Annotated in this window: 225 protein-coding genes, 2 tRNA genes and 1 other RNA gene (2 of these 228 only partly in view); 105 read left to right on the forward strand and 123 right to left on the reverse strand. The window is 65.4% G+C overall.

Annotation, left to right across the window (positions count from 1 at the left end):
• The 4 genes from B9Z03_RS19235 to B9Z03_RS19250 form a co-directional block, all read right to left on the reverse strand.
• Positions 1-277, reverse strand: partial view of a GNAT family N-acetyltransferase gene (locus B9Z03_RS19235; RefSeq protein ID WP_085465679.1) — the 5' end (the start) only. It extends 290 nt beyond the left edge of the window; the window shows 277 of its 567 coding nt (coding positions 1-277); it begins with the start codon at positions 275-277; the stop codon falls past the left edge of the window.
• Positions 274-1,134 carry a 3-mercaptopyruvate sulfurtransferase gene (gene sseA / locus B9Z03_RS19240; protein WP_085465680.1) on the reverse strand — a complete coding sequence of 287 codons (861 nt, stop codon included), beginning with the start codon at positions 1,132-1,134 and terminating at the stop codon, positions 274-276. Before sseA ends, B9Z03_RS19235 begins: the two co-directional genes overlap by 4 nt.
• Positions 1,135-1,209: 75 nt before the next feature.
• Complete coding sequence (locus B9Z03_RS19245) at positions 1,210-1,953, reverse strand: alanyl-tRNA editing protein (RefSeq protein ID WP_085465681.1); 744 nt, start codon at positions 1,951-1,953, stop codon at positions 1,210-1,212.
• The gene (locus tag B9Z03_RS19250) at positions 1,953-2,987 is read right to left on the reverse strand and encodes a cysteine synthase A (protein WP_085465682.1); all 1,035 of its coding nucleotides are present in this window, start codon (positions 2,985-2,987) and stop codon (positions 1,953-1,955) included. The genes B9Z03_RS19245 and B9Z03_RS19250 overlap by 1 nt, the downstream gene beginning before the upstream one ends.
• Before the next feature lie 260 nt (positions 2,988-3,247).
• Between B9Z03_RS19250 and B9Z03_RS19255 the strand changes: the two genes are divergently transcribed.
• A complete protein-coding gene (locus B9Z03_RS19255; protein WP_085465683.1) occupies positions 3,248-4,228 on the forward strand; it encodes an alpha/beta hydrolase in 981 nt (326 codons plus the stop codon).
• Positions 4,229-4,237: 9 nt separating this feature from the next.
• Here B9Z03_RS19255 and B9Z03_RS19260 read toward each other — a convergent pair whose 3' ends face one another.
• Complete coding sequence (locus B9Z03_RS19260; RefSeq protein WP_085465684.1) at positions 4,238-5,428, reverse strand: MFS transporter; 1,191 nt, start codon at positions 5,426-5,428, stop codon at positions 4,238-4,240.
• A gap of 148 nt (positions 5,429-5,576) precedes the next feature.
• Positions 5,577-6,968 carry a DEAD/DEAH box helicase gene (locus B9Z03_RS19265; RefSeq protein WP_244561785.1) on the reverse strand — a complete coding sequence of 464 codons (1,392 nt, stop codon included), beginning with the start codon at positions 6,966-6,968 and terminating at the stop codon, positions 5,577-5,579.
• Between the two features lie 369 nt (positions 6,969-7,337).
• On the opposite strand from B9Z03_RS19265, the gene B9Z03_RS19270 reads away from it, so the two are divergent.
• Complete coding sequence (locus tag B9Z03_RS19270) at positions 7,338-7,991, forward strand: TrmH family RNA methyltransferase (RefSeq protein WP_085465685.1); 654 nt, start codon at positions 7,338-7,340, stop codon at positions 7,989-7,991.
• 12 nt (positions 7,992-8,003) lie between these two features.
• Here B9Z03_RS19270 and B9Z03_RS19275 read toward each other — a convergent pair whose 3' ends face one another.
• A complete protein-coding gene (locus B9Z03_RS19275; RefSeq protein WP_085465686.1) occupies positions 8,004-8,540 on the reverse strand; it encodes a DUF1697 domain-containing protein in 537 nt (178 codons plus the stop codon).
• On the reverse strand, positions 8,537-9,796 hold the full coding sequence (gene ilvA, locus B9Z03_RS19280; protein ID WP_085465687.1) for a threonine ammonia-lyase IlvA: 1,260 nt from the start codon (positions 9,794-9,796) through the stop codon (positions 8,537-8,539). Before ilvA ends, B9Z03_RS19275 begins: the two co-directional genes overlap by 4 nt.
• A gap of 180 nt (positions 9,797-9,976) precedes the next feature.
• On the opposite strand from ilvA, the gene B9Z03_RS19285 reads away from it, so the two are divergent.
• Together B9Z03_RS19285 and B9Z03_RS19290 are read left to right on the forward strand one after the other, a co-directional pair.
• Complete coding sequence (locus tag B9Z03_RS19285; protein ID WP_085467762.1) at positions 9,977-11,368, forward strand: TrkH family potassium uptake protein; 1,392 nt, start codon at positions 9,977-9,979, stop codon at positions 11,366-11,368.
• An 86-nt stretch (positions 11,369-11,454) separates the two neighbouring features.
• Positions 11,455-12,612 carry an alpha/beta hydrolase gene (locus B9Z03_RS19290; protein WP_085465688.1) on the forward strand — a complete coding sequence of 386 codons (1,158 nt, stop codon included), beginning with the start codon at positions 11,455-11,457 and terminating at the stop codon, positions 12,610-12,612.
• Between the two features lie 25 nt (positions 12,613-12,637).
• Here the strand turns inward: B9Z03_RS19290 and ade are convergent, their stop codons facing one another.
• The gene (ade, locus tag B9Z03_RS19295; protein ID WP_085465689.1) at positions 12,638-14,443 is read right to left on the reverse strand and encodes an adenine deaminase; all 1,806 of its coding nucleotides are present in this window, start codon (positions 14,441-14,443) and stop codon (positions 12,638-12,640) included.
• A gap of 170 nt (positions 14,444-14,613) precedes the next feature.
• Between ade and B9Z03_RS19300 the strand changes: the two genes are divergently transcribed.
• The 8 genes from B9Z03_RS19300 (at position 14,614) to B9Z03_RS19335 (ending at position 22,656) form a co-directional block, all read left to right on the forward strand.
• Positions 14,614-16,413: a sensor histidine kinase gene (locus tag B9Z03_RS19300; protein WP_085465690.1), complete on the forward strand. Its 1,800-nt coding sequence runs from the start codon at positions 14,614-14,616 to the stop codon at positions 16,411-16,413.
• On the forward strand, positions 16,410-17,744 hold the full coding sequence (locus B9Z03_RS19305; RefSeq protein ID WP_085465691.1) for a sigma-54-dependent transcriptional regulator: 1,335 nt from the start codon (positions 16,410-16,412) through the stop codon (positions 17,742-17,744). Before B9Z03_RS19300 ends, B9Z03_RS19305 begins: the two co-directional genes overlap by 4 nt.
• 234 nt (positions 17,745-17,978) lie before the next feature.
• Positions 17,979-18,953, forward strand: coding sequence for a tripartite tricarboxylate transporter substrate-binding protein (locus tag B9Z03_RS19310; protein ID WP_085465692.1), 975 nt, complete (start codon positions 17,979-17,981; stop codon positions 18,951-18,953).
• An 81-nt stretch (positions 18,954-19,034) separates the two neighbouring features.
• Entirely contained in the window at positions 19,035-19,496 is a 462-nt protein-coding gene (locus tag B9Z03_RS19315) for a tripartite tricarboxylate transporter TctB family protein (RefSeq protein WP_085465693.1), read from the forward strand.
• 11 nt (positions 19,497-19,507) lie between these two features.
• Positions 19,508-21,016, forward strand: a complete 1,509-nt coding sequence (locus tag B9Z03_RS19320; RefSeq protein WP_085465694.1) for a tripartite tricarboxylate transporter permease — start codon at positions 19,508-19,510, stop codon at positions 21,014-21,016.
• A complete protein-coding gene (locus B9Z03_RS19325; protein WP_085465695.1) occupies positions 21,013-21,609 on the forward strand; it encodes a hypothetical protein in 597 nt (198 codons plus the stop codon). Before B9Z03_RS19320 ends, B9Z03_RS19325 begins: the two co-directional genes overlap by 4 nt.
• A gap of 55 nt (positions 21,610-21,664) precedes the next feature.
• Positions 21,665-22,441: an exodeoxyribonuclease III gene (gene xth, locus B9Z03_RS19330; protein WP_085465696.1), complete on the forward strand. Its 777-nt coding sequence runs from the start codon at positions 21,665-21,667 to the stop codon at positions 22,439-22,441.
• Between the two features lie 129 nt (positions 22,442-22,570).
• Positions 22,571-22,656: transfer RNA gene (locus tag B9Z03_RS19335), tRNA-Leu, on the forward strand.
• Position 22,657: 1 nt separating this feature from the next.
• Here the strand turns inward: B9Z03_RS19335 and B9Z03_RS19340 are convergent.
• Both B9Z03_RS19340 and wrbA read right to left on the reverse strand, forming a co-directional pair.
• The gene (locus B9Z03_RS19340) at positions 22,658-23,623 is read right to left on the reverse strand and encodes an alpha/beta fold hydrolase (RefSeq protein ID WP_348529043.1); all 966 of its coding nucleotides are present in this window, start codon (positions 23,621-23,623) and stop codon (positions 22,658-22,660) included.
• Between the two features lie 293 nt (positions 23,624-23,916).
• Positions 23,917-24,516 (reverse strand): NAD(P)H:quinone oxidoreductase, encoded by a 600-nt coding sequence (gene wrbA, locus B9Z03_RS19345; protein WP_085465698.1) that lies wholly within the window; start codon positions 24,514-24,516, stop codon positions 23,917-23,919.
• Positions 24,517-24,691: 175 nt separating this feature from the next.
• Here wrbA and B9Z03_RS19350 point away from each other — a divergent pair, with 175 nt between their 5' ends.
• The 8 genes from B9Z03_RS19350 (at position 24,692) to B9Z03_RS19380 (ending at position 35,378) form a co-directional block, all read left to right on the forward strand.
• Positions 24,692-25,432 (forward strand): competence/damage-inducible protein A, encoded by a 741-nt coding sequence (locus tag B9Z03_RS19350; protein ID WP_085467763.1) that lies wholly within the window; start codon positions 24,692-24,694, stop codon positions 25,430-25,432.
• 105 nt (positions 25,433-25,537) lie between these two features.
• Positions 25,538-26,038 carry a xanthine phosphoribosyltransferase gene (gene gpt / locus B9Z03_RS19355; protein ID WP_085465699.1) on the forward strand — a complete coding sequence of 167 codons (501 nt, stop codon included), beginning with the start codon at positions 25,538-25,540 and terminating at the stop codon, positions 26,036-26,038.
• Positions 26,039-26,154: 116 nt separating this feature from the next.
• A complete protein-coding gene (locus B9Z03_RS19360) occupies positions 26,155-26,646 on the forward strand; it encodes an NUDIX hydrolase (RefSeq protein ID WP_085465700.1) in 492 nt (163 codons plus the stop codon).
• Positions 26,647-26,763: 117 nt separating this feature from the next.
• The gene (locus B9Z03_RS19365; RefSeq protein WP_085467764.1) at positions 26,764-28,329 is read left to right on the forward strand and encodes an inorganic phosphate transporter; all 1,566 of its coding nucleotides are present in this window, start codon (positions 26,764-26,766) and stop codon (positions 28,327-28,329) included.
• A gap of 583 nt (positions 28,330-28,912) precedes the next feature.
• Positions 28,913-32,761: a vitamin B12-dependent ribonucleotide reductase gene (locus B9Z03_RS19370; RefSeq protein WP_085465701.1), complete on the forward strand. Its 3,849-nt coding sequence runs from the start codon at positions 28,913-28,915 to the stop codon at positions 32,759-32,761.
• 101 nt (positions 32,762-32,862) lie between these two features.
• Complete coding sequence (locus B9Z03_RS29485; RefSeq protein WP_139832333.1) at positions 32,863-33,507, forward strand: hypothetical protein; 645 nt, start codon at positions 32,863-32,865, stop codon at positions 33,505-33,507.
• 330 nt (positions 33,508-33,837) lie between these two features.
• Positions 33,838-34,278, forward strand: coding sequence for a cupin domain-containing protein (locus tag B9Z03_RS19375; RefSeq protein WP_085465702.1), 441 nt, complete (start codon positions 33,838-33,840; stop codon positions 34,276-34,278).
• Between the two features lie 305 nt (positions 34,279-34,583).
• Entirely contained in the window at positions 34,584-35,378 is a 795-nt protein-coding gene (locus tag B9Z03_RS19380; protein ID WP_244561786.1) for a thermonuclease family protein, read from the forward strand.
• A gap of 147 nt (positions 35,379-35,525) precedes the next feature.
• On the opposite strand, the gene B9Z03_RS19385 is transcribed toward B9Z03_RS19380, so the two are convergent.
• The gene (locus B9Z03_RS19385) at positions 35,526-35,987 is read right to left on the reverse strand and encodes a GFA family protein (RefSeq protein ID WP_085465703.1); all 462 of its coding nucleotides are present in this window, start codon (positions 35,985-35,987) and stop codon (positions 35,526-35,528) included.
• A 433-nt stretch (positions 35,988-36,420) separates the two neighbouring features.
• Here B9Z03_RS19385 and B9Z03_RS19390 point away from each other — a divergent pair, with 433 nt between their 5' ends.
• A complete protein-coding gene (locus tag B9Z03_RS19390; RefSeq protein WP_139832335.1) occupies positions 36,421-36,870 on the forward strand; it encodes a hypothetical protein in 450 nt (149 codons plus the stop codon).
• A 138-nt stretch (positions 36,871-37,008) separates the two neighbouring features.
• On the opposite strand, the gene yghU is transcribed toward B9Z03_RS19390, so the two are convergent.
• A complete protein-coding gene (gene yghU, locus B9Z03_RS19395) occupies positions 37,009-37,875 on the reverse strand; it encodes a glutathione-dependent disulfide-bond oxidoreductase (protein WP_085467766.1) in 867 nt (288 codons plus the stop codon).
• 102 nt (positions 37,876-37,977) lie between these two features.
• Positions 37,978-38,517 carry a putative glycolipid-binding domain-containing protein gene (locus B9Z03_RS19400; protein WP_176247561.1) on the reverse strand — a complete coding sequence of 180 codons (540 nt, stop codon included), beginning with the start codon at positions 38,515-38,517 and terminating at the stop codon, positions 37,978-37,980.
• A 102-nt stretch (positions 38,518-38,619) separates the two neighbouring features.
• On the opposite strand from B9Z03_RS19400, the gene B9Z03_RS19405 reads away from it, so the two are divergent.
• Positions 38,620-39,126, forward strand: coding sequence for a DUF992 domain-containing protein (locus B9Z03_RS19405; RefSeq protein ID WP_085465706.1), 507 nt, complete (start codon positions 38,620-38,622; stop codon positions 39,124-39,126).
• On the opposite strand, the gene B9Z03_RS19410 is transcribed toward B9Z03_RS19405, so the two are convergent.
• The 6 genes from B9Z03_RS19410 to B9Z03_RS19435 form a co-directional block, all read right to left on the reverse strand.
• Positions 39,127-39,633, reverse strand: a complete 507-nt coding sequence (locus tag B9Z03_RS19410; RefSeq protein ID WP_085465707.1) for a GNAT family N-acetyltransferase — start codon at positions 39,631-39,633, stop codon at positions 39,127-39,129. It abuts the gene before it with no gap.
• A gap of 43 nt (positions 39,634-39,676) precedes the next feature.
• Entirely contained in the window at positions 39,677-40,162 is a 486-nt protein-coding gene (locus B9Z03_RS19415) for a GNAT family N-acetyltransferase (protein WP_085465708.1), read from the reverse strand.
• Between the two features lie 3 nt (positions 40,163-40,165).
• Positions 40,166-41,665: an Asp-tRNA(Asn)/Glu-tRNA(Gln) amidotransferase subunit GatB gene (gene gatB / locus B9Z03_RS19420; RefSeq protein WP_085465709.1), complete on the reverse strand. Its 1,500-nt coding sequence runs from the start codon at positions 41,663-41,665 to the stop codon at positions 40,166-40,168.
• Between the two features lie 66 nt (positions 41,666-41,731).
• Positions 41,732-42,589 carry a hypothetical protein gene (locus tag B9Z03_RS19425; protein ID WP_085465710.1) on the reverse strand — a complete coding sequence of 286 codons (858 nt, stop codon included), beginning with the start codon at positions 42,587-42,589 and terminating at the stop codon, positions 41,732-41,734.
• A gap of 157 nt (positions 42,590-42,746) precedes the next feature.
• Positions 42,747-43,178 carry a CBS domain-containing protein gene (locus B9Z03_RS19430; protein ID WP_085465711.1) on the reverse strand — a complete coding sequence of 144 codons (432 nt, stop codon included), beginning with the start codon at positions 43,176-43,178 and terminating at the stop codon, positions 42,747-42,749.
• Positions 43,179-43,264: 86 nt separating this feature from the next.
• Complete coding sequence (locus B9Z03_RS19435) at positions 43,265-44,026, reverse strand: rhomboid family intramembrane serine protease (RefSeq protein ID WP_085465712.1); 762 nt, start codon at positions 44,024-44,026, stop codon at positions 43,265-43,267.
• Between the two features lie 370 nt (positions 44,027-44,396).
• Here B9Z03_RS19435 and B9Z03_RS19440 point away from each other — a divergent pair, with 370 nt between their 5' ends.
• The 3 genes from B9Z03_RS19440 to B9Z03_RS19450 all read left to right on the forward strand — a co-directional run bounded on the left by B9Z03_RS19440 (position 44,397) and on the right by B9Z03_RS19450 (position 46,643).
• A complete protein-coding gene (locus tag B9Z03_RS19440; RefSeq protein ID WP_085465713.1) occupies positions 44,397-45,038 on the forward strand; it encodes a PAS domain-containing protein in 642 nt (213 codons plus the stop codon).
• A gap of 128 nt (positions 45,039-45,166) precedes the next feature.
• Positions 45,167-45,787: a PilZ domain-containing protein gene (locus tag B9Z03_RS19445; RefSeq protein ID WP_085465714.1), complete on the forward strand. Its 621-nt coding sequence runs from the start codon at positions 45,167-45,169 to the stop codon at positions 45,785-45,787.
• Between the two features lie 250 nt (positions 45,788-46,037).
• The gene (locus B9Z03_RS19450; RefSeq protein WP_085465715.1) at positions 46,038-46,643 is read left to right on the forward strand and encodes a transglutaminase-like cysteine peptidase; all 606 of its coding nucleotides are present in this window, start codon (positions 46,038-46,040) and stop codon (positions 46,641-46,643) included.
• A 141-nt stretch (positions 46,644-46,784) separates the two neighbouring features.
• Here the strand turns inward: B9Z03_RS19450 and B9Z03_RS19455 are convergent, their stop codons facing one another.
• Positions 46,785-47,315, reverse strand: coding sequence for a gamma carbonic anhydrase family protein (locus tag B9Z03_RS19455; protein ID WP_085465716.1), 531 nt, complete (start codon positions 47,313-47,315; stop codon positions 46,785-46,787).
• Positions 47,316-47,345: 30 nt separating this feature from the next.
• Positions 47,346-47,666, reverse strand: coding sequence for a DUF6949 family protein (locus B9Z03_RS19460; RefSeq protein ID WP_085465717.1), 321 nt, complete (start codon positions 47,664-47,666; stop codon positions 47,346-47,348).
• A gap of 107 nt (positions 47,667-47,773) precedes the next feature.
• Between B9Z03_RS19460 and B9Z03_RS19465 the strand changes: the two genes are divergently transcribed.
• Positions 47,774-48,505: a hypothetical protein gene (locus B9Z03_RS19465; protein WP_348529044.1), complete on the forward strand. Its 732-nt coding sequence runs from the start codon at positions 47,774-47,776 to the stop codon at positions 48,503-48,505.
• 24 nt (positions 48,506-48,529) lie between these two features.
• On the opposite strand, the gene B9Z03_RS19470 is transcribed toward B9Z03_RS19465, so the two are convergent.
• The 4 genes from B9Z03_RS19470 to B9Z03_RS19485 all read right to left on the reverse strand — a co-directional run bounded on the left by B9Z03_RS19470 (position 48,530) and on the right by B9Z03_RS19485 (position 51,647).
• Entirely contained in the window at positions 48,530-48,919 is a 390-nt protein-coding gene (locus B9Z03_RS19470; RefSeq protein WP_085465718.1) for a MerR family transcriptional regulator, read from the reverse strand.
• Positions 48,920-48,997: 78 nt separating this feature from the next.
• Positions 48,998-50,410 (reverse strand): magnesium transporter, encoded by a 1,413-nt coding sequence (gene mgtE, locus B9Z03_RS19475; RefSeq protein WP_085465719.1) that lies wholly within the window; start codon positions 50,408-50,410, stop codon positions 48,998-49,000.
• Between the two features lie 136 nt (positions 50,411-50,546).
• Positions 50,547-50,951: a GtrA family protein gene (locus B9Z03_RS19480; RefSeq protein ID WP_085465720.1), complete on the reverse strand. Its 405-nt coding sequence runs from the start codon at positions 50,949-50,951 to the stop codon at positions 50,547-50,549.
• On the reverse strand, positions 50,952-51,647 hold the full coding sequence (locus B9Z03_RS19485) for a class I SAM-dependent methyltransferase (RefSeq protein WP_244561787.1): 696 nt from the start codon (positions 51,645-51,647) through the stop codon (positions 50,952-50,954).
• 210 nt (positions 51,648-51,857) lie between these two features.
• On the opposite strand from B9Z03_RS19485, the gene B9Z03_RS19490 reads away from it, so the two are divergent.
• On the forward strand, positions 51,858-52,841 hold the full coding sequence (locus B9Z03_RS19490) for a glycosyltransferase family 2 protein (protein ID WP_244561788.1): 984 nt from the start codon (positions 51,858-51,860) through the stop codon (positions 52,839-52,841).
• An 85-nt stretch (positions 52,842-52,926) separates the two neighbouring features.
• On the opposite strand, the gene B9Z03_RS19495 is transcribed toward B9Z03_RS19490, so the two are convergent.
• Positions 52,927-53,011: transfer RNA gene (locus B9Z03_RS19495), tRNA-Leu, on the reverse strand.
• A gap of 186 nt (positions 53,012-53,197) precedes the next feature.
• On the opposite strand from B9Z03_RS19495, the gene lipB reads away from it, so the two are divergent.
• Both lipB and ggt read left to right on the forward strand, forming a co-directional pair.
• On the forward strand, positions 53,198-53,905 hold the full coding sequence (lipB, locus tag B9Z03_RS19500; RefSeq protein ID WP_085465722.1) for a lipoyl(octanoyl) transferase LipB: 708 nt from the start codon (positions 53,198-53,200) through the stop codon (positions 53,903-53,905).
• Positions 53,906-53,933: 28 nt separating this feature from the next.
• The gene (ggt, locus tag B9Z03_RS19505; protein WP_085465723.1) at positions 53,934-55,694 is read left to right on the forward strand and encodes a gamma-glutamyltransferase; all 1,761 of its coding nucleotides are present in this window, start codon (positions 53,934-53,936) and stop codon (positions 55,692-55,694) included.
• Positions 55,695-55,697: 3 nt separating this feature from the next.
• Here the strand turns inward: ggt and B9Z03_RS19510 are convergent, their stop codons facing one another.
• Positions 55,698-56,945, reverse strand: coding sequence for a cytochrome-c peroxidase (locus tag B9Z03_RS19510; protein WP_085465724.1), 1,248 nt, complete (start codon positions 56,943-56,945; stop codon positions 55,698-55,700).
• The gene (locus B9Z03_RS19515; protein WP_085465725.1) at positions 56,920-57,360 is read right to left on the reverse strand and encodes a FixH family protein; all 441 of its coding nucleotides are present in this window, start codon (positions 57,358-57,360) and stop codon (positions 56,920-56,922) included. The genes B9Z03_RS19510 and B9Z03_RS19515 overlap by 26 nt, the downstream gene beginning before the upstream one ends.
• 132 nt (positions 57,361-57,492) lie before the next feature.
• Between B9Z03_RS19515 and B9Z03_RS19520 the strand changes: the two genes are divergently transcribed.
• Positions 57,493-58,413 (forward strand): sugar kinase, encoded by a 921-nt coding sequence (locus tag B9Z03_RS19520; protein WP_085465726.1) that lies wholly within the window; start codon positions 57,493-57,495, stop codon positions 58,411-58,413.
• 338 nt (positions 58,414-58,751) lie between these two features.
• Here B9Z03_RS19520 and B9Z03_RS19530 read toward each other — a convergent pair whose 3' ends face one another.
• From B9Z03_RS19530 to B9Z03_RS19545, 4 genes are read right to left on the reverse strand one after another with little or no spacing between them, the layout of a single operon-like run.
• Complete coding sequence (locus tag B9Z03_RS19530; RefSeq protein WP_085465728.1) at positions 58,752-59,768, reverse strand: aldose epimerase family protein; 1,017 nt, start codon at positions 59,766-59,768, stop codon at positions 58,752-58,754.
• Between the two features lie 11 nt (positions 59,769-59,779).
• Positions 59,780-61,234 carry an NAD-dependent succinate-semialdehyde dehydrogenase gene (locus B9Z03_RS19535; RefSeq protein WP_085465729.1) on the reverse strand — a complete coding sequence of 485 codons (1,455 nt, stop codon included), beginning with the start codon at positions 61,232-61,234 and terminating at the stop codon, positions 59,780-59,782.
• A 21-nt stretch (positions 61,235-61,255) separates the two neighbouring features.
• Positions 61,256-62,263: an Ldh family oxidoreductase gene (locus B9Z03_RS19540; protein ID WP_085465730.1), complete on the reverse strand. Its 1,008-nt coding sequence runs from the start codon at positions 62,261-62,263 to the stop codon at positions 61,256-61,258.
• 38 nt (positions 62,264-62,301) lie between these two features.
• Positions 62,302-63,252 (reverse strand): AEC family transporter, encoded by a 951-nt coding sequence (locus B9Z03_RS19545; protein WP_085465731.1) that lies wholly within the window; start codon positions 63,250-63,252, stop codon positions 62,302-62,304.
• Between the two features lie 153 nt (positions 63,253-63,405).
• Between B9Z03_RS19545 and B9Z03_RS19550 the strand changes: the two genes are divergently transcribed.
• Positions 63,406-63,957 carry a histidine phosphatase family protein gene (locus B9Z03_RS19550; protein ID WP_085465732.1) on the forward strand — a complete coding sequence of 184 codons (552 nt, stop codon included), beginning with the start codon at positions 63,406-63,408 and terminating at the stop codon, positions 63,955-63,957.
• Positions 63,958-63,966: 9 nt separating this feature from the next.
• Here B9Z03_RS19550 and B9Z03_RS19555 read toward each other — a convergent pair whose 3' ends face one another.
• Positions 63,967-64,857: a PfkB family carbohydrate kinase gene (locus B9Z03_RS19555; protein ID WP_085465733.1), complete on the reverse strand. Its 891-nt coding sequence runs from the start codon at positions 64,855-64,857 to the stop codon at positions 63,967-63,969.
• Positions 64,858-65,019: 162 nt separating this feature from the next.
• On the opposite strand from B9Z03_RS19555, the gene B9Z03_RS19560 reads away from it, so the two are divergent.
• The 6 genes from B9Z03_RS19560 to B9Z03_RS19585 all read left to right on the forward strand — a co-directional run bounded on the left by B9Z03_RS19560 (position 65,020) and on the right by B9Z03_RS19585 (position 70,842).
• Positions 65,020-65,853: a phosphodiesterase gene (locus B9Z03_RS19560; RefSeq protein ID WP_085465734.1), complete on the forward strand. Its 834-nt coding sequence runs from the start codon at positions 65,020-65,022 to the stop codon at positions 65,851-65,853.
• A gap of 196 nt (positions 65,854-66,049) precedes the next feature.
• Positions 66,050-66,334, forward strand: coding sequence for an acyl carrier protein (locus B9Z03_RS19565; RefSeq protein WP_085465735.1), 285 nt, complete (start codon positions 66,050-66,052; stop codon positions 66,332-66,334).
• Positions 66,335-66,383: 49 nt separating this feature from the next.
• On the forward strand, positions 66,384-67,553 hold the full coding sequence (locus tag B9Z03_RS19570; protein WP_085465736.1) for a beta-ketoacyl-ACP synthase: 1,170 nt from the start codon (positions 66,384-66,386) through the stop codon (positions 67,551-67,553).
• 8 nt (positions 67,554-67,561) lie between these two features.
• Positions 67,562-68,830 carry a beta-ketoacyl-ACP synthase gene (locus tag B9Z03_RS19575; RefSeq protein ID WP_085465737.1) on the forward strand — a complete coding sequence of 423 codons (1,269 nt, stop codon included), beginning with the start codon at positions 67,562-67,564 and terminating at the stop codon, positions 68,828-68,830.
• A 46-nt stretch (positions 68,831-68,876) separates the two neighbouring features.
• Positions 68,877-69,905, forward strand: a complete 1,029-nt coding sequence (locus B9Z03_RS19580) for a zinc-binding dehydrogenase (protein WP_085465738.1) — start codon at positions 68,877-68,879, stop codon at positions 69,903-69,905.
• A 4-nt stretch (positions 69,906-69,909) separates the two neighbouring features.
• Complete coding sequence (locus B9Z03_RS19585; RefSeq protein WP_085465739.1) at positions 69,910-70,842, forward strand: lipid A biosynthesis lauroyl acyltransferase; 933 nt, start codon at positions 69,910-69,912, stop codon at positions 70,840-70,842.
• A gap of 22 nt (positions 70,843-70,864) precedes the next feature.
• Here the strand turns inward: B9Z03_RS19585 and B9Z03_RS19590 are convergent, their stop codons facing one another.
• From B9Z03_RS19590 to B9Z03_RS19605, 4 genes are all read right to left on the reverse strand, one after another.
• Complete coding sequence (locus tag B9Z03_RS19590) at positions 70,865-71,788, reverse strand: dimethyl sulfoxide reductase anchor subunit family protein (RefSeq protein ID WP_085465740.1); 924 nt, start codon at positions 71,786-71,788, stop codon at positions 70,865-70,867.
• Positions 71,789-71,790: 2 nt separating this feature from the next.
• Positions 71,791-72,549, reverse strand: coding sequence for a 4Fe-4S dicluster domain-containing protein (locus B9Z03_RS19595; protein ID WP_085465741.1), 759 nt, complete (start codon positions 72,547-72,549; stop codon positions 71,791-71,793).
• Complete coding sequence (locus B9Z03_RS19600; RefSeq protein ID WP_085465742.1) at positions 72,549-75,395, reverse strand: molybdopterin oxidoreductase family protein; 2,847 nt, start codon at positions 75,393-75,395, stop codon at positions 72,549-72,551. Before B9Z03_RS19600 ends, B9Z03_RS19595 begins: the two co-directional genes overlap by 1 nt.
• 92 nt (positions 75,396-75,487) lie before the next feature.
• Entirely contained in the window at positions 75,488-75,922 is a 435-nt protein-coding gene (locus tag B9Z03_RS19605; RefSeq protein ID WP_139832494.1) for a L,D-transpeptidase, read from the reverse strand.
• A 194-nt stretch (positions 75,923-76,116) separates the two neighbouring features.
• Here B9Z03_RS19605 and B9Z03_RS19610 point away from each other — a divergent pair, with 194 nt between their 5' ends.
• From B9Z03_RS19610 to B9Z03_RS19640, 7 genes are all read left to right on the forward strand, one after another.
• The gene (locus B9Z03_RS19610; protein ID WP_085465743.1) at positions 76,117-77,397 is read left to right on the forward strand and encodes an acetylornithine deacetylase/succinyl-diaminopimelate desuccinylase family protein; all 1,281 of its coding nucleotides are present in this window, start codon (positions 76,117-76,119) and stop codon (positions 77,395-77,397) included.
• Positions 77,398-77,527: 130 nt separating this feature from the next.
• Entirely contained in the window at positions 77,528-77,962 is a 435-nt protein-coding gene (locus tag B9Z03_RS19615; protein WP_085465744.1) for a L,D-transpeptidase, read from the forward strand.
• A 181-nt stretch (positions 77,963-78,143) separates the two neighbouring features.
• Positions 78,144-79,625 carry an ABC transporter substrate-binding protein gene (locus tag B9Z03_RS19620; RefSeq protein ID WP_085465745.1) on the forward strand — a complete coding sequence of 494 codons (1,482 nt, stop codon included), beginning with the start codon at positions 78,144-78,146 and terminating at the stop codon, positions 79,623-79,625.
• 150 nt (positions 79,626-79,775) lie between these two features.
• Positions 79,776-80,723, forward strand: a complete 948-nt coding sequence (locus B9Z03_RS19625; RefSeq protein ID WP_085465746.1) for an ABC transporter permease — start codon at positions 79,776-79,778, stop codon at positions 80,721-80,723.
• Complete coding sequence (locus B9Z03_RS19630) at positions 80,720-81,586, forward strand: ABC transporter permease (protein WP_085465747.1); 867 nt, start codon at positions 80,720-80,722, stop codon at positions 81,584-81,586. The genes B9Z03_RS19625 and B9Z03_RS19630 overlap by 4 nt, the downstream gene beginning before the upstream one ends.
• Entirely contained in the window at positions 81,583-83,208 is a 1,626-nt protein-coding gene (locus tag B9Z03_RS19635) for an ABC transporter ATP-binding protein (RefSeq protein ID WP_085465748.1), read from the forward strand. Before B9Z03_RS19630 ends, B9Z03_RS19635 begins: the two co-directional genes overlap by 4 nt.
• Before the next feature lie 319 nt (positions 83,209-83,527).
• A complete protein-coding gene (locus B9Z03_RS19640; protein ID WP_085465749.1) occupies positions 83,528-84,328 on the forward strand; it encodes a sulfotransferase family 2 domain-containing protein in 801 nt (266 codons plus the stop codon).
• A gap of 24 nt (positions 84,329-84,352) precedes the next feature.
• On the opposite strand, the gene B9Z03_RS19645 is transcribed toward B9Z03_RS19640, so the two are convergent.
• Entirely contained in the window at positions 84,353-84,787 is a 435-nt protein-coding gene (locus B9Z03_RS19645; RefSeq protein ID WP_348529045.1) for a TerB family tellurite resistance protein, read from the reverse strand.
• Between the two features lie 159 nt (positions 84,788-84,946).
• On the opposite strand from B9Z03_RS19645, the gene B9Z03_RS29890 reads away from it, so the two are divergent.
• The 4 genes from B9Z03_RS29890 to B9Z03_RS19660 all read left to right on the forward strand — a co-directional run bounded on the left by B9Z03_RS29890 (position 84,947) and on the right by B9Z03_RS19660 (position 86,907).
• The gene (locus tag B9Z03_RS29890) at positions 84,947-85,117 is read left to right on the forward strand and encodes a hypothetical protein (protein WP_176247562.1); all 171 of its coding nucleotides are present in this window, start codon (positions 84,947-84,949) and stop codon (positions 85,115-85,117) included.
• 86 nt (positions 85,118-85,203) lie between these two features.
• The gene (locus B9Z03_RS19650) at positions 85,204-86,031 is read left to right on the forward strand and encodes a helix-turn-helix domain-containing protein (RefSeq protein WP_244561789.1); all 828 of its coding nucleotides are present in this window, start codon (positions 85,204-85,206) and stop codon (positions 86,029-86,031) included.
• A 73-nt stretch (positions 86,032-86,104) separates the two neighbouring features.
• A complete protein-coding gene (locus B9Z03_RS19655; protein WP_085465750.1) occupies positions 86,105-86,521 on the forward strand; it encodes a VOC family protein in 417 nt (138 codons plus the stop codon).
• On the forward strand, positions 86,518-86,907 hold the full coding sequence (locus B9Z03_RS19660) for a cupin domain-containing protein (RefSeq protein ID WP_244561790.1): 390 nt from the start codon (positions 86,518-86,520) through the stop codon (positions 86,905-86,907). Before B9Z03_RS19655 ends, B9Z03_RS19660 begins: the two co-directional genes overlap by 4 nt.
• A gap of 4 nt (positions 86,908-86,911) precedes the next feature.
• Here the strand turns inward: B9Z03_RS19660 and B9Z03_RS19665 are convergent, their stop codons facing one another.
• Together B9Z03_RS19665 and B9Z03_RS19670 are read right to left on the reverse strand one after the other, a co-directional pair.
• Complete coding sequence (locus B9Z03_RS19665; protein WP_085467773.1) at positions 86,912-88,378, reverse strand: cobyric acid synthase; 1,467 nt, start codon at positions 88,376-88,378, stop codon at positions 86,912-86,914.
• On the reverse strand, positions 88,378-88,980 hold the full coding sequence (locus B9Z03_RS19670) for a dimethylsulfonioproprionate lyase family protein (protein ID WP_085465751.1): 603 nt from the start codon (positions 88,978-88,980) through the stop codon (positions 88,378-88,380). The genes B9Z03_RS19665 and B9Z03_RS19670 overlap by 1 nt, the downstream gene beginning before the upstream one ends.
• A gap of 129 nt (positions 88,981-89,109) precedes the next feature.
• On the opposite strand from B9Z03_RS19670, the gene B9Z03_RS19675 reads away from it, so the two are divergent.
• Positions 89,110-90,285, forward strand: coding sequence for an acyl-CoA dehydrogenase family protein (locus B9Z03_RS19675; protein WP_085465752.1), 1,176 nt, complete (start codon positions 89,110-89,112; stop codon positions 90,283-90,285).
• Positions 90,286-90,413: 128 nt separating this feature from the next.
• A complete protein-coding gene (mmsB, locus tag B9Z03_RS19680) occupies positions 90,414-91,292 on the forward strand; it encodes a 3-hydroxyisobutyrate dehydrogenase (RefSeq protein ID WP_085465753.1) in 879 nt (292 codons plus the stop codon).
• 301 nt (positions 91,293-91,593) lie between these two features.
• On the opposite strand, the gene B9Z03_RS19685 is transcribed toward mmsB, so the two are convergent.
• Positions 91,594-92,238: a cytochrome c oxidase assembly factor Coa1 family protein gene (locus B9Z03_RS19685; protein ID WP_085465754.1), complete on the reverse strand. Its 645-nt coding sequence runs from the start codon at positions 92,236-92,238 to the stop codon at positions 91,594-91,596.
• Between the two features lie 714 nt (positions 92,239-92,952).
• Here B9Z03_RS19685 and B9Z03_RS19690 point away from each other — a divergent pair.
• From B9Z03_RS19690 to B9Z03_RS19700, 3 genes are read left to right on the forward strand one after another with little or no spacing between them, the layout of a single operon-like run.
• Complete coding sequence (locus B9Z03_RS19690; protein WP_085465755.1) at positions 92,953-93,372, forward strand: TadE/TadG family type IV pilus assembly protein; 420 nt, start codon at positions 92,953-92,955, stop codon at positions 93,370-93,372.
• A 2-nt stretch (positions 93,373-93,374) separates the two neighbouring features.
• On the forward strand, positions 93,375-93,644 hold the full coding sequence (locus B9Z03_RS19695; protein ID WP_139832336.1) for a pilus assembly protein TadG-related protein: 270 nt from the start codon (positions 93,375-93,377) through the stop codon (positions 93,642-93,644).
• 27 nt (positions 93,645-93,671) lie between these two features.
• On the forward strand, positions 93,672-95,120 hold the full coding sequence (locus tag B9Z03_RS19700; protein WP_085465757.1) for a TadG family pilus assembly protein: 1,449 nt from the start codon (positions 93,672-93,674) through the stop codon (positions 95,118-95,120).
• Between the two features lie 40 nt (positions 95,121-95,160).
• Here B9Z03_RS19700 and B9Z03_RS19705 read toward each other — a convergent pair whose 3' ends face one another.
• The 3 genes from B9Z03_RS19705 to B9Z03_RS19715 form a co-directional block, all read right to left on the reverse strand.
• Positions 95,161-95,571 carry a carboxymuconolactone decarboxylase family protein gene (locus B9Z03_RS19705; protein ID WP_085465758.1) on the reverse strand — a complete coding sequence of 137 codons (411 nt, stop codon included), beginning with the start codon at positions 95,569-95,571 and terminating at the stop codon, positions 95,161-95,163.
• Positions 95,571-96,950, reverse strand: coding sequence for an aspartate aminotransferase family protein (locus tag B9Z03_RS19710; protein WP_085465759.1), 1,380 nt, complete (start codon positions 96,948-96,950; stop codon positions 95,571-95,573). Before B9Z03_RS19710 ends, B9Z03_RS19705 begins: the two co-directional genes overlap by 1 nt.
• Positions 96,951-97,144: 194 nt before the next feature.
• Positions 97,145-98,329, reverse strand: a complete 1,185-nt coding sequence (locus tag B9Z03_RS19715; RefSeq protein ID WP_244561791.1) for an MFS transporter — start codon at positions 98,327-98,329, stop codon at positions 97,145-97,147.
• 163 nt (positions 98,330-98,492) lie between these two features.
• Here B9Z03_RS19715 and B9Z03_RS19720 point away from each other — a divergent pair, with 163 nt between their 5' ends.
• The 5 genes from B9Z03_RS19720 to B9Z03_RS19740 all read left to right on the forward strand — a co-directional run bounded on the left by B9Z03_RS19720 (position 98,493) and on the right by B9Z03_RS19740 (position 105,187).
• Positions 98,493-98,693, forward strand: coding sequence for a hypothetical protein (locus B9Z03_RS19720; protein WP_085465761.1), 201 nt, complete (start codon positions 98,493-98,495; stop codon positions 98,691-98,693).
• A 159-nt stretch (positions 98,694-98,852) separates the two neighbouring features.
• Positions 98,853-100,421: a trimethylamine methyltransferase family protein gene (locus B9Z03_RS19725; protein WP_085467774.1), complete on the forward strand. Its 1,569-nt coding sequence runs from the start codon at positions 98,853-98,855 to the stop codon at positions 100,419-100,421.
• 30 nt (positions 100,422-100,451) lie between these two features.
• Positions 100,452-103,019 carry a GcvT family protein gene (locus B9Z03_RS19730; RefSeq protein ID WP_085465762.1) on the forward strand — a complete coding sequence of 856 codons (2,568 nt, stop codon included), beginning with the start codon at positions 100,452-100,454 and terminating at the stop codon, positions 103,017-103,019.
• 78 nt (positions 103,020-103,097) lie between these two features.
• Positions 103,098-103,850 carry an NYN domain-containing protein gene (locus B9Z03_RS19735; RefSeq protein ID WP_085465763.1) on the forward strand — a complete coding sequence of 251 codons (753 nt, stop codon included), beginning with the start codon at positions 103,098-103,100 and terminating at the stop codon, positions 103,848-103,850.
• On the forward strand, positions 103,847-105,187 hold the full coding sequence (locus B9Z03_RS19740; RefSeq protein ID WP_085465764.1) for a M24 family metallopeptidase: 1,341 nt from the start codon (positions 103,847-103,849) through the stop codon (positions 105,185-105,187). Before B9Z03_RS19735 ends, B9Z03_RS19740 begins: the two co-directional genes overlap by 4 nt.
• 2 nt (positions 105,188-105,189) lie before the next feature.
• Here B9Z03_RS19740 and B9Z03_RS19745 read toward each other — a convergent pair whose 3' ends face one another.
• Both B9Z03_RS19745 and B9Z03_RS19750 read right to left on the reverse strand, forming a co-directional pair.
• Positions 105,190-106,005, reverse strand: a complete 816-nt coding sequence (locus B9Z03_RS19745; protein ID WP_085465765.1) for a phosphate/phosphite/phosphonate ABC transporter substrate-binding protein — start codon at positions 106,003-106,005, stop codon at positions 105,190-105,192.
• 49 nt (positions 106,006-106,054) lie between these two features.
• On the reverse strand, positions 106,055-107,068 hold the full coding sequence (locus B9Z03_RS19750) for a fatty acid desaturase (protein ID WP_085467775.1): 1,014 nt from the start codon (positions 107,066-107,068) through the stop codon (positions 106,055-106,057).
• 159 nt (positions 107,069-107,227) lie between these two features.
• Between B9Z03_RS19750 and B9Z03_RS19755 the strand changes: the two genes are divergently transcribed.
• Both B9Z03_RS19755 and bmt read left to right on the forward strand, forming a co-directional pair.
• Entirely contained in the window at positions 107,228-108,079 is an 852-nt protein-coding gene (locus B9Z03_RS19755; RefSeq protein WP_085465766.1) for a helix-turn-helix domain-containing protein, read from the forward strand.
• 47 nt (positions 108,080-108,126) lie between these two features.
• Positions 108,127-109,137, forward strand: coding sequence for a betaine--homocysteine S-methyltransferase (gene bmt, locus B9Z03_RS19760; protein WP_085465767.1), 1,011 nt, complete (start codon positions 108,127-108,129; stop codon positions 109,135-109,137).
• A 6-nt stretch (positions 109,138-109,143) separates the two neighbouring features.
• On the opposite strand, the gene B9Z03_RS19765 is transcribed toward bmt, so the two are convergent.
• From B9Z03_RS19765 to B9Z03_RS19780, 4 genes are all read right to left on the reverse strand, one after another.
• The gene (locus tag B9Z03_RS19765) at positions 109,144-109,602 is read right to left on the reverse strand and encodes a hypothetical protein (RefSeq protein WP_085465768.1); all 459 of its coding nucleotides are present in this window, start codon (positions 109,600-109,602) and stop codon (positions 109,144-109,146) included.
• Positions 109,603-109,692: 90 nt separating this feature from the next.
• Positions 109,693-110,277, reverse strand: coding sequence for a PadR family transcriptional regulator (locus B9Z03_RS19770; protein ID WP_085465769.1), 585 nt, complete (start codon positions 110,275-110,277; stop codon positions 109,693-109,695).
• 175 nt (positions 110,278-110,452) lie between these two features.
• Positions 110,453-112,477 carry a vWA domain-containing protein gene (locus B9Z03_RS19775; RefSeq protein ID WP_085465770.1) on the reverse strand — a complete coding sequence of 675 codons (2,025 nt, stop codon included), beginning with the start codon at positions 112,475-112,477 and terminating at the stop codon, positions 110,453-110,455.
• A gap of 2 nt (positions 112,478-112,479) precedes the next feature.
• On the reverse strand, positions 112,480-113,040 hold the full coding sequence (locus tag B9Z03_RS19780) for an RNA polymerase sigma factor (protein ID WP_085465771.1): 561 nt from the start codon (positions 113,038-113,040) through the stop codon (positions 112,480-112,482).
• A 148-nt stretch (positions 113,041-113,188) separates the two neighbouring features.
• On the opposite strand from B9Z03_RS19780, the gene B9Z03_RS19785 reads away from it, so the two are divergent.
• The gene (locus B9Z03_RS19785; RefSeq protein ID WP_432417008.1) at positions 113,189-114,154 is read left to right on the forward strand and encodes an SDR family oxidoreductase; all 966 of its coding nucleotides are present in this window, start codon (positions 113,189-113,191) and stop codon (positions 114,152-114,154) included.
• A 2-nt stretch (positions 114,155-114,156) separates the two neighbouring features.
• Here the strand turns inward: B9Z03_RS19785 and B9Z03_RS19790 are convergent, their stop codons facing one another.
• The 6 genes from B9Z03_RS19790 to B9Z03_RS19820 form a co-directional block, all read right to left on the reverse strand.
• Complete coding sequence (locus B9Z03_RS19790; RefSeq protein ID WP_085465773.1) at positions 114,157-114,843, reverse strand: 4Fe-4S dicluster domain-containing protein; 687 nt, start codon at positions 114,841-114,843, stop codon at positions 114,157-114,159.
• Positions 114,844-115,083: 240 nt separating this feature from the next.
• Complete coding sequence (locus B9Z03_RS19800; RefSeq protein ID WP_139832338.1) at positions 115,084-115,533, reverse strand: hypothetical protein; 450 nt, start codon at positions 115,531-115,533, stop codon at positions 115,084-115,086.
• Between the two features lie 176 nt (positions 115,534-115,709).
• A complete protein-coding gene (locus B9Z03_RS19805) occupies positions 115,710-116,447 on the reverse strand; it encodes a dienelactone hydrolase family protein (protein WP_085465776.1) in 738 nt (245 codons plus the stop codon).
• Positions 116,448-116,520: 73 nt separating this feature from the next.
• The gene (locus B9Z03_RS19810; RefSeq protein ID WP_085465777.1) at positions 116,521-116,874 is read right to left on the reverse strand and encodes a type II toxin-antitoxin system RelE/ParE family toxin; all 354 of its coding nucleotides are present in this window, start codon (positions 116,872-116,874) and stop codon (positions 116,521-116,523) included.
• Positions 116,871-117,140 carry a ribbon-helix-helix domain-containing protein gene (locus tag B9Z03_RS19815; RefSeq protein WP_085465778.1) on the reverse strand — a complete coding sequence of 90 codons (270 nt, stop codon included), beginning with the start codon at positions 117,138-117,140 and terminating at the stop codon, positions 116,871-116,873. The genes B9Z03_RS19810 and B9Z03_RS19815 overlap by 4 nt, the downstream gene beginning before the upstream one ends.
• A 162-nt stretch (positions 117,141-117,302) precedes the next feature.
• Positions 117,303-118,898 carry a trimethylamine methyltransferase family protein gene (locus B9Z03_RS19820; RefSeq protein WP_085465779.1) on the reverse strand — a complete coding sequence of 532 codons (1,596 nt, stop codon included), beginning with the start codon at positions 118,896-118,898 and terminating at the stop codon, positions 117,303-117,305.
• Positions 118,899-119,157: 259 nt separating this feature from the next.
• Between B9Z03_RS19820 and B9Z03_RS19825 the strand changes: the two genes are divergently transcribed.
• Positions 119,158-119,856, forward strand: a complete 699-nt coding sequence (locus tag B9Z03_RS19825) for a corrinoid protein (RefSeq protein WP_085465780.1) — start codon at positions 119,158-119,160, stop codon at positions 119,854-119,856.
• A 28-nt stretch (positions 119,857-119,884) separates the two neighbouring features.
• On the opposite strand, the gene B9Z03_RS19830 is transcribed toward B9Z03_RS19825, so the two are convergent.
• Together B9Z03_RS19830 and B9Z03_RS19835 are read right to left on the reverse strand one after the other, a co-directional pair.
• The gene (locus B9Z03_RS19830; protein WP_085465781.1) at positions 119,885-121,357 is read right to left on the reverse strand and encodes a GGDEF domain-containing protein; all 1,473 of its coding nucleotides are present in this window, start codon (positions 121,355-121,357) and stop codon (positions 119,885-119,887) included.
• Between the two features lie 120 nt (positions 121,358-121,477).
• Entirely contained in the window at positions 121,478-121,588 is a 111-nt protein-coding gene (locus B9Z03_RS19835; protein WP_244561792.1) for an EncA/B family entericidin, read from the reverse strand.
• Positions 121,589-121,737: 149 nt separating this feature from the next.
• Between B9Z03_RS19835 and B9Z03_RS19840 the strand changes: the two genes are divergently transcribed.
• From B9Z03_RS19840 to B9Z03_RS19885, 11 genes are all read left to right on the forward strand, one after another.
• Positions 121,738-122,304 carry a DUF1638 domain-containing protein gene (locus B9Z03_RS19840; protein WP_244561927.1) on the forward strand — a complete coding sequence of 189 codons (567 nt, stop codon included), beginning with the start codon at positions 121,738-121,740 and terminating at the stop codon, positions 122,302-122,304.
• 52 nt (positions 122,305-122,356) lie between these two features.
• Complete coding sequence (locus B9Z03_RS19845) at positions 122,357-122,935, forward strand: DUF4893 domain-containing protein (RefSeq protein WP_085465784.1); 579 nt, start codon at positions 122,357-122,359, stop codon at positions 122,933-122,935.
• A 100-nt stretch (positions 122,936-123,035) separates the two neighbouring features.
• Positions 123,036-123,692 carry an exopolysaccharide biosynthesis protein gene (locus B9Z03_RS19850; protein ID WP_085465785.1) on the forward strand — a complete coding sequence of 219 codons (657 nt, stop codon included), beginning with the start codon at positions 123,036-123,038 and terminating at the stop codon, positions 123,690-123,692.
• A 123-nt stretch (positions 123,693-123,815) separates the two neighbouring features.
• On the forward strand, positions 123,816-124,118 hold the full coding sequence (locus B9Z03_RS19855; RefSeq protein ID WP_085465786.1) for a virulence factor: 303 nt from the start codon (positions 123,816-123,818) through the stop codon (positions 124,116-124,118).
• Positions 124,111-124,749: a methylenetetrahydrofolate reductase C-terminal domain-containing protein gene (locus B9Z03_RS19860; protein ID WP_085465787.1), complete on the forward strand. Its 639-nt coding sequence runs from the start codon at positions 124,111-124,113 to the stop codon at positions 124,747-124,749. Before B9Z03_RS19855 ends, B9Z03_RS19860 begins: the two co-directional genes overlap by 8 nt.
• Positions 124,746-125,849 carry a methylenetetrahydrofolate reductase gene (locus B9Z03_RS19865; protein WP_176247563.1) on the forward strand — a complete coding sequence of 368 codons (1,104 nt, stop codon included), beginning with the start codon at positions 124,746-124,748 and terminating at the stop codon, positions 125,847-125,849. Before B9Z03_RS19860 ends, B9Z03_RS19865 begins: the two co-directional genes overlap by 4 nt.
• 60 nt (positions 125,850-125,909) lie before the next feature.
• Positions 125,910-126,977: a methyltetrahydrofolate cobalamin methyltransferase gene (locus tag B9Z03_RS19870; protein ID WP_085465788.1), complete on the forward strand. Its 1,068-nt coding sequence runs from the start codon at positions 125,910-125,912 to the stop codon at positions 126,975-126,977.
• A gap of 30 nt (positions 126,978-127,007) precedes the next feature.
• Positions 127,008-129,068: an ASKHA domain-containing protein gene (locus B9Z03_RS19875; RefSeq protein ID WP_085465789.1), complete on the forward strand. Its 2,061-nt coding sequence runs from the start codon at positions 127,008-127,010 to the stop codon at positions 129,066-129,068.
• 79 nt (positions 129,069-129,147) lie between these two features.
• Positions 129,148-129,321, forward strand: coding sequence for a hypothetical protein (locus tag B9Z03_RS29895; protein WP_176247564.1), 174 nt, complete (start codon positions 129,148-129,150; stop codon positions 129,319-129,321).
• 70 nt (positions 129,322-129,391) lie between these two features.
• Complete coding sequence (locus tag B9Z03_RS19880) at positions 129,392-130,339, forward strand: alpha/beta hydrolase (protein WP_085465790.1); 948 nt, start codon at positions 129,392-129,394, stop codon at positions 130,337-130,339.
• Positions 130,340-130,384: 45 nt separating this feature from the next.
• Positions 130,385-131,299: an alpha/beta hydrolase fold domain-containing protein gene (locus B9Z03_RS19885; RefSeq protein WP_085465791.1), complete on the forward strand. Its 915-nt coding sequence runs from the start codon at positions 130,385-130,387 to the stop codon at positions 131,297-131,299.
• Here B9Z03_RS19885 and B9Z03_RS19890 read toward each other — a convergent pair.
• From B9Z03_RS19890 to B9Z03_RS19900, 3 genes are all read right to left on the reverse strand, one after another.
• Positions 131,296-131,757, reverse strand: a complete 462-nt coding sequence (locus B9Z03_RS19890; protein WP_085465792.1) for a hypothetical protein — start codon at positions 131,755-131,757, stop codon at positions 131,296-131,298. The genes B9Z03_RS19885 and B9Z03_RS19890 overlap by 4 nt on opposite strands.
• A 26-nt stretch (positions 131,758-131,783) precedes the next feature.
• A complete protein-coding gene (gene ligD, locus B9Z03_RS19895) occupies positions 131,784-134,318 on the reverse strand; it encodes a DNA ligase D (RefSeq protein WP_085465793.1) in 2,535 nt (844 codons plus the stop codon).
• Positions 134,319-134,405: 87 nt separating this feature from the next.
• Positions 134,406-135,317 (reverse strand): LysR family transcriptional regulator, encoded by a 912-nt coding sequence (locus tag B9Z03_RS19900; protein ID WP_085465794.1) that lies wholly within the window; start codon positions 135,315-135,317, stop codon positions 134,406-134,408.
• Positions 135,318-135,443: 126 nt separating this feature from the next.
• Here B9Z03_RS19900 and B9Z03_RS29900 point away from each other — a divergent pair, with 126 nt between their 5' ends.
• The 6 genes from B9Z03_RS29900 (at position 135,444) to nhaA (ending at position 139,079) form a co-directional block, all read left to right on the forward strand.
• A complete protein-coding gene (locus B9Z03_RS29900; protein ID WP_176247565.1) occupies positions 135,444-135,608 on the forward strand; it encodes a hypothetical protein in 165 nt (54 codons plus the stop codon).
• A 223-nt stretch (positions 135,609-135,831) separates the two neighbouring features.
• Entirely contained in the window at positions 135,832-136,008 is a 177-nt protein-coding gene (locus B9Z03_RS29905; protein ID WP_176247566.1) for a hypothetical protein, read from the forward strand.
• A gap of 121 nt (positions 136,009-136,129) precedes the next feature.
• Complete coding sequence (locus B9Z03_RS29500) at positions 136,130-136,318, forward strand: hypothetical protein (RefSeq protein ID WP_139832340.1); 189 nt, start codon at positions 136,130-136,132, stop codon at positions 136,316-136,318.
• Positions 136,319-136,375: 57 nt separating this feature from the next.
• Positions 136,376-136,516, forward strand: a complete 141-nt coding sequence (locus B9Z03_RS29910; RefSeq protein WP_176247567.1) for a hypothetical protein — start codon at positions 136,376-136,378, stop codon at positions 136,514-136,516.
• A gap of 235 nt (positions 136,517-136,751) precedes the next feature.
• A complete protein-coding gene (locus B9Z03_RS19905; protein WP_085465795.1) occupies positions 136,752-137,750 on the forward strand; it encodes a GlxA family transcriptional regulator in 999 nt (332 codons plus the stop codon).
• A 141-nt stretch (positions 137,751-137,891) separates the two neighbouring features.
• Positions 137,892-139,079, forward strand: a complete 1,188-nt coding sequence (gene nhaA / locus B9Z03_RS19910) for a Na+/H+ antiporter NhaA (protein WP_085465796.1) — start codon at positions 137,892-137,894, stop codon at positions 139,077-139,079.
• Positions 139,080-139,086: 7 nt separating this feature from the next.
• On the opposite strand, the gene B9Z03_RS19915 is transcribed toward nhaA, so the two are convergent.
• A complete protein-coding gene (locus B9Z03_RS19915) occupies positions 139,087-139,884 on the reverse strand; it encodes a DUF1194 domain-containing protein (protein WP_244561793.1) in 798 nt (265 codons plus the stop codon).
• 238 nt (positions 139,885-140,122) lie between these two features.
• On the opposite strand from B9Z03_RS19915, the gene B9Z03_RS19920 reads away from it, so the two are divergent.
• Genes B9Z03_RS19920 through B9Z03_RS29915 form a run of 4 tightly spaced genes read left to right on the forward strand, consistent with a single transcriptional unit; the run spans position 140,123 to position 141,445 of the window.
• A complete protein-coding gene (locus tag B9Z03_RS19920; protein ID WP_085465798.1) occupies positions 140,123-140,758 on the forward strand; it encodes a DUF6766 family protein in 636 nt (211 codons plus the stop codon).
• A gap of 2 nt (positions 140,759-140,760) precedes the next feature.
• Positions 140,761-141,021 carry a KTSC domain-containing protein gene (locus tag B9Z03_RS19925; protein WP_085465799.1) on the forward strand — a complete coding sequence of 87 codons (261 nt, stop codon included), beginning with the start codon at positions 140,761-140,763 and terminating at the stop codon, positions 141,019-141,021.
• A complete protein-coding gene (locus tag B9Z03_RS19930) occupies positions 141,018-141,272 on the forward strand; it encodes a hypothetical protein (protein ID WP_085465800.1) in 255 nt (84 codons plus the stop codon). Before B9Z03_RS19925 ends, B9Z03_RS19930 begins: the two co-directional genes overlap by 4 nt.
• On the forward strand, positions 141,272-141,445 hold the full coding sequence (locus B9Z03_RS29915) for a hypothetical protein (protein ID WP_176247568.1): 174 nt from the start codon (positions 141,272-141,274) through the stop codon (positions 141,443-141,445). The genes B9Z03_RS19930 and B9Z03_RS29915 overlap by 1 nt, the downstream gene beginning before the upstream one ends.
• Here the strand turns inward: B9Z03_RS29915 and B9Z03_RS19935 are convergent.
• The 5 genes from B9Z03_RS19935 to B9Z03_RS19955 all read right to left on the reverse strand — a co-directional run bounded on the left by B9Z03_RS19935 (position 141,442) and on the right by B9Z03_RS19955 (position 144,637).
• Complete coding sequence (locus B9Z03_RS19935) at positions 141,442-141,996, reverse strand: DUF421 domain-containing protein (protein WP_176247569.1); 555 nt, start codon at positions 141,994-141,996, stop codon at positions 141,442-141,444. The two genes, B9Z03_RS29915 and B9Z03_RS19935, sit on opposite strands and share 4 nt — an antisense overlap.
• 58 nt (positions 141,997-142,054) lie before the next feature.
• Positions 142,055-142,876 (reverse strand): aldo/keto reductase, encoded by an 822-nt coding sequence (locus B9Z03_RS19940; RefSeq protein ID WP_085465802.1) that lies wholly within the window; start codon positions 142,874-142,876, stop codon positions 142,055-142,057.
• A 27-nt stretch (positions 142,877-142,903) separates the two neighbouring features.
• Positions 142,904-143,536: a DapH/DapD/GlmU-related protein gene (locus tag B9Z03_RS19945; protein WP_085465803.1), complete on the reverse strand. Its 633-nt coding sequence runs from the start codon at positions 143,534-143,536 to the stop codon at positions 142,904-142,906.
• Between the two features lie 37 nt (positions 143,537-143,573).
• Entirely contained in the window at positions 143,574-144,056 is a 483-nt protein-coding gene (locus B9Z03_RS19950; RefSeq protein WP_085465804.1) for a CreA family protein, read from the reverse strand.
• Between the two features lie 77 nt (positions 144,057-144,133).
• The gene (locus tag B9Z03_RS19955; protein ID WP_085465805.1) at positions 144,134-144,637 is read right to left on the reverse strand and encodes a cytochrome b; all 504 of its coding nucleotides are present in this window, start codon (positions 144,635-144,637) and stop codon (positions 144,134-144,136) included.
• Between the two features lie 69 nt (positions 144,638-144,706).
• Here B9Z03_RS19955 and B9Z03_RS19960 point away from each other — a divergent pair, with 69 nt between their 5' ends.
• The 3 genes from B9Z03_RS19960 to B9Z03_RS19970 are packed head-to-tail and all read left to right on the forward strand — an operon-like array spanning position 144,707 to position 146,398.
• On the forward strand, positions 144,707-144,910 hold the full coding sequence (locus tag B9Z03_RS19960; RefSeq protein WP_085465806.1) for a hypothetical protein: 204 nt from the start codon (positions 144,707-144,709) through the stop codon (positions 144,908-144,910).
• Between the two features lie 37 nt (positions 144,911-144,947).
• The gene (locus B9Z03_RS19965; protein WP_085465807.1) at positions 144,948-145,523 is read left to right on the forward strand and encodes an SCO family protein; all 576 of its coding nucleotides are present in this window, start codon (positions 144,948-144,950) and stop codon (positions 145,521-145,523) included.
• Between the two features lie 2 nt (positions 145,524-145,525).
• Positions 145,526-146,398: a 50S ribosomal protein L11 methyltransferase gene (locus tag B9Z03_RS19970; protein ID WP_085465808.1), complete on the forward strand. Its 873-nt coding sequence runs from the start codon at positions 145,526-145,528 to the stop codon at positions 146,396-146,398.
• Between the two features lie 83 nt (positions 146,399-146,481).
• Here B9Z03_RS19970 and B9Z03_RS19975 read toward each other — a convergent pair whose 3' ends face one another.
• Positions 146,482-146,667 (reverse strand): hypothetical protein, encoded by a 186-nt coding sequence (locus B9Z03_RS19975; RefSeq protein ID WP_085465809.1) that lies wholly within the window; start codon positions 146,665-146,667, stop codon positions 146,482-146,484.
• Between the two features lie 220 nt (positions 146,668-146,887).
• Here B9Z03_RS19975 and B9Z03_RS19980 point away from each other — a divergent pair, with 220 nt between their 5' ends.
• The gene (locus B9Z03_RS19980; protein WP_085465810.1) at positions 146,888-148,738 is read left to right on the forward strand and encodes an aminopeptidase P family protein; all 1,851 of its coding nucleotides are present in this window, start codon (positions 146,888-146,890) and stop codon (positions 148,736-148,738) included.
• On the opposite strand, the gene B9Z03_RS19985 is transcribed toward B9Z03_RS19980, so the two are convergent.
• The 23 genes from B9Z03_RS19985 to mraZ all read right to left on the reverse strand — a co-directional run bounded on the left by B9Z03_RS19985 (position 148,723) and on the right by mraZ (position 175,351).
• Positions 148,723-149,019, reverse strand: coding sequence for an AzlD family protein (locus B9Z03_RS19985; protein ID WP_085465811.1), 297 nt, complete (start codon positions 149,017-149,019; stop codon positions 148,723-148,725). The genes B9Z03_RS19980 and B9Z03_RS19985 overlap by 16 nt on opposite strands.
• Complete coding sequence (locus tag B9Z03_RS19990) at positions 149,016-149,711, reverse strand: AzlC family ABC transporter permease (protein WP_085465812.1); 696 nt, start codon at positions 149,709-149,711, stop codon at positions 149,016-149,018. Before B9Z03_RS19990 ends, B9Z03_RS19985 begins: the two co-directional genes overlap by 4 nt.
• Positions 149,712-149,850: 139 nt before the next feature.
• Positions 149,851-151,998: an NAD-dependent DNA ligase LigA gene (ligA, locus tag B9Z03_RS19995; protein WP_085467777.1), complete on the reverse strand. Its 2,148-nt coding sequence runs from the start codon at positions 151,996-151,998 to the stop codon at positions 149,851-149,853.
• A 108-nt stretch (positions 151,999-152,106) separates the two neighbouring features.
• Positions 152,107-153,771, reverse strand: a complete 1,665-nt coding sequence (gene recN, locus B9Z03_RS20000; protein WP_085465813.1) for a DNA repair protein RecN — start codon at positions 153,769-153,771, stop codon at positions 152,107-152,109.
• A 10-nt stretch (positions 153,772-153,781) separates the two neighbouring features.
• Positions 153,782-154,609, reverse strand: coding sequence for an outer membrane protein assembly factor BamD (locus B9Z03_RS20005; RefSeq protein ID WP_085467778.1), 828 nt, complete (start codon positions 154,607-154,609; stop codon positions 153,782-153,784).
• 183 nt (positions 154,610-154,792) lie between these two features.
• Positions 154,793-155,743, reverse strand: coding sequence for a UDP-3-O-acyl-N-acetylglucosamine deacetylase (gene lpxC, locus B9Z03_RS20010; RefSeq protein ID WP_085465814.1), 951 nt, complete (start codon positions 155,741-155,743; stop codon positions 154,793-154,795).
• A gap of 282 nt (positions 155,744-156,025) precedes the next feature.
• Positions 156,026-157,675 (reverse strand): cell division protein FtsZ, encoded by a 1,650-nt coding sequence (gene ftsZ / locus B9Z03_RS20015; RefSeq protein ID WP_085465815.1) that lies wholly within the window; start codon positions 157,673-157,675, stop codon positions 156,026-156,028.
• Between the two features lie 72 nt (positions 157,676-157,747).
• Positions 157,748-159,055: a cell division protein FtsA gene (gene ftsA / locus B9Z03_RS20020; RefSeq protein ID WP_085465816.1), complete on the reverse strand. Its 1,308-nt coding sequence runs from the start codon at positions 159,053-159,055 to the stop codon at positions 157,748-157,750.
• Positions 159,052-159,987, reverse strand: a complete 936-nt coding sequence (locus B9Z03_RS20025) for a cell division protein FtsQ/DivIB (RefSeq protein WP_085465817.1) — start codon at positions 159,985-159,987, stop codon at positions 159,052-159,054. Before B9Z03_RS20025 ends, ftsA begins: the two co-directional genes overlap by 4 nt.
• Entirely contained in the window at positions 159,975-160,901 is a 927-nt protein-coding gene (locus B9Z03_RS20030) for a D-alanine--D-alanine ligase (protein ID WP_085465818.1), read from the reverse strand. The genes B9Z03_RS20025 and B9Z03_RS20030 overlap by 13 nt, the downstream gene beginning before the upstream one ends.
• Positions 160,902-161,135: 234 nt before the next feature.
• Positions 161,136-161,492, reverse strand: coding sequence for a hypothetical protein (locus B9Z03_RS29505; RefSeq protein ID WP_139832341.1), 357 nt, complete (start codon positions 161,490-161,492; stop codon positions 161,136-161,138).
• A 200-nt stretch (positions 161,493-161,692) separates the two neighbouring features.
• The gene (gene murB / locus B9Z03_RS20040) at positions 161,693-162,655 is read right to left on the reverse strand and encodes a UDP-N-acetylmuramate dehydrogenase (protein ID WP_085465820.1); all 963 of its coding nucleotides are present in this window, start codon (positions 162,653-162,655) and stop codon (positions 161,693-161,695) included.
• Positions 162,652-164,070 carry a UDP-N-acetylmuramate--L-alanine ligase gene (gene murC, locus B9Z03_RS20045; protein ID WP_085465821.1) on the reverse strand — a complete coding sequence of 473 codons (1,419 nt, stop codon included), beginning with the start codon at positions 164,068-164,070 and terminating at the stop codon, positions 162,652-162,654. Before murC ends, murB begins: the two co-directional genes overlap by 4 nt.
• Positions 164,067-165,191, reverse strand: a complete 1,125-nt coding sequence (murG, locus tag B9Z03_RS20050) for an undecaprenyldiphospho-muramoylpentapeptide beta-N-acetylglucosaminyltransferase (protein ID WP_085465822.1) — start codon at positions 165,189-165,191, stop codon at positions 164,067-164,069. The genes murC and murG overlap by 4 nt, the downstream gene beginning before the upstream one ends.
• Positions 165,192-165,194: 3 nt before the next feature.
• Positions 165,195-166,346, reverse strand: a complete 1,152-nt coding sequence (ftsW, locus tag B9Z03_RS20055) for a putative lipid II flippase FtsW (RefSeq protein ID WP_085465823.1) — start codon at positions 166,344-166,346, stop codon at positions 165,195-165,197.
• Entirely contained in the window at positions 166,346-167,746 is a 1,401-nt protein-coding gene (gene murD, locus B9Z03_RS20060) for a UDP-N-acetylmuramoyl-L-alanine--D-glutamate ligase (RefSeq protein ID WP_085465824.1), read from the reverse strand. The genes ftsW and murD overlap by 1 nt, the downstream gene beginning before the upstream one ends.
• On the reverse strand, positions 167,746-168,828 hold the full coding sequence (mraY, locus tag B9Z03_RS20065; RefSeq protein ID WP_085465825.1) for a phospho-N-acetylmuramoyl-pentapeptide-transferase: 1,083 nt from the start codon (positions 168,826-168,828) through the stop codon (positions 167,746-167,748). Before mraY ends, murD begins: the two co-directional genes overlap by 1 nt.
• A gap of 26 nt (positions 168,829-168,854) precedes the next feature.
• Positions 168,855-170,279, reverse strand: coding sequence for a UDP-N-acetylmuramoylalanyl-D-glutamyl-2,6-diaminopimelate--D-alanyl-D-alanine ligase (locus B9Z03_RS20070; RefSeq protein WP_085465826.1), 1,425 nt, complete (start codon positions 170,277-170,279; stop codon positions 168,855-168,857).
• Positions 170,276-171,730 (reverse strand): UDP-N-acetylmuramoyl-L-alanyl-D-glutamate--2,6-diaminopimelate ligase, encoded by a 1,455-nt coding sequence (locus B9Z03_RS20075; protein WP_085465827.1) that lies wholly within the window; start codon positions 171,728-171,730, stop codon positions 170,276-170,278. Before B9Z03_RS20075 ends, B9Z03_RS20070 begins: the two co-directional genes overlap by 4 nt.
• Positions 171,731-171,772: 42 nt before the next feature.
• Entirely contained in the window at positions 171,773-173,494 is a 1,722-nt protein-coding gene (locus B9Z03_RS20080) for a peptidoglycan D,D-transpeptidase FtsI family protein (RefSeq protein ID WP_085465828.1), read from the reverse strand.
• Positions 173,494-173,868, reverse strand: coding sequence for a cell division protein FtsL (gene ftsL / locus B9Z03_RS20085; protein WP_085465829.1), 375 nt, complete (start codon positions 173,866-173,868; stop codon positions 173,494-173,496). The genes B9Z03_RS20080 and ftsL overlap by 1 nt, the downstream gene beginning before the upstream one ends.
• Positions 173,869-173,873: 5 nt before the next feature.
• Complete coding sequence (rsmH, locus tag B9Z03_RS20090) at positions 173,874-174,890, reverse strand: 16S rRNA (cytosine(1402)-N(4))-methyltransferase RsmH (protein WP_085465830.1); 1,017 nt, start codon at positions 174,888-174,890, stop codon at positions 173,874-173,876.
• On the reverse strand, positions 174,887-175,351 hold the full coding sequence (gene mraZ / locus B9Z03_RS30045) for a division/cell wall cluster transcriptional repressor MraZ (RefSeq protein WP_085465831.1): 465 nt from the start codon (positions 175,349-175,351) through the stop codon (positions 174,887-174,889). Before mraZ ends, rsmH begins: the two co-directional genes overlap by 4 nt.
• A 632-nt stretch (positions 175,352-175,983) precedes the next feature.
• Between mraZ and B9Z03_RS20100 the strand changes: the two genes are divergently transcribed.
• Positions 175,984-176,436, forward strand: a complete 453-nt coding sequence (locus tag B9Z03_RS20100; protein WP_085465832.1) for a hypothetical protein — start codon at positions 175,984-175,986, stop codon at positions 176,434-176,436.
• 147 nt (positions 176,437-176,583) lie between these two features.
• Here the strand turns inward: B9Z03_RS20100 and rnpB are convergent.
• Positions 176,584-176,985, reverse strand: an RNA gene (gene rnpB / locus B9Z03_RS20105) — RNase P RNA component class A.
• Between the two features lie 74 nt (positions 176,986-177,059).
• The gene (locus B9Z03_RS29510) at positions 177,060-177,821 is read right to left on the reverse strand and encodes a lytic transglycosylase domain-containing protein (protein ID WP_139832342.1); all 762 of its coding nucleotides are present in this window, start codon (positions 177,819-177,821) and stop codon (positions 177,060-177,062) included.
• On the opposite strand from B9Z03_RS29510, the gene B9Z03_RS29920 reads away from it, so the two are divergent.
• Positions 177,781-178,014, forward strand: a complete 234-nt coding sequence (locus B9Z03_RS29920) for a hypothetical protein (protein ID WP_176247407.1) — start codon at positions 177,781-177,783, stop codon at positions 178,012-178,014. The genes B9Z03_RS29510 and B9Z03_RS29920 overlap by 41 nt on opposite strands.
• On the opposite strand, the gene B9Z03_RS20115 is transcribed toward B9Z03_RS29920, so the two are convergent.
• From B9Z03_RS20115 to B9Z03_RS20130, 4 genes are all read right to left on the reverse strand, one after another.
• A complete protein-coding gene (locus B9Z03_RS20115; protein WP_085465833.1) occupies positions 178,011-178,778 on the reverse strand; it encodes an N-acetylmuramoyl-L-alanine amidase in 768 nt (255 codons plus the stop codon). The genes B9Z03_RS29920 and B9Z03_RS20115 overlap by 4 nt on opposite strands.
• Positions 178,775-179,485, reverse strand: a complete 711-nt coding sequence (locus B9Z03_RS20120) for a J domain-containing protein (protein WP_085465834.1) — start codon at positions 179,483-179,485, stop codon at positions 178,775-178,777. The genes B9Z03_RS20115 and B9Z03_RS20120 overlap by 4 nt, the downstream gene beginning before the upstream one ends.
• 132 nt (positions 179,486-179,617) lie before the next feature.
• Positions 179,618-179,833 carry a hypothetical protein gene (locus B9Z03_RS20125; RefSeq protein WP_085465835.1) on the reverse strand — a complete coding sequence of 72 codons (216 nt, stop codon included), beginning with the start codon at positions 179,831-179,833 and terminating at the stop codon, positions 179,618-179,620.
• A 122-nt stretch (positions 179,834-179,955) separates the two neighbouring features.
• The gene (locus B9Z03_RS20130; RefSeq protein WP_085465836.1) at positions 179,956-180,477 is read right to left on the reverse strand and encodes a winged helix DNA-binding protein; all 522 of its coding nucleotides are present in this window, start codon (positions 180,475-180,477) and stop codon (positions 179,956-179,958) included.
• Between the two features lie 98 nt (positions 180,478-180,575).
• On the opposite strand from B9Z03_RS20130, the gene B9Z03_RS20135 reads away from it, so the two are divergent.
• The 3 genes from B9Z03_RS20135 to B9Z03_RS20145 are packed head-to-tail and all read left to right on the forward strand — an operon-like array spanning position 180,576 to position 184,946.
• Positions 180,576-184,223, forward strand: coding sequence for a hydantoinase B/oxoprolinase family protein (locus tag B9Z03_RS20135; protein WP_085465837.1), 3,648 nt, complete (start codon positions 180,576-180,578; stop codon positions 184,221-184,223).
• 55 nt (positions 184,224-184,278) lie between these two features.
• Positions 184,279-184,515, forward strand: a complete 237-nt coding sequence (locus tag B9Z03_RS20140; protein ID WP_210191379.1) for a CopG family transcriptional regulator — start codon at positions 184,279-184,281, stop codon at positions 184,513-184,515.
• Positions 184,515-184,946 carry a TA system VapC family ribonuclease toxin gene (locus B9Z03_RS20145; protein WP_085465839.1) on the forward strand — a complete coding sequence of 144 codons (432 nt, stop codon included), beginning with the start codon at positions 184,515-184,517 and terminating at the stop codon, positions 184,944-184,946. The genes B9Z03_RS20140 and B9Z03_RS20145 overlap by 1 nt, the downstream gene beginning before the upstream one ends.
• 8 nt (positions 184,947-184,954) lie before the next feature.
• Here the strand turns inward: B9Z03_RS20145 and B9Z03_RS20150 are convergent, their stop codons facing one another.
• The 3 genes from B9Z03_RS20150 to B9Z03_RS20160 all read right to left on the reverse strand — a co-directional run bounded on the left by B9Z03_RS20150 (position 184,955) and on the right by B9Z03_RS20160 (position 186,214).
• Complete coding sequence (locus B9Z03_RS20150) at positions 184,955-185,344, reverse strand: cupin domain-containing protein (protein WP_085465840.1); 390 nt, start codon at positions 185,342-185,344, stop codon at positions 184,955-184,957.
• A 61-nt stretch (positions 185,345-185,405) separates the two neighbouring features.
• Complete coding sequence (locus B9Z03_RS20155; RefSeq protein WP_085465841.1) at positions 185,406-185,885, reverse strand: SRPBCC domain-containing protein; 480 nt, start codon at positions 185,883-185,885, stop codon at positions 185,406-185,408.
• Complete coding sequence (locus B9Z03_RS20160; RefSeq protein ID WP_085465842.1) at positions 185,882-186,214, reverse strand: ArsR/SmtB family transcription factor; 333 nt, start codon at positions 186,212-186,214, stop codon at positions 185,882-185,884. The genes B9Z03_RS20155 and B9Z03_RS20160 overlap by 4 nt, the downstream gene beginning before the upstream one ends.
• Positions 186,215-186,373: 159 nt before the next feature.
• On the opposite strand from B9Z03_RS20160, the gene B9Z03_RS20165 reads away from it, so the two are divergent.
• Together B9Z03_RS20165 and B9Z03_RS20170 are read left to right on the forward strand one after the other, a co-directional pair.
• Positions 186,374-187,615, forward strand: a complete 1,242-nt coding sequence (locus tag B9Z03_RS20165; RefSeq protein ID WP_085465843.1) for a BtaA family protein — start codon at positions 186,374-186,376, stop codon at positions 187,613-187,615.
• 1 nt (position 187,616) lies between these two features.
• Positions 187,617-188,273: a class I SAM-dependent methyltransferase gene (locus B9Z03_RS20170; RefSeq protein ID WP_244561795.1), complete on the forward strand. Its 657-nt coding sequence runs from the start codon at positions 187,617-187,619 to the stop codon at positions 188,271-188,273.
• Positions 188,274-188,281: 8 nt separating this feature from the next.
• On the opposite strand, the gene B9Z03_RS20175 is transcribed toward B9Z03_RS20170, so the two are convergent.
• On the reverse strand, positions 188,282-189,661 hold the full coding sequence (locus tag B9Z03_RS20175; RefSeq protein ID WP_085465845.1) for a serine hydrolase domain-containing protein: 1,380 nt from the start codon (positions 189,659-189,661) through the stop codon (positions 188,282-188,284).
• Positions 189,662-189,859: 198 nt separating this feature from the next.
• Here B9Z03_RS20175 and B9Z03_RS20180 point away from each other — a divergent pair, with 198 nt between their 5' ends.
• The 4 genes from B9Z03_RS20180 to B9Z03_RS20195 all read left to right on the forward strand — a co-directional run bounded on the left by B9Z03_RS20180 (position 189,860) and on the right by B9Z03_RS20195 (position 193,038).
• Positions 189,860-190,651: a glycoside hydrolase family 25 protein gene (locus B9Z03_RS20180; protein ID WP_085465846.1), complete on the forward strand. Its 792-nt coding sequence runs from the start codon at positions 189,860-189,862 to the stop codon at positions 190,649-190,651.
• 71 nt (positions 190,652-190,722) lie between these two features.
• Positions 190,723-191,895 (forward strand): lytic murein transglycosylase, encoded by a 1,173-nt coding sequence (locus B9Z03_RS20185; RefSeq protein ID WP_085465847.1) that lies wholly within the window; start codon positions 190,723-190,725, stop codon positions 191,893-191,895.
• Positions 191,896-191,905: 10 nt separating this feature from the next.
• A complete protein-coding gene (locus tag B9Z03_RS20190) occupies positions 191,906-192,322 on the forward strand; it encodes a CidA/LrgA family protein (protein ID WP_085465848.1) in 417 nt (138 codons plus the stop codon).
• On the forward strand, positions 192,319-193,038 hold the full coding sequence (locus B9Z03_RS20195; protein ID WP_085465849.1) for an LrgB family protein: 720 nt from the start codon (positions 192,319-192,321) through the stop codon (positions 193,036-193,038). Before B9Z03_RS20190 ends, B9Z03_RS20195 begins: the two co-directional genes overlap by 4 nt.
• Positions 193,039-193,041: 3 nt before the next feature.
• Here the strand turns inward: B9Z03_RS20195 and B9Z03_RS20200 are convergent, their stop codons facing one another.
• From B9Z03_RS20200 to B9Z03_RS20220, 6 genes are all read right to left on the reverse strand, one after another.
• On the reverse strand, positions 193,042-193,338 hold the full coding sequence (locus B9Z03_RS20200) for a hypothetical protein (protein ID WP_085465850.1): 297 nt from the start codon (positions 193,336-193,338) through the stop codon (positions 193,042-193,044).
• 83 nt (positions 193,339-193,421) lie between these two features.
• Positions 193,422-194,015, reverse strand: a complete 594-nt coding sequence (locus B9Z03_RS20205) for a DUF6969 family protein (protein ID WP_085467780.1) — start codon at positions 194,013-194,015, stop codon at positions 193,422-193,424.
• On the reverse strand, positions 194,012-194,356 hold the full coding sequence (locus B9Z03_RS29925) for a hypothetical protein (protein ID WP_176247572.1): 345 nt from the start codon (positions 194,354-194,356) through the stop codon (positions 194,012-194,014). Before B9Z03_RS29925 ends, B9Z03_RS20205 begins: the two co-directional genes overlap by 4 nt.
• Entirely contained in the window at positions 194,353-195,564 is a 1,212-nt protein-coding gene (locus tag B9Z03_RS20210) for a YeeE/YedE family protein (protein ID WP_085465851.1), read from the reverse strand. Before B9Z03_RS20210 ends, B9Z03_RS29925 begins: the two co-directional genes overlap by 4 nt.
• Before the next feature lie 86 nt (positions 195,565-195,650).
• Positions 195,651-196,571: a sulfurtransferase gene (locus tag B9Z03_RS20215; protein ID WP_085465852.1), complete on the reverse strand. Its 921-nt coding sequence runs from the start codon at positions 196,569-196,571 to the stop codon at positions 195,651-195,653.
• Between the two features lie 178 nt (positions 196,572-196,749).
• Positions 196,750-197,973: an alanine racemase gene (locus B9Z03_RS20220; RefSeq protein WP_085465853.1), complete on the reverse strand. Its 1,224-nt coding sequence runs from the start codon at positions 197,971-197,973 to the stop codon at positions 196,750-196,752.
• 138 nt (positions 197,974-198,111) lie between these two features.
• Between B9Z03_RS20220 and B9Z03_RS20225 the strand changes: the two genes are divergently transcribed.
• Positions 198,112-199,050 (forward strand): DMT family transporter, encoded by a 939-nt coding sequence (locus B9Z03_RS20225; RefSeq protein ID WP_085467781.1) that lies wholly within the window; start codon positions 198,112-198,114, stop codon positions 199,048-199,050.
• Between the two features lie 376 nt (positions 199,051-199,426).
• Here B9Z03_RS20225 and metF read toward each other — a convergent pair whose 3' ends face one another.
• Positions 199,427-200,347 (reverse strand): methylenetetrahydrofolate reductase [NAD(P)H], encoded by a 921-nt coding sequence (metF, locus tag B9Z03_RS20230; RefSeq protein ID WP_085465854.1) that lies wholly within the window; start codon positions 200,345-200,347, stop codon positions 199,427-199,429.
• A complete protein-coding gene (locus tag B9Z03_RS20235) occupies positions 200,347-201,327 on the reverse strand; it encodes an ArsR/SmtB family transcription factor (protein ID WP_085465855.1) in 981 nt (326 codons plus the stop codon). Before B9Z03_RS20235 ends, metF begins: the two co-directional genes overlap by 1 nt.
• Before the next feature lie 112 nt (positions 201,328-201,439).
• On the opposite strand from B9Z03_RS20235, the gene tsaA reads away from it, so the two are divergent.
• A complete protein-coding gene (tsaA, locus tag B9Z03_RS20240; protein ID WP_244561796.1) occupies positions 201,440-201,967 on the forward strand; it encodes a tRNA (N6-threonylcarbamoyladenosine(37)-N6)-methyltransferase TrmO in 528 nt (175 codons plus the stop codon).
• Positions 201,967-202,290, forward strand: a complete 324-nt coding sequence (locus tag B9Z03_RS20245; RefSeq protein WP_139832344.1) for a DUF2293 domain-containing protein — start codon at positions 201,967-201,969, stop codon at positions 202,288-202,290. Before tsaA ends, B9Z03_RS20245 begins: the two co-directional genes overlap by 1 nt.
• Positions 202,291-202,320: 30 nt before the next feature.
• Here the strand turns inward: B9Z03_RS20245 and B9Z03_RS20250 are convergent, their stop codons facing one another.
• The 6 genes from B9Z03_RS20250 to ettA all read right to left on the reverse strand — a co-directional run bounded on the left by B9Z03_RS20250 (position 202,321) and on the right by ettA (position 207,355).
• The gene (locus B9Z03_RS20250) at positions 202,321-202,950 is read right to left on the reverse strand and encodes an MOSC domain-containing protein (protein WP_085465858.1); all 630 of its coding nucleotides are present in this window, start codon (positions 202,948-202,950) and stop codon (positions 202,321-202,323) included.
• A 46-nt stretch (positions 202,951-202,996) separates the two neighbouring features.
• Entirely contained in the window at positions 202,997-204,121 is a 1,125-nt protein-coding gene (locus B9Z03_RS20255) for a beta-ketoacyl-ACP synthase III (RefSeq protein ID WP_085465859.1), read from the reverse strand.
• 230 nt (positions 204,122-204,351) lie between these two features.
• Positions 204,352-205,128, reverse strand: a complete 777-nt coding sequence (gene tam / locus B9Z03_RS20260) for a trans-aconitate 2-methyltransferase (protein WP_085465860.1) — start codon at positions 205,126-205,128, stop codon at positions 204,352-204,354.
• A 15-nt stretch (positions 205,129-205,143) separates the two neighbouring features.
• Positions 205,144-205,410 (reverse strand): type II toxin-antitoxin system RelE family toxin, encoded by a 267-nt coding sequence (locus tag B9Z03_RS20265; RefSeq protein WP_085465861.1) that lies wholly within the window; start codon positions 205,408-205,410, stop codon positions 205,144-205,146.
• 2 nt (positions 205,411-205,412) lie between these two features.
• On the reverse strand, positions 205,413-205,643 hold the full coding sequence (gene relB / locus B9Z03_RS20270; protein WP_085465862.1) for a type II toxin-antitoxin system RelB family antitoxin: 231 nt from the start codon (positions 205,641-205,643) through the stop codon (positions 205,413-205,415).
• A 62-nt stretch (positions 205,644-205,705) separates the two neighbouring features.
• Positions 205,706-207,355 (reverse strand): energy-dependent translational throttle protein EttA, encoded by a 1,650-nt coding sequence (gene ettA, locus B9Z03_RS20275; protein WP_085465863.1) that lies wholly within the window; start codon positions 207,353-207,355, stop codon positions 205,706-205,708.
• Positions 207,356-207,543: 188 nt separating this feature from the next.
• On the opposite strand from ettA, the gene B9Z03_RS20280 reads away from it, so the two are divergent.
• Positions 207,544-208,764 carry an MFS transporter gene (locus B9Z03_RS20280; protein ID WP_085465864.1) on the forward strand — a complete coding sequence of 407 codons (1,221 nt, stop codon included), beginning with the start codon at positions 207,544-207,546 and terminating at the stop codon, positions 208,762-208,764.
• Positions 208,765-208,776: 12 nt separating this feature from the next.
• On the opposite strand, the gene B9Z03_RS20285 is transcribed toward B9Z03_RS20280, so the two are convergent.
• Genes B9Z03_RS20285 through B9Z03_RS20295 form a run of 3 tightly spaced genes read right to left on the reverse strand, consistent with a single transcriptional unit; the run spans position 208,777 to position 212,327 of the window.
• Positions 208,777-210,315 carry an AMP-binding protein gene (locus tag B9Z03_RS20285; RefSeq protein WP_085465865.1) on the reverse strand — a complete coding sequence of 513 codons (1,539 nt, stop codon included), beginning with the start codon at positions 210,313-210,315 and terminating at the stop codon, positions 208,777-208,779.
• 52 nt (positions 210,316-210,367) lie between these two features.
• Positions 210,368-211,489, reverse strand: coding sequence for a DUF5938 domain-containing protein (locus tag B9Z03_RS20290; RefSeq protein ID WP_085465866.1), 1,122 nt, complete (start codon positions 211,487-211,489; stop codon positions 210,368-210,370).
• A gap of 34 nt (positions 211,490-211,523) precedes the next feature.
• Positions 211,524-212,327 (reverse strand): SDR family NAD(P)-dependent oxidoreductase, encoded by an 804-nt coding sequence (locus B9Z03_RS20295; RefSeq protein WP_085465867.1) that lies wholly within the window; start codon positions 212,325-212,327, stop codon positions 211,524-211,526.
• A gap of 309 nt (positions 212,328-212,636) precedes the next feature.
• Here B9Z03_RS20295 and B9Z03_RS20300 point away from each other — a divergent pair, with 309 nt between their 5' ends.
• Entirely contained in the window at positions 212,637-213,290 is a 654-nt protein-coding gene (locus tag B9Z03_RS20300) for a TetR/AcrR family transcriptional regulator (RefSeq protein ID WP_085467782.1), read from the forward strand.
• Between the two features lie 50 nt (positions 213,291-213,340).
• On the opposite strand, the gene B9Z03_RS20305 is transcribed toward B9Z03_RS20300, so the two are convergent.
• The gene (locus B9Z03_RS20305) at positions 213,341-214,519 is read right to left on the reverse strand and encodes an HD-GYP domain-containing protein (protein WP_176247573.1); all 1,179 of its coding nucleotides are present in this window, start codon (positions 214,517-214,519) and stop codon (positions 213,341-213,343) included.
• Positions 214,520-214,760: 241 nt separating this feature from the next.
• Between B9Z03_RS20305 and B9Z03_RS20310 the strand changes: the two genes are divergently transcribed.
• Positions 214,761-216,032, forward strand: a complete 1,272-nt coding sequence (locus B9Z03_RS20310) for a GGDEF domain-containing protein (protein ID WP_244561797.1) — start codon at positions 214,761-214,763, stop codon at positions 216,030-216,032.
• A 7-nt stretch (positions 216,033-216,039) separates the two neighbouring features.
• Here B9Z03_RS20310 and B9Z03_RS20315 read toward each other — a convergent pair whose 3' ends face one another.
• The 3 genes from B9Z03_RS20315 to B9Z03_RS20325 all read right to left on the reverse strand — a co-directional run bounded on the left by B9Z03_RS20315 (position 216,040) and on the right by B9Z03_RS20325 (position 218,835).
• On the reverse strand, positions 216,040-216,822 hold the full coding sequence (locus B9Z03_RS20315) for an ABC transporter permease (RefSeq protein ID WP_085465868.1): 783 nt from the start codon (positions 216,820-216,822) through the stop codon (positions 216,040-216,042).
• A complete protein-coding gene (locus B9Z03_RS20320) occupies positions 216,819-217,607 on the reverse strand; it encodes an ABC transporter ATP-binding protein (RefSeq protein ID WP_085465869.1) in 789 nt (262 codons plus the stop codon). The genes B9Z03_RS20315 and B9Z03_RS20320 overlap by 4 nt, the downstream gene beginning before the upstream one ends.
• Positions 217,608-217,809: 202 nt before the next feature.
• Positions 217,810-218,835, reverse strand: a complete 1,026-nt coding sequence (locus tag B9Z03_RS20325; RefSeq protein ID WP_085465870.1) for an ABC transporter substrate-binding protein — start codon at positions 218,833-218,835, stop codon at positions 217,810-217,812.
• A 205-nt stretch (positions 218,836-219,040) separates the two neighbouring features.
• Between B9Z03_RS20325 and B9Z03_RS20330 the strand changes: the two genes are divergently transcribed.
• Positions 219,041-219,856, forward strand: partial view of an alpha/beta fold hydrolase gene (locus tag B9Z03_RS20330; protein WP_085465871.1) — the 5' portion only. 120 nt of this gene lie beyond the right edge of the window; only the first 816 of its 936 coding nucleotides appear in the window; it begins with the start codon at positions 219,041-219,043; its stop codon lies off the right edge, out of view.

Raw genomic sequence — 219,856 nt, forward strand, 5'->3', positions numbered from 1 at the left:
CGGGCACGCCGTCGAGATGCAGCACGCGCACGTCGCGCTCGGGCTCGGCGAGTTTCTGCGCCAGCGCCTCGTCGGAGAGCCGCAGCGCATTCACCCAATGCCATTTCCGCCCGACGCGATCGATCAGGTAGCGGTAGAAATGGTTCGGCATGCTGCGCGCCTTGAGCAGCGCGATCGGCCGGTTGTAGGGCACCGGCGGATAATGCGCCGGAGGCGCGACCATTTCGAGAAACGTGACCGTAACGTCGATCGGAGCGGGCTTCTTCTGCGCGGTCATGCTTCGTCCTTCACCACCGGCGTGTCGGCACGGCCGCCCCACTCGGTCCATGACCCGTCGTAGAGCTTGACGTCGCGGTGCCCGAGCGTCTCCAGCGCCAGCGCCACCACGGCCGCGGTGACCCCTGATCCGCAGGAGGTGACCACCGGTTCGTTCAGGTCCACCCCGGCGGCGTCGAACGCCTGCTTCAGCTCTTCCACCGGCAACAGCTTGCCGTCCTTCGACAGCGCCAGCGCCGGCACGTTGTGCGCACCCGGCATGTGTCCGCCGCGGACGCCAGGCCGCGGCTCCGGATCCTTGCCGGCGAAGCGGCCGGGCGGCCTCGCGTCGGCGATCTGTCGACCGCCCTTCTCGACGATCTCGCGCATCTCCGCCAGCGAGGCGACCCGCCTCGGATCGAACCGGACGTCGAACAGGCACGACGCGATCTTGGTCGGCTGGTCGGTGACGAAGCGGCCTTCCTTCTTCCAGCCGTCGATGCCGCCCTCGAGCACATAGACCTTCTCCGCGCCCATCGTGCGGAACATCCACCAGGCGCGCGGCGCGGAGAAGAAGCCGGGGCCGTCATAGACCACGATCGTGTCGTCGCGCGAAATCCCCATCGATGCCGCAAAGGTCGCGAACACCTGTGGCGAAGGCATGGTGTGCGGCAGGTTCGAACCCGGCTCGACGACAAGGTCATGGTCGAAGAAGATCGCGCGCGGGATATGGCCGGCATCGTACTCGGCCCGCGCGTCGCGCCCCTGCGCCGGCAGATACCAGGACGCGTCGACCACGGACATGCCGGGATCGTTCAGGTGCTCGGCCAGCCAGGCCGACGAAACGGTGAAGCCGGTAGGTGCAGCGCTCTTGCTCATGGGCCGGTCATACACCACCGCGGGGGCGCATGCCTATCCGGCTCTTGATCGACATCGCGCGCCACTTGCGACGCCCTACCCCGCCACCACCGGCCCGAACCGCAGCCGGTAGCGCCGGTTCTCGCGCCCCTTCTTCTCGATCTTGCCGATGTGGATCTCGCCGATCTCTCCCGTGCGGGCGACATGGGTGCCGCCGCAGGGTTGGCTGTCCACCACGGCGTTCTCGCCGATGCAGACCAGTCGTATGCGCCCGGTGCCGCTCGGCGGGCGCACGTTCTTCGACTTCACCAGCCCCGGATTGGCCGCGAGTTCCTCGTCGGTGATCCAGCGGGTGAAAACCGGATGGTCGCCCCGCACGAGGTCCATCAGCCGCTCGCTGACGAGTTCCTTGGTGTAGCTCGTGTCCGGAATGTCGAGGTCGATGCGGCTGTCGTCCTCGGCCACCGATGCGCCGGTGATCGGAAACGGACAGATCACCGAGACGAGGTGGCAAGCCGTGTGCATGCGCATCAGGTTGAAGCGACGCGGCCAGTCGATCGCGAGTTTCACGCGCGAACCGACGAGCGGAACCGCCGCGCCTTCAGCCGGAACATGGATGATCTCGTCTTTCGTCTCGCCCGTCACCGTGGCCGCGATCGGAACCACGGTCCCGTCCGCAAACACCATCGTCCCCGTATCGCCCGGCTGGCCGCCCGACGTGGCGTAGAAGATGGTGCGGTCGAGGATCACGCCGCCGCGCTCGCTGACGGCCAGCACCTCGGCCTCCGCCTCCCTCAGATAGGAATCCTCGCGAAAAAGGGCGTCGGTCCTCAGCGCCATCAGTCGACCTTCTCGTAGGGCACGTCGATCTCAGGCGTCCTGTCCATCCATTGCGGGATCGGCAGGTTCTTGGTGCGCAGGAAGTCCGGGTTGAACAGCTTCGACTGGTAGCGCGTGCCGTAGTCGCAGAGGATCGTCACGATCGTGTGGCCGGGGCCGAGGTCCTTCGCCAGCCGGATCGCGCCGGCGATGTTGATGCCGGTCGACCCACCGAGGCAGAGCCCTTCCTCCTGCACCAGGTCGAAGATGATCGGCAGCGCCTCCTCGTCCGGCACCTGATAGGCGAATTCGGGTGTGAAACCCTCCAGGTTCGCAGTGATGCGCCCCTGGCCGATGCCTTCGGTGATCGAGCTTCCCTCGGACTTCAGCACGCCGTCGGTGTAGAAGCTGAACAGCGCCGCGCCCAGCGGGTCGGCGATCGCAATCTTGACGTCCTTGCTCTTGCCCTTCAGTCCCGCCGCTACGCCCGCCAGCGTGCCGCCGGTGCCGACGGCCGAGACGAAGCCGTGCACCTTGCCGCCGGTCTGGTCCCAGATCTCCTGCGCCGTCGTGACGATGTGGCCGTCGCGGTTGGCGACATTGTCGAACTGGTTGGCCCAGATCGCGCCCGCGGGCTCGGTCTTCGCAAGTTGCTCCGCCAGCCGGCCCGACACCTTCACATAGTTGTTCGGGTTCTTGTAGGGCACCGCCGGAACCTCGATCAGCTCGGCGCCGAGCAGCCTCAGCGCGTCCTTCTTCTCCTGGCTCTGCGTGTCGGGGATCACGATCACGGTGCGGTAGCCCAGCGCCTTGGCGACCACGGTCAGCCCGATGCCGGTATTGCCGGCCGTCCCCTCGACGATCACGCCGCCGGGCCGCAGAAGGCCGCGCTTCTCCGCGTCGCGGATGATGAACAGGCCGGCGCGGTCCTTCACCGACTGGCCGGGATTCATGAACTCGGCCTTGCCAAGGATCTCGCAGCCGGTTTCCTCCGACGCCCGCCTCAGGCGGATCAGGGGCGTGTTTCCGATGGCGTCGATGACGGAATTGAACATGATCGATCCTTGCCTGCTCGCCCGCTTCGGGGCTGGAGGGTGAGCAGCCCGGTTTAGAAACCAAGCCGCTTCCCCGCAAGGGAGCATTTTTCTCCGAAGCCGCCAATCGACGGCAAAATGCACCGTCGAAAGCAGCCAGCCGGAAACGAACATTCAGACTGCGATTGGCGCAGGCCACGCGGCGTTCTCGCCCCGGCACGGCTCCTTGCCTCGACCCTGCCCGCGCGATACCGATACGCCGAATGATCTGGGAGGACCCGATGGGGAGGATCGTCGCCATCTTGCTTCTGCTACTGGTCGCCGCGCTCGGCGCGCTCTATCTCCTCGGCCCGCGCGTCGCGACCGACACGACGCTGACCTTCCGCGACGCATCCATCGGCGCCGACCCCGACGCCTATCTCGCCGCCTCCGAGGCGAAGGTCGCGAACATCCGGCCGGGGCTCGCCAAGGAGATTGTCTGGGCCTATCCCGCCTCACGCGCGAAGACGCCGCTGTCGATCGTCTACATCCACGGCTTCTCGGCCTCGAAGGGCGAAGTCCGCCCTTTACCCGACAAGGTCGCCGCCGCCCTCGGCGCCAATCTCTTCTTCACCCGCCTCGCCGGCCACGGCCAGGACAACGCCGCCATGGGCGAGGCAAGCCTCAACGCCTGGGTCAACGATACGGCCGAAGCCCTCGCGATCGGCCATGCCATCGGCGAGAAGGTGATCGTCGTCGCCACCTCCACCGGCGGCAGCCTCGCCGCCTGGGCGCTCGCTCAGCCAGAGCTTGCGAAGGATGTCGTGGCGGTCGTGCTGATCTCGCCCAACTTCGGCGTCCAGGCTTCGGGCGCCGGCCTGCTCACCGGCCCTTGGGGCCTGCAGCTCGCGGAGCTTCTCATCGGCAAGGAACGCGGGTTCGAGCCGGCCAACGACTTGCAGCGGCAGCTGTGGACCTGGCGCTATCCGACCCGCGCGACATTGCCGATGGCCGCGATCGTGAAGCTCGCCCGCGCGCAATCCTATGACAAGGTAACGATCCCCGCCCTCTTCGTCGTCTCCGACGGCGACAAGGTGATCAGGCCGGACGAGGCCAAGGCCGTCGCGGCCGCCTGGGGCGGTCCGCACGAGCTCGTCGCCGTCGACGATCCGGGCGATCCATCCAGCCACGTCCTCGCCGGGGACGCCTTCTCGCCGAAGATGACCGATCCGCTCGCAGCCCGGATTGTCGAATGGATCAAATCGCTTGGGCTTGGAACCTGACTCTGCGCCTCAGTCTGCGGGCCTCGCGTCACGCGCCGGCAGATAGGCGATGAGGGCGACGGCGAGCATCGCGGCATAGAAGACGAACAGCGTGCGGTAGGCCGCCAGCGGATCGCCCGGCACTGTCGACGCTGTCACCACCGCGCCGGTGACGAACTGCATCACGCCCACCCCGCCAATCGAGAAGAAGTTCATCAGCGTGACGCCCCTGCCCGTCAGGTGCATCGGCAGGAAGGCGCGCGCATGCGCCATCAACAGCCCGTAGCTCGCTCCGGTCACGCCGATCAGCACCAGCACGACCGCATCCGCGAAGATGCCCTCGCCCGCATGCAGCGCCAGCCACAGGATGGCGCAGAGGCTCAGGCTGTTGCCGACCACCGCGACCCATTTGCGGGTCCGGAAGAACTGATCAAGCGGCCCGTAGAGGAAATTGCCCGCAACCATGGCGAGCGCCATGAACAGCGTCACCTGGCCGATGACGATCGCGGTGGCGCCATAGACGTCCGCGAGATAGGGCCCGGCCCAGAGCCCGCGTATGCCCACGGCCGGCGCATAGTTGATCGCCGTCAGCGGAATGATCGGCCACAGCACCCTCAGCCGCAGCAGGTCGAGATAGCCGGAGAAGCCGGTGTCTGCATGCTCGGTCTCGAGCTTTTCCGGATCGCGCACGAAGGCGGCAATCGCCAGCGCGACGGCCACGGTCACCACGACCAGCCCGAGCATCACCCAGCGCCAGCCGAATGCCTCGGCCGCGTTGGCAAGTGGCGACGAACCGAACACGTTGCCCGCCGAACCGACGCCGATCAGCGTCGAGGTCAGCACCGCGAACCGCGCCGGCGGAAATTCGCGTGCGAAGATGAACACCGAAGCCATCAGCACCGGCGCGCAGCCCATGCCGATCAGCACCATGGCAAGCGTGATCATCCAGGGCGCGGTGGCCGAGGCGAAGATCAGCCCCCCAGCGCCGCCGCACACTCCGAGCAGGATCGCCGCGGTGCGCTTCGGGCCGAACCTGTCGAGCGACACGCCGACGACGAACTGCATCAGCGCGAAGGCGATGAACCACGCGCCCGACGCCATCGACAGCTCGGCCTTCGTCGCCCCGAGCTCAGAGATCAGCGCTGGTGTCAGCACCGCGAGAAAGGAGCGGAAGAATTGCGACAGCACATAGGCCGCCGTCAGCGCAGCGATGCCCGCCATGGATGCGTTTCCCGGTTCGTATCGACGGCTCTGCGGCCGCCTGTGTGCCTTCCGGGGTAAACGATGACCGTGCGGGCATCAATGTGCCAACGGCCCCGCAAGGGGGCCGTCGGTTGGGTCAGCAGGCTGGACCGGAACGGGTCCGGGATCAGGCCGCGCGGGTGGCGGGCTTCGACCCGAACCCGCGGCGCTTGCCGCGGAACGGCTTGCGCTCGCCGGCGGGTGCGCCGCCGCCGGGCTTGCCCTGGGCGTTGCGATTGCCGCCGCCCTTGTGGTTGCGATTGCCCCCGTTTCCGTTGTCCTGGCGCGGCTTTGCACGCGGGTCGCGATACGGCGCCTCGCGCGGCTCGTTCTTGTTGACGGCCGGGTCCGGCTGGTCGGTGTGATCGGCGATGACGGCGATCTTCATGCGGGTGATCCGCTCGACCGCGCGCAGCTTGGCGAACTCGGCCGGATCGCACAGCGTGATCGCCACGCCGTCGGCGCCGTTACGGCCCGTGCGGCCGATACGGTGGACATAGCTCTCCGGCTCGTCCGGCAGATCGAAGTTCACGACATGCGAGATGCCGGGCACGTCGATGCCGCGCGCGGCGATGTCGGTCGCCACCAGGATGCGAACGGAACCGTCGCGGAAGTCGTTCAACGCCCTCTGGCGGGCATTCTGCGACTTGTTGCCGTGGATCACGGCGGCGTTGAAGCCGTCGCGCTCGAGGTCGCGGGTCACGCGGTCGGCGCCGTGCTTGGTGCGGGCAAAGACGATGACCGACTTCATCTTCTCGTCGGCCAGCATGGCGGACAGCACCTGCCGCTTCTGCTTGAGCCGCGCGATGACAAGGCCCTGCTTGATCTCGGTCGCCGTGGTCGACGGCGGAGCCGCCTCGACGCGGACCGGGTTCTTCAGCAGCGACTTCGCCAGTTCGGCGATCTCGTCCGGCATGGTCGCCGAATAGAGTGCCGTCTGCCGTTCGGGATGCGTTGCCTTCGACAGGCGGCGCACGTCGTTGATGAAGCCCATGTCGAGCATCCGGTCGGCCTCGTCGAGCACCAGCCAGCGCGTCTCGTTGAGCTTCACCTCGCCCTCGCGGACGAGGTCGGTCAGCCGGCCGGGCGTGGCGATCAGGATGTCGACGCCGCCCTGCATCTTCTTGACTTGGCTGTTGCGCGACACGCCGCCCAGCACCAGCGCGGTCGAAATGTGCAGGCCCTTGGCCAGCACCTTGATCGTGTCCTCGATCTGCACCGCGAGTTCGCGGGTCGGCGCGAGGATCAGCGCGCGCGCCGTCTTCGGCAGCCGTTTGGCGCCGATGGCGATGATCTTGGTCAGGATCGGAAGCGAAAACGCCGCCGTCTTGCCCGAGCCCGTCTGCGCGATCGCGATGATGTCGCGACCGGCCAGATGCGGCGGGATCGCCTTGATCTGGATCGGCTTCGGCTCGGTAAAGCCCGACGCGACGGTCGACTTCAGCAGATTGCCGGTGATGCCGAGCGCGGCGAATCCGGTCTCGGCGATATTGGTTTCAATGGTGGTTTCGGTGTTCAAAATACTCTTCTTTCGGCGGCCGTCATCGGCCGCGCGCAGAGACGGACCCGGGGCGCAACCCGACCGTCAGGGATCTGTGTGAAACGACAAGGCGGCGGAAAACCCGCTCGTTTGCGCTGTCGCGCCCGCATGCATCATGCCGCGGGGCTTGTCCGCCGGCCGTCCGAGGACAGGGCGAAACAGACGCGACGAAGTCTCATTGGAGAAAGCCGGATCACCCGGCCCAAGCGCCTATGAGGCCGCATATGGGGGATTTGCGGGGAAATAGCAATGGGGACGGTGCAAGCGAATTTGAGGTTCTAGCATCCGGCCGTAGGATAAGCTTAGAACGGCTTCAGGACAGCACGAGCGGGCTACGGGAGAACACCGATGGAAGATGTTGAGGAAAAAGCTGCTCCGCGAGCATCCGTTCGCAAACGCGCCAACGAGATCAAGGCATTCCGCTGCAAGAACCTGATCGCCGTGCTCGAAAATCCGACCGACGTGAAGAACATCGGCTCGGTGATCCGTAATGTGAACGCCCTCGGCGTCGAGAAGGTCTACATCGTCGATCCCGGCCGTTCCCTGCCCGACGATTGGCAGGAACTGCGCGAGCGGCGATCGGTGTCGAAGATATCGGTTTCCGCTGTAAAGTGGACCTTCGTGAAGCGTTTCGACAGCACGGACGAGTGCTTCGACTATCTTGAGAAGAAGAACTTCCACTCGATCGTCACCTCGCCCCACGTGAAAGGCAAGACCAGCATCTTCCTGCATGAGGGCGACTATACAGTTCATTCCAAACTGGCGGTATGGTTCGGCAGCGAATCCATGGGCATCAGCGACCGTGCCGTCGAGCGCAGCGACATGTGCGTCTCTATTCCGATGTTCGGCATGATCGAGAGCCTGAACCTCGGCACGAGTTCCGGGATCGTCCTCTACGAGGTCGCCAAGCAGCGGCGAGAGTACCAGAGTAAGTTCAGGTGGCGCAACCAGAGAGGCGAACGCGCGGTGCCGCTGCCGACTGTAATTGCGCCGGAGGAATAGCAGGCCTCCCCCTCACATCCCCTCCGCCATCTCCATCAGCTTCGCCACCGTGTTCCAGTTGCGCGCTGTGTTCGCCACGCCGATGCCCTTGTCGAACTTCTCCGCCAGCTTCGACGTGCCGAAGCCGTGCGGCGTGTGGAGATAGGCGACGCGGTCCACCACCTCGATCCGCTCGCCTTCCTTCGCCACCTCGCGCAGCTTCTCCACAGCGCCCTTGGGCGGGTCGCCCGCCAGCACCGCCGCGTGCAGGAACTTCGGCACCTCCGCCGCGCCGGGGAATGGGTTCTTCGCGATGAGTTCCGCCCACTCCTCCCGCGTTACAACATGGATGTCCTTGTCGAAGCCGAATTCCGCCTTGCAGATCGCCGCGACCTCCTTGCGCACCGTCTCGCGGCCCTTGCCGCTCGCCAGCAGCGCATTGCCGCTGTTGATATAGGTCGCGACCTTCTTGAACCCCGCCTCGGTCAGCTTCTCCCGCAACGGCTTTACCGGCAGCTGCGTCGCCCCGCCCACGCCGCGGAACAGCAGGATGTAGACCGTCTTCGTCATATCAGCAGGCCCGCCAGTGTCTCGTTCTCGGTGATATCCTGATAGGCCCAGCCGGCCGCGTCGAAGCGATGCCGCAACAGGTCGAAATTCTTGCGGTCCTTGGTCTCGATGCCGATCAGCACCGAGCCGAAATTGCGCGCCGACTTCTTCAGATACTCGAACCGCGCGATATCGTCCTCGGGGCCGAGCAGGTCGAGGAACGCGCGCAGCGCGCCTGGCCGCTGCGGGAAGCGGAAGACGAAATACTTCTTCAGTCCCTCGTAGCGCAGCGACCGCTCCTTCACGTCCGGCAGCCGCTCGAAGTCGAAATTGCCGCCCGAAACGATGCAAACCACCGTCTTGCCCTTCAGCTCCTTGCGCGAAAAATCCTTCAGCGTGTCGATCGCCAGCGCGCCTGCCGGCTCCAGCACCACGCCCTCGATGTTGAGCATTTCGAGGATGGTGGAGCAGAGCCGGTTCTCCGGCACCAGCTTCACGGCGTCTGCCGGAAAGTCCTTCAGGTGTTTCAGCGGCTCCCGGCCGATCTCGGCCACCGCGGCGCCGTCGACGAAATTGTCGACCGTCTCCAGCTTCGTCCGCCGGCCATGCGCCAGCGTCTCGCGCAGGCTGGGCGCGCCGGCAGGCTCGGTGAAGACGAAGCGCGACGTCCAGCCCGCATCGCGAAAATAGCGCGTCAGCCCCGCCGAAAGCCCGCCGCCGCCGACCGGGATGATCACGATGTCGGGCTCCCTGCCCTTCGGCATCTGCGCGGCGATCTCCTGCGCCACCGTCGCCTGGCCCTCGATGATGTCGCGATGGTCGAACGGCGGCACCATCAGCCCCTTCTCGGCCTCGGCGAAGGCGATCGCGGCGCGGTAGCAGTCGTCGAAGAAGTCGCCCACCAGCCTGATCTCGACGAACTCGCCGCCAAAGATGCGGGTCTTGTCGATCTTCTGCTGCGGCGTCGTCACCGGCATGAACACCACGCCGCGCCTGCCGAAATGCCGGCAGACATAGGCGAAGCCCTGCGCGTGGTTGCCGGCCGAGGCACAGACGAACAGTTCCGCTTTCGAGCCGCCCGACAGCGCCTTGCGGAAGAAGTTGAACGCGCCGCGGATCTTGTAGGAGCGCACCGGCGACAGGTCCTCGCGCTTCAGCAGCACGCGGGCGCCGAACTTGCGCGAGAGGTGGTCGTTCTCCTGCAGCGGCGTCGGCGCGAACAGCGCCCTCACCTCGGCTGTGGCTCGCTCCACGCCCTCGATGAATGCCGTCGCCATCGCGCTTTCCCAAAACTGTTGGTTCAAGCCGCGCCCTATTGCATATTCGGGCTACGGAAGCCACCTTCCGCGCCGCCGCCCGCCCGGCGGCGGATTTCGCAAGGCCACACGGTGCACTCTCTTTCCATCCGCGCTGCCATCCACATCTCCGCCGTCTTCGCGATCTACCTGTCGCTGGCGATGCTGATCCCGGCCGCGGTCGATCTGTTCTACGGGAACGAGGACTGGAAGGTGTTTGCCTTCTGCGCCTTCTTCCTCGGCGGCCTGTCGCTCGCCGTCGCACTCGCCACGCAGGGGCGCCCGCCGCCGGCCAACACCCGCTTCGGCTTCCTTCTCGTCAACATGCTGTGGATCACCATGGCGGTGGCCGGCGCGATCCCGCTTCTGGCCACGCCGTCGATGGACCTGTCGCTGGCGGACGCCATTTTCGAATCGGTCTCCGGCATCACCACCACGGGTGGAACGGTCATCAACGGCCTCGACAATGCTCCGCCCGGCCTGCTGCTCTGGCGCTCGCTGCTCAACTACATGGGCGGCCTCGGCGTCATCGCGCTCGGCCTGTTCCTGCTGCCCTTCCTCAATATCGGCGGCATAACCTATTTCCGCATCGAATCGTCCGACATCGCGGATCGGCCCTTCGAGCGGCTCGCGACCTTCACGATGAGCCTGATCGTGATCTACACGGTGCTCGTGGCCGCCTGCGCACTGATCTACGTCGCCTTTGGCATGCAGATCTTCGACGCGATCAACCATGCGATGTCGACGCTCGCCACCGGAGGTTTCTCCACGCACGACACATCCTTCGCACGCTACGGTGACAACCCTGCCATCCTGTGGACCGGCTCGGCCTTCATGTTCATCGGCGGCCTGCCGTTCTCGATCATGATCCTGTTCGCCGTCCGCGGCCGTGTCGATGCGCTCGGCGACCCGCAGATCAAGGTCTTTCTCGGCTATTGCGTCGTGTTTGCGGTCGCCGTGGCGATCTATCTGCGCGTCTCGACCGGCGTCCCCTTCTTCTACGCGCTGACACACTCGACTTTCAATTTCATGTCGATCATCACCACGACGGGCTTCGCCAGCGACGACTACACCAAATGGGGTCCGTTCGCCGTCGCCTGCATCTTCGTTGCCACCTTCCTCGGCGCCTGCTCGGGGTCCACCTCGGGCGGCATCAAGGCCTACCGGTTCCTGATCCTGTTCGAGCTTCTCGCCAATGGCGTGCGCCGTCTCGTCTATCCCAACACCATCCATCCGGTCCGCTACGGCGACCGCAGCGTGCCGGACGGCATGCAACGCGCAGTCGTGCTCTTCATCGCCTCTTTCTTCATGATCTGGATGATCGGCACGCTGCTTCTCTCTGCCACCGGGCTCGATCTCGTCACGGCGCTCACCGGCGCGCTGGCCTGCATCACCAATGTCGGCCCCGGACTTGGCGACATCGTCGGGCCGGCCGGCAACTATTCCAGCCTGCCCGACACGGCGAAATGGATCCTCTCTGTGCTGATGCTTCTCGGGCGCCTCGAAATCCTCGTTGTGCTCGTCATCTTCTCACCCGCCTTCTGGAGCAGGTGAGCAGCGCCAGTCCCGGCTGGACGGCAGGGGCTCGTACCGCTATCCAACCCCTGGGCATAGGGGAAGCGTCTGGGTGTGGTACAGTGATGGCGTCTGTCGGCTCGCGTTCCTGGCGGTTCACCGCCGCCGTCCTGGCGGCGGCGCTCCTCGCGTCCGGTTGCAACACAGCCCCTGAGCGCCCGCTGTTCTTCGATCCTCCCGTCGTTTCCCAGAAGGGCGTGGCGGCGACGCACGAGATCTATATCGCCACCACCCGTCGCAAGGCAGACAACCCGAAGGCCGTGTTCGACGGCCGGCGTTCCCAGGAGCATGCCTTCGCGCGCATCGATGTCTCGGTGCCGGCAATCCATAAGGTCGGCGGGCTGGAAAAGCCGAAAGGCAAGAGTCCCGACCCCTCCCGCTACTTCACCGCCCGATCGATCACTGCCTATGACGGGATTTCCACCTTTTCCAGTCATGTGAACGATGCGGCGCGGCGCGACGGCGGCCGGGTCCTCGTCTTCGTCCACGGCTACAAGACCCCCTTCGATGCCGCCGTCTACCGCGCAACGCAGATCGTGCACGATTCCGGCTACGACGGCGCGCCGATCCTGTTCACCTGGGCCTCCGCCGGCCGCGCGGTCGATTACGTCTACGACCGCGACAGCGCCAACGCCGCCCGCGACGCGCTGGAGGAACTGCTGCGCTCGCTGGCGAAGTCGGGCGTCAAGCGCATCGACATCGTGGCGCACTCCATGGGCACGTGGCTGACGATGGAAACGCTGCGCAGCCTCGCCATTGCCGGCGATCGCGACATAGGCGGCCGGCTCGGCGATGTCATTCTCGCCTCTCCCGACATCGACGTCGACGTGTTCAAGAGCCAGATGCGGCGCTACGGCGTGCCGGACAGGCCGTTCTTCGTGCTGCTGTCGGACGACGACAAGGCGCTGCGCGTCTCCAGCCTGATCGCCGGCCAGCAGCCGCGACTCGGCGAGTATCGCGACGCGAAGGAAATCGCCGAACTCGGTCTGGTCGTGGTCGACCTCACCCAGGTGAAAGCCGGCGACAGCTACAACCACACCAAGTTTGCCGACAATCCCACGCTCGTCACCATGCTCGGCGAGCGGCTGCGCAACGGCGATAAGTTCGACGGTGACACCGAAATAACCGAGGCGCCCGCCTTGCTGGCGCGCGGCGTCGGCACGGCGGCGGAGGTGATCATCACCACGCCGTTCAAGGTCTTCAACATGGTGCTGAACCAGTAGCGGCGGCCTTCCGTCCGCGCCGCTTTCACACGAACAGGTCGACCTTCTCGAAGGTTCGCACGTCGACCAGCCCGACGTCGGAGATCCTCAGTTCCGGGATCACCACCAGCGCCAGCAGCGAGTGCTGCATGAAGGCGTTGTTGAGCGTGCAGCCGCAGTCGATCATCGCCTGCTTCAGCCGTTCCGCCTTCTCCGCCACGATTTCCGCCCGTTCGTCCGACATCAGCCCGGCGATCGGCAGTTCGACGGTCGCCAGTTCCTTGCCGCCGGAATAGACCGTCGCGCCGCCGCCGATCTCCGACAGCCGGTTCACGGCGGCGGCCATGTCGGCCTTGTTGGTGCCCACCACGATGATCTGGTGGCTGTCATGCGCCACGCTCGATGCCACCGCGCAGTCCTTCGCATAGCGGAATCCGGAAACGAAGGCGTTCACCACCTGCCCGGTTGCGCGATGCCGCTCCACCACCGCGATCTGGCATATGTCGGCCTTGCGGTCCATCGCCACCAGCCCGTTCTCGACCGGCAGGTCGACCTCCAGCGCCCTCGTCGGCGCCTGGTTCTCGACCACACCGATTGCCCGCACCCTGACCGAATTCGCTCCCTTGGGTGCCGCGATATCGAACTCCGCCGCGACCTTCTTGCCGCCGACCTTCACCGTCTGCTTGGCCTTTTGCGGATAGTCGTAGGGCGGGATCTCGACCACCAGCTTTCCTGCCTCCGCGAGCTTCACGCCCCGCCCCCACACCTCGTCGATGGCGAGCTGTGCGAGGTCCGACACGATGAGGAAATCGGCGATCCGCCCCGGCGCGATGGAGCCAAGGTCGCGGTCGACACGGAAATGCTGCGCCGTGTTGAGGCTCGCCATCTGGATCGCCGTCACCGGCTTCAGCCCTTGCGCGATCGCATGCCGCACCACGCGGTTCATGTGGCCGTCATTCACCAGCGTACCGGCATTGCAGTCGTCGGTGCACAGGATGAAGTTGCGCGGGTCGATGCCCTCTTCCGTCACAGCCTTCACCTGCGCGGCGACATCGTACCAGGCCGAGCCCAGCCTGAGCATCGCCTTCATGCCCTGCCGCACGCGCGCGATGGCATCCTCGGCCCGCGTGCCCTCATGATCGTCCTCCGGCCCGCCGGCGACATAGCCGTGGAAGGCGAGGCCCAGATCGGGGGAGGCATAGTGCCCGCCGACCACCTTGCCGGCCTTCACCGTCTCGGCGATCTCCGCCACCATCAGTCGGTCGTTGTTCGAGACGCCCGGAAAGTTCATCACCTCGCCGAGCCCGATGATGTTCGGCCAGGTCATCGCCTCGGCCACGTCCTTCTCGTCCAGCGTCGCGCCGTTGTTCTCCAGCCCCGGCGCCGACGGCACGCAGGACGGCATCTGCACATGCACGTTGACGGGCATCGCCACCGCCTCGTCATGCATCAGCCTGACCCCTTCCAGTCCCAGCACGTTGGCGATCTCGTGCGGGTCGATGAACATCGAGGTCGTGCCATGCGGAATCACCGCGCGGCAGAACTCGGTCACCGTCACCATGCCGCTCTCGACATGCATGTGCCCGTCGCACAGGCCGGGCACCAGATAGCGGCCGGCGGCGTCGACGACGATGGTCTTCGGCCCGATCGCGTGGCTCGCATCCGGCCCGCAATAGGCGAAGCGCCCACCGATGATGGCGATGTCCGTCCCGGGGATGATCTCGCCCGAATGAACATTCACCCACCGCCCGTCCCGCACCACCACATCGGCATGGCTGCGCCCGGTCGCGACGTCGACCAGCAGCGGCGCCGTCAGCGCGCGCGGCTTGGGCGGATGGAAAGACGTTGTCATGACGCGACTCCTGTTTGCGCGAGCTTGCCAAGCCGTGCGGCGCGGCGCCAGAGGGGAAGACGCCGACGTCGATTGTCAGCTGCATGCCGCGCGATATATTCGCACTTCCTCCATGTCGAGGCGACAGCGTGACGACGCAGGGTACAGGCACAAGATGGCTTCTGGCGACGATGGCCGCCCTGCTGATGGCGGGCGTCGTCGTGCTCGTCGGCAGCGGCGTCGCCATCCGCTTCTATCTCGACGACGCGGCCACGCGCGGCCAGACCACGCTCCGGCTCGCCGTCGCGGCCCTCGACGGCCACATGCGGCGCTTCGAGGCGCTGCCGCCGCTCATCGCAGACCAGGACGACATCAAGTCACTGGTCGCCGACCCGACCAACGAGGCGCTGCGCACCGAGGCGAACCGCTATCTGAAGGAGATCAACGCCCTCCTGCAGTCGTCCGACATCTATGTCATGGTGCCCGGCGGCGACACGGTGGCGGCCAGCAACTATGACGGGCCGCTGTCCTTCGTCGGCGAGAACTTCTCCTACCGTCCCTATTTCCAGGATGCGATCGCTGGCCGCGCCGGGCGGTTCTTCGCCCTCGGCACGACGTCGCTCAAGCGCGGCTACTATTTCTCCGCCCCCATTCGAGTCGACGGCGAGGTCCTGGGCGTGGTCGTCTTCAAGGTCGACCTCGACGCCATCGAGGCGTCCTGGAAGGGCGGCGACCACGAGATCATCGTCACCGATCCTGAAGGCATCATCTTCATGTCCGGCCGCCCGGACTGGCTGTATGCCGGGCTGCTGCCGATCACGCCCGACCGCTTGGCGCGCACGACGGAATCGCGCCGCTACGCCAACGCGACGCTGCGCGAGCTGCCGGTACGCCGCGGCAACCTCGACGAGCACGTGCTGATGAACGTCGACATGAACGGCAAGGGCACGGAATATCTCGTCCTCTCCGCCGCCATGCAGAATGCGGGCTGGACCGTGAGCGTGCTGACGGACACCGCCTCCGCCTATGCGCAGACCTATGTCAGCATCACCGTCGCCGTTCTCGTGCTCGGCCTCGCCGCCCTCCTCGCCGCGATCGTGCTGCAACGGCGTGCGCGGCTTGCCGAGCGCATGGAGTTGCAGCGCACCGCGCAGGCCGAGCTCGAACGGCGCGTCGCCGAAAGGACCGCCGATCTCGCCCAGGTCAACCGCCAGCTCGAGACCGAGGTCGCCGAGCGCCGCGCCACCGAACAGCAGTTGCGCAAGACGCAGTCGGACCTGGTGCAGGCAGGCAAGCTCGCCGCGCTCGGGCAGATGTCGGCCGCCCTCAGCCACGAGTTCAATCAACCGCTGGCGGCGGTGAAGACCTATGCCGACAACGCCGCCATCCTGATCGAGCGCGACCGCATCGCCGAGGCACGGGACAATGTCACGCGCATCTCGGCCCTGACCGACCGGATGGCGTCGATCAGCCGCCACCTGCGCAACTTCGCCCGCAAGCCGAACGAGAAGCTCGGCTCGGTCGATCTCGCCGAGGTGGTCGCCGACACGGCGGAAATCGTCGCCTGGCGCCTGAAAGCGGCTGACGCGACGCTGAAGGTCGATCTGGGCCCCGTGCCCCTGTCCGTCCGCGGCGGCGCCGTCAGGTTGCAGCAGGTGCTCGTCAACATCATCTCCAACGCCGCCGACGCGGTGGAAGGCCTGGACCAAAGGACGATCGAACTGACGGCGCGGAAGAAAGGCGGCCGGGTCACGATCAGCGTCCGGGATCACGGACCCGGCGTCGCGCCCGCCATCGCCGAGCGCATCTTCGACCCGTTCTTCACCACCAAGGGCGTCGGCAAGGGTCTCGGCCTCGGCCTGTCGATCTCCTACAACATCGTCAAGGATTTCGGCGGCGCGGTCTCCGCCTCCAACCATCCCGACGGTGGCGCGGTCTTCGCCATCGAGCTCGATGCGGCCAGGCCATCCGTACGCGAGGCGGCGGAATGAGCGCGCCGGTCGTCCTGCTTGTCGACGACGAGGAAGAACTGCGGCGCTCCACCGCCCAGTCGCTCGACCTGTCGGGATTCGTCGTCCGCGACTTCGCCTCGGCGGAACGGGCGCTGGATTTCGTCAGCCCGGGCTTCAACGGCGTGCTCGTCAGCGACATCCGAATGCCCGGTATGGACGGCATGACGCTGATGGCGCACGTCCGCGACATCGACCCCGACATTCCGGTCATCCTCGTCACCGGGCATGGCGACGTGCAGCTCGCGGTCAAGGCCATGCGCGAGGGCGCCTACGACTTCATGGAAAAGCCGTTCACAACCCAGCAGCTTGCCGATATGGCGGCCCGCGCCACCGACCGCCGCCGGCTGGTGCTGGAAAACCGGCTCCTGCGCGCGGCCGCCGGCAAGCGCGACGACCTGGAGGCGCGCCTGCCCGGGCGCACGCAGGCGATGATCGACCTGCGCTACCGGCTGCGCGCCGTGGCGGCGACGGATGCCGACGTGCTCATCATCGGCGACACCGGCACCGGCAAGGAAGTGGCGGCGCGCGCGCTGCACGATCTCAGCGGGCGCGCCAGCAGCCCCTTCGTGGCGATCAACTGCGCCGCCCTTCCCGACACGCTCATCGAGAGCGAACTGTTCGGGCACGAAGCAGGCGCCTTTCCCGGCGCGCTGCGCGCCCGCTTCGGCAAGTTCGAGCATGCGCGCGGTGGCACCGTGTTGCTCGACGAGATCGGCTCCATGCCCATCGACCTGCAGGCCAAGCTGCTGCGCGTCATCCAGGACCGCGCCGTCACCCGCCTCGGCTCCAACGACGCCGTCCAGCTCGACGTGCGTTTCGTGGCCACCAGCAAGGCCGACCTGGAGGCCGAGGTCGCGGCCGGCCGCTTCCGCGCTGACCTGTTCTACCGTCTCAACGTCGTGACGCTGCGCATGCCCTCGCTGGCCGCGCGGCGGGACGACGTGCCGCTCCTCTTCCTCCAGCTCGTCACCGAGGCCGCGGGACGCTATCGCCGCGAGGCTGTCGAGGTGCCGCCGTCGGTCGTCGCCGCTCTTGCCCGGCGCGACTGGCCCGGCAATGTGCGGGAATTGCGCAACGCAGCCGACCGCTACGTGCTCGGTCTGGGCGCGACGCCGGCGGGCGAAGCGATCGTCGGCCAGGGCGAGGAAAAGCTCGCCGAGCGGGTGGCGGAGTTTGAGCGCGGCGTGATCGCGAGCGCACTGCGCGCCCATCGCGGCAGTCTCAAGCCGGTCTATGAGTCGCTCGGCATCTCGCGCAAGACGCTCTACGAGAAGATGCAGAAATACGGGCTGGACAAGGCTGACCTGTAGGCGCCCCGACATCGATCAATCCTGCTGACTCATCGTCTTGGGTGGTGATTCACCCACGAGGTAGCCGCGATGTTACGATATCCACCCATCGTCGGCCGAAAATATGCGGAAACGTCGATCGCCGCCGACATGGGGTTGTTTCTTGGCCCGATCCGTCAGCTATTGCACTATTCATAGTCGGTGCCGGGAGGATCTGTGCACCGGAGGGCTTTCAGCACAATCGGGAGGAAATCCATGCAGAAGATTCTTACCGCGCTCGGCGCGGCCGCCATGTTGTCGGTGTCGACGCTCTCGGCGCTCGCCGACTACCCCGAGCGCCCGATCACGATCGTGGTTCCGTTCGCGGCCGGCGGGCCGACCGACACCGTGACGCGTCTCGTCGCCGAATCGATGTCGAAGGATCTCGGCCAGCAGGTCGTGGTCGAGAACGTCGGCGGCGCCGGCGGCACGCTGGGTGCCGGCCGCGTCGCGCAGTCCGATCCGGACGGCTACACGCTGCTGCTCCACCACATCGGCATGGCGACCAGCGCCACGCTCTATCGCAAGCTCGCCTACGATACGCTGGGCGCCTTCGAATATGTCGGCCTCGTCACCGAAGTGCCGATGACCATCGTTGCCCGCAAGGACCTCGAGCCCGCCGATCTCAAGGGCCTGGTGGACTACGCCAAGGCGAACAAGGACACGGTGACGGTGGCGAATGCCGGCATCGGTGCGGCCTCGCATCTCTGCGGCATGCTGTTCATGACCGCGATCGGCACTCCGCTGGTCACCGTCCCCTACAAGGGCACCGGTCCTGCCATGACCGATCTGCTCGGCGGCCAGGTCGACATCATGTGCGACCAGACCACCAACACGACCAAGCAGATCCAGGGCGGCACCATCAAGGCCTATGCGGTGACGACCGCCAAGCGCCTCGACGTGCTTCCCGATCTTCCGACCACCGACGAGGCCGGCCTGCCCGGCATGCAGGTCGGCATCTGGCACGGCATCTACGCGCCGAAGGGCACCCCCGCCGACGTCACCGAGAAGCTGTCGAAGGCGCTTCAGGTCGCGCTCAAGGACGAAAACGTCGTCGCCCGCTTCGCCGAGCTCGGCACCACGCCATCGCCCGAGGCCGACGCCACGCCGGCCGCGCTCAAGGCCAAGCTCGAAAGCGAGATCGCCCGCTGGAAGCCGATCATCGAGGCCGCCGGCCAGTACGCCGACTGACGCTTCGCAGGGGCGGCTCCAGCCGCCCCTCCTCCACCTTCCTTCCATCCGGGGCGGCAATGACCGCCGGGGACAACAGCGATGGACACTCGTGGTATCGACCGCACGAACGTCGTCTGCGGCGCGTTCTTCATCCTTGCGGGCCTCGTTTTCGGCTACCAGTCGCTCGAGGTCGATCTCGGCACCTGGCTGAGGATCGGCCCCGGCGGCCTGCCGCTGGTGCTCTCCGCCTTGCTGATCCTGCTCGGCGCCATCATCCTCGCGCAGGCCCTGCGCGTTGAGGGCGAGCCGGTCGGCAGGATCGCCTGGCGCGGCATGGTCTTCATCCTGCTCGCGCCGCTGATCTTCGGCCTCACCGTGCGCGGCCTCGGCTTCGTGCCCGCCGTCTTCGTGACGTCGCTCTTCGCCTCCTTCGCCTCCTACCGGATGAACTGGTGGATGGCGCTCCTTCTCTCCTTCGCGCTGGCGGTCTTCTCGATGATCGTCTTCAGCTACGGGCTCGGCCTGCCCTTCCAGCGTTTCGGCCCCTGGCTGCGGTTCTAGGAGGCGCAAAGATGGATCTCTTCTCCAACCTCGCGCTCGGCTTCGCCACCGCCTCCACCCTTTACAACATCGGCTTCTGCCTGATCGGCGTGCTTCTCGGCACCCTGATCGGCGTGCTGCCCGGCATCGGTGCCACGGCCACCATCGCCATGCTTCTGCCGATCACCTTCCAGATCGGCGACCCGGTCTCCTCGCTCATCATGCTCGCCGGCATCTACTACGGCGCCCAGTACGGCGGCTCGACCACGGCGATCCTCATCAACATGCCGGGTGAATCCTCCTCCGCCGTCACGGCCATCGACGGCTACCAGATGGCGCGCAAGGGCCGCGCCGGCGTGGCGCTCGCCACGGCTGCCATCGGCTCCTTCGTCGCCGGCACGATCGCCACCGTGCTGATCGCCCTGTTCGCCCCGCCGCTCACCACGATCGCGCTCAAGTTCGGCGCGGCCGAGTACTGCTCGCTGATGATCGTCGGCCTGATCATGTCCGTCGCGCTTGCCCACGGCTCGGTCGTCAAGGCGATCGCCATGGTGGTGCTCGGCCTGCTGCTGGGCCTGGTCGGCCAGGACGTCATCTCCGGCGCGCCGCGGCTCAACTTCGGCCTCACCCAGCTCGGCGACCAGCTGAACTTCGTGGCCATCGCCGTCGGCCTGTTCGGCATCGCCGAGATCCTGCGCAACCTGGAAGACGAGCGCACCCGCGAGGTGCTGATGGCCAAGGTCACCGGCCTGATGCCGACGCGTGAGGATTTCCGCCGCATGGTGGCACCCATCCTGCGCGGCACGGCGCTCGGCTCCGCGCTCGGCATCCTGCCCGGCAACGGCGCGGTGCTGGCGGCCTTCGCTTCCTACACGATCGAGAAGCGCGCCTCCGACCGCCCGGAGGAGTTCGGCAAGGGCGCGCTCGCCGGCGTCGCCGGACCCGAATCGGCCAACAATGCCGGCGCGCAGACCTCCTTCATCCCGATGCTGACGCTGGGCATCCCCGCCAACCCGGTCATGGCGCTGATGATCGGCGCGATGATCATCCAGGGCATCGTGCCCGGTCCGAACGTCGCCGCTGAAAGGCCCGAGCTGTTCTGGGGCCTGATAGCCTCGATGTGGATCGGCAACCTTCTGCTCGTCATCCTCAACCTGCCGCTCATCGGCCTGTGGGTGAAGCTGCTGAAAGTTCCCTATTTCGTGCTGTTCCCGACGATCATGGCCTTCTGCTCGATCGGCGTCTATTCGGTGAACTCCAACGTCTGGGACCTCTACGTCGTCGCCTTCTTCGGCCTGCTCGGCTATTTCCTGCTCAAGCTGCGCTGCGAGCCAGCGCCCCTCCTGCTCGGCTTCGTCCTTGGCCCGCTGCTTGAGGAGAACCTCCGCCGCGCCATGATTCTCTCGCGCGGCGACGTCTCCACCTTCGTCACCCGCCCGATCAGTGCCGGCCTGCTTCTGCTCGCCGCCCTCGTCCTCGTTGTCGTCTTCCTGCCCTCCGTGCGCAAGAAGCGCGAAGAGGTCTTCGTCGAGGAAGAATGAGCGACACCCCGCCAGCCTGGCCGCCCTTCTATTTCTCAGGCGGCTGGTTCCGCATGGGCTCTGACGAACCGCAGTTCAAGCTGAAGGGCAAGTTCGAGTTCGAGTTCCTGAACTCCGACGAGGGCGACGACCCGGCCCTCGCCGCCGCCTTCTATGCCGCGGATTTCCCGACCCGCGTCGCCGGGGAACCCCGGTGGCTGGCGACCGGAGGCTGGGAGATCGTCCCCGGCGAAACCTCATCGAAGGGCAGGATCCACTCCGCGGCCTTCACCGCCCGCCGCGCCGACACCGAGGTGGCCGGCCGCGTCGTCTTCTCGCCCGATCCGTCGCACTGGGTGAAGGTCGAGGTCTTCCTCGGCGCCTTCCGCGTCCTCGTCGCTCACATGGACAAGGTCTGGGAGGAGTTCGAGCTCTGGCCGTCGGGCGCGACCGAGAAGACCATCGACCCGCCCGGCCGCATTGGAAAGCGGCTCGACTGGATCAACCTCGCGCCGTCCGCCTGGCCGGCGCTGGCCCGACTCGCCGGAGACCATACATTCTCCATTGAACTGCCCGGCCGCAACGTGGTCGAGATCTCTGCCCCAGGCGACTAGCCACGGTTTAAAGACGGATCGCGGAACACTTGCGGCGCCGGCGTGTTTCGTCCTCGTGCTCATCGCGACCTTCAACATTAACAACGTCAACCGCCGTCTGCCTAATCTACTTGCCTGGCTGGCGAAACGGCAGCCCGACGTAGTGGCGCTGCAGGAGCTGAAAGCGACGCAGGCGGACTTTCCAGCCAATGCGTTGCGGGACGCCGGCTACCGCGCGGTCTGGCGCGGGCAGAAGACGTGGAACGGCGTTGCCATGCTTGCCCGCGGCCGCGAGCCGGTGCTGACCCGCGATGCCCTGCCAGGCGACTCATCCGACAGCCAGGCCCGCTACATCGAGGCGGCGTTCAACGGCGTTGTCGTCGCCTCGATTTACGCGCCCAACGGCAATCCCCAGCCCGGGCCGAAGTTCGACTACAAGCTCGCCTGGCTGGCGCGCCTGCACCGGCATGCCACCGCACTCCGCAAATCCGGCGCGCCGTTGGTGCTTGCCGGAGACTTCAACGTCGCGCCGACTGACATCGACATCTATCCGACGAGATCCTGGGACGACGACGCCCTGATCCAGCCCGAAAGCCGGGCCGCCTTCCGCAAGCTGCTGGGCCGTAGCTGGACCGACGCGGTGCGCACGATCCATCCGGGCGAGCGCATCTACTCCTTCTGGGACTATAAGCGGAACCGCTGGCCGCGCGACGCGGGCCTCCGGCTCGACCACCTTCTGCTCAGCCCCAACCTGCGCGACCGCCTCCTCGATGCCAATGTGGACCGTAACACCCGCGGGGAAGACGGTGCGAGCGACCATGCGCCGGCATGGATGAAGCTGCGCGATGAGTAACAGCCCGTAGCGCCTGAGGCCGGCAAGCGACGTCGGCCCTTAAATCCGCGCGCCGGATGCGGCCAGACGCTCGCAAACCTGCGCAACGCGGCTTGCAATCCACTCAAACAACGACGAAAACCGCGCCATGCGGGCGTGGCGGAACTGGTAGACGCAAGGGACTTAAAATCCCTCAGCCTCTGGCTATGCGGGTTCGATCCCCGCCGCCCGCACCACTCACACCGCGAACGCCTTCTCCGCCACGCGCCTGATCAGCGCTATGACCTGTTCGCGCGCCCAGTATTGCGGGTGGTGGCCGATGCCCTCGACCGTCTCGAAATCGAGCCCCTTGATGCACGGCGCGAATGTCTCGCCGTGCTCGCGCCAATCCAGCACCTTGTCCGCCGTGCCGAACACCATGCCCGCCGGCATGTCGATCTCCTCGAAGCGCTTCGCCAGCGCCGGCATGTCGTCGCCCACCGAGACGAGGTCGGCGACCATGTTGTAGAAGTGGCCGGGCCTCAGCCCCAGTTCCCCGCCGCCCTCCGTCATGTAGTCCTGCGGCGTCTCCTGCGGCCCGAAGACGTAGGCGAGTGTCTGCGGCGCGACCTTCAGCGCGGCGGGGATCGCCACCGTATTGGCGACGAGCCAGCGCTTCAGCGGCGAGGTGATGTAGATCGGTGCCATTTCCGGCGGAATGCCCTCGCGCGGCCTGGTCAGCGCCGAGATCAGCACGATGCCGCAGATTTTCTCCGGATGGTTCAGCGCCACCGTCAGCGTGATCATGCCGCCCAGCGAATGACCGACCACCAGCGGCCTTTCCAGCCCGAGCTTGTCGATGAACTTGGCAATCAGCGCCGCCTGCGCCGGCAGGCCGGCACTCGCGCCGGGCGCGCGCGTCGAATAGCCCGCGCCGGGCCGGTCGATCGCGATCAGCCGGTAGCCGGGGATGCGGCCGCCGAACAGCGGATGACGGAAATGGTGCAGCGTGCCGCCGAAGCCATGCACGAACAGGATCGGCCTGCCCTCGCCTTCCTCGACATAATGGATTCGGTTGCCGTCGATCTCGACGAATTTGCCCTGTGCCGGCACCAGCCGCTCGGCCCGCCGCGCGATCGCCTGGGTCCGCCACACATACCAGCCCGCCACCGCCAGCACCGCGATCAGCACGAGAACGACAAGCCAGAGGAGTATGGAGGTCAAGATGCCGCTCCGCGGATGGGACGCGGCATTGGTAATTCATCTTTCGCAGCTGCGAAACAGGCGCCGGAAACGAAAACGGGCGGCCGGAGCCGCCCGTTCCTCAAGCCCGCATGTGATGCAAGGCATGACCCCCGCCCGCCTGCTAGGCCTCGAAGACTGTTTCGAAATTCGCTCTGGCGAGTCAGCTGGTGGTGGTTTCGAGAACCGGAGCGGAGCGGACATTGGGGTCCGTGAGCACCGGAAGCGCAGAAAACGCCATCAGATGGCCGCTAGAGTAGAATTTCTAAACAGTCTCAGCCGTGCAGCTTGATCGCGATCTCGGCCAGCCGCTTGCCCTGGAACTTCGCGCCTTCCAGTTCCTGCGCCGAAGGCTGCCGCGAGCCGTCCGTGTCGGAAGTGGTGGTCATGCCGTAGGGCGAGCCGCCGCGCACGACATCGTTGCCCGACTGGCCCTGATAGGCATAGCTCAGCGGCACGATGATCATGCCGTGGTGCTGCAGCGACCACTGCGCCTGGACCAGCGACAGCTCGGCGCCGCCATGCTGCGTCGCGGTCGAGGCCATCACGGTCGCGACCTTGTTGAGCAGCGCGCCCTTGGCCCACAGCGGGCCGGTCTGGTCGAGGAAGTTCTTCATCTGCGCGGCCATCGCGCCGTAGCGGGTGGCAAACGCCAGCACGATGCCGTCGTACTGGTCGAGCTCCAGCGGCTCGGCGACCGGCGCCTCCTGGTCGAGCTTGTAGTAGGCGGCCTTCGCCACCGCTTCCGGAACCAGTTCCGGCACGCGCTTGATCGTCACAGTGGCGCCTGCTTCCTTCGCGCCCTCGGCGGCGGCCTTCGCCATCGCTTCCGTGTGGCCCCAGCTCGAATAGTAGAGCACCAGTACCTTAGCCATCGTCATCTCCTGTGTGTCGTCGTCGCCGCTTGGGATCGGCGGTTCGGTGTGACTTAGCCCCTCGGCGCCTCTTGCGTAACAACGGTGTCGCCGACAGATCGTTCACCGTTTGCGACCCATTGCCGGCCGCGCGCATCGGCGCTACGAGACGCTGGCCGAGCGAAAGGATGCGACGTTGAGCGAAATCGTGACTGCCGCGATGATGGTGATCGGGGACGAGATCCTCTCCGGCCGCACCAAGGACAAGAACATCGGCCACCTCGCCGACGTGATGACCGCCATCGGCATCGACCTCAAGGAAGTCCGCATCGTCCCGGACGAGGAGGACGAGATCGTCGCCGCGGTCAACGCGCTGAGGACAAAATACACCTACGTCTTCACCACCGGCGGCATCGGCCCGACGCATGACGACATCACAGCCGATTCGATCGCCAAAGCCTTCGGCGTCCCCTGCGACTATGACGCGAAGGCGTATAAGATGCTCGAGGAAAGCTATGCCGCCCGCGGCCTCGAATACACCGAGGCGCGCAAGCGCATGGCGCGCATGCCCGTCGGCGCCGACCACATCGACAATCCCGTCTCGCTGGCGCCCGGCTTCCGCATTGGCAACGTGCATGTCATGGCCGGGGTGCCGGCGATCTTCCAGGCCATGCTCGACAACGTCGTCCCGACGCTGCATGGCGGCGCGGTGATGCTGTCCGAGACGGTCCACTGCCCCTATGGCGAGGGCACGATCGGCACCCAGCTCGGCGAGATCCAGAAGGCCAATCCGGACACGATCATCGGCTCCTATCCGAAATATCTCGACGGCAAGTTCTGGACCGAACTCGTCGTTCGCTCGCGCTCGGCGGAAAGCCTTGCAAAGGCCAAAGGCGAGGTCGAGGCCATGCTGGCAGCGATCGCCACACCCGCCTGATCGCATTTCGCCCCGATTCTCGTTGGATATGGCGCGCAAACCCTTGCGAATCTCGGAAAGTTGCCGCTAATCCCGGCTGCATTCCAGCCAAGCGGAGTGCGTCCCATGTCCCTGCCAGAAAAAGCCTTCCCGGTCTCGTGGGACCAGTTCCATCGCGACGCACGCGCGCTTGCCTGGCGGCTCGCCGGCCTCAATGGTGGCCAGTGGAAGGCGATCGTCTGCATCACGCGCGGCGGCCTGGTGCCCGCCGCCATCATCTCGCGCGAGCTGGGCATCCGCGTCATCGAGACCGTCTCGGTGGCCTCGTACCACGACTACACCTCGCAGGGAGAACTGAACGTTCTGAAGGAGGTTACGCCTTCGCTCACCGAGAACGACGGCGAGAACGTCTTGATCGTCGACGACCTGACCGACACCGGCAAGACGGCCGCCGTCGTGCGCGCGATGCTGCCAAAGGCGCATTTCGCCGCCGTCTATGCCAAGCCGAAGGGAAAACCGATGGTCGATACCTATATAACGGAGGTCAGCCAGGACACCTGGATCTACTTCCCCTGGGATATGGGCTTCACATACCAGAAGCCGATTTCGGAGGATCATCGCGGTTGAACCCCGGCCGCGACGCGAAAACCGTAAGGTTCGCGCAGGGTTTGCGCTTTATTATCAGCGCACTATCTGTATGTTTCGTGAGCTGGCAAACGAGAAGGCACCATCGAAGCACCGGAATGTTGATCTCTTATTCGACCCGCAGGAGACTTTTGGAACGCGCCCGCCAGTTCTTTGGCGGCATGCCGTGCCGGGTCCAGGTCGCCGCTCTTCCCTGGCGGCTGTCCGGCGGCGAGGTCGAGATCCTGCTGGTCACGAGCCGGGGCACCGGCCGCTGGGTCCTGCCGAAGGGCTGGCCCGAAGCCTCCGAGAAGCTGTGCGAGGCGGCGGCGCGCGAGGCGGCCGAGGAAGCTGGTCTGTCCGGCGGCGTGTCGGAGCGCGAGGCCGGCACGTTTTACTACGACAAGGTACTGAATTCGGGCCTCGAATGGCATTGCGAGGTGCATGTCTTCCCGCTTGAGGTCGACGCGCTTGCCGACAGGTGGCCCGAGATGAAGAAACGCAAGCGCCGGTGGTTTCGCGCCGCGGATGCCGCAAGGCTTGTCGCCGAACCGGATCTCGGCGAGCTGATCCAGCGCTTCGGCGCCAATCCACGGCAAATCGCAGCCTGACGCCGTGAGACGGAACGGCAGAGGTTGCCCCTCGGGGTGATCTGCCCTATCGCGCTTCCTGTCGCCGGCCGGATCCTCGACATCCGGTCCGAAGTCCGCTCTTCGATGGATCAGCCCATGGCGCTTCCCGCCGAACTTACCCGTAAGGACACGCTCGACAAGGATCTCGACAAGATCGCCTCCGTCGAGGAAGCCGCGAGCCTGCTGTCGCGCGGGCTGGTGGCGCCCGGCCTTGCGCTTCTGTTCATCGTGTTCGCGGCGGTCGCCGCGTCGATCTACGTGATGGGTCAGCCCGGTGCGGTGGTCATCGTCGCGGCGGCGGCGATTGGCGGTTACATGGCGCTGAACATCGGCGCCAACGACGTCGCCAACAATGTGAGCGCGGCGGTGGGCGCCCGTGCGCTGACGCTGGGCAGCGCCCTCGTCATGGCGGCGATCTTCGAGACCGCCGGCGCCCTGATTGCCGGCGGCGACGTGGTCGAGACGATCTCCAAGGGAATCATCGATCCCCGCCTCGTGAGCGAGCCCAATGTCTTCATCAGGCTGATGCTCGCAGCGCTCGTCTCCTCGGCCCTTTGGGTCAATCTGGCCACCTGGATCGGAGCGCCGGTTTCGACCACGCATGCCGTCGTGGGCGGCGTTGTCGGCGCGGGCATCGCGGCTGTCGGCATGGGAGCGGTCGACTGGAGCATCATGGGCGCGATCGCCGCGTCCTGGGTTGTCTCGCCGCTCGCGGGTGGCGTCGTCGCGGCGCTGTTCCTGTTCTTCATCAAGTCGACCATCATCTACCAGGACGACAAGCTGACCGCCGCGCGGCGCTGGGTGCCGGTGCTCATCGCCGTCATGGCCGGCGCCTTTACCACCTATCTCTCCAGCAAGGGTCTCAATCACGTCGTGACCTTCGACGGCTGGACCCTGACGGCTCTCGGTGTGGGCTCCACGGCGATCTTCTGGGTGTTGTCCAGCAAGTTCGTGGCGTTCCAGTCGCGCGGCATGGAGAATCGAAACCAGTCGCTGCGCAAACTGTTCCGGCTGCCGCTGGTCATCTCGGCAGCCCTGCTCTCCTTCGCCCACGGCGCCAACGACGTGGCAAACGCCGTCGGCCCGCTGGCGGCGATCGTCTCGGCAGCCCAGGGCGGCGGCGTCGAGGCAAGGGTCGGAATTCCCTTCTGGGTCATGCTGATCGGCGCGGCGGGCATCTCGATCGGTCTGCTGCTGTTCGGGCCCAAGCTCGTGCGTATGGTCGGCGAGCAGATCACCAAGCTCAACCCGATGCGCGCCTTCTGCGTCGCGCTGTCGGCCGCGCTCACCGTCATCATCGCCTCGGCGATGGGCATGCCGGTCAGTTCCACGCATATCGCGGTGGGCGCCGTTTTCGGCGTCGGCTTCTTCCGCGAATGGTACACCGCCAATTCGCCGCGACGCCGGGCCTATCTCGAGCGCAAGATGGCGCGCCGGCGCGCCGAGCGCGAGGCCTCGGCGGAAACGATCGCGGAGGTGCTGGCCGATGAGGCCGATCTCGACAACCGCGGCGCCCCGCCGGTCTCCCGCGAAGAGATCTCCCGCCGCAATCTGGTTCGCCGCGCCCATGTCCGCACGATCGTCACCGCTTGGGTGACCACCGTGCCCGCCTCGGCTCTTCTGGCAATGGGCGCTTTCCACCTCATCGGTCTGGCGTTCTAGAGCCGCTTCATCCCAACATCGGCCGGCTGACCTTCCCCATTATCCACACGCATCCCCCACAAGATGTTGTGGTCATAAATCTCGTACAAACGAATCGTTGACCTCCCCTCGCGAGTCGTTTCATATCGGTTATGCGCTCGTGTTGAGGGCGCGGCGCGGGCTCCGGTCCAAGCCAGTTCTTCCCCGATTTGATGCGTTTCCCGACGATCGAAGCCGCTTTGCCGCGGTGCGCTCGGCTGGGGATTCATGTGCCTTCCGGGCTCGGGAAAATGGACGAAATTGGTTGGCGTAAAGAGGTTGTTAACACTATATTTAGTGTTTGCGGGGGATAGTCGACACCAGATAAGGGATAAGTCTCGCAAGGCGAGACTCGCCTGAATCGGTGACGGAAGAGGGCCGCAAGAAGGTTTCGACCGCCGCGCAGCCGCCTCGTGAAGGTGGAGAGCGACGGGGCGGAACAGGACGGCGGAGAGGGCGTTGCGGACCTTCGGGAACGTGACGGATGCAGCCAGGGCGGCATCGCGGAATCGTGAGGACGAATTCTGTGGATGACGCTATATTTGGGGACTGAAGGACGAAGACGATGCGGATCGAACGGCGCTTCACCAAGGACGGACAGTCTGCCTATGCGGAGATCGAATTCCGCAAGGCTCTTTCCGAGATCAAGAACCCCGACGGCTCGGTGGTCTTCCGCCTTGCCGACATCGACGTGCCGGCGCAGTTCAGCCAGGTCGCGACCGATGTTCTCGCCCAGAAGTATTTCCGCAAGGCGGGCGTCCCCGCGCGTCTGAAGAAGGTCGAGGAGAACGACGTTCCCTCCTTCCTGTGGCGTTCCGTGCCGGACGAAGCCGAGCTCGCCAAGCTGCCCGAGAACGAGCGCTACGGCTCCGAGACCGACGCCCGCCAGGTCTTCGATCGCCTCGCCGGCACCTGGACCTACTGGGGCTGGAAGGGCGGCTACTTCGCCTCCGAGGCCGATGCCGCCGCCTTCCGCGACGAGCTCGCCTACATGCTCGCCACCCAGCGCGTCGCCCCCAATTCGCCGCAGTGGTTCAACACCGGTCTGCACTGGGCCTATGGCATCGACGGCCCCGGCCAGGGCCATTTCTACGTCGACCCGTTCACCGGCAAGCTGACCAAGTCCAAGTCGGCCTATGAGCATCCGCAGCCGCATGCCTGCTTCATCCAGTCCGTCGCCGACGACCTCGTCAACGAGGGCGGCATCATGGACCTGTGGGTGCGCGAGGCGCGCCTGTTCAAGTATGGTTCCGGCACCGGCTCCAACTTCTCCTTCCTGCGCGGCGAGGGCGAAAAGCTCTCCGGCGGCGGCCGCTCGTCCGGCCTGATGTCCTTCCTCAAGATCGGCGACCGCGCGGCCGGCGCCATCAAGTCGGGCGGCACCACCCGCCGCGCCGCCAAGATGGTTGTCGTCGACATCGACCATCCCGACATCGAGGACTACATCGACTGGAAGGTGAAGGAGGAGCAGAAGGTCGCTTCCCTCGTCACCGGCTCCAAGATCGTCAAGAAGCACATGACCGCCGTCATGAAGGCCTGCGTCAACTGCGACGGCCCCGACGGCGACTGCTACGACCCGAACAGGAACCCCGCCCTCAAGCGCGCCATCAAGGACGCCAAGAAGGACGGCGTGCCGGAGAACTACGTCCAGCGCGTCATCCAGTTCGCCAGACAGGGCTACACCTCGATCGAGTTCAAGACCTACGACACCGACTGGGATTCGGAGGCCTATCTCACGGTCTCGGGCCAGAACTCCAACAACTCCGTCTCGCTGAAGGACGACTTCCTGCGCGCCGTCGAGACCGACGGATCGTGGAACCTCACCGCCCGTAAGGACGGCAAGGTGGTCAAGACGCTGAAGGCCCGCGACCTGTGGGAGAAGATCGGCTACGCCGCCTGGGCGTCCGCCGATCCGGGCCTCCACTTCAACACGACGATGAACGACTGGCACACCTGCGCCTCGGCCGGCGCGATCCGGGCGTCCAACCCGTGCTCGGAATACATGTTCCTCGACGACACGGCCTGCAACCTCGCCTCGATCAACCTCCTGCCCTACCGGCAGAAGAACGGCGACATCGATATCGCCGCCTACGAGCACACCGTCCGTCTGTGGACGATCGTGCTCGAGATCTCGGTGATGATGGCGCAGTTCCCGTCGAAGGAGATCGCAAAACTCTCCTACGAATACCGCACGCTCGGCCTCGGCTACGCCAATATCGGCGGCCTGCTGATGACCTCCGGCATCCCCTACGATTCCGCCGAGGGCCGCGCCATCTGCGCCGGCCTCACCTCGATCATGACCGGCGTCGCCTACGCCACCTCGGCCGAGATGGCCGGCGAGCTCGGCCCCTTCCCGGACTATGAGCGCAACGCCGCCAACATGCTGCGCGTCATGCGCAACCATCGCCGCGCCGCCTATGGCGAGGCCGCCGGCTACGAGGCGCTCTCGGTCAATCCGGTGCCGCTGGTCCATGCCGACCTGAAGCAGGCCGCACTCGGCGAGCACGCCAGGACCGCCTGGGACCGGGCGATTTCGCTCGGCGAGAAGAACGGCTACCGCAACGCCCAGGCCACCGTGATTGCGCCCACCGGCACGATCGGCCTCGTCATGGACTGCGACACCACCGGCATCGAACCCGACTTCGCGCTGGTGAAGTTCAAGAAGCTCGCCGGCGGCGGCTACTTCAAGATCATCAACCGCGCCGTTCCCGAAGCGCTGCGCACCCTCGGCTATTCCGAGGCCCAGATCGCCGAGATCGAGGCCTATGCCGTCGGCCACGGCAACCTGAACCAGGCGCCCGGCGTCAACCCGTCGTCGCTGCGCGCCAAGGGCTTCACCGAGGAGAAGATCGCCGCGGTCAACGCTGCGCTGGGCTCCGCCTTCGACATCAAGTTCGTCTTCAACAAGTGGACGCTCGGCGAGGACTTCTGCAAGTCCGTGCTCAAGCTCACCGACGAGCAGCTCGACGACTTCTCCTTCGAGATGCTGCCGGCGCTCGGCTTCACCAGGAAGGAGATCGAGGCCGCCAATATCCACGTCTGCGGCGCGATGACCCTGGAAGGCGCCCCTTTCCTGAAGAACGAGCACCTGCCGGTGTTCGATTGCGCCAATCCCTGCGGCAAGATCGGCAAGCGCTATCTCTCCGTCGAGAGCCACATCCGCATGATGGCAGCCGCGCAGCCCTTCATCTCGGGCGCCATCTCCAAGACGATCAACATGCCGAACGAGGCGAGCGTCGAGGACTGCAAGAACGCCTACATGCTGTCCTGGAAGCTGGCGCTGAAGGCCAACGCGCTTTACCGCGACGGCTCGAAGCTCTCCCAGCCGCTCAACGCCTCGCTGATCTCCGACGACAGCGATGACGAGGACGATGCGGTCGAGGCTCTCGTCGCCGCCCCGGCGGCCGCGCGTGCGACGCAGATCACCGAACGCATCGTCGAGCGCGTGGTCGAGCGGCTCTACCGCGACCGCGAGAAGCTGCCGAACCGCCGCCAGGGCTACACCCAGAAGGCCGTCGTCGGCGGCCACAAGGTCTACCTGCGCACCGGCGAGTTCGGCGACGGCCGCCTCGGCGAGATCTTCATCGACATGCACAAGGAAGGTGCCGCCTTCCGCGCGATGATGAACAACTTCGCCATCGCCATCTCGCTCGGCCTGCAATACGGCGTGCCGCTCGAGGAATATGTCGAGGCGTTCACCTTCACCAAGTTCGAGCCGGCCGGCATGGTCGTCGGCAACGACGCGATCAAGAACGCCACCTCGATCCTCGACTACGTCTTCCGCGAGCTCGCCGTCTCCTATCTCGGCCGCCACGACCTTGCCCATGTCGACCAGTCCGACTTCGGCAACACCTCGCTCGGCCGCGGCATCCAGGAGGGCAAGACCAACCTCGTCTCCACCGGCTGGACGCGCGGCTACAAGCCGACGCTGGTGTCGAAGTCGGCCGAACCGAAGGGCTTCGCCGACGGCGCCGCCTCGTCCTCGCCGGCCCCCTCGCCCGCCTCGTCTCCGGCCCGCGCCGCGACGACCGCGCTCGGCGGCTCAAACGTCCGCGCCTTCTCCGCCACCACGGTGACCGCGCTCAAGACCGTCTCGTCGGAGCGCATCGAGGAGACCGTGGCCTTCAAGCGCGACTACGAGGAGCGCGCGAAAGAACTTGCCGAGGAGATCGCGGAGGAAAACCACCCCGACCTGTTCGAGGACGACGCCCCGGCCGCGACCACCGCGCTGTTCTCCGACAAGGCCCAGGCCGACGCCGCCAGCGCCAAGGCGCTCGCCAACGACCGCCGCGTCAAATCGATGATGCAAGGCTACACCGGCAACTCCTGCTCCGAATGCCAGAACTTCACCATGGTGCGGAACGGCACCTGCGAGAAGTGCGACACGTGTGGCGCGACGTCAGGGTGTAGCTGAGGAAAAGTCTGGTTAATTGTCTAGCCGGCTGCAAAGGTGACTATCCTGCGAGTGATAGGAACGAGTTTTCTGTCTCGCGACATTTGACGCAAATAAAGGCGATGATGAAGCGGGTTGAGCGCAGGCAGAGTCATCTAGAACGTAACGTAGGTTCTGTTTCTATAGAGGCCGAGCGCCTGCTAGATCTTATTGAGAGAGTATTTCCGGATATGCCGGTCCAAGCAGAATCCGGGGACTATTCGTTCGAGAGTGGAAGAGATATAAGAAATAATATCGCAACCTTTGCGGGAAATCCCACTGTTAGGTGCGGCGCTGTTCAGATAATATTTAAAGACGGAAAGTGCAAAATAACCAACAATTGGCGAGGAACCGAAGGGCAGGCGGAGATTGATACAATATACAATGAGCTACAAAGCCACAAGTCACTCATCGACCACTTAAGGGATTGGCGAAGAATATTCACAACGATTGCCGGAATAGTTGTTGGATTAATAGTATTTGCTAAATTTCCATCTTATTTTTCCTTAACTCAATATGATATTGTCAATATACTTCTCGTTTTAATTGTTGCACAAGCTTCATTTTCAGTTTTCCAAGATATAGTATATTTAAGAAAGCGTCGCGCTGTGTATTATTTGCCATCGCAGCCCTTTTGGTCAAGGCACTTCGAGACTATTATAGTTGGAATCGTGGGTCCGATCCTTGGGGCATTCATAACTTATCTTCTCACCAGAAGCGGCTCCTAAAGACAAACTAGATCTCCTTGAATGCGCGCTGTTTGGGACATCGGTATATCCTGGTAGGCTGCCTTGACCTCCGCAGGTAGGTCCACCCACCAGGCAGCGATGCGGGGTGCTGGACGGAGTCAGCCGGCGCAGATATGCGCGGCAAGCGCATCCTGCACACGCGAGTTCCATCCAACACCCTCGACCGCCCCTTCGGGGCGCCTTCTCCCACAAGGGGAGAAGGACCAGCACTCCTCACCCTAAACCAATCCCCAACCACGTCCCGAGCCGCCGCTTGCCACGCCGCCGCTGCGCGGGCATGCAGGTTCCGCATCGTCACCGGGGGAAATCATGACACGTCACACACCGCGCGCCGCATGCCGCGCCTTCGTCCTGCTTCTGGCCGCCACGGCGCCCGCCGCAGCACTTGACCCCGCGCCGCAGGCGGCGGTCGTCACGCCGCTCGCCTCGACGGACAAGACCGATGCCGGCCAGCCGCTCGTCCTGCCGCGCGACAAGCCGCGTGTCATCGCCTCGATCTTCGAGATCCCGCCGGGCGCGACACTGCCGGTGCACAAGCCCCCCTCCGCCCGCTACGCCTACGTGCTCGCCGGCAACCTGCGCGTCACCAATGCCGACAGCGGCCAGACCACCGACTACAAGACCGGCGACTTCATCGTCGAGATGATCGACACCTGGCACCAGGGCGCCAACACCGGCCCGGACACCGTCCGCCTCCTCGTCATCGACCAGGTCGAAGGCGACGCCCCGCACACGGTGCTGAAGCAGTAGTCATCCGCTTCGCCGCGGGCGAATTGGAAGGACCGGCGGACCTTTCAAAGGGATGCGAACGCCCGCAGCCACAGCGCAGGGCCGGGAGAACAGGCTTCTGAAGACCGGCACCCTCGCGCTCCTCCACCGCCTTCGGCGTCCCCCTCCCGCGCCAAAGCCAACGAGACCGAGATACTGCCTACTGCCTACTGCCTACTGCCTACTGCCTACTGCCTACTGCCTACTGCCCTACTCCCCTACTCCCTCCCCACGCACCGTCCCTTAACCGTTCATGCCTCATCCTGCGGGCCACGATGGAGGCGCGGATGGCGGCGAATCGCAAGCGCTCGGGCGCGAAACCGGCACGACGGAAGAATTCGGGGCGCAGCGGCGGTCGCGCCGCAACCTCGCTCGGTCTCGTGGCGCTGGGGGCCGTGCTGGCCTTCGCCGCCACGGCCTGGTTCGGCATGCCCGACCTCGACCGGCTGAAGCGCAGCATCGCCGGCGTCGCCCCGCCGGCCAAGGTCGAGCGCACGGCCAAGCCCGAGCGCGCACGCCTGCCCGCCCAAAAACCCGACCGGTCGATCGAGACCGCCGCCCTGCCCGTCCCGCGCCCGTCGAAGCCGGTGCCGCAGACGAAGCGCGATACCAGCCCCCTGCCCGTTGTTGCCCGCCCGCCGGCCGAGGTCGCGCCGACGCCGAAGGCGGACGTTCCCAACGCGCCAGTAAAGGCTGCCCTGCCCACGGCGCCGAAAAGCGCCACGCGCCTCGCCGGCCTCGCCTTCCCGATCTGCGGCGAGCGCGCCGCGCGCGGCTGCGTCGTCGACGGCGACACCTTCGTCCTCGACGGCAAGGCGATCCGCGTCGCCGACATCGAGGTGCCGGCCGCCGGCGACCCGAAATGCCGGCGCGAGGCGATGCTGGCGGCTAAGGCCAAGAGCCGCTTGCGCGAGCTCCTGAGCGCCGGCCCCCTGGAGCTGGTCGCCGCCTCGGACGACAAGGACATCTACGGCCGCAAGCTGCGCACCGTCATGCGCGACGGCCGCTCGATCGGCGATGCGATGATCGCCGAAGGCCTCGCCCGCCGCCCGACCGGATCGCGGCAGACCTGGTGCGGGTGATATCTAAGAGCCTGTTTGAAAATGCGTCAGGGCGAGGCGAAAACGGTGATTTCGAGAACCGGAGCGCAGCGAACATTCAGGCTCGTGAGCACCGGAAGCGGAGAAATCGCCGTCTGCAGCCCACCATCACGCATTTGGAAACAGGCTCTAGCGCCCCTGCCAGGCGGCGAAGTCCCTGACCAGCCCTTCCATCGCCTCCATAGGCGGAAAGCGCTCGAACGAATGCACCGCCCCCGTCTCGGCGAAGTGCAGTTTTTCCGACGTATAGGTCTCGATGAAGGGGGCGATGCCGCTCGTGTCGTCCAGCATGGTCGGGCGCAGGTTGACGAACCAGTCCATGCCCCGCGGCCTGGTGAACATCCAGCTCATGCACCAGCCGCAGAAATGATGATGGCTGTCGGCTCCGTGCAGGCCGCCGATCACCGTCTCGCCCTCGGTCACCTCGAAACCGTCGGCGGGGATCGCGGCGGAGAGCGAAAAGGCCGACGAGCTCATCCTCTGGCAGCCGGTGCAATGGCAGGCCATCGTCACCAGCGGCGCCTTCGTCACCTTCAGCCGCACGCGCCCGCAACGGCATCCGCCCTCGCGCGGCAAAGTCCAGTCCGTCATCTCGCCACCTCCTTGATGCGCAAACCATTGCCCCGCCCGGCGCGTCACGGCAAGCACCAGGATCGCTCCCGCCTGCCAACCCCTTGCGCTGACCGCTTCATGCCACCCCGCGCCCCCGTCATCCCGGGCACCGGAGGCGACCCATTCCTCTCTCCGGTTACACGCTGAAAGTGTCCCACGGTCGCAGAAAGGGTCAGCGCCAACCCGCCAAGGCCAATCGATCCCGGCTGACCTCCGGTCGCCGGGATGACGATCGCGGACAGTGTGCGCTGTATTGAGAAGAGCCCGAGCGATCAGTTCTGGCCCATCCATCCGATGGATCGTTTTCCATCCGTTTTCTGCTAACTCCTTGTTCCTGTTGGCGCCCGAAATATTTCCATCCCCACCCCTGCCGGCATGCCCGAAACTATGTCCGGTCAAACGGGAGCCGGAGATGGGCTGGAGGGCAAAGGCGGGGAGGGAACAGGCGGAGATGGCGAGGATCGTCATGCGCCTGTTCTCGATCGCCGATATGGCCGAACAGGCCGCCGGCCGCTCGTTCTGGGTCCGCTGGTGCGTGCTGTGGGCAGCGTGGCAGGCGAATGCGCTGCTGAGCGCCTACGTCGAAGGCACGCTCCGGAGCTTCGCACGCAGACCCTGGACGCCGGTCCCGATGCCGGCCGGCTTCGGCAGCAGTCCTTTCGATGCGGAGGACATCGCCGATTCGCTCAGGGCATTCGGGCTCTACATGCAGGCCATCGCGGCGCATCTGTGCCGTCTGTCGTTCCTGCATCGTGGCCAGGCGTCCGACGAGGCCGGGAATGAGGGCGGGCTACACTGCGCCGGCCTTCAGCGCTTGGCCGATACGATCGCCTCGGCGGTCGAGCTGCGCGATACGTCCTGAAAGGCGCTTGTCCTGCCCTCATGCAGGACAAGTGAATGCTCCAGAACGATACTGCTTGCTTCCGCAAAAAATCCGCTGCGGTTGACGATCCCGCGCGGGCACCCTTCTCCCCGTGAACGGGGAGAAGGAGAAAACACCCTACTTCGCCAATTTGTCCTGCGTCTTCGTGTCGAAATCGGACGCATCGTGGCGCTCGTGCAGCTGGCCGGAGAGGTCTCCCGAGACGCGGTTGACCATGCGCCCGCGCACCACCGCGGGGCGCGCCAGGATCTGGTCGGCCCAGCGGATGACGTTCGTGTATTCGTGCACCGACAAAAACTCGCCGGCATTGTAGTTCCAGCCCTTCGCCATGCCGCCATACCAGGGCCAGATCGCCATGTCGGCGATCGTGTATTCGCTGCCGGCAATGTATTCGACCTCGGCCAGCCGCCGGTCCAGCACGTCGAGCTGGCGCTTGGTCTCCATCGCGTAGCGGTCGATGGCGTATTTGATCTTTTCCGGCGCGTAGGCATAGAAATGCCCGAAGCCGCCGCCGAGGAACGGCGCCGAGCCCATCTGCCAGAACAGCCACGACAGCGTCTCCGCGCGCGCCGCCGCCTCCGTCGGCAGGAAGGCGCCGAACTTCTCGGCGAGATAGACGAGGATCGCGCCGGATTCGAACACGCGGATCGGCTTGGGACCCGACCGGTCCATCAGCGCCGGAATCTTGGAGTTCGGATTGACCTCGACGAAGCCGGAGCCAAACTGGTCGCCCTCGTTGATCTTGATCAGCCAGGCGTCATACTCCGCGCCCGTATGGCCGGCCGCCAGCAGTTCCTCCAGCATGATCGTCACCTTCACGCCGTTGGGCGTGGCGAGCGAATAGAGCTGCAGCGGGTGCTTTCCCACCGGCAGCTCCTTGTCATGCGTCGGCCCGGCGATCGGACGGTTGATCGAGGCAAACGCCCCGCCATTCCCCTTTTCCCAGGTCCAGACCTTCGGCGGCGTATAGGGCGTATCGGACATCTGCGTCTCCGGCATATGAAGGATGAGAACGGACGGACGTCCGCGTCTTCGAAAGATAGGTCCAGCCCGCCCTTTGCGCCAGAGCCGGCCGATTGGTCCAGTTCATTCCATTTCCCACAGCTCCGGATAGAGCCGCACGAAGCCGGACGCCGCCATCTCCAGCGTCGCCGCATAGGAGAACCCCCGATAGGCGTAGCGGCTTTCGTCCAGCCGGCGATAGGATTGCGGCAGCTCGACCAGCCGCTCCGCGCCGACATCGAACCAGGCGACCCGGATCTCCGCCGCCTCGCCGACCCCGATCCGCACCCGGCGCAGCTGCTGCAGGTTGGTCGCCGGCGTAAAGCCGAGGTCGAGGTCCACGAGATGCGCCAGCTCCGGCTGTGCCACGCCGTCGAGCGCCCAGCCGTCGGCATCGCGGACGATCTCGTGGTCGAAGGATTTCTCTCCGGCGAAGCCGCGCACCCGCCCGCGCCGCGTCGACCAGTCCGGCGCGATATCGAGCTGGTAGGACACGCAGGCCGGCCCGTCCTCGTGGCGGAAGACCGCCGTGCCGTGGAGAAGATGGCCGCCCGGCACCGTCTCGATCCGCGCCGCGTCGTGGCCCGCCACGTCGAGCCGTTTCCACAAGGCGGTTTCGATCATTGCCGTACTCCTGTTTGCCGCCACCATCCCGCCACGCTTGCGCCTTGATACCGGTTCATCAGCATCGCGGGACGGAGCTGCACTATCGAACGGAGACCTCGCATGAACAAGTTCCTCGCCTTCGCGTTTGCGGCCCCGGTGGCAGTCGCCGCCACGATGGCCGTCGCGGCCGACCGGCAGAGCTATCAGGAGGACGACCGCTATGGCGGCGTCAAGATCGGCACGCTCTCCTGCGATGTCGGCGGCGGCATCGGCTACGTGCTGGGCTCGGCCAAGACGCTCGACTGCAGCTTCCGCCCGACCGGCGGCCGGCGCGGCGAGGATTATTCCGGCGCGATCCGCAAGCTCGGCGTCGACGTCGGCTTCACGACGCGCGGCAAGCTCGTCTGGGCGGTGTTTGCGCCGACGGCCGGCTATCATCGCGGCTCGCTCGGCGGCGTCTATGAAGGTGCCTCGGTCGAGGCGACCTTGGGTGCGGGCATCGGCGCCAACGTCCTCGTCGGCGGCACCTCCGGCTCGATCAGCCTGCAGCTCCTCAGCGTCACCGGCCAGATCGGCCTCAACGTTGCGGCCACCGGCACCTCGATGACGCTGAACCCAGTGAACTGATCAGGCGCGCGAGATCGCCTTGCGCATGACCAGCGTCGGCACCCCGCCGATGCCGCCGCAAGCGTCGCGCTCCTCGGTCGTCACGAAACCCTCGCGCTCGTAGAAGCGGATCGCGCGGTCGTTGCCCTTGATGACTTCGATCGAGATCGAGGGCTCGCCGACATAGTTGACGATCACGGCATGCAGCAGGCCGGCGGCGAGCCCGCTGCCCTGCTCGGCCGGCGCGACATGCAGCCGGTCGAGCCACAGCACGCCCTTCTCCACCTTGGCATAGGCATAGCCGACGATCCGCCCGTCCGGCGCTGCGCCGACGAAGCTCTCCGAATGCATCCGCTTCAGGTCGGCGGCAATCATCGCCGGCTGGTGCTTCATCGCCGATTCCTGCTCGGCCTTCGCCTCGCCCATCAGCGGCCCGTAGGTCCTGACCCAGGAGGCGTGGATCAGCGCCGAAACCTGCTCCGTGTCGGCCTCGGTCATGTGACGGATGCGTGCTGCTGTGTCCGGCATGTCTTGTCTCCTCCCGCTGCTACTCTAGGCGGCAGGGTCGAAATCACACCAGCGATTTGTCGAGCGTGACGAGCGTCGCCTGCAGCACCTCCTCGCGCCGCTCTCCCTTCCGCTCGTATCCCTCGCCTTCGAGGAACCCCAGCGCCCGCAGATTGCGTGCGTCGACCTCCAGCCGGATGCGCTCGGTCTCGAAGAACGACTCCTCCAACTCCTGCAGCAGCATCCCGCCGATCCCGCGCCCCTGAAGCGCCGGCAGGACATAAAGACCGAGCACGTCGACCACCCGGTCATTGTCGTCCGGGGCGGCTGCGAAGGCGACGCCAGCGATCGCCACGCCGTCATCCGCGACCAGAAATTCCGACAGCGGTCGGCCTATCGCGGTCTTCAGCGCCGCGCGGGAATAGAGTGCCCGAGCGATGCCGTCGACCATGTCCGCGCCGTAGATCGCATCGTAGGCGGCATGCAGGCTCTCGCCGATCAGCCGGCTGGCCTCCGGCAGGTCGCGCTCGCTGGCGGTGCGGACGAACAAGGCCTACTCAATCCCGAGCTTCGCCTTGACGAGGTCGTTGACCGCCTGCGGGTTGGCCTTGCCGCCGGTCGCCTTCATCACCTGGCCGACGAACCAGCCGGCGAGCGTCGGCTTGGCCTTGGCCTGCTCGACCTTGTCGGGGTTTGCCGCGATGATCTCGTCCACCGCCTTCTCGATCGCGCCGGTGTCGGTCACCTGCTTCATGCCGCGGGCCTCGACGATCTGCTTCGGATCGCCGCCCTCGTTCCAGACGATCTCGAACAGATCCTTGGCGATCTTGCCCGAGATCGTGCCTTCCTTGATCAGGTCGATGATGCCGCCAAGCTGGGCGGGCGACACCGGCGTCTCCTCGATACCCTTGCCGTTCTTGTTCAACAGGCCGAGCAGGTCGTTGATCACCCAGTTCGCCGCCGTCTTGCCATCACGGCCTTCGGCAACCTGCTCGAAATAGTCGGCGATCGCCTTTTCGGAGACGAGGATCGACGCGTCGTAGACCGACAGGCCAAGCTTGGAGACCAGCCGGTCGCGCTTGGCGTCGGGCAGTTCGGGCAGGTCGACGGCGAGCGCGTCGACATAGGCCTGGTCGAATTCGAGCGGCAGGAGATCCGGATCGGGGAAGTAGCGGTAGTCGTGCGCCTCTTCCTTCGACCGCATCGAGCGCGTCTCGCCCTTGCCGGGATCGAACAGCCGCGTCTCCTGATCGATCGAGCCGCCGTCCTCCAGGATCGCGATCTGGCGCCGCGCCTCGGAGTCGATCGCCTGGCCGATGAAGCGGATCGAATTGACGTTCTTGATCTCGCAGCGCGTGCCGAATTCGCCGCCGGGCTTGCGCACAGAGACGTTGACGTCGGCGCGCAACGATCCCTCGTCCATGTTGCCGTCGCAGGTGCCGAGATAGCGCAGGATGGTGCGCAGCTTGGTGACATAGGCCTTCGCCTCGTCGGCCGAGCGCATGTCGGGCTTCGAGACGATCTCCATCAGCGCCACGCCCGAGCGGTTGAGGTCGACATAGGACATCGTCGGATGCTGGTCATGCATCGACTTGCCGGCGTCCTGCTCCAGATGCAGCCGCTCGATGCCGACCTCGATGTCCTCGAACTTGCCCTCGCGATCCGGGCCGACCGAGATCATGATCTTGCCCTCGCCGACGATCGGCTGCTTGTACTGCGAGATCTGGTAGCCCTGCGGCAGGTCGGGATAGAAGTAGTTCTTCCGGTCGAAGACCGATTTCAGGTTGATCTGCGCCTTGAGGCCGAGGCCCGATCGGATCGCCTGCTTGACGCATTCCTCATTGATCACCGGCAGCATGCCCGGCATGGCCGCATCGACCAAGCTGACATTGGCGTTGGGGGCGGCGCCGAACGCCGTCGAAGCGCCGGAAAAGAGCTTCGAGTTGGACAGGACCTGGGCGTGCACTTCGAGGCCGATGATCACCTCCCAGTCGCCGGTGGCGCCGGGGATCAGCCGCTTGGCGTCGGGAGTGCGTGTATCGATGATGGACATTTGCGTCTTGCGATCCGGGTGGCGGGAGCCCGCTTCCTAGACCGGGAAAGGCGCGGATGGAAGCCTCTACGACGTCGGGCGGAACATCACGTCGAGTGGATCGAACTTCAGCCCGACCTCGCGGCCGTTGACGAAGACGAGGTCGGACAGTTTCTGGAAGCGCTGCCCGGTCGAGATCACCGTGAACGGGTCGCGCTTGCCGGTCAGCCACTGCCCGAGATTGGCGATGTCGTCGCTCTCCTCGCAGAAATTGACCAGCCGCCGGAACAGTTTCGGCAGGATCACCGCTTCCTCTAGGATCGTGCGCGGTCCCCAGAACTGGAAGCCGGGACTGCGGTCGAAGGCCCAGATGCCGCGCTTGTCCTGGATCGCGGCCGCCGCGGCCCGCGAGATCGCGGCGAGACCGGTCTCGTTGGTGGTCGTGTAGAAGGTCGGATAGACGAGCCCTTCCGCGGCGAGCTTGTAGTTGATGGTCATCTCGACGATCGCGTCTGTCAGCGCCGGCAGTTCCGCGCCGTCAGCCAGCCCGTGGTCGCCCAGCAGTGCATAGGCGATCGGGCGGTCGTAGCCGTCGACATCCGCCGCGACGATCGCGCCCTCGACCGAATCCCCCGCCGTAACGATCTTGGTGAAGTTGAGATTGTAGGTCAGCACCGGAATCCCGAAGGCCCGCAGCAGTGCATCCGTGGCGGACTTCGCGATGGCAAGCGGCTGGGCGAAGCCCTCGTAGTGCGTCTCGAGTGAATCTATCCCCTCGATGCGCAGCTGTATCGGTCGATTCTTCTCCGGCGTCGGCTTGCGGAAGTCGCGGCTCCAGTCGAAGAAATCCCAGTTCGCCGTGTTATTCGCCTGGAAGGCGATCGAATCGCCGTCGGGCGAGCGGTTCTTGACGTGGTACGTCCCCTTGATCACCTTGCTCGGCATCGGCCCTCTCCCGTCCACGCACCCTGCGCCAGCCTGCTTAAGGCTGGCCCCGGATCATGACGGGAGAACTACATCTCGCCAGCGGCGCGCGGTCTGTCGGAGATTTCACTTTCGGGGCGAGTTTTCCGCTGAACCGCAGGCACGGTGCTGAGGGGGTTCAGACCGTCGCGATATACTGCTTGATCTCCTCGGCTTCCCTTTCGATATCCTGGATGCGCCGCTTGACCACGTCGCCGATCGAGATGATGCCCGCCAGAACGCCATTCTTCTCCACCGGCAGGTGGCGGAACCGGCTGCGCGTCATGATCTCCATCACCTCGTTGACGGTCGCGGATTCGCTGCAGGTCTTTACCTTGGCGGTCATGGCGGTCGACAGAGGTTTCTTCAGCGCCGCGGCGCCGTGCTCCGCAATAACGCGGACGATGTCGCGCTCGGACAGGATGCCCTCGATCCGGCCGTTGCCGGATGTGACGACGAGCGCACCGATCCTGTACTGGGCAAGCGTATTCACGGCGCTTTCGATCGTCTCGGCCGAAGTGAGCGTCACCACGTTGCGGCCCTTTTCCTCGAGAATAGCCTTCACCGTCATCGTCTTCCTCCTTCAACGACGGCCGACACCATTCCCCCAACTTGATAGGCGCTGGCCGGATGATGGATGGTGCGCCCGGATTCGGGTCAATGCAAGGCCGTTGAGCCCGAGGCGTGCGACGGCGACCTGTCGAACAGGCCGATGCCGAAGAGCCCGGCCAGCATGCCGCCGATATGTGCCTCCCAGGCGATGGATCCCTCGCTGCCGGAGAGGTCGAGGCCGGCGCCCGCCGCGAAGTTGATGACCAGCCAGACGCCGAGGAAGATGAGCACCGCCCGCGATCGCAAAGTCTCGCCGAGGCTGAGCCGCGGCCCGGCGAAGATCGGCAGCCTATGCGAGCGGTCGGCACGGAAGCCGAACCGCGCCGCCGCTCCCATCATGCCGGAAATCGCGCCCGACGCGCCGATGACCGAGATCATGTCGTCCGGCCGCGCGACGAAATGGAGAAGCAGCGAACCGGCAGTGGCAAAGCACCAGAACAATACGAAACGCACCACGCCGATGCGGGTCGCCAACGGCGAGGCGAAAGCGGCCATCCAGACCATGTTCAGGATGAGGTGCATCCAACCGGCATGGAGCAGCGACGAGGTGAGCGGACTGGTGAAGGCGTAGATGTCGAGGTCATAGCCGCCCGTGTAGCGGGCCGGGAAGAAGGCGCCGTTCAGGATCAGTTCGTAATCCTGCTGCGGCGTCAGCACATAGACCCGAGCCAGATGGATGCCGACGCAGAGGACGATGAAGACGGTCACGATACCCGGCAGGTTGAACAATGGCTCCCTGCCGCCGCGACCGTGTGGCATCGCGTCGGGCGTCTCGCCAGGCTGTTCGGTGCGGTCGGAATCGGTCATCGGAGGTGAGTCGCCTCGTTGCGGCGACTCATATAGCAATGGTGCCAGCCGATTGCTCTGGATGGTTAAAGAAAAAGCCGTCCGAGGTCGCCCTCGAACGGCTTGGTCGAGCCCCCAGCCCACCCAAACGATTGCGGCCATCGCCGCGAAAAGTGCTGCAAAGCCAATGGCTTCGTGAAGTGGTCATTGTTTCGCAGCTTTTGCGGCCGCTGGCAATGGTAACCCAAAATTAACCTTAACGGCCCGGCGCTGTTAACAATCTTGCCCCTGTGCTGGCACGGAACCTGCAACGTCCGGCATGAAGGTCACCGGTGGGCGCGACGCTGTTCCCCGTTGGCACATTCGGGAACTGTCCGAGCGGAGCAGGTGCATGAGACTCAAGGGATCGATCGAGCTGTTCCAGTATTGGGACAGACTCCGCGGTGGGCGCCCTGCCCCCACGCGCACCGAGATCGAGCCGGCCGACATCAAGTCGCTGCTCGCCGACACGTTCATCTTGGAGAAGGACGCGCGTGGCGAGGCCGTGTTCCGTCTTGCCGGCACCCGACTGTGCGCCACCTTCGGACGCGAGCTGAAGGGATTCACATTCTCCTCGCTCTGGCTGCAGAAGGACGAGCGCGTGGTCGCTCGCCTCGCGCATGGCGCGTTCCTGGCCAAATCCGTGGTGGTGATCAGCTTCGACGGCGTCAGCCGGAACGGGCGCTCCAACAGCTTCGAGCTCCTTCTCCTTCCGCTCGACGGCGGTGTGCAGCATCCCCGTTCGCTCGGCGCGATCACGCCCGTCGAAAGGCCTTACTGGCTGGGAACGGATCCCGTCGTCGAATGCCGGATCACCTCGCTGCGCGTTGTCGACCCTGAGCGCGAGCCGCTCTTCCTGGCCAACCGGCCGGCGGTTCCGGTTCCCTCGCTGTCTCCTTCGCTGGAAGCGGCCGATACCGGTATCCGGCCCGGCGCGCGAGGCCGCAGAATCCGGCATCTTCTGGTGCTCGACGGCGGCCGCGAGGGACACTGAACACGCCTCATTTGCCGGGCATTCGGGGCTTCCGACTTACGCGCTATTAACCTATTTCGACCTAAAGTCTTGGCAGAAAGTGCGCGCGGGCGCACCGTCTCCCAACGTGGTCGAGGCCAGTGACAGCAATGACGTCTGCCGCCATGGATTTTTCCCAAGCCAAGGCTGAAAGGCGGAACTTCCAGCGCGTGCGCGTCAAGATCTATGGCCGCTTCATGCTGGAGGACCGCTCAGAGCATCCTTGTCAGGTTCTCGACATGTCGCCGGGCAACGTGCTCCTGCGCGCCGACCGCATCGGCCAGCCTGGCGAGAAGGTCATCGCCTATATCGACCACATCGGCCGCATCGAGGGTGTCGTCACCCGCACCCAGGCCGACGGCTTCGCCATGACCATCGTCGCCTCCGACCGCAAGAAGGACAAGCTGGCCGCCCAGCTGACCTGGCTCGCGAACAAGCATGAGCTCGATCTGCCGGAGGATCGCCGTCACGAACGCATCGCGCCGCGCAATCCGATCAGCATCATGCAGCTCGCGGACGGCCGCCAGTACCAGTGCCGTATCATCGACCTGTCGCTCTCGGGCGCCGCGATCGAGATCGACGTCAGGCCGGCGCTCGGCACGCAGGTCGTTCTCGGTACGATGCGCGGACAGGTCGTGCGCCACTTCGAGGACGGCGTCGCCGTCGAGTTCGCCGTGATCCAGCGGCCGGAATCCCTTGAAGCCGAGTTCAGCGCCGGGCGCGACCTCTAGCTCACCGTAACATTCACCTTCCAGTCAGGCCGGGCTTGTCCCGGCCTTTTTCGTTCGTGGCGCTTCGTCCGGGAGCATTCCGCGCGGGCCTGCATGTCAACAAGTAGCAACCTCGAAGCATCAAATTTTACATAAATTCTATTCTTATTTTATATTTGTTCTATTCTATTTCACTTCAATCTGTACTTCGAACTTTTGCGTCGAATAAATCCGGACCTGTCATTGTCACCTCGAACGGGGAGACAGGGACATGGGGACAATCAAGACTTTCCTGCTGCTTGCCGCGACGACCGCAGCCGCTCTAGGCTTTGCAGGTTCCGCAAGTGCTGCGCCGAATTTCATGCCGGGCGGCGAACGGACCACTCAGCCGATCGGGCACTATGAATTCTGCCAGCGCGTGCCGCAGGAATGCGCCCAGAAGACACCCAAGACTAATCCGGTCGAGCTGAGCCGCAAGCTCTGGGCCAAGATGGTCGACATCAACAACACCGTCAACACGGTGATCGCTCCGCGCACCGACGTGGAGATGTGGGGTCAGGAGGAATACTGGTCCTATCCGGACAGCGAGGGTGACTGCGAGGACTATGTCCTGGAAAAACGCCGCCAGTTGATGGCCCTCGGCGTGCCCGCCGGCAACCTGCTCATCACCGTGGTGCGGCAGCCCAACGGCGACGGCCATGCCGTCCTGACAGTGCGCACCAGCCTGGGCGACTTCGTGCTCGACAATCTCGAGCCAAGGATCCTGGCCTGGACCGACACCGACTACACGTTCCTGAAGCGCCAGTCCGAGCGGAACTCGGGCATCTGGATCGCCGTCAACGATGACCGTCCCGTCGCCGTCGGCAGCGTGAAGTAGGGAGCAGAGACAACCCGGTCGAGTCCCCACCCTCCCCGTCCCCAACGACCGGGTTCAGGAGCCGGCCCATGTCCCCGGGCCGGCTCCGCCTTTTCTGGAGCCTGCCCAGGCCGGGCTAGCCGCCGTCACACGACGGTCGAGTCAGTCGATCTTCTTCAGGCCCTTCGCGAAACGCTTGCCGTTGTCGACATAGTGCTGAGCCGATGTCCTCAGCCGGTCCGCGGCAGCATCGTCGAGCGCGCGCACGGCCTTGGCGGGAGAGCCGACGATCAGCGAATTGTCTGGAAACTCCTTGCCCTCGGTCACCAGTGCGCCGGCGCCGACGAGGCAGTTCCTGCCGATCTTCGCGCCGTTGAGGATGATCGCGCCCATGCCGACCAGCGAGTTGTCGCCGATAGTGCAGCCGTGCAGCATCGCTCGGTGGCCGATTGTGCAGCCTTCGCCGATCGTCAGCGGATAGCCGGGGTCGGAGTGCATGATCGCGTGTTCCTGCACATTGGAGCGCGCGCCGATCCTGATCTTCTCGTTGTCGCCGCGGATGGCAGTGCCGAACCAGACCGAGACGTCGCGTCCGATGGTGATGTTGCCGATCAGGGTGACGTCGGGGGCGATGAAATTGCTGTCGCGCTCCTCAAATTCCGGGCTCTTTCCGTCGATCGCGTAGATTGGCATGCAGTCCTCCGTTCGCTGTCGCCGAGCGACCTATCCGCCCGCAAGCAGGATCGCAAGCTCCGTCGCCAAAATGCCGGTCGCCAGCGTCCATCCCGCCCCGATGGCGAGGCAGATCGAAAGGGCGGGAAGTCCGATCCGCCCATGCCGGCGCGCCTCCAGCGTGTCGTTGAACAGCATGAACGGCCCCGCCGCGAGGCTCGCGGCAAGCGACAGCGCGATGCGCCGGCGGTCGACGAAGGGCGGCGCCAGCCGAAGCGGAGCGCCGGTCGCGATCTCCATCACCGAACCGGCAAAGCCGGCGACCGTAAGCCCCACCGCAAAGGCGAAAGAGAAGGCCCAGAAATGGTCCATGTTCACCTCCCGTTTACCATGTTGGCCCAGTTTGGCCATCGGGCGCGGTGCAACGGCCGTGCCGTTCAGCTTGTGCCGGCAAGGCACATCGCGATGCGGAGAAAGACGTGGTGACGGATACGGCGGCAGACCCGATATCACGGCCCCTGCTCGATTCGCGTTTCGCCTGGCGGGTCTTTTATGTGTTTGCAGCACTTGCGCTGCTGTCGGTGGCGATCAGCGTGGCCGGGCGGTATGCCGGCCGCAGCATTTCCATGGCCGGCCACACGGACGACACGTCGGTGGCCGAGGTCGTGATCGGCAACAACGTCATCGCCGCGCCGAGAAACATGATCCGTTTCGAGACGGCGCGCCGCAACGGCGTCGCCTCCAGGCTTGACCTCTACATGCGCTGGCCGCAGCTCGACGGGTATTCGGACGCAGCGCGCGACGACTTCAATCATGCCGGCGGCGAGCCGAACATCCTGTTCGCCTCGCTCTCGCCGCGGATGATGTCGCGCGACATGAGTGGCCGCTACGAGCCAATCTACGCGCAGCTGACCGAACCGACGGGAGAGACACTCCCCGGCGGGCTCCGGGTCCGGAACTTCAGCGTCAAATCGGGTTATCTGAACGAAGTGCTCGTCCTGGCCGAACGTTCCGGCGAGCCGCCCTATGTCGCGCGCTGCCTTGACGACACGTCCGCATCAGGCTCGCTGGCACCTTGCGAGCGCGACATCCATATCGGCGACGACCTCAGCCTCACTTATCGTTTCCCGCGCCAGCTGCTGTCCGATTGGAAGGCGCTGGATCAGGCCATGCTGACGAGGGTCTCCGGGCTGTTGAAGACCGGGAACTGACGCCGACCGACAAGCTCAGTCGTCTCAGGTGTTGACGCCTAGCTCGGCAAGGCGCTCGACGCAGGATTCCTCGGCCTGGTCGAGCTCGGCCAGCGTTTCCTCGAGGTCCCGGCGCTTCTGGCGCAGGTCGCCCCGCTTCTCCTCGATGCGCTTGATCAGGAGCTTGAGCTGGCCCGCCTCGCCCGGCGGCTCCTTGTACATCTGGATGATCTCGCGGATCTCGTTGATCGAGAAACCGAGCCGCTTGCCGCGCATGATCTGCTTGACCAGATGGCGGTCGGACGGCCGGAACAGCCGAGTCCGGCCGCGGCGCAACGGCTGGACCAAACCCTCATCCTCGTAGAACCGCAAGGTGCGCGTCGAGATGTCGAACTCGCGCGTCAGCTCGGTGATCGTATAGTATTCACGCGCCATCGATACGGCCAAGCTCCGGATTCCGTTCCGGAAAAAGCTTGGCACGGCATTTACGTAAAAGTCAATCGCAGCAGCGCGTCACCCGACGCCGAACCACCACGCAGCGAGGCCGAGGAAGGCGAAGAAGCCGACGACATCGGTCACCGCCGTCACGAAGACGGCCGAGGCGACCGCGGGGTCGGCGCCGAACCGGTCGAGCAGCAGCGGGATCAGGATGCCGGCGAGCGCGGCCACGAACAGGTTGATGATCATCGCCGCGGCGATGATGAAGCCGATGTGGACCTCGAACCAGAGGCCCGCGACCGTACCGACGAGCAAGGCGAAAATGATACCGTTGATGAAGCCGACGCCCATCTCGCGCCGGATGATGCGACCGGCATTGTAGATGTCGAGATCCTTGGTCGCGAGCGCACGCACCGTGACCGTCATCGTCTGCGAGCCGGCATTGCCGCCCATGCCCGCCACGATCGGCATCAACACCGCCAGCGCCACGATCTGCTCGATCGTCGCGTCGAACAGGCCGATCACCGATGCGGCGAGAAAGGCAGTCACGAGGTTCACCAGCAGCCAGGGCACGCGGGAGCGCGACGTGGCCAGTACGCTGTCCGACAGCTCTTCGTCGCCGACGCCGCCGAGGCGCATGATGTCCTCCTCGGCCTCCTGCTGGATGACGTCGACCACGTCGTCGATGGTGAGCACGCCGACGAGGCGGTCGTTCTCGTCGACGACGGCGGCCGACAGCAGGTCGTACTGCTCGAATTCCTGCGCGGCCTCTTCCTGGTCCATCGTCGCCGGGATCGCGTGCCGCGTCTCGTGCATGATGTCCTCGATCTTCTCCGCGCGCTTCGTGCGCAGGATCATGTCGAGGTCGATGGCGCCGAGCAGGCGAAAGGTCGGATCAATGACGAAAATCTGGGCGAACCTGTCGGGCAGGTTCTGGTCCTCACGCAGATAATCGATCGTCTGGCCGACGGTCCAGAAAGGCGGCACCGCGACGAACTCCGTCTGCATGCGCCGGCCGGCAGTCTCTTCCGGATAGTCGAGCGCGCGGCGCAGCCTGATCCGCTCGGTGAACGGCAGTTGCGAGAGGATTTCTTCCTGATCGTCCTCATCGAGGTCTTCCAGGATGTAGACCGCGTCGTCGGAATCGAGCTCCTGAACGGCCTGCGCGATCTGCGCGTTGGGTAGCTGGTCGACGATCTCCTGACGGATCGAATCATCGACCTCTGTCAGCGCCGCGAAGTCGAAATCCTCGCCGAGCAGGTGGACCAGCGCGCGCCGCTGGTCCGGCAGCAGCGCCTCCAGAAGGTCGCCCAGTTCGGATTGGTGAAGATCCGCCAGATCCTTCTTGAGCGCCAGCACATCGCGGTCGGCGATCGCCGCGCCGATATGGGCGAGGAAGGACGCGCGGATCACGCCGTCCTCGTCGTAGATATCGGCGTTGCCCTCATGTTGACGGGAAGCCGAGGCGCGATCTTCGGGCTGTTGCAATGGCGCCTCCGTGGCTGCGGCTGCTTCGCCGCATCCTTACCTTTGCAACAGCCGTAACATCAATCGATTTACGACGCTGGCTGAGCGCAATCTGAGGAAGGCAGTTTGTCCGAGATCAGCGGCGCGACAGGAACCGTCAGGCCGCTCGCCCCGAAAACACCCAGAGCTGAAAGATCACAAAGTTCAGCGCCGGGATCAGCACACTGATGAGCGCGAACGAAACCCAGCCCGGAATCAGCCCGCTTTCCGCAAACGCCGTCGCCACGCCGACGATCGCCAGGTTCACTGCCTGGATCACGCAGAATTTCAGCCATTCCCTGGCGATGGCGCCGTTTGACGAGAACGTAATGCGCCGGTGACCGAAGAAGGAGACCGGCACCAGGACTGCGTAGGCGATGTAGCCGCAGGCAGTGGCAGACAGTCCCGCCCACTGGAACAGTGCCGTGGAAATCAGGAAAAAGGCGATCGTGTTGAACGCGCCTATTCCGACGAATGCCGTAAGGCGCCGTGCGTACCGCCTCAGATCGTCGGCGCCGGCCATCTAGCGTCGGGCCACCACATAATACTGCGCCCCAGTCGGCATGGCGCCGAGCGCATCGTCCACACGTCGCGCAAAGCCGTCGATCGACGGCACGTTGAGGATGTATCGCCCCTCGATCATGGTCATGCCCACCTGCCGTAGGTGCTCCTTGGCGGTCTTCATCGAAAGCAACACGGCGTCCGCATCGAACGGGCAGTTCGAAACCGCCCGCTGCGTCAGCGGATTGTAAGGATTATGCTCGAACAACAGCACCGCGCCGCCCGGCCTTACCACGCGCCGCAATTCCGAGGCGAAGCGCGGCCACAAGGGCACAGGCACATGGTGCATCACGCAGATAGCGAAGCAGGCGTCGAACGTACCGTCGTCATAGGGGATCGTCTCACCGTCATAAGCCTTATACTCGACGCCGGGATTATTGATACGCGCCTCGGCAACGCACTCCGTGGAAGGATCGACCCCCGTGATTCGTCCGACCGAACCGGCGAGCAGCGGATGATACGTCCCCACCCCGCATCCGACGTCCAGGATCGAAAGCTCTCGCGTGGGCCCGACTTTCTCGGCCAGAATATCGAGAAGCCTCCTGGCCTTCGCGCGGATGAAGAAATCGACCTTCAGCCCCGAGAAAGCGATTGAACCGTTCACCGCGTCCGAATAGCTGTTTCGGTACGCGTCGAACTCGCTGGAAATCTTGGTCATTCCACGTTTCCCTCGAATGATCCTTGGTGTCGGCATACGACTAGCATCGGGGTTATGCCCTGCGCGGAGCCGCAAGTTGTGCAGCTCTATACTATCGCATTACCGCCGACTATCTCGCAAATTTAAAGCGGCGGTCTCGCCCTACGACGAACAGCTTGACAGCGCGTCGGCAACGTTCTCGTTTCAACGAGACAAAACATGGTGCCTTGAGTGTCTGATCCTATCGTCTCCATCGTCGTCCCCGTCTATCGCAGCATGACCGTGCTGCCCGAGTTGGTGAAGCAGGTGGAGGGTGCGCTCGCCGGTAGTGCCTATGCATCAAGTTTCGAGCTTGTACTGACCAATGACTGCAGTCCGGACGGCAGTTGGTCGGTCATCGAGGAACTGGCGGCAAAATATCCATTTGTTCGCGGCGTTTCGTTGCGCAAGAATGTGGGGCAGCACAATGCGACCATGGCTGGGCTGCGGTTCTCGCGCGGCGAGATCGTTGTCATCATGGACGACGACCTGCAGCACCCGCCCTCGGCCATATTGCAGCTTGCCGAGCGGATCGAGCGTGGGGTGGATGTTTGCTACACCAGATATGCGGAGCGGAAGCACGCGCTGTGGAAACAGTGGGGAAGTCGGATCAACGACATCGCGGCCACCTGGCTGATGAAGAAGCCGAAAGGCCTCTATCTCTCGTCCTTCAAGGCGCTCAACCGGGATATCGTCAACGCGGTGCTGCGCTACGACGGCCCGTATACCTATCTCGACGCCCTTATCTTCGCGACGACCAACTCGATCGATTCGGTCGAGATCAAGCACCAGCGACGGTGGGAGGGCGAAAGCACCTACAATTTCCGCCGCCTGTTCTCGCTCTGGCTGAAGATGGCGACGGGCTCATCGATCTATCCGCTGCGCGCGGCAACCGTCGCCGGCTTCGCGCTCGCTCTTCTGAGCCTGATCGTCTTCATCCTGGTAATCGGCGAGCGGATGCTGAACCCGCAGGTGCCGCCCGGGTGGGCCTCGGTGATTGCCACGGTGCTCTTTATCGGCGGGATACAGACCTTCTGCATTGGCGTGATCGGCGAATATGTCGGCAGGATCTACACGCGCGTGAACAACGCGCCGCAATTCGTCGTCGGAAAGACGACGTTCAAGCGCGGCTCGGCTGACCAAGGTGACGACGCGGCTGTGCCTAAAGAAAGCTGAGCGGCGAAGAGGACACGCCATTGGCAGCCCGCGGGTCCCTTTCGGGCCACCGCTTGGACTGCCACCGGTGTAGCTTGGAAAGAAATGGTGCGGTCGAGAAGACTCGAACTTCCACGGGTTGCCCCACAGCGACCTCAACGCTGCGCGTCTACCAATTCCGCCACGACCGCACGTGGTAGGAGCCGGTCGTGACCGGCCCGGCGCATGTAGCAAATCACCTTTCGTGAAACAAGTGCGCCGGCAGGTGAATTTCCCGCCTTTTCCATTCGCGTCCCACCGCCTGTCCGGGCAGGCTTCCAGCGACTGGACGTCCGTGCCGCGAAGGTCCATATCTTGTTCGAAACTGAGCGCATCTCGTGAACATCCGCCAGGACATCGTCACCACCTTCTGGCCACGTGAAGAGGGCCTGCCCGTCGAATGGCGGATCGAGCCGGGCCTGGTCGCCTATCCGGACGCGCTGGCGGCTATGGAGGCGCGTGCGGAGGCGATTCGTGCAGGCACCGCGCCAGAGATGGTCTGGCTTCTCGAACATCCGCCGCTCTACACGGCCGGTACCAGCGCTCGGATCGAGGATCTCGTCCAGCCTGACCGCTTTCCGGTCCATGCGGCCGGCCGCGGCGGCGAATATACCTATCACGGCCCCGGCCAGCGCGTGGCCTATGTGATGCTCGATCTCAAGCGTCGGCGCGAAGACGTGCGCCTGTTCGTGGCGAGTCTCGAAGAGTGGATCATTCGCACCCTGGCGCGTTTCAACGTGAAGGGCGAACGGCGAGAGGATCGTGTCGGCGTGTGGGTAGTTCGGCCGGACAAGCCGCCTGTCCTCGGCCATGCCGCCGAGGACAAGGTTGCCGCGATCGGCATCCGACTTCGCAAGTGGGTGAGCTTCCACGGCATCTCGATGAACGTTGAGCCGAACCTCGACCATTTCGGCGGGATCGTGCCCTGCGGCATCTCCGAATATGGCGTGACGAGCCTTGTCGACCTCGGCGTGCCGGTAACGATGGCCGATGTCGACGTCGCGCTGAAGGCGGCTTTCGAAGAGGTGTTCGGCCCGCTATCCTGACCCGATGATCGGGTTCAGGAGGCATCCCATGACCGTGCTCGCAAAGCCGCTTCGCATCGCATCGGTGGCCCTGTCGCTCGCCCTGCCCTTGCCCGCGTTCGCCCAGCAGGCAGCCGACACGATCGCGCCCGAGGCGGCCACCACCACGGCGCCGAAGGCCGTTGTACATGCGCAGCGTCATATGGTGGCAGCCGCCAATCCGGCCGCCGCCCAAGCCGGACTGGACGTGCTGCGCGCCGGCGGCTCGGCCGCGGATGCGGTGGTGGCGGTGCAGACCGTCCTAGGTCTGGTCGAGCCGCAATCGTCCGGCCTGGGCGGCGGCGCATTCCTCGTCTGGTACGACGCGGCGTCGGGCAAGGTCACGACGTTCGACGGACGGGAAACAGCACCGAAGGCGGCCACGGGCGACCTGTTCCTCGGCACTGACGGCAAGCCGCTGAAGTTCTTCGAAGCGGTCGTGGGCGGTCGCTCCGTCGGCACGCCGGGCGCCATTCGGCTGCTCGAGGCGGTGCATGGCCGATACGGCAAATTGGACTGGACAAACCTTCTCGACCCGGCAATCGATCTCGCGACGAACGGCTTCACCGTATCACCCCGGCTGGCCGCGTTGGTTGCCGACGACGCCGACAAGCTCGGCACGCAAGCCTCGACGCGCGATTATTTCTTCCCGACCGGCAAGCCGATCGCGGCAGGACAGACGCTCAGGAACCCCGCCTATGCCGAAACGCTCGCCGCAATCGCCAAGGACGGCCCGGACGCCTTCTACAAGGGGCCGGTCGCCGACAGTATAGTAGAGGCCGTCAGGAGCCATCCGATCAATCCCGGCCTCCTCTCCGGAGAGGACCTTGCCGACTACAAGGCGATAGAACGTCCGGCGGTTTGCGCGCCTTATCGCGGCCTTCAGGTCTGCGGCATGGGACCCCCCTCCTCTGGGGCGCTAGCCATCGGCCAGATACTGGGCATGGTCGAGCCCTTCGATCTCGCGACGCTCGGGCCGGAAGATCCGGAAAGCTGGCGCATCCTCGGCGATGCGACCCGCCTCGCCTTCGCCGACCGCGAACGCTACGTCGCCGACGCGGACTTTGTCTCGATCCCGAAGGGACTGCTCAACGCAGACTACCTGAGCATCCGCTCCACACTGTTGCGCCGTCCGACCGCCTTGCCGCAGGAGGGCGTTACGGCAGGCGATCCCCCATGGGACAAGGCGGAATTGCGCCGTGACGGCGCCTCGTTCGACATGCCGTCGACCACCCATTTCGTCATCGTCGACGATGAGGGCAATGTCGCTTCGATGACGAGTTCGATCGAGAACGGCTTCGGCTCGAGGCTAATGACAGGCGGCTTCCTGCTCAACAACCAGCTTACCGACTTCTCCTTCGCACCGGAGGAGGATGGGCGCGCCGTCGCGAACCGCGTCGAGCCGGGCAAGCGGCCCCGTTCCTCGATGTCGCCGACGATCATCCTCAGGGATGGCAAGCCGATCTTCGCGCTCGGCTCGCCCGGCGGATCGAGCATCATTCCCTATGTCGCGAAGACCATCGTCGCTCTGGTCGACTGGAAGATGGACATCAGCCAGGCCATTGCCCTGCCGCATCTGACGAACCGCTTCGGCACCTACGATGTGGAGGCCGGGACATCGGCGGTGTCGCTTGTGAAAGACCTGGAGGCGCTGGGCTACAAGACCGCGGTGAAAGAGCAGAATTCGGGTCTGCAGGGCATCGCCATCACGGCGAACGGCATCGACGGCGGCGCCGATCCGCGCCGCGAGGGCATCGCGGTCGGCGACTGAGTGTCAGTTCGACGGCGAAGCCCCGACGTCGAGGGTCTTCAGAAACGCCGCCAGCGCGTTCTTCTCTCGTTCGGACAGCGTCAGGGGCTGCAATTCGCTCTCCCCCTTCGGCGGACGGGGCGCGGTCGCATAGTGCTCGATCACGTCTCCGATCGTCGCGATCTGGCCCGAATGCATGTATGGCGGGCGCGACACGGCCCCACGCAGCGACGGCGTCTTGAAGGCCCGGACCATGAGCGGGTCGTCCTTCGCCACGAAGCGCAGTTCGCCGCATTGCTCCGGCCTCGCATCGCTGTAGCGCCCGAGACAGTTGAACGGATCCGCGAGCGCCTTGGCGATACCGGCCGCACGCCCCACATCCTCCGGCAGGTCCGGCGGCTGAGGCACGCCGGTGTTGTGGAAATGGTCATCGGTGAAGCGCGGGCCGGCATGGCAAGTCACGCAGTTGGCGCGGCCGATGAAGAGCTTCAGGCCGAGCTTCTCGGTCTCGTCGAACGCGGCATCGCCTTGCGGCGTCTCGCCTGCCGCGAACGCCTTCGCAAACCGGTCGAAGCGCGTCTCTTCGTGGCGGATAGAGCGCTCGAAGGCAGCGAGCGACTTGCCGATATTGGCGAAGACGGCGTCGATCTCCGCACGTTTCGGTTCGGAAATCGCCTCCCATGCCGTCCGCTCCGCGGCAGAGCCAAGCGGGCCGGCATTGGGTGGAACATCCGAGAGATCGGGCAGTGGCCCGAAGATGCGTTCGTAACGTTCGTTCAGCGATGCCGAAATGAAATGCGCATAGGCCGTGCGGTTGCCGGCATGTTCACGAGCATCCTCCAGCGGTCCGAGCGCCTGCGCCCAGAGACTGTCCTTGCGGCCATCCCAGAACTGCCACGGGCTCCAGGCAACGCCTGCCAGCGGCATGGTCCGGCGATCCGTCACTCCCACGCCGCGGGCGAGCGGCAGGTCATCCTGGAACTGCCGGTCGACCTGGTGGCAGGTCGAGCACGACACGTCACCGTGACCGGACAAGCGCGGCTCGAAGAACAGCGTCGCGCCGAAGGCGGCGGCGAGCCGATCGTCGGCGAAACGGTTCGACGGATCGGCAGGCAGCGGCGGCAAGGCGTCGAGCGACAGCGAGGCGATCGTCGCTCTCTCCGTTTCCGAGAACTCCTCGCCGGAGCACCCGGCAATGATGCCGAGCCCAGCGATCGCAATGCCGGAAAGCGCACCCCGGAAGGCGCTAGAGGCTGAGATTGAACGTGACATCGTCCTCTCCGGCCGCCGCCTTGACGTGAAGCCTGAACTCCCACCAGCCGGACATGTTGAAGCGCACGCCCTCGATCCGGTAGCGCCCCTCGCCCAGCGAAGCCGTGACCCGCGGCGCCGTCGGCAGGCCGTGTCCATGCTGCGGCATGCCACCGTCGACCGACATCTGCGCGTCCTCGACCGGTTCTCCGCCCGGTGTCTTTACCGTCACGATCCAGCTGTGCAGCGAATTCCGCTCGAAGGCCGGATTCTCCGGCGCGATCTCGACCGCAAAAAGGCCTTTGACGGTCGTCCTGCTCCGCGAGAGGTCGAGATCCGACGGCGGTGCCATGGCGATCATCATATAGGCGATCACCGCCAGCACGATAGCCAGCAGAACTGCGGAAATGACGATGACCTTGCGGCTGCGCAGCATCAGATGTTCTCCTCTTCATCACTGCCCAAACAGGTTGGGGCTTCCGGTTACTGGAAGGTCAAGCGCCTTTTTGCGGACCTTGTCGCCGGACCTTCGGAACCCTTATAGACGTCGCGACGAAGGGAGAAGCGAATGGATCGCAAGGGCGTCGCCTCGGTGGGAGAATGCATGCTGGAACTGTCCGCGCGCCCGGACGGCGCGTGGACACTCGGCTATGCCGGCGACACGTTCAACACGCTGTGGGCGATCCGGGCGCTGACGCAGTTGCCGTGCGATTATGTCTCCGCCTTCGGCGACGACCCGTTTTCGGCCAAGCAGACTTCGTTCTTCGCCGAGGCCGGGATCGGCGTGGCGGCAAGCCCGGTGATCCCAGGCGCGCGGCCCGGTCTTTACGCCATTACGCTGACGGGCGCGGAGCGATCCTTCACCTACTGGCGCAGCGACGCAGCGGCGCGGCAGCTGGCATCCGATGGCGGAAAGCTGGCGAAAAGCCTTGAAGATCGAGCGCTTGTCTACTTTTCCGGAATCACCCTGGCAATTCTGGAACCCGGCGCGCGATCGGTCCTGCTCGCCGCGATCCGCGCTGCGCGCGCGGCCGGCAGCCTCGTCGCCTTCGACCCCAACTACAGGCCCCGCATGTGGCTGTCGTCGGATGAGGCCCGGGCGACGATCGCGGAGGCGATCTCCATCACCGACATCGCCCTACCGACCTTTCCCGATGAGCAGGCCCTCTTCGGCGACGTTGATCCCGAAGCCACGGCGGAGCGCCTGAGACGCGCCGGCGTGAGGGAGATCGTGGTGAAGAACGGAGCCGATCCGGCCCTGGTGGTGGACAGGTCGGATTCCTATCTGGTCCCCGCGCTTCGCGTCGATGCGGTGGATACGACCGGCGCCGGCGACAGCTTCAACGGCGGCTACCTCGCGGCGGTGCTGGACGGGCGGTCGCCGCTGGACTCGGCCGCGCTGGCGCATCGCGTCGCCGCCACCACCGTGCAGGTTCGCGGCGCGCTGGCGCCCTACCAAACCTTGCGTATTGCGGCTGGTCTTGGTTGATACCATCTGAGTTTGACATGCGGATCGATACCGGGCGCGATAGTCTACTCAACACGGCACTCATCGGCTCACTGGCGATAGCGGGTGTGGTCGGGCTTCTGGCGGCGGTGACGCCCTTCATTGATCATGGCAGCGTTGTCTCGTCGCAGACTGAGCCAGTGACAGTGATCTCCGTCGCCAGCAGAAAAGGAGGCGCTTCATATTTCGTCAGATTCGATGACGGTAGAACGGTGGTGCTGCGTGGACCGACTCTGCCACTCTACCCTGCGGGCAGTTCGATCACGGTCACGATCGACCGGTACGCCGACGGAACGATCAGACACACGTTACCGAGATAGTCACGCCAGCCTGAACCGGTACTCCGTCACATGCCGGTAGCGGTCGCCGGGCCAGAGGATCGCCTGGGGGAAATACGGACGGTTGGGCGAATCCGGCCAAGCCTGTGCCTCTAGGCAGAACCCTGCCCAGGCCTTGTATTTCCGCCCCTGCAGCCCGGACACCTCGCGCGCGACCTTGTGGCCGGCATAGAATTGCACGCCGGGCTCCGTGGTCCACATCTCCATCTCGACGCCCGAAGACGAGCCCTGCGCCCAGGCCGCCTGTCTGAGCGGTCCACGGTGAGAGGAGAGGCAGAAATTGTGGTCGTAGACTACCTGCTCGCCAGCCTTCTCCAATCGGATGGGACGGGAGAGCTGGAAGTCGAAATCGGTGCCTTCGACGGGCTCCACGATGCCCGTAGGGATGAGTTCCGCGTCGACAGGCAGGTAGGCGCCGGCGTTGATGACAAGGCGATGGTCGAGGATCGAATCCCAGCCGCCGTCGTCCAGGTTGAAATAGGAATGGTTCGTGAGGTTGCACAGCGTCGGCTGGTCGGTCGTCGCCGACAGTTCGATCGACAACGTGCCGGGCAGCTTGAGCCGGTAGGTGCAGATGATGTCGAGATTGCCCGGAAAACCCATGAACCCGTCGGGGTCGAGCAGCCTCAGCGTGATGAAGTCACTGCCGCGCATTTCAAGCGACCAGACGCGCTTGCCGGTGCTCTTCGACCCGCCATGCAATGTATGCTTGCCGAGAAAATTCGTGTCGGCCTGGAAGCGCTGGCCGTCAATGATGAATTTGCCGTTGGCGATGCGGTTCGCGTAACGCCCTGCGATCGCGCCGAAATAGGGCGACGAGACCGGATAGTCGTCGAAGCGGTCGAAGCCCAGCACCAGAGGCGCCGTATGCCCCTCGAGGCGCAGATCCTGCAGGACCGCGCCCCATTCCATGACGGTGGCGGTCAGCCCGCCACCGGAAATGTGGTAGCGATGGACGGTCTCGCCTTCCGCGGTTGTCCCGAAGACCTCGCCTTCCATCGCTCTCCCCGCTACTTCAGGCCGCCGATGCAGACATATTTGGTATCGAGATAGTCCTCGATGCCCTGGTGCCCGCCTTCCTTGCCGAGGCCGGATTCCTTGACGCCGCCGAACGGCGCCTCAACCGTGGTGATCAGGCCTTCGTTGATGCCGACCATGCCGTATTTCAGCCCCTCCATCACCCGGAAAGCGCGGTTGAGCGAGCCGGTATAGGCGTAGGACGCAAGGCCGAACTGGGTGTCGTTTGCAAGCTGGATCGCCTCCTCCTCGGTCTTGAAGCGGAAGACGGGGGCCAGCGGGCCGAAGATCTCTTCCTTCATGAACATCATGTCGGGCTTCGCCTCGGCGATCACCGTCGGCTGGAAGAAGGAGCCGCCGAGCTCGTGGCGCTTGCCGCCGGCCACGACCTTGCCGCCCTTGGCAGTCGCGTCCTGGATGAATTCTTCGACCTTCTCGACCGCCTTCTCGTCGATCAGCGGTCCCTGCTGCGTGCCCGCGTCGAGCCCGTTGCCGACCTTGAGTGTGTTCGAGGCGGCCGCCAGCTTCTCGACGAAGGCGTCGTAGACGCCCTCCTGCACGAAGAAGCGGTTGGTGCAGACGCAGGTCTGGCCCGAATTGCGATACTTGGCGACCATAGCCCCCTCGACGGCACGGTCGATGTCGGCATCGTCGAAGACGAGGAACGGCGCATTGCCGCCAAGCTCCATCGACACCTTTTTCACGGTCGCTGCACACTTCTCCATCAGGATCTTGCCGACTTCGGTCGAGCCGGTGAAGGTCAGCTTGCGCACCAGCGGATTGGCGCAGATCTCGTCGCCGATCTCGCCGGCCGAACCGGTGACGATGTTAACTACGCCCTTCGGAAAGCCGGCCTCCTCGCAGAGCGCGCCCCAGGCGAGGCCCGAATAAGGCGTCTGCGAGGCGGGCTTCACCACGACCGTGCAGCCGGCGGCGAGCGCCGGGCCGATCTTGCGCGCGAGCATGGAGGACGGAAAGTTCCACGGCGTGATTGCCGCCACGACGCCCACCGGCTCCTTGGTCACAAGGATGCGGCGCTCGGCCCACGGGCTCGGCACCGTGTCGCCATAGGTGCGACGGCCTTCCTCGGCGAACCACAGGATATAGGCGGCCGAAATGGCTATCTCGCCTTTGGCCTCGGTAAGCGACTTGCCCTGCTCCATCGTCAGCAGTTCGGCCAGAGCATCCTGGTTCTCCAGGATCAGGTCGTGCAGCTTCCGCAGGAGTTTGGACCGGTCGTTGGCGGTCGTCTTCCTCCAGCTCTCGAAGGCGGTCTGCGCCGCCTCGATGGCGCGGCGCGTCTCGGCCTTGCCGGATTTCGGCACGGTGCCGATCTTCAGCGTCGTCGCAGGATTGGTGACGTCGATCGTCGCTCCTGAATCCGCCTGGATCCATTCACCGCCGATTAGATTGGCCTGGCGCATGTAGTGGCTGGTCTTCTGGAGCATTTCGTGGCCTCCTGCCGCCGCTCAGAGGGCAGCAATCTGTTTGATTTCGTTCAGCAATACGCTGTCGACGGAAATGCCGTCGCGCCTCAGCCGCGCACGCATCTCATGCCGTCTCGCACCAGGTACGCGCGCGCCGTCGACCTGCATGATGGCCTCGGCCATCTCCGCAAACCGGCCCAAGGCTCTTACCCCACCGAAGGCTTGAGGATCAATCGCAATGATCGTCTGGCCGCTACCCGGAGGTCCGCCCACGGCGTTGAAGAACGAGGTCTGCTCATAGGCATAGTTGGCGCCTGTAAGCCCTGCGGCAAGCAGTTCCACCATAAGAGCAAGCGCGGTCCCTTTGGCGTCGCCGACCGGCACCATCGTGCCGGCCATGGCGGCCGAGGCGTCGGTCGTTGGCCTGCCGTCCCGGTCGAACGCCCAGCCTTCCGGGATTGGCTCCCCCTTCTGTTCGGCCGCCATGATCTTGCCGCGGGCGACCTTGGACAGGGACAGATCGATAACAATCGGAAAAGTGCCCTCCACCGGGCAAGCGAACGCGATCGGGTCTGTCCCGTAGAGGGGCGTCCGCCCGCCCCATGGCGATATGGAAGCTGGCGCATTCGCGAACATCAGCGCGATGAGACCGGCCTCGGCAAGCGCCTCGACGGCCAGTCCGGTAACGCCGGCGTGGTGGGAGCGAAAGATGCCGGCCACTGCGATGCCCTGGGACGTTGCCATGTCTCGCAGTTCCCTCGTCGCCAGATCGAACGCCGGGTAGGCGAAACCGCTGCCGGCATCGACATGAACTGCCGATGGTCTGGTCCGGACCAACTTCGGCACGGCATGGCCATCGACCTTCCCGGCACGCACCTGCGCGGCATAGGCGACGACGCGGCGCAGGCCGTGCCCGACCTGACCCACCAGCTCGGCCCCGACGAGCGCGTCCGCCACCAGGCCGGCATTCTCGATCGAGGTGTTGGACGCGGTCAGCGCCGAGGCGACGAGCGCGTGCGCGGCGTCGACCGGAACGATTTCCTGGGTCACGAATGGGGTCTCCGTTTGCGCGCGGCCAAGGTTGCGTCCTAACCGAACACGGCTTGCGCGATGGCAAGCCACATGGTCGTCGTGATGACCGCCATGGCCGTGCCGATCGTCATGCCGTTGGAGGCAAGCGCCTGGCCGGTGCCGAACTGTGTGGCGATCAGGTAGGAATTGACGCCGGCCGGCAGCGATGCGGCAGCGACCGCGACCTTGGCGGTCAAGGGCGGCAGGCCGAAGAGCCAGGCCGTGCCAAGCACGAGCGCCGGCATCAGGAAAAGCTTGATCAGCGCCAGCGCCGTACCGGCCTTCACGTTACGGGCGATGCCGTATTTGCGCAGGCTCAAGCCCAGCGCGAACAGCGCGACCGGGGCGGCGACGTCGGCGACCGCGTCCACCAGCCGGTTTACGAGGCCGGGCAGTTGAAGGCCCGACATACGGATCAGAAGCCCGGCAAGGACGCCGATGATCAGCGGGTTCGTGAACATCCGCCTGAGAAACGCGCGCAAGAGCAGGCCGAGCCTGAACTTCTCGCCATCCTCACGCCCCACGATCTCGAACAAGAGGATGGAGGCGGCGATCATGATCGGGAGATGGACCGAGAGCAGCAGCGACAGGGTCTCGAATCCTTCCTGGCCATAGACGCCGAGCATGAAGGGGATGCCCAGCAGAGCGATATTCGAGAAGGCTGCGGTGACGCCGCCGACCACCCCCGCCCTGGCGTCGCGCCCGAATCCCTTGACGATCAGGATCTGACCGGCCGCCCAGGTCACGACCGCGGCCGAGAAATAGGCGCCCCAGAAGGCCCAAGGGGCAGCACCGTGGAAATCAGCCCCCAGCATGGTGCGGAACAGGAGCAGTGGTAGCGCCACGCCAACGGCGAACTCGGCCACGGCGTCTCCGACCTCGACCCTCAGATAGTTCGTCACGCCGGCCAGGTAACCGGCCGCGACGAGGCCGAAGACGAACAGGACGGTTTCCACGACGGAGGACATGGGCCGGGTTTAGGCGAGCCGCCCGCCGGGCGCAATCGGCGCAAGCCGGCCGTGTCGGCTGGTCCAGCGAGCCGGGCGCAGGTCGGCGGTGAGCCGATTGTCTTTGATTCCGGCCGTCCGACCCTATATCGATGCGGACCGACAGGGGGTTGCATGCTGAGATGTCTGATACTTGCGCTGGCTCTGTTCGCAGCGACCGCGGCCGGCGCGACGGAGGCGGGGTGGGCGCTTCTGCGGGATGGAGGGCATGTGGTGCTGCTGCGCCATGCCTTCGCTCCCGGCTCCGGTGAGCCGGCCAACTTCGACATCGAGAAGTGCAACACCCAGCGCAATCTCTCCGATGCCGGGCGGCAGCAGGCGCGCAAGCTGGGCGCGCTCTTCGCAGCACGAGCCGCTCCCGTCGAGCGCGTGCTGACCAGCCGCTGGTGCCGCACCAAGGAAACGGCGCGACTGGCCTTCGGCACGGACGATGTGGAGGCATTCCACGCTCTCGACCCGTTCGCCCCGGATTCTCCGGAAAAGGACGCTCAGTCGAGGGAGGTTCTCGACGAGGTCCGCGCCTGGAGCGGCTCCGGCAACATGGTGATGGTCACCCATCTGGAGAACATCGCGGCGTTGACCGGGGAAAACGCGCGCGAAGGCGAGGCCGTCATCGTCCAGTTGCGTGACGAAGGCCTGCACGTGCTCGGCCGCATCAGGTTCTGACCGCCTCGCTCAGCCCGACAGGAGAGCGTCGACGTCCGCCCGCCTCGGATAGCTGGCGCGGCCTCCACTGCCGGCGCATTTGAGCGCGGCGGCGGCATTGGCATAATGGATCGCGGCCTCTTCGCTTTCGCCCTCGGCGAGCTTCAGCGTGAAGGCGCCGTGCCAGACGTCGCCCGCGCCGAGCGTCTCTACTGCGGCTACGGCAACCGTCGGGACGCTACGCACCTCGCCTCCGTCGAGCCACAACACACCCTTCGCACCGTCCGTCGCGCAAACCCAGGCTCCGGTGGCACGCGCGGCCTCGCGTAGTCCCTTCGCAAGGTCGGAATGACCTGCATAGTCGCGCAAGCCTTGTGCCGAGAAGGCGATGTGCGAGGCAAGCAACAGCGCTTCCTCTGCCAGCGCGATCGGCGCCTCGGCGTCCAGCACGCCCGGGACGCCGCGTTCCCTCGCGCGGCCGAGCACTGCGGCGCCGCATTGCGGCCAGCGTGTGTCCGACAGGGCGGCATCGAATAGGCCGAGGTCGGCAGCTGCCAGCCATTCCGCGCCGAAGGAGATATCCATGTCGCGATAATTGACGATCTGCCTCTCGCCCGCCGCGTCGATGAAGACCGCCGAGAAAGACGACTTCCGTCCCGCAAAGCGGCGCACCAGCGCGCAGTCTACCCCCTCGACTTCCAGCCCGGACACGATCATGTCGGCGACGGCGTCGTCGCCGAGACGCGCGGCAAGGCGGGCGTGGCCGCCGAGCCGCGAGATCGCGACCGAAGCGTTGGCCGCGTTGCCGCCGCCCGTCATCCAGGCGTCCTTCGCCCGGTATTTCTCGGCGCGGCGCGGCATCTCGTCGAGTTGGTAGACGAAATCGATGACCGCGACGCCCGCGCACAGGATTGTCGTCATTGAGAAACCGCCAGCTTGATCGTCCGCCTCGTCGCGGACCGGTCCAGACTATCTTCTTTGGCGCCGGCCGGCGAAGCGATTTCCTCCCGCTGCGGAACAGGGTCGGCGGGTTCCGCCGTCGCCCGTGCTCCGGTAAGAGGCAAGGGCAAGGGGCAGCCGGACATGAAACTCGTTCACATCTCCGACATTCACATCAATGCCGACCCGATCGCGGGACAGAACTCGGTCGCCGCCTTCGAAGCCTGTCTCGCCCACGTAGCGAAGCGGCATGCCGATGCCGAGGCGGTGGTAATCTCGGGCGACCTCACCCATCACGGCAGGCGCGAGGCGTATCTGAAGCTGCGCGAGATTCTTGACGCGTCTCCGCTCGAGCCGATCCTGATGATCGGCAATCACGACCACCGGGAGACCTTCAAGGAGATTTTCCCCGACGCGCCAGTGGACGCTGACGGCTACATCCAGCACGTCCGAGAGATTGGCGGCCATCGTCTGATCTTCCTCGACACGAACCTTGCCGGCAACCACAGCGGCCGCCTCGGGCCGAAGCGCCTCGCCTGGCTGTCGGCCCGACTCGGGGAAGCCGAACGGGAGCGCAAGCCGGCGCTCGTCTTCCTGCACCATCATCCGGTGCAAATCGGTGTGCTCGCCACCGATATCCTGGCGCTGGTTCAGAAGAAGGAGTTCGCCGCGGTCCTGCGCCGCCACCGCGACACGATCCGCCACGTCTTCTTCGGCCACTGCCACATGTCGCTATCGGGCTCGATCGAGGGCGTCCCCTTCTCCGCCCCGCGCTCGACCAGCCATCCTGGCTGGCCGGAATTCGAGGGACGCCTCGCCTACGGGCATGGCCCGATCGAGCCGAGCTACAACCTCGCCTTGATCGGCGACACGTCCGTGGTGATCCACACGATCGAATACCGGCTGGACGACCGGATCGAATGGGAACCGCTCACGGGCGGAGAAGCCGGAACCGTTACGGTGCCGCCGGGACCGTGAAAGGACGAACCTCGTCCGGCTGAGTGACGCCTGACGACAGGCGGGAGGGGGTTCCCGAAGTCCCATCCGGCGGCCTTTTCCAACAGGTGTCGGCCCGTACGTTCCCAAGGCGCGGCGATTTCGCCCTTCCACTTTGGGGCGAAAACGACTAGAGCCTGCAAAGCTATCGCCATCGACCGACCCAAAGAGGTACAGCTTGACGACGACATTCGAAAAGGTCGCGGACCTGATCGCGGAAACGACCGAGATCGATCGCGACAAGATCACGCCGGAAAGCCACACGATCGATGATCTCGGCATCGACAGCCTCGATTTTCTCGACACGGTCTTTGCGATCGACAAGGAATTCGGGATCAAGATTCCGCTCGAGAAGTGGACGCAGGATGTGAACGAAGGCCGCGTGTCGACGGAAGAATATTTCGTTCTCAAGAATCTGTGCGCGAAGATCGACGCCCTGGTTGCGGCCAAGAAGGCGGCCTGACCTCACAAAGCTTGACGGTGCCGCATCCATTGCCGCACATGAGCGCACAATGAGCGCTCGCGACGTCGTCATCACCGGCATTGGCCTGGTCTCCTGCCTCGGCGAAGGCGCCGAGGTGCACTGGAAGGCCTTCGAGACCCCTTCCCTGCCGCCGCCGATCGATTCGGAGCGATTCGCTCCCTACACGGTGCACGCCCTCCCCGAAATCGACTGGACGCTGCAGATCCCCAAGAAGGGCGACCAGCGGCAGATGGAACTGTGGCAGAGGCTCGGCGTCTATGCGGCGGGACTGGCCCTCGACGATGCCGGGCTCAAGTCCAACGAGACACTTTGCACGACGATGGACATGATCGTGGCCGCCGGCAGCGGCGAACGCGACAAGGAAGTCGACGAGAACATCCTTGAGGCAACGCTAACGCGAAACGACGCCGAGGCGTTGATCAACGAGAAGCTGACCAACGATCTGAGGCCAACGCTCTTTCTCGCCCAGCTGTCGAACCTGCTCGCCGGCAACATCTCGATCGTCCACAAGATCACCGGTTCGTCCCGTACCTTCATGGGAGAGGAAGGCGCAGGCGTATCCGCCCTGCAGACCGCAGTTGCCCGGCTGGCATCGGGCCAGTCGACGCACACGCTCGTCGGCGGTGCGTTCCAGACGGAGCACCCCGACAAGCTCCTCGCTTACGAGTTGGGCGGATACCTCCACCGCGGCCCATGGCAGCCGCTGTGGGACCGGCATGCTGCGGGCGGCGGTGTGATTACGGGCTCCGGCGGAGCATTTCTGGTGCTGGAGACGCGCGAGCAGGCGCAGGCGCGCGGCGCGCGCATCTATGCGGTCGTCGACAAAGTCGCCTCGTCGCTTTCGTCCCGCGCCGACGGAAAGCTGGCGCGGGACATAGCGGCCCTTGTGGAGGCGCTTGGCGCAGAGCCCGGCCGCCTGATCATTTCGGGCGCTTCCGGTGCCCCGAGACCGACGCTTGCCGAGCAACAAGCGCTGGCGGCCCATGCCCTGCGCGGCTTCTCTGGCTTGACCGGTCATCTCAAGGAGGCCCAGCTTCCATTCGCCGTCGCGCTCGCGGCACTGTCGCTCTCCAACGGCCGCGCCCCGGGAGCGATATCCGATACCGAAACATCGTATGACGGGACGCCGGACGTCGTGCTTGCCACGGCCATCGGCCATCATCGCGGGGAAGGTGCTGCCCTCCTACGAAAGGCTTGAGGACCACAATGAGCCGATACAAGGATCATCTCGGGCGCCCGCTCATCGCCGTCACCGGCATGGGTGTTGTCACGTCGCTTGGAGCCGGCAAGACGGAAAACTGGTTGAAGCTGACCGCCGGCGCGTCGGGCATCCATGCGATCACGCGGTTTCCGGTCGATCATCTGAAGACCACGATCGCCGGCACGGTGGATTTCCTGCCCGGCAGCGACAAGGGCATGTATGCCCTCACCTACGAATTGGCGGCGAGCGCCGGCCAAGAGGCGATCTCCGAGGCGGGTATCGGCTCGGACTTCGGCGGCCCGCTGTTCCTGGCCTCGCCGCCCGTCGAGCTGGTGTGGGCCGACCGACTCGCCATGTACCGAAGCGTGAACGAGGGCAGCGGCTACCAGCGCCTGCTCGAAGCCGCGCGGGCCGGCAATGGCGCCTCAATCTTCGACGAGGCGCTGTTCGGCACCGTCGCCGACCGCCTCGCGGTCCTGTTCGGCACGCGCGGCCTCCCCATCACCACCTCGACGGCCTGCGCATCCGGCGCGACCGCGATCCAGCTCGGTGTCGAGGCGATCCGGCGCGGCGAATGCGACCGGGCGCTGGCAATCGGCGCTGATGGCTCCGCGAGCGCGGAATCGATGGTGCGCTTCTCGCTTCTGTCGGCCTTGTCGATGCAGAACGAGACACCGGAGCGCGCCTCCAAGCCTTTCTCGCGCGATCGCGACGGCTTCGTGCTCGCCGAGGGCGGCGCGGCCCTGGTGCTCGAGTCGCTGGAAAGCGCCGTCGCGCGCGGCGCCACCGTGTTGGGCATCATGCGTGGATGCGGCGAGAAGGCGGACGACTTCCACCGCACACGCTCGAAGCCCGACGGCTCGCCCGCCATCGCGGCGGTGAAGCTCGCCCTCGACGACGCCGGCGTTTCCGAGGACGAGATCGGCTACGTGAACGCGCACGGCACGTCGACACCGGAAAACGACAAGATGGAGCATCTGTCACTGTCGACCGTGTTCGGGCCCAGGATCAGGTCTGTTCCGGTCTCGTCGAACAAGTCGATGATCGGCCACACCCTCTCCGCCGCCGGCGCGATCGAAGCGGTGTTCTCGCTCATGACCATGCGCGAAGGCGTGCTTCCGCCGACAATCAACTACGACCATCCCGATCCGGCGATCGATCTCGACGTCGTGCCGAACGTCAAGCGCGAGGCCGATGTCTCGACGGTGCTGTCGAACTCGTTCGGTTTCGGTGGCCAGAACGCTTGCCTTGTCATGGCGCGCGAACCCGTCTAAGCGGCGCGGTCAAGTCCCGAACCGTCGCAGGAAACCGCACGAAGACATGCGCGCATTGCAGCTCGTCGCCGACCGCCGCATCGAGGCCGTCGACATCGCCCCGCCCCCGCCGCCCGCCCCCGGCGAGGCGACCGTTGCGATCAAGGCCGTCGCGCTGAACCATATCGACGTCTGGGGCTGGCGCGGCATGGCCTTCGCCAAGCGCAAGATGCCGCTGGTGGTCGGTGCCGAAGCCTGCGGGGTTGTCGAGGCGATCGGCGAAGGCGTGACAGGCTTGGCGCCCGGTCAGCTCGTCGCGATCTACGGCGCGCGCACCTGTGGCCATTGCAAAGCCTGCCGCGAGAAGCGCGACAATCTCTGCGAGAACGTCGAGGGCGTGCACGGCTTCCACCTCGACGGCTTTGCGCAGGAGCGCATGAACATCGCCGCGCGCCAGCTGATTCCTGCTCCGGCGGAAGTAGACGTAACAGCTGCCGCCGTGACACCGATCACCTTCGGCACGGTCGAGCACATGCTGTTCGACAACGCGAAGTTGGAGGCCGGCGAGACCATACTCGTGCATGCCGGAGGCTCGGGCATCGGCACGGCCGCGATCCAGCTCGCCAAGCTTGCCGGCGCGACCGTGATCACGACGGTCGGCTCCGATGCCAAGATGGAAAAGGCCAGGGCGCTCGGCGCCGACCACGTCATCAACTACCGCGAGGACAGGTTCGAGGGCGTCGTGCGCAAGCTGACCGGAAAGAAGGGCGTCGACGTCGTCTTCGAACATGTCGGCGCCGACACCTGGGCCGGATCGATGCTGTCGATGAAGAAGGGCGGCCGGCTCGTCACGTGCGGCTCGACTTCAGGCGTCTCGACCACGATCAACCTGATGCAGCTCTTCCAGCAGCAATTGCGCATCATCGGATCGTTCGGCTGCCGGATCGAGAACATGGCGACCGTCATGGCGAAGCAAGCCACCGGCAAGGTGCATCCGGTCATCGATTCCGAGGTGGATTTCGATCATCTCGACGACGCGCTGGCGCGTATGGAGAGCCGCGACGTCTTCGGCAAGATCCTGCTGCGGAACGCCTGAGCCCATGAAGCTCTCCGCCCTGCCCGGCCGCATCGCCCGCTCGCTTGCCTTTCGTACTCGCCGCGCCAACCACTGGTTGGTCGCCAAGATCGTATTCACGACATTCGCACTGCTACAGAAACTACCGGCCGACAGAGCGCTTAACGTGTCAGACCGCCTCGCGCGCCGCGTCGGGCCCTGGACCAGCCGCCACCGCATTGCGATGGACAATCTTCGTCGGGCCTATCCGGAGAAGAGCGAGGCCGAATGCCGGGAAATCGCGCTCGACATGTGGGGCAACATGGCCCGGCTTGGGGTCGAATATGTCTTCCTCGACAAGCTCTACGACTTCGACGCGGAACAGCAGACGCCCGGCCGTGTCGAATTCAAGGGCGGCGAGGTTTTCACGGAGATGCGCAAGCGACGCAGACCGCGCATCTTCTTCACCGCACATACCGGGAACTTCGAGATGTTCCCGATCGCGGCCTCGTCGCTGGGCATGACGGTCGCGTCGCTCTTTCGCGCCCCCAACAACCCGTTCATCGCCCAGGAGATCAGCCAGAGGCGCAAGATCTCCGGCAACCGCATGGTTCGTTCGAAGGCGGGCGCGGCGTATGTGCTTGCGCGCATTCTCCACAACAAGGGCAACGTCGGCGCGCTCGTCGATCAGAAGTTCAGCAAGGGCATCCCGACGACCTTCTTCGGCCGCAGCTGCGAGACGAGCCCGCTCGTGCCGCGGCTCGCACGGCAGTACGATGCCGAGATCTATCCAGTCCGCTGCATACGCCTGCCGGACAACCGCTACCGTCTCGAACTGTGCGACAAGATCGAGCCGCCGCGCGACGCCCGCGGGCAGATAGACGCCGACGCCTTATGCCAGATGATCAACGACATCGTCGAAGGCTGGGTGCGGGAATATCCGGGGCAGTGGATGTGGTTCCACCGCCGGTGGGGCTGACGGGCTCGACGTCGCCGGCCGATCAGCTTCCGTAATAGTTCATCACGGCGTGCCGGGCCTCTGCGAAGAACAGCCAGCGTTCGGTCAGCGTTCCCGCGAAGAAGGCCAGCGCCGCGATGGCCGAAAGGATCGCGGCGACCCCCGGCGGCGTGCCTGCAATCGCCGTGAGCAACAGAAGCACCGCCGGCACCGCGCCGCCGACGATCAGCGCGACCCGGCGCAGCTTGGCCGCATGCTTGCGCGCCACCCGGAATCCCATCTCGTTGGTCAGGTAGTTGCCGTTCATGTGCGGGCGCTCAAGCAGGCGCACCTTGCCGATCGGACCGAGGCCCGTCGCCGTTTCCGGCGTGGACAGTTGCTCAAGTGCGCCCAGGCGCGACCACCAGCGCAGCTTTACGCCCCACGCTCCGACCAGTGCGGCAACGGCGAGGAGAGTTAGCCAGGCTGCCTCGCCTCCCCCGAATGTGGAGAACAAGCCCGCCAGCGTAAGCCCGCCGGCCAGTGCGAAGGCGAGGTAGCAGGTGGGCGTCCATGCCGTGTTCCAGGCCTGCACCGAGCGCAGGGAGGCATAGATCATTGCCGTGCAGTAGACAGTGATGCCGCACAGGAGCGCTCCGAGAATGCCTGGCAGAAGCAAGTAGCGCCCGCTCCAGAGCGAGGCGATCGCGTTGACGGCGAGCGGGATGAAGGTCAGCACCGCCATCACGCCCTCGCGAGACAGCCAGCTCGACCGCCATTGCGAGAAGGCGCGCCAGGCGCGCTGCGGATTGCCGAGATGGAGCGTCGACGAGGACAGCCCGCCCGCGATCAGCAGCAGCGCCACGATATGCGCGGCCTTCGTCGCGGTAGCCGACGGATCGAGCAGCCCGAGGCCGAGCATGGCCGCGAGGCCATAGCCCAGCCCTGACAATGTGGTGAAGAGAATGATCGACGGCGCGGGATGCATGTTCAGATGCGGTCCAGCATGCCGTCGAGCCAGGCGAAGAAACCCCGCGCGCCATCGGTGTTCTCGGCAAGCGGGATCGCGCTTGCGAGCGATTTTCGCGGTCTGGGCGGCAGATATTTGTTCACGGGCCGCGTGCCCTGCTCTGGCATTAGGTCGGTGCCGCCGCGTTCTGAGACCATGATCGAGACATTGGACTGCGGATCGGCGAAATCGCCGTAGTGCCGGGCATTTGCCGGACAGGTCCGCACGCAGGACGGCACGCGGTCGATCTCCTGCAGCGTCTCATTGTAGATGCGGTCGACGCACAGGGTGCATTTCTTCATCACGCCGGCAGCCAGGTCCATCTCGCGCGCGCCGTAGGGGCAGGCCCAGGCACAGAGACCGCAGCCGATGCACTTGTCCTCGTCGACCAGCACGATCCCGTCGGCGGAGCGCTTGTAGGAGGCGCCCGTCGGGCAGACCGTGACGCAGGGCGCGTCCTCGCAGTGCAGGCAGCTCTTTGGGAAATGGACGATACGCGCATCGCCCGCCTCTCCGACGATCTCGCCCCCCTCCGGCACGACCTCGAAGGTATGGATCCGGTTCAGGAATGTGCCGGAGACCGCGGATCCGTAAGGCTCCTGGTCTGACAGCGCAGCGCCGTAGCCGCCGGTGTTCCATTCCTTGCAGGAGATCACGCAGGCATGGCAGCCCACGCACACGTCGAGGTCGATCACGAGCCCGAGCTTCTTCGGCGTCGGCAGCGCGGGGAGCGAAGTCATCAATCCCACTCCTGTCCGTAGCGCAGTTCGGCCGGGCTGTCGTTGGCCGCACCGGCTCGTCCGACAGACGCGAAGGCCGGCCTCGACACTTGATCCGGTTCCGCCTTCTCGATCCTGACCCTGAGATCGTACCAGGCAGCCTGGCCGGTCACCGGATCCGAATTCGACCAGCGCATGCCGTCGCCCTTGGGAGGCAGAAGCTCGTGTATCAAATGGTTGAGCAGGAAGCCGCGATTGCTTTCGGGCGCATCCTTCGCCAGCCCCCACGCGCCCTTGCGCTTGCCGATCGCGTTCCAGGTCCACATGGTGTCGCGGTTGACTGCGTCCGAGCGTGCGATCTCCACCTTGATCCGCCCGTGATGCGAGATGATCCAGGCCCAGTCGCCCGTGGCGAGCCCGACCTCGTCGCAGATCGCGCCAGGCACATACATCACGTTGCGCGTGTGGATCTGGCGCAGCCAGGCGTTCATCGATCCCCACGAATGATACATCGACATCGGCCGCTGCGTGATCGCATGGTAGGGATAAGCCTCGCGGTCGACACCCGCCTCTTCCAGCGGCCGGTACCAGGCGGGCAGCGGGTCGAACGCCATGTCCAGCCGCTCACGATGCGTCTCGGGCGCGAACGGCTCGCGCAGGCCCTGCGCCGAGAGCCGGAACTTCTGGCAGATCTCGCTGTAGAGCTGGAAGGTGACAGGCTGCGGCGTGTCGAAGAACCCCATCTTCACCGCGAAATCCTGATAGGCGCGGTTGGCGTGCTTGTAGAACTGCGCCTCCAGCGGGATGTGGGCCGAAAAGAACGCGCCGTTCTCGATGTAGCGCTTCAGTTGGTCCGGGTTCGAGGCTCCTCGCCCCACGCGGTCGCCGCCTGCCCCGCGAAATCCCGCCAGCGGCCCAATGCCCGGCCGGCGCTCGTGCCGGACGATGTAGTCGGCAAAATCCTTGTAGAGCGGCACGCCGCGATGGTCGACAAACCCCGGCAGCTTCAGCCGGCCGGCAAGGTCGATCAGCACCGACTGGAAGCCGCGCACGTCGCGATCGGGCTCCACCACTGGCCAGCGGATCGCGTCGTTAACCGCGTCAGGCTCAGAGATCGGCCGGTCGAGCAGCGAAATGCAGTCGTGCCGTTCGAGATAGGTCGTGTCCGGCAGGACGAGATCGGCATAGGCGACCATCTCCGACGCATAGGCGTCGCTGTAGATGATCCTGGGAATGACGTATTCGCCGGTCGCCTCGTCTCTGTCCTCCAGCATCTTGATGACGCCAGCCGTGTTCATGGACGAGTTCCAGGCCATGTTGGCCATGTAGAGGAACAGGAGATCGATCTTGTACGGGTCGCCGGCATGCGCATTGGCGATCACCATATGCATCAGCCCGTGAGCGGAGATCGGCGCGTCCCAGGAAAAGGCCTTGTCGATGCGGGCCGGATCGCCGTCCGGGCCGATAAGCAGGTCTTCGGGGCCTCGCGGGAAGCCGAGATGCGGGCCGGACAGCGGCTTGTTGGAGCCGAAATGTTCCGCTCTTCCGTGTGGCGTCGGATGCGCCTCGACCGGCTTGGGATAGGGCGGCTCGAAGCGGAAGGCGCCAGGACAGTCGACCGCACCGATCAGCGCCTGCAGCACGTGGATCGCCCGCGCGGTCTGGAAACCGTTCGAGTGCGCCGAGATCCCGCGCATGGCGTGGAAGGACACCGGCCGGCCGATGAAGGACGGATGCCGCTCGCCGTTCATGTCGGTCCAGGGCTGCGCAATCTCGATCGCCTCCTCGAAGGCGACGTGTGCGATCTCCGAGGCCAGCCCCCTGATCACGTCCGCCGAAACGCCCGTCTCGCCCGCCACGTTCTCGGGCGCGTAGCGCTGGTCGAGATACCTTTCGGCAAGCAATTGGAACGACGGCACCGCAACGCGACCGTCCTCGAGCTCGAACCGACCCGACAAGGCCACCCGGGCTCCCTTGGTACCGGCAGCGACCACCCGCTCCGTCACGCTTTCCCACACGAGCGGCTTGCCCTCGCCGTCGCGAGCGAACAACCCGTGGTCCGCCGTTCCCGGCGCATCGACGACCAGCCATGGCGCGTTGGTGTAGCGCACGAGGAAATCGACATCGATCCTGCGCGCCTTTAGCAGTTCGTGGATCACCGACATGACCAAGAGACCGTCAGTGCCCGGCCGGATGCCGATCCAGCTGTCTGCCACTGAGGAATAGCCGGTGCGCACCGGGTTCACTGAGACGAAGCGCGCCCCGCGCGACTTGAGCTTCGACAGGCCGATCTTGATCGGATTGGAATCGTGGTCTTCCGCCACGCCGAACATGACGAACAGCTTGGTCCGCTCCCAGTCGGGCGAGCCGAACTCCCAGAACCCGCCGCCGAGCGTCATGATACCGGCGGCCGCCATGTTGACCGAGCAGAAGCCGCCGTGCGCGGCGTAGTTGGGCGTGCCGAACTGCTGCGCGAAGAAACCGGTCAGCGATTGCGATTGGTCGCGGCCGGTGAAGAAGGCGAATTTCTTCGGGTCGCGCGCCCTCACCTCGCCCATCCAGTCGACGGCGAGCGACAGCGCCTCGTCCCAGGAGATCGGCTTGAACTCGCCCGAGCCACGCGGCCCGGTCCGGAGCAGCGGCGAGGAGAGGCGCGCCGGGGCGTAGTGCTGCATGATGCCGGCCGAACCCTTGGCGCAGAGCACGCCCTTGTTCACCGGATGGTCTCGATTGCCCTCGATGTAGCGCACCTTGCCGTCCTTGATGTGGACGTCGATGCCACACCGGCAGGCACACATGTAGCAGGTCGTCTTGCGCACCTCGTCGGAGACGGGCTTGGAGAGCGCAAGGCGTGGTTCAGGACTCATCAGGCATTGCTCCCACGGCCGACTCTTATAGTCGAGCCGCAGTCGCGGCAAAGCCGTCCGGACGGCAAATCGTCGCGTTCGCTCCGAAGATCCTATTTCGAAACGATGATGCGGGTGTTGCCGGGCCCGATCTCGCGCACCAGCGAGTAGAACGTCTCAGCGTTCGCTGTGGCCAGCCGGACGCAGCCATGCGAGGCGGGCGTGCCGAGTCGGCTCACGGCCGTTGTACCGTGCACCGCATAGCCGCCGTGGTAGAACACCGCGAACGGCATCGGCGCCATGTCGTATTTGCGCGAATGCCACATGCGGTGCATGCGGTAAGGCCTCCACTGCCCGGCAGGCGTCACGTAGCCGCCGCGCGCGGTCGACACCTTCCAGGTGTAGATCAGCTTGCCGTGCTTCCTGACCGTCATGGTCTGCGTTGCGACATCGACATTGGCAACAAGCGTCGCCGCCTGAGCGACCGCCGGCAGACCGATTGTCACGGCAGCTGCCAGGAAAGCGCCGAATATGGTCGTTCTCATCATCATGAAATCCCCCATCCGAATGCCCACTCCAGGATTTCTAGTCGTCCGCGACTGAAGAGTGTATGAACAAGCGCACACAAACAGGTGAACGCACCGCGCGGTCAGGTTTTTCGCGGTTCTGGTCCAATCGCATTTCGCGCCTGAAACGAAACGCACCGCTTGCGCCGCGTTCGCCATCCCGCTCAAATCGCGTCATGAACGAAAAGACCTTCGACACCATCGATTCCCGCGCGGACGAGCTTGCGGCGCTGACGGCCGACCTGATCCGCTTCCCGACGATCAACCCACCCGGAGAGGCGTACACGCCCTGCGCCGAATATATCGGCGAACGCCTGCGCAAGCGCGGCTTCACGGTCGAATATGTCCGCGGAGTCGGCACGCCCGGCGACAACGACCGCTACCCGCGCACCAACGTCATCGCGCGTTTCGATGGACGCACCCCCGGCAAGACCGTGCATTTCAACTCGCACATCGATGTGGTGGAGGCAGGCGAAGGCTGGACGCTCGACCCGTTCGGCGGCGTGATCAAGGACGGCCGTGTCTATGGCCGCGGCGCCTGCGACATGAAGGGCGGGCTCGCCGCGTCGATCATCGCGGCCGAAGCCTATATAGACATGAACCCGGACTTCGCCGGCGCTATCGAGATTTCGGGATCGGTGGACGAAGAATCAGGCGGTTTCGGCGGCGTCGCCTATCTTGCCGAGAAAGGATATTTCTCGCCTCCCCGCGTGCACCACGTCATCATCCCGGAGCCGCTGAACAAGGATCGCATCTGCCTCGGACATCGCGGAGTCTGGTGGGCGGAGATCGAGACCAAGGGCCAGATCGCGCACGGCTCGATGCCGTTCCTCGGCGACAGTGCTGTTCGCCACATGGGCGCCGTGCTCGGCGCGTTCGAGGACGAACTCTTCCCTGCGCTCGACCGCAAGCAGACGCGCATGCCCGTGGTGCCTGAAGGAGCGCGGCGCTCCACCATGAACATCAATTCGATCCATGGCGGCCAGACCGACGACTATTTCCCCGGCTTGCCGTCGCCCAACGTTCCCGATTCCTGCAAGATCGTCATCGACCGCCGTTTCCTGCTGGAAGAGAGCCTCGAAGAGGTGAAAACCGAGGTGACGTCGATCCTGGACCGCCTGAAATGGGAGCGCCCGAGATTCGATTATCGCATGCGCGACCTGATGATCGTGCATCCGGGGATGACCGAGGAAGACGCGCCGGTGCCGCGGGCGATCGCCAGCGGGATCCGCCGAGTCTTCGGCCGCGATCCGCAATATGTCATCTCGCCCGGCACCTACGACCAGAAGCACATCGCCCGGATCGGCAAGCTGCACGACTGCGTCGCCTACGGCCCCGGCATCCTCGACCTTGCCCACCGACCGGACGAATGGGTCGGCATCGACGACATGGTCGAAAGCGCGAAGGTCATGGCGTACGGGCTGGATATCCTGCTGCATGGCGAGCCACGCGCCTAGGTTCCGCGAAGCGAGACCAAGTTCTTCCCCATAAACCATGAAATGAAATCTTCGTGCTTTTGTGCGAGGATCGGTTGCACGTGATTATTGCCGCAATTAGTTTGCCTTGGGGCGTAACAGGGGTTTCGATATGTTGGGCAAGCTCATAGCAAGTCTTTCGCTCGCGGCCATGGTCGCCGCTTTCCAGCCATCGGCCGCGGCCGCGGCCAAGGTGGTGGCGACGGTCAATCTGTCCTCGCAGACGATGACGGTCACGCATGGTGGGGTGGTGAAGTATCGCTGGCCGGTGTCCACCGCACGCAAGGGCAAGGTGACGCCGACGGGAAGCTGGTCGGCCAAGTGGCTGTCGAGGAACCACCGCTCGAGCCGCTACAACAACGCGCCGATGCCCTATTCGATCTTCTATTCCGGCAATTACGCGGTCCACGGCACCAACCAGGTGAGCCGCCTCGGCCGCCCGGCATCCTCGGGCTGCATTCGGCTGCACCCAGCCAACGCGGCAGTGCTGTTCTCGATGGCGCAGCGCGAAGGGCTGCGCAACATGAAGATCGTGGTGAGACGCTGACCGCCACAGCAGGCTTGCGCCCGCACGGTAGCGGCCCTGCGAAACTGCAATAAATCGCCGCCGCAACCCGTTGCGACGGCAAAAAATTCCGTTCCGGATCGGCGGCTTGGCACAAAGCCGATTTACTCGCGGCGTTTTTCGGGCTTCAATCCCGCGTCACACCATTCCGGAGCTTGCTTCCATGAAATCCTGGTCTTCCATTCTCGCAGCTGCCGCGATCGCACTCGCATCGTCGACGGCGGCCTTCGCCGCCCGGACGGATATCGTCGTGGGCCTGCCGCTGGAGCCGCCGCATCTCGACCCGACCGCGGGCGCGGCCGCCGCGATCGACGAGGTCGGCTATGCCAACATCTTCGAGGGGCTGACGCGCATCGGCTCGAAGGGCGAGGTGCTTCCGGATTTGGCCGAGAGCTGGACGATCAGCGACGACGGCAAGGTGTACACGTTCAAGCTCCACACCGGCGTGAAGTTCCACGACGGCACCACGTTCGACGCCGAGGACGTGAAGTTCTCGCTCGACCGCGCTCGCGCGGAGAATTCCACCAACGCGCAGAAGGCGCTGTTCGCGCAGATCGATACAGTCGAGGTCGTTGATCCGGCGACGGTCAAGATCACGCTCAAGCAGCCGCAGGGCGCGTTCCTCTACAATATGGGCTGGGGCGACGCGGTGATCGTGGCGCCGGAGAGCGCCGAGACCAACAAGGACAAGCCGATCGGCACCGGTCCGTTCAAGTTCGTCAACTGGGCCAAGGGCTCCTCGATCACGATCGAGAAGAATCCCGACTACTGGGGTGAGCCGGTCTATCTGGACAAGGCGGAGTTCCGCATAATCCCCGACGCCGCCGCGGCCGTCCCGGCGCTGCTTTCCGGCGACGTGCAGGCCTTTGCAAACGCGCAGCTCGGCGACGCCCTGCCGCAGATCGAATCCGATCCCCGCTTCAAGGTGGTGATCGGCTCGACGGAGGGCGAGACGATCCTTGCCATCAACAACAAGAAGGCGCCGTTCGACAAGCTGCAGGTTCGCCAGGCGATCTCCTATGCACTGGACCGCGACGAGATCATCAAGGGCGCCTCGTCCGGCCTCGGCACCCCGATCGGCTCGCACTTCTCGCCGGGCAACGCCGCCTATGTCGACCTGACCGGCACCTATCCGCACGACGTGGCGAAAGCGAAGGAACTGCTGAAGGAAGCCGGGCTCGAGAACGGCTTCAAGGCCACCATCAAGCTGCCGCCCCCGGCCTATGCCCGCGACGGCGGCCAGATTATCGCCTCCGAACTGAAGCAGATCGGCATCGAGCTGGAGATCATTCCCGTCGAGTGGGCGGACTGGCTGAAGCAGGTCTTCACCGACAAGGATTATGACCTGTCGATCGTCAGCCATGTCGAGCCCAACGACATCGGCATCTATGCCCGCAAGGACTACTATTTCCAGTACGACAATCCTGCCTTCGACAAGGTGATGGCCGACCTGGACGTCACCTCCGATGAGGCGAAACGCAACGAACTTTACGGCCAGGCACAGAAGATTCTGGCTGACGACGCGGTGAACGGCTTCCTGTTCCAGTTGCCCAAGGTCGGTGTTTGGGACGCCAAGATCGAGGGCATGTGGGAGAACACCCCCACACCGGCATTCGACCTGACCAAGGTCAAGTGGGTGGATTGACGGGATGTCTTCTCCCCGCTCACGGGGAGAAGATGCCGACAGGCAGATGAGGGGCAGCGCCATCGTTCATATGTCCGCGTCGCCCTTCATCCGGCCCTTCGGGCCACTTTCTCTCCGTGAACGGGGAGAAGGGAAAGCTTGGCATTCCCCATGACCGCCTTCCTTCTCAAACGCCTGCTGATCGGCCTTGCGACGCTCCTCGTGGCGTCCATGGTCGTTTTCGGCGTCATGGAGGTTCTGCCGGGTGATCCCGCACTGCTGATGCTCGGCATGAACGCCGCGCCGGAAGCCCTTGAAACGCTCAGACAGCAGATGGGCCTGCATGATCCCCTGATCGTCCGCTATCTCGACTGGGTCGGCGGGCTGGCGGTCGGCGATTTCGGCCGCTCCTATACTTATTCCTCTCCTGTGATCGATCTGATCGGCGAGCGCCTCGCCGTCTCTCTGCCGCTGGCGCTGATATCGCTCGCGCTGTCGACGGTGATCGCCATTCCGGTCGGCCTGTTCTCCGCCGCCCGCCGCGGCAGGCTCGCCGATTCCATCGCGATGGGCACCGCCCAGGTCGGCGTCGCGATCCCGAACTTCTGGTTCGCGCTGCTGCTGATCTATGTCTTTGCCGTCTGGCTGCGCCTCGTGCCGGCCGGAGGGTTTCCGGGCTGGGCGGGCGGCATCTGGCCCGGCATCAAGTCGCTGATCCTGCCGGCCGTGGCGCTTGCGCTGCCGCAGGCGGCGATCCTGGCGCGCGTCACCCGCTCTGCCCTGCTCGAAGTGCTGGGCGAGGACTACATCCGCACCGCCCGCGCCAAGGGAATGCCGCGCCGCACGGTGCTGTGGCGGCATGCGCTGCGCAACGCGATGATCCCGGTGCTCACCATCCTCGGCCTGCAGTTCGCTTTCCTGCTCGCCGGCACGATCATCATTGAGAACGTGTTCTACCTGCCCGGCCTCGGCCGCCTGATCTTCCAGGCGATCACGCAGCGCGATCTGATCGTGGTCGAGGGCGTCGTCATGCTGCTCGTGGCCACGGTGGTCGTCGTCAATCTTCTTGTGGATCTCGCCTATGCGCTCGTCGACCCGCGGCTGAGGGTGCGGACGTGAGCGCCGAACCGATCACTGCGCCGGAGGAGGAGAGCATCCTCCGCCTCGCGTTCCGCAACCGCTCCTTCGTCATCGGCCTGGTCATCACCGCGCTGATCGCGGCCATGGCGCTGGTCTCCTTCTTCTGGACCCCATACGACGTCACCGATCTCGTCGTCGCCAATCGGATGAAGCCGCCTTCGTCCGAATTCCTGTTCGGCACCGACCATTTCGGCCGCGACATCCTGTCGATGATCATGGTCGGCGCCCGGAACTCGATCGCCGTCGCCTTCGTCGCGGTCGGCATCGGCATGGCGCTGGGTATTCCGCTGGGCTGCTGGGCCGCAGCGCGCGGGGGCTGGGTCGACGAGACGCTGATGCGCTTCAACGACCTCGTCTTCGCCTTCCCCGCCCTGCTCTCCGCTGTGATGATCACGGCGATCTTCGGTCCCGGCGCGGTCAACGCGATCATCGCCATCGGCATCTTCAACATCCCGGTCTTCGCCCGCGTCGCCCGCGCCGGCGCATTGGCGCTGTGGCCGCGCGAATTCATCCTCGCCGCCCGTGCCTCCGGCAAGGGCAAGACGCTGATCACCATCGAGCACATCCTGCCCAACATCGTCTCGATGCTCCTGGTGCAGGGCACGATCCAGTTCGCGCTCGGCATCCTCGCCGAAGCAGGTCTGTCCTATCTCGGCCTCGGCGCGCAGCCGCCAATGCCCACCTGGGGCCGCATGCTGTTCGACGCCCAGACGCGCATGATGGTGGCGCCTTACCTCGCACTCTTTCCCGGCATGGCGATCGTCATCACCGTGCTCGGCCTCAATCTGCTCGGCGACGGTCTGCGCGACGTCCTCGACCCGAAGCTGAGGCGCGAACGGTGAGCCTGCTCGAGATCGAAAAGCTGAAGCTCGACATCGGCGGCACGCCGATCCTCAAGGGCATCGACCTCGCCATCGACAAGGGCGAGGTCATGGGCCTCGTCGGCGAGTCGGGGTCCGGCAAATCGATGACCGCCCTGGCGATCATGCAGCTCCTGCCCCAGGCCGCGAAGGCATCGGGCCGCCTCATCTTTGACGGCATCGACATCCTCTCCTCGACCGAGAACGCGATGTGCCGGCTGCGCGGCGACGATATCGGCATGGTGTTCCAGGAGCCCATGACGGCGCTCAACCCGGTCAAGACAATCGGCGAGCAGGTGGCGGAAGGCATTCGCTGGCACACCGGCGCCAATCGCGCCGACGCAGAGGCGCGCGCGCGCCAAATCCTCGACCGCGTCGGCCTGCCTGAGGCGAAATTCCCCCTCTCCCGCTACCCGCACGAACTGTCCGGCGGACAGCGCCAGCGCGTCGTCATCGCGATCGCCTGCGCTCTGAAGCCAAAGCTGCTCATCGCCGACGAGCCCACCACCGCGCTCGATGTCGTGCTGCAGAAGCAGATCCTCGAACTGCTCAAGGATCTCGTCGACGAGCAGAAGATGGGACTGCTGCTGATCAGCCACGACCTCGCCGTCGTGGCCGACATGTCCGATCGGGTCACCATCATGCGCCATGGCGAGGTGATGGAGGACGGCGAGACCGCACAGACGCTTTCGGAACAGGTTCACCCCTATACACGCCAACTTGCCCAGGCCTCGATGCACGTGCCCGAGCGGCCGAACAAGCACGCTGCAAGCGCGACCGCCGACAACCTGCTGGAGGTCAGCCAGGTCGTCCGCGACTATCCGGGTCGACGCATCTCGCTGCTGAAGAAGGGGGAACCCTTCCGGGCAGTCGGTGGCGTCTCGTTCTCGATGAAACCCGGCCAGTCGATTGCGCTGGTCGGCCGCTCCGGCTGCGGCAAGTCCACCCTCGCCCGCATGATCCTCGCGCTCGACCACCCGACATCGGGCGACATTCGCTTCATGGGCGAGAGCCTCGTCGGCAAGGACGAGGCTAAGCTGCGCCCGTTCCGCCGCAACATGCAGGTCGTGTTCCAGGATCCCTATGGTTCGTTCAATCCGCGCCACAAGGTCGAGCGGCTCGTCTCAGAGCCGCTTCACCTCCTCGACCACAAGCCGTCGCCGCAGGAAAGGCGCGAGCTGGTCGCGAACGCGCTGCATGAGGTTGGGCTAAAGCCGGCCGACATGGACAAGTATCCGCACGAGTTCTCGGGCGGTCAGCGCCAGCGCATCTCGATCGCGCGCGCCATCATCACCCGTCCGAAGCTGATCGTCGCCGACGAACCAGTCTCCGCGCTCGACGTGTCGATCCGCGCGCAGGTGCTCGACCTCTTCGCCGACCTCAACCAGCGGCTGGGCGTCGCCTACCTCTTCATCACCCACGACCTCACGGTGGCGCGTGCGATCACCGACGAAGTGATGGTGATGCATGACGGCAGGATGGTCGAGGAAGGTCGCACAGGCGAGATACTCGACCATCCGAAATCGGACGCCGCCAAGGCGCTGGTCGACGCGGCCCCCGATCTCCATCGCGCCATCGCGCGCCGCCTGCAGGAACAGGGCTGAACTCCGCCGCCTCGTCGATCCATCTCGGATCGGCTGAGCGTATCGGCGTCGGTCCCTGCGCCGGGCAATGCCGTGCGCGAAGGCCCTGACCGGGCATCGTTACCCGCGAAAACAAAACGTTACCCCTCCAGAGATGTTTGGAAACATTTCGGCCGAAGTTTGGACACCTCCCATAAGCACGTTGGGCGAACCAGCGCGCTGAGAGCGTCGAGGTCGTGCGGTTGGTTCTGCGACCGTCCTCAGCCGCATCCAGAATGTCTGAACATGCAGCGGGCTCTCGCATTCCTGCGGCACGGCCTGTTTTTTGAAGTGACTCTAGATGACCAGCACCCAGCATCCAGGCAAGAGCGGCGGTCGGGCACATGATTTGAGAGCCGTCGTCTCGCACAGATACGGGTTCGTCTATGTTCCTGTCCCTAAATGCGGCACCACGACGATGGACCGCGTCCTGCACATCATCCACGGCATCGAGGATTCGGAGTATCGGATCGATACGGATCACGCGGCCCGCTATACGCCGGGCCGGAAATCCGGCCGTGACATCGAAACGCTCTACGTTCCGGTGAAATACGTCAGAAGATTCAGGCACCAATTCGACGACTACACATGGATATCCGTCATCCGGAATCCCTATGATCGCCTGGTGTCGATGTACAATTACGACGTGCGCCGATATGCGAAGTACTTCGACCGCAGGACCTATCTGTATGCGGGCCTGTTCAAGAGGGCTGCCTTTGTTCTGGGCCGCGATCCTCGGACCACGCAGCGGAACGCGATACTCCGCAGAATCGGATTCGACAGGTTCGTCCGCGGGCTCGAAAAGAGCGGGACGGACTTCGACATTCATTTCATGCGGCAGACGGACATCATGTTCTACGATCTCCTCTCCTACGATCGGCTGATCGATGTCGACAGGCTGTCCACCGACCTTCCGCCCTTGCTGAGAAAACTCGGGGTCCAGGAAGAGCTCGTCGAACGCCTGACGCCATTCCCCCGCTCAAACCCGTCGAGACCTTCTGATGCCCGCTATGACGAGACGACGCGCGCGACGGCCTACCGCCTATATCAGCCGGACTTTGCCGCCCTCACGCCGTGGACATCGTCAGTCCCCGGCGAATAGGCAGGCACAGCATCGTGGAACGAGCTATTCTGGCCGTACCAATTCGCGCGGATCGATATGGAGCAGCGAAACGGTGCGCTTGAGCAGATCGATTTCCTGCGCCGACAGTTTCTCGTCCGCCTTCGCGATCTCCGTCATGTGGCGGGCGAGCGTGATACGGCGCGCCAGCGGCAACTCGCCGAACGCGCCGAGCGAACGCGCCGTCGTGTTCTCATAGCCGAAGTCCTGGAGGTATTTCAGCACCTCCTTCAGGCTCTCCTCGCCGATGCCGAAGCCGTCACGGCAGATGCGCTTGAACGCTTCGAGTTCCGGCCCCGCCGCCTCGCCGTCGGCGAGCACCATTCTGAAGAGCAGCATCAGCTCGGCCGTCAGCACGGGATCGTCGGCGACGCGCCTGACCGCCGGGTCACCTTCGAACAGCACCCGCACTTTCTCGATCAGGCCAGCGATCATGAGCATTCCCCGTTTCCGTGATCCGGCCAGTCTAGCTTGAATCCGCGCGCATCGAAACGGCCCCCACAGGCCGCAGAGCCGCCGGCCGAACGCACTTGGTTTCTACGACCAAAGTCGTAAGCTTCCCTTGCGTGCGACTCGCACGCACGAGGAGAGGAGAAGAAGATGAATTTGTCCGCGCCCACCATGGTGGTCTTCATCATCGCGCTGATCATCGCAATCATCGCGGTGTTGATGTCCGTCAGCGTCATCACCTTCATTCCGATTGCGGCATTCTGGGTGATGACTCTCGCCTATGTCGTCCTCGCGGCCGGCTGTCTGTTCAAAGGGGCCTGACCACCCTTGATCCATGACGCGCCCCGGCAGGCGGGGCGCGCAAATCGCGGCTGGATTCGCCATCGGAATGCGGCGATGATCGACCGATGGACATGCATGCCACTTACGTGCCTGGCCCGCCCGTTCCACCCGACGGGTTCGAGATGCTGCGGCGTCCCGCAGCCCTTGGCATATCGTCCTGCGTCCACGAATTCATTCACTACCGCGAGACGGTTCCGGGCCTGTTCAGGCAGGTCGAAACCGCATCCCTGGTCGTTCCGCTGGTTATCAGCTTCGGCACGCCGTTCGCGATCGGGCTCGGCCGCGACCCAGGCTCGGACGACACCTACGGCAGTTTCGCCTCCGGGCTCTTTCCCGGGCAGGTGGTGATCCACTCGACGGGCCTTTCAGACTGTATCCAGGTCAACTTCACGCCGCTCGGTGCCTGGCGCTTCTTCGGCCTGCCGATGAGCGAACTGGCGGCCCGGATGGTCGCGCTCGATGACCTCGCACAGAGTGACATGCGCGAGCTGCGCCAACGCCTTGCAGATCTGGCCGACCCCGTGCGCAGGCTCGATCTCATCGAGAGCTTCGTCACCGGCCGGCTGCTCCGCTCCGCCGCGCACGACCCTGTTTCCGAGGCAGCCTACGAACTGCTGCTCCGTCGCAACGGCGATGTGCGCATATCGCGGCTCGCAGCGCGGCTCGACCTGTCGCGCAAGCATCTCGCCGAACGCTTCCGCGCGGCAATAGGCGTACCGCCGAAGACGCTCGCGCGTATCATGCGCTTCAAGCGCGCCCAACAACTGGCGCGCGCCGGCGAGGACTGGGCCGATATCGCAGCCGCATGCGGCTATGCCGACCAGGCGCATCTCACGCGCGAATTCCAGGAAATGTCCGGCTCGACACCGACGGCATGGAAGGCAGCCGCCTGAGGGTTACAAATCTTCAAGACCGGTGGAACCCGCCTCACTAGTCTCCTTTTGGCTGACCGACAGGAGAACCGACATGACGATCGAAGCCCCTCGCCTCTTCCCCACTTTCCGCTACCGCGACGCAGCCCGGATGATCGACTGGCTGGTCGAGGCCTTCGGCTTTTCCGTCAACGCGAAGTTCATGGACGGCGAGAAGGTGGGTCATGCGCAACTCTCCTTCGGCTCGTCCATGATCATGCTGGGCAGCGTTCGCGACGACGAATATGGCCGCATGGTCGGCGCGCCCGGCGACAATGGCGGCAAGTCGGTCTACATCGCCGTCGACGATTGCGACGCCGCCTGCGAGCGCGCCAAAGCCGCCGGCGCAACGATCCTCCAGGAACCTACCGATCGCGACTACGGCAGCCGCGAATTCATCTGCGCCGACCCCGAAGGCGTCGTCTGGTCGCTCGGCACCTACTGGCCGAAGGCGGACGGAGATGCCGCGTGAGCGGCGGCCCGATCGTGCTCGGCCCCACCGAAGGCCGCGTCTACGAGATGCCGGACATGCGCGCCGTCTTCAAAGCGGACGGCGAAGAGACGGGCGAGCGCTACAGCGTTTCCGAATGGTGGGTGAAGCTACACGGGAAAGGCCCCGGACCACATTTGCACGCTACGGAGGACGAGCTTTTCTACGTGATCGCCGGCACGATGTCGGTGATGGTCGCAGATGCATGGCGCGACCTCGCAGCCGGCTCGTTCATCCGCATCCCTGCGGGAACCGTGCACGATTTCGAGAACCGGACGACCGAACCGGCAGCACTTCTCAACGTCTTCATGGGTGCGTTCGAGCACAACATGCCGGCGATCGTGGCGTGGTACGAAGAGCACCGCTGAATTGCTACCGCGCAACAGCGAGCAGGCCATCCACGTCGATCGATCGCTCCAGATGTTCTGCTATCGCGTCAAGCGCCTCCTCGACCTTGCGACGATGATCGAACGCCCCGCCCTCCACGCCCAGTCGCGCCAGAAAGGCCCGGCGGAACGCGGTCGAGCCGAACAGGCCATGCAGATAGGTTCCCATGATGCGCCCGTTGCCCGATATGGCTCCATCCGGCCTGCCGCCGATCTCGACCAGCGGCCGCGCGCAATCGGCCCCGCCGGTGCGGCCCAGATGAATCTCGTAGCCATGAACGGCAGCGTCGAACGCGAGCGAGAACCCGTCCGCCTCACCGACGGTCTTCTCCGACTCCAGCACCGTCTCGATGTCGAGCAGACGAAGACCGTCCACCCGCCCTCCTCCGCCTTCGATGCGATGCGGGTCCGCAACGCTGGTCCCTAGCATCTGATAGCCGCCGCAGAGGCCGACGACGTACCCGCCGCGGGCGACGTGAGCGGCGAGATCATCCGCCCAGCCCAGCGCGCGGAAGCTTGCAAGGTCGGCGATCGTCGCCTTCGAGCCGGGTATCACCACCAGCAAAGCATCCGAAGGCAGCCGCGATCCCGGTGGCACGAAGATCACCTCGACCTCCGGCTCCGCCTTCAGCGGATCGAGATCGTCGAAATTCGCGATGCGCGGCAGCATCGGCACCGCTACCTTGAGGGCCTTGTCGCCGCCACGCGCCAGGCGGTCGAGTACCACGGAATCCTCAGACGGCAGCAAAGCCGCCTCGCGCAGCCACGGCACGACGCCAAAGGATCGCCAGCCGGTGAAGCGGGTGATCGCCGCCAGTCCATCGTCGAAAAGCGAAAGGTCGCCGCGGAACTTGTTGATCAGGAAGCCTGCGATCATGTCCCGGTCCGCTTCCGGGAGGACTAGGTGCGTGCCGGCGATCGCCGCGATCACCCCTCCCCGGTCGATGTCGCCGACGAGCACCACGGGAACGTCCGCCTTGGTGGCGAAGCCCATATTGGCGATGTCGCGGTCGCGCAGGTTGATCTCGGCCGGCGATCCTGCTCCTTCGACGACGATCAGGTCGGCGCCTGCCGAAAGCCGTGACCAGCTCTCCATCACTGCGCCGAGCAGCCGGCCCTTCAGGTTCTGGTAATCCCGCGCGCCGGCCTCTCCTGCAACCCTGCCATGCACCACCACCTGGGCGCCGATGTCGGACTGCGGCTTCAGCAGCACCGGGTTCATGTCCACGGTCGGCCGGATGCCGCAGGCCAGTGCCTGCAGCCACTGCGCCCGGCCGATCTCGCCGGAACCGCCGTCGGGATGCGCAGCAACCGCCGCATTGTTCGACATGTTCTGCGGCTTGAACGGCGCCACTCGAATGCCGCGCCGCATCGCCGCGCGGCAGAGGCCCGCCACCAGCACCGTCTTGCCGACGTCCGATCCAGTGCCCTGAAGCATGATGGCCTTCGCCATCAGCCGGCCCTGCCGGTGACGATCGAGCGCGCGGCGAGCGGCCCGCCGCGCCACAGATAGAGCGCAAGCAGCGGATCGTCGCCGGTCCTCATGGCGTGGTTCACATGGGAGGGATGATGGATAATCTCACCCGCCGCCCGCGCCGCGAATTCGCCATCGCCCTTTCGCCACAACGCGCCGCCGGTCAGGGGAATATAGATCTCCTCCGCCTCGTGATGATGATCCGGGTAGTGCACGCCGGGTCCGAGCAGCAGGAAGCCGCAGGCGACGTTGTCGTCGACGAAGTGGCCGCGCGTGCCCACCAGCTCCAGCCAGCCGTAATTGTCGAGGAAATCCTGGCCGAAGTCGCTCGCCGTGTAGGTCTGACCCCAGCGGAGCCGCTGGCCCCTCTCCGCGAGCAGGCGCGCCAGTTCCTCGCCCGAACCTCCCTCGGCGCTCGCCGCACAGGCATCGAGATGGTCAAGGCACGGCAGGGATGCCTCCTCCAGTGTCCGCTCGGGAAGCTCCAGCGCCCAGGGCGCGATGAAATCGGCGATCAGGGGCCCGCTCCCGGCCAGGAAGGCGCGCGTTTCAATCAGAAGGTCCTGTGCGATTTTTCCCATTCCCACCCCTTCGGAACAGCAATTGATGCACACCGGTTGCACCAGATCGAGTGCGAGCGAGCCGGTTGCGCGACCCTTTCATTGGTCTAGACTGTCGCGCCAACAAGACAAGATGCCAGGGAGGCGTAGATGGATGCGACGGTCGATCAGGCCTCGGGCCAGTTCGAGCTCAACGCAGACCAACGTGCGATCCAGGAGATGGCGGCGGCCTTCGCCGGGGATCGCGTGGCCCCGAATGCGCTGGAGTGGGACAAGAAGCGCTATTTCCCCTCCGACGTGGTCCGCGAGACCGGAGCGCTCGGCCTAGGCGGCATCTATGTCCGCGACGACGTCGGCGGCTCGGGCCTCGGCCGCATGGACGCGGTGTTGATCTTCGAGGCGCTGGCGCGGGCGTGCCCGGCCTTCTCCGCCTTCATCTCGATCCACAACATGGCAGCCTGGATGATCGACGTCTTCGGCGACGACGATCAGCGGCAGCGCTTCCTGCCGAAAATCACGTCGATGGAATGGCTGGCGAGCTATGCGCTGACGGAACCCTCGGCGGGCTCCGACGCAGCGGCGTTGAAGACGCGCGCGGTGCGCGGTCCCGGCAACGGCGCGGACTACACCCTCAACGGCACCAAGCAGTTCATCTCCGGCGCCGGCGACAACGACGTCTACGTCGTAATGGCGCGCACCGGTGAGGACGGTCCGAAGGGCGTGTCGACCTTCGTGATCCCGAAGGACGCGCCGGGGCTCAAGTTCGGCGCTCTGGAATCCAAGATGGGCTGGCACATGCAGCCGACCCGGCAAGTGATCTTCGAGGATTGCAAGGTGCCGGCGGAGAACCGCCTCTCGGCCGAGGGCATGGGCTTCCGCATCGCCATGGCAGGTCTCGACGGCGGCCGGCTCAACATCGCCGCCTGCTCGCTGGGCGGCGCCCAGTCCGCGCTCGACAAGGCGCTGCAATACGCCTCGGAACGACAGGCCTTCGGCCAGGCCATCGATCGCTTTCAGTCCATGCAGTTCAAGCTCGCCGACATGGAGACCGAGCTGCAGGCCTCGCGCATCTTCCTCTACGCGGCCGCCTCGAAGCTGGACGCCAAGTCGCACGACGCCGGCAAATGGTCGGCGATGGCCAAGCGCTTCGTCACCGACACCGGCTTCAAGATCGCCAACGATGCGCTCCAGGTCTTCGGCGGCTACGGTTACCTGCACGACTACGGCGTCGAGAAGCTCGTCCGCGATCTCCGCGTCCACCAGATTCTCGAAGGCACCAACGAAATCATGCGCGTCATCGTCGCGAGGCATTTGATCGGGCGGTAGGGAGTAAGCGAATAGGGCGAAGGCACCAGGGGAAGCGCGGTCGCAGCCCTGCCGCGTTCCCCTTCCTAGTCTCCGACTTACTGCCTCACTACCCTATTCCCCTACCCCCCTATTTCCGGAGGAAACCAATGACCACCATCGCCTTCATCGGTCTCGGCAACATGGGCAATCCCATGGCCGCCAATCTTGTCAAGGCCGGCCACACCGTGTTCGGTTTCGACCTCGTGCCCGCCAATCTTGAGGCGGCGACGAAGAACGGCGTGACCGTGATGGCGAACGCGCCGGCGGCGGTGAAGGATGCCGACGTGGTGATCACCATGCTGCCGGCGGGCAAGCACGTCCTCTCCGTCTACGAGGACATCGCGCCCAAGGCCAAATCCGGCGCGCTTTTCATCGATTCCTCGACCATCGACGTCAATTCCGCGCGAAAGGCGCATGCGATCGCCGGCAAGTACGGCCTTCTTTCGATCGACGCGCCGGTTTCCGGCGGCACAGGTGGTGCGACGGCCGGCACGCTGACCTTCATGGCCGGGGGCTCGAAAGACGCTTTCACCATGGCCGAGCCGATCCTCAAGCCGATGGCGGGCAAGATCGTCCACTGCGGCGATGCGGGCGCCGGACAGGCGGCCAAGATCTGCAACAACATGATCCTCGGCATTTCCATGATCGGTGTCGGCGAGGCCTTCGTACTCGCTGAAAAGCTCGGCTTGTCGCATCAGGCTCTTTACGACGTCGCCTCCACGTCGTCCGGACAATGCTGGTCGCTCACCACCTATTGCCCGGTCCCGGGTCCTGTTCCGACCTCGCCTGCGAACCGCGACTACAAGCCGGGCTTCGCGGCCGCGCTGATGCTCAAGGATCTCAAGCTCGCCCAGGAGGCCGCGTCCTCGTCCGGCGCCGTAACGCCTCTGGGCGCGGAAGCGGCCCAGCTTTACGCGCTCTATGCGGCGCAGGGCGGCGGCGACGCGGATTTCTCGGGAATTATCCGCTTCCTGCGCGGTGAGTGAACGAACCTTTCGACGTCATTAATGTAAGTATACGGAAATTAACGAAGATTTTCGCCACAGGACGCGAGAAAAGTTCGCGATTCATCCTTTGCTAAGCGCCTGATAACCGGGCGGTAACGATATCCCGTTAGAACTTGATCCCGAGGCGGACATCAAAGACCGCCCGGCTCCGGATCAGGTCTCGCGTACCGGAGCCCGAAAGTTTCAGGCGTAGCGTTTCCTGCGTTCCTAGGCTTGAGTCGCGCCCTTCCGGAAGACCGGAGGCGCGGCTTTGGCGTTTTGGGCGCAGCGATGCTGGCCTTCAAAGGTCGATGGGCGCATTCGGGATCTGGATGTTCTTCGTGTTGCGCAGCACGATCGGAACGTCCTTGCCCTCCGCTCGTACAATCAGCAGCAGCACCTCCCACGCGCCCCCTGTCCGAGCCGCCTGCACATAGGCATTGCCGGCAGCCTTCGAGCCCGAGAGCGGAATAGACAGCTCGGCCCTGCCGGTTCCTCCCGCAGAGACCGAGATGTTGCCCCATACCCAGAAGCCGGCCGTGATGTCGTCGCCAAGCGCTTGCCTGACCTGCTCATCCGCGCGGATGAGTTCCATGCTCATCTGATAGGCCTCGCTGCGCTTCATCATCGGAACGATGCTGGCGAACAGCCCGGCCATCCCGCCGATCACAACGATCCAGATCGCCAGTCCGGCGATCGCCCACTTGCGCTGCGTCTTTCGAAAATGGTCCGCATCGCGCCAATAGCGATTGCGCCACGCCCAGCGGCTGCCGCGCAAACCCAGCATGATCATCATGATGAAGTTGATACCCGGGATCAGCGCCAGGAGCGCGATCAAGGTGCTGTTGCCGATGCCCCAGATCCAGTTGAGGAAGAATGCGCCCCAGTTCCAGCGATCGAGCTCGCGCGGGATTTCGGCCGGATCGTTCAACGGTTGGCTTGCCATTCTTGCTCCAGGTCTCGGCTTCAGATCTCACCGTAGGCCTTGTGCCCTGAGACCTCAATCGCACCGGTCCGACGATCTACAGGAAGCGATGCGGGCGGCCGCGGATCGGTAAACTGCTCCTGCGAGGCCGAAGAGCGATGCGCCTCTGCAAAAAAAACTTCCGAATTTTTCGGCGCGTCGTTGTTGCGCCCTTGAATGAACTCGCCTTGCGCGCCGATCGCTGGAAAGACACGACCAGCGCGGTTCCGGATCACAGGAACGATCAGGGTGTTCGATCAAGGCGCTTTGACCGGCGGCGAGATTACCCACGCGGATCACCTGAGCACGCGCGCGCATCTACTTTCATGTCGAATGGGGCTTTCGGGGTGTCGCATTCGCAGCGATCCGATATCGCCCGCGCGATCCCTGTCACTCCATGTTAATTTGCATGCACACTAAAAACCCGATCAGAGCCCCTTGAAGAACGTTTGCGCACATACATAAAAAGGAAGGCGCACTCATTAGCATGCATACATATAGGATTATCTCCATATCATTTGTACGCATCGATATTCAATACTTCATATCAATTCGCATACGAAGATTTATATAATGAGATCGGTTCAACAATTCAGATAATCAAGCAAAATCAACTACTAAATAAACCATCGATTAACAGCCGGATCATAGCCTCGATAGCCATAGCTTGGGTCTGCTCACGGGGAAGGCGACATCATGAGGCGAGATCTGGCCGAGGCGGAGGACGGAACCACGGCGGTCGAATTCGCGATGATCGCGCCCATCTTCATCGCATTCATGCTCGGAATGACTGCCTACGGCATCTATTTCGGCGCGGCCCATTCCGTTCAGCAACTTTCGGCGGATGCCGCGCGTGTCGCACTGGCCGGAATAAGCGAGGCGGAGCGCAAGCAACTCGTCGCGCAATACATCCAGGAAAACTCCGCCGACTATCTCTTCCTTCGAACCGAGGCGGTTATCGCAGACGTTTCGGCCAATGCGACCGACCCGTCGCAATCGAATGTCTCGATCTCCTACGACGCGCGCAGCCTGCCGATCTGGAACCTCTATCCACCGCTGCCCTTGCCCGGACAGACGATCAGCAGGACCGCGACGATCCGCATCGGGGGGCTCTGAACATGCGGCTTCTAGGAGTTTTCTCCGCCCGTCTCGACAAGGCCCACGCCGGGTTTAGAAAGGACAGGAGCGGTAACATCGCGATCATGGCCGCCGCATTCTTTTCGGTGGCGCTCGTCGTGGCGGCCTTCAGCGTCGACGAGGCAGCGCTCTATTTGGAAAAGCGTCGCCTGCAGAGCATCACCGATATCGCGGCCATCCAGGCGGCGCGCGCGCCGGCTGACGCGGCCACGCTTGTCGAACAGGCCCTGAAGGACAACGGCATGTCGTAGGCGACCCAACGCGACAAGAACCAGAATATACCGACCTGGCTCGTCGGCGACGGTCGCCGCGCCGCATATGAATTCAGCATCGGTCGATACACCGCCGACCCGTCGATCACGCCGAGCGAACGCTTCACACCGAATGGAGAGCCGGCGAACGCCGTCAAGGTCACCGTGCAGAAAAGCGGCTCGCTGTTCTTCGCCGGCAGCTTCATGGACAAGCCGATGGTGTCGGCCAGCGGCATCGCCTATTCCTCCTCGGCCGCCACATTCTCGATCGGCTCGCGCCTGGCGAGCCTGGACGGCGGGCTGCTGAACGGGCTTCTGAACGCGCTGCTCGGCACGAACGTCTCGCTCAGCGTGATGGATTACCGCGCCCTGGTGGATGCGCGTATCGACGTGCTCAGCTTCCTCGACGGCCTCGCCACCGAACTCGACCTGACCGCCGCGACATATGACGACGTGCTGGATACGACGGTCACCGTCGGCCAGATCATCGAGGTCATGGCGGACATCACTGGCTCCGGGGACCTGACCGCATCCGCTGCTCTGAAGAAGATCCTGAACGGCAACCCGTCGGCGAAGCTCACCATCCCGCTGAGAAGCATCATCGAGGTCGGCACGCTCGGCGCCGTACGCGTTGGGACCAAGCCCAGCGGCATGACGGCCATGTTCGACGCGATGCAGATGCTGACCGCCTCGGCGGCGCTTGCCAATGGCGAGCATCAGGTCGCCGTCTCGCTCGGCGTCAACGTGCCGGGGCTCGCGAGCGTGGGCGTCCATCTCGCGATCGGCGAACCCGAACAGAAGACGCCCTTCATGACCATCGGCGAACGCGGCGAGATCGTCCACACCGCGCAGACGCGGCTGCTGATCGAGGCGAAGGTTGGCGGCGAGGGTCTCCTGGCGGGCGTCACCATCCGGCTGCCGATCTATGTCGAGCTGGCCTATGCCGACGCCAGGCTGACCAGTATCTCCTGCCCTTCCGGCACGCCCGACAACGCCAAGGTCACCGTTAGCGCCAAGCCAGGCGTGGCCCAATTGTGGATCGCGAACGTCCCTGCGGCCAACCTGGCCAACTTCGTGTCGTCCCCCGTCAACGGATCGGCGACGGTGGTGAATGCCCTCGGCATCAAGGTCAACGCCAGCGCCCATGTCGCGGCGACGAACGTCAAGGCGACCGATCTCTCCTTCAGCCACAACGACATCAAGAACCTGACTGTGAAGTCGGTCTCTACAGGCAATCTCCTCGAAACCGCCGTGTCCTCGCTGCTCGGCGAGCTCGATCTCTCGGTGGAACTCGGCCCACTCAACCTCGGCCTGGGGGGAACGATCACCGCATTGCTCGGAAAGACGCTGTCCGCCGTCGCCGCACCGCTGGACTCGCTGGTCTATAATCTCCTGCTGGCGCTGGGGATAAAGATCGGCGAGGTCGACGTTCGGGTACACGGCGTCGCTTGCCAGCGCGCCGTCCTCGTTCAGTAGCCTCGCGGGAGCACTCGGGCTCCCTTCCGGATCGAGCCATTCAGCCCTTGGGCAGGAACTGCGAGTCGACCGGCGGACGCAGCGCGTTAGCTAAACGATTGGTCTCGTTGGCCTTGGCCGCCACTGCCAGCACCTCCATCAGCATCGCGTCGGTCATGCCTTTCGCCCGCGCGGAGGCGGTGTGCGAATAGGTGCAATACTCACACCCATTGGTCGCCGAAACAGCGATGTAGATCAATTCCTTGGTGAGAGGGTCGAGCGCGCCCGGCCCCATCACCACTTTCAGTGCCTCCCATGTGCGCTTCAGGTTCGCCGGATCATGCGCCAGCACCTTCCAGAAATTGTTGATCCAGTCGGTCTTCCGCGTCGCCATGATGTCATCGTAGACGGCACGGACCTCGGGCAAGGCATCGGCATACTCGACCAGCGGCACGATCGGAGGATTGGCCATCACATCCTCCCGAGGTCGGCGGCGGCGAGATCGAGCGCCCTCTCGATCCGCGCGGCGGCGATGTCGATGGTCTCGCGTGTCCAGATCAGCGGTGGCGACAGGATCATCGTGTCGTCGGTCGCCCGCATCATCAGTCCCTGTGCGATCGCGTGGTCGCGCACCTTCACCGCCGCGCTGCCGGACGGCTGGAAGCGCTCGCGCGTTTCCTTGTCGGCGACGATCTCAATCGCGCCCAGCAGGCCGACCGTGCGCACCTGGCCGACGATCGGATGTCCTGAAAGCCGCTCCATCAGCGTCTTGCGGAAATAGGGACCGGTGTCACTGCGCACCCGATCGACCAGGCCTTCCCGCTCGATGATCTCCAGGTTCTTCAGCGCCACCGCGCAGGCCACCGGATGTCCCGAATAGGTGTAGCCGTGGAAGAACTCGCCGCCCTTGTCGATCAGCGTCCTGGCGATACGGTCGCCGATGAACAGCGCCGAGAGCGGCTGGTAGCCGGAGGTCAACGCCTTCGCGGTGGTGATCGTGTCGGCCTCGATGCCCATCGCCTGCGCGGCAAACCACTCGCCGGTGCGGCCATAACCGGTGATGACTTCGTCAAGCATCAAGAGCACGTCGTATTTGCGGCAGATACGCTGGATTTCGGGCCAGTAGCTCTCTGGCGGTATCTTCACACCCCCTGCCCCCATGATCGGCTCGCCGATGAAAGCCGCGACATTCTCGGCGCCGGCTTCCAGGATCGCGTCCTCGACCGCGCGCGCGGCGCGGATGCCGAAATCGTGTTCGCTCTCGCCCGGCTCCGCGAGCTCGAACGAATAGGGCGGCATGACATGTACGATGTTCGGCACCGCGCCGCCGAGTTGCTCATGCATGTGACTCATCCCACCGAGCGACGCGCCAGCGATCGTCGAGCCGTGATAGGCCATCTTGCGCGAGATGATGCGGTTCTTCCGCGGCTTGCCCTCCAAGGCCCAGTAGCGGCGCACGACGCGCAGCGCCGTGTCGTTGGCCTCGGAGCCGGACGATCCGTAGAAGACCTGGTTCATGTTCGCCGGCGCGATCTCCGCCAGCTTCTTGGACAGCAGCACCGGCGTCGGTGTCGAGCATTTGAAGAAGGAGTTGTAATAAGGCAGCTCCTTCATCTGCTCATAGGCCGCCTCGGCGAGTTCCGTGCGCCCGTAGCCGGCATTCACGCACCATAGGCCCGCCATGCCGTCGAGGATCTCGTTACCCTCGGAATCGTAGATATAGGGTCCGTCCGCGCGCACGATCATGCGGGACCCGACGGCCCGTAGTTCCTTGTGGTCGGTGAACGGATGGAGATGATGCCCCGCATCGATCTCCTGCAACTGCTTCAGGGAAAAGTTCTGGTAGCTCATCGTCTTGCGCCTCTTTGCTGAATCGATCCGGCAGGCCGGGGTGATTCACGGAGCAGGCGGCGAATACCCGATGCGGGCGCAGAGCCGCAGCAGTTCGACGTGCAGCGTCCGCCTGGAAGGCGTCGAAGCTGGCCCGGCAAACTGTCGGAGGCAACGGATCATGCCGGAAATCTAGTCGAAGCTCGTTGAACCTATCAAGACGCCCGCCGCTTCGTCGCCCGATAGAACGCAAAAATGATCAGGACGGCGCTCAGTCCCGCGCTGACGGCAGGCAGGCCGATCGGCCCGAAGGCCTGCATCGCTGCGCCCGAGCCGGGCGGGCCGATGATGCCGCCCACCCCCCACATCAGGGCGAATGCCGAATTGCCCGCCACCAGCGCCTGGCCGCGGAAACGGTTGCCGAGTTCGACCAGCGACATCGTGTAGACGCCGTAGCCGACGCCGCCCATCAGCAGCAGCACCGGCCAGACGAACGGCCCGGAAATCAGCAGCGGCAGCGAGAGCACGCACATGGCGTTGAGCGCGGCGCAAGCGATCATCATCGTGCGGGCGCCCAGCCGCTCGGCAAGGAAGCCGAGCGGCACCTGCAGCACGATGTTGCCCAGCGAAAGCAGGGTGATCAGCGCCGCGAGCCGCGCGTCGACCAGCCCGTAGCCGGCGCCGAACACCGGCATCAGCGAATAGGCGCTCTGCTGCGTGGCGGCGGAGACCGTGACCGCGAGCAGCAGCGCCGGCGCGAGCAGCCAGAAGCCGAAAACGCCGGTGGCCGGCTTTCCGTCAGGATCCGGCTCGAAACCGCGCAACCCCTTCGTGGTCAGGAAGAGGAGCAGCGCGCAGCCGGAGAAGCCGAGGATCGCCACCAGGAGCGGCGGCCATCCCTCCGTGCCGACCGCGGTCAACGTGAGCGGACCCGCCGCATAACCGATGCCTGTCACCGCGTTGAACACCCCCATGATCCGCCCGCGCTTCGCGTCGGGCGCCAGCGCCATCATCCAGACCTCGCCGAGGATGTAGAGCGGATTGATCGCCAGCCCGATGAGGAACCGCAGCGGATACCAGGCAATCCAGTTCTGCAGCAGTCCGACCATGAAAAACAGCAGTGCTCCGGCGAGCGCGGCAGTGACGGCGAGCCGCCGTCCGCCGAGCCTTCGCACCAGCTGTGGCACGAACAAAGCCGAGATGATCAGGCCGAGCGGCGTCATCGCGGCGGACAGGCCGATTTCGGCCGGCGTCATGCCCTGCCGCTGCATGAGGAAGGTGAAGAGCGGATAGGACAGGCCCTGCGCCAGCGCAAACGCGGTCACTGCCGCGGTCAGGCCAGAAAGCACCCCAAGCGGCATATGGCTGTCACGGGAATCGGGTTGAGTTCGCTCTTGCATCGCCTCCCCTAGCACCCCGCATCTCGGTCCGGAATCGCAGGCACGACGGCGCGTGTCGAAACCCGATGTTTCAAAGCCGCCCCCACGGCGGCACAGACACGAAACATTGCCAGAGGATCGTGATTACAGGTCAGGACGGGCCGCAAACAATCGAGAGGCAGCCATGCAATCGCGCTATCAGGTTCGCATACGCCATACCGAGCATCTGCACGCCTTCGCCCTACGCCTCAACGCGACACGCGGCGCCTCCTCCGACCGGTTCACCAACCGTGACGAGGTCGGCGCCAGGCGCGCAGTCGCGAACGGTCGCATGGCCGTCACTCGGGAACGGCAGCCGATGCCGGCGGCGGGCTCCAGCGAGTAGCTCTGACAGGACGGGAAACCTGACGGGGCAATATCTCCCACCGCACACGCCGCGCCAGCGCATGTCGTATCCTTCATGCTTGTGGTCGCCGCTCCGGCTGTCCCGATCGTCGACACCGTCCAATATAGCCCCGAAATCGTCAGTCTGTCGGGGAATTGCATGTCCGAAGCTTCAGCCGATGCCGCGCCGGCAGTCCGTGCCCGCAGCGGAGGCCGCGCCGGTAAGCGCGCCGGGGCGTCGTCTGCCTTCGAGCAGCCGCCCTTTCGCCGCCTGAAGCGCCCCTTCCCGCCGACTCCGATCGTCTCCGAAGATCAGCTTGAGGCGATCCATCTCGCTTCGCTGCGGGTACTGTCAGAGATCGGCCTCGACGTGCTGCACGAGGACGCGCGCAGGATCATGAAGGAAGCCGGTGCCGATGTCCGCGAAGGCTCTGAACGCGTCCGTTTCGATCCTGCAATGATCCTGGAGACGATTGCGACCGCGCCTTCCGAGTTCCGGGTGCACGCGCGCAATGCCGACCACTCGATCGATTTCGGCGGCGATAATCTCGTCTTCGCCCAGGTCGCGTCGGCGCCGAACTGCTCCGATCTCGACCGCGGTCGCCGGCCCGGCAACCAGCAGGATTTCCGCAACCTCGTGAAACTGGCGCAGATGCACAACGTCATCTCGGCGACGGGCGGCTATCCGGTCGAGCCGATCGATCTGCATCCGTCGATCCGGCATCTCGAATGCATCCGCGACCTCGCGACGCTGACCGACAAGGTGTTCCACATCTATTCGCTCGGCCGCGAGCGCAACCTCGACGGCATCGAGATCGCCCGTATCGCCAACGGGCTGACAGCGGACCAGCTTCTCGACAACCCGGTCTGCTACACGATCATCAACACCAACTCGCCTCTGAAGCTCGACATCCCGATGATGGAGGGCATCATCCAGATGTCCTCGCACGGGCAACTGGTGATCGTCACCCCGTTCACGCTCGCCGGCGCGATGGCGCCGGTGACGGTGGCGGGCGCAGTGGTGCAGCAGAACGCCGAGGCGCTTGCCGGCATCGCCTTCACGCAGATGGTGAGAAAGGGCGCGCCGGTCGGCTATGGCGGCTTCACCTCCAATGTCGACATGAAGTCCGGCGCGCCAGCTTTTGGAACCCCGGAATACATGAAGGCGCAGCTTCTCGGCGGTCAGCTCGCGCGCAGATACGGCATCCCCTACCGCACCTCGAACACCTGCGCCGCCAATGCCGTCGACGCGCAGGCGGCCTATGAGAGCGTCTTCTCGCTTTGGGGCGCGGTGCAGGGTGGCGGCAACTTCGTCCTTCATTCAGCAGGCTGGCTCGAAGGTGGGCTGCGTGCCTCCTACGAGAAGACAATCCTCGACATCGATCTGCTCCAGATGGTGACGGAGTTCCTGTCGCCGCTCGACCTGTCGGAAGATGCGCTGGCCGTCGAGGCGATCCGCGATGTCGGCCCGGGCGGTCACTTCTTCGGCACCCAGCACACCCAGGACCGTTACAAGACCGCCTTCTACGCGCCGATCCTGTCCGACTGGCGCAACTTCGAGACCTGGGCCGAGGCCGGCTCGCCGACGGCGGTGGAAAAGGCCAACCGCGTCTGGAAGGAACGGCTGGCCTCTTACGAAGCCCCGGCCATGGACCCTGCCCGCCGCGAAGAGCTTGACGCCTTCGTCGACAGACGCGTCGCCGAAGGCGGCGCGCCGACGGACTTCTGATTCACCATTTCACCCAACGGATCCATCCCCATGAAATCCCACGTCAAAGCGGTTGTCATCGGCGGCGGCGTCGTCGGCTGCTCGGTGCTCTATCACCTCGCCCGCGCCGGCTGGACCGACATCATGCTGATCGAGCGCTCGGAACTGACCTCCGGCTCGTCCTGGCACGCGGCAGGCGGCTTCCATACGCTGAACGGCGATCCCAACGTCGCCAAGCTCCAGGCTTACACCGTGCAGCTCTACAAGGAGCTGGAAGAAATCTCCGGCCAATCCTGCTCGCTGCACCTTACCGGCGGCGTCATGCTGGCCGATAGCCCCGAGCGGATGGACTTCCTGCGGTTGGCGCACGCCAAGGGCCGCTACCTCGGCATGGATACGGAACTCATCACGCCTTCGGAAGCGAAGTCGATGTTCCCGTTCATGGACGAGAGCCATTTCGTCGGCGCGATGTGGGACCCTGTCGAAGGCCATCTCGACCCCTCCGGCACGACGATCGCCTATTCGAAGGCGGCAAAGAAACTCGGCGCCGAGATCGTGCTGCGCAATCCGGTCAAGGAACTGACCCAGCAGCCTGATGGCACCTGGAACGTCATCACAGAACAGGGAGTGGTCCACGCTGAGCATGTCGTCAACTGCGGCGGCCTGTGGGCACGCGAGATCGGCCGGATGGTTGGGCTCGAACTGCCGGTGCTGGCCATGGAGCACATGTATCTGCTCACCGAGCCGATGCCGGAGGTCGAAGCATTCAACAAGGAGACCGGCCGCGAGATGGTCGGCGTGCTCGACTTCAAGGGCGAGATCTACACCCGCCAGGAACGAAACGGCATCCTGCTCGGCACTTACGAGAAGGCCTGCAAGCCCTGGTCGCCGGTCAACACGCCGTGGGACTTCGGCCACGAGCTGCTCGCGCCCGACCTCGACCGCATCGCGCCGTCGCTGGAGATCGGCTTCAGGCACTTCCCCGGTATCGCGAATGCCGGCATCAAGCAGGTGATCAACGGCCCCTTCACCTTTGCGCCGGACGGCAACCCGCTGGTTGGCCCGGTGCAGGGCCTGACCAATTTCTGGGTCGCCTGCGGCGTCATGGCCGGCTTCAGCCAGGGCGGTGGCGTCGGGCTGGCGCTCTCGAACTGGATGGTCGACGGCGATCCGGGCTTCGACGTCTGGGGCATGGACGTCGCCCGCTGGGGCGAATGGGCGAGCCTGCGCTACACCAACGCCAAGGTGCGCGAGAACTATTCCCGTCGCTTCTCGATCCGCTTCCCGAACGAGGAACTGCCGGCCGCCCGTCCCTCCCAGACGACTCCGCTCTACGACACGATGCTGGCGCAGAACGCGGTCATGGGCGACAGCTGGGGCCTCGAAACGCCGCTCTGGTTTGCGCCGAAGGGTTCGGAGCCGAAGGACATCGTCTCCTTCCACCGCTCCAATGATTTCGAGCATGTCGGCAACGAGGTGAGGAAGACGCGTGAAAGCGTCGGCGTCACCGAGATCGCCAATTTCGCCAAATACGAAGTCAGCGGAGCGGGTTCGGAGGATTTCCTGAATCGTCTCATGACGAACCGTATGCCCAAGACCGGCCGCATCGTGCTCACGCCGATGCTAAACGAGTTCGGCAAGCTGATCGGCGACTTCACCATCGCCAAGACCGGCGAGGACAGGTTCATGATCTGGGGCTCGTCGGCCGCTCAGAAATATCACATGCGCTGGTTCGAGACCCACCAGCCGAAGGACGTGCGTATCCACCGCTTCGACCAGACGCTGGTCGGCCTCTCCATCGCGGGCCCCGATAGCCAGAAGCTGCTGCAGAAGCTCGTCGACGTCGACGTCTCGTCGAAGGCCTTCAGATTCATGGACTTCCGCGAGATGGCAGTCGGCGGCGCGCCCTGCATGGTCAACCGCATCACCTATACCGGCGACCTCGGCTACGAGATCTGGATGGCGCCGGCCTATCAGCGGCTGGTCTATGCCGAGATCAAGAAGGCCGGCGCGGAGTTCGGCATCGTCGATTTCGGCATGCGCGCGCTGCTGTCGATGCGCCTCGAAAAGAACTTCCCGACCTGGTTCCGCGAACTGCGCCCCATCTATGGCCCCTTCGAGGGCGGTATGGAGCGCTTCATCAAGATGGAGAAGAACGACTTCGTCGGCCGCGAGGCCGCTGCGAAGGAACTTGCCGACGGACCGAAGCTGCGCCGCGTTTCGCTGATCGTCGATGCAGTCGACGCCGACGTGATGGGCGACGAGCCGATCTGGGCCAAGGTCAACGGCAAGGACTACGGCACTGTCGGCAGGACGCATGAGTTCGGCGCGCCGCGCTTCGGTCCGGACGGCAAGGAAGTCCGCACCTCCAAGGCCTCGCACGGCGCATCCTCGATCCGCGGCCTGCACGACGGCGACTGGTCCGTCGTCGGCTGGGTGACCTCGGGCGGCTATGCGCACTACGTGCAGGAGTCGATGGCGCAGGGCTACGTGCCCGCCGAACTCGCCGATGACGACAGCGATGGCCTGTTCGAGATCGAGATCCTTGGCCACCGCCGCAAAGCCCGCATCGCCATCGAGCCGCCCTTCGATCCGAGCGGCGAGAAGATGCGGGGATAGTGGACGACGGGGCACCGATCATATTGACTGCTGGCGGCGATAAAGGCCGGCGGGTTGCGCCGGCCCGGAAGAATTGAGATGCCATCGGAACCCCGCTCCCCTCGCCTCGCCGTGTTGATCGACGCTGACAATGCATCGGCAAAGATCGCAGACGGCCTGTTCGAGGAGATTGCCAAGATCGGCGAGGCCAGCGTCCGGCGCATCTATGGCGACTTCTCGAATCCTCGCTCGAAGGGTTGGTCCGACACGCTTTCCAAACATGCCATCATCCCCCAGCAGCAGTTCGCCTACACGACCGGCAAGAACGCCTCCGACATCACGCTTGTCATCGATGCGATGGACCTGCTTCACAGCGGACGATTCGACGGGTTCTGCTTGGTCTCCTCGGACAGCGACTTCACGCGGCTCGCCGCACGGATCCGTGAGCAGGGTGTCGATGTCTTCGGCTTCGGAGAACAGAAGACGCCGGAGAGCTTCAGGCAGGCCTGCCGGCGTTTCATATATACAGAAAACTTGCTTCCAGTAGCGCAGGCCGACACTCCCGAGCCGGGGACGCCGACGAAACCGCTGCAGCCGCCAAGCGCCGCCATTCCGACCATCTCCAAGATCATCGCTCAGATCGACAGCGAGGATGGCTGGGTACCGCTGGGGGCCGTCGGCACGCAGTTGGCCAACCTCGCCTCAGATTTCGATCCGCGCACTTTCGGTTTTCGCAAACTCAGCGACCTCGTGCGCAAGACCAACGCGTTCGAGTTGGAGCATCCGAAAGGCGGCGTGATGCGGGTCCGGCTCAAGCCGTCTCCGCCCAAGAAGGCAGGAAAGTCTGCTTGAGCGGCAATTTCTCTCGCCATCGCAAGATCTTGCCGTTCGAACCGGGTTCGGTCGAAGCGTTGCGCAAGGACGCCCGTGCCAAGGCGGCATCCCTCAACCAGCACGTGCTCGGCTACGGCGCGCAGGCCGAAGCCGAGTGGGCCGCGGCAGGCATCGCCACGCCCGACCTTGCTGCCATGCGCCGCTACCGCCTCGATCGCATCCGCGCCGAGCTGCGACGTCGCGACTATGCTGGCGCCCTGCTCTACGATCCGGTCAACATCCGCTACGCGACCGACTCGACCAACATGCAGCTCTGGGTTGCCCACAACCCGACGCGACATTGCTTCGTCGCGACCGAGGGGCCGGTCGTCCTGTTCGATTATTTCTCCTGCGAGCACCTGTCGGATCATTCCGGTGTCGTCGACGAAGTGCGCCCTGCTGTCTCGTGGATGTATCTCTACGGCGGCGAATTGACCGAGATGAAGGTGCGGCGCTGGGCGGGCGGCATCGCGGAGCTGGTGCGCGAGCACGGCCGCGGTAATAGCCGCATCGCCGTCGATCATCTAAATCCGGAAGGCGTGACCGAACTCGCCCGCCTCGGCATCTCTGTCGGCAACGGTGAGGCCGTGATGGAGAATGCCCGCCTGATCAAATCGCCCGACGAGATTCTCGCCATGCGCCGCGCCATCGTCGCCTGCGAAGCGGCGATGGGCGAGATGCAGGCGGCGCTGAAGCCAGGGATCTCCGAGAACGAGCTCTGGGGGGAGCTGCACCGCGCCAACATCGCGCGCGGCGGCGAGTGGATCGAGACGCGGCTACTGTCCTCCGGGCCGCGCACGAACCCGTGGTTCCAGGAATGCTCGGCGCGGATCATCGAAGCGGGTGACCTCGTCGCCTTCGACACGGATCTCATCGGCCCTTACGGCTTCTGCGCCGACCTCTCGCGCACCTGGCTCTGCGGCGACGGGAAGGCCAGCGACGAGCAGCGCGACCTCTACCGGATCGCCGCCGATCAGATCGCGCACAACACTGCGCTGATGCAGCCGGGCACCGGCTTCCGCGACCTCGTCGAACGCTCGACGAATCCCCCGCCCGACTGCTTCCCCACCCGTTACGGCGTGCTCTATCACGGTGTGGGCCTGGCCGACGAATACCCGACGCTACCGCACGCCGCCGACTGGACCGACGACACGCCGGACGGCGCGCTGGAGCCCGGCATGGTGCTCTGCGTCGAAAGCTATATCGGCCGGCTCGGCGGGCGCGAGGGGGTCAAGATCGAGGAGCAAATCCTGATCACCGCCAGCGGCAACGAGCAGATTTCCACCTATCCGTTGGACGAACGCCTCCTGGCGTGATCTCAGCCACCGAGCGCATTGCGCAGAGCGCCGTGCAGCGCTGAAAAGCCGGGCGCCGAGATAAGCGGCAGTCCCAGCCTTCGCTTCGTCCATCCGGCGACCCGGAGCGCCGTCGCGGCCGGTTCGTGGAGCCTTGCCAGGCTCCAGCTCCGGCAGTCGATCGCCGCCGCGTCGGCGCGGCCTTCCGCTACCGCGCGGATGGAGAGCCGGTGGCTCCCCGTTTCGAGCAGGTTTGAGAAGATCGAGAACCCGGCGCCCGCGGCTTCGAGATCCGCTTTCAGCGCCAGCCGTCCTGACATGGAATGCGGCTCGTTGAAGGCGAGACGTGCGCGTTGCAGGAGATCGAGCGGCAGAGAGGCCTCGCCATCTGCCGGCGCCTCGGCATCGCCCTCCGGCCTGCCGGAATGGGACATGTTCCCGCGCCGCATCACGATCGCGCTCGAATAGAATTGGCCTTCTCCCCCTGCGATGCCGGAATAGTCCGACTGGCCGACGACCGTTACCTGAGCGGCAAGCCCGGTCTCTTTCATCGGTCCCCAGCATGTCTGCGCAAGCAGCAGCGCCGGATGCCGCCAGAGCGTTGGAAGGTCCAGTCCTTCGGGCGGCAATGTCGCCGGGTCAGGTGCGACGACACGGCCCTCCGCGTCGCGGATACCGCCCTGCACCGCCGGGAGATCGGCATTGCGGCGCACGAGACGTTCGGGAGCCTCGACGCCGGCCGCGCGAAGCCTGTCGCGGATCACGGCCCATTCGGCATCGACCTCTTCGCGTCGTTCGGGCCAGTCGTACATCGGAAGCGCGGCGATGAACGAAGTCATGCGGAAGAGATGCCTCGCTTGGGCAAGCCGCGCAAGCGTCCTGTCACGCTCACTCCTTGGGCGGCTCTGCCGGCACCGGCGCGCTGCCCAGCCCGCCGACATTGTGCTGGCGCACGCGCGGCCGGAACGCCCTGCCCGGCTCCGGCCGCTGGCGCAGCACCGGATGGACGACCGGCTCCTTGGCGCGGAAGGCGTAGCTCCTCAGCAGCGCAAGATAGTTCGGATAGACATAGCCGCCGTTCATCGCAGCCCACTCGTCGCGCTTCTCGCGGAACCGCGCCGGCAGCCTGTACCAGGCGACCGTCGGCAGCTTGTGATGCACGAGGTGCAGGTTGTTGTTCAGGAAGAAGAACGACAGCGGCGAACGTTCGACGATGATCGTTCGCCCGTCCGGCCTTTCCGACCACTGGTGCTCGGCATAGGTGCGCACGGCAATGATCGACTGCCCCGCCCAGACGGGAACCAGGACGTAGAGCCACAGCGGCACGCCGAAGGCGACGATCACGACCGGCAGCACAATGGCGAGGCCCGCCGCATGATGCAGCCAAGCCAGCCGCACGGCCTTGTCGCCGGCGGCGATCAGCCGTGCTTCGGATGTCAGAAAGCCGATCGTGGCGAGTGGTGGACCGACGATCAGCCGGCCGACCATCGTATTGTTGATCCTGAGCAGGCCCTGCAGCCAACCCGGCATCGCCTCGTGCTGCCATCGCGCCTTGTAGTAGCTCTCCGGATCCTCGAACGGGTCAGTCAGCCGCTCGTCGGCATGGTGCTGGAGGTGCAAGGTCTTGTAGCGCCGGTAGGGATAGACCAGGCCAAGCGGCAGGCCGACCAGCACCTCGTTGACCCAGCCCGTCCGCGTCGGGTGGCCGTGCAGCGCCTCGTGGATCAGGGAGGAATGCAACGCCACGCTCAGCGCGAGAATGACGAATGCAGCAATCGGCCAAGACGGATAGAGGAACAGCCCCGCCGCGAGCCAGGCGCCATAGCAGGCGGCGATCAGCGCCACCGTCGGCCATTCGACGCCCGGCCCGCGTCCCCTTCGCCCCGTGTCCCGACCCGCCATGCCGCCGTTCAAGCCTCTCGTCCCCCGGAATCTCGTGATTCCTGACAACATCCTGTCAGCAGAGATTCGATGCTGCAACGCGACAATGCGCAGGATTCGTTGACATTGCGCATTAAAAACTTCAATTGTTGTGAATTGTAACCATTCGGGAGTGTTGGCATGGACAAGCGCGACCTATCGAGCCTGTTCCGCGAGCGTCTTGGCAAGCTCGTGGACCGTGCGGGCGCGAGCCAGTCCGCCTTCGCGGCCTCCGTCGGCATCGACCGCTCGGCACTGTCGCAGCTCCTCTCGGGTGCCACCACGCGCCTGCCCCGCGCAGAGACGCTGCTAAACATCGCCGCCGAGCACAAGGTATCGCTCGACTGGCTGATGGGTCTGTCGCAGGACGACGGCTCGACGGGCGATCTGCGCGCCAGCCTGGAGATCGAGGAAGAGCAGGGAGGCTATGATCGAACGCTGCTGGCGAAATGGCATGCGGAGGCGATCGGCACCAAGATCCGCTATGTGCCGGCTGGCCTGCCCGACCTGCTGCGCTCTGACGAACTGATCGCCTACGAGGCCGAGATCTCCAACCGCAATCTTGAGGCCAAGATCGATGAGGTGCAGTACCGCATCGGTTACAATCGCCGGCCGGAGACCGACATGGAGGTCTGCATGCCGCGGCACACGCTGGAAATCTTCGCTGATGGCCGCGGCATCTGGTCCGGTGTTCCGGCCAAGCTGCGCCGCCGTCAGCTCGATCACATGGCCGACCTGATCGACGAACTCTACCCGGCCTTCCGCCTTTATCTCTATGACGGGCGGCTGCGCTATTCGATCCCGTATACGATATTCGGCCCGATCCGCGCCGCGATCTATGTCGGCGACATGTATCTGGTCCTCAACGCCACCCCGCCGATCCGCACGCTGACTCGGCATTTCGACAATCTGATACGTGCTGCCGAGGTGAACGCGCACGAAGTCGCCGCCTTTGCGCGAGGCCTGCGCGACCGAGCGATTGACCGCATATAAAGACTTCTTTATATCATTATTCGATCTTCCAATCGGAAAGCCTTCCCATGACGAACCCGATCGACGCGCTCCTTGCCGAGAAGGGCATGCTGCTTGCCGACGGCGCGACCGGCACCAATCTCTTCGCCATGGGGCTCGCCGCCGGCGAGGCGCCGGAACTCTGGAACACGGCTGACCCGGACAAGATCGTCGCTCTCCATCAGGGCTTCGTCGACGCGGGCGCCGATATCATCCTGACCAACTCCTTCGGCGGCACCCGCCAGCGCCTCAAGCTGCACAACGCGCAGGAACGCGTGCACGAGCTGAACAAGGCGGCGGCTGAGATCGCGCGCCGTGTCGCCGATAGAGCGGACCGCAAGGTCATCGTCGCCGGCTCCATCGGCCCGACCGGCGAATTGCTCGAACCTCTCGGTGCAATGACCTATGCCGAGGCCGTGGAGGCTTTCGCTGAACAGATCGAGGGCCTGAAGGCTGGCGGCGCCGACGTGGCCTGGATCGAGACCATGTCAGCGCCGGACGAAATCCGGGCGGCCGCCGAGGCCGCGATCCGCGTCGGTCTGCCCTACACCTACACCGCATCCTTCGACACAGCCGGCCGCTCGATGATGGGGCTGCATCCGAAAGACATCCACGGCGTCGCCCAAGGCATGGCCGAGTTGCCGGTCGCTGTCGGCGCCAATTGCGGCGTTGGCGCCTCCGACATCCTCTCCTCGCTGCTCGACATGACGGAGGCAGCTCCGGAGGCGACCGTCATTGTCAAGGGCAATTGCGGCATACCCGAATTCCGCGGCGCGGAGATCTACTATTCCGGCACACCTGAGCTGATGGGCGACTACGCCCGCCTCGCCATCGACGCAGGCGCGAAGATCATCGGCGGCTGCTGCGGCACCTCCTTCGTCCACTTGAAGGCGATCCGCGACGCTATCGACAGCCACGTCAAGGCTGCCCGCCCAACCGTCGAGGACGTCGTCGCTCGCATCGGCCCGATGCGCAACAAGCCGGCCAACGAAAGCGGCGTGCCGTCCGGCGAACGCCGCGAGCGCCGGCGCCGCGGCTGACCGGCACTACGGTCCTCGAGCGCGCCCGGAGCCTTCCAGGACTTTTCGCAGGACCGTTTCGTATCGGCTTTCGGCAGCACGCAGCCAGTCGAAGGCCGCGCCCCATGCCTTTGTGTCGGTCATCGCCGTTGGCCGGTCCGTCAGGTAGCACAGCGGATAGTCGCCACGCAGCGCAGCCCCCAGCGCTGTGCCCAGCTCCGGTTCGTAGGCCGACAATCGGCGCGCCGTCGCGGAATAGGGCTCTCCGCGATGGCCGCGAACGAAGAGGCCAACGCTGTGGTTGGTCAGGTAGAGCGAGATGACGGTCTCGTCATTCACCACCCGCCACCGCGAATAGAGGCTGCCATGAGACAGGCCGGGGCCGCGCGCCGCGGCGAAACGCTTCCAGAAGAGCTGGATATCCTGGGAGCCCAACCGGCGCAGGCCGATCTCCGGCAGGTCCCATTCGTGTCGGCGTTCTTCCATAGGTATGGCTCCGTGCTCGGAGCAGGATGAGCGAAGGGCGCGGCAGCTTCAAGCGGCCGCGCTCTCACTGCTGACGCCTGCGCTCAGGGCTTACAGGTCCTCGATCTCGCGCCGGGCCTTCTTCAGGATCTCGCGCGCCTTCTCGACCTGTTCGCGCGACCAGTCGCCGCGCATCTTCTGGCGCAGCGCAAAGCCGAGGCCGCGCATCTCCTCGCCGATCGCAGCACCGCCCATGCGTCCGGAGACGTGGCGGATCTGCGCCCTGATCCGCTCGAGTTCGGCGGCGTTTTCTTCCAGATAGGCCTTGCCGGCATCGGTGATGCGATAGAGCCGCTTGTTGCCATCCGCCTCCGAGACGACGAGGTCGGCCTCCTCCAGCATCTGCAACATCGGGTAAATCGCGCCCGGACTCGGGCTGTAGGTTCCATCGAACATGGCTTCGAGTGCCTTGATGATGTCGTAGCCATGACGCGGCTCCTCGGCGATCAGGCCGAGAACAACCAGCCGTAATGCACCGGGATCGAACATGCGCGGGCCGCGACCGCCGAACGGGCCGCCATGATGGCGTCCGAACGGAACGCCCCGGCCACCGGGTCCACGGCCGAACGGCCCCCGCCCTTCATGGCCTGCCATCTGCCAGTCGGCACAGTCTCGCTTGTGATGTCGTCCAAACATGAAAGCTCCTTTCAAAGATATATCGTGCGAACGACATATCGTACAAAAGATATATCTTTCAAGAGGCACCTCAAACGAAAAGGCCGGCGGGGTTTCCCCCCGCCGGCCTGCCTCGCCCGCCCATGGCGGCACGATCCCGGAAAGACCTTTGCGCGAGAGGTGCCGCCCCTCGCCGCTACCGCCTGCCGTCGAGCGCCGAGGCAAGGCGCACGAGGGAGAGGAACTCCCCGCGATAGCCGAACGTGTCGGCCCCGCGGGCGGCGGCGGCGATTTCCGAAATCCTGTCATAGCCGTAGGATGCAACCTGGCTGGTGCCGCGCAGCTTCTGGCCGAAGGCGGCGACCGCGACCGAGAAGCGCTGGTCGGCGGACGCTGCATCGAAGCTCGCGACCTCGTCGGCAGCCGTCACCGGCGTCGTGATCAGCTTGCTCACATCCTCGTTGGGCAGCTTGTAGCGGATCTTGACGAAGGCATACTCGTCGGCATTGGCGATGCCGGCCGCATTGTCCGTCCGCGCCTGGCCGTAGCGCAGGTCGTCGATCTGCTGCGCCGGGCTGCCCTTCGGCGTGATCTCGTAGATCGCCGTCACCGAATGGCCCGAGCCGATCTCGCCGGCATCCACCTTGTCGTCGTTGAAGTCTTCGCGGTTGAGCGCGCGGGTCTCGTAGCCGATCAGGCGGTATTCGGCGATCGCCTGCGGATTGAACTCCACCTGCAGCTTCACGTCCTTGGCGATCGGGAACAGCGTCGATGAAGCCTCCTCGACCAGCGCCTTCTCGGCCTCGGCGAGCGTGTCGATATAGGCGGCCTGGCCGTTTCCGTTCTGGGCGATCTCCTGCATCATCCGGTCGTTCAGGTTTCCCCGGCCGAAGCCGAGCACGGACAGGAACACGCCGCTCGCGCGCTTCTCCTCGATCAGCCGCTTCAGGTCGTCGTCATCTGTCTGGCCGACATTGAAATCGCCGTCCGTCGCCAGCATCACCCGGTTGACGCCACCTTTTATGAAGGACTGCTGCGCCAGCCGGTAGGCTTCGCGCAGCCCGGCCTCTCCCGCGGTCGAGCCGCCGGGCGACAGGGTGTCGATCGCCGACAGGATCTTCGCCTTGTCCAACGCCTTGGTCGGCTCCAGCACGGTCCCCGCGTCGCCAGCATAGGTGACGATCGAGACGGTGTCGTCGGCGCCGAGCTTGTCGACCAGCATGCGGAAGGACGATTTCAGCAGCGGCAGCTTGTCCGGCGCGTCCATCGAGCCCGACACGTCGATCAGGAAGACGAGGTTCGCCTGCGGCTTCTCGGCCGGCTGCACATCGTAGCCCTTGATGGCAATGTGCATCAGCTTCGTCCCGGAATTCCACGGCGTCGGCATGACGGTCACGGTCGACCTGAAAGGCTCCGCCCTGTCGGCGGGCCCCGCCCAGTCATAGGGGAAGTAGTTCACCATCTCCTCGACCCGAACCGTGTCGGCCTGCGGCAGCATGCCTTCCTTCAGCGAGCGCCGCACAAAGGCGTAGGACGCCGTGTCGACATCGATCGAGAAGGTCGAGACCGGGTTTTCAAGTGCCGACTTCACCGGGTTGCTGTCAAACTCAGTCAAACGTTCCATGTTCGGCGTCTGGCCGATGAAGGCATCGGCATCCGGCGACGGCGGCGCGATCAGGCGTTCCTGTGCGGCCAGCGGGGCCGCGGCACGGTTGGGCAGGGCCTGGCGGGTCGCAGCACCGCCGAGATTGGACATCTGATCCATCGCCGGCTCGGCGGAGGTCGGCGCGGGCTGTGCTGCGACCGGAGGTGCGGCCTCGCTCTCCTGGACGGACGGCGAAGACGCGATCTCTTTGTGCGCCTCGGCCTGCGGCGCCGCCTTCGGCTTAGGCGCGTCGGCCGGCACCGTCACCGGCCCGCCGGCGTCGCGGCCGAGCATCAGCGGCGAGGTCTCCATCAGGTAGAAGGCGGAATAGCCCGCGACCGGCAGGGCGATGAGCGCGGCCAGGGCCGGGCTGGCGATGAGTTTGCGCGACATGAAAGACCTCCAAAGCGTGACTGCTTTGTCGGTGAGACGCGCACCCCGGCGCGTTCCTTGGGGAGCGGGAGAGATTTTTTCGTCGAAGGCCTCCAGCGCGGCCGAAAGCGCACGCTCCCGCGCGCCCTTCGTGGGCATCGGCATCTTCGAGCGGCCGAGCCGCGAAAGATCGTCGTCCGTCATCGTCACGCTTCCCCGGCCTGGGCGACCAGCACCTTCAGCCGTTTCTTCGCTTCGTGGATGTGCCAGGAGACCGTCGGCTCGGCGCATCCCATGATCTCGGCCGCATCGCCATGCGACAGGTCCTCGCTATAGACGAGGAGCACCGCCTCGCGCTGCTTGTCCGGCAGCTTGCGCACCGCGTCCCACAGCGCGTCGGGGCGCTCGTCAGGTTCGGGCATCGCCTCGCCGAACGCCGCCGCATGCACCCCGAAGGCAGCGGCCTTGCGGCTCTCGCGCATTACCTTGCGGCCGTGATCGCGCGCGACGTTCAACGTGAGCGCGTAGAGCCAGGTGGTGAACGCGCCCTGCCCCGCAAAGGAACGGATCGACCGGCCGAGCCGCGCGCAGACCTCCTGCGCAATGTCCTCCGCATCGGCTTTGTGCCCGCACCATTTCCACGCGACGCGGAAGACGAAATCGTAGTGCCGCCCGACCAGTTCGGCGAATGCATCACGGTCGCCCGCTTTCGCGTGCGCGATCAGCTCCTCATCCGGCGCGCCGGTGTCGTCCGTAGCCAAGGCCATGTCTGTTCCTTGGACGAGGCCAATAGGGCATTCCTTGGGTGAGCAGGGAAATTTTTCGGCATTTTCTGCATCGACGACCGAGGACCGAATTTCCGGCGAACCTTTCGCTCCCTTGTGGGTTCTGGTTCCAAACCAAAGGAGCCATATGATGTCCGCGACAGCCGCCCGAAACGAAGCCGAAAAGCAGCGCAGCATCCAGAGGAAGGTCGACGCCGACGACCGCGCCAAGTCGAACGGCAAGCCGAGGCCGATGCAGGCCGGCGCGCGCGAATATCCCGTTCCGCCCTTTCCGAAACAGCATCATCCCAAGCCGGGCATGGAGCACAGGATCGAGCCCGCGCCGATGTACGACGCGCCGTTCTACAAGGGCTCGGAGAAATTGAAGGGCAAGGTGGCGCTGATCACTGGCGGCGATTCCGGCATCGGGCGAGCGGTCGCCGTGCTGTTCGCCCGCGAGGGGGCAGACGTGGCGATTGCCTATCTCACTGAGGACGAGGACGCGAATACGACGAAGGCCGCCGTCGAGAAGGAGGGCCGGCGAGCGATCCTCATTCCTGGCGACGTGTCGGAGCGCGCCTTCTGTGAGAAGGCGGTGGCGAAGACGGTCAAGGAACTGGGCCGGCTCGACATCCTCGTCAACAATGCCGCGTTCCAGATCCATTCGAGCGACTTCGAGGATCTGACCGAAGAGCATTTCGACACGACGCTGAAGACCAACCTTTACGGCTATTTCCATATGGCCAAGGCTGCGCTGCCGCATCTCGGGCCGGGCTCGGCGATCATCAATACCGGGTCGGTGACGGGTATCGAGGGATCGAAGGAACTCGTCGACTATTCGATGACCAAGGGCGGCATCCACGCTTTCACCCGCGCGCTCGCCGGCAACCTGGTCGGCAAGGGCATCCGCGTGAACTGCGTGGCGCCGGGCCCGGTCTGGACGCCGCTCAACCCGTCGGAGAAGGAGGCGCAGGACGTGTCGCAATTCGGGTCGCAGACGCCCATGAAACGTCCGGCGCAGCCCGAGGAGATCGCGCCGGCCTATGTGTTCCTGGCCTCGCCGCAGATGTCGAGTTACATCACCGGCGAGATCCTGCCGATCGTTGGCGGCTACTGACTTCAGTTGACCTCATCGCCGATGAAGGCCCGCATATGGAAAACCTGCTGCGCCGCCGGATAGCGGTAGCCCGCGCCATACGGGCAGGCGTTTCGGTCGAGGCAGCCATGCTGCCTGCAAGCCGCTCCGCGCGGGGAGCGCACATGCGCAAGGCAGGCTTCATAGGCGAAGCCGTCGTTCGAATAGGCATCGACCGGACAGGATTTCAGGCAGGGCTTTCCGTCGCATCCGTCGCACAGGTGAATCGGTGCATGAGCCGGTCGCATGGCCTCCCCGATCTCCCGGGCCGTGTCCGGATCCGTAAACAGCAGCGCGCCGCGATAGGCATGCCACAGGCCGAACTTTGGATGCATGAGGATGCCGAGCGGCGACGGCCTCAGCCCTTCGGCCCGTATCGCCCATTGCTGGAATGGCAGATAAGGACGGTCGGAGGGCGAGACCGCACGGGCGCCGAGCCGGACGGCGACCTCGCCGATCACCTCGCGCGACCAGGTGTCGAGCGGATCAGCAAGGTCCGGCGGCTGTCCCTCCCGCCATGCGTCGAAATGCGGCCAGATCGTCGGCCCGCCATGCCCGACGAGCAGCACCGCCCGCGCCCCGGCAAACGCCTCCTCTCCCGGCGCGAAGGCGAACCCACCGCGCAGGATCAGGCCGTTGCCGGCGAGCTGGCTGGATATCTCGGCGATCATGCTGTGTCAGCATCTCCTCAGAGACTATTCGATATCGGAATCGAAGACGAATATCCTGCATGAATCATGGCGCGCGGACGCGGGCGCGGCCGGTATTTTTCCGACGACGCCTCATTCCTTCCAGCCCTCCGCCATGGCTCCGGGCGTTCGCACCCTTTGGAAGGCCCACTGGACCTTCCAATTCGCGTCCGGCGAACCGATCCACCTTCTCCCACAAGGGGAGAAGGACATGCGCTCCTTTTAGGACGTGTCACGCAGCTCGACCGGCGAGACAACCGCATTCGCCAAGCGCCGGAGACCGGCGCAGTGCGTCGCGCCCTCATTCCCGGCCTCGTCTGACGCCTGCCCCCGATGCAGGAACGACAGGCGGCACAGATGCGCCGCGATGGCCCGCATGTAGAGCCCGAATGCCCTGAGAGAGTCCGCGATGTCCTCCGCATCGAAGGGATGGCTGCCGAAGCCGGCCGGCATCGGGACGGGCGTCCAGGGTCTGCGGGCGAAGCTGCGGAGCGTGCCTTCGACATAGGCGCTCAGCAGCGTATTCGCCTGCCAGGCGGCCCACAGCACGCACCAGCGGACCCAGAACGAGCGGCCGGCGGCCTGTTCGGCCATGTCGGCGATCGAGAACAGGCGCATGACGATCCTCGCCTTTAACGCCTGTTGCCTCCCCGCCTTCGCCCTCCAGCCCATCGCCGGCTCCCGTTTGACCGGACATAGTTTCGGGCATGCTGGCAGGGGTGGGGATGGAAAAAGTTTCGGCTGTGAGAATCTCTAAGTTGGACAAAGGGTTACGAACGGGCAGGCGAAAATCGATCCACCGGAAGGCTGATCCGTACCTCGCAAGACCTCTGTCTCCCCCCGCCGACCTACTCCCGCAGCGTCTCGTCGAACAGCGTTGCCAGCCGCTTCCAGTGCCGCTCGGCGCCGGCGTCGTCGTAGACGGAATGGTCCGGCACGCACCAGCCGTGCTTCATGCCGACATAGTTCTCGACCAGGTGGTCGACCTCCGCCTCGCGGAACGCCTGCGCCAGGCGGGCCGACTGTTCGGGCGGGAAGCTGCCGTCGACGCCGGCGACACCAACATAGACGCGCGCCTTGATCTTCGCGGCGTTGGCGGCCGGGCTGTCGGGTGCGTCGCTGGCAAGGTTGCCGCCATGCAGGCTCGCCGCCGCGACGATGCGGTCGGGATGGGCCGCCGCCGCGTTGAGCGCGCGGCCGCCGCCCATGCAATAACCGACCGTGCCGGCCTTGCCGGAAAACCCCTCCTCCGCCAGCGCGTCGAGGAAATGGCTGGTGTCGGCCGCCGTCATCGCCTGCGTCGTCTCGGTGATCATCCTGCGCAGCAACTGCGCTGTCTCGGCGTTGGAAAAGGCCGTCTTCGCATCGAACGGACCATAGGCGCCGAAGCGGTAGAACAGGTCGGGCACCAGCACGGCATAGCCCTGCCCCGCCAACCGTTCCGCCATCAGGTCCATAGCGGGGCGTGGCCCGAAGGCGTCCATGTAGAGGATGATGGCGGGACCGGAAGATGCTCCGGCCGGCGCGAACAGCGTCGCCTGGCAGGCGCCGCCGGTGGTCGTTATGGAAAGATGACGTGTGGGCATTTCGGTATTCTTCCTATCGACTACGGGGGAAATTCGAAGCAATGCCGGACGACTCGTCCAGCAGGCAATCGGTTCACGAACCACTCTTCAGCCGACTGATCTCAAGGAAAAGAGACGGCGACATTTCCAGAATTAGGGTTTCGATATCACGCACCTGATGCAAAACGGTCAGTACGACGATGCCGTCGTTCAGGGGGTCGTAGACAATGAAGTGCCTGCGTGCGGCGACCATCATGAATGGAGCGGAGCGGATATGACGCAGTCGGCCGCTTTCCGGTTCGATAGCGGCGCGATTCATGGCAAGGTAGAGATCGTGCATATAGCGTTTGGCGACGTCCTGGCCCCATTCGGCCAAGGATCGACGGTAGATTTTCTGCAGGTCCAGCGCCGCGCGACGCGTCAGGTGGACCGCAGGCCGCGAGGTCATCGCCAGCCGTCGGCCTCAGCTCGATCCAGAACATCCATGTCGGAAGCGAAATCTCCCGTAGACCGGAAGACGCGACCCGCAGCAAGATCATGGTAGCCGGCCAGGATCGCGTCCTGCGCCATCTGACCTTCGCGTCGCTCCATGTCTCGACGGATGAGGTCCCGAATATATTCGCTGGGCGTCTCATAGAGACCGTCCTCGCCGACCATCCGGTCGACAAACTCTGCGAGCGGTGCTGACAATCGGGCATTGATGCGGTCGGACATGGATCACCTCATCAATCAGCTTAAGCCTCCACGAAGAGGTGGTCAATTTCGGCGCATCTATTGCGACAAGAAAGACCGCCCAGCTCAGCCCCTGACCGCGCTGCGCCAGACTTCGTCGTGGATGATCTTGGCGACTTTAGCCCCGCCTGAATCGGGCTCGCTTCACGTAAAGGCGTCGGGCATCGACTCCTTCTTCTGGCGGATGAAGGCCAGCAGCGCCTCGTCGATGCCCTGGTCGAGCGCCGGGGCCTCGTAGGTTTCGAGCCAGCGGCGGGCGAGTTCGTTGGCGCGCTGGTGGGCGGGCTTGGAGCCTTCGGCTTCCCACTGCTCGAACGAATTGTTGTCGGCGATCGAGGAGCGGTAGAACGCGGTCTGGAAATTGGCCTGCGTGTGGTCGCAGCCGAGATAGTGGCTGCCCGGCCCGACCTGGCGGATCGCGTCCATCGCCTGGCCGTTCTCCGACAGGTCGACGCCTTGCGCGAACTTCTGCTGCATGCCGAGCTGGTCGATGTCCATCATGAACTTCTCGTAGCAGGAGGCCAGCCCGCCCTCGAGCCAGCCGGCCGCGTGCAGCACGAAATTGGTGCCGGCGAGGATGGTGGAGTTCAGCGTGTTGGCGCTCTCGTAGGCCGCCTGCGCGTCCGGGATCTTGGAGGCGCAGAGCGAGCCGCCGGTGCGGAACGGCAGGCCGAGACGTCGGGCGAGCTGGGCGGCGCCATAGGAGACCAGCGACGGCTCCGGCGTGCCGAAGGTCGGCGCGCCCGACTGCATCGAGATCGACGAGGCGAAGGTGCCGAACAGGACCGGAGCACCGGGGCGCACGAGCTGCGTCACCGATGCACCCGCCAGCACCTCGGCCAGCACCTGTGTCAGCGTGCCGGCGACCGTCACCGGGCTCATTGCGCCGGCGAGGATGAAGGGCGTGACGATGCAGGCCTGGTTGTGGCGGGCATAGACCTTGAGAGCGCCGAGCATGGTGTCGTCGAACACCATCGGCGAGTTGGCGTTGATGAGCGAGGTCAGCACCGTGTTGTTCTCGACGAAGTCGTCGCCGAAGACGAGCTTGGCCATCGCCACCGTGTCTTCCGCACGCTCGGGCGCGGTGACCGAGCCCATGAAGGGTTTGTCGGAATACTTGATGTGGGAATAGATCATGTCGAGATGGCGCTTGTTCACCGGCACGTCGACCGGCTCGCAGACCGTGCCGCCCGAATGGTGGATCGACGGCGCCATGTAGGCGAGCTTCACGAAATTGCGGAAATCCTCGATCGTCGCGTAGCGGCGGTTGCCGTCGAGGTCGCGCACGAAGGGCGGGCCGTAGACCGGCGCGAAGACGGTGGCGTTGCCGCCGATCTGGACGGAGCGCTCGGGATTGCGCGCATGCTGGGTGTAGACCGACGGCGCGGTCTTGAGCAGCGAGCGCGGCAGGCCTTTCGGGAAATGCACCCGGTCGCCGCGCACGTCGGCGCCGGCGTCCTTCCAGAGCGCGAGTGTCTCGGGATCGTCGCGGAAGATGATGCCGACCTCTTCGAGCACCGTGTCGGCGTTCTTCTCGATGAGGGCGAGCCCTTCCTCGTTCAGCACCTCGTAGAGCGGAATCTCGCGCCTGATATAAGTGAGCTGCTGGCCGGGGCCGCCGCCGGAGCGTGCCGCGCGGCGGGCAGCAGCACCCCCGCCCGCGCGATCGCCGCGCCCGCGCCGGGGTCCGCCCGTCTCCTGCTCGCCCGTCCCGAGCTCAACTGCCGCCGGATCGCTCATCGTCGTTCTTCCCTGAATGAAGGCTGCGGCCGCAACGCCGCTTGTCGGCGGATCGTAATCATGGTCCTTGGACGAACCGTCTTGCAAACGCCGGACCGTGTCGCAAAATCGACACGGCAAGCTGCTGAATTCCAGTCGCTTTCGTTTTGCACGGCGTCGCAAATCAGCTATGCGGCGACGCCGATTGCGGAATAGATATGCTCACGAAGTTCGAGCGGACGGAAGTCCCTTCGTTCGCATCTCACCTGGAGCCCCGGCAATGTCCGACGACGAGATCATTCTCTCCGAGCTTTCCGACGACGAACTCGTGCAGCAGATGCATGACGACCTCTATGACGGGCTGAAGGAAGAGATCGAGGAAGGCACGAACATCCTGCTCGAGCGCGGCTGGGCGCCCTACAAGGTGCTGACCGAGGCGCTGGTCGAGGGCATGCGCATCGTCGGCGAGGATTTCCGCGACGGCATCCTGTTCGTGCCGGAGGTGCTGCTGTCCGCGAATGCGATGAAGGCCGGGATGCATATCCTGCGCCCGCTGCTGGCCGCCACCGGCGCGCCGAAGCAGGGCAAGCTGGTGATCGGCACCGTCAAGGGCGACATCCACGACATTGGCAAGAACCTCGTCGGCATGATGATGGAGGGCGCCGGTTTCGACGTCGTCGACCTCGGCATCAATAATCCGGTCGAGAAATATCTGGAAGCGATCGAGCGCGAGAAGCCCGACATCCTCGGCATGTCGGCGCTGCTCACCACCACCATGCCCTACATGAAGGTCGTGATCGACACGCTGAAGGAAAAGGGCATCCGCGACGACTACGTCGTGCTCGTCGGCGGCGCGCCGCTCAACGAGGAGTTCGGCAAGGCCGTGGGCGCCGATGCCTACTGCCGCGACGCTGCCGTGGCGGTCGAGACCGCCAAGGATTTCATGAAGCGCAAGCACAACCAGCGCGCCACGGCGTGAGCGGGCCCCTCCGCGCCGTCCTGTCCCGCTAGGTGCGATGGCGCCTGCGCTTCGGCGCGGGCAGCGTGGCGTTTGCCGTTCCGGCCACGACGCGATTGCGGCCGTCGCTCTTGGCGACGTAGAGCGAGTTGTCCGCCGCCGCGAGCATGTGCGCGAGATCGGCCTGCCCGCCGCCGTCGGACACACCGAAGCTGGCCGATATGTCGGGCAGAACGCCGAGACCGTCGGACTGGAAGGCCGCCGCGACCGCCTTTCGCGCCCGCTCGGCGATCGCGACCGCCTCGGCGATCGTCGCATCTGGAAGCAGCGCGGAGAACTCTTCGCCGCCCAGGCGCCCGAGCAAGGCGCCCTCCCCCAGCTGCTCCGAGACCGTGGAGGCGAAGTGGGCGATGACGCGGTCTCCGGTCGAATGGCCGAAGCGGTCGTTCACGCTCTTGAAGTGGTCGATGTCCATCATCAGCGCGCAGACCGGGCGCCCGCTGGCGCGGCATTGCGCGACGAGCTGGTTGCCGCGCGCGAGGAAGGCGCCGCGCGACATCACGCCGGTCAGGACGTCGTGATTGACCAGGTGCGAGAGCTTTGTCACCAGCTCGTTGCGAGCAGCATCGACGGAGGCGACGGTGAGAGGACCGAGCGAGATGATCGCAACGCCCAGCCTGAAGGAGGACATGGACGACAAGAGGTCGCCGGCCATGGGAACCACGACCAGGCCGGCCGACACGCCCATGAGCAGCGCCGAGCAGAAGAGGAGCGAGATGACGGCGGTGGCAAACACGCTGTAGGTCAGCGCGCACCACAGGAGCGCAGGCAGCGCGAAGCCGATCGCGCCCGGCCCGCCGACGGCCATTTCCCCCAGCGCGGACGCTACGACCGCCGCGAGGGGCCCGACCGTCCAGAAATTCGCCCGGCGGACGAGTTTCAGGAATGATCTGCGGGGCGTAGGGCCTCCGAGGTCGGGGAAGGCCAGAATCGGAGGCAGAATGAGCAGGCTGTTGACGAGTTCGGTGGTGAACCAGAACTCCAGTCCGGTGAAGAAATCACGGTCGAACAGGACCCGTGCCGCCCCTCCCCCGACCAGCGCGCTCGCCGCCGCGGCGATGACGCAGATCGCGAACATGAACAGCACCGCCTGAGGGCGCCTCAGCTGCCGGTCGTCCTCCTCCATTACCCGGAACAAAAGCACGCCGGTTATCGCGCCGGTCAGGTTGGCGGCGGTGAGCCAGAAGGTGATGAATATCTCGCCGCCGGTGACGAGGTCAGCGGCCATGTAGCCGCAGAACCCACCGATCCAGCCGGCCGGGGTCGCGAATTCCGGCTTGCGCACCATAAGGCCGAGCAGGACGGCATTTGCCGGCCAGAATGCGGCCAGGAAGCCTACGGGTCGCGTCAGGATGCCGAACAGCGCCGCCACACAGACGATCAGCCCGACGACGGCGAAAGCCACCAGCCAGCGGTGCGCGACGGAAGCCTTGGTCAGGCCCGTATCATCCAGAGACGACATCGCATCCAGCCTTTTCACGCCGCCAAGACTAAGGGGCGTTGCTTGAGAAGCTGTTAACGATTTGCGTGACCGGCAACCTGAAGGCGACTACCGGAGCGACGCAGGCAGCCGGGGTTGTCGTCAGTCCACGGAGTCCTCGACCGCCTCAGCGGTCTCCCGCACATCCCTGCCCACGCCGCGCACGGTATTGGCGCAGGCGGACAGGCCGACGGCGAAGATCAGGACGAGCATCGACACTCTCATCATGGCATTCATGGAAATCCACTCTCGCTTGGCTTATGTATCTGCCGTTGTGCAATGATCGCGAGGGCGTTGGGTTCCCTACGGTGGCGACGGACAGAAGCAAGAGGGCCGAGCGCATTCTCGTCATCGCCTGCGGGATGATCGCCCGCGAGGTGCTGGCGGTGAAGGCGCAGCTGCGCCTCGATCATCTCGACCTGACCTGCCTGCCGGCCGACTTCCACTACACGCCCGACCGCATCCCCGCCGCCATGGACAAGGCGATCGTGGAGGCCAAGGCAGAGGGCTACGAGCACATCCTGGCCGGCTATGCCGATTGCGGCACCGGTGGAATGCTGGACCGGGTGCTGGAGAAGCACGGCGTCGAGCGGGTGGCGGGGCCGCACTGCTTCGCCTTCTATCAGGGCATGGCCGCCTTCGAGGCGATCGGCGACGATGACATGACGACCTTCTACATGACCGACTTCCTGTGCCGGCAGTTCGACGCCTTCTTCATGAAGCCGCTCGGCCTCGACCGCCATCCGGAACTGGCGAAGGACTATTTCGGCCACTACGAGAAGCTGGTCTATCTCGCGCAGACCGACGATCCGGCGCTCGAGCAGGTGGCCGAAAAAGCGGCAAAGATGCTCGGGCTCGCTTATGAAAAGCGGCGGACGGGATATGGCGACCTCGCGCCGGCACTGGCAAGGGCGGTCGCGGCAACATGAAAGCGCCGGATTGTTCGTCCTTGGTCGTTGGACAGCCCAACGGAGCAGATGAATGACGTGCTGCAGACTGGTGCTTGCCGCCCTCGCCTTCCTCGTCCCGTCCGCCTCCTGGGCGACCGGCGAGATCGAAGGCCTGATTACCAAGGCAGACCGCGAGAGGCTGGCGAACTATGAGACGACGCGGGCGGACGCGCTGAAGGAGGCGCGCGAGGGGGGCAGCGCGGAGGAGATCGCGATCCTCGACAAGGTCGTCGACGCGCGCCAGCAGTCCTGGTCCGGCTTCGACATGACGGGCGACTGGCAGTGCCGCACGATCAAGGCCGGCGGCTTTGCGCAACTGATCGTCTACGGCTGGTTCAAGTGCCGGGTGACCGACGACGGTTCGGGCTGGACGCTGACGAAGCTGACCGGCTCGCAGAAAACAAAGGGCCGCTTCTTCACCGACAGCGACTTCCGCCAGACCTATCTCGGCACCTTTGCTGTGAACGACGATCCGTTTCCGGCCTACGGCAAAGGTCCGGAGACCGATCAGGCGGGCTACGCTTTCCTGATGTCGCCGACATCCTGGCGCATCGAGTTTCCGGCGCCCTATTACGAATCGAAGCTCGACATCCTCGAATTCCGCCGCTGAGGTTCTTTTCCGGCGGTCGAGGCACTATGTCATCAAGGATTAACGGCTGTTTGCACATTCTGTGACAGGGTGTGCCAAGAGGGATGGCGTGAGACAGGGCATGGACGAACACGAGCAGCAGGCTCTGCCTGGGACGCCGCGGCGCCCGCAGCCGGCACGCCTGTCGTCGCTGTTCGAACGCCTCGCGGCGGAGGGCGACGGCCCGATCACCGTGGCCGAGATCCGCACCGCGCTCGGCGATCGCAGCCTGGCGACGTTGCTGATCTTCTTCGCGGTCATCAACCTGATCCCGCTGCCGCCGCCCTCGTCAGCGATTCTGGGACTGCCGCTGCTGATCGTCGCCGCGCAGATGCTCTACGGTTCGACCAGCGCCTGGCTGCCGAAGCGCATCTTAAACATCTCGCTGACGCGCCCGCAGTTCCGCGGTGCGATGGACCGCATCGTGCCGTGGCTCACCAGGCTGGAGAAATACATCCGGCCGCGCTACTGGCCGTTCTGGCCAAAGCAGGGCGAGCGCGTCGTCGGCGCGATCTCGCTGTTCCTGGCGATCATCGTGACGCTGCCTATCCCGCTCGGAAACTGGTTTCCGGCCTTCTCGATCACCTTGCTCGGCTTCGCGCTCTCGGAGCGCGATGGCGTCATGCTGGGCGTCGGCGCGCTGGCCGGCCTCTTCGCTCTTCTCGTGATCGGGCTGGTGATCGGATCGGCGGGTGCGGCACTCGGCTTCGTCTGGTCGCACATGGGCGCGATCTGGTAGTTTCGCCTTCTCGACACTCGTCCTGAACACGGCGTCGCTTTTGAAGGCACCCGCGTCGTGCCGCAACAAGCAGCCCGTCCGTGCTTTCGGCAATGCTCGCGATGCAATCGAGGAGGAAGGCCTATGGCCGATCTGATCGTCGTCTACTGGCGGGACATTCCGGCGCAGGTGATCGTGAAAAAGGGTCGCCAGACCGCCAAGCGCGAGCTGTCGCTGCGCTTTACGGAAGCGATCGACCTGGCCGCGATGCGCTCGGGCGCCGGCGACACCGACGCCTATCTCGCCGAATGGCGCAAGGCCGACCCCGTGCCCGTCAGCGACGAGCTGGAAGCCGAGGCAGACAAGGCGACGGCCGCGCTCGAAGCCGCCTACGACCGCGACCGTCTGGTGGCCCTCGCCAAAGCTGGGGGCCGGGACAATGCCTGAAACCCTGACATCGACAACGCCGTCCGACGCAGCCGCCGCGACCCCGCCCTCGGCGCCGGTCGGCGTCACGCAGGCGACCGTGGTCAAGAAATCGGCGCCGAAGAGCGACTACAAGCCAGCCGACGTGTCGCCGCAGCGCCGCGTGCAGCGCTCCTACGCGATCCGCCTCTGGTCGATCCGCCATTCGCGCGGGCTCGAATGGTTCTATGCCCGCTTTGCCGACCTCTTCCTGCTTTTGCATCCGGTGTGGAAGGGCATCGGCTACAGCCGGGTCGAGGCGCCGGTGAAGTTCGTCGAGAAGCGGGTGAAAGGCTTCATGTTCGACTGCCGCATGTGCGGCCAGTGCATCCTGTCCTCGACCGGCATGTCCTGTCCGATGAACTGCCCCAAGCAGCTGCGCAACGGCCCCTGCGGCGGCGTGCGCGCCAACGGCAATTGCGAGGTCGAGCCCGACATGCCCTGTGTCTGGGTGAAAGCCTGGGAAGGCTCGCGCAACATGGTCCATGGCGACGCGATCCTGAACCTGCAGAAGCCGGTGGACCAGTCGCTGCGCGAGACCTCGGCGTGGCTGCGGGTGACGGCGCAGGCAGGCGCGGCGAAGGACCAGGCCCGCGCGGGAGCCGGCGCATGACGCCGATCCTGCCCCTGCAGCCCGACGAGAACCCGGCCGGCGTGCACCTGCCGCTGGAGCCCCTGCCCGGCCACACCTCGCGCGGGCGGCTGGAGCGCATCCTGCGCCGGGGCGAGTTCGCGGTCACGACGGAGCTCAACCCGCCCGATTCGGCCGATCCCGAGGACGTCTACAACCGCGCGAAAATCTTCGACGGCTGGGTGGACGGCATCAACGCCGTCGATGCGTCGGGCGCGAACTGCCACATGTCCTCCGTCGGCATCTGCGCGCTTCTGACTCGCATGGGTTACGCCCCGATCATGCAGATCGCCTGCCGCGACAAGAACCGCATCGCCATCCAGGGCGACGTGCTGGGCGCCGCCGCCATGGGAGTGGCCAATATATTGTGCCTGACCGGCGACGGCGTGCAGGCGGGCGACCAGCCCGGCGCCAAGCCGGTGTTCGACCTCGATTCCAGTTCGCTGCTCGAAACGATCCGCATCATGCGCGACAACGGCAAGTTCCTGTCGGGCCGCAAGTTGACGACACCGCCGCAGCTCTTTCTCGGAGCCGCGGTGAATCCGTTCGCACCACCCTACGATTTCCGTCCTATCCATCTCGGCAAGAAGATCGCCGCCGGCGCGCAGTTCATCCAGACGCAGTACTGCTTCGACGTGCCGATGATGAAGACCTTCATGGCCAAGGCCCGCGACCTCGGCCTGCTGGACAAGGTGTTCCTGCTGGTCGGCGTCGGGCCGCTCGCCTCTGCCAAGACGGCGAAATGGATCCGCTCCAACGTGCCGGGCATCCATATTCCGGACACGGTGATCCAGCGGCTGGAAGGCGCGCAGGACCAGAAGAAGGAAGGCAAGCAGCTCTGCATCGACATCATCAACGAGGTGAAGGAGATCCCCGGCGTCTCCGGCATCCACGTGATGGCCTACCGGCAGGAGGAATATGTCGCGGAGATCGTCAGCGAATCCGGCGTGCTGCGGGGGCGCCGTCCGTGGAACCGCGAGGCCGCGCGCGACGAACTCGTGGTGGCCGAGCGTATGCGCCATCTGCGCGAGGACGCGCCCGACCAGGCACCGCAGAAGATCGTCGAGCGGGTGGGCCACTGAGGCCGCTTGACAGCAGATGAGAACGACCGACAAGTCCCGCTATCCTTTGAGGAGACAGGAATGACCCGCACGATCGTCGCTTCGGCGACCCGCGAAATCGTCATTGGCTTCGACCAGCCCTTCTGCGTGATCGGCGAGCGGATCAATCCGACCGGCCGCAAGGTGCTGAACGAGGAGCTGGAGCGCGGCGATTTCTCGCGCGTGGCATCCGACGCCGTCGCCCAGACCGAGGCAGGTGCGACCGTTCTCGACGTCAATTCGGGCGCAGTCTTCTCCAACATGATGGCGCAGGACCCGCGCTATGCCGACAACAACTTCGTCGAGCCGATGCTGATGCCGAAGCTCATCGAGACAGTGCAGGCGGCAGTGGACACGCCGATCTGCATCGATTCGTCCGTTCCCGGCGCGCTCGAAGCTGGCCTTCAGACCGCCAAGGGCCGCCCGCTCGTGAATTCGGTGACGGGCGAGGAAGAGCGGCTCGAAAAAGTGCTGCCGCTGGTCAAGAAATACAATGTCGCCGTGGTTGCCATCTCCAACGATGACACCGGAATTTCGGAAGACCCGGACGTGCGCTTTGCGGTGGCGAAGAAGATTGTCGAGCGCGCCGCCGACTTCGGTATCCCCGCCCATGACATCGTGGTCGACCCCCTGGTCATGCCGATCGGCGCAATGGCGACTGCCGGCCATCAGGTTTTCACGCTGGTGCGTCGCCTGCGCGAGGAGCTCGGCGTCAACACGACGTGTGGGGCATCGAACATCTCGTTCGGCCTGCCCAACAGGCACGGCATCAACAACGCCTTCCTGCCAATGGCCTATGCCGCCGGCATGACGAGCGCGATCATGAATCCGGTGGCGCTGCCGGTCGGCCCGACCAAAATCGCTGAGAAGAAGGCCGAGGTCGAGGCAGCAGGTATCGTGCTGCCGCCGGACATGGACGACGAGACTTTTGTCAAGCTGTTCGGCCTCGGCTCGACAAAGCCTCGGCCCGGCAAGGAAATGGAGGCGATCCGCGCCGCCAACTTCCTGCTCAATCAGGACACGGGCGGCGCGGCATGGATCAATTTCAATCGTGATCCGGGCGCAGCGCCTCGTGGTCGTAACCGCGAAGGGCGGCGGTCGCGGGGCTAAAGATCGAGCCCGCATCGCTTGCGTATTGTCATGAACGCCTCGCCCACCGATCCCCTCGTCCTGTTCATGCCCTCGGGTAAGCGTGGCCGCTTCCCCGTCGGCACGCCGGTGCTCGATGCGGCGCGCCAGCTCGGCGTCTATGTCGAGAGCGTCTGCGGAGGACGGGCGACCTGCGGCCGCTGCCAGATCGAGGTGCAGGAAGGCAATTTCGCCAAGCACAAGATCGTCTCGTCCAATGACCACATCTCGCCACGCGGGCCGAAGGAGGAGCGCTACGATCGGGTGCGCGGCCTGCCCGAGAACCGGCGCCTGTCCTGCTCGGCCACGATCCAGGGCGACCTCGTCATCGACGTGCCGCAGGATACGGTGGTCAATGCGCAGGTGGTGCGCAAGGCCGCGTCCGACCGGATCATCGAGCGCGATCCGGCGATCCAGCTCTGCTATGTCGAGATCGAAGAGCCCGACATGCACAAGCCGCTGGGTGACCTCGACCGGCTGAAGATCATGCTCGGCAAGGACTGGGGCTTCGACAACCTGCTCGTCTCGCAGCACCTGATTCCCGATGTGCAGAAGATCCTGCGCAAGGGAAACTGGGGGGTCACGGCCGCCATCCATCGCGACCTCGAGGCCTCGCGCCCGAACATCATCGCGCTGTGGCCGGGCCTGCACAACGAGGCCTACGGGATCGCTTGCGACATCGGCTCGACCACGATCGCGATGCATCTGGTCTCGCTCCTGTCCGGCCGCATCGTCGCGTCATCCGGCACATCCAATCCGCAGATCCGCTTCGGCGAGGATCTGATGAGCCGCGTGTCCTACGTCATGATGAACCCGGACGGGCGCGAGGCGATGACCAAGGCCGTGCGCGACGCGATCAGCGACCTGATCGGCAAGGTCTGCGCGGAGGGTGGTGTCGACCCGGACAACATCCTCGACGCGGTGTTCGTCGGCAACCCGATCATGCACCACCTGTTCCTCGGCATCGATCCGACCGAACTCGGCCAGGCGCCCTTTGCGCTCGCCGTTTCGGGCGCCGTGCATACCTGGGCGCGCGACATCGGCATCAAGATGAACTACGGCGCGCGCATCTACATGCTGCCCTGCATCGCCGGCCATGTCGGCGCGGACGCGGCTGGCGCCACGCTCTCCGAAGGCCCCTACCGGCAGGACCGGATGATGCTCCTGGTCGACGTGGGTACCAATGCGGAGATCGTGCTGGGCAATCGCGCCCGCGTCGTGGCGGCCTCCTCGCCGACCGGCCCCGCCTTCGAGGGCGCGGAAATCTCCTCCGGCCAGCGCGCCGCGCCCGGTGCGATCGAGCGCGTGCGGATCGATCCCGCGACGCTTGAGCCGAAGTATCGCGTCATCGGCGTCGACAAGTGGTCTGACGAGGGCGGCTTCGAGGAAGCGGCGAAGGCGACCGGCGTGACCGGCATCTGCGGCTCGGCCATCATCGAGGTGGTCGCGGAAATGTATCTGTCGGGCGTCATCTCGGAGGACGGCGTGGTGGACGGGTCGCTCGCCGCCCGCTCGCCGCGCATCATTCCGAACGGCCGGACCTTCTCCTATCTGCTGCGCGACGGAGAGCCGCGCATCACAGTCACCCAGAACGACGTCCGCGCGATCCAGCTCGCCAAGGCGGCGCTCTATGCCGGCGTGAAGCTTCTGATGGAGAAGCAGGGCGTCGACCATGTCGACACGATCCGCTTCGCCGGCGCGTTCGGCTCCTTCATCGACCCGAAATACGCCATGGTGCTGGGCCTCATACCCGACTGCGACCTCGCCGAGGTCAAGGCCGTGGGCAACGCGGCCGGCACCGGCGCGCTGATGGCGCTTCTCAACCGCGAGCACCGCCGCGAGATCGAGCGCGAGGTCGCCAGGATCGAGAAGATCGAGACAGCGCTGGAGCCGCATTTCCAGCAGCTGTTCATCGACGCCATGGCGCTGCCGAACAAGGTCGACCCGTTCCCGAAGCTCGCCGCCGCGGTGAAGCTTCCACCGAAAAAGCTGCTTGCCGAAGGCGAAGCGGGCGACGGAACACCGCGCCGGCGCTCGCGCGAGGAACGCGCGGCAAGGCGTACCCGCGACTGAGGCGGTTACGAAAGGCCGGCCCGGCGGCGTGGAGATGAAACCGGCCGCCGCTATCCGCCTCCCCTCAAAGGAGGCTGACATGTTCCCGTTCGACATGATTGCCCGCTACGCACAGCGCCGCCGCGACGCGCGCAGACGACGCCGCATGGAGGAACTGCTGGACGCGCTCGATCCCGAGATCAGGCGCGACATCGGCTGGCGCAGGAAACGCAGGCGTCGGCCGCCCTATGCCTGGGGCATGCCGGACTCTTGACCCAGCCGGCAAACGGATCGATCTTTGCGCAAGGGGAGGAACGAACATCCGTCGAGTGGGTTCTGCGCGCATGCCCAGCCTCAAGTCCCGTATCGTCTCCCTCTATCTTCGCAGCACCCGCAAGAAGGCCTTTGCCAGCGCGGCGGAAATGAACCGCTGGATCGCGCGCGCCCGCACCCTCGAGGACCACCGACCGCCCGCCTCTGTTGCGCGACGCCTGGACATCGCGCGCCGCGAGGTGTTCGGCTCTCCGGTCTACGATGTCGCGCCGCGCGGCGGCCATGTCGAGAAGCGGATTCTCTACCTGCACGGCGGCGCCTATGTGTTTGAAATCACGCCATTCCACTGGCGGCTGATCGCCGAGATGGCGGAACGTCTCGACGCCCGCATCACCGTGCCGGTCTATCCGCTCGCGCCCGAACATCGCTTCGAGGAGATGTTCGGAATGGTGATGCAGACCTATCGCAGGATGCTGGCGGAGGAGCCGGCCGGCGAGATCGTCTTCATGGGCGATTCCGCCGGCGGCAACATGGCCGTGGTGCTGACCATGATGGCGGCCAAAGAAGGCCTGCCCGGCCCGGACCGCCACGTGCTGATCTCGCCCGGCCTCGACATGACGCTGGAGAATCCCGACGTCGCACAGGCAGCGCGGCTCGATCCCTGGCTCGACATCGAGGGCGGCCTGGAGGCGATCCGCCACTATGCGCCGCATCTCGACCGCGCCGACTGGCGCATCAGCCCGATCAAGGGCGACCTCTCGGTGCTGCCGCCGATGCTTATCCTCGCCGGCGAGTTCGACCTTTTGACGCTGGACACGATCCGCTTCGCCGACCTCGCCCGTCGCGCGGGCGTCGAGGTGGAGCTCGTGGTCGAGCCCGGCATGATGCATGTCTGGCCGCTGATCGACATGCCCGAGGCCCGCCGCGCGCGGAACCTGATCGTCGAGTTCCTGAACAGCGACGCGCCGGGCCGTGATCGCCGGCGAATGACCGAGGCCGCCAGCTTGCGGGCGTATTGACTAAGCGGGTGGCCGCACCTCTACTCCCGCGCCTGGGAGGACGCCATGGCCAGCCTGAAATCACACTTCTACGCCTTCGTGCTGAAGCACACGCGCAAAAAGGCGTTCATGTCCGAGGAAGGGCTGCGGCAGCGCCTCGCCAAGATGCGGCCTGTCGAGGACCACCGCCCACCCGAGAAGGTGAAAGACCGCCTCGAGATTACACAGCGCGAGGTGCAAGGCCACGTGGTGTACGAGGCGCGGCCTAGGGCGGGCACGGCCGGACGGCGGCTCCTCTACCTGCACGGCGGGGCGTATTGCTTCGAGCTGACGCCGTTCCACTGGCTGCTCATCGCCGAACTCGCCGAGCGCCTTTCGGCGCAGATGACGGTGCCGGTCTATCCGCTGGCCCCCGAACACCAGTTCGACCAGATCTACGGGATGGCCGGCGAGGTCTACCGCCAGGTCTTCGCCGAGGCGCCGCATGCCGCGATCGTCGGCGATTCCGCCGGAGCCAACATGGCGCTTGTGCTGACGCTGATGGCGGCGGAACGGGGCGATCCGATCGCCTCGTCGCTGGCGCTGCTGTCGCCGAGCGTCGATTCCTCGCTCGCCAATCCCGAGGTGCACGACTATGCCAGGCGCGATCCCTGGCTCGACATCCCCGGCGCGCTGGCGGCCATGCACATGTATGCCGGCACCCTGAAGCTCGACGACTGGCGCATCAGCCCGATCTACGGCAACGTCGCGGCACTGCCGCGCACACTGATCTTCTCCGGCACGCGCGACCTGCTCTATCCCGACACGGTGCTGTTCGTGGACAAGGCACGCGCGGCGGGCGTCGACATCGAGCTCGTGCGGGGAGACGGGATGTTCCATGTCTGGCCGTTGCTCGACATCCCCGAAGCGCGGCCCGCACGCGACAGGATGGTGGCCTTCCTGGAACAGGCTCCGGCACGGGCTGCCGCGCGGGCGGCCTAGGCCCCGACCGGCTTGCCCTCACCATCGACCAGGCCGAGGCTGCGGAACAGCTCCATCTCGTCCTCGGACAGGAAGGCGAAGATCTTCGGGCCGCTGTCGCGGCGCTGCAGGAAATAGACGACCTCGAAATCGAGCGGGAACTCCGATCCGTCCTTGCGCCGCATCTGCGCGGTGAAGGAAACTCGCGCCTCGTCGTGCCCGGCAAAGATCTCCCGTGCCTCCACGCCGCGGAGCCACATCTCGACGACGCCGATGGCGCGGTAGAAGCCGAACCCCTTCTCCAGCACCTTTTCGTAGTCGTCACCGTTCTCGCCGCCCATCACCGCCTGCCCCGAGGCCGAGACGAGATATTCGGCGTAGCAGGCGCGCAGGTCACGGATCACAGGCTTGTCCGCCAGCGCCGCATTGTAGAAGTCGACATAGGAGGCGAAGAAAGCGTCGTAGTCCGGGGCTTGCATGGTCCGTCTCCTGCCGTCGGCAGTTGCTATCCGTCCGCGACCTTCGCCATCATCGCCTTGGTGATCGATTGCCTCCAGCCGTCGGCCTCCTTCCACGGGTCGGCCTGCGTCAGGCGCTGCTCCATGTCTGCGATGTGGAAGCTGTTCGCCGCCTCCAGATCCTTCAATTCGTCCCACGACACCGGGGTCGCCACCGGCGCGCCCTTGCGGCGGCGGGTCGAGTAAGGGCAGATCGCGGTAGAGCCGCGCTCGTTGCGCAGATAGTCGACAAAGATTCGGCCCTTGCGCTTGGCCTTCGACATATTGGCGACATAGCGGTCCGGCGCCTCCTCCTCGAGCATCTTCGCGAAACCCTTGGCGAACTCCTTCACCTGCGGCCACTCCACGCGCGGCGCGATCGGCGCGACGACGTGCACGCCCTTGCCGCCGGTGACGAGCGGGACGGTCTTCAGGCCTATCTTCTCCAGCCGGTCACGCAGGTCGAAGGCGGCGTCGCGGACATCGGCGAAGCCGAGCCCCTCGTCCGGGTCGAGGTCGAACACCAGCCGATCCGGCTTCTCGATGTCATCGATGCGCGAGCCCCAGATGTGGAACTCCAGCGTGCCCATCTGCACGCCGGCGATCAGCGCCGACAGGTCTTCCGCGTAGAGATAATTGTCGCGCTTGCCGTCGCTCTCCTCGATCTCCATTCGCTTCAGCTCGTCAGGAAAGCCGCGAGAATCGTGCTTCTGGAAGAAGCACTGGCCGCCCTCCCCGTCCGGACACCGCACCAGGCTGAGCAGCCGGCGCTCGACATGCGGCAGGATGCGCCGGGCGACGCGCTCGTAATGTGCGGCGAGGTCGGCCTTGGTCACGCCCTGCTCCTCGAACAGCACCTTCTGCGGGCTGGAGAGCTTCACGCCTGCGAAGATGTCGCGCGTCTCATGCTGCATGGCCGTCTCCCTCGGTATCTCCAGCACCACGTCCTTCGCGGGCTTGTCGCCACGGATCCCGCGCACCACGCCGTGGCGAACCACACCATCGGCCGTGAACTCCGCCATGTCGACCTCTACGACGAGTTCCGGCTTGAGCCAGACCGCGCCGCGCGCCATCTCGCGCGGGACCGAAACGAAAGGCGACGTCTTGCGCTCGAGAGAGCCGACAAGATCTTCCACCTCGCCGAGCGTGTCACCCTCGAAGGCGCCGACCCGGCCCTTGTAGGCGAGTTCCCCGTCCTCCATCACGCCGATGAGCAGCGAGCGGACGGTGCGGCCGCGCTTGTCTGACGGGGCATAGCCGCCGACGATGAACTCCTGCCGCTTCGTGCACTTGATCTTCAGCCAGCTCCGCCCGCGGCCGGAGATGTACGGATCGTCCGCGCGCTTGGCGACGATGCCCTCGTGTCCGGCCGAGCACACCTGGCGGAAGACCTCTTCGGCCTTGCCCAGCACATGGGTGGAAAGCAGGAGTGGCTCCCTGCCGGCGCCGATCAGCGCCTCCAGCTTCGACTTGCGCTCGATGAGCGGCAGGCGCGTCAGGTCCTTCCCGTGAAGTTCGAGCAGGTCGAAGACGAAACAGAACAGATCCTTGCCGCCGGCCTTGATCGACTTCTGCAGGGTGGAGAAATCGGTCTTTCCGTTGCGATCGACGGCGACAATCTCGCCATCGATCAGCGCGGAGCCGACGCCGAGTGCCGCGGCCGCCGCCGCGATGCCGGGAAACTTGCCGGTCCAGTCGAGGCCGTTGCGCGTGTAGATCCGGGCCTTCTCTCCGGCCACCGCGATCAGCGCACGGTAGCCGTCATATTTCATCTCGGCCAGCCATTCCCCGCCTTCGGGCGCATCAGCGACCAACGTCGCGAGCTGCACCTCGCGCCAGCGTGGCAGAGGCAAGGCTTTTGTCCCGGCGGCCTTGCCTCTCTTGTCCGCCTTGCCTGTCAATCCGCCGGCGGGCCGCTTCGCCGTGAGATCGCTCTTCGCCAAGCCACGGCCGCCCTTGGCGATCTGGGCCATCGTGCGGCCCGACGCGACGCTCTTGGTGAAACGGTTAAGCACGTCGCCGCGAGGCGGCGTAAAGCCCTCCTCGCGATGCTTGATCATCAGCCAGTTTTCGCGCTTCTCCTTCGCGCGTGGCTTCATTCGGACAAGTGTCCATTCGCCCTTGAGGCGTTCGCCGTCGAGGCGGAAGACGATCTTACCCTCCTCAAGGCCCTGATCGAAGTCGCCGACCGGCTCCCAGGTGCCGCGATCCCACAGCATCACTGTGCCGCCGCCATACTCGTTCTCGGGAATGGTGCCCTCGAAGGCGCCATAGGCAAGCGGGTGGTCTTCAGTTCGCACCGCCAGCCGCTTTTCGGCCGGATCATAGCTGGGGCCGCGCGTCACCGCCCAGCTCTTCAGCACGCCCGCCCATTCGAGCCGGAAGTCGTAGTGCAGCCGTGTCGCATCATGCTTCTGGACGACGAAGGCGAGCCCCTCGCCGGCGGCCTTCGGCGCGGGCCTGTCGTCGGGTTCCGCGGTCTTCGAAAAATCCCGCTTCGCCCGGTATTCCCTGAGCAATTCGTCGACGACCGGCCGCGCCATGGTGTGTTACGACCCCTCCATACGGATACGGCGGCCTGGACAGGCCGCCGCATCAAAAACCCCGGTCGGGCGCGGAAGTTCCGCCGCTCAGGCGGCGAGCGCGAAGCGGCCGCTTTCCTTGAACGCTTCCATCGTCGCGCGGATGTGGTCGGCCGCCGCCCTGACCGGCGCGCTCGCGTCCGGACGCACGATCATCACCAGATTGTAGGTGCCGAGTTCCGGCAGGCCGTCCTTCGGCCCCAGGACGACAAGATCCTCGCCGATGAACGACTTCGGCAGCGGCGCGACCGCGAGGTCGGCGAGGATCGCCGAGCGCTGGCCGGAGGTGTGTGCGCTCATATAGGCGATGCGGTAGTCACGCCCGCTGGTGCTGAGCGCATCGAGCGCGCGGATGCGCCAAGCGCAGCCTTCCTCCCACAGCGACACCGGCAGCGGCTGGCGCATATGCGCGCAGCCGCCCTTGGCGCCCGCCCAGGCGATCTGCTCCGTCAGCAGGATCTCCGCGTCCATCGGGATGACCTTGCCGGAGCAGGTCATCAGCGTGATGTCGAGCTCGCGGTCATCCATGCGCCGGCGCAGATTGGAACTCTGGTCAATGACGACGTCGACCGCGACCGAGGGATGCGATTGGGCGAAGCGGCGCAGCACGTCGGGCAGCACGCGCTCGCCATAGTCGTCCGGCGAACCCAGCCGGACCACGCCCTGGATGTCGGGCATGACGAACTTGGAAACGGCCTCGCGGTTGATCGCAAGCAGCCGGCGCGCATAGCCGATCAGGATCTCGCCATCGGCCGTCAGCGAGACGGAACGCGCGTCGCGCGTGAAGAGCGCGCGCCCGAGCGTCTCTTCCAGCTTCTTGATCTGCATCGACACGGCGGAGGGCGTGCGGAACACCGCATTGGCGGCGAGCGTGAAGCTGCCCGTCTCGGCAATCGCCACGAAGGTGCGCAGCACGTCGAGTTCCAGCAGCGGCAGAGGATGGTTCAGGGGGGCGTTCATGGCGTCACCATTCAGTTTTCTTGATCCAATCGATCATTCCATTTCGTTTGATTGAACATCATCCCTGCCCCATAGTCAACCACATGGAAGGACGAGACGCCCTTCGCCCAACGAATGGAGAAAGTCATGTCGATCTACACAGCATTTGCCCGGTTCGTCGCAACGCAGCGCGCTCGCCGGCTGCGCATCCGCACCGCCATGCGTATCGCGGATCTGCCGCACGGTATGCAGAAGGACATCGGCTGGCCGGATGGCTTCGATTTCGATCGTGAATTTCGCGCCCGGTCGTAATCCGCCACCGAAACGCCGCAATGATACGGTGAACGGGCGCGGCTTGCATGTTGCACCGCAACAAGGCAATTGCCGACGAATTCGGCGACCCGTGACGACTTGATTCGCAAGTCGAAACGGTCAGCCATCCGCCCGCAATAAATTTGAAACAAGAGCTGCCTAAATGGCACGCAATCGAGAGGCTCCTCCCAAGCCTGTCCGTTGCGAACTCAAGGAGAGAGAAATGTCCATCATGACCACCCTCAGCCGCTTCGCGGCCGACTACCGCGCCGCCCGCGCCCGCCAGGAAACCGAACGTTCGATCCGCGCCCTGCCCGTCGAGATCCAGAAGGACATCGGCTGGCCGGAAGCCTACCGCCACAACACGGTCAACAAGGTCGTGACCGGCGGCTGGTACTGATCGCTGACGGCGCTGCGACGGCGCACTGGCTCGGAACCGAAAAGTCCCGCTCGCAGCTTGCGGCGGGACTTTTGTTTTGCCTACGACAGGGGCAGATGCCGCGCAGCCATGCAATGGCGGCATGACGCATATGAACCAGCCGCATGACTGGCGTGAAGGCCGGATAATCCCTGTCGATTCAATCCATTACCCTGGATCGGCGAATGTCGCCGAATGTCGCGATATCGCTTTTGCGACGCACCTGTTCGCTTTTGTCACTGCAAGGATCGCGGCAGATGCCTATATCCGCGCCATGAAAAGAGCTGCTTGACGCAGACATCGCGCCGGCCGCTCCGAGTAAAACGCACGATTTGCTTGGAGAGCTACCATGAAGTTCCTGTCGACCTTCTTCCGCGGCCGCCGCACCGGCAACCTCATCACCAGCCTTGAGCGTGCGCGCCTCGGCCGGACCATGCCGGGCCAGACCGCTGCGCTCGCAGCCAACCGCCTCGGCGGTCTCCTGATGTAGGCCCAACCGGAGCCGTTCCCTCCCGCGGCTCCGTCTTCTTCCAGTCAAGACCTCCTCGCCCGCGCAGCCCAAGCTTCGCGGGCTTTTTCTTTTTGCGACACGAAAAGAGAGCCATGTCGCTTTCGGATCAGCCGCTGCCGCAATCACATTGACATTTCCAGACGTTCCGGATGACACTTTTGCCATCGCGACGATGAAAGCCGTTCGCCGATAGCCAGGTTTCCGGGAGTGTTTCGTGACCGTAAAGCCAGCCATCAAACGCTCGATCGTCTTCTTCCTCGTCCCCGATTTTACACTGATCGCCTTTTCGACGGCAGTGGAGCCGTTGCGGCTGGCCAACCGCATGCTTGGCTACGACGCCTATAGCTGGCGGCTCGCCAGCGCCGACGGGAGGCCGGTGAAGGCCTCCAGCGGCATCGAGATCGCGGTTCAAACCTCCCTCGAAGACGAACGCCGCAAGATGAGCGGACCGGACCGTCCTTCGATGGTCATCGTCTGCTCGGGCGTCAATGTCGAGAAATATCAGAACCGCTCCGCCTTCGCCTGGCTGCGGGAGGAATACAACCGCGGCGTGGCGATCGGCGGCCTTTGCACCGGGGCGCATGTGCTGGCCTCGGCCGGCCTGCTCTCCAACAAGCGCTGCGCGATCCATTGGGAGAACCTGCCGGGCTTTTCCGAGGCGTTCCCCAAGGCCAACGTCTTCGCCGACCTCTTCGAGGTCGACCAGAACATCTACACCTGCGCCGGCGGCACCGCCGCGCTCGACATGATGCTGAAGCTGATCGGCGACGATTTCGACGAGATGCTGGTCAACCGCGTCTGCGAGCAGGTGCTGACCGACCGGGTGCGCAGCCCGACGGACCGCCAGCGCCTGCCGCTGCGCGCCCGCCTCGGCGTGCAGAACGGCAAGGTGCTGTCGATCATCGAACTGATGGAGATGAACCTTTCCGAGCCGCTGTCGCTGATCGAGATCGCCGACCACGTCGGCCTGTCGCGCCGGCAGATCGAACGCCTGTTCCAGCAGGAGATGGGCCGCTCGCCGGCGCGTTATTATCTGGAGATTCGCCTCGACCGGGCGCGGCACCTCTTGATCCAGTCGTCGCTGCCGGTGGTGGAAGTCGCGGTGGCCTGCGGCTTCGTCTCGGCCTCGCATTTCTCGAAATGCTACCGCGAGCTCTACGCCCGCTCGCCCCAGCAGGAGCGCGCCGACCGCAAGCAGCTGTTGGCAGCGTAGGCGATTCTCATACAAAGCTGCGGATTTTCGACCCGTGGCGCTGGAATTTCATCTCCAATCGATTATGTCTGACGGGCGCATCCGGGCATCCGGCGCGACCATCATGGCCCTTGCGGCCGACCAACCAAAAGGAGGCCGGACGTGAGCACCCGCCAGAAATCGATCTTCCGCGAATTCCTCGACAGCGAGGCTTCGGGCGGCATCATCCTGATGGCAGCCGCGGCGCTGGCGCTCATCGTCGCAAACTCCCCTCTCGCGCCCACCTACTTCGCTGCGCTGAAGGCCTATGTCGGTCCTCTGAGCGTGTCGCACTGGATCAACGACGCGCTGATGGCGGTGTTCTTCCTGCTGGTCGGCCTCGAGATCAAGCGCGAGGTGCTGGATGGCCAGCTCTCGACCTGGCCGCGGCGAATCCTGCCCGGGCTGGCCGCGGCCGGCGGCATGGCGGTGCCGGCGCTGATCTACGCCGCGCTCAACTGGGGCAATGCGGAAACCATGCGCGGCTGGGCGATCCCGACCGCCACCGACATCGCCTTCGCGCTGGGCGTTCTGTCGCTGCTGGGCAGCCGCGTCCCCGCTTCGATGAAAGTGTTCCTGACAGCACTCGCGATCATCGACGACCTCGGCGCGGTGATCATCATCGCGATCTTCTACACGGCCGATCTGCAGATGGCGTATCTCGTAGGCGCGCTGGGCGTGCTGGCGATCCTCGTCGCCATGAACAGGTTCGGCGTGCGCAGCCTCCTGCCCTACCTCGCGCTGGGCGTGGTGTTGTGGGTGCTGGTGCTTCAGTCGGGCGTGCATGCCACACTTGCGGGCGTGGCGCTGGCGTTGACCATCCCGCTGCGGGCAAGCCCCGCGCTTCGCGACGACGCCGACCATTCGCCGCTGCACCGCCTGGAACACGCCCTTCACGGCGTCGTCCCCTTCGTCATCGTGCCGATCTTCGGCTTCGCCAATGCCGGCGTTTCCTTTTCCGGCATGTCGACCGACACGCTCGTCGATCCGCTGACGCTCGGCGTCGCGGCCGGCCTTGTCATCGGCAAGCTCGTCGGCGTCTTCGGCACGTCCTACGCGGCGATCCGGCTCGGTTTCGCAGACATGCCCGCGAACGCCGCGCGTATGCACCTGCTGGGGGTGTCGCTGCTTTGCGGCATCGGCTTTACAATGAGCCTTTTTATCGGCCTGCTCGCCTTCGCCACCAACGCCACTCTGCAGGATGACGTCAAGGTCGGCATCCTGCTCGGCTCGGTGGTCGCTGCTCTGCTCGGGTCGCTGGTAATCTATCTCGCGCCGCGGCCGGGCGGTCCCGAATCCCGAGAGGAGTGAGAGCCGTCTACTGTATGTCGATCCAGCCGCGATTGTTCCACATCTTCTCGCCGATCTGACAGTCGGTCGTGAAGATCGTGGCGGCCTTGATGACGGGCGGGGAGTCCGCTTCCATCGCCGTGCGGAGCGGGTGTTCCCGGCCGGCGAGTTCCAGCACCAGCTTGCGCCGGATCGCTTCGGGAAACTGCGCCCAGCCGTTGACCGGGATCATGAAGGCGCCGGGGCCGCCGATCACGCAGTCGGAATAATAGGCATCGAGATTGGCGATGTCGAAGGCCGAGGACAGGCCACTGCCATTCGTCATCAAAGGCAGGCCGTTGATCGTAATGCCTTTTTCGGCGATGCGGTCGCGCGACTGATCGACAGGCGTGCCCTGGTTGTTGGGACCGTCGCCCGACACGTCGATCACCCGCTTCATGCCCCTGTAACCGCTCGCGTCGAACAGCGACGCGGCGAAGTCGAGCGCGGCCGAGATCGAGGTACGGCGCGCACTGCGCGGCGGCAGCGCGGTCATCTTCGAGACGAAGGCCTGCGCGTCTTCGGCCGTCGCGATCACCGACCAGGGCACCACGACCTGCTGCACGCTGGAGCCAGCCCATTCGACATAGGTGACGGCGATCCTGCCATGCGCGCCGTCGGCGATCGCCCGCAGAACGGCATCGTCGGTAAGGGCAGCTGCATAACCGTCGCGCTGGATAACGAGTTCGTCGGGCGACATCGAGAGCGAGACGTCGACCGCAAGCACCAGCTCGACGTCGACGACCTGATCCTGGGCCGGCGCCGCGGATGGTCCGAACGCCAGCATCACCGCTGCTCCGAAGCATGAGGCCAGTCGAGCTTGCAGGCGAGACATGCTATGATGATACGCGCATCGGCAGACCTGAAAAGCACGCGGCGATGTTGTGCGTTCACGAAATCGCGAGTGGCCTTGGGACCCACGCCGCGGGAGGCCACGGAGCGATCGCGTCCCTCCCTGCAACGCGCCGCAACTTCCGTCCTTCCTGATCGTTCTGCTCGACCATCGATCACGGAGCGGTTCGGCCATGCGGTTCCTGCGCGACAACAGCCTCACCATCGCACTGCTGGGCGCCTTCGCCCTGAGCCTCGCCGGCATGCTGCTTTCCGGGCTGGCGCACGAGAACGAGATGCGCGCCGTCCATGGCGAGCCGGCCCTGACGCTCGGCGCTTACTTCCTCTCCGCGCCATTCTCCTCCGCCTTGTTCGAGAACTGGGAAAGCGAATTCCTGCAGATGTCGGCCTATGTCGTGCTGACTGCGATGCTGTTCCAGCGCGGCTCGGCCGAATCCCGCGATCCGGATCAGCCCTATCGCCCCGGCGACGAGGTGCCGATTCACCGGCGTGCTGTCAGCCAGCTGGGCGGATGGCTCTATGCTCACGGACTCGGCCTCGCACTGGCCTTGCTTTTCATCCTCTCCTTCCTGCTGCATTGGATGTCGAGCGCGGCGGCACACAATGCAGACGCATTGGCGCACGGCCAGCCGGCCGCTCCGGCATTCGCCTATCTGGCCGATCCGAGCTTCTGGTTCGAGTCCTTCCAGAACTGGCAGTCCGAATTTCTCTCGACCGCGGTCCTCGTCGTCCTGTCGATCTTCCTGCGCCATCGCGGATCGCCCGAATCGAAGCCACTGGCCGCGTCGAACAGCGACACCGGAGAGTGATCATGCCGTCCACGTCGATCCGGCATTTCGAGTATGACGAGGCAAGCCGGATCCTGTCGGTCTGGTTCCTGGCCAACGGCCGACGCTACGACTACCGGAACGTCCCGCCCGAAACGGCGCATGAATTTCGCCGCGCGTTTTCAAAGGGCCGTTTCTTCAACGCCCGCATCCGCGACCACTTCCCCTACGCCTGGGTCCGCGAAGAGCGGAACAATCCATCCGACTTTCCGTTGCCAGCAAGAAGCCGAGGAGCAAGACAATGACCGAAGCTGTTGCAACCACCAATCACAAGGTGATCCGCAAATGGGTCGAAAGCCGTGACGGCCGTCCGGCCGTGGTCGGCGAAGGCGTGCTGCGGATCGATTTCGGCAGTCCCGAAGACGGGTTCCGCGAGATCGAGTGGGACGAATTCTTCGAGATCTTCGAAGACCGCAAGCTGGCTTTCCTGCATCAGGACATGCTCGACAACGGCCAGGTGAGCCGCTTCAACAAACTGATCGAAAGGCCGAACTGATGCCCGGCGCGGTGAAAACGGACCAGCGCGAGAAACTGCTGGACGAGGACGTGAAATTCCTCGCCGAGAACACGGACCTCTCGCCAAACCAGGCGGAAGAACTGATCGCCCGCCACGGTCGCGACCGGGACCTGCTGCTGGAGAAGGCGCGGTCCATCAAGGCTGAAAGCTAGCGCTGTGTCCTGAGCGGTTCCGTCGAGCGAGAGCGCTTCGCCTTTTCGGCGGGATAGCGGAAGACGCTCAGCTTGCCGTTGTTCTCGAAATAGGCCGCCTCCACCTCGCCGGTGTCGCGCACGCCCTCGACGCGCAGCAACGCCAGAAGCTCGCGCAGGCTGAGAGCGCCCGAGCCGAGTGCGTCTTCGATGATATGTCCATCCTTGATCACGAGTACCGGGTCGCCTTCGACAAGGCTCTCGACCTTGCTCGATCGTGCCAACAGCGCGCCTGTGGCCCGATGCAGCAAGACGACCACGGTGATCACCAGGATTCCCTGCAACAGCCCGACATCGGGATAGAACATCGGATCGCCGGCAGCCGAGCCGACGGCAATGACCAGCACGAACTCGAACGGCCCGATCTGTCCGATGGCGTCATGGCCGACCATCCGGGCGAGGAAGATCGTGTAGAGATACATGACCAGCGTGCGGAAGACGATCTCGACGTAGAACCAGACATTGGCCGTCTCCGCCTCGCCGAACACGATGCGAACGATCTCTTCCTGCATGAACCCCTCCTGCCGCGGACCGACGCCCGGAAACGCAGCAGAAGTTCGTGCGGTTCCGTCAGGCGAATGTGTCGGGGTTCGGCCCGGTGCGCACGCCCGCATCGAGCTTCGCGATCGCCGCCATGTCCGCGTCGTCCAGTTCGAAATCGAAGACGGCGATGTTCTCGCGGATGCGCGAGGGCGTGACCGACTTCGGGATCGCGATGTTGCCGAGCTGGACGTGCCAGCGCAGGATCACCTGCGCCGGGGTGCGGCCGTGCTTTGCCGCGATGGCGACGATTTCCGATCTGTCCACCGCGCCGCGCTGCAGCGGGCTCCAGGCTTCGGTGGCGATGTCGTTCGCGGCGTGGAAGGCGCGAAGCTCCGCCTGCTGCAGGCCGGGATGCAATTCGATCTGGTTCAGCGCCGGACGGACATCTGAACTTTCGAACAGCCGCTTCAGGTGTGGGATGTGGAAGTTCGACACGCCGATCGAACGCGCGCGTCCTTCGGCCTTCAATTTCTCCAGCGCCTTCCAGGTGTCGAGATAGAGCCCGCGCGACGCGGCCGGCCAGTGGATCAGGTAGAGGTCGACATAGTCGAGGCCAAGCCTGCCGAGGCTCTTGTCGAAGGCCTGGAGCGTGGTGTCGTAGCCCTGCGAATCGTTCCACACCTTGGTCGTGACGAACAGCTTTTCGCGCTCCGCGCCGGAGCGCCTGATCCCCTCGCCCACCCCGCGCTCGTTGCGATACACCGCGGCGGTGTCGATGCTGGTGTAGCCGGCCTCGATGGCGGTCACCACGGCGTCGGCGGCGACATCATCGGCGACCTGCCACACGCCCAGCCCGATCACCGGCATGTCCGCGCCGGAATTGAGCCGCTTCGTCGGAACGTTGGTCATGGATTGTCTCCTATGCACAGGCCGGCCTCACGCACCGGCGCCTTCCCATTTGTCGAGGAACGCCTCGGCCGACAGCCGCTGCATGTCGGGCACTGCCTCGAACAGCCTTTCGCGCGAAAAATCCCACCAGGCGAGTTTCGCGATGCGCGCGGCGATCTCGTCGGGAAAGCGCCTGCGCACCGGTCTGGCCGGCGAGCCGGCGACGACCGTGAAGGGCTCGACGTCGCGCGTCACGACGGCATTCGCCCCGATCACCGCCCCGTTGCCAACCGACACGCCCGGCATGATCACCGCGCCGTGGCCGATCCAGACATCGTGGCCGACCGTGACCCGCTTGCCGGCCCGGCGGGCGCGGAAATCCTGGTCGACGCCGAGGAAGCGGAAAAACTCGTTCGGCCGGTAGCTGATCTTGTGCTGGGTGATCCGCTCGATCGGATGTTCCAGCGCGTTGATGCGCGTGTTCGCCGCGATCGAGCAGAACTTGCCGATGTCGGCATAAGCCGCCTCGCTGTGGCGCTCGAAGTAGGAATAGTCGCCGACGATCACATCGCGCAGGATCACGCGCTCGCCGACCACCGCGTGGCGGCCGAGCCGACAGCCCTTCATCTCGGCGGTCGGATGGATGCGCGGCTCGTCGGAGGGAAAGCGCTCGTCGGACATGGCCGAGCCAATACGCGCCCGCTCCCGCTGCCGCAAGTTACTGCGGCTTGCCGTTGGTCCAGGTCACGGGCTGGTTGAACAGCGGCACGCTCGAGATCGCCATCTTGGCGGAGCCGTCCTGTACCTGTCGCGAATGCGACAGGTAGATCAGCGTGTCGTTGGTCTTGTCGTAGATGCGGTTGACGACGCGCTGCTTCCAGATCAGCGAGATGCCCTGGTTGAACACTTCCTCGCCACCCTTGGAGAGGTCGATGTCGCGGATCGCGATCGGGCCGGTCTGGCGGCAGGCGATGGAGGAATCCGACGGGTCCTCGAACCAGTTGCCCTTCTGCAGCCGGTCGATCACGCCGCGCTCGAAATAGGAGACGTGGCAGGTGATGCCGTCGACCTTCGGGTCCTTGAAGGCTTCGACGATGATGTCGTTGCCGAGCCAGTCGACGCCAACCTCGCCGACTTCCTGCGCCAGGGCTGGCGATGCGGCGAGGCCGAGGAACAGGGCTGCGGCGGCGAAACGGTTCATGTCGGATCTCCTTGGACGACAGCGCGAGAGGTAGGGTCCGGCCGCCCGCCTTGCAATGCCGGCCTCGCCGGGCGCCGCTATTTCTGCGGCGTCACCATCCTGGTCATCACGTCCGACTTCAGGACGAAGCGCTGGTAGAGCGCGCCGAGGATGTGCAGCACGACCAGCCAGAACAGCACGTTCGCCGCAAGACCGTGGATGCCGGCGGCGGGCTTCACGCCGCCCACCCAGGCCGCGAGGCCGCCGAGCGGGATCGCGATCATGAGGATATAGAGCACGACATGCGTCGCATTCGCGGCGAGGCGCAGCGGCGCGGGCTCCTCCGCAGGCAGGGCCGGCGCGCCGCGCGTGAAGCGGACGCCAAGCCGCAGCAAGGCAAGCAGCAGGACGGACACACCGACGACGACGTGCACGGTGACGCCGAAGGTCACCTCCGCCGGAACGGCAAGCCCGTCGCGGACGGCGTCCCAGGCTTCTTCCATCGGGTCATGGTAGAGGATCTGCACCGCGATCAGCAGCGCGATGATCCAGTGGAGGGCGATCTGGAGGCGGGAATAGCCTTTGGGTGCCTGCGTAGCCATGCGTGTCTCCTGGCATTGCGTGGGTTCGAGGAGCTTCGCGCTTTTCGGAACAGCTGCCAACGCGGCATCATGCCCTTTGCGAAGCCGAACGCCGCCCGCTATATCTGCGGCATGTCTGGCAGATCGACATCCGGAAGGAGTTGGCTTGTCCGCGTCGCGCTCGCCGCGGTCGCGGTGGGCGGCTTCACGGGCGCGGCGTTCGCCGCATGGATCGGGAACGGGTCCGCCATGCTGATGGCGCTGACCGCGTCGGGTCTCTCCTGGTGTTTCTGACGCCGCAGCCTTTCTCGCATAGCCTCAGGTGAATACGATGCGCGCGATCCTCTACGGGCTTCTCTTCCTCGTCGCGGCGGGCATCGGCTACGTCGCCTTTGACTGGTATGCGAAAGTCGGCTCCGGTGAGGCCTATGGCGGCGCGTTCCAACTCGTCGACCAGAAGGGCCAGCCAATCAGCGAGAAGGAATTCAGGGCGCAGCCCTCCGCCGTCTTCTTCGGCTTCACCCACTGTCCCGAAATCTGTCCGACCACGCTGTTCGAGCTCGACGGCTGGCTGAAGCAGCTCGGCCCGGAAGGCGAGAACATCCGCGCCTTCTTCGTGTCGGTCGACCCCGAGCGCGATACGCCCGAAATCATGGACCAGTATGTGAGCAACGTCTCGCAGCGCATCACAGGTGTGACCGGCGACCCGGCCAAGGTGGCGGCGATGACGAAGTCGTTCAACATCTACTCGCGCAAGGTCGAGACGGGCGGGGGCGAATACACGATGGACCACACCGCCTCGGTGCTCCTGCTCGAGAAGGGCGGCGCCTTTGCCGGCACCATCGCCTATGGCGAGAACGGCCAGACGGCGGTCGCCAAGCTGAAGCGGCTGGCGACCGGATCCTGACCATGGGCCAGATCCGCTATCACCTCCGCGGGCCGAAGGCCGAGACGGAACGCGTCTACGCCGCGCTCGAACTCGGCCTGGAAGACGAGGGCTGGCCGCTGTCCATCTTCGAGGTGGACGAGAAAGCGGCTATTTTCGAAGTCTCGGCCTATGTGGACGAGGCGGAGGACGGCGTCGCCGAGCGCCTCGCCGCGCTGGTTCCCGACGACCTGGAGAATCGCCGTTTCGAGGTCGAAGCCGTTCCGGACATCGACTGGGTAACGAAGTCGCTGGAAGGGCTGAAGCCGGTGCGCGCCGGCCGTTTCCTGGTGCACGGCTCGCACGACCGCGACAAGCGCCGCATCGGCGACCTCGCCATCGAGATCGAGGCAGGACTGGCCTTCGGCACCGGCCATCACGGCACGACGGCGGGCTGCCTGCAGGTGCTGTCCGAGGTGGTGCGGCGCGAGCACCCGCGCAACGCGCTCGACCTTGGCACCGGCAGCGCGGTGCTCGCCATCGCACTGGCGAAGATGGCTCATATCCCGGTGCTCGCCACAGACATCGATCCGGTCGCGACGGAGGTGGCGAAGGAGAACGCGGCCATCAACGGCGTCGCCGCCTGGCTGACCTGCGTGACGGCCCCCGGCTTCCATCATCCGGCTTTCGCGGCGGCGGGGCCGTTCGACCTGATCGTGGCCAACATCCTCGCGCGCCCGCTGATGCGGCTCGCGCCGCAGATGGCCAGGCATGTCACGCCGGGCGGATCGCTGGTTCTGTCGGGCATCCTCGACAGCCAGCGCGACGCGGTGGTGGCGGCCTATGCCGGCCAGCGCTTCCGCCATGTCAGGACGCTGCACCGCGAGGGCTGGGTGGCGATCCACCTCAAGCGGTAGTCTCTCGCAGGCACGAAAAAGGCGGCTGTCTCCAGCCGCCTTCGCCAGCGCGACAGGCGCGCTCTACCGGTATGTTGAGGAAATCAGTAGGCGTAAGGCGCACGCGCATTCCGGCGCAGCACGTCACGGCTGTAGCCGTTCTTCGCCAGCGTCTCATCGTCCAGCATCAGCAGGGCGCCGTTGACATAGTGGGTGGCCTGACGGGCACGCGCCTCGATCAACGCATTGAGCGCGTTGCGGAAAAAGCCGGGCTTCGCAGTCTTGGTCATGATGGTCTCCTTCGGTCGGACTATCCATCCTCCACGTCATGCAATGTATGAGACATCGACCTGATTCACTATGGATCATCTCGCATGTGCGATATGCAATTTTGCATATGCGAAGACAAGATTGTGCAATGCAATATTCATAGATGCCCCGCCGGGCATCGAGATTGCAACGGCCGGTCGCTGCGGTTACCGTCGCGCCTCCGCGAAACCGGTGCCGAGCATGTTCCAGTCCTTCGACGTCACATCCGATCCCTCCCAGGGCGCCGCGCGCATCAAGCGCCTGCGCGAATGGCTTGCCGGCAAGAAGCTCGACGGCTTCATCGTGCCGCGCGCCGACGAGCATCAGGGCGAGTATGTGCCGGCGCGCGCCGAACGGCTGTCCTGGCTGACCGGCTTCACCGGATCTGCGGGCGCCGCGATCATCCTCGCCGACAGCGCCGAGATCTTCGTCGACGGCCGCTACACGCTTCAGGTGCGCGGCCAGGTCGACCCGTCTATCTTCTCGGTGCAGAACCTCGTCGAGACGCCACCGGCCAAGTGGCTCGGCGACAATGCCGCCAAGGGCGCGCGGATCGGCTTCGACCCGTGGCTGCACACCATCGCCGAAGCCAAGGCGCTGAAGGCCGCGCTCGAGAAGCGCGGCGCCGAACTGGTCGCGGTGGCGAAGAACGCGGTGGATGCGATCTGGGACGACCAGCCGGCGGCTCCGCTGGAGCCCGTCGACATCCAGCCGCTCGACTATGCGGGGGAACTCGCCAAGGACAAGCTCGCGCGCATCGCCGGGACCCTGAAGGCGGAAGGCGCAACCCACACGATCCTGACCGACCCCTCCTCGCTTGCCTGGACCTTCAACATCCGCGGGCGCGACGTGCCGCACACGCCGCTGGCGCTGGGCTTCGCGGCGATCTCGGCCAACGGCCAGCACCTGCTCTTCATGGACAAGCGGAAGCTGCCGCGTACGACCGAGGCCTATCTGACCCAACTGTCCGACATCCGGCCGCCGTCGTCGCTTGAGAGCGAGATCGCAGCGCTGGCGAAGGCCGGCGCCAAGGTCGGCCTCGACCAGTCGCTCGCCGCGGAAAAGCTGCGCCTGATCGTCGAGGAGAATGGCGGCACGGTCGTGTCCTTTAACGATCCGGCCCGCCTCCCCCGCGCTACCAAGAACGACGCCGAACTCGCGGGCACCCGCAACGCGCACCGGCGCGACGGCGCGGCCGTGTCGCGCTTCGTCCGCTGGATCGAGACGCGGCCAGCTGGTTCGGTGGACGAGATCGCGGCGGTGACCGCTCTGGAGAACTGCCGCACAGAGACGGGCAAGGAGTTGCAGATGCCGCTGCGCGACATCTCCTTTGACACGATCTCCGGCGCGGGCCCTAACGGCGCGATCATCCACTATCGCGTGACGAACGCGACCAACCGCACGCTGGGTCCGGGCGAGCTCTACCTTGTCGACTCGGGCGCCCAGTACCAGGACGGCACCACGGACATCACCCGCACGCTGCCGATCGGCGAGCCGACCAGGGAGATGCGCGAGCGCTATACGCTGGTGCTGAAAGGCATGATCCAGATCTCGATGCTGCGCTTTCCGCCGGGAACGCGCGGCGCCGACATCGACGCCTTCGCGCGCGCCGCACTGTGGAAGGCCGGCCTAGACTATGCCCACGGCACCGGCCACGGCGTCGGCTCGTTCCTGTCGGTGCACGAGGGCCCGCAGCGCATCGCCAAATCCGGCACCGAGAAGCTGCTGCCGGGCATGATCCTCTCCAACGAGCCGGGCTACTACAAGGAGGGCGCCTACGGCATCCGGCTGGAGAACCTGATCGTGGTCACCGAGGCGCAGCCGATCGAAGGCGGCGACCTGCCGATGCACGGCTTCGAGACGCTGACGCTGGCGCCTTTCGACAAGCGCATGATCGCGACGGAACTGCTGACGCGGGAGGAGTTCGAATGGCTGAATGCCTACCATGCGCGCGTGTGCGACGAGGTCGGGCCGCTGCTGTCTGGCGAGGAGCGGGCTTGGCTGGAGGCCGCGACCTCGCCCTTCGCCGACCACCATCATCCGAGCAGATAGCGCAGCGCGAACAGCACGACCGCGCCGGCGATGAACATCGGGATGAAGCTGAAGCGCAGTGCGACCAGGCCCGCGACCACCATCGCCGAGATCTCAGCCGGACCGCCGCTGAACAGGGCCGGCACGAACAGCGTGGTAAGGACCGCGGCGGGCACGGCGTTGAGCCCCGCCTCCACCCGCGGATGAATGCGCTCGAAACGCGACAGGACGATATGGCCGCCGGCGCGTGCCAGATAGGTCATCGCCGCCCCGGCGAGAATGATCCAGACCGTCCCGCTCATGGCGCGGCTCCTGCCTCGTCGGGCTCCGGATCGGCCGGCGGATGCGGCTTCGCCAGCGCGGCCGCGAGCAGCACGCCGGCCGCCGCGCCGATCGACACGTGCCAGGGCGAGCCGACATAGCGGTAGGCGATCATCGCGACGACGCCCGAGGCGATGACGACGGGCAGCCAGAGGGGGCGGTTGCGGAAGCCCATGACCAGGCCGAGGAAGTAGATCGGCAGCAGGTAATCGAGCCCGATCGCATGTGTATCGCGAATGAGCGCGCCAAATCCCGCACCGGCCGCAGAGAGCAGTACCCAGGTGACATAGACCACCAGGCCCATGCCCATGTACCACGCAAAGCCGATCTCCTGCCGGGCCTCGATCTTCCGCTCGCTCTCCGCATAGACGGGGTCGACCAGGAAAAAGAAGCCGATGGCCTGCTGCCAGGGACGCCAGTGCGTGATCCGCCGGCCGACGGCGGCGGAATAGAGCACATGGCGGAAATTGACGGCGAAGATCGACAGGACGACCATCCAGCCGGGAAGGCGCTGCCCGAAGAGTTCGATGCCGACCATCTGCGACGCGCCGCCGAAAATCGTGGCGCTCATCAGGACGATCTCGAAGAACGAGAGCCCCAGCTTCGCGGCAAGTGCCCCGTAGAGGATCCCGAACGGCCCTGCCGCAAACGTCGCGGGAATTGCGGCCCGCATGCCCGACCAGAACTGGCTCGAAGTATTCGGAGGAATGGGAGTCTCCACGCCCGTCTTGGGTTTGATCGTCGCGGGCGTTGTAGGTTTGTCTGTCGGGCGTGTCTGTTGAATTCTGTTGAGCCAGCGTTCAGTAGGACAATCACCCTTCAACGCGCCTGAACCACTCGTCCTCGTCGATCACCTCGATGCCGAGGTCCGTGGCGGCCTTGAGCTTGGAGCCGGCGCCGGGGCCGGCGACGACGAGATCGGTCTTCTTCGACACGGAGCCCGCGGTCTTGGCACCGAGACGCTCGGCCATCGCCTTTGCCTCGTCGCGCGACATGCGCTCCAGCGCGCCGGTAAAGACGATGGTCTTGCCCGTGAACTGCGTATCAACCTGCCCGACCTTCTCTTCGTCGAGCGGGGTGACGCCGGCCTCGAGCAGGTCATCGACGGCCTTCTGGTTGTGCGCCTCGTTGAAGAACTCGACCAGCGCCTCGGCCACGACGTCGCCGACGCCGTTGACGGCGTTCAACTCCTGCCAGGCAGAGTTGCCCTTGTCGCCTTTGCCGGCCGGGATCTCTGCCTCGGTGGCGACGGCGCGGATCGCGTCGAAGCTGGTGAAATGACGCGCGATGCGCTTCGCATTGGTCTCACCGATGTGGCGGATGCCGAGAGCGAAGAGAAATCGGGACGTTTCCACCGCTCGCCGCGCATCGATCGCGTCGAACAGCTTTTTGACCGAAACCGCGCCGAAGCCCTCGATGTTTTCGAGCTTGTTCAGCGAAGCGCGTTGGCGCTCCTTCAGCGTGAAGATGTCGGCGGGCTCGCGCACGCTCAGCGCCGGGTCCTCGGCATTGAAGAAGAACTCGATCTGCTTCTCGCCCAGCCCCTCGATGTCGAACGCGTTGCGCGACACGAAGTGGCGCAGCCGCTCCACCGCCTGCGCCGGGCAGATCAGACCGCCGGTGCACCGGCGCACCGCTTCGCCTTCCTCGCGCACGGCATGGCTGCCGCAAGCAGGGCAGAGATGCGGGAATTCGTAGGGCCTGGAATCGGCCGGCCGCTTCTCAGGCACGATGTCGAGGATCTGCGGAATGACGTCGCCGGCGCGCTGGATCAGCACCGTGTCGCCGACGCGGATGTCCCTGCCCTCGCGGATCGGATTGCCGTCATTGCCAATGCCGCGGATGTAGTCCTCGTTGTGCAGGGTGGCGTTGACCACCACCACGCCACCAACCGTGACCGGCTCAAGCCGGGCGACGGGGGTCAACGCACCGGTGCGGCCGACCTGGATGTCGATGGCTTTGAGCACGGTCGTCGCCTTCTCGGCCGGGAACTTGTGCGCCGTCGCCCAGCGCGGCGAGCGGGAGCGGAAGCCGAGGCGCTCCTGAAGGTCGAGCCGGTCGACCTTGTAGACGACGCCGTCGATATCGTAGGGCAGGCTCGCGCGGTCGGCCTCGATCGCCCGATACTGCGCCAGCATCTCCGCAAGCGAGGCACAGCGCTTCATCCGCTCGTTGACGGGGAAACCCCAGTCGCGGAAACGCAGCACCGAGTCGTACTGCGTGTCGGCCAGCGGTTCGGACGTCTCGCCCCAGGCATAGGCGAAGAACTTCAGCGGCCGCGACTTCGTCACCTCCGGGTTCTTCTGCCGCAGGCTGCCGGCGGCGGAGTTGCGCGGATTGGCGAAGGTCTGGCCGCTCTCTGCCATTCGCTTCTGCAGGTCGAGGAAATCGTCGCGGCGCATGTAGACCTCGCCGCGCACATCGACGATATCGGGTGCGTCCGCCGGCAACCGTTCGGGAATGTCGGCAATGGTGCGTATGTTGGCGGTGACATTCTCGCCGGTGGTGCCGTCGCCGCGAGTGGCGGCCGTCACCAAGCGGCGGTTCTCATAGCGAAGTGACATCGACAGGCCGTCGATCTTGGGCTCGGCGGTGAAGACCAGCGGCGCCTCGGGACCGAGGTTGAGGAAACGGCGCACCGAGGCAACGAAATCCGTGACGTCCTCTTCCGAGAAGACGTTGTCGAGCGACAGCATCGGCTTCGAATGCTGGACTTGCGCGAAGGCCGATGACGGTGCTGCGCCGACCGATTTCGACGGTGAATCCTCCCGGATCAGCTCAGGAAAACGCGCCTCGATCGCGGCATTGCGCAGCTTCAGCGCGTCGTAGGCGGCGTCGGAGATCGTTGGGGCATCTTCGGCGTGGTAACGCCGGTCGTGTCCGGCGATCTCGGCCGCCAGCCGCGCGAGTTCCTCGGCGGCCTGTTCTTCCGTGAGCTTCTCGACGGGCGTGTTCTCGATCGTCATGAGGGCATCCGTTTCGGCGATTGAGGCGGCAAGGTTTCGGCCAAACGGCGGGATTTGTAAATCGCCCTGTGCCGAGCGGCGCAGGCTGCTGACAAGTTCCTGTCAGCCGGCGCTTTCGGCCAGCAGCCGGCGCGCGGCGGCGCGGGCTTCCTCGGTAATGGTCGCGCCCGCGAGCATCCGCGCGATCTCCTCGCGACGGTCGGCGTGGGCAAGTTCGGCAACCGCCGTTGTCACCCGATCGACGCCTGACTTGGAGATGAGGTAGTGCGTCGAAGCACGGGCGGCCACCTGCGGCGCATGCGTGACCGACAGGACCTGCACCCGCGCCGACAATCGCGCCAGCCGCTTGCCGATCGCATCCGCCACCGCGCCGCCGACGCCGGTGTCGATCTCGTCGAAAACCAGCGTCGGCGCCGAGCCGCGATCGGCCAGCGCCACCTTGAGCGCAAGCAGGAAGCGGGAGAGCTCGCCGCCGGACGCGACCTTCATCATCGGGCCCGGACGGGTGCCGGGATTGGTCCGCACCTGGAACTCTACATGGTCGATCCCCTCCTCCGTCCGGTCCGCGGCCTCGGTCGAAATGTCGACGATGAACTCGGCGCGTTCCAGCTTGAGCGCCGGTAGTTCGGCCATGACCGCGCCAGCGAGGCCCTTCGCTGCGGCGTGGCGCAACGCGGACAGGTGCTCGGCCTGCCGGTCGAAGACGCCGCGCAGCTCCGCCGCGGTCTTTTCGAGCAGCGAGAGACGCCCCTCGCCCGCATCGAGGTCGGCAAGGTCGGCCACCATCGAATCGCGCAGCGCCGGCAGATTCTCCACCGTCACGGAGAATTTGCGCGCGGCCCCCCGCAGCGCAAACAGCCGCTCCTCCGTCTGCTCCAGGATGCGGGGATCGAACTCAAGCGCCCGCTCGGCGGCCGCCACGGCCTCCTGCGCGGCGTCGAGCGCGATCAGCGCCTCGTCCAGCGTCCGGACGATCTCGCCGAGCAGTTCCGGCGCCTCGGCCTCCTTGCGCTGCAACCGGCGCAGCAGGCTCGACAACGCGGGCACCGGCGAGGTGGAGCCGGAGAGCGTCTCGACCGCGTCGTTGACTTCCGATGCGGTCTTCTCCGCTCGCATCATGCGCGCGCGCTTCTCCGCCAGTTCCTCTTCCTCGCCGGGCTGCGGGTCGAGCTTGGAGAGTTCGGCCACGGAAGCGCGCAGGTAATCCGCCTCGCGCGCGGCGGCTTCGACTTTGGCCTGGTGGCGGGCAAGCTCCTGCTCGGTCGCGCGCCACTGTCGGAACGCGGCAGCTGTCGCGGCGACTTCGCCGAGATGCCCTCCAAACGCATCGAGGAGCTCACGGTGCGCCGCCGGGTCGACCAGCGCGCGCTCGTCGTGCTGGCCGTGCAGCTCGACCAGGAGCCGGCCAACATCCTTCATCAGCCCGACGCTCGCCGGCTGGTCGTTGACGAAGACGCGCGTGCGGCCGTCGGCCGTCTGCACGCGGCGCAGGATGATGTCGCCGTCGGTGTCGAAGGCGTTCTCCTCGAGCAGTTCGCGGGCGGGATGGTTGCCGGGCACGTCGAACACGGCCGTCACTTGGCCCTGCGCCGAGCCCTGGCGCACAAGTGAGGCATCGCCGCGCGCGCCGAGCGCCAGCGACAGGGCGTCGAGAAGGATGGATTTGCCGGCGCCCGTCTCGCCGGTCAGCACCGACAGGCCCGACCCGAAGTCGAGGTCGAGCCGCTCGATCAGGACGATATCGCGGATCGACAGGCGCGAGAGCATGAACGGCGGATCAGGTGCCGATGATGGCGCGGCCGGCCTTCGAAATCCAGGAGCCGGCGTTCTCGCGCGGCTCCAGGCCGCCCTTCTGCAGCAGGGCGTAGGAGTCCTTATACCACTGGCTGTCAGGATAGTTGTGGCCGAGCACGGCGGCGGCGGTCTGCGCCTCGGAGGTGAGGCCCATCGCGTAGTAGCCTTCCACCAGGCGCGCCAGCGCCTCCTCGACGTGGCGGGTGCTGGAGTAGGTTTCCACCACAACGCGGAACCGCTTCATCGCCGCGATGTATTCGTGCCGCTCGAGATAGTAGCGCCCGACCTGCATTTCCTTGCCGGCGAGCTGGTCGCGCGCGAAGCGCATCTTCGCCTTGGCGTCCTCGACATATTCCGAATCGGGCCAGCGCTGGACCAGTTCGTCCATCGCCTCGACGGTGCGGCGCGCTTCCTTCTGGTCCTGCGTCACGTCGCGGATCTGGCGATACCAGGCCAGTCCGATGATGTACTGCGCATAGGCGGCGTCGGGCGAGGTCGGATAGAGGCTGATATAGCGCTTGGCGCCGGAGATCGCCTCGTCGTAATTGCCCTGCCGGTAGTTTGCGAAGGCGCCCATGACGAGCGACTTGCGGGCGAACTCGGAATAGGGATGCTGACGGTCGACAGCTTCGAACTTCTTGATCGCCTCGCCCATGCGGCCCGCATTCATGTTGGCGAGGCCTTCATTGTAGAGCTTGTCGGCCGGATCGGTTTCCTCGACATAGGTCGAGAGGTCGAGGTCCTTTTCGCCGCCAAAGCCCATGCAGCCCGACAACGCGACGGGCGCAAGGAGAACCGGAAGAACCAGCATCGGCATTCGCGAGATCATGCTCGCTTTATGCGGCAGCTTCGACATGGACTTGCCTCTCCGGTGCACCCGAAAATTATGGGCGAAATGACTTTGGCCCGGAACGGTTCATAAATCATAACCGCCCGAACGGGGCAACGCTGTGCCCATTCAATGGCGCAATTTTGTGGCGGAAAAGGCGACGCCTCAAATCATCCAGGGCGCATACACAGGCGCGTTCACGGCGACCATCTCGCCCACACGCCCACGACCCTGCCGCACCGTCTCGACGATCTCGAAAGCGCTGCGATCGGACAAAAGGCGACGAAGCGCCGATGCGTTGAGCTTGTGGCCACCGCGCCACGACCGGAAGCAGCCGATGAAGCGGGCGCCCGCTAGCGCGAGGTCACCCATCGCGTCGAGCGTCTTGTGCCGGGCGAACTCGTCGCCGAAGCGCAAACCCTCGACATTGATCACGCGGTGATCGTCGCCGATGACGACCGAGTTCTCCAGCGAAGAGCCGAGCGCGTAGCCCGCCGCCCAAAGCCGCTCGACATCGCGCATGAAGCCGAAGGTGCGGGCGCGCGAAATATCCTTGCGGAAGCGTGCGGCATCGATGTCGGCCGCAAACGCTTGACGGCCGATGGCAGGACTGTCGAACTCGATGTCGACTTCGAATCGGGTGCCGTTGTAGGGGCGGAACTCGGCCCAGGACGACCCGCTCTCGATGCGCACCGGCTTGACGATGCGGATGTAGCGGCGGCGCGCATCCTGTTCCTCGATGCCCGCCTGCTCGAACGCGTCGACGAACATCGCCGCACTGCCGTCGAGGATCGGAACCTCGGGACCATCGATCTCGATCGCGACATTGTCGATGCCGAGGCCGAAAAGCGCTGCCATCAGGTGCTCGACGGTCGCGACATAGGCGCCCGACGGGTCGCCGAGCACGGTGCTCAGGTCCGTCGCGCCGATCTCCGACACGAGCGCGCGGATTTCGCGCGGCGTCCCGTCCAGATCGATACGGCTGAAGACGACCCCGGTATCGGGATCGGCAGGACTGAAATGAATCGAAACCGCCTTGCCGCTGTGAACGCCAATTCCTGAAAGCGTCACGCGCGATTTCAGTGTCGTCTGATATTCCTGCAAACTAAGCCCCATACAACCCGCCTTGGCTGGCATGCCTCCGTCTCGCGGAGCTTCCTTTTCGTCCTGCCAGCACAGACCGGGTCACCATCCCCAAATAGGCCCGATCCAACCAAATTCACGCCCGGAAGATAGTTTGTGCGCAGAGAGTCGCCAAATCACGCTTTCTTACTCGCTGTTACCGCACAAACCTCTCAAGAAATCTGCCTAAGCCTTTATTTCAGCTTGCATTTCACAAGTGAAAAGGAGAGGTCGAAACCCCTCCTTCGCATCACATGTAACAAAAGGCGCCGAGCGTCAATTGGCCTGCCGGCGCAGGAAGGCCGGAATCTCCAGCTGATCGTCCTCGTGAATCGCCCGCGGCTGGGCGACGACACGGCCGTGATCGTCGAGCTGGCCGCGACGCGGCGCGTAGAGCGAGGGGTCCTGGCTGGGCAGCCGGCGGGCTTCCGGAGCGGGCTGCAGCTTCGGCTCGCGCGGCTGGGCCGGCTGAAGACGGGCCGGTTCCTCTTCCTTGCGGCCGAGGCTGGAGGTCAGGCGCTTCAACAGGCCCATCGGGCCGCGCTCGTCGGGTTCTGCGGCGCGGGCAGCCTGCTGCGCCTCGAGCGCGGCATGCACGACCGGCGGGAAGTCCTCGACCCGCGGCATGCGCGGAGCAACCGGAGCCTGGGCGACCGGAGCGGCCGGGGCCACCGGCTGCTGGACCTGCCGCACGACCTGCTCGGCAACAGGCTGCTGGAAGAGCGTGCTCTTCGGACGGAAGTCCTGCTCGGGCTGAGCCGGAGCGACGTGAACCTCGGCGGCGCGGATGGCCTCGGCGATCGGATCGAGCGGACGCTCCTCCATCCGCGGAGCCTCGGCGACGCGGGCGACCGGCTGCTGCGGAGCGGCCTGGACGGCCGGGCGGACCTCGGCGGGCTGCTGGGGCTTGGCGACCTGCTTCGGCATCTGGCGCAGCGGCGGGGCCGACATTTCGAGACCCGTCTTGTCGATGCCAGTGGCGACCACCGACACGCGGATGACGCCTTCCAACTCTTCGTCGAAGGTGGCGCCGAGGATGATGTTGGCGTCCGGATCGACTTCCTCACGGATGCGGGTCGCAGCCTCGTCGACCTCGAACAGGGTGAGGTCGCGGCCGCCCGTGATCGAGATCAGCAGGCCCTTGGCGCCCTTCATCGAGGTCTCATCGAGCAGCGGATTGGCAATCGCTGCTTCCGCCGCGGCCATCGCACGGCCCTCGCCCGACGCTTCGCCCGTGCCCATCATGGCCTTGCCCATCTCGCGCATCACCGAGCGGACGTCGGCGAAGTCGAGGTTGATCAGGCCTTCCTTGACCATCAGGTCGGTGATGCAGGCAACGCCCGAATAGAGCACCTGGTCGGCCATCGCGAAGGCGTCGGCGAAGGTGGTCTTGTCGTTGGCGATGCGGAACAGGTTCTGGTTCGGGATGACGATGAGCGTATCGACGCTCTTCATCAGCTCCTCGATGGCCGATTCCGCCGTCTTCATGCGGCGCTGGCCCTCGAAGTGGAACGGCTTGGTGACGACGCCGACGGTCAGGATGCCCTTCTCGCGCGCCGCACGCGCCACGACGGGCGCAGCACCCGAACCAGTGCCGCCGCCCATGCCGGCGGTGACGAAGCACATGTGGGTGCCGTTCAGATGATCGACGATCTCGTCGAGGCATTCTTCCGCCGCGGCGCGACCGACTTCAGGCTGCGATCCGGCGCCGAGGCCCTCGGTGACGTTGGCGCCGAGCTGGATGATGCGCTCGGACTTGGACATGGCCAGCGCCTGGGCGTCCGTGTTGGCCACGACGAACTCGACACCGCGCAGACCGGCGGTGATCATGTTATTGACGGCGTTGCCGCCGCCTCCCCCGACGCCGAACACGGTGATCCGGGGCTTCAGCTCTGTGATGTCCGGCTTCTTGAGATTGATCGTCATTGTCCTCGTCCTTTGCCTTTCCTGCCGCCTCGCCGCGCGGCTGCTGTTCTTCGGGCCGCAGCCCCACCCAAACTAGAAACTGTCCCTGATCCACTGGCCGACACGCTGGAGCCGTCCCCCTGTGCCGGTACTCTTCATACGCAATCCGCCGACCCGCCTCGTTTCGAAGCTTGCGACCTGCGGATAGATCATCAGGCCGACCACCGCCGAGAAGGCCGGTCCTTTCGCCGCTTCCGGCAAGCCCTGGATTCCAAGCGGCCGGCCGATGCGCACATTGCGTCCGAGAATGCGCCGCCCGGCATCCGGCAGGCCGGAGAGCTGGCTGGCGCCGCCCGTCAGCACCACGCGCTTGCCCACGGTGTTGCCGAAGCCGGACTTGTTGAGCCGGTCGCGCACGAGTTCGAGCGTCTCGTCGATGCGGGCGCGCACGATGCGCGTCATGACAGCGCGCGGGATCTGCAGCGGCACGTCGCTATCGTCGCCGCCCATCGGCGGCACGGTGACGATGTCGCGGTCGTCCGCGCCAGTCTGCAGCGCAGAGCCGTGCATCACCTTCAGACGCTCGGCGTCTTCCAGCCGAGCCGACAGGCCGCGCGCGAGGTCGTGGGTGACGTGGCTGCCACCGATCGGGATCGCATCCGCGAAGACGAACTTGCCTTCGGAGAACACCGAGATCGTGGTCGTGCCGCCGCCCATGTCGATACAGGCGGCGCCCATTTCGGCTTCGTCGTCGACGAGAGCCGCGAGCGCGCTCGCATAGGGCGTCGCGACCATGCGCTCCACCGACAGGTGGGCACGGTTCACGCAAAGCTCCAGATTGCGCTGCGGAGCGGCGTCGCCCGTCAGCACATGCATGTCGACGCCCAGCGTCTCGCCCACCATGCCACGCGGATCGCGCACGCCGCGCTCGCCATCAAGCGAGAAGCCGACGGCCAGCGAATGAACCACCTCGCGCTCGGCCCTGAGTGCCTGGCGCGAGCCCGCGGCCAGCACCTGCTTGATGTCATTGGCGTCGACTTCATGACCGCCGAGATTGATCGACGCCTGGAAGGATTCGCTCTTCAGCCGGCCTGACGAGAGGTTGATGATGAGCGATTCGACAGTGAGGCCTGCCATGCGCTCGGCGGCGTCGACCGCCAAGCGGATCGCCTGCTCGGCCTTGTCGAGGTCGACGATCATGCCGGCCTTGACGCCCTGCGACTTCTGATGGCCGATGCCGATGACCTGCATCTTGTGCGTCCGCCCCGGCAGGCGCGCACTCTCCTCACGCGGCTTCAGACGCGCGATGATGCAGCAGACCTTGCTCGACCCGATGTCGAGGACGGTGATGACGCCCGACTTGGGGGCGCCGCTGGACTTATTGGGGACGAGCCAGCTCATATCTTCTTCCCCGCCTTGGATTTCTTGGCCTGCTCGCTCAGCGCGGCTTCGCGGCGCGTCGCGGCCTCCGGGGTGAGCTTCACGACCACCCTGTCCTCCAGCCGCATGTCGACGGTGGCGACGTCGCGCGACAGGATGCCCTGCTCGCGGTCGAGACGGGCGATGTCGGCGATCGCGGCATCCTCACCGTGCTCGGGGAGGCGGATGGTCACGCCATTCTCCAGCCGCAGGTCCCAGCGCCGGTCGGCGACGCGGATGAATGCCTTCACGCGGGCGGACAGCTCCGGCGTCCTGGCGACGCGGGACATGAATTCGGCGGCGCGCTCGTTGGCGCCAGCGCCGACAAAAACCGGCAGCGTGGCATAGCGCGGATGGTTGAACGGCACGATGATGCGACCGGCATCGTCGATCAGCGACAGCTGCTGGCCATGCTGCCAGATCGCCAGCGGCTTCTTCTCCGCAAGCTCGACCTCGAGCACGTTCGGGTAGATCTTGCGCACAGAAGCGTCGGACACCCAGGGCATGTTTGCGATGCGCTCGCGCGCCGCGTCGGCATCGAAGCCGACCAGCGAGGTCCAGCCGTCGAGGCCGAGTTCCTGCAGCACGTCGATTTCCGACGTCTCCTTGTTGCCGGCCATGCGGACGTCTTCGATCGCGAAGCCGCTGCGCGCGGTGACAGCCTGGATCACGGCCGGCGCGTGGCCGCCGACGATCGCGCCGTAGACACCGGTCGCCGACATAAGGACAGCCGTCATGATCGTCGCCGCATAGCGGGGCGCCGTGACATCACCGGAGACGAGGCGACCGAGAACACGCGCAGGCTTGCGCAGCCAGCGCGGCAGCACGATGCCGTCCCACGCCGCAGCCGCGCGGGACGCCGCGGAGCGATCCGCAACCTGCCGCGCACCCTGTGACGACTTCAACGCAAACACGAAGCGTCCTCCACCATCCAACTCAGAAGCTCGCCGAAGTCATGACCAGCATGCTGGGCGATCTCGGGCACAAGCGATGTCGGCGTCATGCCCGGCTGGGTGTTCACTTCGAGCCAGACGAGCTCACCATTCTCCGAATAGCGGTCGTCGTAGCGGAAGTCGGAACGAGAGACGCCCCGGCAGCCGGTTGCTTGATGAGCCTTGAGCGCCAGTGTCTGTATTTTTTGGTAAATATTCGGTGAAATTTTTGCAGGGATTTCGTGTTTCGACCCGCCCTTCACATATTTCGAATCGTAGTCGTAGAAGGAATGGCCGACCGGAACGATCTCGCAGACGCCGAGCGCCACATCGCCCATGACGGCGCAGGTCAGCTCGCGACCATGGATGTAGCGTTCGACCATCACTACATCGCCGTAACGCCACTCGCTCGACCCGATGACCTGCGGCGGATGCGACTGATCCTCCTGGACGATCACGACGCCGAAGCTCGACCCCTCGCTGACCGGCTTCACCACGTAGGGCGGCTTCATCGGATGCTTCGAACCGATGGCATGCCGGTCGAGCACCTTCGCCTCGGCCACCGGAATGCCGACCGCCTTGGCGATCCGCTTTGCCTGCTCCTTGTTCATCGCAAGCGCGGACGCCATCACGCCGGAATGGGTATAGGGAATCTGGAGATATTCGAGGATGCCCTGGATGGTGCCATCCTCACCGAAAGGACCATGCAGCGCATTGAAGGCGACATCGGGCGCCAGATCGCCAAGCACGCGCGCGACGTCGCGTCCGACATCCACCCGCGTCACACGATAGCCGACCTTTTCCAGAGCATCCGCGCAGGCATTGCCGGACGACAACGACACGGGCCGCTCGGACGAAAATCCGCCCATCAGAACAGCTACGTGCTTACCTGTCATGCCCCGGTGTCCCTCTCCGGTCGGGTTGGCGATGACGTTCCAAGAATTCAGAGTCCGAGTCTTCCGGTGGATTCCCCCGCCAGACGGAAAACGCGGTTACGCGTCGAACGACTCAAATCAGGAAACGCTTTAACCCAAGGAATCAGAACTGGGATTCGCTGGCAAGCCAAGATTGTGGAGAGGGTCGCGAAGCTTGCGTCGGGCTGACGAGCCGCGCCTGCCAAGTCGCGGAAATCACGGAGATTTCCGTTTCATGATAAGTGAGCGGGCGTCGTCGAGCTGGGGCTGGTAATCGCGCAACACCGAGTAAAAGTCGCCCTTCTCGAGCACGCATTGCAGGTTGTTCAACGCCCAGAATTCGGCCGGGCTAACGAAGGCTTCCAGCAGATTGGCGCCATCGCGTTCGTCGATTTCGCGGCACAGGAACTCGAATAAGACGAGCGTATCGGCGGCGGGCATCTGGAAATGGAGGTCCCCTTCGATCGGGGGGACGCCTGTTTTCAACGCGCGCGTTTCGAAGCCCAAGGGTCGGATCGGGATGAATGTCTCCTCGGGGGTGAGGATCGTTCGCGCTGCCGCAACCGCGTCCATCCAGCGGTCGCCTTGAGCGCGTGGCAAGGACACGGCGAGGTGGCGCCGAAGCGTATCGAGCGAGCGGAGTTCGGCAGCATGCGCGATTGCGCTTTCGAGCCGACGTCCCCCATGGTCGCCTAGCTCTCGCTCTAGCCAGGCGAGAACAACGACAGCCTCGCATACACTCAGCCGGAGTGACTCGTCGGGCCGAAGCCGCATTAAAGCAACTGTCCCAGAAACTCGTCCACTTCCTTGCCTTTCTTGAAGTTTCCGAGTCGCTTGATTTCCCATTCGAGCCGGATGCCGGAGGTCTCCAGCACCTTGGCCCGCACGGTCTCGCCGAGGAATTCGAGGTCGTAGCCGGTCGCCGTGCCGGTGTTGATGATGAAGTTGCAGTGCATCGGCGACATCTGCGCGCCGCCGATCATCAGGCCGCGGCAGCCGGCCTTGTCGATCTCCTTCCAGGCGGACGTGCCCGGCGGGTTCTTGAACGTCGAGCCGCCTGTCTTCTCGCGGATCGGCTGCACCGTCTCGCGATGATGCTGCACGGCGTCCATCGCCGCTTTGATCGCCTCGCGATCCTCGGGAACGCCCTCGAAAATCGCCGAGGTGAAGATCAGGTCCTTGGCAGCGGAGGAGTGACGGTAGGAATAGCCCATCTGCTCGTTGGAGAGCACGTGGAGCTCGCCCTTGCGATCGAGCGCCCTCACCTCGACGACGCGTTCGCGCGTCTCGACCCCATTGGCGCCCGCGTTCATGCGCAGCGCCCCGCCGATCGCGCCGGGAATGCCGTGGTAGAAATGGAAGCCGCCGATGCCGGCCTCCAAAGCAAGTGCCGCGACGCGCTTGTCGGGACAGGCAGCGCCGGCGCGGATCCGCGTCGGCGAGATCGCCTCAACCTCGCCAAATCCCTTCGCCGAAAGCCGCACGACGAAGCCGGGTATGCCGCCGTCGCGCACCAGCAGGTTCGAGCCGATGCCGACCACCATCACCGGCACATCGTCCGGCACCGCCTTGAGGAAGGCGGCGAGGTCGTCCTCGTCGGCCGGCTGGAACAGCACCTCGGCCACCCCGCCGGCGCGGAACCAGGTGATCTTGTCCATCTCCGCGTCCGGTGTGATCCGGCCGCGCAGGCCCTCCAGCCGCCCCTCGAGACGCTTCAGGAGGTCGGCGCCGCTCATGCAGGCCCTCCGTAGCCGCCGGCCGCCAGCTCCTTCGGCAGCGCGTAGGCCCACTGGGTGATGTTGCCCGCGCCGAGGAAGACGACGAAATCGCCCGGCTTCGCCAGTTCGCGCACGATTGGAGCGACGGCGGCGGCACCCTCGATATGGCGGGCGTCGCGGTGGCCGCCGGAGCGGATGCGCGCGGTCAGCGCGTCGGAGCTCACGCCCTCGATCGGGTCCTCGCCAGCCGGATAGACCGGCGCGAGCAGCACCGTGTCGGCATCGTTGAAGCAGGAAGCGAACTCGTCGAACAGGTCGCGCAGGCGGGTATAGCGGTGCGGCTGCGCGATCGCGATGACGCGGCCCTTGGTCGATTCGCGCGCAGCCTTGAGCACGGCACGGATCTCGACCGGATGGTGGCCGTAGTCGTCGAACACCTCGACGCCGTGCCACGAGCCCGTATGCGTGAAGCGCCGCTTGACGCCGCCGAAGGAGGCGATGCCGGCGCGGATCGCGCGGTCCGCGATGCCGAGTTCATGCGCCACAGCGATCGCGGCGGTCGCATTCGAGACGTTGTGCCGGCCGGGCATCGGCAGGCGCAGGCCGTCGATCGCGACGATCTCGCCGGTCTTGCGGTTGCGGATGGTGACGTCGAACAGCGACGCAGCCCCGTCCATGCGATGATTGCGGAAGCGCACATCGGCCTGCGGGTTCTCGCCGTAGGTGACGACGCGGCGGTCTTCGATCCGACTGACCAGAGACTGCACCTCGGGATGGTCGATGCACATCACGCCGAAGCCGTAGAACGGCACGTTCTCGACGAACAGGCGGAACGCCTCCTTGACCTTGTCAAAGGTGCCGTAGTGATCGAGGTGCTCGGGGTCGATGTTGGTGACGACCGCGATGTCGGCGGGCAGCTTGAGGAAGGTGCCGTCGCTCTCGTCGGCCTCCACCACCATCCAGTCGCCCTCGCCCATGCGCGCATTGGTGCCATAGGCGTTGATGATGCCGCCATTGACCACGGTCGGGTCGAGCCCGCCGGCCTCCAGCAGTGTCGCGACCATCGAGGTCGTCGTGGTCTTGCCATGCGTGCCGCCGATGGCGATGGCCTGGCGGAAGCGCATCAGCTCGGCCAGCATCTCGGCGCGGCGCACGATCGGCAGCAGCTTTTCGCGCGCGGCGGCGAGCTCCGGATTCGACTTCTTGATCGCGGTCGAGACGACGACCACCTCGGCCTTGCCGAGGTTCTCGGCCTTGTGGCCGACGAAGCACGGGATGCCCTTGTCGCGCAGGCGCTGGACATTGGCGCTGTCGGCCTGGTCCGAGCCCTGCACCTGATAGCCAAGATTGTGCAGCACCTCGGCGATGCCGCTCATGCCGATGCCGCCGATGCCGATGAAATGCACGAGGCCGATGGTCTGCGGCATCTTCATGCGCCGACACCTCCCTTGATCGCCTGGATGGTCTTGCCGGAGGCAATAGCCTCTGTGAGGTCGGCGAGCAACTCGGCAGCGTTCGTTCGCGCAACCGTACGCGCACCGGCTGCCATGGCCGCCAGGCGATCCGGATCGCCGACCAGCGCTGCAATATCAGCCGCCAGATTGTCGGCATCGATCGTCGGCTGCCGCCTCAGGACCGCCGCGCCGGCATCCACGAGCAGTTGCGCATTGTGCCCCTGATCGTCGTCCAGCGCATGGGGAAGCGGGACGAGGATCGACGGCCTGCCGATCACCGACAGTTCGAGTACGGTCGATGCGCCGCCGCGCGACAGCACGAGATGCGAATTGGCCATGCGCTGCGGCAGGTCCGAAAAGAACGGCTCGACATCTGCCTCGACGCCCAGTTCCGCATAGCGCGCCTTCACGCGCGCCTGATCTTCGGCGCGCGCCTGCTGGGTCAGGACGATGCGGGACCTTACGCCATCCGGCAGCTTTGCAATCGCCTCCGGAACTATGTCCGAAAAGAACCGCGCGCCTTGGCTGCCACCGAACACCAGCATCCGGATCGGCCCATGGTCGCGAGGCTGATCGTACGCGGCGCCTTGCAACGCCAGAACGGCCGGACGCACGGGATTGCCGACTTCGACGATCTTCGCCGCATTCGGTCCGGCGGCTTTTAGGAACCCGCCGGCGACGGCCGTGACGCGCCGGGCCAGCGCCTTGTTGGCGCGGCCCATCACGGCGTTCTGCTCGTGGACCAGCGTCGGCACGTTCCGGCGCGTCGCCGCGTAGAGCGGCGGCAGCGTCGGATAGCCGCCGAAGCCGACGACTGCCTTCGGCCTGATCTTCGCGATCACGGCCGAAGCCTGCCGCACGCCCTGCCATATGCGCCAGAAGGCGCGCGCCAGCGCGACCGGGTTCTTCGAGCCGAACGTCGCCGAGCGGATCGGATGGATCGCGCTCGCCGGGAAAGTGCCGGCATAGCGCTCGGCCCGGTCGTCGGTCGCCAGATGCACCTCCCAGCCGCGCGCCGTCAGCTCGTGCGCCAGCGCCTCGGCCGGGAAGAGATGTCCGCCGGTACCGCCGGCGGCAAGCAGGATCACACCCTTCGACATCGGCTACTCGGCCGGCATCATGCGGCTGTCGAAGGCGCCGAAGCTGGAGCGCCGCGTTTCGGGCCGCTTGCGGGTCAGCGCCAGCACCATGCCCATGGAGAGCGCCATCGCCACCAGCGACGAGCCGCCATAAGAGATGAAGGGCAGCGTCATGCCCTTGGCCGGCATCAGGTGCAGGTTCACGCTCATATTGATGATCGACTGCAGGCCGAACTGGATGACGAGACCGGCGACCGCAAAGCGGGTGAAGTCGTCATATTCCCGCAGCGCGATCTTCAAGCCCCGGAGTACGATGAACGCGAACAGCGCGACCAGCAGGAAGCACAGCACCAGGCCGAACTCCTCCGCCGCGACGGAGAAGATGAAATCGGTATGGCTGTCGGGCAGGATGCGCTTCGACACGCCCTCGCCCGGCCCGCGGCCGAACCAGCCGCCGCTGATCATCGCGTCGCGCGCCATGTCGGTCTGGAACGTGTCGCCCTCGCCGGTCAGGAACTTGTCGATGCGGGCCGCGACATGCGGGAAGACGGTGTAGGCCATGAATGCTCCGCCCGCGCCGAGCGCGCCGAGCACGATGATCCAGATCCAGGCCATGCCGGCCATGAAGAACATCACGCCCCAGGTGCCGACGATCAGCATGGTCTGGCCGAGGTCGGGCTGGGCGACCAGCAGCGTCACCACGACGCCGAGCAGGATCATGGCGAAGAGGTTGCCGGGGATGTCCGGCTGGCGCGCATGCTCGGCGAACAGCCAGGCGCAGATGACCACGAAGGCGGGCTTGAGGAACTCGGACGGCTGCAGCGAGACGCCGGCAAGCGACACCCAGCGGCGCGAGCCCTTGATCTCGACGCCGATGAACAGCGCCAGCACCATCAGCACGATCGAGGCGATCAGCAGCAGGATGGCGAGACGCCGAATCTGTCGCGGTTCAAGGAAGGAGACTCCGAGCATCACCGCCAGCGCCGGCAGCATGAAGACGATCTGGCGGGTGACGAAGTGGTATTCCTCCAGCCCGATACGCTCGGCCACCGCCGGGCTCGCCGCGAAGGAGAGCACGATGCCCAGCACCATCAAGGCCAGGAAGGCCGACAGGAACCAGCGGTCGACGGTCCACCACCAGTTGGAAACTAGTCCGCGATCGGTGCGGCTGGTCATCAGCGTGTCCCTCCGATGGGCTCTATGCCGTCGAGCGCCAGCACGGCGGCGCGGAACGCATCGCCCCTGACCTCGAAATTCTTGAACTGGTCGAAGCTGGCGCAGGCGGGCGACAGGAGCACCACCACATCGCCGGCCTCGTCCTTCGCGGCATCCGCCGCGGCGTGCTCCACGGCAGCCGCGAGCGTGCCCGAAATCTCGTAGGGCACCGCCTCGCCGAGCGTGGCGGAAAAAGCGGGGGCCGCTTCGCCGATCAGATAGGCGCGCGCGATACGCGGGAAGAAGGAGCGCAGCGGCTCGATACCGCCTTCCTTGGGCAGGCCGCCGGCGATCCAGTAGATACGCGGAAAGCTCGACAATGCCGGCGCGGCCGCATCGGCATTGGTCGCCTTGGAATCGTTGACGAAAAGCACGTTGCCCTTGCGGCCGATCTGCTCCATCCGGTGCGCGAGGCCCGGAAAGCTGTCGAGCCCGTGCTGAATGTCCTTCAGGTCGAGGCCGACCCGAAGGCAGGCCGCCACCGCGGCAAGTGCGTTCTGGGCATTGTGCTGGCCGCGCAGCGAGCCGATGTCCTCAAGCGTGGCGATCTGCGTGATCCGCCCGCCCTGTGCCCTTAGCAGCGCGAAGCCGTCGGCGAAGTAGCCGTCGGTGACGGCGAGCCGCTTGGAGATGCGGATGACGTCGTGGCCCGCACGCTCCAGCCGGTCGGCGACCTGGGCGCAGTGGATGTCGTCAACGCCGATGATCGCGGTCTCGCTGCCCGCCACCAGCCGCTCCTTGATCGATGCGTAGTGCTGCATGGTGCCGTGCCTGTCGAGATGGTCAGGCGTCAGGTTGAGCAGCAGGCCCGCGGTCGGATTGACCGACGGCGCGAGATCGATCTGGTAGGACGAGCACTCGACCACATAGTGCCGGTCGGGCGTCGGCGGATCGAGCGTCATCACGGCGCGGCCGATATTGCCGCCCATCTGCGTGTCGCGCCCGGCTGATGAGAGCATGTGCGCGGTCAGCGCCGTGGTCGTGGACTTGCCGTTGGTGCCGGTGATGGCGATGAACGGCGCGTCGGGCGCGGCGCGCCGGCGCTCGCGGGCGAAGAGCTCGATGTCGCCGATGACCTCCACGCCGGCACCGCGCGCCAGGTCCACCGTCCAGTGCGGCTTCGGATGGGTCAGCGGCACGCCGGGCGACAGGACGAAGGATGTGAAGCCCGACCAGTCCACATGCCTGAGATCGATGGTCGAAATACCCTGCGCGCCGGCCTTGGCTACGCTCTCAGGATTGTCGTCCCATGCGGTGACGTCCGCCCCGCCCTCGATCAGCGCGCGCGCGGTGGCGATGCCCGAGCCGCCGAGCCCGAACAGCGCGACCTTCTTGCCGGAGAGGGAGGTGGCCGGGATCATCAGCGCAGCTTCAGGGTCGAGAGGCCGATGAGGGCCAGGATGACGGCGATGATCCAGAAGCGGATCACGATCTGGCTCTCGGTCCAGCCGAGCTTCTCGAAATGATGATGGATCGGCGCCATCAGGAAGACGCGCCGGCCGGTCATCTTGAAGTAGCCGACCTGGATGATCACCGACATCGCCTCCATCACGAAGAGACCGCCGATGATGGCGAGCACGATCTCGTGTTTCGTGGCCACCGCGATCGAGCCAATCAGGCCTCCCAGGGCAAGCGAACCCGTGTCGCCCATGAAGATCGCCGCCGGCGGCGCGTTGAACCACAGGAAGCCGAGGCCGGCGCCGATCACCGCGCCGAGCACCACGGCTAGTTCGCCCGTGCCGGGGGTGAAGTGGATCTGCAGGTAGTCGGCGAAAACCGCGTTGCCGGCGAGATAAGCAATGACGCCGAACGAGGCGGCGGCGATCATCACCGGCACGATGGCAAGCCCGTCGAGACCGTCGGTCAGGTTCACCGCGTTGCCCGCGCCGACCATCACCACCGCTGCGAACGGAACGAAGAACCAGCCGAGATTGACAATGAAGTCCTTCACGAACGGGAAGGTCAGGGACGAAGAGAACGGCGCGGTGCCCGCCCGCATGATCACATAGGCTGCGATGCCGGCAACGGTGAACTCGATCGCGAGGCGCACCCGGCCGGAAACGCCGAGATGCGACTGTTTCGTCACCTTCATGTAGTCATCGTAGAAGCCGATCGCGCCGAACGAGATCGTCACGAAGAGCACCACCCAGACATAAACGCTGGCGAGATTGGCCCACAGCAACGTCGAGCCGATGATGCCACTCATGATCATCAGCCCGCCCATGGTCGGCGTGCCGGCCTTCTTGAAGTGGGTCTGGGGACCATCCGCGCGGATCGGCTGACCCTTGCCCTGGCGGATGCGCAGCGAATTGATGATCGTCGGCCCGAACATGAACACGATCAGCGCGGACGTGATCAGCGCCCCTCCCACGCGGAAGGTGATGTAGCGGAAGACGTTGAACGCCGAGACCTGGTCGGCGAAATCAACGAGTAGCGTGAGCATGCGGTTCGCCCCCCAACGGACGGAATTCAGGCGCGTCTCTGGCTCTCGCCTTCGACAGGAAAGTTCTTGATCAGCGCATCGACCAGCTTCGAGAAGCCGATGCCCTTGGATGACTTGACCACCACGACGTCGCCGGGCCGGAGCGCGGCGAGCACGATCGGCTTCAGCTCGTCGACATTGGCTGCGTGTGCGCCCAGCCGCTGCGGCGGCAACCTTGCGGCGAGCGCGGCCATCTCCGCGCCGCCGAGGAAGACGAGGTCCGTCGCGGTCGGCGCGATGAGGTCGGCGAGCGCGCCATGCAACTGCTCGGCATGCGCGCCGAGCTCCAGCATGTCGCCCAGCACCGCGATGCGACGGCCGCCCTTGGCCGGTTCCGTCCGGTCGAGCAGGTCGATCGCCGCCTTCATCGAGGCAGGATTGGCGTTGTAGCTCTCGTCGATCAGCGTGATGCCACCGGCAAGGCGATGCCGCCGCCCGCGGCCAACCTCGGCCTGAAGCCCGGCGAACGCCTCCGCGACTGCCGCGAGGTCCGCCTCGGCGAGCCGCGCGGCTCCCAGCACCGCAAGTGCATTCTGGACCATATGACGACCCGGTGCGCCGACCCTCGCAGCAATCCGGTCGCTGCCGATGCCCACGGCGATGTCGGAATGATCCGCCGACAGCTCGCAGCCGAGCAGGCGCACGTGCGAACGCTCCTGCTCGCCGAAGGACACGACATGTGCGACGCCCGCCGCCTTCGCAAGCTTTTCCAGCAGCTTGTACTGCGCGTCGTCGCGGTTGAGCAGCGCGTATCCGCCCGGCTCGATCCCCTCGAATATCTCAGCCTTTGCGCGGGCGATCTCCTCGATCTTGCGGAAATGGCCGAGATGGGCGGCGGCGATCAGCGTGATGATCGCGATGTGCGGCCTGACCAGCTTGACCAGCGGCCGGATCTCGTCGGGATGGTTCATCCCGATTTCGAACACCGCATAGTCAGTGTCCTCAGGCAGCCTGGCGAGCGTCAGCGGCACGCCCCAGTGATTGTTGAATGACTTTTCCGACGCATGCACCGAACCGACAGCCGACAGGACGTGCCGGAGCGCCTCCTTGGTGGTCGTCTTGCCGGCCGAGCCGGTGACGGCAATGATCTTTCCCTTGGCCCGGGCGCGCGCGGCGATCGCGAGCTTCACAAGGCCCTCCAGAACGTCGTCCACGACGATCATCGGTGTGGTGATGCGTCCGAGCGCCGGCAGCTTTCCTTCCGCAACCACCAGCAATGCGGCCCCCGCCTTGACAGCGGCAGTTGCGAAGTCGTGCCCGTCGAGCGCATCGCCCTTGATGGCGAAGAAAGCTTCGCCGGGCTTGAGCGTGCGGCTGTCGATCGAGATGCCGGTGATGCCTTGCGGCAGCACGCCGATCGGCCGTCCGCCCATCGCCTCGACCATCGCCTGGGCCGTCCAGAGCAGGCTCATGCCGCCCTCCCCGTCAGCGCGACGCGGACTTCGTGATGATCGGAGAAGGGATGTGTGACCGAGCCGACCGTCTGGCCTTCCTCATGCCCTTTGCCGGCGACGATCAGCGTGTCGCCGGCGCCGAGCAGGTCGATCGCATGACGGATCGCCTCGCGGCGGTCGCCGATCTCGATCGCGCGGGGCGCGTTGGCGAGGATCTCGGCGCGGATGGTCGCAGGAACCTCGGAGCGCGGATTGTCGTCCGTGACGATGACGATGTCGGCAAGGCGGGTGGCGATGCCTCCCATGATCGGACGCTTGCCCTTGTCGCGATCGCCGCCGCAGCCGAACACGACGACCACCTTGCCGGTGGTGAACGGCCGCACTGACAGGAGCACGTTTTCCAGCGCCTCGGGCTTGTGCGCATAGTCGACATAGACCGGCGCACCGCTACGCGTCGTGCCGACGAGGTCGAGCCGCCCGGGCGCGCCCTTGAGATGTTCGAGCGCGGCGAGCGCAGTCTCGGCCTTGATGCCGGTCGCCATGGCGAGGCCGGCGGCCACCAGCGCGTTCGACATCTGGAAATCGCCGGCGAGCGGCAGGTCGACCTCGTAGAGCGCGCCGGAGAACTCGATCTCGGCGCGCTGGCGATGACGTTCGTGCTCCAGGCGCTTAAGGCGCAGGAAATCGCCGTTGCGACCGACCGTGAGCACGATGCGACCGGCCTTGTTCGCCGCGGCGACCGTCGGCTCGGACCACGCGTCGTCGGCGAAGATGACCGCCGGCGCGCCCTTGGGCAGCAGCGTGTCGAACAGGCGCAGCTTGGCGCGGTGATAGTCCTCGACCGTCGGATGGTAGTCCATGTGGTCGCGGCCGAGATTTGTGAAGCCGGCGGCCGAGAGCTTCACGCCGTCGAGGCGGCGCTGGTCGAGCCCGTGGCTGGAAGCTTCCATCGCGGCATGGGTGACGCCAGCGTCGGCCAGTTCCTTAAGCAGGAGGTGCAGAGCAACGGGATCGGGCGTCGTCAGCGTGCCGTAGTCGTCACGGCCGGGCGCCACGACGCCCGTCGTGCCGATGCTAGCCGCCTGAAGCCCGGCATGCGCCCAGATCTGGCGCAAGAAGGACACGACCGAGGTCTTGCCGCTCGTGCCGGTGACGGCGGCCATCGTCGCCGGCTGCGCGCCGTAGAACCGCGCGGCGGCGAGCGCGAGCGCATGCCTCGGATCGTCGACACGCAGGATCGGAACCGGGAGGTCGCCGAGCGCGGCGTTGCGCGCGGCGATGATGGCCGACGCGCCCTTCGCGGCCGCATCGGCAGCATAGGACGCGCCGTCAGCCTTCGTCCCGGTCAGGGCGGCAAAGAGGAAACCGGGCGCGGCGGCGCGGGAATCCGCGGTCAGCCCAAGCACTTCGACGGACGCGGTCGAGCCGTCGCCCAGCGGCAGAATTCCGGCAAAATCCTTCAGATGCATCAAATGCCTGTTCAAGAAACGTTGCCCCCGATCCCCCGGGAATCACTGTGAAGAAACAAGCAACGCCTCATTTGTTTGACCGAATTCGGGCTTCACGCCAAGCAGTGACGCCGAACGGCGGATGATGTTGGAGACGATCGGTGCGGCGTTGAGGCCAGCGGTGGCGCCCATGCCGGGCTTTTCCGGCTTCGGCTCGTCCACGATCGACAGCACGATGTATTGCGGATCGTCCATCGGGAACGCAGCGACGAAGGCGTTGAAGCGGACGTTTGTGGAATAGCGTCCGTTGACCACCTTCTCGGCGGTGCCCGTCTTGCCGCCCACCCGATAGCCGGGAACGGTGGCGCGCTTGCCCGAGCCGCCTGGTGCGGTCGCGTTCAGCAGATAGAGATAGCGCATGTCGGCGGAGGTCTTGTCGTTCACCACCTTGGTGGCGCCGGCCTTGGCCTGCTCTTCCGTCCGCGGCAGGAGGGTCGGGTTCATCAGGTAGCCACCGTTCATCAGCGCGGCGGCACCGACGGCGGTCTGCAGCGGCGTGGTGGAAAAGCCGTGCCCGAACGACGCCGTGATCGAATGCACCTTCTTCCAGACCTTCGGCTCGGACGGCCTGGCGACCTCGGGCAGCTCGATCGTCATGCGGTCGAGCAGGCCCATGCGGTGAAGGAACTCGCGATGCCCCTCGACGCCCACCACGTCGGCTTCGCGGGCAGAGCCGATGTTGGAGGAGTAGATAAACACTTCCGGCACGGTGAGCACCCTGCCCTTGCCGTGGAAGTCGCGGATCGTCTGCCGGCCGATGGTGATTGGGCGCGTCGCATCGAAGCGGCTCTGCAGGGTCACTTTGCCGGAATCGAGCGCCATCGCTGTGGTGAAGCTCTTGATGGTCGAGCCCATCTCGAACGTTCCTGCCGTCATGCGGTTGAACTTGTCCTTGTCGTGGGCGCCGACCGGATTGTTGGGGTTGAAGTCCGGCACCGAGGCCATCGCGACGATCTCGCCGGTCTTGGCGTTGAGCACGACCGCGCCGGCGGCGATCGCATGGTAGCGATCCAGCGCATTCTTCACCTCGTCGCGGACGATGTGCTGCACGCGGATGTCGAGCGTGGTGCGGAAGGGGGTGAGGTTGCCCGAGGTGGCGAGCCCAAGCTCGCGCAGGTCGGCGAGGCCCTGGCTGTCGATGTATTTCTCAAGCCCTGCGATGCCCTGGTTGTCGATGTTGACGAGGCCAAGGATATGCGAGGCGGTCTCGCCACCCGGATAGAACCGCTTCGTCTCGGTGCGGAAGCCGATGCCAGGCAGGCCGAGCGCCATGATGTTGGCCTGCTGCTTCGGCGAAAGCTGCCGTTTCAGCCAGACGAACCCCGCGCCGCTTTTGAGCTTGTTGTAGGTCTGCTCCGGCTCAAGGTCGGGCAGGACAGTGGAGAGAAGCTCCAGCGTCTCATCGGGATCGATGATGTTCTTCGGCTCGGCATAGAGCGACGCCGTCTTGATGTCGGTCGCGAGCACTTCGCCGTTGCGATCGACGATATCGGGGCGCGCGGCGAGGCCGCGCACGGTCGGCGCAACGGCCGCACCGGGCTCCTGCAGCCCGAGATAGACGAGGCGGCCGGTGATCACGCCGTAGATGCCGAAGAAGATCCCCATCGTCATCAGCACGCGGTTCCTCGTGCGCCCGCCGGCCTTGCGGCGCGCGTCAACCACGATCGAAGCGGCGGGAGCGGTCGGGGCGGCATCAGGCTTCGAGGCAAAGAGACGCTTTATCATCACCGCACGACTCCGCCCGTTGTCACCTTGTCCGTCCTGCCTTCCGCCATGCCGTCGACACGCGGAGACGGCATGATCTCCATCTCGACCGGCTTTGCGGGCAGTTCGTCGACGCCCACCACCTGGTGCGCGTCGAGCGGCGCGAGCTGCAGCTCGTCCTGGTAGATCTCCGTCAGCTTCTGCAGACGCGCCGGCTGCGTGAGCAGGCTCCAGTCGGCCTTCAGGATCGTCAGCGAATCCTGCTCGAAGCGGATCATCGCCTCGATCTTGCGCACCTCGGAGAGCTGCGCCTCGACCTGGTGCTTGGTGTTGTAGGTGAAGGCGGCTCCCGCCACCATCACCGCGATCAGAACGATGTCGGTCGTACGGAACACAGGAACTACCTCTCGTCCGGCTGGCGAATGTCGGGAAGGTCGGGAAGCCCGAACAGCGAAAGATCCTCGCGACGCGGTGTGGCTCCGGTGCGCACAGCGCTGCGCAGCTTAGCGGAACGGGCGCGGGGATTGCGCTCGGCCTCGGCGTCGGACGCCGCGACCACCTGCGCCGGCTTCTCGAATGTCGCCGGGATCACCTGCGCCTGCGGCAGGTGGCGCGAGCCGCCGCCCTGCGACGACCGATCGGCGAGGAAGCGCTTGACGATGCGATCCTCGAGCGAATGGAAGGTGACTACCGCGAGCCGCCCGCCGGGCTTCAGCGCTCGCTCGGCTGCCATAAGCGCCCGCGAAAGCTCGCCGAGCTCGTCGTTGACGTGGATGCGCAGCGCCTGGAAGACGCGGGTTGCCGGATGGATCCGATCCTTCGGATTGCGCCCGACGAGGGCCTCGATTGCCTGCGCGAGATCGAGCGTCGTTGCGAAGGGCTTTGCCGCACGCCGCTTCTCGATCATGCGGGCGATGCGGCCGGCATGCCGCTCCTCGCCGAGGAAGCCGAAGACGCGGGCGAGGTCGCCCGGCTTGTACGTGTTGACCACGTCGGCGGCGGTGACGCCGCGCTGCGCCATGCGCATGTCGAGCGGACCATCATTCCGGAACGAGAAGCCGCGTTCGGCCTCGTCGATCTGCATCGACGACACGCCGATATCGAGCACGACGGCATCCAAAAGCTGGCCCGCATGCTCGTCAAGGCGCGAGAACGGCCCGTGCACCAGCCTGAGCCGGCCGGCCGAGGCGGCTTCAAGCGCACGACCGTCGGCGATCGCGTTCGGATCCCGGTCGATCGCCACGACGTCGGCGCCGACATCGAGGATAGCCCTGGTGTAACCGCCCGCCCCGAAGGTTCCGTCGACCACGAGCATGCCGGGGCCGGCCTGGAGCGCCGCCAGCACCTCGTCTAGAAGCACCGGAATGTGGCGGACCGGTCCGCCACCGGCGTCGGAAACGCCGGGGTCCGCCATCATTCCGAGGCTCCGGACGAGCCCGCCTGAGCGGCCTGCCGAAGAGAGGTGAGCCGGGCCCTTACCTGCGCCAGATTCTGCCGCATGCGCTCCGGTTCCCAGATCTGGAAGAACTGTCCGCGCCCGAGGAACCCGACTTCCGAGGTGATCCCCGTATGCTCGCGGATGAAATCGCTCATCGTGATGCGCCCGTCCCCGTCCAGCTTCAGGAAGGTCCCCTCCCCGTGCACATAGGCGGACATGTCGTCCGCAGTCCGCAGAAACGGGTTCGTCTGCTCCAGCTGCCGCTCGTAGCGCTCCAGGAGGTCCATTCCGCCGACGTCCAGCGCCGGCTCGTCCAGCGCCCGCAGGGCATAGAGCTCGTGATAGCCGCGCTTTGCCGCGAGCGCGCGGAAGGCGCCGGGAACGGAGACCCGTCCCTTGGCATCGATCCTGTTCACCGCGCTCGACAAAAAACGATCCATGCGCCGGTATCGTCCCGCTTCCGTTCATTTCGCCGTCCGCGCTTGCGCGCAGTCCCTCGAGAGCCCCACCGCCGCTCGAAATCAGGACATGCGTTCCTCCGCGCGCGGACCTTGCCACCGCGCGTTCGGGACACATGGAACCCGTCACCGAAACGAAGTCTTGATTGCACTCATGGGATAGCATGGGACAGAATGGGCGTCAAAGGGAAATGGCCGTTTCCACCGGACCCGAGATGTCGAACGACAGCTTCGGTCAAGCTTCCGAACGTTTATGAGCGATTAAGGCTAACGAACCGTTATTGCCCAGATTCTCCCGGCTCTTACCGGCCGTTGCAGGCAGTGCCGCGGTCCGACGGTGTGGCAGATCGACGACCCTGAGGATTATCCTCGACTGTAGCTGCGAGCCTGTCGTGGAGCGTGTGGGCGATGCTTGAGGCACCGATGAAGGGCGGCCGCGCGCGCTCTTGACGCAACGTCATGGCAACGACACACTGCCTCCGGACCTGCTTGATCGCGGGCACACTGATCGATCAGTAGTCCTGCAGCACGAGCGGAGATCCTGGTACGAGGACAAAGCGGCAAATGGGCCTCAACGTCACCGGACTAGGCAGCCATCAGCAAAGGTCTTCTCGATGCAACGACCGGCTTTTTTCCTCACGCTCTGTTCGTCGGCCTGGCTGTTGACGGCGCAGGCCTTCTCCGCAGCCACTGTCAACGGCGAGTATTACGAGGAAAGGGTCTCGGCGACCTGTCCCGACTATGGCGGATTTTGCCGGCTGGATTTTTCGGCGACTCCGGCTGGCAAGGAACTGACCCTCGAACGGGTCGGCTGCCATCTCCAGGTCAGCAATGAACCGGTGATCTCGGCGTCGATCGGCGTTGCGACCACTCCGGGAGGCCCGCCGAAGCGAGTTTTTCCGCTCGCCTTCCCGCAAACGCTCCAGACCACAAACTATCGTTTTTACAACACGAACGAAGAGATCAAGTTCATGATAGGCCAAGGTCGCTACCCGTTCGTCCTTGCCGAATACCTCAATGCGGCCAACGGCAGCATGCTGTGCGTGATCATAGGGACACTGAAATAGCTTCGCGGGAATTCCCCAGATCGATGGTGCAGGCATCGTCGCAGGGCGCGGATTAAACCGGAACGCCCTGCCGACGCCGCCGATCCTCAAGTCCGCGTGACGAAGGATCACGCTATTGGCTCGAAAACCGCCATTGTCCGGCGAAAAAGCGCCAGCCGGCCTGTAAGCCGGGTTCTGTATGGCCGCGTGATCCTTGCGGACCGCGCGACGCGGTGGCCATTCATCTTCGGCGGCCATTGCTGGACGCCTGACGCAACCCACCCGGACGACTGGGCCGGAAACAGCCTGCGGGTTTCCCCGCGCGTCGTCCCTATTCGGTTTTGCTCCCGGTGGGGTTTGCCATGCCGCTCCCGTTGCCGGTCGCGCGGTGGGCTCTTACCCCACCCTTTCACCCTTGCCGCGCCCTAAGGCGAGGCGGTCTGCTCTCTGTGGCACTTTCCCTGGGGTCGCCCCCGCCGGCAGTTGGCCGGCACCGTGTTTCCATGGAGCCCGGACTTTCCTCGACCGCAGCCTTTCGGCTCTCGCGGTCGCGGCCACCCGGCCGGCTGGCGTTGCGCATAAAGGCGTTCCCCGCGCGAATTGCAAGGCTGCTCACGGGATTTCCGCCGGCCAGCGGCGCGTCATCAACCGTTCAGATGGCGCTTCACTTTCGAGCAGTAGGCGGCCGAGACCGGGTTCATGCGCTTGGCACCATGGCCGGCGTTGTATTTCAGGATCGTACCGCAGGTGGTCCCGCCGCCGAGCTTGTGCGCCATGCCGAGATATTTCATCCCATATTTGATGTTGGTCTCGGGATTGTAGAGCCCCTTCAGCGAGCCGGAATAGCCGAGGCCGCGCGCCGTCGACGGCTTGATCTGCATCAGCCCGACCTCTCCGGCACTGCCGCGGGCGTTGACGCGGTAGTTGCTCTCCACGCGGATCACGGCGTGCGCGAGCGACACCGGTACGCCATAGGTTGACGCATAGCGGGCGATGATATCGCCATAGCTGCCCGAGGCGCGGCCGCCCGTCACCGTTTCCCCCTTTCGCGCCTTGGCGACCAGTTCGGGCCGCTTGCCGACCGGGATGGAGCCAGTGGTTTGCCCGTCGACCTCGCGCGGAGAGAACAGGCCGCGATCGTCGAAGCTGACGACGGTGCGCCCCTTGCCGTCGAACGCGACCTTCTTCGCGGCGGAGGCCGACTGATGCGGGACAACCGCCGACATGCGACCGCGCCCCACCGGCGCAGCGGCTACGCCGCGTGTCACCTCACCCTTCCGCGACTTCTCCTTGGCGGAAACTGCCACTTGAGAGGTCGTATATGCATTTCCCGGCGCCTCTTGCGCGGACACAGAAAAACTCATCATGCTGGCAGCAACAGCTGCCGCAATGGTCACCTTCATCATGTATTGTTGTTCTCTTTACAGATATCGGCCTTTGCCTGATCGCGCCGATATAGTTGAAATTGCCGAAGTCATTTTCGCATGCTTCGACGGCTGGACAGGAGGCGATCTCGCAGCCCATTGCGCCGCCAATTTGGTCCAGGAAATAACATTTGAAAACAGAGAGAAATATTTCGGCAGGGTTGGTTTTTTCTAACCCAACGGCAGTTCTGGCAGTTCGCCGACCAGCGCCGTCAGCAAAGCGTGGGTCTCCGCATCCACAACGCCGTCGACCTTTCCGCGACGGAAATGCAGCTGGAAAGCCTCGACGACCGTCTTGGTGGCCGCATCGAAACGCCCAGTGATTTCAATTCCATAACCGTAGAGGTTCAGCATGGACTGTACACACTCTACCCGCGCGCCCTCGTCGCCGGGAGCGATCGGATCGGCGGCGGCAACCGCAACTGCCCCTGGCATATGCCCCACTCCCCCCGCGTGGAGCCTCTCCCACGGAAACGCGGGGCCCGGGTCGATTTTTCGTCCCGGCGCAACATCGGAATGGGCGAGAATTTGCGCGGCCGGGACGTCGAGACGAGCCGAAATATCACGGCAGAGTGCGATGACGGCCTCGATCTGGACGTCGGGAAACGGCGGATGGCCGGCCAGCGGCCCCGGATTGACGACCTCGATCCCGATCGAGCGCGAGTTGATGTCGGTCGCTCCCTGCCAGGAACTGCGGCCGGCATGCCATGCCCGGTCGGCCTCGCGCACCATCTGGACGACGCTGCCGTCCTCATGGACCAGGTAATGGGAGGAGACTTCGCTGGCCGGGTTGCACAGCCATTCCTCCGCCGCCCCACCCGTCTCCATGCCGGTATAGTGGAGGATGATGATATCGGCGCGCGACACGCCCCGCCGCGGACCGAAATTCGGGGAGACCCTCACCTCCGCGCCCACGAAATCGGCGACGAACCCGCTCATACCCGTGCGAGCGTCTGTTCGATCGCCTCGAACGCGACATTGATCGCGGCGAGCCGCCGCGTGGCGATGGCGATGAATTCCTCGGGCATGCCCCGGGCGATCAGTCGGTCGGGATGATTCTGCGACACCAGCGTCCGGTAGCGCCGCCGTACCTCGTCCAGCGACGCGGACGTCGGCACGCCAAGCACCTGATAGGGGTTGGCGCCCGTGGCAAGCGTGTGCCGCGCAAGGATGCGGTCGAACTCACGCTCGCTGAAGGCAAAGATCTCGGCCGTGCGCCTCAGGAATCCGACCTCGCGCTCGTGCACGAATCCATCGGCTTTGGCGATGTGGAACAGGCCATCGAGGATGTCTTCCAGCACCTCAGCGCGGTCGGAGTCCTCGTTGAAGAGCGAGGCCATCTTCGCCGCATAGGCCTCGAAGCCGGCGATATCCTCTTTCGCGAGATCGTAGAGCCGCGCGACGTTGCGGACCTGCTCGGCCGGAACGGAGAAAATCTGCTGGAAGGCGCGCACCTCGTCCTGGGTGACGATGCCGTCGGCCTTCGCCATCTTGGCCGACAGCGCGATCATGGCGATGGAGAAGGCAACCTTGCGGCGCAGCGCCGGGTCGCCTTCGAACACCGTGCGAAGTGCTTCGATCACACCCGAAAAGGCTGTGCCCGAAACTCGCGAGACGAAATCGCCAAGGCGCGACCAGATCGACATTGCGCTGCAATACGACGAAACCTCGCCTGAGGCGAGACCCCGCGGCCGGCATGACGGCGACCCAGTGTCGCAAACCCGCCATACGAAAAAGGGCCGGGACGAACCCCGGCCCTGTCGTTCAACCGTCCGGCGTTACTCGCTCGGAGCGGGCGTGGTGGGCGTCACAGGCTGCATCTCTTCAGCAGGCGCCTGCGGAGCCGGGGTCGGCGTTGCAGCCGGATCGGACGGAGCCGGGGTGGTCTGCGCCGGCGGATCGACGCTCTGCGTCGTCGTGGTGTCGGTATCACTGCAGGCGGCAACGCCGAACAGGGCGACAGCGGCGGCGGAAGCAAGGATCAGTTTCTTCATCGTCCATCTCCTTCAGAAAACGACTTTCTTTCGGTGAGACGCCCATTCGGGCAGTCGAGATGGGAACGGCGGTCGCGGAATGAGGTTTCGTAACGTTGTGTGACGAATGGTAACGCTTGTCGTCACATGCTGGAGGCGGCGCGCGCCGCCTGGTCGTATTGCCCGGACAGCGCGCGCATCAGTGCTGCGATGCCCGAGAGTTCGCCGCCGTCGACATTGAGGCGCTGGACGCTGTCGACCAGCAGGGCCTCGCGGATGTCCCGGTAGCGGCGGCAGGTCTCGGCACCCGCGGGCGTCACGCTCGCCGTCCGCTCCTTGCCCCGCTTGCCGCCCGCGACGAGGCCGAGACCCTCGAGCTTCTTCAGCGCATAGGCGACGATGTGCGTGTCCTCGATGTTGAACATCATGCACAGATCCGCGAGCGTCTTTTCGCGGTCGCGATGATTGACCGCGTGCAGGATCAAGACCTCGATCGGCGTCAGCCCCGGCACGCCGGCCGCCGCCATGCCGCGCACCATCCAGCGCTGGAACGCGTTGGAGACGATGGTCAGCGCGAATTCGACCTCGGAGAGCGGCGGCAGTGCGCCATCCGCGAGATGGGCCGCTGATACGACGGGACCGATGGTCTGCTTGCGTGCTGTCATTCGACCCTCACATTGAGAATATATCGATAAAATATCGATGACATGATGGTATTCTCACTGTAATAGGATGGCAAGCGCAGCCGAGGGAGAATGCCGCCATGCAGCAGAGCTGGGATTTCTGGATCGACCGCGGCGGCACGTTCACCGACGTCATCGGCCGCGCACCCGACGGCTCGCTGCACTCGCGCAAGCTGCTTTCCGAAAACCCAGAGGCCTATCGCGATGCCGCCGTGCAGGGCATCCGCGACCTGCTTGGCCTGAAATCGGGAGAGGCAATCCCCGCCGGCCTGATCGGCGACGTCAAGATGGGCACGACGGTCGCCACCAACGCGCTGCTGGAGCGCAAGGGCGACCGCGTGCTCCTGCTCATCACGAAAGGCTTCCGCGACGCGCTGCGCATCGCCTACCAGGCCCGCCCCGACATCTTCGCCAAAGAGATCATCCTGCCCGAGCAGCTCTACGAGCGCGTCGTAGAGGTGCCCGAGCGCGTGCGCGTCGACGGGACGCTGGAAACAGCACTTGATCTCGATGCCGTGCGCGACGAGATCGCCGCCGCGAAGGCCGACGGGATCGATGCGGTCGCCATCGTCTTCATGCATGCGTGGAAATATCCAGACCACGAAAGCCGTGCCGAAGTGCTCTGTCGCGAGATCGGCTTTGCGCAGATCTCGGTCAGTCACAAGGTCTCGCCACTGATCAAGCTGGTCGGGCGCGGCGACACGGCAGTGGTCGACGCCTACCTGTCGCCGATCCTGTCGCGCTACGTGCAGAGGGTGGCGGGGGAACTGGGCGCGGGCTCCCTCTCCCACACCAGGGAGAAGATCGGCCAATCGCCCCGCCTCATGTTCATGATGTCGTCCGGCGGCCTGACCGCCGCCGACATGTTCCAGGGCAAGGATGCGCTGTTGTCAGGCCCCGCGGGCGGGGTGGTCGGCATGGTCGAGACCGCGCAGCTCGCCGGCTTCGACAAGGTGATCGGCTTCGACATGGGCGGCACCTCGACCGACGTCGCGCATTACGACGGCGAATACGAGCGCGCCTTCGACACGGAGGTGGCGGGCGTGCGGGTGCGCGCGCCGATGATGCGAATCCACACGGTCGCGGCCGGCGGCGGCTCGATCCTCCACTATGCCGACGGCCGCTTCCAGGCAGGCCCGGATTCCGCCGGCGCCAATCCCGGCCCCGCATGCTACCGCCGCGCCGGGCCGCTCGCCGTCACCGACGCCAACGTCATGCTCGGCAAGCTGCAGCCGGACTTCTTCCCGGCAATCTTCGGCCCTGATCAGAACGAACCTCTCGATGCGGACGTGGTGCGGGCGAAGTTCGCCGACCTTGCGACCACGATCGGAGACGGCCGCACGGCGGAAGCGGTCGCCGAGGGCTTCATCACCATCGCGGTCGAGAACATGGCCAACGCGATCAAGAAAATCTCCGTCCAGCGCGGCTACGACGTCACCGAATATCTGCTCAACTGCTTCGGCGGCGCGGGCGGCCAACATGCCTGCCTGGTGGCCGACGCGCTCGGCATGGAGGCGGTGCTGGTGCATCCCTTCTCCGGCCTGCTGTCGGCCTACGGCATCGGGCTCGCATCGGTCTTCGCCTCGCGCCAGCAGGCGCTGATCAAGCCGCTGCAGGAAAGCTCAGCTCTCGAGATCGACGCGATGATCGAGACGCTGCGGGACAAGGTGTTCGAGGAACTGGGCGCCCAGGGCGTGCCTGAGGATCACGTGTTCTGGCGGCCGATCCTGCAGATCCGCTATGACGGCACCGACACCACCTTGCCGGTCAACTTTGCCGCGCGCTCGTTCGCCGAGGCGCGCGCCGAATTCGAGAAGGCGCACAAGGCACAGTTCGGCTTCGTCTACGACGACAAGCCGATGATCGTCGAATCTATCGACGTACAGGGTCAGGACGGCCGTGTAGCCGGCCGCGACGAGACCACAAGGCCGACCGTCGATTCAAATGCGACCGCCACACAGACCCGTCGCATCTTCGCCGACGGCGAATGGCGCGAGGCAGGTATTTTCCTCCGCGCTGACCTGATGCCCGGCAACAAGGTGTCGGGGCCGGCCCTTGTCATCGAGACCCATCAGACCATCGTGGTCGAGCCCGGCTGGCAGGCCGAGATCACGGCGCAGGACCACGTGCTCCTGCGCCGCACGACCAAGAAGCGCCGCAAGGCCGCGCTCGGCACCGAGGCCGACCCGGTGATGCTGGAAGTGTTCAACAACCTGTTCATGGCGATCGCCGAGCAGATGGGCGTGACGCTGCAGAACACCGCCTATTCGGTGAACATCAAGGAACGGCTCGACTTCTCCTGCGCCGTCTTCGACCGCACCGGCGCGCTGGTGGCGAACGCGCCGCACATGCCGGTGCATCTCGGCTCCATGGACCGCTCGGTCGAAACGATCATCCGGCTCAACGAGGGCGACATCCATCCGGGCGACGTCTTCGCGCTGAACGCGCCCTACAACGGCGGCACGCATCTGCCCGACATCACGGTGGTGACGCCGGTGTTCGACCCGGCGGGCAAGGAGATCCTCTTCTTCACCGCCTCGCGCGGTCACCATGCGGACGTCGGTGGCACGGCGCCCGGCTCAATGACGCCGCTGGCAACGACCGTAGATGAGGAAGGCGTGCTGTTCGACAATTTCCGCATCGTCGAGCGCGGCCGCTTCCGCGAGAAGGAACTGCACGCACTCCTGACCGACCATCCCTACCCGGCCCGCAACCCGCACCAGAATGTCGCCGACCTGAAAGCCCAGATCGCAGCCAACGAGAAGGGCGTGGCGGAGCTGCGCAAGATGGTCGAGCATTTCGGGCTCGACGTGGTGGAAGCCTATATGGGCCACGTGCAGGACAATGCGGCCGAAAGCGTGCGCCGCGTGCTGCTGTCGCTGCCGGACGAGTCGTCCTACGACTATCCGACCGACACCGGCCAGACGATCAAGGTGAAGATCACCGTCGACCGCGACAGTCGCGAGGCGACGGTCGACTTCACCGGCACCTCGCCGGTGATGAAGAACAATTTCAACGCGCCGGAGCCGGTCGCGCGGGCTGCCGTGCTCTACGCCTTCCGCGTCATGGTCGAGGCCAACATCCCGATGAATGCCGGGTGCCTCAGGCCGATCAACATCATCATCCCCGATGGCTGCATGCTGCGGCCGACCTATCCGGCCGCCGTGGTGGCCGGCAATGTCGAGACCTCGCAGCATGTCACCAATGCGATGTTCGGCGCCATGGACGCGCTGGCCAACGCGCAAGGCACGATGAACAACCTGACCTACGGCAACGAGACCTATCAGTATTACGAGACAATCTGTTCCGGTTCGCCCGCTGGCCGCTTCAACAACGGCACGGGCTTCCACGGCACGTCAGGCGTGCACACGCACATGACGAATTCTCGCCTGACCGACCCTGAAATCCTCGAACTGCGCTTCCCCGTGTTGCTGGAGGACTTCCACATCCGCCAGGGATCCGGCGGCAAGGGCAGGTGGAACGCCGGCGACGGCACCAGGCGCACGATCCGCTTCCTGGAGAAGATGGAATGCGCGATCCTTTCCTCGCACCGCGGCGCCCCGCCACGCGGCGTGGCGGGTGGCGGCGACGGCCAGGTCGGCATGACCCAGGTCCGCCGCGCCGACGGCCGCACCGAAACGCTGCGCGCCTGCGACCAGACGGTGCTGGAAGCCGGCGAGGCAGTCATCGTCACCACGCCGACGCCGGGGGGATTTGGGGAACGTTGAGGTCTGCCCTGCAACAGACTATATCTGCATCTGATGCTTGATGCAGGAGGCGTCTATGCGCACCACATTGACGATCGACGACGACGTGCTGATGATCGCGCGCGGCCTTGCCGAGCGCGACGACAGGACAATTGGGGACGTTATCTCTGACCTTGCGCGGCAGGCCTTGCGGGCTCCTCGGGACCAGTACGCATTCGAGACACGCAACGGCGTTCCGCTAGTCCCGGTGAAGAAAGGCAGCCTGCCGGTGACGACCGAGCTGGTCAACCGCCTACGTGACGAAATGCCGTAATGGCGTATTTGCTCGACGTGAGCGTGGTCATCGCCCTGATCGACCGAACGCATATCGGACACGATGCCGCAAATCTCTGGTTCGCGGATGCCCGCCCGCGTGGCTGGGCGACCTGCCCGATCGTGGAGAACGGCGTCGTCCGGATTATGAGCCAGTCCTCGTATCCGAACGCTCAGGCGTCGCCCGCTGTCGTCGCGGCTGCTCTCCAGCAACTTTGCCGGCTTCCGGCACACGAATTCTGGCCTGACGGCCTGTCGCTGACGAGTTCGACCCTTTTCGATCTGCAGGCGTTGTCGTCAGCCCACCATGTCACGGACATGTATCTGCTCGGGCTTGCGGCAGCTCACGATGGAAAACTAGCGACGTTCGACCGACGCCTGCGCACGGAAGCCGTTCAGAACGGCCCACAGCATATCGAAATCATTGCATAGGATCGCCCCTACTCCAGATTGGTCTGGATCCACCTCGGCGAGTGGTGGATGTCGATCGTCTGCAACCGCCCTGGGCCGAGGTTGACGAAGCGGTGCGGCACGCCGGCGGGTCCGAGCACCGTATCGCCCGCCTCGGCATCGACCACCTCGTCGCCGACGAAGAAGCGCGCCCGGCCCTGCGTTATGACGAACACCTCGTCATAGGGATGGACGTGGAGGACCGGACCGAAGCCCGGCTCGTCATTGCCATAGGTCAGCACGGTCACTGCTGCGCCGAGGGCTTCGCCGTTCACCGAACCGCGATAGGGGCCGACCATCGTGCCGTCGAACAGGCGCGCCTTGGCGGGCGGGCGACCGTCAGGCGTGACGGTCGCGGGGTCGAAGTCGCGTCGAACCATTTGCTCCTCCTGTCGAACGGGAGGATGGTCGAGACCTCGCGTGGATGCAAGGCGCGGAGGCTTATGTCGGGGCGCCCGCCAGCATCTCCTCCATCCGCGCGTAGCTTGCCTCCATGCCGTGCTCCATGCCGGAGGCGAGCATCGCCGCGCGGGCGTCGGCGTCGGGCAGCGTCATGCGCATGGTGAGCAGGGTCCCTTGCCCGTCGGGCTTGAAGTCGGTCTCGACATGGTTGTCGGGCGTCGGGTCGGGCAAAAACATCCGCTCGACATGGACGGTGCGGCTGTAGGGTTCGACGGCGATGTATTCGCCCGTCATGTGGAAGCCGCCGCCCTTGCCGTCGCTCCACTCGCAGCGGATCCTCCCGCCCGGCTTCGGCTCGCTGATGCAGACCGGCATGGTCCAGCCCTCCGGCCCGAGCATCCATTTCTGCATCAGCTCCGCCTCGGTATGTGCCCGGAACACGGCCTTCGGCGCGGCCGCGAAGCGGCGGGTGACGACGACATGGGTGTCGCCCTCGGTCTTCAAAGTCAGTCTGCTCATCTCTCTCCCTTTCCGTCGTCCATCGTTGCTAAAAGCGCGTCGAGCCGCGCGTAATTCCGCGAAAGCGCGTCGCGCAGGCCGATCAGCCAGCGGTCGAGTTCGTCGATCGCCTCCGGCGCGATGCGGCAGTGGCGCTTCGTGCCCTCCGCCCGGCGCATAACCAAGCCGGCATCCTCCAGCACCTTGATGTGCCGCGAGACGGCCGGCTGGCTCATCGCGAAGGGCTTCGCCAGCTCCATCACCGTCGCCTCCCCGCTCGCCAGCCGAGCGAGGATCGCCCGCCGGGTCGGATCGGCGAGCGCGGCGAAGCCCGCATCGAGATCCTTCATCCAGAATATCTCCTTTATATAATAATCTTGTTATATATAAGACTGATTATCGTCAAGCGATTTTCGACAGCACCGTCATCGTCGCGTCATCCAGGCGTCAACCGCGCGTCATCGGACCTTCATAGGCACGGTATCACCGCTCACGAGGGGATTCGCGCCATGACCGACATTTCCGCAGGTTCCGGGCTCGCCACGCGGCGCCATGTCGGCCGCGCCGTCTACCAGCACAAGGCACTCAGCAAGGACGGCCTGTCGGAGCGCCTGTTCGCGCTGCTCTTCTCCGGCCTCGTCTATCCGCAGATCTGGGAAGACCCCGAGATCGACATGGAGGCGATGGAACTGGGCGCCGGCCACCGCGTCGTCACGATCGCGTCGGGCGGCTGCAACATGCTGGCCTATCTCACCGCCTCGCCCGCCCATATCGACGTGGTAGACCTCAACGCCGCCCATGTGGCGCTCAACCGGCTCAAGCTCGCAGCCGCGCGTCATCTGCCCGGTCAGCAGGATTTCTCCCGCTTTTTCGGGGCCTCGGGCGTCGACCACAACGCACTCGCCTACGACCGCTTCGTCGCGCCGCATCTCGACGTGGCAAGCCGCGCCTATTGGGAAAAGCGCGATCTCCTCGGCCGCCGCCGCATCTCGGTCTTCGACCGCAATTTTTATCGCACCGGCCTGCTCGGCTTCTGCATCGCGCTCGGCCACCGCGCGGCGAAGCTGCACGGCGTCGACCCGGCAGGCCTGATGCAGGCGAAGACGGTCGCCGACCAGAAGCGTTTCTTCCGCGAGCAGCTGGCGCCGCTGTTCGACCGGCGACTGATCCGCATGGCGACGGCGCGCAAGGCCTCGCTTTTCGGCCTCGGCATTCCGCCGGCGCAGTACGATGCGCTGGTGACGGCGGGCAATGACGGCATGGCCGGCGTGCTGCGCGACCGGCTGGAGAAACTCGCCTGCCATTTCCCGCTCGCCGACAACTACTTTGCCTGGCAGGCCTTCGCCCGTCGCTATCCGACCCAGGGCGAGGCCGCCCTGCCCCGCTATCTCGAACCGCGCCATTTCGCCACGATCCGCGCCAATGCCGACCGCGTCACGGTTCACCACGCCAACTATATCGATCTGCTCGCAGGCAAGCCGGCCGGCAGCGTCGACCGCTACATCCTGCTCGACGCGCAGGACTGGATGACGGATGCGCAGCTCAACGCACTCTGGAGCGAGATCACCCGCACCGCGGCTCCCGGCGCCCGCGTCATCTTCCGCACGGCGGCCGCGCCGACGCTGCTGCCGGGCCGCGTCTCGCCGGCGATCCTCGATCAGTGGGAGTATCGCGACGAGCAGTCGCGCGAGCTCTCCGCCCGCGACCGCTCGGCGATCTATGGCGGCTTCCACCTCTATGCGAAACGCTGACATGGTCGTGACCGATACCCACGCCGCGCTGATGGACGACGTCTATCGCTGGCAGCGGCACGTCTACGACCTGACGCGCAAATACTATCTGCTCGGCCGAGACCGGATGATCGATCGGCTCGACGCCGGGCCAGGCACCACGGTGCTGGAACTCGGCTGCGGCACCGGACGCAACCTCGCGCTGGCTGCAGGGCGGCACCGCCAGGCGCAGCTCTTCGGCCTCGACATCTCCGCGCAGATGCTGGCGACGGCGCAGGCCTCGCTCGCCCGCGTCGGCCTTGGCGACAAGGTACGGCTGGCCGAGGCGGACGCGACGAGCTTCGATCCCCAAGCGCTGTTCGGCCGCGCGGCCTTCGACCGTGTCTACATCTCCTATTCGCTGTCGATGATCCCCGACTGGCAGCGCTGCGTCAGTCAGGCGATGGCCGTGCTCGCGCCCGGCGGCTCGCTGCATATCGTCGACTTCGGCCGCCAGGAGCGCCTGCCGGGATGGTTCAAGGCGGCGCTCCGGGCCTGGCTGGCGAGATTCCACGTCGCGCCGCGCGACGACCTGCGCGAAGTGCTTGAATCGATCTCGCGGGAAACCGGCGCAAGCCTCGAACACGAATCGCTTTTCCGCGGCTATGCGGTGCATGCGATTCTGTGCCTGCCCCGCTGACCGGAAGTCTAGGGCAGCGCCTTGACCAGCGCTGCCACCATCGCCTGCGACTTGTAGCCGAGCTTCGAGGGCGTGAGCCCCAGACGCACCACAACCAGTTGCTTCGACGGGACGATTGCCATCGATTGCCCGTCATGGCCGAGCGCCCAGACCGTATCGGCCGGCAGGTCGAAGCCGGCGTCGGGATCCTGCCCGTCCGGCGTGCCGGCCGAGGGACCGTTCAGCCACATCTGGCCTTGCGTGTAGGCGTCCGGCGCGGCACTCGACGGCGCGCGCATCATGGCGGCGTAGCCTGCCGGCAGGATCGCCTCACCGTTCCACAGCCCGTCCTGCAGCAGGAACTGGCCGAAGCGGGCCCAATCGCGCGCGCTCGCATAGAGGTAGGAGGAGCCGACATAGGTGCCGCGCGCATCGGCCTCCAGCACGGCGCTGCGCATGCCGATCGGATCGAACAGCTCGCGCCGCGGCCAGGCGAGCGCATCGGCTCCCGCCGCGTTCTGCCAGATGCGCGACAGCGTCACCGTCGTGCCACTCGAATAGGAGAACACCTTGCCGATCTCGTGCGCCAGCGGCTTGGCGGCGGCGAAGGCGGCCATGTCGGGCTCGAGATAGAGCATGCGGGTGACGTCGGTCACGTCGCCATAATCCTCGTTGAACTCCAGCCCGCTCGACATCGACATCAGGTCGCGCACCTTGATCGCGCCACGGCCATCGGCCTTCCAGGCCTCGAACAGACCAGTGTCGTCGAGGCTCAGTTTCCCCTCACGCACCAGCGTGCCGATGATCGCGGCGGTCACAGTCTTGGTCATCGACCAGCCGAGCAGAGGCGTCGTCTCCGAGAAGCCGTCGCCGTAGCGCTCGCCGACGATGCGGCCATTCTTGACGACGACCACGGCACGCATACCAGAACCCAGCATACCCGGATCGTCGAGGATCGCCGCGACGGCCGGATCCTGCGACGGCTCCACCGTCTCGCCTTCCGGCCACAGCGCCTGCGAGGCCTCGCCCGTCGCTGCCGGCACCAGCGCCAGTTTCGCCGCCGCCTCGTCGCCGTCCGGCACCGAGGCACAACCGGCACCTTCGCGCGCCACGGCAAGTCCGCCGCCGAACATACCGAGAAGGCTCGCATGCGCGGTCCTTGCCTCGCGGTCGACACTCATCGCGATCAGGCCGAGGATCGGATGGCCGGGCGCCTGCACGTCGACCTTCAGCACCTCGTGCTGGTCGCGGTCGGCGATGAAGACATTGGAGCAGACAATCTTGGCGGAATAGCCCGCCGCGACCTGGATCAGCGCCGGCGGCGCGACATAGAGCCAGCCGGCGAAGACCACCACGATCACGGCGGCGAGGATCGCCAACCATTTGAGCAGCTTGCCGATCAGCCTCATCTGTGTCCCCCGCCTTGGATTTGCCGAACTCTCGCCCGATCCGTCGGCGGCAAGTCTTGGGCGCGGCGCGGGGAAAAATCAATGGCGTGCGGATCGGGCCGAGCGGCCGAGTTCCTCCCGGCCAGTTTCGCACAATCCCGGTTCTCCATTGTCCCGGTCGCTGCGCCCGAGTCGCGGCCGTCCTGGTTTGGAGTGTCCATGCGCCGTCTCGCGGCCCTTCTCATGATCGGAATGCTCGCTGCCTGTTCAGGCGGCGGATTGCAGGAGCTCGCGCCCGGGTCCGCGGATACGCCGGTCGTGTCCGGCCCGCGCTTCGGCGACCGCGACCCGCATGACTGGCAGGCGCGCAAGCCATGGGACTATGCGGTTCACGGCACGGACGTGTCCAAATACCAGAACAAGGTCGACTGGCATTCGGCGAGGGGAAAAGGCATCTCCTTCGCCTTCATCAAGGCGACGGAAGGCGGCGACCGCGTCGACGACAAGTTCCAGGAGCACTGGGGGAATGCGCGCGCGGCCGGCGTACCGCGCGGTGCCTATCACTTCTTCTATTTCTGTCGCCCGGCCTCCGAACAGGCGGAGTGGTTCATCCGCAACGTGCCGAAGGAGCGCGGCGCGCTGCCGCCCGTGCTCGACATGGAGTGGAACCACCTCTCACCCACCTGCCGGCTCCGCCCACCACCGGAGACCGTGCGCGCGGAGATGCGCGTCTTCCTCGACATGGTGCAGAAGCACTACGGCAAGCGGCCGATCATCTATACCGACCCCGCCTTCTTCGACCGCAACGGCCTCTCCGCCTTCCGTGGCTATCCGTTCTGGCTGCGCTCCACCGCCGGCCATCCGACGGAAAAATACGGCGACCATCCCTTCGTCTTCTGGCAGTATACCGGCACGGGCACCGTGCCCGGTATCCCGGGAGACGCCGACATCAACGTCTTCAACGGCTCGGCCTCCTCCTGGCGCAAATGGCTCCAGGAGAATGCGCATTGATTGGCGGCCGTGCCGCATTTATGCCCGGACCGCATGCTGTCACGCACGCAGTGACCCGGAGACCACCAACGATGAAACACGCCCTCGCTGCTGCCGCCGCCCTGACGATTCTTGCTGGCCCTGCCTTCGCCCAGACCTGTGGCGGCGACTTCAACGCCTGGCTGGACGGAATGCGTGCGGAAGCGCAAACGGCGGGCGTCGGCGAGCGTGGGCTCGAGGCGCTTGCCGGGGTGCAGATGGACACGAGGGTATTGTCGCGCGATCGCGCGCAGGGGGTGTTCGCGCAGAACTTCATCGAGTTCTCCAGTCGCATGGTTTCGGGCTACCGCCTCAAGCAGGGCGCCGCGAACCTGAAGAAATATGCGGACGTCTTCGCCCGCGCCGAGGCTGAACACGGCGTGCCCGGCCCGGTCATCGCCGCCTTCTGGGCGCTGGAAACGGATTTCGGCGCCGTGCAGGGCGATTTCCACACGCTGAGCGCGCTCGCGACGCTCGCGCATGACTGCCGCAGGCCGGAGCTCTTCCGGCCGCAGGTCGTGCCGCTGCTGACCCTGATCGACCGTGGCGTGCTGCCCGCCGACGTGCAGGGCGCCTGGGCCGGCGAGCTCGGCCAGACGCAGATCCTGCCCTCCGACTATCTGGAGAAGGGCCGCGACGGCGACGGCGACGGGTTGGTCGACCTGCGCAACGATCCGGCCGACGTGATCATGACCACGGCCAACTTCCTCAAGTCGATGGGCTGGCGCGCCGGCGAGCCGTGGATGCAGGAGGTACGTGTTCCCGCCGAGATGGACTGGGCCGACTCCGGCCGTGAGAACCAGCATCCTCGTTCGCATTGGGCCGCTGCCGGCGTGACAGCTCGCGACGGCTCGCCGCTGCCGTCCGACGGCCAGCCGTCGAGCCTCGTCCTGCCGATGGGGCGCAAGGGCCCGGCGTTCCTGATCTATCCGAACTTCGACGTCTATCTCGAATGGAACCAGTCCTTCGTTTACACGCTGACGGCCGGCCACCTCGCCGCCCGCTTCGCCGGCGAACCCGCCTATGACAAGCGCAATCCGGACCGGGCGCTGACCATCGAGGAGATGAAGCAACTGCAGGAGAAGCTCGCCGCGCGCGGCCACGATGTCGGCAAGATCGACGGCGTGCTGGGCACCGGCACGCGCACGGCGCTGCAGAAGGTCCAGGCCGAGCTCGGCCTGCCCGCCGACGGCTGGCCGACGCAACAGCTCCTCGTCCTGCTCTGAAAACGGCGCGATGACCGGCGGCGGCGATCCCTCCCTTCCTCCCGCCGCGCCGCTCAACCTTCCCCGCGCGATCCTCACGCTGCTTTTGTGTCAGCTTGCCGGCGAGACCATCGTTCTCGCCGCCCGCTCGATCTATCCCGCGATCGCCTTCCCAGGCCCGGTCGTCGGCATGGCGCTGATGTTCGTCCTGCTCGTCTGGCGCAAGGGACCGGACGACGGGCTCGACGCGGCGTCGGGTGCAATCCTGCGCAACCTGTCACTGCTTTTCGTGCCGGCAGCGGTCGGCATCGTGCAATACGGCCCGGTGCTGCGCGACTTCGGCCTCACGCTCGCCGTCGCCCTCATCGTGTCGACCGTTTTGACGCTGCTGGTCACGGTCGGCGTCTTCCTGCTCGTCGCCCGGATGCAGGGGAAGGACGGCGAATGACGCCCGACATCGTCTCGATCTGGGTCTATCTCTCCGCCTCGCCGCTGACCTGGCTGACGGCGACGCTCGCCGCTTACGTGGCGGCCGACTGGATCGCGGTCCGTCTCGGCAGGCGTCCGATCGCCAATCCGGTCGTGATAGCGGCGGCGATCCTCGCTGTGCTGCTGATCGCCACCGGCACCGACTACGCCGCCTACTTCGAGGGCGCGCAGTTCGTGCATTTCCTGCTCGGACCCGCGACGGTGGCCCTCGCGATCCCACTCTGGCGCAACCTCGCCATGGTCCGACGCGCCCTTCTGCCGATGGCCGCGGCACTTCTCGCCGGGTCGGGGACGGCGGCCGCGAGCGCGGTCGCCATCGCCTGGGCGTTCGGCGCACCGACCGACGTGCTCGCCTCGCTTGCGCCCAAGTCGACCACCGCGCCGATCGCAATGGAACTGTCGAAAAGCCTGGGCGGCATTCCCGCGCTGACCGCCGTGCTCGTGGTGATGACCGGCATCATCGGCGCCGTCGTCGTGACACCGCTGATGAACGCGCTGAAGATCACGAACTACGCCGCGCGCGGCTTCGCCGTCGGCGTCGCCTCGCACGGCATCGGCACGGCGCGCGCTTTCCAGGTTTCGGAGATCGCCGGCACCTTCGCCGGCATCGCCATGGGGCTCAACGGCGCGCTGACCAGCCTCCTGGTGCTGATCTGGCTGGCGCTGCTCGGCTGAGCCTCAGTCGGCGTCGCACTCCCATTCCATGGCCGAGACGAAGACGCTTTCGGTGACGACGTCGCCGCTCGGATCGACGAGATCGCCGATCAGGTAATAGTCTCCGTCCTCGCCTTCCTCCTCGCCGAGAAGATCGAGCGACCAGGAGAGGCCGATCCGGCTGCCGTCGCTCCAGTCCGGATGGATGTCGTCATAGTCCACCGAGGCGAGGATTCGGGCTTCGGTGGACACCGGCGCGCAAGTGGCGGCGAGCGCGGGCGACGCGGCGAAGGCGAGCAGAACGGCAAGGGCCAGGCGCATGGGCACTCCAGGGATTCGCGGCCGCGCTTCGGCGACCAGAGAGGCGGGTGCAGGATAGATCGCCGTGCGGCGGGATTGAGGCGTCAGGCCGCAGCAGGCTGAAGGACGAACTCCGACGTCACTTCCAGCGCCCGATCCTGGCGTGCAGGCGTGTCGTCCTGGGGCCGATGGCCCGAGATCGTCGCATCCCGAGCACGGATCAGGCCCGCGATCCGTTCCTCGTGCGCGACGAACATCGCGGTCAGCCAGCGATTGACGAGATAGGACGGCCTCGGCATCTGAACGTCGAAGCGCGGCAGCAGCGCGATCGTAGGCTCCGCGTCCAGCCAATCGTCGCCGACCACCCACTGATTGACGGTGAAGATCCGCAACGGCCTTCCGTAGGCATCTACGCCGATCGCCGCGAGATGATGGATCGGGCCGCCCACTCCATCTGGGCGCACAAAACAATGGAAATGTCCGTGCTCGGCGGCGCCCTCCTCGGCGGGATGGCAATGGTAGAACCACTGCGACCCGGTCGCGGGGTCGAACACGTCGCCCGGCGGGTAGTGCTCCCACGCCGTGATGCCGTCGACCTCGCGGAAGGTTTCCGACAGGATGTTCAGGCCCGCCTTGGCCAGCACGCCCTCGCAGAAGGCGATCTCGGCGAGCGCCCGGTCCCGCACTTCCGCGCTCATCCGGATGTCCCCGGTGGCTGGACGCCCGGCGGCGGCGGTGGCGGCAGTTTCTTCGCCGGCGGCGGAGGCGGAGCGAGCTTCTTGGCCGGTGGCGGCGGCGGTGCGAGCTTTGCCGGCTGGGCGGCGGAACATGGCGCGCCCGCCGCACAGGGCGCAGCCGCAGGGGCTGCAGCCGGTGCGGCGGCGGCGCACGGCGCGCCAGCAGCGCAGGGAGCCGCGCCCGAACTCGCGGCAGCGGGTGCTGCCGCGCGCTGGACCGGATGGTTGTAATGGTCGACGGCGACCGCCGCGGTCGCCACTGCAAGCGCCGCGCCGAACAGGATCGTGTTGCGCCCGCTCATTTGCGGAACCCGTCGAGACCGAAAGCGGGGCGGAGCCAGACGCCGACCAGCGATCCGCCGAAAGCGGCCGCGAACCACACCCAGCCGTGCACGCTGCCCGAGGCGATGCCGCTGAACAGCGCGCCGATGTTGCAGCCGAAGGACAGCCGCGCCCCATAGCCCATCAGCAAGCCGCCGATGACCGCCGCCATCAGCGAGCCGATGGGCAATTTGGCCTTCGGCGCGAAGCTGCCGGCAAGGCTTGCGGCAAGCGCAGCGCCAAGGATGATGCCGAAATCCATCACCGAGGTGACGTCTTCCAGCACGCTGGAATTCAACGCCTTCTGCGGACCCGGCCAGTTCCAGAACGCCCAAGTCTCGACCGGTACGCCGATGCCCTGCGAGATCTTGGCGCCCCAAAGGCCGAAGCCGAACGTCACCGACCAGGGATGGCCGGCAAGCAGCAGCGTCACGATATTGAGGATCGCCAGCACGAGACCGGCGCCGACCAGCGGCCACGGACCGTGGACAAGCCACATCCAGCCCGGCCGCTTCGGCGCCGGCTCGCTTTCGATGTCGCCATGCACGCGCCGCTCGACCAGCGCCGAGACCAGCGCGACGAGGCCGAGCCCGACCAGCGTCATCAGCACCGCCGTCGCGACGCCGAAGGTCTGGCCGAGGCTGATCGCTGGCCAGGACGGCAGTTCGAGCCACCACGGCAGGTGCGCGGTGCCGATTACAGCGCCGACGACGAAGAAGGCGAGCGTGACCAGCATCCGAGCCGACCCGCCGCCGACCGTGAACAGCGTGCCCGAACCGCAGCCGCCGCCGAGTTGCATGCCGAGGCCGAAGATGGCCGCTCCCACCAATACCGAGACGCCGACCGGCGCCAGTGCTCCCACAAGCGGCTGACCGCCGAGGTTTCCGGCCGACAGGAGCGGGATCATCGCCACCGCAGCCACCGCGATCATCAGCATCTGCGCACGGATCGCCCTGCCCCGGCCCTCGACGACAAAACGGCGCCAGCCGCCGGTGAAGCCGAACGAGCCGTGATAGAGCGCCATGCCCAGGCCGCCGCCGACGAGAAACAGCGCCGCCTGGCGCAGGTCGACCAGCCAGACTATGGCAAGGAAGCCGATGACGAAGGCCGCCCCCGCCACTTTGGCCGGCGCGCCGTCGATGGTGACGGGCGGAAGATACTTGGGCGGCGCGGCCGCGATATCGGTCATGCGAAACAGTCCAGTTCAAACAAGAATGCCCGGATCGCTCCGGACATCCTTTCCTTATCGTCGGGAATGAAGTGCGGGCAAGTCGCTCAGGAGCCGGTCTTGTCCTCGAGCGGACGCGCCGGGTCCGAGGCCCACTCGGCCATGGAGCCGTCATACATGCGGGTGTTCTTGTTGCCGAGGATTTCGCTCAGGCCGAACCAGGCGACCGAGGCCCAGTGGCCGGTGTTGCAGAACACGATGTTCTCCTGGTCCTTGGCGAGGCCAACCGCCTCCGACAGCGCCTTTATCGTCTCGGGCGTCGCATATTCCGCGTTCTCGGCGCTGTAGAAGTCGCTGTGCTTGATGTTCACGGCGCCCGGCAGCGTGCCTTCCGCGCGCACGATCGGGCTCTTCGACTTGCCCTCGTACTGCTCGGTCGGGCGGCCGTCGATCAGCTTGGTGCCGGCCTTGAGCGCGGCCTCCACATCGGCGGTGGTGGCGCGGATCTTGTCGTTCAGCGACACGGTGAAGGTGGCAGCCTCGGGCTTCGCGGCTTCCGCCACGCGCTCGCCGCCGGCCGCATCATAGTGGCGCCAGCCGCCGTCGAGGATCGAGACCTCGTCATGGCCGAGATATTTGAACGTCCAGTAGACGCGCGTCGCGCCGCCGAACTCGGTCGAATCCGTGCCCCACGGCACGATCACCACATGGTCGTCATTGTCGATGCCGAGATCGCCGATCAGCTTGGCGAGGTTCTCGATCGGCGGCAGCATGCCGGGAATACCCTGCACCTCGGTGCGCCAGCCGGCCGTGGCGTAGGGAGCGACGACCGCGTTGGCCAGATACGGCTTGTCGCCGAGGTCCGTCTCCGCGATCTTGTCGCGGATGTCGATGATGACGACGTTGTCCTTGCCGGAATGTTCCTTGACCCAGGCGGCATCGACGAGAGGCGTGATCGCCTCCTGGGCAATGGCGGGCGCGGCGGCGCCCAGTAGGGCGAGTGCAACGGTGGCGGATACGAGGCGCATGACGGGACTCCCAATGGAATGCGATCGGGTTCTATCACGTGCGGACACCACCCTCACGGCACGGGCAACCGCGCACTACAATGTGTCGAGAAAAATGTTTCCGATGGGAGCCGGCGGATAGATTTTCATTCCGAAAGAACGGAACTAGTCCGGCCCGGACAGCCGTTTTGTCCTGTCGTCACCCTGCGGCCATCGTCTCGAGGCTCGCGAAGCCTTCCGGCTTGCCGCCTTCGTGGAACGGCGTCGCGACCTCGACGAAGGTGTCGGGATAGAAGCCGTTGAAGCGTGTGCGCAACGACAAAGAATAGGCGCCGATGTGGCCGATCTCGATCCAGTCGCCGGTATCGACCGTCTCCGGCAGCCAGAACGGACGCGACAGGATGTCGACTGAATCGCAGGTCGCGCCGCAGACCTTGAACGGCACAATGTTCGACACGTCGCCGTTGCGGCTGCGGATCGCGGGATCCGGGATGAAACGGGCCGGCAGCGTGATCTTGCCGGTCCAGCTGTCCGACAGCGACGCCCAGATGCCGTCATTGATGTAGAGCCGGCGGCCCTTCCTCAACAGCACGCGCACGATCAGCGAGAAGGCGCGGGCGACGATGACGCGGCCGGGCTCAGCCACCAGCGGTGTGTCACCAAAGCCCCATTCGCGCAAGTCGCCGCGGAAACGCGACATCAGTTGCGACAGCGACGGCATCTCGGGCGCCTTGCGGTTCGGGTCGTGGCCGTATTCGGCCGGGAAACCGCCGCCGACATCGAGACCGCAGAGTTCCACGCCGGCGCGGTTGCGCACCCAGTCGGCGGTCTTCAATGCCCTGTCATAGGTGTCGGGGTCCTCGATCTGGCTGCCGACATGGAAGCAGATGCCGACCTTGTAGCCGGTGCGCGCCAGCCGCTGCAGCAGTTCCACCGCCTGCGCCGGACCGGCGCCGAACTTCTTCGACAATTCGTAGGCCGCGTGTCCCTTGGTCTGGATGCGGACATAGACCTCCACCGAGCCCGGATCGATGTCGAGCGCGCGCACGATGCGCGTCAGCTTGACGATCTCGTCCTCGTGGTCGACTGCGATGACGCGAATACCGTAGGTCTCCAGCGCCAGCCGGATGTCCGACTGCGCCTTGACCGGATGCATGTAGAGCATCTCGGCGTCCGGCGCGACCGCGCGGACGGCGGCGAACTCGCCCGGAGAAGCCACGTCGAATGCCTTCACACCGGCTTCGGCCAACGTCTTGAGCACCATCGGCTCGCCATTGGTCTTGACCGCATAGGCGGTCTTGCCCGGAAACATCGCCATGAAGTCTCGCGCGTCGGCCTTCAGCACCTCGGGATGGAAGCAGTAGACCGGCTCATCCGGACGCAGTTCCAGCGCGGCGGCCTTTGCCGTTTCGAATCTCTGCATGGGCGGTCCCCGTTTTCGCTTGCGAAACTATCAGCCGCACATGACCGGCGAAAGCGGTGGCAACAAGAACGAGCGGGAAACGGGTGGCGCAAACGCGGCGGAAGACCTATCGGTACGGCACGACATGGAATGCACCGCATGAGTCTCGCCTCCCCCGCCAAACCGCAGGCCCCCTCGATGACGGCCCGGATGTGGGCCTTGCTCTTCCTTCTCGGCATCATCTGGGGCGGCTCCTTCTTCAGCGTTTCCATCGCGGTCAAGGAGATCCCGCCTCTGACGCTCGTTCTACTCCGCGTGGCGATCGCAGCGGCGGCGCTTCACCTCTATCTGCTGGCTCGCGGCCCCTCCTTCGCGCTCGCGCGTCCCTATGCGGGCTGGTTTGTACTGCTTGCGCTGCTCAACAATGTCGTGCCGTTCTCGCTGATGTTCATCGGCCAGACGGCGATCGGCGCCGGCCTTGCCTCGGTGCTGAACGCGACGACGCCGTTCTGGACGCTGATCCTGGTCGGTCTCGTCTTCCGCATGGAAAAGCCCGGCTTGAACAAACTCCTGGGCGTCGTCATCGGTATTGCCGGCACCGCCGTGATGATCGGTCCGGGGCTCGCAGCCGGCATCGGCGGCCCGGTCTGGGCGAAACTCGCCCTGATCGGTACCGCGCTGTCCTATGCCTTCTCGTTCATCGTGTCCCGCCGCTTCGCCGCCTTGCCGCCGATCCTGGTCGCGACCGGCCAGCTGACGGCCTCGACGGTGATGATGATTCCGATCGCGCTCTATTCGGACGGGTTCGACGGCTTCCTGCACGCCAGCGCCGGCGCTTGGACGGCAACGCTCGCGCTCGCGCTGGTCGCGACTGCCTTCGCCTATCTGATCTTCTTCGAGTTGATCCGGACGGCCGGCCAGTCGAACACCTCGCTGGTGACCATGATCACACCGGTCAGCGCGGTGCTCCTCGGCGCGGTCTTCCTCGGCGAGCGGCTGGAACTGTTCGAGCTGGCCGGCATGGCGCTGATCGGCCTTGGCCTCGTCACCATCGACGGGCGGCTGTTTTCGCGTCGCAAGGCGGCCGCGCCAGCCTGAATTCAGGCCGCCGAAGCCCACCCGGCGAAAAAATGTCGAACTGAAGGCAGCGCCGAAAGCGGAAGCATTTTCCTGTGTTTGGGCGTTTGGGAGACACCGTTTTTACACAGGCTGTTGCGGCGCAGCAACAAAACCCCTTGTCACTGGCCCAGATGCGCATACACTTCTGTCATAGTCCGCAGAGGAGGTACACCTATGGGACTGACACGGCCGATCAATACGATTGTGATTTGTGCTGCGTTCGCCTTTATCGGCGCCATGATCCTGGGAGTGCTGCCATAGGCAGTTGAGGGACCCGGGGGCATTCCTCCAACCTGAGACGACAATGCAAAAAGGCCGGGTTCAACCCGGCCTTTTTCATTGCAGTCGCAAGCGGTCAGGCAGCCGACGCGCTGACCATCGGCACTTCCTCGGTCGCCCGGATGCCGATCATGTGGCAGATCGCGAAGGCAAGGTCGGCGCGGTTCATCGTGTAGAAATGGAAGTCGCCGACCCCGCGCTCGACCAGGTCGAGCACCTGCTCGGCCGCGACCGCCGCCGCCACCAGCGCATGCGTCTGCGGGTCGCCCTGCAGGCCGTCGAAGCGCTCGGCGAGCCAGGCCGGCACATGCGCGCCGCAGCGGCTGGCGAAATTGGCGACGGCCGTGAAGCTGTGCACCGGAAGGATGCCCGGAACGATCGGAATATAGATTCCCGCCCGCCGCGCTCGCTCGACGTAGCGCTCGTAGACATCGTTGTCGAAGAAGAACTGGGTGATGGCGCGGGTTGCACCATTGTCTACTTTGCGCTTCAGCATCTCGATGTCGGTCGCGAAATCCGGGCTTTCCGGATGCTTCTCGGGATAGGCGGACACGGAAATGTCCTGCGCGCCTTGGGCGGCCAGGGCGGCGACCAGTTCGGCGCCGTTCGAATAGCCGTGCGGATGCGGCCGGTAATGCGATCCCACACCTTCGGCCGGGTCGCCGCGGAGCGCGACGAAGCGCTTCACGCCCATGGTGAGGAAGTCCGCGATCACCGCATCGGACTGCTCCCGGCTCGCATCGACGCAGGTCAGGTGCGCGGCGGGCGAAAGCGACGTCTCGGTCAGGATGCGGCGCACCGTGCGGGCGGTGCGTTCGCGCGTCGAGCCGCCTGCGCCGTAGGTGACCGAGACGAAGCTTGGCCGCAGCGGCTCGAGCCGCTTCACCGTATCCCACAGCCGCGCCTCCATGTCGTCGGATTTGGGCGGAAAGAACTCGAACGAGACGCGGACCTTGTCGCCGATGTCGGGACGTCGGGAAAGCCGGAACTGGGACATTACGCGGTCTCCGTGGCGAGGCGTCGTTCTTGGGTGGGATGGGCAAGCAGGATGCGCGGATCGCGGCCGGACCAGAGCTTCACGGTGAGCCCGCCCTCCACCGAGGGAGCGAAGGTCACCGTTTCCTCCTGTTCGAGACCGGCCTCCTTCATCCAGTCGGCGATCTGCCGGTCGGAGAAGCCGAGGCGCGCATGCGCCTGCTCCTCGCGCAAGAACTCGAAGTCGTGCGGCGCGAAATCGACGATCGCCAGCCGCCCGCCGGGGCGCAGCATCCTGGCCGCCTCGGCGATAGCGAAGCCGGGATTGTCGAGGTAATGCAGCACCTGGTGGATGGTCACGAGGTCGAAGGCGTCCCGGTCGACCGGCGGGGCGTAGATGTCGCCTTGCCGCACCTGAGCATGCGCGACGCCCGCCTTGTCGAGATTGGCGCGCGCGACAGAGAGCATCTCGCGCGACATGTCGAGGCCGACGGCGCGGCGATACCAGGGCGCGAAGATCTCCAGCAGGCGGCCCGTGCCGGTGCCGAGGTCCAGCATGGCATTGAACGGCGTCCCCCCGGCGAGCTTCAGCAGCGCAGATTCGACCGCGTCATCCGGCACGTGCAGCGCGCGCAGCTGGTCCCACTGCGCGGCATTGGCGCTGAAATACTCCGCTGCCCGCTCGCGGTTCTTGCGCTTCACTGCCTCCAGACGCTCCATGTCGCGCAGCACCAGTGGATCGGCGGCGTCGACGCGTCCGACCAGGCCAAGCACGAATTCGCGCGCCGAATCGTTGTCGGACAGGCGGAAGAAGGCCCAGGAGCCCTCCTGGTATCGGCCGATCAGGCCGGCCTCGAGAAGCAGCTTCAGGTGCCGCGAGACGCGCGGCTGCGACTGGTTGAGGATCGAGGTCAGGTCGGAAACGGTGAGGTCGCCCCGCGACAGGAGCACGAGGATACGGAAACGGCTGGATTCGCCCGCCGCCTTGAGCGTATCGACCATCCGGTTCAGATTGACTTTCGGTTGCGCCACGATCGACCTCGAAGAGACATAAAGATATGTTTATGTGAGGAGCGGCGGGGACGCAAGCGGAATGTCGCACATGGGAAAGAAAATGGCGCTTCCATTCAACGACCGGCCGGAATTCGAGGTGCGCGAAGGCGAAGTGCGCCTTGAGGTCGACCCTGCGAACCTGACGCCCGATGCAGGGCTCGTCTTCATCGGCCGCGTCTCCTCGCCCTGGACCGAGCGATCGCAATGTCCGAAGAACATGCGCGAGGCGCGCGAGAAGGGCGGCGGCGCCCGCATCGCGCTCGATCCGGCCTATCGCGACGGCCTGCGCGGCCTTGGCCAGTGCAGCCACGCCATCCTGCTCTCCTGGTTCAACCGCTCGCCGCGCGACCTGATCGTGCAGAAACCCCGCCACGCCGAGGTCGCCAGGGGCACCTTCGCGCTGCGCTCACCGGTTAGGCCGAACCCAGTCGGCGTCCATGTCGTGCGGTTGCTCGCCGTGGACGAACAGGCCGGAACGATCGAGCTGGAGGCGATCGACCTCCTCGACGGCACGCCGGTGATCGACATCAAGCCCTATTTCGCCTCAGTCGATTCGGTGCCCGACGCCACGCGGCCCGTCAGCGCCTGATGGCCGGAACGCAGCGCCAGAAGGAGATCGCAAAGGGTCTCACCCTCTTGATCCCGCTCGCGCCCTGGGCGGATGCGGAGGCGATCCGCGAGGCGGCCGGCCAGAAGCACCTGAAGGCTCTGCCGCCCTCGGTCGCGCTCTGGCTCGCCACGATCGCGCATATCCGCCACCAGCACACCTCCTACGACGCGCTGCTCGCTGACGGCTACGACCGCGACTCGGCGCGCTTCTTCGTCGTCGACGAGATCAACGAGGTGCTGACGCGGTGGCGTGCAAGCCGGCTTCTCGATCCGGACGGGGACGAGGAAGCCATCGGCGGGTAGGCCGGAAGCCTTCCTCTCGGGAGACGGCTCTCAGGCGCGATAGATCCACTGCTCGGGGACCCGCACCGAAATCTCCTCGTCCCTGACGATCCGTCCGGGCTTCTCCACCCAGGCGACCAGTCCGCGCAGCCGCTTCGCCGCCTTGGGGAACAGAAGCGCACCCACCTCGCGGTCCTCGATGCCGCCCCGCTCCGCCACGCGCCGCCCGGCGATGCGGCATGGCGCGTTCTGGCCGTCGACCTTCAGCGTCGTTCCGCCCTTGAAGAACAGCATCGTTCCGGCCGGCAGGAAGGAAAGCATCGGCAGTCCGTCGATCAGCAAGTTGGCGCCGACCCATTCCGGACGGATGGCCGCAAGGTCCATGTTGCGGGCGATGCGCGCGAGTTCGTCCGGTGCCACGATCGAGACCTGTCGCTCGTTCCTGATCTCGGTACCGCGCGCATACCACGGCTCGCGCCCGCCGGAACGGCGCGTCGGACCCTGGTGATAGTCGCCCTGAATGCCGTCGAAGCCGAAGTCGAGGGATTCGACCTCCCGCGTCTCGAAATCGTCCCTAACAGCGGCGTAGAGGCCCGCGACACGGGCGGACAGCTTTCGCGCCGGGACGATGTCCGGGTCGGGGTCGAGCGGATGGCCGAACGGCAATGTCGCCTCGCGCATGCGAATTCTCCCACCGAACTTCCGAAAGGCGTGCCCGGAGCATCGCCTACATCTTGCGGAGAATTGCCCCGCCGATCGAATAGCCGGCGCCGAAGGCGCACAGCATGCCGAACTGACCGGCTTCCATATCCTCGTGATACTGCTTCAGCGCAACCACCGCGCCGGCGGCGGCCGTGTTGCCGAGCCTCTCCAGCACCATCGGTGCGCGGTCGGCATCCGCCTCGTAGCCGAGCGCGAGCTTCATGATCATCGCGTTCATGCGGCCGTTGGCCTGGTGCAGCCAATAGCGCCGCACGTCCTCGACCGTCATGCCGTGGTCGGCAAGGAAGGCGGAGATGAAGCGGTGGGCGGCGACCGTCACTTCCTTGAAGACCTTGTTGCCGACCTGCTTGATCATGTTGCCTTCCATGTTGACCACGGAAGTGTCCTCCTGCCCTGCCCGGATCAGGAAGCCGAAGTTCGAGCGAATATTGTTCGAGAACTGCGTCCAGCTGCGTGTGTCGAGCACCTCGAAGCGGCCGGGCCTGGTTTCGTCGTCGCCGAGTGCCTCGACCACCATTGTGGCAGAGGCGTCGCCGAAGATGAAATGCGTCTGCCGGTCGCGGAAGTTCAGATGCGCGGTGATGATCTCGGGCGAGACCACCAGTACACGCTTCTGCGCGCCGGTGCGCACCAGATTGGTGGCGATGTGCAGTCCCGCGGCGGCCGAGGAACAGCCGAGGTTCATGTCGAAGGCCGCGCCCGAGGCGCCGAGCGCCTTCTGGATCTCCACTGCGACCGCGGGATAAGGCCGCTGCTGGTGCGAGGCAGCGCAGATGACCATGTCGACCGTCGATGGATCGGTCACGCCCGCGTGCTCCAGCGCGCGCTTCGCCGACACCACGCCGAACTCGGCCATCACCGACAGTTCGTCGTCGCCGCGCGGCGGAATGCGCGGCGTCATCCGAGTCACGTCGAGGATGCCCTCGCGCGTGTGCACATGACGGTTCTTCACTCCCGACGCATAGACGATGAAATCGGTATCGGATTTCGCCAGGGGCGGCTCGCCGGCCGCGGCGCGCCTGACGTTTTCCAGATCCACCCACTCGTTGAACGAGGCGACCAGTTCTTCGTTCGTGATGGTGGAGTCCGGTATCTCGACGCCGATACCGCTGATGATGACGCGCTGCATGCTGGTGGTTTTCCTTGACGCCCCGACCTGCGTCGCGACGCACCCAGGGGCACGGCAAGCTGGCCATTGCGCCGAGCCGAATACGCCAAAAGCCGGTTGCTGCCAAGGATCAGACGCGGTCCGGCTACAATTTTGGTTTCCAACGGAAACCATCCGGCACCACTGGGCCTGCGCACTGCCCGAAACCGGCCGGCGGCTGGCTGCGCGGCCTGCCGGACGACGCCGACCCGTCAGGCGTCGAGCGGCTTCTGCGCAACCATGAACAGGCGCGGGAAACGCAGCAGCACCTTGCCGTCGGCCGCGGGCGGATAGGCCGCCGCGATCCTCGCCTGGTAGGCCACGAGGAAATCCTCCTGCTCGTGTTGATCCAGCGGATCCAGGAACGGCTTGAGGCCGGTCGACTTGACCCACTCGACAATCGCGGCGGCGTCCGCCAGCGGATGGTTGTAATAGGTGTGCCAGATATCCACCCGCGCGGAATGCGGCGTGAGCAGATCGTAGTAGAATGATACCGGCGGCAGCGGCTGGCGGGCCGCGTTGGCCAGCTTCGCCGCGAACCGCTCCTCCGCGGCCACCTCGCGCATCAGGCGGTGCGACGGTTCGGCGATGTTATCCGGCATCTGCACCGCCAGCACGCCGCCCGGCGCAAGCTGGCCCATCAACCGCACCAGCACCGCTGGATGGTCCGGCAGCCACTGGAACACCGCATTGGCGAAGATGACGTCGACCGGCTCGGCCGGAGTCCAGCCGGCCGCGTCCTCCAGCGTGAAGGAGAGGCCCGGAAGCCGCTTGCGCGCCTTGTCGATCATGTCGGGCGAGGTATCGAACCCCGACACGTCGGCGTCGGGCCAGCGCTCGGCCAGAAGTTCGGTCGAATTGCCCGGCCCGCAACCGACATCCACCACCCGGCGCGGCGCCTGAAGCGGCACCTGCGCCAAGAGATCGCGCGACGGGCGCGTCCGCTCGTCCTCGAACTTGAGATACTGCGCGGCGGACCAGTCACCCATCGAACACCTTGAGCTTCAACGATAGACTTCACGGCGATTACCGATGCGGACGACTATGACCGTAACGATCGCGTCTTCGATCGATGCGATCACCCGGAAATCGCCGACGCGATACTTCCAATATTGACCAAGCGGCCCATGCAAAGCTTCTCCAATTTCTCGCGGATCCTCCCGAGCGGCAATCCGGTCATTGATGAAACGGGCTACTCGATTTCGATCAGCGGAGCCGAGACGCTCAAGATCCTTTTCCGCACGCCGCTCAAAGCGCACCTGCCAAGGCATTGCTAAGCCTCGTCAGGTTTGCCCAGGTCGATATCGAGCCGCTGCACTACCTCATCAAAGCTGACGAACTGCGGGTTTTCCTGCATCCGCTGCTCAGCGAGATACAGATCCTCCAAGTCGTCAAGATGTTCGAGAATCGCCTCGCGCGCATAGTAGCTCTTCGTCCGGCCCGTCTTACGGGCCAGATCGTCGAGCCGGTCTTCAATCTCTTTGGGCAATCGCAGCGCGAGCATGACATCCAGCCTTTGCTATACATGTATAGCAAAGGCTGGATGTGTGCAATTCCGCAGGTTGTCTACCGCGTCAGCCGCTTGTGTGCCATGCGGTGCGGTACCAGAGCCTCGGGGCCGAGGCGGCGGGCCTTGTCCTTTTCGTATTCCTCGAAATTGCCCTCGAACCACTCGACATGGGCGTCGCCCTCGAAGGCGAGCATGTGGGTAGCCATGCGGTCGAGGAACATACGATCGTGCGAGATGATGACGGCGCAGCCGGCATAGGCTTCAAGCGCATCTTCCAGCGCGCCGAGCGTCTCGGTGTCGAGGTCGTTGGTCGGTTCGTCGAGCAGCAGCACGTTGCCGCCGTTCTTCAGCATCTTGGCCAGGTGGACGCGGTTGCGCTGGCCGCCGGAGAGGTTGCCGACCTTCTGCTGCTGGTCGCCGCCGCGGAAGTTGAACGATGAGCAGTAGGCGCGGGAGTTCACCTCGTGCTTGCCGAGCTTGATCACCTCGGCGCCGCCGGAAATCTCCTCCCAGACGGTCTTGTTCGGGTCGAGTGCGTCGCGGCTCTGGTCGACATAGCCAAGCCGCACCGTCTCGCCGAGACGGATCGTGCCGGCGGTCGGCTGCTCCTGGCCGGTGATCATGCGGAACAGCGTCGTCTTGCCGGCGCCGTTGGGGCCGATGACGCCGACGATGCCGCCGGGAGGCAGGCGGAACGACAGGTCCTCGATGAGCACCTCGTCGGTATAGGCCTTGCTGAGATTCTCGACCTCGATGACGACGTTGCCGAGACGCTCGCTCGACGGAATGACGATCTGCGTGTCGGTCGGCTTGCGGTTCTGTGCCTGCTCGAGCAGTTCCTCATAGGCCTTGATGCGCGCCTTCGACTTGGTCTGGCGCGCCTTGGGCGAGGATGCGATCCACTCGCGCTCGCGCCAGATCGACTTCTGGCGGGCGTCGTCCTCACGGCCTTCCTGGATCAGGCGCTTGGCCTTGGCGTCGAGATACTTGGTGTAGTTGCCCTCGTAGGGAATGCCGCGGCCGCGGTCGAGCTCGAGGATCCAGCCGGTGACGTTGTCGAGGAAGTAGCGATCGTGGGTGATGATCAGCACCGAGCCCGGATAGTCACGCAGGTGCTTTTCCAGCCAGCCGGTCGTCTCCGCGTCGAGATGGTTGGTCGGCTCGTCGAGCAGCAGCAGGTCCGGCTGTTCGAGAAGCAGGCGGCACAAGGCAACGCGGCGACGCTCGCCGCCCGAGAGGTTGTTGACGTCGGCGTCCGGCGGCGGGCACTGCAACGCGTCCATCGCCATCTCGACCTGTTGCTCGAGGTCCCACAGGTTCAAGCGGTCCATCTCGTCCTGCAGGCGGGCACCCTCGTCCGCCGTCTCGTCCGAGTAGTTCATCATCAGCTCGTTGTAGCGCTCGATGATCGCCGTCTTCTTGGCGACGCCGTCCATGACGTTCTCGCGCACGGTCTTGGCAGGGTCGAGTTGCGGCTCCTGCGCCAGGTAACCGACGGTGGCGCCTTCCGCCAGCCAGGCCTCGCCCTGGTACTCCTTGTCGAGGCCCGCCATGATGCGCAGGATCGTCGACTTGCCCGAGCCGTTCGGGCCCAGGATGCCGATCTTGGCGTCCGGGTAGAAGGACAGATGGACGTTATCGAGCACCTTCTTGGCGCCGTAGGCCTTGGAGAGGCCCGACATGTGATAGATGAACTGGCGTGCCACGCGCGCGATCCCTGATCAACGAGTGTTGGAAGTTGCGCGCTATGTAGGCGAACGGGCCGCAAAGGGCAATGTGGCGCAGACACTTCCCTGTGCTGGCGCTGGCGCGGTTGCGCCTCACCCGGGAAAACCTTAACTGCACCAGACTTGATTTCGCGACTCGGGAGGTGACGCGACCAGGAGAACCGGACATGACCAGCGCGCTCGACGACCCCATTCGGCCGTCCTCCCTCCCCCTCGAAAGCGCGCCTGCGGTCAATCCGGGCCTGGTCATGCTGGCGCTCGCCATGGGCGGCTTCGCCATTGGCACGACCGAATTCGCGGCCATGAGCCTGCTTCCCTACTTCTCCGCTGGCCTCGGCGTCGACGAGCCGACTGCCGCGCATGCCATCAGCGCCTATGCGCTCGGTGTCGTCGTCGGCGCGCCGATCATCGCGGTCCTGTCCGCGCGGGTTCCGCGGCGCACCCTGCTGATGGTGCTGATGGCGGTGTTCGGCGTCGCCAACTGCCTCAGCGCCATGTCGCCTTCCTACAACTGGCTGCTGGCGTTCCGCTTCATGAGCGGCCTGCCGCACGGCGCCTATTTCGGCGTGGCCGCCCTCGTCGCCGCCTCGCTCGTGCCGCAGAACAGGCGCGCATCGGCGGTCGCGAAAGTGATGCTCGGCCTCACCGTCGCGACCATCATCGGCGTGCCGGTGGCGACCTGGCTCGGCCAGACCTTCGGATGGCGCTGGGGCTTTGCCGTCACGGGCCTGCTCGCACTGATGACCTTCGTCATGGTCGCGGCCTTCGCGCCGAAGGACCGGCCCGATGCCGATGCGAGTCCGCTGCGCGAGCTCGGCGCCTTCGCCAACCGACAGGTGCTTTTGACGCTCGCCACCGCGGTCGTCGGCTTCGGCGGACTGTTCGCCGTCTATTCCTACACGGCCTCGACCCTGCTGGAGGTGACGAAGGTCGAGCCCTGGGTGGTACCGATCGTGATCGGCCTGTTCGGCGTCGGCATGACGCTCGGCACCATCTTCGCAGCCTGGGCGGCGGACAAGGCGCTGCGCGCCACGGCCACCGGCATCATCATCGCCAGCGCGCTGACGCTGTTCGCCTTCCCGTTCTCGGTCGGCAATGTCTGGACGATCTCGCTGGTGGTCTTCCTCATTGGCTGTGCGTCGAGCCTTGGTGTCGTGATCCAGACCTATCTCATGGACGTCGCCAAGGACGCCCAGACGCTCGCGGCCGCCGCCAACCACAGCGCCTTCAACGCCGCCAACGCGCTCGGGCCGTGGCTGGCGGGCCTGGCGATCTCCGCCGGCTATGGCTTCCCATCGTCTGGTTTCGTCGGCTGCGGCCTGGCCATCCTCGGCCTCATCATGTGGCTCGTGACGTTGGCTGACGCGCGGCGGTCCCGCTCGGGCTGATTCCTTCGGCTGTCAGCCGCCCGCATCCTCGACCAGCTTGGCGCGGATGTCGGCCTTCAGCACCTTGCCGACCTTGGAGCGCGGCAGGTCGGGCCAGACCTCGACCTGCTTGGGCGTCTTGACGCTGCCGATCCGGCGCTTGACGAAATCGGTGACCTCGGCGACGTCGATCGCCTTGCCGGCGCGTGCCTGCAGCACGGCGACGATCCGCTCGCCCCACTTCTCGTCGGGCAGGCCGATCACCGCGCAGTCCTGCACCGCCTCATGCGCCTGCAACGCCTGCTCGACCTCGACCGAGTAGACGTTGAAGCCGCCGGTGATGATCATGTCCTTGGCGCGGTCGACGATATAGAGGAAGTTGTCCTCGTCCAGGTAGCCGATGTCGCCGGTGTGGTGCCAGCCATGCGCCGACGCTTCCGCGGTCGCCTCCGGGTTCTTGTAGTAGCCCGCCATGACGAGCGATCCCCTCACGACGATCTCGCCGCGCTCGCCCTGCGGCACCAGCTCGCCGTCGGAGTTCATGATGCCGACGCTGACCAGCGGGGCGACCCGGCCGGCCGACGACAGGCGCGCGGTCGCGACCGAACCGTCCGGCGCGTAATGGTCGGCCGGCCGCATCATCGAGATCATCATCGGCGCCTCGGTCTGGCCGAAGAGCTGCGCCATCGGCCTGATGCGCCTCAGCGCCTCTTCCAGCCGCACGGCGGAGATCGGCGCGGCGCCATACCAGAAGCATTGCAGCGAACTGAGGTCCGCCGCGTCCAGCCTTGCATGGTCGAGCAGCATGTAGATCACGGTCGGCGGCAGGAATGTATGCGTGACCCGGTGATGTTCGATCAGCCGCAGGAACTCGCCGATGTCGGGGTGGTGCATGATGACGATGCGACCTCCGAGCGCCATGATCGGAAAGCACAGCACGCCGGCGGCATGGGTCAGCGGCGCAAGCGCGAGATAGGTCGGCCGCCCCTCGAACGGATACCCCATCAAGGTCAGCGCGGTCATCGTCTCGATGTTGCGCCCGGTCAGCATCACGCCCTTCGGCTTGCCCGTCGTGCCGCCGGTTCCCGGGATCATGGCGAGATCGTCCGGCGGCGCGCGCTCGAAGACGCGACCGTCGATGCCGTCCAGCCACGCGTCGAAGGACTGCGCGAAAGGCAGTTCGCTGTCGAGGCAGACCAGCACCCTGAGCTTGGGCAGGTTAGGCCGGATGCGCTCGACCATCCCGGCGAAGCTGGAGTTGAACAGCAACAGGCCGCAATCGAAATTGTCGAGGATGAACTGGTTCTCGGCCGCCTCGTTGCGCGGATTGATCGGGCACCAGACGGCGCCCGCGCGCGAGATGCCGAAGACGCAGGAGAAGGCGACCGGGTCATTGCCGGACAGGATCGCGACCTTGTCGCCGGGCGCGATGCCGGAACGAGAGAGGCCAGCCGCGATCCTGTAGCTCAGCGTCTGCACGTCGGCATAGCTGAGATCCACATCGTCCATCGTCAGGCATGGACGGCCGGCGCCAAGGGAAGCGCCCTTGTCAAGGTAATCGACCAGTCGCATCGCATTGCTCCCGTGAGGTGGCCGGGCGGCGGCAAGCCGCCGCCCGCTCGAGTCAGGTATGGACCGTCAGGATCGGGTTCATCACCAGGCCGAAGCTGCGCAACTGCCCGAGCAGTTCGCGATGACCGAAGGCCTGACAGGCCGAGGCGAAGCCGACACGCTTCGGCGGCTGCTGCAGCAGCGAGAAGGCGGCATAGGCCTGCAGCATGCCGGTCTGCTTGTAGTTGCAGTTGCCGTGGATGACGCAGTGCGCCCGCCCGAGCGGCCCCGAGGCGTAGACGGAATCGATCGAGGTGTTGATGCGCGGGTTCTCGCGCGGCGGCATCGTCGCCTGCAGGCTCGCGGCGATGTCGCCGAGCGCCTTCTCCTGCTGGTCGGGCGGCAGCGGCTTGATCTGTTCCTTGACCATCTGCGTGGTCTGGACGACGCCCTCCATCACCGGCCTCGCGAGCACACCGCCCATGACGCGGCAGTTGGAGACGCGCGGATCGTTCTTGAACCAGACCGGATGTGCTGTGCCGCCCCACGGCACCGCGATAGCGGTCTCGTGCTGGCCCGGCACCGCGACGTCGGCACGGGCGGTCACGTCCCATTCGACGAACTTGTTCTGCTCCAGATAATACCAGTTCGCCTTGAGGATGGTGAAGATCGTCTGGGTCGAGGCGTAGGTCGGGAAACCCTTCCAGAACACCAGGATGTCGAGCGTGTCGAGGCCGGGGGTCTCCAGGCAGATATTCGCCGCGATCTCTCCCGTCGTGTACATCTGGGCATTGTTGGGCGCGAGAAGCAGGCCCTTCCTGGCGAACGCGTCGCCCCAGGTCTTCTGGCAATGCAGCACCCAGTCCTGCTCGCCGGTGGTATCGGTGTAGTGGCAGCCCGCCGCGAGCGCGGCCTCGACCACTTCCGAACCGTATTTAATGAAAGGGCCGACCATGTTGGACACGACCCGGCTGCCCTTGAACAGCTTGGTCAGCGCCTCGACGGTATGCTCCACCTCGACCACTTCGTAGTCGGCGGTCTCGATGCCTGGGATCTTGTCGACCACGGCCTGGACCTTGGCCTTGTCGCGCCCGGCGGCGATGAAGGGGATGTTGTATTCCCTGAGATATTCGCAAACCAGGCGTCCGGTGTAGCCGGAGACGCCGTAGACCACGACGGGTCGCTTGTCGCTCATCTGAAATCCTCCCTGTTTTCTTGGATGATTGCCGTCACATGCCCATGCCGCCGTCGACCGGCAGACCGGCGCCGGTAACAAAGCGCGAGGCGTCGGAGCACAGGAACGCCGCTGCATCCGCGATGTCCGAGACCTCGGCCAGCCGCGCTAGCGGTGTCTGCTCGACCACCAGCGCCACGGCGGCGTTGATGTCGGCGGCAAGGCCGACCGAAACCATGTCGGCGGCGAGCTTCATGCCCATCTCGGTCGGCGCGAGGCCCGGATAGAGGCAGTTCACGCGCACCCCATAGCCGAGCTTGCCCGCCTCCATGGCCGCGACGCGGGTCATTCGGTCTACGGCCGACTTGGTGCCCGAGTAACCGACGATGGCCGGGAAGGCGATCGTCGCGGCGACCGAGGCGATGTTGAGGACCGAGCCGCCCTTGCCCGCCGCACCGCCCGGCCGCATCGCGCGGAAGGCATGCTTCATGCCGAGCGCCACGCCGACGATGTTGACGTCGCACATGCGCCGCAAGTCCTCCGGCTTCACGTCGATCACCAGCGAGGTGATCTCGATGCCGGCATTGTTGACCAGGATGTCGAAGCCGCCCAGTTCGGACACGGTCGCGGCGACCGCCTTTTCCCACTGCGCCTCGTCGGTGACGTCGAGTTGCGCGAAGCCGCTCTTCACGCCCGACTTTGCCAGCGTCGAAGCCGTCTCTCGCCCGACGTCGGCGAGAATGTCGCCGATCATCACAGACGCACCCAGGGCCGCGAGTGCCTGCGCGATCGCCGCGCCGATGCCCCTCGCCCCACCCGTCACCAGGGCCGTCCGGCCCGCCAAGCTCTTCTCAACCATGTCTTCCTCCCTGTTTCGCTCGACGCCGGACAAGGCTCCGCCCTCCGGGCCAAAATGGTCCGGTGGCGCCAAGCGCGCGAAACACTGTCCAGGTTCGGCATTCCTCCCTGCGCCCGCCCCGACCGTCGGTGCGAGTGCGATACTTTTGACAGATGGCCAAGAATATCATGACAAGCGTCAAACAAAATCTTGACACTTGTCAAGCGACAAATCTTGACGATTGTCCAGGAAATTGCTTTCGGCTGTATGGGATGGCATTGTGCGGTGCCGACCGGCATCCGGCCGGATCGGAAGGCGGAACGAGGCGACATGGCGCTGCAGGAAATCGAAGCGAGACAAACGGCCACCGGTAAGGCGGGCACCGGACGGGTGGACCGCCTGCGCGTGGACAAGTTCGCCGCGCGCCGCGTGGAACTTGCCGAGGCCGCGCTGGAGGCGCTCGGAGAGCTTGGCTACGCCCGAACCAGCCTGCGCGAGATCGCCCAGAAGTCGGAGTTCACGCATGGCGTGCTGCACTACTATTTCACCGACAAGGTCGACCTGATCTGCTGCTGCGTGCGGCACTACAAGGCGAAGTGCGTCACGCGCTACGACCAGGTGACCGCGACGGCGCCGACCCGCGAAGCGCTGCTGGAGGGGTTCCTCGCCAAGCTCGGCGAGACCATGAGCACCGAGGCGCCGATGCATCGCCTCTGGTACGACCTGCGCTCACAGGCGCTGTTCGAGGACGTCTTCCGCGACGACGTCATCGCCATCGACAAGAGCCTCGAGGACATGATCTGGCGGATCGCCTCGCGTTACGCGGAGCTCGGCGGGAAGTCGCCCTCCATGCCCCGCGGGCCGCTCTACGCGGTGTTCGACGGGCTGTTCCAGAAGCACCTGCTGCGCCACCTGGCGGGCGAAGCGGATGCCATCCCGCAGATGCTCGACGACGTCCGGCGCCTGTTGCCTCTGATCGCCTGAGGATCTGCGGCCGGGACGGATCTACCCCTAGCTTCGGCGCCCTGCCCTTCTCAACGGGAAGTGTCGTCGCCGAACTCGTGGAGGATCCACTGGAAATCCTCTTCGACCTCGGAGAACACGTCGACCAGCAGCGGATCGAAGTGACGGCCTCTTTCGTCCAGGATGATCCGCACGGCGCGCTTGTGCGGGAATGCGGCCTTGTAGACGCGGGGCGAGACCAGCGCGTCGTAGACGTCCGCGATCGCCATCAGCCGTCCCGACAGCGGGATCTCCTCCCCTGCGAGACCGCACGGATAGCCGCTTCCGTCCCATTTCTCGTGATGGGTGTACGCAATATCCTGCGCGATGCGGAAGAAGCGCGTGCCGGCGCCAAAATGGGTTTCGGCCTTGGCTATCGCATCGCGGCCGATCGCGGCATGCGTGCGCATGATTGCGGTCTCCCGTGCCGTGAGCGGTCCCGCCTTGCGCAGGATGCGGTCCGGGACTCCCACCTTGCCGATGTCGTGCAGCGGCGCCGCTTTGACGATGAGCTCAATGGTCCGATCGTCGAGCTGCCCGGCATAGACGCCGCGCGCCCGCGCCGCCTCGGCCATCACCCGGACATAGTGTTGCGTGCGGTAGACGTGGTTGCCCGTCTCGACGTCGCGCGTCTCTGCCAGCGAGCCCAGCGCCAGGATAATTGCCTCCTGCGCCTTCACCGCCTCATCGCGCGCGGCTGCAAGCGACTCCAGCAGCGCCACATTGGTCATCGCGACGGCTGCGCTGTTTGCGATCCGCTGCGCGATTCGCACCTCATGATCCTGCGGCCGCCGCCGCTGGGCCCAGTAGATCCCCATCGCCGCGACGGGATCTTCCTTGCGCACCGGCACCATGACCAGGCTGCGCACGAAGGTCGGCCGGTAGGCGGCATGGGGAATGCGCGGATCGGCGTAAATGTCTTCGATGATCGCGGCCTCGCGGTGGAGCATCGCCCAACCCGAGATGCAGGTATTCATCGGAAAGCGCTGGCCTTTCCAGAGCGGGGCGATGGCGTCTTCCTCGGCATAGTGGCACATGCCATGGTCACGCAGCACGAAGGTCACGCCGTCGGCGCCGATCAGCGGCCTGACACCAGTGCGCACGACCGCCATGATCTCGTCGATGCCGCGCGCCATCGAAAGCTGGAGCATCAAGTCCTCCAGGCTGCCGGTCTCGTCATAAATCTGCGCGCGTTCAGCCAGACCGCTCATGTCACCCCACCCTGCGACGGCAATTCTAGGCTGAAAGTACTAATGGAATGCAATCAGCACCGTCGCAAATGCAATCAAAGCTGGCTGCGCGGCGCCCGCGCCGCAACCGTCACCGGCGGCCATTCTCAAGAGCGTGCATTCCGGCGGGGCGCCCTTTCGAAACATGCGCTTAACGGTTGCGCCACTATAACGGGATTCGGAAGGCGGCGACGGGTTCGCCGCACAATCGGGTTGTCGTAGCGTGACGAACGCATTCCTGCTCCTTGTCGAAGCGCTCGGTTATTTCGGCCTGATGGCGGTGCTGTTCGCCCTGCGCGGCCGTATCGGCCTCGGCGTCTTCATGACGGCGCTCGCGGGCATGCATTTCCTGGAGACCTACCTCGCCAGCGTCTTCTACGTCGCGGCTCCTCTCGGCATCCTCTCGCCCGGTTCGACCGTTCTGTTTTCCGGCAAGCTGGTGATGCTGCTGCTTCTCTACATGAAGGAAGACGCCGCCACCGTGCGCCAGCCGATCTACGGCCTGCTCGTCGGCAACCTGCTGACGCTCGGATTGGTCGGCGTGCTCCGCTTCCACAGCGTCGAGCCGCTTCCCGGCGGCGCTATGCCGGACATGTCGTTCATCGACGACATGGGTTGGCTGATGGCCTGGGGCACCGCCCTGCTGTTCATCGACGCCATCCTCATCATCCTGCTCTACGAGGCGCTCGGACGCGTCCTTCGCACCAACCTCTTCCTCAGGATCTTCGTCTCGGTCGCCATAATACTCACCTTCGACCAGATCGGCTTCTTCACCGTTCTGCACCTCCTGACCGATGCTCCGTGGTCCGCCTTCTTCGGCGGCTGGGCCGGCAAGATGGCCGCGGCGCTGGTCTACAGCATGCTGACGCTCGCCTATCTGCGCTGGTTCGAGCGCGGCGAGCTGCCGGTGCCGCGTGGTGTCTCCGACGTCTTCGAGGCGCTGACCTACCGCGAGCGCTACAACGCGCTGGTCGAGCACGCCGGGCGCGACGCGCTGACCGGCCTGATGCATCGCGGCCGCTTCAATGAACTGGGAGCGCAGGCCGTCGCCACGAGCCAGGCGACCGGGCGGCCGCTGACGCTGCTGATCATCGACGTCGACCATTTCAAGTCGATCAACGACCATCATGGCCACGCCGAGGGCGACCGCGTGTTGCAGACCATCGCCGCCACACTGGTCAACCAGGTCGGTCCCAAGGATACCGTCTTTCGCATCGGCGGAGAGGAATTCGCGGTCCTGTGTCCGTACCCGCATGCGCTGGGGCGGCTTCTGGGCGAGACGATCCGGCAGGTGATCTGCCTCGACGACGGCAGCGCGCCGCGCTGCACGGTGAGCGTCGGCGTCGCGACCACCGGGCCATCGGTGCAGAGCCTAGAAGAGCTCTTTGCGCTGGCGGACCGGCGCCTCTACATGGCCAAGGACGGCGGCCGCAACCGCGTTGTCGGAGAGGGCCCGGCTGAAGGCTGGACGGGCTCCACCGCGATCTCTTTCTGAGTTCGCTTTACTGCGCCATCTGGCCGCGATGGGCCCAGCCGGTGGTGCGCCGCTCGATCCAGGCCATCAGCGCATACATCGCGATGCCCTCGACCGCGAGCATGATCAGGCCGGCGAACACCAGCGGCACGTTGAACTGCGACTGCGCCGCCGACATCATCTGGCCAAGCCCGGAGTTCGATGCGACTGTTTCCGAGACGACGGAGCCGACGAAGGCGAGCGTGATCGCCACCTTCAGCGAGCCGAAGAAATACGGCATCGAGCGCGGGATGCCGACCTTCAGCATGATGTCCATCTTCTTCGCGCCCAGAGCGCGCAGCACGTCCTCGGTTTCCGGCTCGATGGTGGCGAGGCCGGTGGCGACATTCACCACGATCGGGAAGAACGAGATCAGGAAGGCGGTGAGCACCGCCGGGATCGTGCCGATTCCGAACCAGATGACGAGGATCGGCACGATCGCGACCTTCGGGATGGCGTTGAAGCCGACCATGATCGGATAGAGGCCGGCATAGATCGTCTTCGACCAGCCGACGAGCAGTCCGAGCGCCAGCCCGCCGACGACAGCGAGCAGGAAGCCCACGCTGGTCGTGTAGAGCGTCTGCAGCGAGTTCTTCCAGATCGCCGGCCAGAACTCGATGATGGAGGAGAGGATGGCCGTCGGTGCGGGCAGCACATAAGGCGCAATGCCGAAGACGCGGACCGCCAGCTCCCACACCAGGAACAGACCGATCGTATAGAGCCAGGGAGCAGCGGCCTGCCAGTCGATGGCAGATTTTGTCTCGGTGCTCATGCCGCGCTCCTTGCTTCCGCGATCGCGCCGCGCAGTTCGTGCACCATGTCGTTGAAGGCCGGCTCGTAGAGGAGATCCAACTCCCGCGGGCGCGGGAAAGGCACCCGCCTCTCCTGCAGGATGCGGCCCGGCCGCGAACTCATGACGAAGATCTTGTCGGCGAGGAAAGTCGCCTCGCGCAGATCGTGCGTGACGAGGATGATGGTCACGCCCTGCGCCGCGTGCAGGTCGCGAATGACGCACCACAGCTCCTCGCGGGTGAAGCTGTCGAGCGCGCCGAACGGCTCGTCCAGCATCAGCAGCTCCGGCTCGTGGATCAGCGCGCGGCAGAGATTGGCGCGCTGCTGCATGCCGCCGGAGAGCTGCCAGGGGAATTTCTGGCCGAAGCCTTTCAAGCCGACCGTCTCCAGCAGTTTCTCGGCCTTGGCGACATATTCGGCCTTGTTGGCGCGCAGTCGCTTGCGATGCTTCTCGACGATCTCCAGCGGCAACAGAATGTTGTCGAGCGTCGTGCGCCACGGCAGCATGGTCGGGTTCTGGAACGCCATGCCGACGATCGACACCGGCTTGGTCACCCGCTCGCCATTGACGGTGACCGTGCCGGCCTGCGGCATGTGCAGACCGGTCACCAGCTTCATCAGCGTGGACTTGCCGCAGCCGGACGGCCCGACGACGGCGGCGAACTCACCCTTGCCGACATCGAGCGTCAGGTCCTTGACGGCCAGCGTGCCACCGGTCCCGCCGTAGCGCATGTCGACATTGGCGATGGTGACGAGAGGGGTCATGGTGTTGTGCCGGTCGTCGTTGGATGGAGCCTACCTTCTCCCCTTGTGAGAGAAGGTGGCGGACCCCGGATTTGATCCGGGGGAGGTCGGATGAGGGGTGCTGGACCGAGCGGGGCGCCGGCATTTCGGCCAACACCCCTCATCCATCTTGGCGCTGCGCGCCAATCCACCTTCTCCCACAGGGGGAGAAGGCAGCGTGCCCTCAGGGCAGCATCCGCTCTTCCTTCGGCGGCAGGAACGAGGCGTCGAAGATCTGGTCGGCCTTGACGTTGCCCGCGAGCTTCATCGAGACGGTCAGGTATTCGATCGACTTGGTGAGCTTGGCCATGTCCAGCCCACCGAAGCCGTTCTCGACCACGTATGGCGTCTTGATGTTGAGATCGTTCGCCATCTTGAGCCGTTCGAGCTCGATGTCCTTCTTCAATACCTCGTTGCGCGCCATCACGGCGGCGACACCGGCCTCGGGGTCTGCGACCGCATCGGCGAAGCCCTTGGCCAGCGCCTTGAGGAAGCCCTTCACCGCATCGGGATTCGCCGCCGCGAAGTCGGTGTTGACCAGGATCGAATTGCCGTAGAGGTCGAGCCCGTGTTCGGCCATCAGGATCATCGAGATATCGTCGGCGGCGACGCCTTGCGCCTTCAGGTTCAGCACCGAGGAGAAGGCGAAGCCGAAGATGCCGTCGACCTGGCCCTGCGCCAGCATCGGCTCGCGCACCGGGAAGCCGACGCTCTCGATCGTCACCTTGGAAGCGTCGATGCCCGCGGCTTGCACGAAGGCCGGCCACTGCGCGAAAGCGCCGTCCGGCGGCGGAGCGCCCAGTTTGTGGCCTTCGACCGACTTCGGATCGTCGGTGATGCCAAGGCTCTTGCGGCCGATGATCGAGAACGGCGGTCGCTCATAGACGACCATCACCGCCTTGATCTTCTGGGTCGGATCCGTGTCGAGGAACTTGATCAGCGAATTGATGTCGCCGAAGCCCATCTGGTAGGCGCCCGTCGCTACGCGCGGGATCGCTTCCACCGAGCCGTTGCCGGTGTCGATGGTGACGTTCAGCCCTGCTTCCTTGAAATAGCCCTTGTCCATCGCCAGGAAGAAGCCGGCCGCCGGGCCCTCGAACTTCCAGTCCAGCGTGAATTTGATGTCCGTCTCGGCCGCAGCCGGCGCGGCAAAAGCCACGGCTCCGGCCAATGCGGCGGCAGCGAGCGAGAACGCCCTGCGATTAATCATGCTTCGACACTCCCCAACGTTTGTCAGAACGGCATCAAACAGGGGTCGCACGAGCTTGGCAAGGCAAATTCTGCACAGACATTGATCACCCGCCTCCCATGGTTATTTCATGAGCATTCAACTCCCGGCTGACGCCCCAACGGGCGTGGCTTGACGAATTTGTCGGCAATGGGCCAAGTCCCTTGCCGTCGCGCGGGAGGGGAACATGGCTTTCGATAGAACGATCAGCGTCGCCTCGCCGACAGGCGCCACGCTCAACGCCTATGTCCGCAATGCCGAGGGCACGCCACACGGCGTGGTTCAGATCAACCATGGCCTCGCGGAACACGCCGCGCGCTATGCCCGCTTCGCCGATTTCCTCGCCGCCCGCGGCTTTCATGTCTATGCGCACGACCATCGCGGCCACGGCGCGACCACCGCCCCGGATGCCCCGCCCCGCATCTTTGCGAAACAGGATGGCGCGGCGAAGGTCGTTGCCGACATCGACGCGATGCACGACCGCATCGCCGCCGACCACCCCGGCCTGCCGGTCATCCTGTACGGCCATTCGATGGGCGGCCTGTCGGGCATGAACCATGCGCTGAAGCACTCGGGCCGCCTGCATGCGGCAGCGATCTGCAACGCCAACTTCTCCGCCGGCCTGCCCGGCCGCCTCGCCCTGGCGGTGCTCGCCTTCGAGCGCTTCCGCCTCGGCTCCGACGTGCCCTCGCGCATTCTGCCGAAGCTGACCTTCCAGGCCTGGGCGAAGCAGATCAAGGACCGCCGCACCGAATTCGACTGGCTGTCGCGTGACCCGGCCGAGGTCGACAAATACGTCGCCGACCCGCTCTGCGGCTGGGACGCCTCTGTGTCGATGTGGAAGGATGTCTTCGACCTGATCTTCATTGGCGCCGACGACCACAACTATGCCGGCGTCCGCCGCGACCTGCCGCTCTATCTCGTCGGCGGGGAGCGCGACCCCGCGACCGACGGCGGCAAGGCCGTCCGACATCACGCCGAACGGCTGAAGCGAATGGGCTTT

Source organism: Mesorhizobium australicum, assembly GCF_900177325.1.
Classification (GTDB): domain Bacteria; phylum Pseudomonadota; class Alphaproteobacteria; order Rhizobiales; family Rhizobiaceae; genus Mesorhizobium_A; species Mesorhizobium_A australicum_A.

What these genes read in the sequence shown, in the direction of transcription:
- sseA (WP_085465680.1), bottom strand. Translation starts at nt 1,134, where the DNA reads ATGAGCAAGAGCGCTGCACCTACCGGCTTCACCGTTTCGTCGGCCTGG.
- B9Z03_RS19245 (WP_085465681.1), bottom strand. Translation starts at nt 1,953, where the DNA reads ATGGCGCTGAGGACCGACGCCCTTTTTCGCGAGGATTCCTATCTGAGG.
- B9Z03_RS19250 (WP_085465682.1), bottom strand. Translation starts at nt 2,987, where the DNA reads ATGTTCAATTCCGTCATCGACGCCATCGGAAACACGCCCCTGATCCGC.
- B9Z03_RS19255 (WP_085465683.1), top strand. Translation starts at nt 3,248, where the DNA reads ATGGGGAGGATCGTCGCCATCTTGCTTCTGCTACTGGTCGCCGCGCTC.
- B9Z03_RS19260 (WP_085465684.1), bottom strand. Translation starts at nt 5,428, where the DNA reads ATGGCGGGCATCGCTGCGCTGACGGCGGCCTATGTGCTGTCGCAATTC.
- B9Z03_RS19270 (WP_085465685.1), top strand. Translation starts at nt 7,338, where the DNA reads ATGGAAGATGTTGAGGAAAAAGCTGCTCCGCGAGCATCCGTTCGCAAA.
- B9Z03_RS19275 (WP_085465686.1), bottom strand. Translation starts at nt 8,540, where the DNA reads ATGACGAAGACGGTCTACATCCTGCTGTTCCGCGGCGTGGGCGGGGCG.
- ilvA (WP_085465687.1), bottom strand. Translation starts at nt 9,796, where the DNA reads ATGGCGACGGCATTCATCGAGGGCGTGGAGCGAGCCACAGCCGAGGTG.
- B9Z03_RS19285 (WP_085467762.1), top strand. Translation starts at nt 9,977, where the DNA reads ATGCTGATCCCGGCCGCGGTCGATCTGTTCTACGGGAACGAGGACTGG.
- B9Z03_RS19290 (WP_085465688.1), top strand. Translation starts at nt 11,455, where the DNA reads ATGGCGTCTGTCGGCTCGCGTTCCTGGCGGTTCACCGCCGCCGTCCTG.
- ade (WP_085465689.1), bottom strand. Translation starts at nt 14,443, where the DNA reads ATGACAACGTCTTTCCATCCGCCCAAGCCGCGCGCGCTGACGGCGCCG.
- B9Z03_RS19300 (WP_085465690.1), top strand. Translation starts at nt 14,614, where the DNA reads ATGGCCGCCCTGCTGATGGCGGGCGTCGTCGTGCTCGTCGGCAGCGGC.
- B9Z03_RS19305 (WP_085465691.1), top strand. Translation starts at nt 16,410, where the DNA reads ATGAGCGCGCCGGTCGTCCTGCTTGTCGACGACGAGGAAGAACTGCGG.
- B9Z03_RS19310 (WP_085465692.1), top strand. Translation starts at nt 17,979, where the DNA reads ATGCAGAAGATTCTTACCGCGCTCGGCGCGGCCGCCATGTTGTCGGTG.
- B9Z03_RS19315 (WP_085465693.1), top strand. Translation starts at nt 19,035, where the DNA reads ATGGACACTCGTGGTATCGACCGCACGAACGTCGTCTGCGGCGCGTTC.
- B9Z03_RS19320 (WP_085465694.1), top strand. Translation starts at nt 19,508, where the DNA reads ATGGATCTCTTCTCCAACCTCGCGCTCGGCTTCGCCACCGCCTCCACC.
- B9Z03_RS19325 (WP_085465695.1), top strand. Translation starts at nt 21,013, where the DNA reads ATGAGCGACACCCCGCCAGCCTGGCCGCCCTTCTATTTCTCAGGCGGC.
- wrbA (WP_085465698.1), bottom strand. Translation starts at nt 24,516, where the DNA reads ATGGCTAAGGTACTGGTGCTCTACTATTCGAGCTGGGGCCACACGGAA.
- gpt (WP_085465699.1), top strand. Translation starts at nt 25,538, where the DNA reads ATGTCCCTGCCAGAAAAAGCCTTCCCGGTCTCGTGGGACCAGTTCCAT.
- B9Z03_RS19360 (WP_085465700.1), top strand. Translation starts at nt 26,155, where the DNA reads ATGTTGATCTCTTATTCGACCCGCAGGAGACTTTTGGAACGCGCCCGC.
- B9Z03_RS19365 (WP_085467764.1), top strand. Translation starts at nt 26,764, where the DNA reads ATGGCGCTTCCCGCCGAACTTACCCGTAAGGACACGCTCGACAAGGAT.
- B9Z03_RS19370 (WP_085465701.1), top strand. Translation starts at nt 28,913, where the DNA reads ATGCGGATCGAACGGCGCTTCACCAAGGACGGACAGTCTGCCTATGCG.
- B9Z03_RS29485 (WP_139832333.1), top strand. Translation starts at nt 32,863, where the DNA reads ATGATGAAGCGGGTTGAGCGCAGGCAGAGTCATCTAGAACGTAACGTA.
- B9Z03_RS19375 (WP_085465702.1), top strand. Translation starts at nt 33,838, where the DNA reads ATGACACGTCACACACCGCGCGCCGCATGCCGCGCCTTCGTCCTGCTT.
- B9Z03_RS19380 (WP_244561786.1), top strand. Translation starts at nt 34,584, where the DNA reads ATGGCGGCGAATCGCAAGCGCTCGGGCGCGAAACCGGCACGACGGAAG.
- B9Z03_RS19385 (WP_085465703.1), bottom strand. Translation starts at nt 35,987, where the DNA reads ATGACGGACTGGACTTTGCCGCGCGAGGGCGGATGCCGTTGCGGGCGC.
- B9Z03_RS19390 (WP_139832335.1), top strand. Translation starts at nt 36,421, where the DNA reads ATGGGCTGGAGGGCAAAGGCGGGGAGGGAACAGGCGGAGATGGCGAGG.
- yghU (WP_085467766.1), bottom strand. Translation starts at nt 37,875, where the DNA reads ATGTCCGATACGCCCTATACGCCGCCGAAGGTCTGGACCTGGGAAAAG.
- B9Z03_RS19400 (WP_176247561.1), bottom strand. Translation starts at nt 38,517, where the DNA reads ATGATCGAAACCGCCTTGTGGAAACGGCTCGACGTGGCGGGCCACGAC.
- B9Z03_RS19405 (WP_085465706.1), top strand. Translation starts at nt 38,620, where the DNA reads ATGAACAAGTTCCTCGCCTTCGCGTTTGCGGCCCCGGTGGCAGTCGCC.
- B9Z03_RS19410 (WP_085465707.1), bottom strand. Translation starts at nt 39,633, where the DNA reads ATGCCGGACACAGCAGCACGCATCCGTCACATGACCGAGGCCGACACG.
- gatB (WP_085465709.1), bottom strand. Translation starts at nt 41,665, where the DNA reads ATGTCCATCATCGATACACGCACTCCCGACGCCAAGCGGCTGATCCCC.
- B9Z03_RS19425 (WP_085465710.1), bottom strand. Translation starts at nt 42,589, where the DNA reads ATGCCGAGCAAGGTGATCAAGGGGACGTACCACGTCAAGAACCGCTCG.
- B9Z03_RS19430 (WP_085465711.1), bottom strand. Translation starts at nt 43,178, where the DNA reads ATGACGGTGAAGGCTATTCTCGAGGAAAAGGGCCGCAACGTGGTGACG.
- B9Z03_RS19435 (WP_085465712.1), bottom strand. Translation starts at nt 44,026, where the DNA reads ATGACCGATTCCGACCGCACCGAACAGCCTGGCGAGACGCCCGACGCG.
- B9Z03_RS19440 (WP_085465713.1), top strand. Translation starts at nt 44,397, where the DNA reads ATGAGACTCAAGGGATCGATCGAGCTGTTCCAGTATTGGGACAGACTC.
- B9Z03_RS19445 (WP_085465714.1), top strand. Translation starts at nt 45,167, where the DNA reads ATGACGTCTGCCGCCATGGATTTTTCCCAAGCCAAGGCTGAAAGGCGG.
- B9Z03_RS19450 (WP_085465715.1), top strand. Translation starts at nt 46,038, where the DNA reads ATGGGGACAATCAAGACTTTCCTGCTGCTTGCCGCGACGACCGCAGCC.
- B9Z03_RS19455 (WP_085465716.1), bottom strand. Translation starts at nt 47,315, where the DNA reads ATGCCAATCTACGCGATCGACGGAAAGAGCCCGGAATTTGAGGAGCGC.
- B9Z03_RS19460 (WP_085465717.1), bottom strand. Translation starts at nt 47,666, where the DNA reads ATGGACCATTTCTGGGCCTTCTCTTTCGCCTTTGCGGTGGGGCTTACG.
- B9Z03_RS19470 (WP_085465718.1), bottom strand. Translation starts at nt 48,919, where the DNA reads ATGGCGCGTGAATACTATACGATCACCGAGCTGACGCGCGAGTTCGAC.
- B9Z03_RS19480 (WP_085465720.1), bottom strand. Translation starts at nt 50,951, where the DNA reads ATGGCCGGCGCCGACGATCTGAGGCGGTACGCACGGCGCCTTACGGCA.
- B9Z03_RS19485 (WP_244561787.1), bottom strand. Translation starts at nt 51,647, where the DNA reads ATGACCAAGATTTCCAGCGAGTTCGACGCGTACCGAAACAGCTATTCG.
- ggt (WP_085465723.1), top strand. Translation starts at nt 53,934, where the DNA reads ATGACCGTGCTCGCAAAGCCGCTTCGCATCGCATCGGTGGCCCTGTCG.
- B9Z03_RS19510 (WP_085465724.1), bottom strand. Translation starts at nt 56,945, where the DNA reads ATGTCACGTTCAATCTCAGCCTCTAGCGCCTTCCGGGGTGCGCTTTCC.
- B9Z03_RS19515 (WP_085465725.1), bottom strand. Translation starts at nt 57,360, where the DNA reads ATGCTGCGCAGCCGCAAGGTCATCGTCATTTCCGCAGTTCTGCTGGCT.
- B9Z03_RS19520 (WP_085465726.1), top strand. Translation starts at nt 57,493, where the DNA reads ATGGATCGCAAGGGCGTCGCCTCGGTGGGAGAATGCATGCTGGAACTG.
- B9Z03_RS19530 (WP_085465728.1), bottom strand. Translation starts at nt 59,768, where the DNA reads ATGGAAGGCGAGGTCTTCGGGACAACCGCGGAAGGCGAGACCGTCCAT.
- B9Z03_RS19535 (WP_085465729.1), bottom strand. Translation starts at nt 61,234, where the DNA reads ATGCTCCAGAAGACCAGCCACTACATGCGCCAGGCCAATCTAATCGGC.
- B9Z03_RS19545 (WP_085465731.1), bottom strand. Translation starts at nt 63,252, where the DNA reads ATGTCCTCCGTCGTGGAAACCGTCCTGTTCGTCTTCGGCCTCGTCGCG.
- B9Z03_RS19550 (WP_085465732.1), top strand. Translation starts at nt 63,406, where the DNA reads ATGCTGAGATGTCTGATACTTGCGCTGGCTCTGTTCGCAGCGACCGCG.
- B9Z03_RS19555 (WP_085465733.1), bottom strand. Translation starts at nt 64,857, where the DNA reads ATGACGACAATCCTGTGCGCGGGCGTCGCGGTCATCGATTTCGTCTAC.
- B9Z03_RS19560 (WP_085465734.1), top strand. Translation starts at nt 65,020, where the DNA reads ATGAAACTCGTTCACATCTCCGACATTCACATCAATGCCGACCCGATC.
- B9Z03_RS19570 (WP_085465736.1), top strand. Translation starts at nt 66,384, where the DNA reads ATGAGCGCTCGCGACGTCGTCATCACCGGCATTGGCCTGGTCTCCTGC.
- B9Z03_RS19575 (WP_085465737.1), top strand. Translation starts at nt 67,562, where the DNA reads ATGAGCCGATACAAGGATCATCTCGGGCGCCCGCTCATCGCCGTCACC.
- B9Z03_RS19580 (WP_085465738.1), top strand. Translation starts at nt 68,877, where the DNA reads ATGCGCGCATTGCAGCTCGTCGCCGACCGCCGCATCGAGGCCGTCGAC.
- B9Z03_RS19585 (WP_085465739.1), top strand. Translation starts at nt 69,910, where the DNA reads ATGAAGCTCTCCGCCCTGCCCGGCCGCATCGCCCGCTCGCTTGCCTTT.
- B9Z03_RS19590 (WP_085465740.1), bottom strand. Translation starts at nt 71,788, where the DNA reads ATGCATCCCGCGCCGTCGATCATTCTCTTCACCACATTGTCAGGGCTG.
- B9Z03_RS19595 (WP_085465741.1), bottom strand. Translation starts at nt 72,549, where the DNA reads ATGACTTCGCTCCCCGCGCTGCCGACGCCGAAGAAGCTCGGGCTCGTG.
- B9Z03_RS19600 (WP_085465742.1), bottom strand. Translation starts at nt 75,395, where the DNA reads ATGAGTCCTGAACCACGCCTTGCGCTCTCCAAGCCCGTCTCCGACGAG.
- B9Z03_RS19605 (WP_139832494.1), bottom strand. Translation starts at nt 75,922, where the DNA reads ATGATGAGAACGACCATATTCGGCGCTTTCCTGGCAGCTGCCGTGACA.
- B9Z03_RS19610 (WP_085465743.1), top strand. Translation starts at nt 76,117, where the DNA reads ATGAACGAAAAGACCTTCGACACCATCGATTCCCGCGCGGACGAGCTT.
- B9Z03_RS19615 (WP_085465744.1), top strand. Translation starts at nt 77,528, where the DNA reads ATGTTGGGCAAGCTCATAGCAAGTCTTTCGCTCGCGGCCATGGTCGCC.
- B9Z03_RS19620 (WP_085465745.1), top strand. Translation starts at nt 78,144, where the DNA reads ATGAAATCCTGGTCTTCCATTCTCGCAGCTGCCGCGATCGCACTCGCA.
- B9Z03_RS19625 (WP_085465746.1), top strand. Translation starts at nt 79,776, where the DNA reads ATGACCGCCTTCCTTCTCAAACGCCTGCTGATCGGCCTTGCGACGCTC.
- B9Z03_RS19640 (WP_085465749.1), top strand. Translation starts at nt 83,528, where the DNA reads ATGACCAGCACCCAGCATCCAGGCAAGAGCGGCGGTCGGGCACATGAT.
- B9Z03_RS19645 (WP_348529045.1), bottom strand. Translation starts at nt 84,787, where the DNA reads ATGCTCATGATCGCTGGCCTGATCGAGAAAGTGCGGGTGCTGTTCGAA.
- B9Z03_RS29890 (WP_176247562.1), top strand. Translation starts at nt 84,947, where the DNA reads ATGAATTTGTCCGCGCCCACCATGGTGGTCTTCATCATCGCGCTGATC.
- B9Z03_RS19650 (WP_244561789.1), top strand. Translation starts at nt 85,204, where the DNA reads ATGGACATGCATGCCACTTACGTGCCTGGCCCGCCCGTTCCACCCGAC.
- B9Z03_RS19655 (WP_085465750.1), top strand. Translation starts at nt 86,105, where the DNA reads ATGACGATCGAAGCCCCTCGCCTCTTCCCCACTTTCCGCTACCGCGAC.
- B9Z03_RS19665 (WP_085467773.1), bottom strand. Translation starts at nt 88,378, where the DNA reads ATGGCGAAGGCCATCATGCTTCAGGGCACTGGATCGGACGTCGGCAAG.
- B9Z03_RS19670 (WP_085465751.1), bottom strand. Translation starts at nt 88,980, where the DNA reads ATGGGAAAAATCGCACAGGACCTTCTGATTGAAACGCGCGCCTTCCTG.
- B9Z03_RS19675 (WP_085465752.1), top strand. Translation starts at nt 89,110, where the DNA reads ATGGATGCGACGGTCGATCAGGCCTCGGGCCAGTTCGAGCTCAACGCA.
- mmsB (WP_085465753.1), top strand. Translation starts at nt 90,414, where the DNA reads ATGACCACCATCGCCTTCATCGGTCTCGGCAACATGGGCAATCCCATG.
- B9Z03_RS19685 (WP_085465754.1), bottom strand. Translation starts at nt 92,238, where the DNA reads ATGGCAAGCCAACCGTTGAACGATCCGGCCGAAATCCCGCGCGAGCTC.
- B9Z03_RS19690 (WP_085465755.1), top strand. Translation starts at nt 92,953, where the DNA reads ATGAGGCGAGATCTGGCCGAGGCGGAGGACGGAACCACGGCGGTCGAA.
- B9Z03_RS19695 (WP_139832336.1), top strand. Translation starts at nt 93,375, where the DNA reads ATGCGGCTTCTAGGAGTTTTCTCCGCCCGTCTCGACAAGGCCCACGCC.
- B9Z03_RS19705 (WP_085465758.1), bottom strand. Translation starts at nt 95,571, where the DNA reads ATGGCCAATCCTCCGATCGTGCCGCTGGTCGAGTATGCCGATGCCTTG.
- B9Z03_RS19710 (WP_085465759.1), bottom strand. Translation starts at nt 96,950, where the DNA reads ATGAGCTACCAGAACTTTTCCCTGAAGCAGTTGCAGGAGATCGATGCG.
- B9Z03_RS19715 (WP_244561791.1), bottom strand. Translation starts at nt 98,329, where the DNA reads ATGCAAGAGCGAACTCAACCCGATTCCCGTGACAGCCATATGCCGCTT.
- B9Z03_RS19720 (WP_085465761.1), top strand. Translation starts at nt 98,493, where the DNA reads ATGCAATCGCGCTATCAGGTTCGCATACGCCATACCGAGCATCTGCAC.
- B9Z03_RS19725 (WP_085467774.1), top strand. Translation starts at nt 98,853, where the DNA reads ATGTCCGAAGCTTCAGCCGATGCCGCGCCGGCAGTCCGTGCCCGCAGC.
- B9Z03_RS19730 (WP_085465762.1), top strand. Translation starts at nt 100,452, where the DNA reads ATGAAATCCCACGTCAAAGCGGTTGTCATCGGCGGCGGCGTCGTCGGC.
- B9Z03_RS19735 (WP_085465763.1), top strand. Translation starts at nt 103,098, where the DNA reads ATGCCATCGGAACCCCGCTCCCCTCGCCTCGCCGTGTTGATCGACGCT.
- B9Z03_RS19745 (WP_085465765.1), bottom strand. Translation starts at nt 106,005, where the DNA reads ATGACTTCGTTCATCGCCGCGCTTCCGATGTACGACTGGCCCGAACGA.
- B9Z03_RS19750 (WP_085467775.1), bottom strand. Translation starts at nt 107,068, where the DNA reads ATGGCGGGTCGGGACACGGGGCGAAGGGGACGCGGGCCGGGCGTCGAA.
- B9Z03_RS19755 (WP_085465766.1), top strand. Translation starts at nt 107,228, where the DNA reads ATGGACAAGCGCGACCTATCGAGCCTGTTCCGCGAGCGTCTTGGCAAG.
- bmt (WP_085465767.1), top strand. Translation starts at nt 108,127, where the DNA reads ATGACGAACCCGATCGACGCGCTCCTTGCCGAGAAGGGCATGCTGCTT.
- B9Z03_RS19765 (WP_085465768.1), bottom strand. Translation starts at nt 109,602, where the DNA reads ATGGAAGAACGCCGACACGAATGGGACCTGCCGGAGATCGGCCTGCGC.
- B9Z03_RS19770 (WP_085465769.1), bottom strand. Translation starts at nt 110,277, where the DNA reads ATGTTTGGACGACATCACAAGCGAGACTGTGCCGACTGGCAGATGGCA.
- B9Z03_RS19775 (WP_085465770.1), bottom strand. Translation starts at nt 112,477, where the DNA reads ATGACGGACGACGATCTTTCGCGGCTCGGCCGCTCGAAGATGCCGATG.
- B9Z03_RS19780 (WP_085465771.1), bottom strand. Translation starts at nt 113,040, where the DNA reads ATGGCCTTGGCTACGGACGACACCGGCGCGCCGGATGAGGAGCTGATC.
- B9Z03_RS19785 (WP_432417008.1), top strand. Translation starts at nt 113,189, where the DNA reads ATGTCCGCGACAGCCGCCCGAAACGAAGCCGAAAAGCAGCGCAGCATC.
- B9Z03_RS19790 (WP_085465773.1), bottom strand. Translation starts at nt 114,843, where the DNA reads ATGATCGCCGAGATATCCAGCCAGCTCGCCGGCAACGGCCTGATCCTG.
- B9Z03_RS19800 (WP_139832338.1), bottom strand. Translation starts at nt 115,533, where the DNA reads ATGGGCTGGAGGGCGAAGGCGGGGAGGCAACAGGCGTTAAAGGCGAGG.
- B9Z03_RS19805 (WP_085465776.1), bottom strand. Translation starts at nt 116,447, where the DNA reads ATGCCCACACGTCATCTTTCCATAACGACCACCGGCGGCGCCTGCCAG.
- B9Z03_RS19810 (WP_085465777.1), bottom strand. Translation starts at nt 116,874, where the DNA reads ATGACCTCGCGGCCTGCGGTCCACCTGACGCGTCGCGCGGCGCTGGAC.
- B9Z03_RS19815 (WP_085465778.1), bottom strand. Translation starts at nt 117,140, where the DNA reads ATGTCCGACCGCATCAATGCCCGATTGTCAGCACCGCTCGCAGAGTTT.
- B9Z03_RS19820 (WP_085465779.1), bottom strand. Translation starts at nt 118,898, where the DNA reads ATGAGCGATCCGGCGGCAGTTGAGCTCGGGACGGGCGAGCAGGAGACG.
- B9Z03_RS19825 (WP_085465780.1), top strand. Translation starts at nt 119,158, where the DNA reads ATGTCCGACGACGAGATCATTCTCTCCGAGCTTTCCGACGACGAACTC.
- B9Z03_RS19830 (WP_085465781.1), bottom strand. Translation starts at nt 121,357, where the DNA reads ATGTCGTCTCTGGATGATACGGGCCTGACCAAGGCTTCCGTCGCGCAC.
- B9Z03_RS19835 (WP_244561792.1), bottom strand. Translation starts at nt 121,588, where the DNA reads ATGCTCGTCCTGATCTTCGCCGTCGGCCTGTCCGCCTGCGCCAATACC.
- B9Z03_RS19840 (WP_244561927.1), top strand. Translation starts at nt 121,738, where the DNA reads ATGATCGCCCGCGAGGTGCTGGCGGTGAAGGCGCAGCTGCGCCTCGAT.
- B9Z03_RS19845 (WP_085465784.1), top strand. Translation starts at nt 122,357, where the DNA reads ATGACGTGCTGCAGACTGGTGCTTGCCGCCCTCGCCTTCCTCGTCCCG.
- B9Z03_RS19850 (WP_085465785.1), top strand. Translation starts at nt 123,036, where the DNA reads ATGGACGAACACGAGCAGCAGGCTCTGCCTGGGACGCCGCGGCGCCCG.
- B9Z03_RS19855 (WP_085465786.1), top strand. Translation starts at nt 123,816, where the DNA reads ATGGCCGATCTGATCGTCGTCTACTGGCGGGACATTCCGGCGCAGGTG.
- B9Z03_RS19860 (WP_085465787.1), top strand. Translation starts at nt 124,111, where the DNA reads ATGCCTGAAACCCTGACATCGACAACGCCGTCCGACGCAGCCGCCGCG.
- B9Z03_RS19865 (WP_176247563.1), top strand. Translation starts at nt 124,746, where the DNA reads ATGACGCCGATCCTGCCCCTGCAGCCCGACGAGAACCCGGCCGGCGTG.
- B9Z03_RS19870 (WP_085465788.1), top strand. Translation starts at nt 125,910, where the DNA reads ATGACCCGCACGATCGTCGCTTCGGCGACCCGCGAAATCGTCATTGGC.
- B9Z03_RS19875 (WP_085465789.1), top strand. Translation starts at nt 127,008, where the DNA reads ATGAACGCCTCGCCCACCGATCCCCTCGTCCTGTTCATGCCCTCGGGT.
- B9Z03_RS29895 (WP_176247564.1), top strand. Translation starts at nt 129,148, where the DNA reads ATGTTCCCGTTCGACATGATTGCCCGCTACGCACAGCGCCGCCGCGAC.
- B9Z03_RS19880 (WP_085465790.1), top strand. Translation starts at nt 129,392, where the DNA reads ATGCCCAGCCTCAAGTCCCGTATCGTCTCCCTCTATCTTCGCAGCACC.
- B9Z03_RS19885 (WP_085465791.1), top strand. Translation starts at nt 130,385, where the DNA reads ATGGCCAGCCTGAAATCACACTTCTACGCCTTCGTGCTGAAGCACACG.
- B9Z03_RS19890 (WP_085465792.1), bottom strand. Translation starts at nt 131,757, where the DNA reads ATGCAAGCCCCGGACTACGACGCTTTCTTCGCCTCCTATGTCGACTTC.
- ligD (WP_085465793.1), bottom strand. Translation starts at nt 134,318, where the DNA reads ATGGCGCGGCCGGTCGTCGACGAATTGCTCAGGGAATACCGGGCGAAG.
- B9Z03_RS19900 (WP_085465794.1), bottom strand. Translation starts at nt 135,317, where the DNA reads ATGAACGCCCCCCTGAACCATCCTCTGCCGCTGCTGGAACTCGACGTG.
- B9Z03_RS29900 (WP_176247565.1), top strand. Translation starts at nt 135,444, where the DNA reads ATGTCGATCTACACAGCATTTGCCCGGTTCGTCGCAACGCAGCGCGCT.
- B9Z03_RS29905 (WP_176247566.1), top strand. Translation starts at nt 135,832, where the DNA reads ATGTCCATCATGACCACCCTCAGCCGCTTCGCGGCCGACTACCGCGCC.
- B9Z03_RS29500 (WP_139832340.1), top strand. Translation starts at nt 136,130, where the DNA reads ATGACGCATATGAACCAGCCGCATGACTGGCGTGAAGGCCGGATAATC.
- B9Z03_RS29910 (WP_176247567.1), top strand. Translation starts at nt 136,376, where the DNA reads ATGAAGTTCCTGTCGACCTTCTTCCGCGGCCGCCGCACCGGCAACCTC.
- B9Z03_RS19915 (WP_244561793.1), bottom strand. Translation starts at nt 139,884, where the DNA reads ATGCTGGCGTTCGGACCATCCGCGGCGCCGGCCCAGGATCAGGTCGTC.
- B9Z03_RS19920 (WP_085465798.1), top strand. Translation starts at nt 140,123, where the DNA reads ATGCGGTTCCTGCGCGACAACAGCCTCACCATCGCACTGCTGGGCGCC.
- B9Z03_RS19925 (WP_085465799.1), top strand. Translation starts at nt 140,761, where the DNA reads ATGCCGTCCACGTCGATCCGGCATTTCGAGTATGACGAGGCAAGCCGG.
- B9Z03_RS19930 (WP_085465800.1), top strand. Translation starts at nt 141,018, where the DNA reads ATGACCGAAGCTGTTGCAACCACCAATCACAAGGTGATCCGCAAATGG.
- B9Z03_RS29915 (WP_176247568.1), top strand. Translation starts at nt 141,272, where the DNA reads ATGCCCGGCGCGGTGAAAACGGACCAGCGCGAGAAACTGCTGGACGAG.
- B9Z03_RS19935 (WP_176247569.1), bottom strand. Translation starts at nt 141,996, where the DNA reads ATGCAGGAAGAGATCGTTCGCATCGTGTTCGGCGAGGCGGAGACGGCC.
- B9Z03_RS19940 (WP_085465802.1), bottom strand. Translation starts at nt 142,876, where the DNA reads ATGACCAACGTTCCGACGAAGCGGCTCAATTCCGGCGCGGACATGCCG.
- B9Z03_RS19945 (WP_085465803.1), bottom strand. Translation starts at nt 143,536, where the DNA reads ATGTCCGACGAGCGCTTTCCCTCCGACGAGCCGCGCATCCATCCGACC.
- B9Z03_RS19950 (WP_085465804.1), bottom strand. Translation starts at nt 144,056, where the DNA reads ATGAACCGTTTCGCCGCCGCAGCCCTGTTCCTCGGCCTCGCCGCATCG.
- B9Z03_RS19955 (WP_085465805.1), bottom strand. Translation starts at nt 144,637, where the DNA reads ATGGCTACGCAGGCACCCAAAGGCTATTCCCGCCTCCAGATCGCCCTC.
- B9Z03_RS19960 (WP_085465806.1), top strand. Translation starts at nt 144,707, where the DNA reads ATGCCCTTTGCGAAGCCGAACGCCGCCCGCTATATCTGCGGCATGTCT.
- B9Z03_RS19965 (WP_085465807.1), top strand. Translation starts at nt 144,948, where the DNA reads ATGCGCGCGATCCTCTACGGGCTTCTCTTCCTCGTCGCGGCGGGCATC.
- B9Z03_RS19970 (WP_085465808.1), top strand. Translation starts at nt 145,526, where the DNA reads ATGGGCCAGATCCGCTATCACCTCCGCGGGCCGAAGGCCGAGACGGAA.
- B9Z03_RS19975 (WP_085465809.1), bottom strand. Translation starts at nt 146,667, where the DNA reads ATGACCAAGACTGCGAAGCCCGGCTTTTTCCGCAACGCGCTCAATGCG.
- B9Z03_RS19980 (WP_085465810.1), top strand. Translation starts at nt 146,888, where the DNA reads ATGTTCCAGTCCTTCGACGTCACATCCGATCCCTCCCAGGGCGCCGCG.
- B9Z03_RS19985 (WP_085465811.1), bottom strand. Translation starts at nt 149,019, where the DNA reads ATGAGCGGGACGGTCTGGATCATTCTCGCCGGGGCGGCGATGACCTAT.
- B9Z03_RS19990 (WP_085465812.1), bottom strand. Translation starts at nt 149,711, where the DNA reads ATGCGGGCCGCAATTCCCGCGACGTTTGCGGCAGGGCCGTTCGGGATC.
- recN (WP_085465813.1), bottom strand. Translation starts at nt 153,771, where the DNA reads ATGCTCTCGCGCCTGTCGATCCGCGATATCGTCCTGATCGAGCGGCTC.
- B9Z03_RS20005 (WP_085467778.1), bottom strand. Translation starts at nt 154,609, where the DNA reads ATGCTGGTTCTTCCGGTTCTCCTTGCGCCCGTCGCGTTGTCGGGCTGC.
- lpxC (WP_085465814.1), bottom strand. Translation starts at nt 155,743, where the DNA reads ATGGGGCTTAGTTTGCAGGAATATCAGACGACACTGAAATCGCGCGTG.
- ftsZ (WP_085465815.1), bottom strand. Translation starts at nt 157,675, where the DNA reads ATGACGATCAATCTCAAGAAGCCGGACATCACAGAGCTGAAGCCCCGG.
- ftsA (WP_085465816.1), bottom strand. Translation starts at nt 159,055, where the DNA reads ATGAGCTGGCTCGTCCCCAATAAGTCCAGCGGCGCCCCCAAGTCGGGC.
- B9Z03_RS20030 (WP_085465818.1), bottom strand. Translation starts at nt 160,901, where the DNA reads ATGACAGGTAAGCACGTAGCTGTTCTGATGGGCGGATTTTCGTCCGAG.
- B9Z03_RS29505 (WP_139832341.1), bottom strand. Translation starts at nt 161,492, where the DNA reads ATGGACGCGGTTGCGGCAGCGCGAACGATCCTCACCCCCGAGGAGACA.
- murB (WP_085465820.1), bottom strand. Translation starts at nt 162,655, where the DNA reads ATGAGCGGCGCCGACCTCCTGAAGCGTCTCGAGGGGCGGCTGGAGGGC.
- murC (WP_085465821.1), bottom strand. Translation starts at nt 164,070, where the DNA reads ATGAAGATGCCGCAGACCATCGGCCTCGTGCATTTCATCGGCATCGGC.
- murG (WP_085465822.1), bottom strand. Translation starts at nt 165,191, where the DNA reads ATGTCGAAGGGTGTGATCCTGCTTGCCGCCGGCGGTACCGGCGGACAT.
- ftsW (WP_085465823.1), bottom strand. Translation starts at nt 166,346, where the DNA reads ATGACCAGCCGCACCGATCGCGGACTAGTTTCCAACTGGTGGTGGACC.
- murD (WP_085465824.1), bottom strand. Translation starts at nt 167,746, where the DNA reads ATGATCCCGGCCACCTCCCTCTCCGGCAAGAAGGTCGCGCTGTTCGGG.
- mraY (WP_085465825.1), bottom strand. Translation starts at nt 168,828, where the DNA reads ATGCTCACGCTACTCGTTGATTTCGCCGACCAGGTCTCGGCGTTCAAC.
- B9Z03_RS20070 (WP_085465826.1), bottom strand. Translation starts at nt 170,279, where the DNA reads ATGAGCCTGCTCTGGACGGCCCAGGCGATGGTCGAGGCGATGGGCGGA.
- B9Z03_RS20075 (WP_085465827.1), bottom strand. Translation starts at nt 171,730, where the DNA reads ATGCATCTGAAGGATTTTGCCGGAATTCTGCCGCTGGGCGACGGCTCG.
- B9Z03_RS20080 (WP_085465828.1), bottom strand. Translation starts at nt 173,494, where the DNA reads ATGATAAAGCGTCTCTTTGCCTCGAAGCCTGATGCCGCCCCGACCGCT.
- rsmH (WP_085465830.1), bottom strand. Translation starts at nt 174,890, where the DNA reads ATGATGGCGGACCCCGGCGTTTCCGACGCCGGTGGCGGACCGGTCCGC.
- mraZ (WP_085465831.1), bottom strand. Translation starts at nt 175,351, where the DNA reads ATGGATCGTTTTTTGTCGAGCGCGGTGAACAGGATCGATGCCAAGGGA.
- B9Z03_RS20100 (WP_085465832.1), top strand. Translation starts at nt 175,984, where the DNA reads ATGCAACGACCGGCTTTTTTCCTCACGCTCTGTTCGTCGGCCTGGCTG.
- B9Z03_RS29920 (WP_176247407.1), top strand. Translation starts at nt 177,781, where the DNA reads ATGCTGGCAGCAACAGCTGCCGCAATGGTCACCTTCATCATGTATTGT.
- B9Z03_RS29510 (WP_139832342.1), bottom strand. Translation starts at nt 177,821, where the DNA reads ATGATGAAGGTGACCATTGCGGCAGCTGTTGCTGCCAGCATGATGAGT.
- B9Z03_RS20115 (WP_085465833.1), bottom strand. Translation starts at nt 178,778, where the DNA reads ATGAGCGGGTTCGTCGCCGATTTCGTGGGCGCGGAGGTGAGGGTCTCC.
- B9Z03_RS20120 (WP_085465834.1), bottom strand. Translation starts at nt 179,485, where the DNA reads ATGTCGATCTGGTCGCGCCTTGGCGATTTCGTCTCGCGAGTTTCGGGC.
- B9Z03_RS20125 (WP_085465835.1), bottom strand. Translation starts at nt 179,833, where the DNA reads ATGAAGAAACTGATCCTTGCTTCCGCCGCCGCTGTCGCCCTGTTCGGC.
- B9Z03_RS20130 (WP_085465836.1), bottom strand. Translation starts at nt 180,477, where the DNA reads ATGACAGCACGCAAGCAGACCATCGGTCCCGTCGTATCAGCGGCCCAT.
- B9Z03_RS20135 (WP_085465837.1), top strand. Translation starts at nt 180,576, where the DNA reads ATGCAGCAGAGCTGGGATTTCTGGATCGACCGCGGCGGCACGTTCACC.
- B9Z03_RS20140 (WP_210191379.1), top strand. Translation starts at nt 184,279, where the DNA reads ATGCGCACCACATTGACGATCGACGACGACGTGCTGATGATCGCGCGC.
- B9Z03_RS20145 (WP_085465839.1), top strand. Translation starts at nt 184,515, where the DNA reads ATGGCGTATTTGCTCGACGTGAGCGTGGTCATCGCCCTGATCGACCGA.
- B9Z03_RS20150 (WP_085465840.1), bottom strand. Translation starts at nt 185,344, where the DNA reads ATGGTTCGACGCGACTTCGACCCCGCGACCGTCACGCCTGACGGTCGC.
- B9Z03_RS20155 (WP_085465841.1), bottom strand. Translation starts at nt 185,885, where the DNA reads ATGAGCAGACTGACTTTGAAGACCGAGGGCGACACCCATGTCGTCGTC.
- B9Z03_RS20160 (WP_085465842.1), bottom strand. Translation starts at nt 186,214, where the DNA reads ATGAAGGATCTCGATGCGGGCTTCGCCGCGCTCGCCGATCCGACCCGG.
- B9Z03_RS20165 (WP_085465843.1), top strand. Translation starts at nt 186,374, where the DNA reads ATGACCGACATTTCCGCAGGTTCCGGGCTCGCCACGCGGCGCCATGTC.
- B9Z03_RS20170 (WP_244561795.1), top strand. Translation starts at nt 187,617, where the DNA reads ATGGTCGTGACCGATACCCACGCCGCGCTGATGGACGACGTCTATCGC.
- B9Z03_RS20175 (WP_085465845.1), bottom strand. Translation starts at nt 189,661, where the DNA reads ATGAGGCTGATCGGCAAGCTGCTCAAATGGTTGGCGATCCTCGCCGCC.
- B9Z03_RS20180 (WP_085465846.1), top strand. Translation starts at nt 189,860, where the DNA reads ATGCGCCGTCTCGCGGCCCTTCTCATGATCGGAATGCTCGCTGCCTGT.
- B9Z03_RS20185 (WP_085465847.1), top strand. Translation starts at nt 190,723, where the DNA reads ATGAAACACGCCCTCGCTGCTGCCGCCGCCCTGACGATTCTTGCTGGC.
- B9Z03_RS20190 (WP_085465848.1), top strand. Translation starts at nt 191,906, where the DNA reads ATGACCGGCGGCGGCGATCCCTCCCTTCCTCCCGCCGCGCCGCTCAAC.
- B9Z03_RS20195 (WP_085465849.1), top strand. Translation starts at nt 192,319, where the DNA reads ATGACGCCCGACATCGTCTCGATCTGGGTCTATCTCTCCGCCTCGCCG.
- B9Z03_RS20200 (WP_085465850.1), bottom strand. Translation starts at nt 193,338, where the DNA reads ATGCGCCTGGCCCTTGCCGTTCTGCTCGCCTTCGCCGCGTCGCCCGCG.
- B9Z03_RS20205 (WP_085467780.1), bottom strand. Translation starts at nt 194,015, where the DNA reads ATGAGCGCGGAAGTGCGGGACCGGGCGCTCGCCGAGATCGCCTTCTGC.
- B9Z03_RS29925 (WP_176247572.1), bottom strand. Translation starts at nt 194,356, where the DNA reads ATGAGCGGGCGCAACACGATCCTGTTCGGCGCGGCGCTTGCAGTGGCG.
- B9Z03_RS20210 (WP_085465851.1), bottom strand. Translation starts at nt 195,564, where the DNA reads ATGACCGATATCGCGGCCGCGCCGCCCAAGTATCTTCCGCCCGTCACC.
- B9Z03_RS20215 (WP_085465852.1), bottom strand. Translation starts at nt 196,571, where the DNA reads ATGCGCCTCGTATCCGCCACCGTTGCACTCGCCCTACTGGGCGCCGCC.
- B9Z03_RS20220 (WP_085465853.1), bottom strand. Translation starts at nt 197,973, where the DNA reads ATGCAGAGATTCGAAACGGCAAAGGCCGCCGCGCTGGAACTGCGTCCG.
- B9Z03_RS20225 (WP_085467781.1), top strand. Translation starts at nt 198,112, where the DNA reads ATGAGTCTCGCCTCCCCCGCCAAACCGCAGGCCCCCTCGATGACGGCC.
- metF (WP_085465854.1), bottom strand. Translation starts at nt 200,347, where the DNA reads ATGTCCCAGTTCCGGCTTTCCCGACGTCCCGACATCGGCGACAAGGTC.
- B9Z03_RS20235 (WP_085465855.1), bottom strand. Translation starts at nt 201,327, where the DNA reads ATGGTCGATACGCTCAAGGCGGCGGGCGAATCCAGCCGTTTCCGTATC.
- tsaA (WP_244561796.1), top strand. Translation starts at nt 201,440, where the DNA reads ATGGCGCTTCCATTCAACGACCGGCCGGAATTCGAGGTGCGCGAAGGC.
- B9Z03_RS20245 (WP_139832344.1), top strand. Translation starts at nt 201,967, where the DNA reads ATGGCCGGAACGCAGCGCCAGAAGGAGATCGCAAAGGGTCTCACCCTC.
- B9Z03_RS20250 (WP_085465858.1), bottom strand. Translation starts at nt 202,950, where the DNA reads ATGCGCGAGGCGACATTGCCGTTCGGCCATCCGCTCGACCCCGACCCG.
- B9Z03_RS20255 (WP_085465859.1), bottom strand. Translation starts at nt 204,121, where the DNA reads ATGCAGCGCGTCATCATCAGCGGTATCGGCGTCGAGATACCGGACTCC.
- tam (WP_085465860.1), bottom strand. Translation starts at nt 205,128, where the DNA reads ATGGGTGACTGGTCCGCCGCGCAGTATCTCAAGTTCGAGGACGAGCGG.
- B9Z03_RS20265 (WP_085465861.1), bottom strand. Translation starts at nt 205,410, where the DNA reads ATGCCTTGGCAGGTGCGCTTTGAGCGGCGTGCGGAAAAGGATCTTGAG.
- relB (WP_085465862.1), bottom strand. Translation starts at nt 205,643, where the DNA reads ATGCTCGCGCTGCGATTGCCCAAAGAGATTGAAGACCGGCTCGACGAT.
- B9Z03_RS20280 (WP_085465864.1), top strand. Translation starts at nt 207,544, where the DNA reads ATGACCAGCGCGCTCGACGACCCCATTCGGCCGTCCTCCCTCCCCCTC.
- B9Z03_RS20285 (WP_085465865.1), bottom strand. Translation starts at nt 210,315, where the DNA reads ATGCGACTGGTCGATTACCTTGACAAGGGCGCTTCCCTTGGCGCCGGC.
- B9Z03_RS20290 (WP_085465866.1), bottom strand. Translation starts at nt 211,489, where the DNA reads ATGAGCGACAAGCGACCCGTCGTGGTCTACGGCGTCTCCGGCTACACC.
- B9Z03_RS20295 (WP_085465867.1), bottom strand. Translation starts at nt 212,327, where the DNA reads ATGGTTGAGAAGAGCTTGGCGGGCCGGACGGCCCTGGTGACGGGTGGG.
- B9Z03_RS20300 (WP_085467782.1), top strand. Translation starts at nt 212,637, where the DNA reads ATGGCGCTGCAGGAAATCGAAGCGAGACAAACGGCCACCGGTAAGGCG.
- B9Z03_RS20305 (WP_176247573.1), bottom strand. Translation starts at nt 214,519, where the DNA reads ATGAGCGGTCTGGCTGAACGCGCGCAGATTTATGACGAGACCGGCAGC.
- B9Z03_RS20315 (WP_085465868.1), bottom strand. Translation starts at nt 216,822, where the DNA reads ATGAGCACCGAGACAAAATCTGCCATCGACTGGCAGGCCGCTGCTCCC.
- B9Z03_RS20320 (WP_085465869.1), bottom strand. Translation starts at nt 217,607, where the DNA reads ATGACCCCTCTCGTCACCATCGCCAATGTCGACATGCGCTACGGCGGG.
- B9Z03_RS20325 (WP_085465870.1), bottom strand. Translation starts at nt 218,835, where the DNA reads ATGATTAATCGCAGGGCGTTCTCGCTCGCTGCCGCCGCATTGGCCGGA.